This window comes from Mycobacterium sp. MS1601 (genome assembly GCF_001984215.1).
GTDB lineage: Bacteria > Actinomycetota > Actinomycetes > Mycobacteriales > Mycobacteriaceae > Mycobacterium.
Map to the genome: position 1 here is coordinate 1 of NZ_CP019421.1, position 192,372 is coordinate 192,372.

Below are 192,372 nucleotides of genomic sequence, written 5' to 3' on the forward strand. Positions count from 1 at the left end.
GGGTCGCGCATAGTTGGTGCGAACGTCGCGCGGGTGGTGACGCCCAGCAGGGCAGCGAGTTCCAGTTGACCGGGAGCAGCAGCGCGCGGGGCGCCGGCCAGAAAGTTCTCCGCTCGCGATGGGTCGTCCCCACTGATGGCGTGGAGAGCTTGTTGGTACGCAGTGCCAGGGTGCGCCGCCATGTAGGCACGGGCGAGCTTCTTCAACCGAGCGGAATCGGGCATCGTCCAAGCCTTCCGTGTGTGCCGCCGGTTCGACGCCGCGACCGCCATCTTCGCCGACAGACTCAGGATGGTTTCGTGCCACGGCCCCTATGGGGGCTGACTGCCTACGTTGGTCTGGGTCGCGGCCTGGACCTTCGCAGCTCCCGCCGCGTGACGTGGCGATTACCCAACACTTTAACGGCCCTGGCAGCCAATCCCTGGTTCGGAGACGAACAATTTTCAGAGGTGCGGCCATCGGGTGGATCTCGCTGCTGACCCGGCCAGCCAACGTCGCGGCAAGGTCCGGTTTCTGCCCATCGCCTCGCTGAATCACCGCCACTAACGTGCCCGTGTAAAGTGGGCGACAGATGCAGTCGGCTCAAACCGGCTGTTCGCGAAGAAGCCCCCTCCACAGGAGGGGGCTTCCCTGTTTCAGCGGGCACCCTGGCCGCCGGCCATCTCGACGACCGGTGCAGAACTTTCGCGTCCGCAATTCTCAGGACTGAGCGAGTCGCTGCACGCGAGGGTCTACGGGACGGCCGGTCCTCTTACTGGCGGTGACAGCAGCCTGGGCGGCAACTTTCCGAACGAGGGGACTGCGCGGGGGTCTCGGCCTAGCCGTGGCCTCAATGGCCACCCACAGGCTCACAGCGCGCTCTTCAACAGCGTCCAGGCGGGCACAACCGGCAGCGCCGCGACCAGCACGGTCAAAGCCAAAACTAGAGGTACCGGTAGCGCGAAGGGGACGGCCACTGTCGAGGCCGCGATAACGCAGACGTACAGCACGACCGAGAGCGCGAGGAGCACGTAGGCGAGCCTGGTCGCAACACCAGCGCCAACGCCGGATTTGCGATTGAGCTCAATGCGCGGGGCTCCCCACAGGGCAAGCACTAGCGTCACCAGCACGGCGACCGCAGCGGGAACCATCAACCAGGCTGGAAGAAGTGGAGCGTTCATCGGCGACCTTTCGCATCGGGGCCTACTACAGCCGTGGTAGGCGTCTCTGCTGAGTAAGTACCTCCGCGAGGCGCGATTTCCGTCACCCGCCTGGGTCTCGACCTAGAAACTCCCGCTTTCGGGTGACTGCGCTGACCGCAGTTCCATCCTCACCACCGGCCATGCCAATTATCCGGCGGACCCAGCGATGACGTCCTAACGTTGATCCGTATGACCCTCGAATCGGGTAGTCGGGTATGACCCGCAAATCGTCCTTCCCGTGGGCGCCCACCTCGATGCCGTTCATCCGCGATCACTGGATCCACGCTGAGTTCGACCGAAGGGTGACCGAGGACCGAGAGGAGGCCGCGCGGCTCCGAAACAACGGTCAACCGCGCGCCGCAGCTCGACTGGACGTGGATATCGCTGGAGACGTACACGCGCGAACTCAGCTTGCGCAGGCGAATCTCTACTGGGTCACTCGCGACATGGTCGACTATGCCCTTGCCGCCGCCAAAACACTCCCCGAATGGACGCCGCGGGCGGCTATGCCTTCCTCAAGCGGCCTGCTCTGCTGGGCCAAGCCTGCAGCCGGCTTCGCGATGCAGTGGGGCGCGGAAACACCAGTAGAGCGCGTGCCCGCAGATGCCATGGCCTGGTACTTCCTCCAGGACGGCACGCTCCAGATCCTCGGCGCATCCAGAGCTGACCGCAGTGAGGCCTCGCGGCGTCAACTGCGTGTTGACACTCCCTTCGTAATCGGAAACGGCGGCAGTATCGACGCGGACCTGCCCCTGGCGATCGACATCATCGATGAGCGGAACGTCCCGGCCGTCCTATTACTCGGCGCGGCCTGGCTCTTGATGGCTCAAACGACTGTTTCCACCAATCGGCGCATCCCTCCCCCGAGCCACCGGGGGCGGGCAACCGTTCCTTCCGGGACGCTCCACCAGAACACTCCGCAGTGAGCCTGATAGACCTTCGCCGTCTCGCGGCTGGTCCTGCTGAACACGTTTCCGGAAATGGCCGGAGCCGCACCTACACGCACCAGTGGTGGGTGGATGGCCATTGGCGGCAACAGGCGTGTGGACCCGGACGCAGCTACCGCAAACCCGTTTGGATTGCACCACACATCAAAGGGCCTGAGGGCACACCCCTTGCGAACGAGCGCGTGCACGTTTTGCGTCGCTGAGTTGACCTAAAGCCTCAACTAGGGCGGATCTCCCGACGCTTGGATCATTGCCTGCACCCTCCTCATACAGGGACTGCTCGATATGTCGGCTCTGGCTCGTCCTCAATCGCCGCCGTCCCGGTGTGAGCCTTCGCTATGTAGTGGTCGGCAAGGATCAGTTCGTTGGTGGTGTGGGGGAATTCGCAGCTCTCAGCTTCGGCGCACACGCAGCGCCAGCAGTCCTCACAGAACGTGTTTCCTTCATCATCGCTACCCACGGGGTAGTCCCGAACTATGTGATGCCGGCGCTCTTCGCAGATCCTTGCTTGCCGGTGGTAATCATCTCGCCAGTCCTGGATCCCGGCTCGGGCGAAGGCAAGGGTCTCGTCGTCTCGGATCCAGTACCCTCCCGATACCCGCGTCCAAAGTCCTTCCACTATCAATGTTTCGAGCTTCTCAGCGTCGATTCGTGAGCCACGGTCTCGAACCGCGTCGGGGACAGACAACGGAACAAACCCCATCTGGTCCTCACGCTCAGCGAAAAAGGCCAGAGCTACGCTGACCTCCGCGGTATCCAAGTGCACCTTGAAGAGGGCGGCATCATCGAGCCGGCGGTATGCCGCCAGGTGCGCGCCGCGGGGACTCTCCATTGCGACGAACTCGTACTCGTGCTGGACAGGGCGGGTGACCGCCCGCTTAGCCACGGGGTACGGTGTGCCTGGATTGTCGCGCTGATATTGGCGTGCAGCATCTTTGGATGCGTTGTTGGGCTTCTTACTGCGCGTCATTCGAGTCTCCAAACGTCAGGCGGTTTTGCCTCGTCCCACATCAACGAGGAGGCTTGGCGTTCATCAACAAGCGCGTGACCCGAGGGGTCTGGTCTTCGTAAGCCAGCGGCCGATGTGGGGCCGTGTACTGCAATCTGGCAACTCGAAGAGTCCGCCGCGCGCACGCGACGCTGATCGAATACTAGCCGACTTTTCCGCCCAGCCACGTGGACGCCGTGCATCAGATCCCCACCAATATTCGCCAAACAGACCGCCCGGCAGGTTCTTTCACCGCATAGGGCAATTATTCCCACAGGTGGCAAACTAGGGGGCAGGAGCCGCGATTGAGCCGGTACGAAGCTGCGGCCGCCGGGTCTGCGGACTAAGCGCCGTTGGCTGGGTGCGTCGGTATTCGGGACCTACAGGCCGCCATTGCGGCTGGGGAGTCACCCCCCGACGCGGCCCGGAGGGCGCTGGCAGGCGCCCTCCGGCCGGGGGTCCGATCTCAGCTGGCCTTGAGTTTGAGTTGGGCTACTACGCACTCGGCGGGCTCTACGTCGTCTCGGACGCCCAGGAGGACGGGCTGATAGAGCGCGCCGCCAGATTGCGCGGCGTAGAGGTACCGGACTTCGACGACATCGCCGATCTGCGGTCGGTTCTGGTTCGCCGGGACGGTCACGTTCCCGACTGCCTTCCAGTCGTCGCCGTCGAGCAGGCTCACCCCCACGCTGCGCTGCTGGTTCACCGCGGTGACCATCGCGGAGATGGTCGCTACGAACTTGAGCTTGAGCTGCGTCCCCCCGCTGTTGGGGCGCCCCTGCCGATAGGGGGCATCCCATCGCTTGAACACGACGCCTTCGGCGTTGCGCTCCCGGAGTTCGTTGAGGTGGTCAGCCTTGGCTGTCGCGTCCGTCCAGCACCGGGCGTAGACGATGTGAGCGGAAAACCTGGCTCTGTCGATCAGAGCGGTAAGGGCGCTGTAGCGATCGCGGTAAGGCCGCTCGCGCAGGTCGGTGCTGTCCCGTGAGAGCAGGTCGAACACGTGAAAGCGATCGCCGATGACTTCGCCATCCAGCACGAAGTCTCCGGACAGGGCGAGAGCTGCGGCGGCGACGGGGGCGGACAGGCTGACGACCAGACCGAGCTTATTGACGCCCTCGACCACGGTGCCAATCTTGCGCAGCATCAGGCGCCGCCCGTCGAACTTCTCCTGCATGACCCAGTGCGGGTCAGCCACGACGCGGGCGGCTTCGCCCTCGTCGATGACATTGAGCAGCTGCGGCAGCAGCCCGCTGACCCGGCCCGCCTTGTCGCTGTGAAGGTAGGGCGTGCCGGAGTCGCCGTCGGTGTACCCCTTGGATCGCTTGTCGGACACCAGCTTCTCGAAGATACGCTGAGCGGTGGCGTGATCGACCGGGGCTTTCGTTTTGGTCCCGGTGGTCAGTGTTGCTCCCCTGCGGCCATAGGCAAAGGTCACGACGAAACCGCCGTCTGCTGATTCGATGCTCGCGTGATAGACCTTGTCGCTGGAGCCAGACTTGAAGTAAAGGCTCGCGGATTCTGCGCGGTTGTCCATGTCGAAATTCCCTTCGTAGGTGAGCAGACGCGCACGCCTGCCCGTTTGGATCGAACACCGTAATCATACGGTGCAGCACTGACATTCAGATGGGGCAGCTGCGGTAGGCCGGGCTTCCAAGACGTCCGACTTACACCGCCTCCCAGCTCACTTGCGCCGCCTGGCACTGCTCGACGTAGTGCACGCTGAGGTCGGCGCTGCTGATGAACCTCAGCGGGCAGGTGTCCTCCCATACCTCGGGCAATGTCTCGATGGGATGGATGTCCGCTTCGGTGAAGCCGTAGTCGAACATGAGGTCCCGGTCGCCGCCCCAGGTGATCAGGTAGATCTTGTGGCAGCCGTCGTAGGCGAACTCGGTGGCCTCGACGACGTTGCCGTTGATTTTCAGCGTCCCGTCGCTCATTTCACGGCCCCCGCGATCGTGCGCAGGTGCGCCAAGGTGATGTACGGGTTGTATGAGCCGGGCCAGGGTGAGTCATCGTTGAGGAACGCCACTTCTGGGAGCCACCCGATGGCGTAGTCCAACTCGTCGTCGTCCAGCTCTTGACCGCCCCACGCGGTGCCGATGTGTCGTGCGTAGGAGGGCAGCCGGTTCTCGTCATCGACGTAAACCGCTGCGTCAGGGTCGATTTCCAGCGCCACCATTCGTTCGACGGCGTTCGCGATCGCCTCGCGTTCCTGATCTGTCATGCCCCTGGGGGCCGGTCCGCTGCCTTCGGGCACCGGCGTCTCGTCCTGCTCGCTGGCATCCACGTGTGCGCTTGCCCTTTTCACGGTTGAATTCAGCATCTGTTGCTTCCCCTCACGGGTCCGGTGACCGAACGCTCACGTCCGGCCGAATTGTTGTATGTCGTTGTCCGACATGACTTATTTTACCTTCACCCACCGACATCTTTGGAGGGTTCTGCGGGTTCCGCCCGAGACGGCAATCTGCACGAAAGTTGGACACTCAGGCCAGGGTGGCAGCTTCGCGTGGGGCAGTTCCGGAGCTGTGCGACAGGGCCTGCTCCGCAGGGAGTCGAGAGGAGGTTGCTGGGGAATGTCGGGCCGGTGCAGCAAATCCGCCGAAAGAGGCCTCACCTGCGGTTAGCGTCGCCGCAAGCAAAGATCACGAACTCGGGCCGAGCAGTTCCACGTACTGTTTCGGCCCCTGACCGGCGGATTCATAGCTGGCAAAGCGCCGTGGCTCAGCATTTGCTGGGCCTGGAACGGGCTGCGGAAAGAACCCCTCGATAGAGGACGCCTGCCATCCGGCCGCATTCATGCAGGTCAGGGGCGGACCAGTGGCGGGCGCCAGGAGGTATCGGTCGGTCAGTGGCCCTTCAGAGAGCGATTCCGAGCGGCGACTCCACCGACTTTATTCCAATTTTCCAGAGATTAAATCGCTCTAGCAAACTGCGTATGCGTCGCGCGTTACCGCGCGACGCCGATAAGCGGGCCGCTTTCGGCTGGCCCGCGCGGACACCTGTCGCGCACCACCTCTTCACGCCGCCCCGATCAGATATCGCCACGTCAAGAGCCCAAGGACTCGCAACACGCCGCTCAGAGGCGGTACCGACGAACGCGGGCCAATTGGGGTTAACGTGGCCGGTAATCGAAGGTCCGCGACGTAAGGGGTTCCCGTGAATCGACTTGATCAGCTAACTGGCGAACGCATCGCTGAATTTGTCCAGAGGATGGCTGAGGATGAGATCCCGGCCACTCCGCAACCGTTCCTCGCTGATGCGCGAGCCCTCGGGAGCCAAGCGACTTCGACCTTTGTGGCGTTCCGTGCGTCATGCTGAGCAATGTCGTCGTCGACGGATGGTTCGTGCCCGGCGAGGGCCCCGCTGAGGCATACGTGCTGACACCTGCCGGTGCGTGTTACCACTTGCTGCAAAGCCCCGAGTTCGCTACCGCTGCTGCGTCATCAGAGATGCCGGTAACTCCCACGCTGACGCTCGGCAGGGCCGCTGACGGCGAACCGGACGTCATTGATCGACACCACAAGATCCACGACGCGCTAGACGCTGCGGCAGACCTTCTGATCGCCAAGATGGCCGATGCGGAAGCGTTAGACGAGGTGGTGGCCATGGCCGTGGAGCGCTTCATATCCAAAATGAACCGCCTGGGCCTGCACCCCAAGGATCAGACCTTCCTGTGCCGACTGGACCCCGATGATGAGTGCCTGCGCGACCACTACGGGGACCAAACAGAACTGGCCGCCGCGTACATCCGCGAGCCCATGCCGAACGTCACTGTCACCGGATGGATTGTTGACCTTCCTCATGACCCATACGACCAGCAGTACGCAGACCGCGCTTTTGTGATCGCTGATGACGGAACGATTTTCCCACTCGTCCAACCCACCGAGCTGGCAGGCAGAGACCTCTCACCAGAAGACATCGAGCCGGTCGACCCAATCGAATTCGAGCCCCTGGCCGACCGGTATCTCGACGACGAAGCGCATGCCCAGGCCGCGGCGTTGCTCCTAGGGATCGACCACGCCTTGGCGATACGCGAACAGCCCTGCCACTAACCCCGTGCCGCCGGCCGAGCGCCGGATCGTCGCCACCTAACGGATGACGGTGAGTCCAACGATGTACGCGGCCGGGATGGTGACACCGTTGTGCAGCCCTTCTGGGATGAAGCTGAGAGCACCATTGCTCCGCACCGATTCCACCACTCCTTCGACCTCACATAGGTGCGGGCCGGGGTCGTCGTGTGAGGGACATTCGGTTTGCAGTTCAACGTGGATGCGCCCGCGCACTTGCCATCGGCTGTCTTCCGGTAGGCCCATACTCAGCAGAGCCAGGTCGTCACAGCCGTAGACGAATACAGCTCCGGGTTCCAACGCATGCCGGACGGCATAGGCAGTCCAATCACCGCCGCCATCGCGGCCGCGGTACAGATCTGGCGGAGCGGAGTCAGGCGTCAGCGGACGGTGCACCCGCCCATAGTAGTAATGGCCTGAACCTGATTCACGTTGTGCGAGCCCACTTCTGGCCTCATCGACCATCACCGTGGGCTTGCGCCTACTGGTGAATTCGCTACTGACGATCGCGACGCCGGCCCACCTCGCTAGTCGAATCGCTTGATGGCGATCGTCGGTGATGGGCTCGCTGTGCATGGGGGCGGGCAGCTCTGCAACGTGCGCTGCGGCCCAGGCGGGGACTCTGAGGATTGCGACACTGCCGCTTCGGTAGCCGCCATACCCGTCGCGACGTGCAAGTTGGTGTGGCCCGCTGACGACTTCGAACTGTGCGAGGTAGGCGATCGAGTCCATCCCTTCGCCGGTGAGCGGCCACCACGGAACGCACATCAGGTGGGTGCAGTTGTCGGTCGTGTCTCCTTCTGTGGAGAACAGCCCGCCGGCCGCCAGCTCCAGGCGCTGGACCCATTCGGCCACGTGGAGGCGGCGATGGGCTTGAGCAGTTCGCAGCGCCCAGGTGTGGGGGCAATCGCCCCCTACAGGGGTGGGGTCGTGCACGGCGCAGCATGGCAGTGCGTTCAGGTCGTGGACGTGGGGAAATTGCTCGTCGAAGTAGTCCGCCAGGCGATCCACGCTGATGCTGCCGCCGCGTTTAGTCGCGTCGCGCCATGTCGCGGCGGTGAGGTGCCACGGAGACGGCTGCTTGTAGCCCGCTCCCCGCGCACCCATCATCTGCTGGTACACATCGGGAGGTTTTGTGCAGCCCGAGATTTGCATGATCGCATCTGACTCTTGGAGCGCCGCGCTGTCGGTCTCCACCATCCGGATTGCTCTCTCCAAGATGGCGGACCGGCCGGGATTGTCGCCTATGCCCTTGGCGAGTTGCGAAATGGTAGATGCCGCGGATCGGCGATGGGTATCGACGGCATGGGTAACTTCCAAGGCGGTTGCAGCCCAGCCCTTTCCACGGATCTCCCGCAGCTTCTGCGCCCAGACGTCGCCGGCTAGGGGCTGTCGGGCTTTCCACCGCGCGAACTGCAGCCACGTCCAGTCGCCGTCAGCTGCACCATCGAGGCCGTCCTGCACCCATTCGGCGGCGCGCACTAGCTCGGCGACCAATGTCACGAACGCATCCGCGGCCGGCGAGATCGTCGCCTGCCGCGCGCAGCCCAAGCACACGTCGTGAAGCGAGATGTTGAAATCCAGCGCAGCCACCCGATTCGATACTGGCGGTGGTTTTCGCTCTTTGAGGGGAGTCCATTCACGTTCGCCGGGGAGGAACTTGCAGGCCGATCGCTTATCCGCCCAGTGATACTTCGACTTCAGCGAGGACTGCCAGAGCGGGATGGTCGCAGCAGCAAGTTGGTCGGGGACGTCGAGCGCTAACGCTTCGAGCTGGTCGCGTGTAACCGCCGCGAGATCACCGATCATGGTGCCTAAGTATGCCGCGTGCGCGCCGCGGTGAGCGTTACATTCCTGCGGTTGCACGCAGGTGGATACAGGGTCAATGCGCTCTGGTCACACGTCGCAATCAGTGGTATCGGCTCGGCTGTTGCTGCACGTACTCGCGGCGACGGCGGAGCCTGAAAAGGTTCGCCCGGCCAGCCATCGGGGCCGCGTTGGCTTTCGGCACGGCCCCGACAGCGGACGAACGTCACGACGTCGGCACTCCGTCGATCTCGGACAGGTCGACGCGCTGGACGCTTCCGACAACTCCCCCGGGCCCGTAGCGGCGCTGAACCTCGAACACGGTGGCAATGGAGCTTGGATCACGGTGGATATCTAGAGCCTTGCGCGCCGCTTGCTCATGGCTGTCGGCCTGGATGTCGATGACCCAGCCGACGCGATACTCCTCCTCCTCAGGAACGAGTCCGCTGCCCTGGTGCTCTGCTTCTTGATCCGACAGCGCCCAGGTGAAGCTGCCGCGCTCAGCGCGCAACTGGCCACCGACGACGCGGAAGCCGAACAGGCAGTCGTCCGCACCGATCAGCCGGACGTATGACCCCTCGGTTGCGTAGCGACCCAGGATGTCGAGGACCTTGTCGGTGGCAGCAACGTAGGTGTCGCAGTGGTACCCGAGCACGAAGTCCTCATCGCGGCCGGGTTGCGAGCATTCCTGGAAGGACGTCAGGTCCTCTACCGCCTGGGTCAGCGTTGCGTGATGGGCTCCGAATTCATGACAGAGCGCCGATAGCGCCGCGTCTACTGCGTCCACTGGCACCCGAAAGTCGTTATCTACTGAGCTTGCGGAGTATCCCATGGTCATACCTCTTCACTGGTCGTTGCCCCAGGCCTTCGACGCCGGGCAACCTCTGTTGGTGAATGGGCGCTCACACCCATCCGGTTGTCATGCCTCCGGACCCTTCATGTGCCCGCCGAGACAATTCAATTATATTGCGACCCACTGACATCCGGATCGGTGCCGCTCATGCGATGCCGGCACCTAGGCGTTGCACTGCAGTTTCCGCAGTTTCGAGATCGCAGGCTAGGTGCGGTATCTCAGAACATTGGTGACACGAAGTCTTGGCTCACTGGCTTACCGCGGCGTCCCGGTGGATGATCGTTGGCAACGGCGTCGACCACGACAGGTTGGATACCCCAGCGATCCAGCATGGCCTCGGCGTTGGGAACTATCTGGGTGAACGGGTGTCCCTCGGCCACCCACTGCTCCAGGGGAACCGCAACGTAGTTACCGTTGAGTCTCTTTGGCCACCAGCCAAACGCGGCAGCCCGAGCCAGCAGCTCGGCTGTCGCCGTGCACTCCTCTTCCAGATGGGTGCCGGCCATGCGCGCCGCCGTATCACCGCTGACCGCGATTCTCCAGGCAACTTCCGGATTAAAACCTCTCCTCCAGAACAGCCGAGAAACAACATCATCAAGATCTGGCTCGACGCGCTCCAATCGTGCGACAGGGACAGCGTGGCGTGGCGTGTTGTTGTCGCCTGCCTGGCTCGCGTCTGGATTCGCCATCTGTCAATCCTTCACTTCCTCGGCATTTCGAGCAACGCAGTTTCCACGTGCTGTTGATGGCTCACCGCGTAACCAATCTCATGAGACAGCACAGCTAGGTCGCTGGATTACCGGCGGGCACCGTCCATTGCAGTTCGGAGGTGTGGTCGCCGTGGTCGCTCGCCAGGGCAATGCCGTTGGCGCGCACCTCCCATGCCCCTGTAGCGGGCGACTGAACCAACTTCGCACCATCTGCTGTGGAGTAGTCAGACAGTTCAGCGTTGACCCGTCGGATTTCGTCGGCCGTCAGCGGTGCAGTGCGTGTGATGGTGAACGCCAGCAGGTCTGCGCCGGCACCTCGCTCGACAGTCAGGGTGACGCTGCCGCGGCTGTATGTGCTGATCATTGCGCAACCCCCTCCGTTATCGGACCGGCGACGGGGGGAGAACGCGACCGAGTTTCCGCATCGGCCGCGGGCAGCTTTCGGGGGCTTCAAATCCGGGCTGCCCTGGCAGGACGATGCGGCCGTTGATGAGCTTGGCGTCTTTCCATTCGCCTTGATAGCGGGGATCTCCGTGCATCAGTTCGCTGTCGGTGAGGTGTTCATTCCACGCGTATGGCATTTCCCACTGCTGCCTGTGCTGATGCCACATGAGTACTTGAACAGTTCCGCCAGGACGGCAGTCGTTGACGAAAACCCTTGCGTCGTGGCGATACATGAGGTCGGCGATCGGGAATCGTCGCCCATCATCGCGTACGCCGCACCACGCTCCGTCGATCAGCTTTGGGCTTGCCGGTCGCCCTGTTCGGTGCTGCTGGGCCGGGGTGTGTTTGCCGCCGATGATGGAGAGGGCTTCGTTGAAGGTGAAGCGGATCAACGTGCCCCACATGTTCATCGCCGGGTGATGGGCACACGCCACTAGCGCGTCTGGGCGACCGATCTTGGCGGTCTGCTCATTGAGTAGGTTCACGAGTTCACGCGTCAGATCCTCGTTGAACTCGCCGAATGCCGCGGCCTGGGCTTGGGCCAGCCGGTGGGGGCGTCGTCCTCCGAATCCGTACTCACCCAGCCCTACCAGCCGGGGTGCCTGCTGCAGTTGGGCGACGATTCTCGACGGCCGCAGTGACCAGTAGGTTGGGGCAGGATCTGCTGTGATCGTGTTCATTTGGTTTGGTCTCCTTACGGGTCCCATCGGGCCATTCCGTCTTCCCGGTTCATCCGGTGCCATGCCCGCGCCCAACCCTCACTGTAGCAGTTGATACCACAGTAGTGTGGTCGACGCTGCTACAGTGTCGGCGTGACTGCTCGCGGAGAGATCCCGTCATCCGAACGCGAGCGGCTGCATGCCGCAGCTGGCGGCGTCGACGCCGCCGCCGGTGAATTGAGGGCCGCGGTCCAGTCCGCCTGGCGGGCAGGTGGCTCCGTCCGCGCGATCGCTGCCGAGTTGGGTAAGTCGACGCGCACGATCCAGAACTGGCTAGAAGAGGCCCGGCAAGAGGCACCGTCGCGGTAAAGCCGATCCTGGGCAAAGCGGGCCGATCATCACCGCAAGGCCCCTCCCGTCGACAACGCCCGTCCAGTTCGGCCCTCGGTGCGCGTGCCGATGCGCAGCTCAGCGCCATGCTCGGTAATACTTGCATTTCGTAACATCCGTGGAGATCCCGTCGACTAGGAGAGCTGCAGAGCAAGCCATGGCCTTGAGCGTGGGAACGGTCGTTGCTGGCTACACGATCGAAGCGGTCCTCGGCGCCGGCGGTATGGGGACCGTCTACCGTGCTGCCCATCCGAACTTGCCCCGCAGCGACGCACTGAAGATCCTGTCCGAGGAGTTTTCCCGCGACGAGGAGATCCGCAGCCGGTTCCAACGCGAGGCCGACCTGGCCGCCACGCTGAGCCACCCGAACATCGTCACCGTCTACAACCGCGGTGAGACCGATGACGGGCGCCTCTGGATCGCGATGCAGTACATCCCGGGCACCGACGCCGATCAGCAGCTCCGCGACGGGCACATGACGCCCGTGCGGGCGGCGCGCATCATCGGCGACGTGGCCACCGCCTTGGACTACGCCCACCGGCGCCTGATCTTGCACCGCGACGTCAAGCCGGCCAACTTCCTGCTCGATGCCGACGATGGGCGTGTCTTCCTCGCCGACTTCGGCATCGCCCGGGCGCTCGATGATGCGGCCGGACTGACCCGCACCGGGACGGTGATGGCCAGCATCTCCTACACCGCCCCGGAGAGCTTCAAAGCCCTTCCCGTTGACCACCGCGCCGACATCTATTCACTGGGCTGCGCGCTCTATCAACTCCTGACCGGCAGGACGCCGTTCTTCCAGGCGCAGGCCAGCGGAATGGCCGCGGTCGTGTCTGCTCACCTTTTCGAGTCGCCCCCTAGAGTCACCGATCTCGCACCGGCTCTGCCAGCGACGCTCGATGCGGTGATCGCCAAGGCGATGGCGAAGGACCCTCACGACCGGTACCAGAGCGCGCGTGCACTCGCCGCCGACGCTGCTGCCGCTCTCACGGCCACCACAGCGGCCCCGTCACACACCCAGCCATGGCGCACCGCCGGTACGCCCCCGGCAGCGGCAGCGCCGTCTCAGGGCACCAACAGCGGGCCAGTTGCCCCCGCGGCCCCGACACCGAGACCATCTGGCGCACCGGAACCCGAGCCAGCACCACCGTCCCCATTCGAAGCGTCGTATCCGAGCCCGCAGCGCCCCGGACATGCCGTCGGCCAGCCGACCCCCGCTCCGCCCTCGCCCTACGAATCCGTGCCGCCGCCCCGGCCGCCGGCCGGCGGACCGATGACCCCCTTGCGGCGACCGCGCCGCCGGCGAACGGTCATCGCGTCCGCCGCGGCGCTCGTGGTCGTCCTGGTCGTCGCGCTCGGCAGCTACTTCGCGCTCAGCGACCCTGCGCAAAACCCCTACTCGCCGCAGACGTTCCTGCACAAACACGGCCAGACCGAAGTCACTGCGGCGCCGACAGCCGTAGCGGCCTTGGGACCTGGCGACGCCGACGCTGTGCTGTCCCTTGGCGTGCAGCCGGTAGCCATGACCGCTCCCGCTGCCACACTGCCCGCCTTTGAGCAGGCCGCCGTGACCGGCAGCCCTGCGGTGTTGGGTTCAATCGACACCGCGGCCATCGCCCAGACCAACCCCGACCTGATCATCGCTACCGGCGACATCGACGACGCCACTTTCCGCAGGCTCACCGAGATCGCCCCGACCATCACCCGCCCGAGAACACCAGCGCAGATTGGAACTGGCAGAGCCAGCTGAACTGGATCGGCCGCATCCTCGGCCAGGCGGACAAGGCCCGACAGTTGATCGACGCCACCTTGTCCCGCCAGAACGACTTGGCCAATCAGAACCCGGCGTTCAAAGGAAAGTCGATCGAAGTGCTGGCAGCCACCGACGCGGGCATCGCGCGCGTCCTGGCACCCTCATTTGCCTCTGATTACTTGCAGTCACTCGGATTTCGCTACAGCGAGGACGCAGACCGCAACCCCATCGACGTCGGTGCCACGCGCCCCATCCAGGACCCCAACGAGATCTACCGGATCGAACCCGACTACCTCGTCGTGATCCGTACCGACGCCGGAGCCGGCAAGGGCAGCCTGAGCGGGCTTCCCCGACAGCTGTCGGTCTACTCAGGCCGAATCATGGCCGTGGACGACCCCGACACAGTCGCCGCGCTCGCAGACCCCGGCGGCTATCTCGCGGTCAAGCACCTCGACGACCACTTCGTCGCCGCCCTCGCACAGGCCTGACCGCGTGCAGGGCGCCCGGCCTGCTGACACCCTCTAACACCGGTCAGGCCGGTGTGCCCAAGAGGCTGAGCAGGGTGTACCGGGCGTCGAGATCGGCGGGGTCGTCGTGCAGCTCGTCGCAGGCGACCTTGATCCGGCGGGCACGAAGGCGATGCTCATGCAGGCTTGGAGTGGAGCGCAGCAGGAGATCTCGCACCTGTTCCTGCGCCTCAGGGTCGAGGGGCGTGCAGTAGAGGTCGTCGCACGCCACCTGAAGTTGGCGTAGCACTGCCGTGCCATCGGCGCCTGCTTCAGCGTCGCGCGTCTGTGCGTCATCGGCGCTGCTCATCGGTTGATCAGAAGGCTGACGGTGCCGCATCTCGGACATCGCGATCCCTTTCCGTCTGGGCATCCGCCACGGGAGGGCAGTGCTTTCACTTTGCGACTGTAAACGATAGCGCAGTGATTGCCAAGCGATAGCGGACGAACACGCCCCGCCCACGCGCACCTCGCACGCAAAATGCGCTACAACAGGCAGAATGAGGCGTTCACGGGACTAGACGGCCTTCGCCAGCCGCTGATTACAGATCGGCAACGTCCGCAATGGAGTGAGCGCGCAGTGCTAGCATGCGATCACTGGAATGCACCCGCCTCAGCGCCAAAGCTCGAACCCGACCAACAGAATCGGAACGCAGTGATCGACTCCCCCGGATCGCCTCCCGACCTGACCATCGACTGTGCCGGATCGACCCCCCACACGGTTCAGCCTCAGGACGCGCCCATCACGATCGGCCGCGAGCTGCCCGCCCACATCCGGATCGCCGACCCCCGGGTATCGCGCACGCATCTTCAGATCGAGGCCACCGACGCCGGGTGGACGGTGACCGACGCCCACAGCACCAACGGCACCTACCTCCACGGCGAACCCATCGACTGCCTTGCGATCACCGACGGACTCACCGTGCACGTCGGCGACACCGAAGGGATACCAGTGACCTTCACCCTGACTGCCCCGTCGAAACGTTTGAGTGAACGCATCGAAACCGCGCCGGATTCCGACCTCGACAGCCTCGTCGACGAGTCAACCGACGATCCGTCCGCCGAGGATCTCGACCCAGGCATCGCGGCCGCCGGCGAAGAGGTCGTCAAGCGCCGCGAGGAACTGGGCTTCTCCCAGCGAAAACTGAAGGACGACGGCGTTATTGGCCAGAGCAACCTTGTCGCCTTCGAACGAGGACGGCGTTGGCCACGCGACAACACACGGGCCAAGCTGGAGAAAGCCCTGGGCTGGGAGCCCGGCCACCTCGCCCGCGTGCGTTATGCCCACAGCCACCCCGACACAACGACCGACGTCATGTCCGACACCGTGCGCGTCACGGTCCTCGTACAAGCCCTCGAACTCGCCCTCAACGGCATCAAAGCGCGCATTGCCACGCTGCCCGCCCAGGAGGACGCATCGTTCACCAGTCAGGCTGACCAGCTGCTCGGCGAGCTACGCCGCGTCCAGGACACTGCGACCGCCACCGTACGCACCACCAGAGGCCCGGGTATGGCCGTGCTTCTCGGCGACGTACGGCGCACCTATAACCAGCTCGTCATGCAGGCCGCTCGAGTTCCAGGCGCCGCATTGAGCCACCGGATCTACGCAGCGCGCCACATGGCTGAGCTGTCCGTGGAGGAGACGGCCGCGGCCGCTGGCGTCGACGCGGCTCACATCGTGGCTCTTGAGGCCGGTCAGCGCATCCCCGCCGACGTCACCGCGTCGCTGGATGCGTTAGCGCGTCAGCTCCTCGACTCCTAGAGAGGTCAGCCCGGCAGCTTCTCAGCGATGCGGTCGATGACCGTATTCGCCATGGCTTTCGAGTCGCCGTCACCGCAGACGATGGATTCGATGGTGGCGTTGGCCCTGGCTACCGCGGCGTGATAGCACTGCCGCGCCGGCTCCTCCAGGCGGTCGGCTCCCGCGCCCGCGCGAGATGCGATTCTGCTCGATCGATCCATGCCTTCGCTGGCCACCTCTGTTGGTATCCAGTGCTGCGTCACATCCCGCGCGGTGGTCGAGAATGCTTGTTGGGCAGGGCAATAGCCGAACATGAGAATGAAGTCGGCGAGCACGGCACCGGGCTGCGCCCTGTCGACGAACACCGTGACCAGTTGGGCCGCGAGCTGCCCGCGCGCGCCTTTGACTCTATTGCCGCTGACCGCTTGATACTTCACCGCGCCGATGGCCTGGTTGAACAGGAGCCGCGGTGCGCAGCTCTTGGGCTCCACACCCGTCGACTCCTCCCATGGGTGGGTGAACTCGATCAAGGGGCGCATCTCGGTGTCACTGACGATCTGCGCTAGCTCGGCAGCTTTGAGCAACGCGGCCTGAGCGGCCGGCGCGGTGACGAACGCCGGCTGCGGGGCCAAAGAGGGGGACGACTCCACGACGCTGGGCGAGATGCTCGTCGTCGACGAGTCACCGCCCGCCCGCTGACTGTCGAGGCCTTCAGATGATCCGGCCGAGCTGCAACCGACGAGTACTGAGGCCACGATGGCCGCCCCAATGATTGCCCGCACCGCTGAACCTCCTGCTGCTCGATCGCGTCGCCAGCCCACCTGTGCGCGGACCTGCCCTGGAGACCTTGAACAGCATTGCACCACCACCGTGATTGGCTGAGGATCTCGGAGTTGCCCGCGATTCTGCCCGGCCGCCCTAGCACCCCACCCCCGGAAGCTCTGGCACGCGGGCCATGTGCTGCTAGCCAAGCAACGCGGGATAGTCCGATCGCAAGGCCCTCACGATTTGATCGGCGAGGTCGGATGGAGTCGCGGCGGATAGTTGCGAGGGGATCGCGCCCGGGGCTTGTTTGGTCACCTGCGCGATCCATGAGATAGGTCCTGCCGGTCGCGGCCCGGTCAGAATGGGCCGCCCTTGCTTCCCGAGATCGTCTGGCCATTTACTCAACTGCCCCGACGGTAGGCCGGCGCCGATAGTGACCGATATCCCGCCTTCGGCCCGTAGGTAAACCGAGTACCCCCCGATCAAGCTGCCCGTCCGCGAGGAGGATACGGACACGTAGAGGCCGCCACGGTAGTCGACATCATCGGCTAGCAGCGGCTTTACCTTCCGCTCCAACGCGCTGATCAGATCGGCGTACACACGCTCGCAATAGTTTTCGGCATTGAGCTGGTAGCTCTCCCCGTCCTCAGGCCGCGCATGCCACTTGCCGCGCGCGTCGAGACTCGTCGGCAACGCCGCTTTCAGCTCTGTGGTCAGAGCCTCAATAATTGGAGGGGGCGAGTCGGGATGGACGCGTGAATCTGGGTGGGCGCCCTTGGGCACGACCACATACCACTGGTAGTACTTGATCACTTCATCGCCGACTCCGTACTCGTCGTCATCGACGCAGTATTCATAGATGCAGTCAAAGCGTGCGGCGACTTGGTGGGCGATGCGGTCGGTTGTCTGCCCAACGGTGCCGGCGGCGACATTGTCTGGGTCATCCACATAGAGCCCCCAGACGACGATGGGATAGGTCTCCATCGCTTCGTAATGTCCAGTGATTTTAGTTCGCCTGGCCGTCGGCGGCCCTGCCGCGTTCCAGGGATGCATTGGGGGTTGTTCACTGCGTGATGCGCGCAGTATCTGCTGCGCCTGTTGGTAACTCACGTTCAACTCTTTGGCGAGTTCTTTGGCTCGTCGTTTGGGCCCGGTGTTGCGAGAAGGGCGTGGTGACGTCATGGGTGTGCTCCGCTCTCGGCGCCCTCTCCATGCCAGACACCGATCAGTTCACACGACCGTCGTCAAGGATGAGGCAGGAACCGCGGATCCTTCGGTCCGTGTCGTGCTCTGCCGTGGCTGCATGGAAGCCGTTGGCAAATGCGGACCTAGTGTGCCTCTCGCTGAGGACATACTGTAGGCGCTTTTCACGCCGGCCACAACGGAACAGTTGCGACATTTGAGCAGTCCCAATGCTTGGGCCGGCAGGGAGCCGCGCTTACCGATCTAGTGCTGCGGCTCCGCTGAGCCGGCGAACATTTCCGCAGCGAGGACGGTGCGTTCCATGACGCACCACACCCCCCACATGTGGGGCTGCACGTGCAGCGTGGTGGTATCCATCATGTTCGTGAAGCGGACAGCCACATCAACGAAGTCACCCGGCTTGGCGGCTTTGAGGTCGGACTCCACCTTCCGTGCCGCTTCAGCAGTGTTGTCGGCGAGAGCGTAGATGAGGAACTCGCTCGGCCGCGCTGTAGTCGGTTGGAGGGCTAAGGCCCATGCGTTCACCACGTCGGGGTAGTTCTGTGTCATGAAACCTCCATCATTCGATTTGTCCCACTGCATCGCTCTGCCGAGATAGTCGTGACATATCCCGTGAACATGTTCTGCTGGAGCTTCTTTGGATGGCGATAGCCGATCAGTGGCACTACTGACGCAGTGCCTGGATCCACGGGTCCGCGACCATCGCCGACACAGACTCCACGATCTCGGCGTCGGAGTCTTCGGCGCGGCCCATCATCCTCCAGGCAACGTCCTCGATGCGCTGCAGAAGTGCGCTGTAGGCGGCGCCGGCGGCGTTGGCGTAGGCGGCGGAAGCCTCTACATCAGCCTGATCAGTGAACCGGCCGGGCAGGTCGGCCAACTCCGCCGATAGTCCCTGCGCCCGTTCCTGAACCGTCGCGGCCAAGCCCCGTACGTAATCTGCGTCTGGCTGTGACTGCGCCCCGGACATCGCGCTCTCCAGAACGTAATCGATCCGGTACAGGGCATCCAAGATAGCCTCAAGCGTTCGGATCTGCGGCCGAACGTGCACGGGCGCAACAGGAATCATCAGCGGGCCAGACGCTTGAACCGCCGCCGTCACCCGAGCCACTTCGTCTTGCGCCTGGCGCACCACGTCCTCGGCATAGGCGTGGGCACTGTCGATCTCGGCTTGCGCGGCACTCCTCGCTTCAGCAATCTGAGCCTGCGCTGCACGTGCGGAAATGGCGATCTGTCCTTGGGCGACATCGACTTCGACCTGCGCGCCGAGTTGGGCCTCGACGATCTCCGCGTCGGCATGTGCCCGGATCGCGGCTGTTTCACCGATTGCCTTGGCGCGGGCTGCGGCGACTTCAGCAGCGGCGTCGGTGCGCACCTGCTCAACTTCGCAGTGGAGCCGCCCAAGCGCTTCCTCGGCAGTCGCGCGCTCGGCCACGCGCTCAGTCGCACGCTGCTCGGCCCGTGCCTCGGCTGCACGTGCACGTTCCCGCGCGGCGGCCACCTCAGCCGCCGCGTCGGCGCGGACTCGTTCCAGCTGCGCGTGAAGTTCCTGCACCGTCGCTTCTGAGGCGCTGCGCTCAGCGGCTCGCTCGCTCGTTCGCTGCTCGGCTCGTTCCTCGGCGGCGCGGGCGCGTTCGTGCGCAGCGGCGACCTCGGCGGCCGCGTCGGCGCGTACCTGATCTACCTCAGTAGCGGTGTCAGCGCGCACTCGCGCGGTCTCAGCACGCGCCTGCTCCAACGCCTGCTGATCGGCCGTATGCTCCCGCGAACGCCTGCGGTCTCGTTCTGCCGATTCGGCTTCCACCGCCCTGGCGCGTTCACACGCGGCCGTGGCGATCGCCGCGGACTCGTCGGCGTCAGCACGTGCGATCGCGGCTGCTGCTTCGGCATCGAGTCGTCCTTGTTGGGCGTCACGTTCCCGGCTGTGAGCCTCGCGACTTCGTTGGTCGGCCTCAACGAGCTGCATCACCGGCGAGGATCGTCTCTTGGTTGGCCCGTTCCGCTTGCGGCGCTCGATGAGTTCATTTTCGGTCATCGCGGCCGCTGCCACCGTCTCCGGCCGCGGTGTCAAGCCCAGCCGCTGCGCCGTCTCGACCGAATGTTGGGCGGCCTGTTTGGTCACCCCAGCCCACTTGGAGTGCTCCAGATCCTCGATGTGCTGTCGCGTGGTGGTCATCGCCGACGCCGCCTACCCGTAGTTGCCTCTGCCGGGACGGGCGATGACGTCGCAGCGACCATCGAGTCGGGTGCTGTCGATTCCACCTCGGCCTGCCTTCTCTGCTCAGGAGCCCCGGTCGACGCAGATCCGTGGTCGGCTGACGCAGACGTGTCCCGTCGCGTGGAGGTGATGAGTGCGCCATTGACCGATAGGGCCCCAGACTCCTTGGCCAAAGCAGACAGTGGGCCGCTCTGCTGCACCAGAACCAACAGCAGCTGCTCCTGGTAGACCGCAATCGCCTTGGTGAGCGTCTCGTCACCAAGCTGCTCGGCATCTCGGAGTAGTCCTCGCAGAAGTTCCAGGGCCACCTCCGGCCCGAGTCCCAGGGTCGCGCCCTCGCTGGCTGAAGGTTCTATCTCGGCAGTTTCGAGAAGCTGCCACCAGCGATCCCAGCAGCGCGCGACTGCGGCCGCGTGCTGTTCGTCGGTACGCCGTTCCTCATGGTGGCGATCGCGTTGTTCCCGTTCGGCAAGGCTCCGCTTCCCGGCACGACGCGACCCGACCATGACCGCGCTGAGCACGATGACTGCAGCGAGCAACGTCGCCACACCCTCGAAGCCGGCGGACATGAGGAAGTCCCGGGCCGGCGGCAGCTCCGGCAACGCGACTGGGTGCACAACGTGACTCATTGAGTCAGTCTCGCACTCCACTGCGCCCAGAAACGGGGCCGCGGCATCTGCATTTTCTCGACTCCGCAACCCTCAGCATGGCGCCCCGTGCCGACCTGCCGGTGCGACCATCCGGTGTGGTCACGCACGTGGGGTGATGGCTTTTATCCTGGCGAAGACCTACCCGGGGCTCGCCCTCAGCGTCACGGCGACGCCCATTTCTCCTGTAGTGCATGCGTTTGCGCTATTGCGTCCTTCAGCGTGGGCGCTGTCTGCAACTGGTCCAGGAGTACCCACAGTCGAGATGAGGGGTAGATCCCGGCGCCGTTGGGAATCGGTTCGAAGGGCGGGATGCGTGGCCCCAGGTCATACACAGCGTGCGCCCGGTCGCTGAGGGGGCCTTCGGGCAGGTAGTCGAACCGGTCACGGATGGTGGGGACGACGTCGACGCGAACGATGCGATGGATGCGCTGGACGTGCCCGGCCCACCGGAAGGCCATGAAGTTCGGTGTGTCCGTGGGCCATCCGCCGATGCCGTAGGGATGGAAGTAGCAGTTGCCCTCGGTGACGATCTCGCGGAAGGTCGGTGTGCCCTCACCGCCGGGGCGGTCCTCGCTGAGTACGACGCTGTAGGTCATGCTGTCGGCCACGGTCCTCATGCGGATCACTTCCGTCAGGTAGGTGTGCAGTTCTTCGAGCCAGATGCGTTCTCGCCCACGGCAGAGCGGCCGTGCTGCTGCGATGTCGGCGAAGACGTCGCGCCAGGACAGATGCACCACGGGAACGCCGTCGATGTCGGCGGGCAGTTGTGTGGCCGCGAGTGCAGGCGAGGCTTGCGACAACGACACCAGCGCACCTGAGCCGTGCCGGTGAATGCGCGAAACATACTGTTGCAGCTGTTGTGTGGTGGGGACGAGCCAGTCGCGCTTGGCTTCGAAGATCAGCAGAGAGGAGCTGGCGGGGAGCTGAACTTCCAGATCGGTGCGGCCCACTTCAGCGCGCACTTCCAGGGCGAAGCTGACGTCGGCGTCGCTGTCGTCGAAGGCGGGCCACACCCGGCGGAGGATGGCGGCGCCCAGGGCCTTGCAGCGCGCCATGGTGAATCCGAGCGCTGCGGTGAGGTCGTTCTCCTCTTGACCCAGGAGACTGAAGACTGAGCCGACCTCCGCCCCATAGCGGGTGAGTGACGCCACGACGCTCTCCCCCATTTCTTGCCCGGTTGCCCGCCCTCAGCCGGGGACATGCCATCAGCGCTGGTCACGGCTCTATGCGATGTTCGGTGATGCAACCAGCAAGCTACGGCATACCCGCGCAGCTACTGGCGCTATTCCGCCGCGTTCGCCCCCCTGGATCCGATCGGGCTTCAACGGCGCTTGGCCGGCGCACTGTCGAACTGGTCCGCCGGCGGTGCCTGCTGGGCCCCGGACAGTCCGCTGGCTGCGTCACGCAGTGCCCGGCACAAGCTGCGCACGGCCGGGGCGGTCAGCTTGAGGGCTTTGGAGTTCATATCTTGCAGCCCGTCGCGGTCGATGACGTCCAGGACGATGGGGCCGGGCTTGGTTGGCTCTTGGCGTGCGTACACGAACTCATAGCGAGAGCCCGGCGGGGTGAGCCTCTTGACTTGCCACTGCTCTGGTGCCGGCCCGCTCAGGGCGTCAGCGAGGGCGTGCGCGGTCTGCTCGTCGAACTCGGCGCGTCCATCCCAGGACACCGCGCCGATCGCTCCGTGCCAGTCGACGCTCACAGTGGGCTCGCCGCCGCGCACGGAGTATCCGACCCTGACGCGCTCGTTCTTGTTGATGTCGATGGTGCGGGGCTTCGCGGCGGTAATCGCTTCGTAGAGGTGTGCGTGCTCGTCGTCGATGGCCTCGGCGAGCTGTGCTCGTTCGGCGCTGAGAGCGCGGATCTGCGCGGCGAGCTGGTCTCGCCGCGCTTCCAGTTCGCTGACTCGTTCCACCGAACGCTGCAGCTGGGCACGGGGATCGGCACTGCAGCGCCGGGGCCCGCCGGGTTCGTTACCGGCCTTGCACATGATTCCACCGCGTCCGGCGGCCATCCACGGCCTCGGCGCCTACTTCACCCATGCCGCTCCCCTGTGTCGGACTGTCATCACCGGGGAAGTACCGACGCAGCGGCCGGTTTCCGTCAACACTGCGGCCAGCGCGATTCGCTGTTGCAGCTCACCCGCGGCTGGGTGAGTCACCACCGCGCAGGCACGGTGCAGGGCGCGCCTGGCAGGTTCCTACGCGCCGCAGTTCTCGACGACTCGGGCCAATGCGGCATCGGCTGCCCGGCAGTCGTCTTCGAGGAGTCGCAGCAAGGCCGAGCGCGCTTCGGGGTTGAACGGATCGTCGTGCAACTCGTCGCAGGCGATCTTGAGGTTGCGGGCGAAACTGCGCACCGCATCCATGTCGTCGCCGGCCGCCGCCGCCGCAGTGACAGGGCCCATCGCAGGCTCCTCTCGTGAGTCCTGACGGAACGGACCGCCTGCCAGGCGGGTTACTCCGTATCCGGTTACTACCGATCCTCACACGCCCCACGGGGGTGCTGATGCACCAATTTCGCGGGGGCCTCAGCCCGCCGTGAGCGCCTCGACACGGGCAGCGGCGGGAGTGTTCCACCCGCTTGGCGTCGGATTCAACCACTGCACAGAATCCGGTGACGTGGGAGAAGCGCTCACGATCCCCTGTCATGGGAATATTGAGCAACCACGAACACGGAGGGACTCGGGTGGCAGTCAACGCTGGGTATGCGCATCTCATTCGTGTGCCACGTGCGGCGCCACCGCGGCCCACGACATCGCATGCGCGACGCGACCCCGGGGAAGTGGGTGCGCGATGAGCACCGGCGACGAAGTCAGCTCGATCCTCAACCAACTGCGCGGACTCCTCGGTGAGGGCACTCCGGTGACCGCTCCGCTGCCCTCGCAGGTACCTGACCAGATTCAGCAGCGCCTCAACGCCCTGCCCGGCGGGTTGGGTGCCTTCATCGACAAACTCATCGACGACCGCAAGAGCCAGGCAGAGATCAGTGCTGAGCTGGCCAAGATTGACCCCTCATTGGTGCCGGTCGTGGATGAATCCGCCGACAACGTGACCGGCGCGCGTGATCAGCTCGACGGTATCCACGGCACCTACGACGATCGCCGCGGCCAGCTCGCTCCCGTGGAAGGCACCCCCATGGGACAACTGGGCGTGCTTCAGGCCAAGGCCGACGCCGTCGGCAATGGGGCCAACACCGTGCGTGAGCAGATACCGCCGGCCGATCTGCGCAGGGTGATGGTGGACCGTCTGGCGCAGCGCTATTACGAGCAGGCGAAGGCGGCTATGCAGGGCGCGGGTGGAGGGATGCCCGGCGGCGGCCAATCAGGCGGCGGCGGTGGCGGGATGCCCGGCGGCGGCCAATCAGGAGGCGGCGGTGGCGGATCACCGCTGAGTGCCCTGACATCGCCGGCGGCGAGCCTTGCTTCGGCGTTCAAGCCTGCGTCGTCCACGCGCGAGGGGTCTGACGGCGAGCAGCGCGAAGCGGCGGGACTGCCAGCAGGCCGCGGTGGCAGCGAGGCCGGCCGCAAGATCGCCGAGAAGGCCCTGACGGCAAAGGGACTCCCCTATGTGTGGGGCGGCGGCAACGCCAGCGGCCCCACGGGCGGCGGCTTCGACTGTTCAGGCCTGGTGCAGTGGTCCTACGCCCAGGCGGCCGGAGCGGAAGTGCCACGGACAACCTATGACCAGATCAATCTCGGCACCCGTATCAACCCAGTGGATGCTCAGCCCGGCGATCTCGTCTTCTCTCGATTCAGCAATCGCGGCCCCGAGCACGTCCAGATCGCCCTGGGCGGCGGTCAAGTGGTCCACGCACCGCAGAGCGGCGACGTCGTTCGCATCGCCGCCATGCCACGCGACGTCGTCGTCAAGCGGATTGTCTGAGCGGCCGGGAACGTATGCGGGCTCTGGTCATTGCCGACGCCTCGCCGCAGCTGGGCATGCCGATCCCGGACTTTGTTGGCACCTACAGCATCGATGTCGTCATCACCGCCGGTGACCTGAACCGCTACAAGCTCACCGGCATCGATCGCGCCGGGGTGCCGACGATGGGTGTTTACGGAAACCATTGCAGGCGCGACTATCTGGATGCTCTCGGGATGCACAACCTGCACCTGTCCACGGTCGACATCGACGGTGTTTCCTTCACCGGCCTTGAGGGGTGCGTGCGCTACAAACGCGACACCGCCGCGGCGCTCTACACCCAAGAGGAGTACCACGGTCTCGTCGCCGAGCTGCCGGCCGCCGATGTCCTGGTCACCCACTGCCCGCCCCGTGGCATAAACGACCACGAAGACCCAGCGCACATCGGAATCGAGGCCCTCAACGACTGGCTACGGCGTGCCCAGCCGGCACTGCTCATCCACGGCCACACCTACCCGACGCAGCCGGTCACCCAGGTCGGGCCCACACGTGTCGAGTACGTCCACGGTGGCCGAATCGTGATGATCTAAAGAGCGCCGGAGCACGCTGCGGACAACGCCTTGCCGGTCACGTCGGATGTCCAGACGCCCGGCGCTAAGCAGCCGAGTGCGCCAAGGAAGCGTTACTGGTCTCTCGCGGGATCCGGCCGCAGCGGTCCACCGCGCAGCGGCTGCCGCCGCGCCACGGTCCGCGTTACTTGTACTGCGACGATGAGTCCTACGGCGAGACCGACCCAGGGCGTGATGCCCTCGACAGCGAGCGCCACACCCGATGGCGCAGAACCATTGTCGCCGCCAGTCAGTTCAGATGCGGCGCGGCTCGACGTCGCAAACACGCCAGGGATCACCCAGGCGAACGCTGCGAGAGTCACGGTGCCGGCAATCGCACCGGCCGCGCATGCGAGCAGCAGGTCCCACAAGCCTAGGAGTGCATCAACGACGTGTTCGCGACGCGTAGCCCACCGGTAGCCCGGACCGGGATCCGGCCGGGTTTCGTGTACGCGGTTGTTCATGATTGCGACCCTAATCCCACCCACCGACATTTCGACCACCCGCAGTCCTACGTTTTCCCGGACATCGTCGAACACATGCGCCGCTCCCCCCGCCGCATCCAAGCTGCTCGCCCTCGCCCGGCTGGGGCCGCCGCCACGGTTACCCTGCACCCCATGGCCTCGACGTCGCTGAGTCCCGATCTTCGCGCCTGGGCACAAGCCGCCGGCTACACCACCCTCGACGACGACGCGGACGCCATCGAGTTACGCCCGCTCAACGGCGCCAATACCCGCTATCACCTACGCCCACATGGCAATCAAGGGGTGGTGCTCGCTCGGACGGAGCCAGACACCGACCCTGACGAGCACATCGTCTTGCTCATCGCCTCACCCAAAGTCGTTGAGCACCATCTGTATAGCCTGTTCGGCGATGACATCCGCGAGGACCTGGCCCTGCCCTACCTCCAGCTCCCCTGGGCGCACAGCGACCTCGCCCCCGGCTACACCCTCGGTGCCGGCGCTGAGGAGTCCCAGGTGCTGGTGCACCACTCCCGCGGCGCTATAGCCACCGCACCCGATCCGGCTTTCGCCCTGCTCACCCTGGTGCCGCTGTCGCATCTGCTGGGTTTCAGCGCGGCGGATCTGCGGCGGGCCTTCATGGCCGAGGACGGCGCCCCGCTGCTGTCCAACGGCTACTACGCCCCCCGATAGAGACCGGGCAACCCGGCGCTCAACCCTCTCGGGGGTCGCGGTTGGTCAGGTCCGCGCTCGGATGTTTCGATCGTGCGTCTGCGATGCGGGCGGCAACGGTCATGGCGTCGGGATCCGCGGGACGCTGGCCGGTGCCGTCGGCCGCGGCGCTGGAGACGTCCTGGGCCATCCGGTGGCGGCTTGCGTAGTCGACGGCCTCCTGCAACTGGGCGGCGGTGTACATCCAACCCGCGGCAGTCCACGTGCGAGAGATCAGTTGGGCGATCGCCGGCTGCGGCAGTCCGCTGGCTTCGGCGACGTCTTTGATGCTGAACTTCGCGTCGGCGTAGTCCGGGCCGGTGCCGCCCCGACCGAACTCGATGACCTCACCCATGCCGGTCGACGTTACCGCTATGACAGACCCCCGCCGGTCACGAGATTCACGGTGGACAGCGGTAGGCGGGACAGAGTCTTGACCAGCAGAAATTCGGGGACGACGGGGGGCGTTTGAGCGTGGTCGCGGCGGTAGGTTCACTGCGTGTCCAGTTTCGTCATCACCGCCGTGCAGTCGGGCGACCCGGCATTGGCCGAACAGTTGCCGGCCGCGGGGTACACGGTGAACATGCTGGCCGACGCACACGGTGCGCCGGCCTTCCACGCCGTCCTTCAGAGGCCGCTCCGTTTCTACTACGACGCCACCTTCGACGGGAGTCGCATCGCCACCGAGCGGTTCGGCCGAGACGCACACGGACCGTTCCTCTGGGTCACCGAGGTCATCCTGTCGCCGCGCCGCCCCGACGAACCGCCGTACCCCAGCATGAAGAACTTCGCGATGAACTTGACCGCGGTCCTGGAGCCCGCCGGCGACAGCGCCGAGCTGCTCCCCGCCAACACCGCGGCGTGGGGCGTCGCCCTGGTCGACGACCTGCCCGAGGAACCTGCCCACGACCCCCGAGAGGTCGCCGACGACAACCGCGGCGCACCGCCACCCCCTCGCACCCCGCCGACCGCTCACGCTGCTCAGCGCGATCGCCCACGGGCTGTCCCGGCTCCGGACCCGGCCCCGCGGGGCCCGCTCGACGAGGCTCACCTCGTGCGGGAGGTGGCGGCGTTGCGGGCCCAGATCGCCGCACTGGCGGGATGGCCGATCTCCCAGATCCAGGAGCCCAAGTGCGTCAAGGCCGGCAAAGAGAACAGGCAGGGTGGGCCCGCCTACAGCGTGAGCCGTCACCGCTACCGGTACTTCACCAAGGACATCTGGCAGGGCTACGTCCTGCGCGAGACCGACGACCCCGACGAGCTGCTCTACTGGATCGCCGACGATGTCACCCGCAGCGCCGCCTGGGAGTGGACCAAGCGCGCACCATCGTTCGGGAAGACGCTGAAAGGCCCTGAGGCACAACGTGTCATCACAATGCCGATGTGGCACACCTTGATGTACGCCTTGCGCTATGAATGGGGCCAGCGCACCCGCCTGGTCGCCGAGCAACAGACCCAACGCGGCGCGTAACCCGCCCCGGCGCGGTGCCCCGCTTCCGACAGCAATGCCTGGGCGATGCTGGGCGGCTATAGTGGGGTGCAGAGCCGTTTCGCATGGCTGACCCCGAGTCGTTCAGGCGCCCGCACCGCGCAGCGACAGTAAGGGCAAGGTCCTCTGGATCTGCGATACACCGATCACTGTTGGTAGGCGTTGACGTGCGGGGCTTCGCCGGTCTAACCAGGTGAACGGATTATCTGATGACGAAGAACTCATCCCTCAAGAAGGCCGCCCGCGCGTTCCAGCGCGCCAACCCCGGCGTTCCTTTCCCCGCGGCATTGGCCGCAGTCGATCACGCACGGCCGCCGGCACCGGCGCGGTCGTGGAGTCACGGCCAGAACCCGTGGATCCGCACCCTGCCCGCCGAAACCCCGACCCGCTGCTACCTGTGCGGAAAGACCACCAGCATCGTCTCGTTCGGAGACCTTCGGGTGGACCAGGGACGCGTGCAGATGTACTGCGACCACACCGATTGCGATGCCCGCGAAACCGAGATCGTGATCGTTGACGACGGTGTCACCGCGACGACGCAGCGCTCCGACGTGCGCATCCTGGCACAGTTCCTGCCCGTGACGGACCGGCCGCAGTGGACCTTCGGCCCTGGAGCCGACTGGGCGGCGGGCACCTCACCCCACGCGCGGGTGTCGGGGCAGCGGATGCCCTGCCTGTTCTGCGGGGAAGTCAGTTGCGTGCCCGCCCCCACCGACCCTGCACGCGACGGGGGACGGCTTCGCCTGCGCTGCACCAACACCGGGTGCGCCGTCATCGACGTCGAGGTGCTCGTGACGCGTGACGGCACCGGCTATGCCGGGGATCGCCCGGATGTGGAGGCGCTGCGGGCGCTCAGGCCGCCGCGGCGCCGCAGCGCCCGCCTCACCGGGCCGGTCGAGATCGTCCCCGTGGTCGACCCCTATCCGCCGTCAGATCAGACGGTGCTGGATCGCCGTCGATCCGGACCGCTGCCCGGGGACTGACCCTCCTGGGCTTCTGAAGGTGCGCCGGAGGAGGTCCGCCGCCAGCTGGTGGCGGTGGACCCCTTCCAGGCCCTTGTCACGCCCGCCTGGTCACCGCGGCGATGACCCGCTGGCGGAACGCCTCAAGGTGCGCCGGCCGCGACGCGATCGCCTCGGCCGCGGTGCGCAGGCGCATCACGTGCGCGGCGTCCAGCCCGGTGGTGCGCTCCCCATCACGGCCGGTGAACAGGGCCACACCGAAGTAGGGCTGATAGATCTCACGGTGCTCGGCCAAAAGCAGCGTCGCCAGCGGGTTGAGGGTGGCGGTGACCATCTCTACGTCGCCCAGGTCGGGCATGCCCTCGTCGTCGATCCACATGTCGGTCTGCGCGTCGACATCGGTGATGGTGTAGCGCCGGCAGCCGATCGCCTCGCAGATCGCCGTGCCGTAGGAACCGTCCTGGGCGCGGGTGAGATCGATGGTGTCGATGCTGCCATCGACGCCGATGCGCAGCGCCTGCCCCACATCGGCGGATGTGGCATCTGGCCGGGCGGTCGTGTCGTCGGTGCCAGTCTGCGGGAAAACATGCGCGGTCTTGGTGATCATGGTGAGTCTCCTTCGGAGGCGGTTGTGGACCGGGCTCACAAGCCGCGGCCGTTGGGGTGGTTCGTGACGCACTCTATCGGGGGCACCGACACGCCCGCGCCGCGTCGTGCGCGGGTTAGTCGGTGGCTGAGTCGATTTCGTCGGCGCTGAGGTGGAATGCCTGCGCCGCCATCCGGTAGACGTCATTGATGTCGATGCGCACCTGTTGCCCGCTGGAGTGCACGGCGATGCTGTAGGCGCTGATGTAGCACAGCTTCTCAGCTCCGGCGTGTACGAACACCGCCACCTGGCCGTCCTGCAGGTGCGCCGCGATGATGTCGGGAACGAATAACTCCTCGGGATCGTCCTGTCCGTCGACGTTGACGAGCTGGCCCCAGCAACCCGCACCGTCGCTGTCGGAGGCGGTGAGGAACACCGCCCCGAGTCCCCGTTCGGGTCGCTCACGCACGGCGAACTCGCTGCCCTCCAGCGCCGCTTTGAGGGCCTGCACGTCGTTCACCAGGAAGGTGTTGGTGCGCCCTTTGCCATAGTAGTTAGCCACGTGTTGCTCCTGCCATCGGAATCTGTGACCGGATGCTCACACCCGGCCGTATGCGCCAAACCCGTTGTTTGACAGTGCTTATCGTATCGCGGTCGTCTGACATCGACACGATTCTCGGTGGCCGTTGCGCCCCTCAGGCCGGGTTCGCGCCGGCGGCGACCTCCCACTGGCGCATCCCGTCTCTGATGGCGGCCAGTGCCGCGGTGTCGTCGGCGTTGTAGCTCAGCAGCCACTGCCGGGGTTCGTCGTTGTTCGGCCGGCCCGGGCGGGCGTGCTCGAGTTGTCTCTGCGACAGGGCTCCGCCGGCATCCTCAGCACTCCAGCTGAAGCCGAACAGTGGTCCGACCGTCTTGATACTGCTTCCGTGAAGCGAGAGGAACTGCTCCTTGAACGTGCGCTCCAGGTCGGTGAACACTCCGGTGTCGGGGCTCAGAAGGTCCTCGGCATCGCTACCGAGGATTCTTCTGAGCCGCGAGGGCTCAGCCGCCGACCAGTGAAACACCCCGACGGTCTGCCCGGCGGTCCCGGCGTGGTCGCGCAGCTCTTGCAGCCAGTGCAGGAAGCGCTGAGCCAGCGCCCGCTCGCCCGTGGTGTCGCTCACCGCCCAGTCGACAAAGGCATGGAACTGGGCGGTGGCGTCGTCGCGCGCGGTGCGCACCCGCGCACCCCACAGGTAGACGTGTCCTTCGGTGTCCCATTCGATGTCGAGGTCGATCTCGACGTCAGCGGCGGGCACCTGCACTGGCCCGTGACCGGTTTTGATGAGGGCGACTCCGGCCTCCACCATCGCCGCGCGCTGAGCAGCACCCCGTAGACGGGAGCGCGCGTGATCGCGGCCGCGGTGCGATGTCTCGGCGTAGTACCGCTGCAGGAAGTGGTCGTCGTCGAGGTCGACCTCGGCCAGAGCAGCCGTCGTCGTGACGCCCAGCGCGCGCAGCGCCAGCCACTCACGGGTGTCCAGGCTGCCCACGGTCAACGCCAGGGATGGATCGTCTTGGGCGACCATCTCGCGGGCGCACGTGCGCTCATAGGGGCAGCTGCGGCACTCCGGTTGCCGGACCGGAGTGACGAGGCGATCAGCACGGGCATTCGCCGCGGCGGCCACGACCACCCGGAATCGGTGTTCGTGGTCGTAGCGCTGCATCAGCGTGCGTGCTGCCTTGCCGCTGCTTCTGGAGTAGGTGAAGCCCAGCGGCTCGTTGAGGTCGTGCCATACGAGCACCAGCTCGTCGCCTGCCGGCCCGGGCAGTTCACTGGTGCCCAGCACTGCCGCCCACGGGTACTGCGGGCCAGGATGGCGCCCGCAGGCCTGCAGCATCCGCGTGTAGTGCGCCAGCTGGAGTCCATCTGCCAGCCGGTGGCTGGTTGCGGCGGTGAACCCGGATTCGAGGTGGTGCACTCCTGGCGTGCTGAGTCGCGATACCCGCGCGCTCTTGGTTTTCTTGGCCTCCAGCGTGCGGTGATGCTTGACGTCGGCGGGCAGGTAGCCGCCGGCCACCCGCACCAACAGGTCCGGTTTGCCCTTACGCGCACCGGCGGGGTCGTCGGGAAGCCATCCCCCAGAATCAGTGGCGCGCCAGCGTCCATCGCGGCCAGCGTCTCAGCGGTGGCGTCCTGTCGGCGCAGCGCGGCAGCGATGTGCACGGTGCCGGGGTGCGCCGCGATCAGGCGGGCGAACACGTCGGCCTCGAAGTCGATGCCCGCGTCCAGACGCGCCTGTTCCTCCGCCTCTGGCACCCACGTCATCGGATGGGGCCCGAAGTCGTGCTGGGTGCGCACCGGGCACTGCTTGGCGGCGTACCCGCCCAGAAGCACGGGCTCGCTCTGGCGCTCATTCATGAGGCGGATTCCCCTTGAGTGGTTGGGCCTCACCGAGATCCCATTGCTGCCACGGCATTAACCCGTTCTTGTCGGGCCAGACGATCTGTTGCGCTGCCATCACTGCGCCGTAGAGCGCCCGCACGTTCGATAGGTCGCTGGTGTCGTCCATCGTGATCGCGACCAGCGGCAACCCTCCTGCCAGCAGGCCGTCGATCGCTTTCCCGCGGGGCAACTCTCCTGCAGTGATGACATGCCCGGCGACGGCGTTGAGCACCCCTGCCGCAGAGCGCGGATCCAGCCCGTAGACCGCCAGTTCAGGCAAGCCGCGGTCGGTCATTCCGACGGTGTAACTGAACGGCGGGCCGTCATCGACTGATGTCGGGAAGACCCCGATGACCGCCCAGCCGTGCTGGTCGATGAGGTTGCGTACGGCGTTCACCGGTCCGGGGCCGCTCATACCAGGACCTCACGTCGCCGCGGCGTTTCGCTATGAGGCACAAGATTGTTCAGATCGTCTGCGCTGCAGTTCATCATCGTCTCCTTACGGTGGGTGACGGGGCCCTCAGAACCCTGCCGTTGGCGGTCACCCAAATCGGAGCGGCAACCGGTGATCAGTGTATCGAGACGGTCTGACATGCCGGGAGAGGTGCTGTCAGACCGCCGGCATCGGCCGGTGCTGGTTGTTCTCTCGGCAGATCCAGCCGTCGCGGATCAGCTGGGCGGGTTCGCCGCAGCACCAGGGCAGCACTTCACCTGGGGCGTACACCACGGGCACGTCCATCGGACGGTGCCAGTGCTGCCAGGGCAGCAGGCCCGCGCCGAGGGTCACCTGAGCCAGAAACGCTGAGTAGCCGCGCATATCGTGGTCGCGGAGCCAATCGAGGTAGTCCTCGATGTTGTCGACCCCGGCCGGCCCGCCTTGGCCACCGCAGCCGCGGCCGCTGTCGTCGAGCCAGGTGAAGTCCGTGCCGGCGGCGTTCCAACGCCGCACAAGGCGAACGGCGCAGACGGTGCACGTGGTCTCATCAGTGGTTCTAGCCATGGTCGACCCCGGCCGTGGCGCAGTCGCGGCGGGCATCCCGGATCGCCACTCGCACGGGTGAGAGCGCGCATCGCCCGCCGTTGATCTGAGCGTGAATTTGCTTGGGGGTGACCAGTTCGGGTCGCCCAGTCGACAGGTAGAGCACCGCGAGGTCGTAGGCGTCCCAGCGCACGCGGCTCGCGCCCCGGGTGTGGGCCTTGCGGTAGTGCAGTGACATGGAGCGTCGGCGACGTTCCTCGGGTGTTTCACCGGGGCACGCGGCCACCGATGGTGTCTGGCTCAACATTGGGTTTCCCCTTCTCGGGTCGGTGACCGGGCGCTCACGCCCATGCCGGTGGTGGCGAACTCGCTTCGCCATATGCGTTCACGGTAGTCGGGGGCTCCGACATCCGGCCTGCTCCCGGCGAAGCGTTAGCCGGGGTGCGGTGTCGTACTCCACGTGGACATGAACCAATCCCAGTTCGGGCGAATCTTCCTGCCCGACCGCGCTGTCCAGAGTCGCAGGCTATCGACCTGGACCGTGTCGATCACGGTGCCACTTCGCAGGGTGACAGTCGACTGCAGGGTGATCCATCGGCCGCGAGCTGCCAGCGCCGCGGCGCGCTGCTGTTGGTAGTGGGCGGCTTCTTGGCGCCACTGGCGGGCGTAGTCGCCCTCCGGTTCGGTGAGCGCCGCCAGGACCGTCGCTCCGACCCCGAGGGCTGTTGGGCCCATGGTTTCGTCCATCATCTTGATCACCACATCGCCGCGGTATTGAGCGAACAGGGTGATCGAAGCCCATACCTGTCCACTCTCCTCACGGTGGGCGGCGAAGTACGTTCCGCCCCATTCGTATCCGTCTCCGGGTGCACTGTTGGAGGCGATGACTTCGGCGCGGGTGCCGCGGACGTGCTGGGCGACTTCTGCGCGGGCGGAGCTGCGGTGTGGAATGGCGTAGCTGATTGATCCCATTGACTCAACCTTTCGCGGGTTGTCGGTGACCGAGTGCGCGCACTGGGCCGGTTGGTTGGCTGGCGGTTGTTGTACCGCAGCCCTTTTGAGGATAGCCGTGGGTACCGACAGGTCAGCGGGTTAGGACGGTTGCCAGTCTTCGGCGGTGGTGTCGGTTCCGGTGAATTGGTACTGGCATTGGTAGCAGCGGGCGGTTCCTCGGGCGCGGTTGATCCAGTAGCCGAAGTGTTGGTGGGAGGTCGCGGTCGCGTCCGGGCGGGCGGCGACCGCGCGCAGGACGTCGTTGGCAACGGTGCAGATTTCGTCCAGGTGCTCTCGCGCGCCAAGGCGAGCGTCGGTGGCATCCTCGACGCGGGGCACTTCTGTCCATCCGCTGGTGAGCCCGACGAGACGCTGGTTGCCGACGTTGTTCTTCAGGACAGCGTAGAAGCCACTGACATCTTCGTCGTCATCGCCGTAGACGTCGAGTTCGAAGGCGTTGTCTCCGAGGATCACTGCGGCTTCCTTGGCGTTGTGGAATAGGTCTGACAGTGCTGCGCCGGCGCGGGGGTTGGTTCGCGTCGGGATCTCGCAGGCCAACTCCTCACCCTTGGCGTCACACCAGCGGGTGAAGGCCTCGTCGTCGATACTGAACAGGGTCGGTTGTGCGTCAGTGAGGATCACGGTGAAGGCGGGTGCCTGTGCAGCTGTCATCGGTGTCTCTCCCGGTGTTATCGAGGACTGGACACTCATGTCCGGCCGGTTTGTGTCGGTGCGTGTTGGGCTCCGTTGGGTTCCAGTTTAGCGGCACCCACCGACAAACCCCTGGTGACGCTGCGCCCCCGCTGTCAGGCGTCTTTCCGGGTGAGTTTGTCGATGACGCGGCCGACTCGTCGAGTAGCCCTCTGAGATTGACCGGAATCCGACAGAGCCTTCGCGGCCTTGCGTCGTTCGGCCTCCTGCGCGGCCTTCCAGAACGGGGAATTGGGGTCATCAGTGCCGATCTTTGAGTCGGCATCCAGGCCCGCTTCCCTCCTGTCCCAGTACCTCTCGGTGGGTGTTGGCGCGTAGTCGGACCATCGGGGGCTCCGCTGTTCGCGCCCGGCGTTCGCTGCTTGCTGCAGTTGGGCGGGTGTCTGCGCTGTGTAGCCAGGCATTGTGCTGACGTCGCCGGCCAGGTTGTAGAAGTGGCCGTAGGCGTGCTCTCTGCGGTAGTCGGGGTTCTGCGCGAGTTTCTCGGCGTACCACTGGTCGAAGTCGGGCGCGTTGGGCGGATCGGCGAACGGCGGCGGCCCGATGTGCGGGCCCCAGGCCGTGCTCGGCGGTGCGGCGCTGGCGCCGGCATCCAGCCGTGCCGTCAGGTCGTGTTGCCTCGCCTCCAGCGCGGCGACGTCGTCTGCAGAGCGGGCGGCCTTAGCGCGGGTGTCGCCGCTGCATCGCTGCGGTCCACCAGGTTCGCTACTTGCTTTGCACATGGGTCCTCCGACGGGGTGTGGACATCTCATGAAGGTAGTACCGGCGCGGGTCGCTGTTTCCGTCGTCTGATGCCAGATTCTCTCGTCACCCTCGGCCGCGACGCGTGACGGAAATGTCGGTGGCGCCCGGTACTACCAGGGGGAGGCGATTCGCCGCCGCCGAGTCGTGAAGTGAGGATCGTCGTGTGCAAAGCCAGCCATGAGCCCGGTGGGCCGCAGCGATGCAGCGGGGACACCCGAGCGGCCTTGGAGCGCTCGTTGGGGGCGGTGGCGCAGTTGGAGTGCCGCCAGGCTGCGCTGACTCGCGCTGTGGGCCTCAGCGGTGCGCTGGGTGGGGTTCAGGACGGTCCAGCACTGAGCCTTCGGCAGCAGTACTTGATCGACGCCGAGGCGCTATCGCCGCGCGAGGCGGCGGCGCGTTTTGCCCGTTCGGTGCTCGCGCCGGGGCGGGCGATCATCGTGGACACCGAGACGGTGTCGATGGGTGGGCCGATCTGCGAGATCGCCGTGGTGGACGCCCATACCGGTCGGCCACTGCTGGACACGTTGGTCAATCCGCGGTGCGCGATCACCCCGGCGGCGCAGGCCGTTCACGGGATCACTGAGCACGAAGTCAGCGCGCCGCAGGTGCCGACGTGGGTCCAGGTGTACGAGCAGTTCGCTCAGGTTGCCCAGGGCCGGGTGGTCCTGGCCTACAACGCCGACTACGACCGGCAAGTCGTCGCTGATGACTGCCGCCGCTACAGCCTGGATGCTGCCGGATCGGCATCTGATGCGGGGTGGTGGGCCGATGTGATGGCCCCGCGCAGCGATTTCATGGGTGCCAAGCGGTGGCTGCGCAACGGCGGCGGGCACCGGGCTCTTGGTGACGTGGTGCAGACCCGGGGTCATCTTCTGGCGATGGCCGCGGGGTCATCCGCCTAGCTTGTTCGGCCTCTGCTTTCGGTGCGCGTCGGTCACGTGCTGGTCGCGCACGGCCGCCGGCGCGACGATGATTTCGTGTTCTCCTCGCCCGCTCAGGTAGGCGATCACCGCGGACTTTTCGACGGTTCCGGCTGCTACGCGGGGACGCCCGTGCCCGAACCGCATCGCGAAGCGTCGGGCAACCTCAGCGTCGAGGCTCCAGCTCATCCCCTTCTGGCGCTCGTCGCTATTGAACCCCCGGTAGACGCGCATCAACGCCGGCTGCTGGGCGAGGTGTCGTCGTTCTGGGGCGGTCATCATGAGGTGGCGGCTGCGGACCCTGGAGCTGTCCTGCAGCAATGTGGTCCACAGGGGCTCGTTTTCGGCGATGTTCTCCGCATCGATCCACAGCTCGGCCAGGCTTGTCCAGTAGGTGCGCGCGGCCATCTGCGCTGCAATGCGGGTGAAAGCGTTGACGCGGTAGGGCCGTTCGTGCAGGAACAGGTACTGCGACCACTTCCGGGATTGGAGGGCTTGTCGGCAGCCGTCTTGCTTGGCGCGCAGCCGTGCGTTGGCCATGGCGTTGAGCTGCGGGCTGTGTGGGATGGAGAAGACCAGGGGGTGCTTGATCACCGGTCCCAGCGGTGAGTCGACGAGGTAGGCGGCGAGTTCAGGATCGAGCGCTTCCTGTGGCCTCTGCAGTAGCGCGCTGAGTTCGGTCATGAGGTGTCCTTTGGTGGTGCGGTGGGTGACCGGGCCCGCAGGCACCGGCCGGGTGGTGGGTAAACGCGGTCTATTGAGGCGTGCTGGTCGCCGTCGGCGGGGTCTCGTCCTGCCAGAGCGCTCTGCTGCGGATGGTGGTGCGGCGGCGCCCGCAGCAGGTGGTGCAGGCCGCGGGAATGCCCCGCCTGGTGCTGAACAGGCGGCCGTGGCATTCGGGCACGGGACCGACAGTGTGATCGCTCCGGCCGCACGTGGCGATGCATGCGTCCAGGCGTTCCAGGCGTGCATCCATGAGGGGAAGGTATTGGGTTGCCGCAGCGTCCATCTCACGAATTCGGTGCGGATCTCGTAGCTGGAGTGCATCGGTCGCAGGTCGGGCAGCGCGGTATCCAGAACATGGTGTGGGAGATGGTGGATGTCGTGTGCGAGGGAGTGATTGCTCATATCCGAAGGGGACCTCTCGATATGGGTGACCGGGCACTCGTGCCGGGCCGGATGTGGTGCGGTGTTGTTGATGCTGAGTGTAGTGCTGTGGTGTGACATGCCTGCCAGCTCTTGGACCTCGCGGCGTCGCGGCAGGGGTGGCGGTCGAGTTGCTCAGTCGTTCAGTGTGTTCAGGAGTGGGTGGTCCACCATGTGTAGAGCTGTTCGAGCGAGGGGCCTTGTGCGTTGCCTGCTGTGACGTTGAGCAGCGTCTGCGCTTCACTGGTCCATACGACGACGGCTTGGCCGCGGTCGGTCCCGCAGAAAAGTGTTCCTGCCACCTGCGTGGGGGCGGAGTTACGTCGCCAGGGCCCGGGTGACTGGATGTTGCCGGGGCAGATGGTGCGGTCGAACGTTGCGATGGTGGCGGTGAAAGCCTCTTGGAGAGCTTGCTTGTCGGGATAGATCGCGTAGGTCGCGGACTGTGGTCCACCGGGGTCGGCGTTGGGCGTGCAGGTGAGCGAGGGGTGTGTGGTGTCGGGTGTCGGTGTGCAGTCACCGTCTGAATAGCCCTTGGGCAGTTCGGCTTTGACCCGTTGCAGGTCGACATCTGATGCTGTGGGGCTGGGTGCGGCGCTGGTGTCACTGTCGCTGCTGTCGCTTGATGTCAGCACGCTCCAGCCGGCCAAGATGATGAGCAGGGCGCCGGTCAGGACGGTCGCGGCGACCATCAGTGTCTTTTTCGAGGGCCTGGATCGGCTGGGCGTCGTGACATGGAGTTGCGCCGGCGGTATGGGTGGTGCGGGATACGTGCGCGGCGGGTGTTGCTGGACAACAGGAATGGGGGACGTGTCGGTCAGCGCTTCCGGCATCGGCGGCCGTGGTGGCCGGGCGTGCGGGGCTGCTGGGGCCGGCGGCGGGGTCGCCGCAGAAGCGTTGTCACCGCCGCGGGCGGGCTCGGGCGCCGGGGTGAATCGCTGTTCTACGTCGAGCCCGGTGGCGGCTACGTTGTCGCCTGCCGCCGGGGATGTGGTCGTATCGCCCTCTGCTGGTGTGTCGAGGTCTGCGGCCGGGGTGCTCACCGGTTCCGGTACATCCAGCGCAGTGGCAGCTTCGCCGTCGGCGGGTGTCGGGGTGGCATCTGCCAGCGCATCGTCGGGGACGTCGTCGATCTCCGCGGTCGCGATGGGCAGGATCTTCCCGATGTCCAGGGCTGGGTCGTCGAGGTAGCTCAGGTCGATGGCGTAGGCGAGGTCGACCGGGAACCGGTGCATGCCGTAGTGGGGCTGCTCTCCAGGTGTGCTGGGCCGCATCACGATGTCGGTCACCCAGAGGAACGGTCCGTTGGCGTCGGCCCCGAGCTGCTCGGTCGAGCAGGCGCTGGTGTCGAAGTGTGTGTCGATTCGGTGCTTGATGGGGCCGTCGAGCCGCGCATAGAAGTACTGCTGGCCGTCGGGGTCGGTGCGGACGTCGATCGTCGTCCCGGTGACGGGTAGTTGATCGCGGAACTCTTCGGGGCCGACCCGAAGGTTGCTGATGACAAACCGTGACACAGCCCAGAACCTACCTTCGCTGCGTTCAGGAAACCTCGAACGCGGTGGCGTCGCGTTCGGGGCGTGCCGGGGCTTCGGAGGACCGGATTCGGGGGCCGATCGCGATGTCATCGTGGCCGTTGAGGGTCATGGTCTGCCCGTTGGTCAACTCGAGGTCCACCCATTGCACGCCGAGTCGTTCGGTGCGGATGTCGACGTGGCTGACTGCGGCTTCGAACTGGGGCAGGTAGTCGCCTACTTCGAGGTCGAGCACCAGTTCGACCTGGTCGGACGTGTTGTCGGGGCCAGACGCTGCCGCCGTGAGGGTATCGCCGAGGGTGGTGGTCATCTGCGCCTCTCTCACGTGGTCTGGTCGGTCGACTCGCCTGTCGCTGCCGGGCGGGTGCTCGGGTCGGGCCGTCGGGGTGGAGTCCACGTTAGCTGCGAGTTCAGCGCTGACGGGCTCCCGACATAGGCCGATTTCCGTAATGTGTGTCGCCGGTTCATCGACGGGGGCCGGCTTGCGGTGCATGCCTCCGGTAGGCCGGCGGTGCGGCGGCCGCCTTGTGTGGCGCGGGCGTCGAGGCCGGCCGGGTACTGCTGCGGTGCCCAGCTCGGCTCCATGCCCGGTTTTGCGTGCGGCGCCCAGGACATCGGCGGCTGCCGCCCGGCACGACGAACGTCGGCGAACTAAAAGGAGAGCTGACCTCATCGCCTCCGGCGGCCAACAACTTTGGTGTCCCACAGCCCTGTTCCGGGCAGCCGCAGGGTGCGCCGCACGGTGCCGTCGGCGGCGCGGCTCAAACGTACGGGGCCCGCGCCGGCGCTCACCGAGATTCCGCGCTGGGTCAACGTGAAGCGGAAGGGACCGAAGGTCTTGGTTTTGCGGAACTGCATGGGTGATTCCTCCTGGTGTGGCGATACGCGCTTCGTCTCGTCTCTCTAATGGGGTAGTACCGGCCCGCGCGTCGCTTTCCGTCACGGAGATCGTCAATGGTGCGCGTACCTGCGGCGATGACAGGTCCCCCGGCCGCGCCATGCATCCGTGCGGCGGTCAGCGCCGCATTGCTCGTGCGGAGAGGGAAGGCGACGGCGGTGTCATGCTTGGTTCTCGCGGCTGCGGGCGAGAGCGATTCCCATCTCTGTGATCTCGCCGCCTTCCACTCCCAGGGTTAAGGCAGGGCGCAACCCTTCCCACACCGCACTGAACTCGATCGCCTGCCCGCTCTGCTGTTGCAGTTCGACGTGGAAGTCCGAGAACGCCTTCTCGAACAGCTTGGCGTCAGTGCGCCATGTCCAGGTGAGCAGCCTGCCCATGTTCTCGGCCCCGGGACCGAAGTGCCCCTCTCTCCAGTCACCGGACGCCGTCACGGCGGCTGCCGCAGCAGCGGCCAGGGCGGCGATCATGTCGGCCATCAGCCGCTCATCATCGAGAATGGCCGCGTTGGCTGGCACGATGTGCGCGGCTATCTGAGAGCCCTTCATGACGTGCGTATTCAGGCCCTCTTGAGCATCCGCGAGGAGAGCGTTAAGTCCATTGCGGGCATCGGTCGCTGACCTCATACGCGTCGGTCGAATGTTCACCACGGCCCTTACCCTATCAATTCGCGCCGCATTTCCGGCGTCCCAAAGGGGCGCAGTTCACGCCAGTTCAATGCGTGGCCGATCGATGCGGTCCCCGGAGCGGACATCCCAGAGTTGAACGGGGACCGACTAATTGGTCATTACCAGGACTGAACCGTCGTGGTTCCAGTTCCGCTACGGCGCGCCCAGCAAGTCTGCGTTGATGTGGAGTTCGCCTCGGCCGCTGGCGAGGTTGAGGGACCGTAGCCGCGAGAGGGCGTTGCGAAAGCCGCCGCCGACGGCGCTGTATTCGGTCGCTTCGGCGATCTCGGCGATGGGGATGTCGCGGTGGGGGTGGCGCGCCAGATACTGAAGGATCATTCGAGGTGCTTTGTCGAGATGTTCTGCCCACCAAGCGATCAGCTCGGGACCGGGTGGCGGCAGATGTTCCCAGCTTCCGAGGGCGTCCAGGCCAGCGTCGGTGATGGCGATGTCACCGCGACCTTCAATCAGGCCGCTGGTGCGAAGGCTGGACAATGCGTTACGGAAGCCACCGCCTTTATGGCTGCGGCCGGTCAGCAATGCGACCTGGCTGGAGGTCCGCTGGCCGTGTTGGGCCAGGACGGTGAGGATCTCGCGCTCGGCCAGCTTGAGCTTGTCGTCGTCTCGCCCGGCCGGCGCTCCTGTCGTCTTCGCCTTCGGCAACGCCTCCCGGTGTGGTTCAGCGGCTTTCGCGGGCTCGGCTGCGGTCCGGACCTTGTGGCCTGACACCGCGGGGTGGGCAGCGAGCGCGTTCTCGACTTGATCGGCCGCCCGGCTGATTGTCTCGCCGAATGCGCGTAGTTGCTCAACAGCGTGGGTGAGGGCAGCGAGGTCATCTGTGCTCAGCACCGGGACTTCAACGTGGACGACCTGGTGGGCGCGGGCACGTTCGGCTTCCAGTTCGCCTCGCAGGCGTTGGATCTCGCGATCCGCATTGGGTGCCGCCGCTGCGTCTCCGGAGACCGGAGTCGTGGTGGTGTCGTCGAGTTGCCGGCGCAAACGTTCGACGTCGACCGGGGCCCTGGTGCTGGCGGTGTGGCGGCGTGCGCCTGCCTTGGGTGTCGCGCTGGAGTCGAAGGTGTGACGCCGTCTGACGGTGATGAGCTGGGTGACACCGAGCCATTCGGGGGACCATACCCAGGCTTGACCGATCGGCAGTGATGGTAGCGATTGACGCACTTGGCGGGCTTGCCCTTCCTCGGCGTGCTGGGCGACCCAATCACTGATCGCGCTGACGTCTTGTGGCGCCGTGACACCTAGGGCGATCAGCGAATCAAGCTGTGAGAGAACGGTTTTGTGCAGAGCGGCAGCGCGCTGACTACAAAGGGTGACCCCGAGCCCCTTGACTCGACCGCGGCGCACGATGTCTTCGGTGGCCCCTAGGAGTCGTTCCATGCCGGCGGGGGCACGCTGCGGGGCGAACTCGTCGGCCTCGTCGATGATGAGGTGCAGTGGTTCCCGGTTGCGCCAGTAGAGGGTTTCCAGGAAGTCGGTGGCGAAGGTACGGCGTTCTGCTTTACGCAGCAGAGACAGGTCCACGACCGCAGGGAAGCGTTCCTTGACGATGAGTTCGGCGATGGCGGCTCCCTGGTCGGCGCGTAGCGCGACGTCGGCATGCTCACCGCCGATGATGATGACCGGGAACCCGGCTGCGCGGCCGTCGGCCGACGATCGCAGACCGTGCCAGACGCCGGTGGGATCGATGACGCAGATCAGGCAGCCGGCGCTCATCAATTCCTCGGCGAGAACTGAGGCGGTGTGGGTCTTCCCGCGGCCCTTCTTGCCGAGAATGGCAAAAGTCGAGGTCAGGCTGTCCAGGGGCATCGTGAAGTCGTCAGCGATGTTGATCGTGGCGGGTGCTGCGCCGTCCTGCCCGATTTCCGTCATGCTGCCGCGCCTATCAGTGTGACCTGGCCAAATGGTTTCTCTTCGCTCTGAGTATGCACCGCGGATCGGGGCATCGCGGCTCCCGCGGCGCGTAGGTTTGCCTTCATTGCGCCCCTGGCGGGCGCCGACGCCGCGAGGCGCGCCGCTGACAGCTGGGGGCCTTGTGCCTGCCCAGCGCGGCGTTGAGCAGGCATGTCGGCACGTCCCCTGGGTTAGTGACGGATGCGCACCCGGCGCTCTGTGGTGGGGTCGGCGGGCACGAGGATCTCGGCGTGCGGGTCGTGTTCGACCTCAGTCACGGAGTTGATCTCGCGTTCCAGGCCCTGGAAGCCGTCGTCGTCGAGTTCGGCCAGCCGGTTCTCCAGGTCCAGCTCGTCGATGTCCGCACCGAGAGGAACCTGCACGCGGGCCTGGTGTCGGGACACTTCGGTCCATGTGACGAGCACCGTCTGCATAGTCGCTGACTGACTCGCGGTCTGGGGGTCTAGTGAGGTCATGGTATCCCTTCGGGGGTGCGGTGACTGGGCCAGCAGGCCGAGCCGGTGAGCGCGCCCGCGTCTGGGGCACGGCCTAATTCTACTGCGCTGCACCGACATACCACATCTCCTCAGCCATCGGCGCTGTCTACTTCAATGCTGGCCAGCCGAGCCGTTCCGATGCTTCCGGCGTTGCGGAGCAGCGATGCCGCCACGCCGCGCTGATACCCGATGCCAGGTGCGGCCTCGAAAGCGTCCATCAGGACAATGTCAGCAATGCCTGCCTCGTTGACGAGGTGAACGCCGGCCGAGAGCGCCTTGAGATAGGCCGCCGGGAGCATCGCGATGATCTCGTCGGGCCGGCGGACACACAGCTGGGCGGCCAGCAGATCGGGACCGCAAGCTCCGGGCTGCCCCATCTTCAGGTCGTACGGTGCGATGACAGTGTCGAGGTCCACCAGCCCGTGCAGAGCCGAGACGATAGCGACGCCGGCAGGCTTACCGCACACTCTGGTGGTGTCAGCCGCTTCGCTGCGTGCGGCGGTCAGCATGAACGTGAAGTGGTTGCTGCAGTACAACTCTGCCGCCGGTGCCGGGTACTCGCGCTTGGCCGCGGCGCAGGCGACGACGACCAGAACGCCGCCCTTCACTGGAAGTCCTTGGACGAGATGATGGCCTGCGTGACTTCGCGGCACCGATTCGGGCATGCCGTGACGGCGAGATCGTTGCAGCGCAGACGCACCTTTTTGCCGGATCCGTCGAGGACGATTCGGACGTAGCCGCCGGGCACACCCACGACCATGCCGGTGCGCTCCCCCGCGTTGTGCCAGGTTGTGCCAGGCCGCAGCGCTACCCGGTCGGCCAGCTGGAAATCGGCCAGCGACGTCGCGTAGGCGAGGTCGTCGCCCTGGGGGTCTTGAACGGCGGTGTAGAAGCGGTCATCGAGCGGCACGCCGCATCTCCTTTGTCGGGTTGGTGACCGGGCCGCACGGCCTGGCCGGATGTCGGCTGCCCACCTCCGGTGGTGGTCAGCGCCTCGGGTTCATCGCCCCGGGTTGTGTGAGAGCAAGCATTTCCCTCGACCGGGTGAGCTGCGGTTTCTCACCTCACTCGCTGGTCGCCACGTGGCGATCGCTCGACTGCCCCATGCTCTGGTGTTGATCAGGCTGCCAGCGAGGTCAGCAGGGCGTAGCTCACGGCGTGGCACTGCTGTGTGCTCATGCTGGCCGGTGTTGCCGTCTCGGGGTCGGTGGCGACCACGATGGCGTTCCCGCAGATGAGCGGCAGGTCATGCGGGGCGTGATCGGAGACTGCCAGCGCCAGACCCATTGCGGCCATGTTGGGTTCGGCCTCAGAGGTGGCGGACTGGTCGCTGTACCAGAGGTCCAGGTTGTGCCAGAGGACCAGGGTGGCCGGGTGGCTGGCTCGGTGGCCGCGCGGATCGAGGTCGATGCCTGCGACCCATCCGTCGGCGCCGATCTTGACTGCGCGCATGTGTTCCTCCTTGGGGTGTGCTCGGGGTGTAGGCCACCCGCCCTTCGTGCCCGCAGATGCGGGGGACGTGCTATCTGGCCTGGTCATTGGCGTTGTGGTGGGTCTTCGGTGAGCCGGCCGTCGGGGGTGTAGCTCCAGCTCCGGATCCGTTTGAACGGCTTGGCAAGGAACAGCACGTGCGATTGCGGGGTCCGGGGCGCGATGATCCTGGCTTCGTAGTCGCGGCAGATGCCCATCACCCAGCGGTCGGGTTTGGTTTCGGTCATCAGCTCAGGGGTGATGGTGTCGGCGCTGATGCGGTGCTCGGGTGCGCGGCGATGCTCCCGGCGCGCGATGTGCGGGCACAGGGTCAGGCTCGCAAGGGCGCAGTCGGGGTGCATCGGGGGGTCTAGATAGGCGCGCTCGGATGCTGTGCGGGGTCCGCCCAGGAACGCCAGCCACCATCCGAGTGGTTGCCCGCAGGATCCACACAGGCGCTCACGCGCGCAGGTGAGCACTCTGGCCGATTGAATGGCCGCGAAATCGGCCGTGTGGTCGTCCTTCTCATTCACGTAGGGGATGGGGATGCCGCGGCGTCGGTCGTGCGGGCGGGCGGCTAGCGTCTCGGGCAGCACGTGCTCGGGTGCGCTCATCGTCGTTGCTCCCGTACGTGGTGAACGTAGCGCTGAATGTCGTCGATGCGATCGGCGATGGCGTCGAGGTCGCCTTCGATGATCAGTCCGTCCTCTTCCTCGCCGAGGAACAGCGCCCATGGCTGGGTGACCTTCTTGGCCCACGGGTCGTCGTCCTCTGGGGGCGCGGTGTTCAACTCCTCGGGTGCGCGGTCACGGTCTACCAGTAGGTAATTGAGGTTCTGAACCTGTGCCCAGTTGTCGCGGCTTTCGCTCATGGCTGGTCACCGTCCTCGTCCTCATCCTCTTGCTCCGCGGCGTACTGCCGATCTGCACAGTTGCCGCAGGCCCCGTTCCATCCCTCTCCGTCGGCGAGGGAGTCGGTGCAGCCCTCCTCGAACGGATCCGAGCAGATGTCGTCGCTGTCACGGTCGGCGTCCGTGTCGCTCGCCTTCGCGGTGGTCATCACGCGATCCCAGCAAGGTGGTCGGCATAGATGCCGGCGGCGTGCTCGGCCGCCGCGTCATCGGCTCGGGCCTCGGACGATTCGCCGGCGAGGTAGGCCAGCCAGTCGGTCACGTCGGCGATCTGCTGGGTCAGCGTTGGCGTCTCGGTGGGGTTGGTGTCAGCGCGCGCCTGCAGGGTGCGCAGCAGGTCGTTGGCTTCATCCTCGTTGAGGAATTCAAGGGGAAGTGTTCGCCTTCAACGGAATACATCATTGGTGCCACCCTTCTGGGCTTGGTGACCGGGCCCGCGGGCCTGGCCGATCTGGGTGCGCTCTTCGTGCGAGTCGCTGTGTTCAGTGTATCGCGGGGGTCTGACATTGGCCGCGGCGCTCGCTGTGATGGCGGCGCGTTTGACGTCTGTCGCGGGTCGGTCTCACGTCATGACGACTTGCCCCCAGTGCGCTCGCAGGGCCGCGAGCTGTTCGGCAGCCAGCATGTCGTCGAAGTAGATGGCGTAGGCGACGTCGATGAGCAACTGGTCCGCGACGTCGCCGTCTGCCGGGAGACGCCGCATCGCCGCACACGTCAATGCCTCGGCCGCCCGTTCGACGTGGCCGATGCGGGGATCCTCAGGCGTGCGTTCCCAGAACTGCCATACCCGCTCCCGGATGGATTCGAGCGCACCGGAGGTGACTGTTTCCTGGGCGAGTTCACGCCAGCGAATGGCCGCTGAATCACTCACCGCCTCAACCCCATCACATAGAGACGAGATCTCGCGCCACTGGGCTCCATAGACCTGCTCCATGGCCAGACTGTCGTCCTCCACCGTCGCAGCAACGGCTATCGTGGCCTGGTCACTCCACCATTCGTCGTCGCGGTCACGGTGCAGGTAGAAAATGGCTTCCCTGACGATCGGCTTAACCCCGAACGCGTCCAGCGCGGCCCTGCACTCCTCATCTGCGCGGAGCTGCTCAATGAACTCGTCGGCTTCTTGCCGCGAGATCTCCTCGCTGAACACTGTGCGCTCTAATGCCCACGCCTCCACTGCCCCTACCGTGGCTTCGACGGCGTCTTCGAACCGCTGAAAGGCGTCCTTGAAGGAATCATCGGCCATCCCAGACATCCTCTCGTCCAGATTCATTCGACTCGGTGCCACCCACCATAACAGAGCTAGACCTATAACTAGACCTACTTGGGTTAGGATGGTGCGATGGAACCTGGTGACGTCATACCCACCAACGCCTTCAAAGCCCAGCTCGCCGCACACATCCGCGATGTGCGCCAAACACCCGGGCGGCGCGTCTACGTGGGGGCTCGCCGCGTACCAGAAGCCGTCCTGATGTCGGTGGGATCCGACGTGCCATCACAGCTACGAGCACAGATGATCGGCGGGCTGATCCGCGCGGAGGGGCGCACCTTCGCAGACGAATGCAACGCCAGCGGAACCATCGAGACCCACATCGGAGATCCTCTGGGGTCGCTGTTCGCATGGCTTGCCCAAAGCACTTCCCCGGCAACGATTGCCACCCGATTTGAGCAGCTACGCAAAGAGATCAACAAGCATCTGTCGATCGCCCCGTCGATCACCGCTGCGCAGCTGTGGCGGGCCTTCGAACCTGCATGGCCCGGTGGTTCGACTCCCCCGCAGCTCGTCGACCTTGTGGCGTCCGCCGCCGACGGAGCGGATCAGCGCACGGTCGCAGCACCACAACGACGGCGTTGACCCCGAAGCAGGCGGACTAGTACTGGGCGGTCGAGAGCAGCCTGTCCAAGACGATGCGCGCGGCGTGCGCGGCTTCGGAGTCGGCCTGTTGCAGCACCGTCTCAGTCTGGTCATCGACGATCAGCGACAGGTGGCTGCGGTGGCGCGAGAGCATCACGCACAACCTGCCGGTGGCAAGGGAGAACTCGTCAGCCACGCGCTTGCCGGCCATCGGGTGCACGGCGACCACAGCAGGGCGTTCGAGCCCCTGGAGGGCGTCTGCGGTCCCGCACAGCAGTCCGGGGTGGTCGGCCATGAGCGCTCGCACCGCCGCTGCCTGAGGCACGTGCGGGACCACGACGGCGATGTCGCCCTCGGTGATCGGGCGGGTGCCGGCCGCCGTGCTTACCTGGGCGTGGCCGAGCAGCTCGCGCACGCGCGTGACCGCGGCCGCGATCAGGGCGGCGTCGGTGCTTCCGTTGGCGACCGTGATGGCGCGGTGGGTCAGTTCCGGCAGGGGATGTCCATCGACGGCGATGTGTTCGGGGGGACGCCGTGAGGTGAACGGTAGGTCAGGGTAGAACGCTGACTGCACGACGGCGGTTGTCGCTGGTCCCAGCCGCCAGGTGTAGGGCAGAGCAACGGTATTGACCACATCGGGGTGCGCAGCAGCAAGAGCGTTCGGGGCGGGCACGTGCGGGCCGGTGGGAGAGTCCGCCCACCGCGACACGTCCCCGGTCACCACGGGGTCAATCTGTCCGGGGTCACCGACGCACACCACTTGTGCCGCCATCGAGCCCAGCGCGCCGAGGTCTGCGTAGGTGCACTGGTAGGCCTCGTCGACGATCAAGACGTCGGCCATGGTTTTGGAGGGCTCGGAGAACAACCACCGCGCCTTGGTGGCGACGCGGACTGCCCCGCCGCTGTTTGGCCACATTCTGGCACCGGATTCCAGGACCGGGCAGCCCTGTGCGTCCGGCTTGACATCGGCTCTTCCCCAAAGCAATCCGATCTTCGGACGATCGCACACCGCGGCGAGCCGCCCTGCGATGTCGACGGCTTGCGCGCGGGTTTGCGCGACGATGCCGACCCGCAGGTCTGCGCGGCCTGAGAGGGCGCTGGCCAGCAGCACGGTCAGGCGCGTCTTCCCGGACCCCGGTGGGGAGGGGACGCGGACCGCGAGGTCTCCACTCCACACGGACATGAGCACCTGAGCACTGACCGGATCGTTGAGCAGTTCCATGCCCGGCCAGCTCTTCACCGTGGGCTTGGGGGCGGGTTCCGGCGCGGTCGGCACTACGGCCTTCGGGGTAGGAGCCTGGCTATTGCTGTTGCGGGGTTTGAGGATTCGCATGGTTGTTACTCCGTTTCTGCTGCGGCGCACAGCACGTCGAGGGGCACGTCGCGGCGACGTAGACCGGGGGTTTTTCCTGAGGCGATCCACGAATCGGCTCGGAACTGCAACTTGCGGTACTTGTGACGGCCCATGCTGACCGTGCGGGGGTTGGGCGGGGCGGGCATCAGCGACACCCACCCGCCGGCGGACGGGCGGTGCTCGGCGGGCACCCGAACCACTTTGAGCAGCAGGGCACCGTGGTGTGCGGAAGCCTCCAGCACGTCGCCCTGGAAGTGGGTCACTTGGTCATAGGAGTCCAGCCCACCCGACCATCCGAGGATCGCTGATCCGCCGCGCAGCCGGGCGTCCAGGCGGCGGCACCGCACGGTGAAGCTGGCCTTGGTCGTCTCCACGACCTCCCCGCCGGTGACGTGTCCGGTGTGCACGGCGCGGTGTCGCCACAGCCGATCGGACAGCAGCGCGGCCTCCCACAGGTCGGCGGTGTCACAGCGCAGGCGGAGCCCCATCGCGGCGATCGGTGGCGGCTCTGGAGCGGTCCAGCTGTAGCCCTTGTCGAAACGCTTGCACGCCTGCTGGTAGCTGTAGGCGTCGTCTTCATGCACTGGTGCCAGCGCGTCGAGGAACGCGCCGTGCGCGACCCGCTGGGCCCACTGACGCACACCCGTGGACCCGGTGGCGGTGGTGAGCGCAGCCTGCCAGTGCGCGGCGTGCCGCTCGGCTTCCGGTGGCGCGCCGGTGATGAATCTCTGCCGACTGTGGGTGAGCAGGTTGATGACAGCGCTGGTGCCCGGGTAACCGGCACGGTCGATCCACCATCCGACCGTGGCCGAGGCTGACCGCACCGCGGGGTCGTTGTCGTTGTGGTGCGCGCGGGCCACCGAAGCCAGCGCTCCCAGGGCGGTGCCGTCTGCAATGACCAGTTGCGCGGGTTCGCCGGCGAGGTCCATCTGCACTCCGCGTGCGGCCAAGGCGCGCAGCACCGCAGCCCCGGATGCGGTCAGCGGCGGATGACCAAGGGCCGACAACCGCACAGCGGGGGCACCGGAGGCGTCGGTATGGGCCTCTACGAACACCGCGTTCGGTGCCAGCGTGAACAGCGCTTGAGCTACGCGCAGCACGGGGCGTCCGGTCTTGGCGGCGTGCAGCCTCTGGGCCAGGTCGTAGAACTCGACGGTCACAGCTGCACCACTTTCGCCGCGCGGCGCGCGAGATCCCAGCCGTGTTGCAGTGCGTGCACCGCCGAGCCTTCGTCCTGGCTGGCGTCCGCGGCGTAGGCGTCCGTCTCGGTGAGCCCGGTGCCGGCCAAGACTCGTTGGGCGTAGGTGTGCAGTGCGCTGGTGTTGTCGACGTTCTCAGCCATGGTGAGTGGTACCGCCTATCGGTGCTCGGTGACCGGGCTCGCGAGCCTGGCCGTTTAGGGGGCGGCCCGAGGGGCCGCGCTACCTACAAACTGTAGCGCGGCCCACCGACAACATCGGCTCGATTACTCGGCACCTGCTCCGCTGGGCACGGTGGCAGTCAGCGCGAATTGCGGTGTGCGGCTAGCTGCCTGCTCGTTGCCGACGATGACGCAGACCAGCTTGGCGCGTGGCGCACGGGCGGGCCACGGCGTATCGCCGTCGCTAATGACGATCGTCACGTGCGGCGGTGGGCGCAGCGCGTCCGCGGCCGCGATCCCGACACACATGTCGGTACCGCCCCCGCCGGTGAGCACGATGTCTTCGACCCGGCGGATCCGTTGCGGGGTGCCGGTGGCCGCGTCACAGGTCAACAGCGTGAGGCGATCGCCACTGATACCCGCGGACTTGAGCACGCCCCGAATCTCGGACATCCCGGCCAACAGATCCCCCTGCGTCATCGACGCCGACGTGTCGAACACAATCGCCACCCGCACCTTGGGGCCGCGCATGGACGGCAGGATCAGTCCGGGACTCTGCCGCCGAGACGGGCGGGTGTAGGTGAACTGGACACGACCAGCGGCCTCGACGCAACCGCGCCGGGTGACGGCCCGCAGCTTCCGATTCCACGGAATCTTGGGCGGGGTGAGCACGCCCTGCGCCCACCGTTGCAGACCAGCCGGCACGGTGCCCCGACCGGACCCGGCTGCCTCACGGACTGCTTCGGCGATCTGTCGGCGGATTACTCCGGCGGTGGCGTCGTCGACGCCGGGCTGCCCGTCCACGGCCTCGGCCGGTGCCAGTTCCCCGGGAACCGGGGCCAGGCCCGCTCCCGACCCACAGCCCGGCTCGTCGTCGCCGTCCTCCGGCCCGCTCGGGTCGCCTCCACTGGTGTCATCGTCGGCCTGGTCGTCGTCGGCCAGATGGGCGTAGTAGTCCTCCGCTACGCCGTGGTCATCGCATCCGATGGCCTGCGGGGTCACCACGCCCGCGGGCAACTCCACACCCGCATCGAGCAGGTCATCGTTGATCTCGGCGTCAGCAGCCAGATTCCACCGTGTGTGCGAATACGGTTGCGGCAGAGAGGCTGCCCGGTCGGCATGGACCCGCAGCAGATGGTTCAGCTCATGGCACAGCACACCAGCGGCCTCTCGGACCGACCACGCGTGCTCACCGACCAACAACGCGGGCTCAAGATAAATCCGCCACCAGCGGTCCACAGCCCACGTACCCAACCCGGGCGCGGCCACCGGCCGCAAACTGAACAGCCCAGCGGCGTAGTAAGGCATCAACTGCAAGGCCACCAGCCGCACCACCCGGAACGCTTCGAGTTCCTCGGCGGTGAGCGTTCGCACCCCGCCCTGCGTGGTCGTGGCGCTCATGCGGCGTCCTCGCTCAGCAGCCCAGCGCGCTTGAGCAACGGCGCGAACTTGCGCATCTCGGCCGGGATCTTCGCGTTGGGCGGACGGGAGGTCGCCAGTGTCCGCGCGGCCGCGGCGGCGAAGTCGGTCCTGCCCGCGTCGGACGCGGCACCCAGCGGCTTCCACGCCTTGCGGAACGCTTCGACCGTCCCGCGCTCGGCAGCCAGTGTCACCACCCCGTTGAGGACCGCCCACACGCGATCCTGCCGCTCATTGGCCCAGTCGACGATGGACGGGTCGGCGGTGACGGCATCGGGGTCGGGCAGATCGGCATGCTGGAGCCACTGCACGAATTCCATACCCGCACCTTCACCGACCAGACCCACCGCGAGTGTCTGAATAGCCGCCACGTCGTCAGCGCGCACGTAGGCCAGGACTTGCCCCAGCATCGACCAGCTGCGCCCCGAGGGGTACGCGCGTCCGCTTTCCTCGGGCGTCTGGGGAAACTTGTCCCACAAATCGGGCCGGTGATGAACGAACCCGGTGACCGCCGCGACCGTTGCGGTAGCCCGTTCGGTGCTGGCCACCACCGCTCGCGAGGCGGGTAGAGACTTCCACCGCGTCGCCATTCCGTGCAGCCAGTCCTCCACGGTGGGTTCGTAGTTGATGTGGCAGAACCGATTCGCCATCGGCGGGGTGAGGTCGTAGCCGCCAGCGGCCGAGTCAGGTGGGTTCGCGCCTGCCACGATCCGCACCGCCTCGGGCAACTGGAGGTCGCCGACGACACGGTCGAGGACCACGGTCAGCATCGGCCCTTGGACGCTATCGGGCACGGTGGTCAGCTCGTCAAGAAACACGAAACCGGCACCAGCCGCGACGAGTCGCTTGGCCCAAGCGGGCGCTTCGCGCTGAACGCCTGCACCGTCGGGCGACAGGTAGGGAAGACCGCCGATCTCAGCGGGCTCGTACTGCGAGCCCAGAACTGTCTCACACGGAACCGCCTGTGCCGCAGCTAGTCCCCGAATCAAACTCGACTTACCCGAACCTGGACGGCTCAGCAGCAATGCGGGCACTTTGGCCATGCCGCAGGCGTCGAGCGCGGTCACAGTGGTATTCATGTCAGCCATTGGGTAGCACCTTTCGGTTGGGTGACCGCCCCCTCGGGGGTAGCCGTTTCGTTGTGCCGGACAGTGCATCCGGCGTACCTGGCCCACTCTAGCGAGGGGCACCGACACGTTGGACGTGCCGGGTTCAGACCAGTGTGTAGCCCGCCTCGTCGAAGGCGTCGGCCAGCGTGTTTCCCCAGCCACTGCCGGGCAGCTCGTCGGAGTCCAGCTGTAGGTCCTCACCCGCGACTCCCAGCAGGAAGGTTTCGATTCCACGCTCGATGCCGCCTGCGGCGGCGACGCGGGGCGCAGAGGGCAGGGTGGATGCCACGACGACGGTGAAGCCGCGCAGCGGCGGGTCGAGGTGGTACAGGTTCGCCTCGCCCTGCCATTCGACGACGTGCTCTCCGTCGTGCACCATGCCCACGGCGCTGCCGACGAGCCGGGCCTGTGCGGTGATGGCATTGGTGTTGACCGTCATGGTGCCCCCTTGGGGTTAGGTGGCCGCGCCCTCGGGCGTAGCCGGATGGTGGTATCTGGTGTCTCTCGACACTGTTTCCTGCGTTGTGTTCAGTATATCGGTGGCCACCGACACGTTCAGTTCGCTTGCCGCCGTTTGGCACGTGGGTTCAGGGCGTGTTTACGGCCAGGGGTCATCCTCATTCCACCGCTCCCCAGCTGCCATGGGGTCAAAGTCAGCCGGGGCCATCTCCGGGTAACGGGAACGGATGTCGGCCATCACCGGCGTCAGCCGCTCAACGTATGCCTCGTGGTGCACGTCGCACCGGCTGTAGCGCTCGCCGCTGCCCGAGAGGGCTGCACGGGGGAATGTGTCGCCGCCGCAACCGTCCGGACCTTCGAGGCACTCATCATGATCGTCGCGCAATTCCATGTCGCATCCTTCCGGTGGTGCGCACACCACATTGGTTGCGCTGCTGCGCTTTACACTACCGACGACCACCGACATGACCGTTGCGCCGCCATTCACCATGACCCCGCCCGCCGAGCCTTGCGCGGCTTCGAGTGTCGACGTGCGGCGCGGACTCCGGTGGTCACGAAAGGGCGCTGCGGTCCCTGAACTGGATGAATTCTCGCACCAGCGGATCGGCAACGTCGTACACAGTCAGGCGCCGATCTCCGGCATTGTCCTTCGAGGACGACACCCACCGGCTGGCGGCAAGTCGCCGCAGTCCCGTCGAGGCGGATTGGCTGGAGATGCCCAGGGCCTCAGCGAGTTCGCGGACCGTTCGTCCATGTGGAGAGCGCGCAATCTCGGTGAGTAGTCGTTGCTCGCCGGCCGGTACCCTCCATAGCCGCGGCTGGTAGTAGGGGGTCCAGAAGTCCAACACCAGCCTCACCGCGGCGTCGACCTCGAACAGCGTGCGCGCATCCAAGACTTCCGCGAGGAATAACCACGTGCGCGGGCATCCACCAACCCGTCGATGAATCTCGGCGACTGCTGCCCGGCCGGGGCCGGATGTCACAGCTGGGTACAGCGCGTCAGCTCCCCGCGGGCGGGCGGACCGTCCGACCAGGGTGACGATGTCCTCGGTAGACATCTCGTGCACCCGCTCGACCATGAACGACCCGTACCACGGGTTGGTGCGGGATGAGACCCCCTCAAACAGGGTGGGTGAGGACGCGAATACCGTGACACCAGAGGGGCTTTCCGCCCACTGTCGCAAGCTGCCTTGGCCCGCCACGCCGATCGCGCGGAACACCTGATCGAGTCGTTCCACGACCAAGAGCATTGCCCGCCCGCCAGCTGCCCGCGCGAGCAGGCCTTCCATCCCTGCGTCGTCTCGGTGCTGGCGCAGGGTGGCGGCTTCGTGGTGCACGTGCGGGTCGATCGCGCGTGCGGCTTCGTGGAGCAGATCGGTGTAGTTGCCGATGGCGACTGAGTTCTCGGGGATGACGATGGGGAGAATGCGTTTGGCGGTGTCGTCGGCGCTCAGGGCGCGGTGCAGCGCCACGTGCAGGGTGTGCGTCTTCCCCACCCCGCTGGGGCCCAACAGCAACGTATGGGGGCGTGCGCCGTGCCTGGCTTTCGCCACACGGTCGACGAGGGTGTCCAACAGGGTGGTGGGCCCGACGGTGAGGGCGTCGAGGTCTGCGCCCGCCATCGTCGAGGGCGTGAAGAGCGGAGATGTCGTGGCCGGCCGTGCTGCGACGCGGCCGCCCGTGCCTGGCGGTTCGTGTGGCGGCGGGAGCATGTCATGACCTTCGGTAGGTGGACTGCAGTTCCAAGGGTTCACCGGTGCGGGCGGCAGTGCGGATCTTGTCCAGTGATGCCTCGGTGATTCCAGTGTCACGGTCAGCGGGGTCGACGTCGAGGCTTCCCATGATGGCGTACAGCTCGTCGTCGGACAGGTCGCCGGCCCGGTGCAGGGATATCGCGCCGATGAGTGCTTCGAGCATGACGCGCTCTTCGGGGGCGTACTTGGAGAACTCGGCGCCGGCCCAGGACATGGGTTCCTCGTTGGCGCGGCTGAGGCGCTGCAGCGCTCCGTCGACGTCCCCACGGAATCGGCGGACGTAGGGCGCGTCTTCCTCGCTGAGGGTGGGGCTGGCCAACTCGGCTTCGGCGTCGGCGAGCCAGCGTTCCAGCATGGCGTAGACACCTTTGCGGTCGGCGAATGCCATTGCCCGCCAGAAGGTTCGCCACGCACCCATGTAGCGCTTGTCCTTGGGGTGCCGTGGCACCAGGTGCGAGCGGATGACGATGTCGCCGCTGGCCGATTTGGCGACCTTGCCTGCCCATGCCGGGGTGAGGCGTTCCTCGGGGAACTCGACCGGTGTCGCCGGCGGGAACCATGGCTGTTCCGGCGAGTACACGCGGTTGTCGGTCATGTTGAGGACTCCTTGGGTATGGGTGGGTGAGATTGCCGCCGGCGGGCGTGCCGGCGGCCGAGGCGGTGAACAGGGCGGATGGCATGTCCCCTGCAGCGGTGTCGCTCCTGAGGCGTCACAGTGGCGCTCCGGCCGTGATCTGCATGCCGAGCAGGATCCCCACCAGCAGTGCCAGTGCCATCAATGCGCTGGCGAGCGCGGTGGCCGGCAGTGGCCAGTTGCGGGGGTTGTGGGGCGAGGGCACGACATCTGTCCAGAAGTCCAGTGCCGCGCGCAGAGCGTCGGGGTGGGTCGGGGTGTTCTGCATGGCCGTGTGCACCCAGTGCCAGCGCACCCCGTAGGCCAGCATGAGCGCGGCGACCTGGGCGCGAATGACGTCGGCCTCGCCGAACCGTCGCGCGTCTGAGGAACTGCCCGCAGCGGGGACGGCAGGCTGGATGAGTTCGGCGATGATGGGCCCGGGCAGGCCGACCCGGGCGGCGACCTCGTCTTCGGTGAACTGCTGCATGGAGTGCTTCCCGTCGAACGTGTTGGGACCGGGTACGCGTACCCGGCCGGCTGGCTGTGGGACAAGCCGCTGGAGGCGGCTCACTGTGCGGTCACTGTACTGGGGTGTGGGCTGACCGTGTGAGGCCATCACGTGACCGTGTCCGCGAGTTTGACCGTTTCCAGCTGGGCGCAGATTGTGTCGAGGACGTCCAGGCTCAAGCCGGCCCAACGTGCGGATCCGCCGTCGCCGAAATCGACCCAGACAGTGCCCGCCGCCTCAGGGGAGACCGCAGACGTGTCCTGGCTGGCGGACTGATCGCATAACTGGGGCGCGGTGGTGTGTGGCGTTGTGCTCATGTGTGGCTGTCCCTTTCGGGTTCGTTGGCTGGGCTCGCAGGCCTAGCCGGATGGTTGGAAACTGTTGCGGTGCTGACTCTATCGGAGGGCTCTGACATCGTTGCAGTGATCGGTGCCTGCGGTACCGGCGCGACGGGCTAGTCGCGGATTTCAAGGGAATGCACCGTGGTGACGGTGACCGCCTTGGGTTGGCGTCCGTACCAGGTCGAGGTGACTTGAATTTCGATCTGGCGACCTATCACTTCCTTCGTCATTTCGTCGTCTTCGTCGGCGTGGGCTGCGACCAGCGAGCTGGCATCTGGCTCACTGACCGCCATGTCCGACCCGTACAGGGGGTGGGATTGGTTGTCCAGGCGCCGGCCGTACTCAGTGGTGCCGCCTTTGCCCGGGATGCTCGCCGGATGGAAGATGTCGCAGGTGACGTCGAAGGCGATATAGACCGCACCGCCCTCATCGGTGAGCCCTGGGGCGATTCCGGATCCGGTTTCGCGCCACTGACTCACCTTTTTGGTGCTCACACCGGCCTTGGTCGCGAACTGCTTGATACCGCCGGCACGGTCGATGGCGGCCTGGCGGTTGAGTTGCTGCTGGTCGGCACCTCGGGGGGTGGTGTTCTTGTTGGCGTTACGCCTGATGGTGCTGTCGGCGGGTCGTTTACCTGTCAGGCGTTCGATGCGTCGTGCGACCTCGGCCGTGGCGCGCCGCGCCGCTTCTGCTCGTTTCTGGGCATCGGTGGCGCTCTGCCATTTCTGGCCGGTGATCTCGCGGAGCTTGCGATTGACAGCGGCGCGGAAGACCGCGCGAAATCCCCTGGCGCTGGGTGGCAGCGCGGACGCGGGTGTGCCGGTATCCGCCGGGGCGGGGGATGGCCCTGCGGCCGGCGGTGAAGGATCTGCGGTAGCTCCCGCGGGGGCCGGTGGCGGGCCGGGCGGCGAGCCTTTGCCCATCTTCTTCATGCGGCACCTCCGCCCTGTTCATCGTCCTCAGCGCTGGTCCATTTGACGCGATACTTGCCGTTGACGGCGGGCTCCTCGTTGAAGATCGACAGGTCCTGGTCTCGATCCACCAGGTAGATCCAGGCGTCCAACTCGGCCTGCACCGGGTACAGATTGTGGGTGTCGGCCATCATCCGTGCATAGCGCATGGCCCGCCAGCGAGTGTCTGCGCGGATCGCGGCGTACCACGCCGGCTGCTGGTGTTGCTTCTGGCTGGGCTGCCACTGGTCACTGGCCATCCGGCCGAGGTAGGTGGTGTAGATCGCCTTGACGAAGTCCTGGTAGTCCTCACGTTCGGCCGCGCGCGCCTCAATGAGCTTGGCCCGCAGCGCGTCTGCCCAGGTTCGCAGGAGTCGGCCTTGTTGCGACCACACCCATGCTTCGTCGATGACCAACTCGGGGATGCTCAGGCCAGCACCGCCCAGCTCCACGGGAGCGGTGAGCTGCTGCACACCCCGGGTGGTGACCCAGAAGGTGGCGGGTTCGTCCCACTGCATCGAGGCATGTGGGCGGGGCAGCTTCTTGGTCAGTCCGTCAAGGTCGCTGCACGGCGGGGTGGTCAGGCGCCACAGACCGAAGGGCGGTTTCTGTTCCCCGAAGACTCCGACGTCAATCTTGCTGAGTTCCTTGAGCTTTCCGTAGCCGAGTTCCACCTGCCCCGCTGAAGCCAGGTATGCCGCACGTTGGTCGACCTCGACGTCGATCTTGTCCTCTTTAGCGCGGTGGGGACGTCGATCCCACTGCGGTTCTACCGCGGGCTCGATGTCGCCTCCGGTTTCGACGGCCACTTGGGCGGGATAGGGGCATGCTTCGATCGCCTTGGTGTCTTGGCGGCCCCGTTTCCGGACGGCATCCAGCAGTGATGCCCCCAGGGTGGACCACCGCGATGACGGCGCTACGCCATCGGCGATATTGGCAAGCCAGGCAATGCGTTCGGCGAGCAGCTTGACCGCGTCGAGTTCATCTTCGGGCAGCTCGGTCCCGGAGTCCTCGTAGCCGGCCACTCCCATGTCTCCGGGGCGTTTGGACGAGGGGTCTGTGTGCATGAGCGGGATCAGCACCACATACGCCTTGCGGTCTCCGGCGAACTTGCAGGTGAACCATCCCGCTTTGGCGTTGCTCACCTTGCAATCGAAGTACTGCTCGACGACGCCGGTGACTGCTGATGATGACGTGATCGGACCATCTGAGTCGTCGACGGCGAACCCGATGGATTCGAGCGCTTCGTAGGTGAGCCAGAGTTGCGGCAGGAATTTGGGGCTTCGCGGCCAATGGGTGGCCAGGAAATTGCCGAGGGCCTGTCCGCTGGGCATGGATTGGCCGGTGATGACTTTGCCTGATGGGGCGACGACGCCGAGGCTGCTGATGATCACGACGCGGTCATCAGCGGCCATCGGCACATCGGCCCACAGCCGCGACCGTGGCGTCCAAGCGGGCTTGTCTGAGCCAGAGGGTGTGTCGGCTGCGACTGCTTCGTCTGTCGTGTCCCGCGATGCCGCGTTCGTGGGCGTTTCTGCGGCGGGTGCGTCACTGTTGAGCAGCGCGGCTTCCCAGCCATCGACGGTGGATTCCAGCCAGCCGCGGGTGTGGCCTGTTTCCCTGTTGGGATCGCCGATCACCATGTCGGGGGCCGGGAAATCCGTTGGCAGGGCGCTGCGGCCGATGCGCGCCAGAACCTGTTGTCGCGATAAGGCGATCAGCGGTTCCGGTGTGCCCTGCGACTCGATGTACCACTGGAGGATGTCGCTGGTCTCGCCGTCGGCGTCGATGCGGTAGGTACGCCCAGCCGTGGTCAGAAGGTAACGCGTCATCGGCTTGTCCTCTTTCACTGCTGCTCTTGACGAGGTGGGGGAATGTGGATCGACAGAACTTCCGGCAGTCGACGCTGTCGCCACCGCAGCCGCAGTGATTCGACGGCGCTGGCGGTGCGGCCAACCTTGAGTGCGGCATCTGGAACTGACAGCGTGAGGTCGAGGGCGATCTTCGCCTCGTCCACCGTCCAGGGCTTGCGCGTTCGCTGTTGATCAGCTGGCGCGGCCGTCCGGGCGGCACGTCGCTCGACATAGCGGCGGCGCTCTTCGCGGCGGCCTTCGGCGAACCCTCCGAAGTTGCCTTCCCGTGGGGCCGGCGTCATTGCTCACGTCCTTGACTGGTGCTGACTTTCAAGCGTCGCGCCATGCGGGTGGCGATGCAGTCTTGCTTCACAGATCCCTCCTCGGCCCGGCGTTGTCTCACCCTAGCACCCCTCAGGTATTACTGTCGGCATGCATGAGTGGTGTGTTGTTTTCGGGCTGCTTTTGACTTGCCCCCCGCGACTGGACCCGACGATCTTGCCTTCACCTGCGCGCCAGCCCCTTTGGACCGGCCCGTACGCACTAGACTCAGGACGCACAGCGGGACCGGCGCACGGTACTTGTCGGACACCCCCGCTACAGTGCACATCGCACGCCGGATGAGTTCCGGCGACGAGAACCGGCTGGCCCTGAGGGGCTGGTCACCGAACCGAAAGGTGCGACTTATGGCCGCAACGCTTACCGCCGCTCGATCCGCCGTCCAGGCAGTGCACGCCCTCCAGACCGTGAAGCCCGGGGCTTCTCCCACGCCCGACCAGCGCGCCGCATTGGAAGGATTCCCCGGATGGGGCGCGGCAGCACCGCTGTTCGATCCGCAACCCGCCAAGTCGTGGGCGGCGCTGGCCGACGAACTCGACGACCTCGATCCCACCGCGATGAATGCCGCAGCCCGCGTGGTCGACACCTCGTTCTACACGCCTCCCGCGCTGATCGAGCACATCTACCACCTGCTGCGCCAGGCCGGCTTCCGTGGCGGCAACGTGCTGGATCTGGGGTGCGGAAACGCCCGGTTTCTGACCCACGCCCCGGCTGACCTTCCGATCACCTACACCGGGGTCGAGGTCGACCCGACCACCGCAGCCATCGCCGCGGCTCTGCATCCGGCAGCCACGATCATCGCCGACCGCCTGCAGGATGTGTCCCTGCCCGCCAACCGCTTTGACGCCGCGGTGGGCAACGTGCCGTTCTCCTCGGCCAACGTCCACGACTCGGCGATCGCGTTCTACGGTCCCCTGCACGAGTACTTCCTCGTCCGCGCGGTGCGCGCGGTCCGTCCGGGCGGCTACGTGGTCATGGCGACCTCGCGTCATACCCTGGATTCCGCCAACGGCCTGTCCTACTCGGTGCGATCGCACGCCGATCTCATGGCGGCAATCCGACTGCCTTCGGGGTACTTCGCCGCCGAAGGCACCGCTGTGGTCGCCGACGTGTTGGTGCTACGCGTGCGCGACACCGACGAGCCGCGCCACGGCTGGGATGCCCGCCAGCCCTGCGACACCCTCACCGGCACCGACCAGCGGGGCCACCGCGCCCAAGCTCGCATCAGTGCGTTCTGGGGCGCACACCCGCAACTGGTCGCGGGCACCATGCGGGTCACCGGGTATCACCAGAACCCGCTCACTGTGGACTGCGATGACCCCGACACCGCGGTCGCCGACGCCTTCACCGCAGCCCAGCCGCTACTCCTGCCCTACCCTGCGGCAAGCGACGCCATCCATGCGTTCGCCGACGTCGCTCTGACCGACGCCGAGGGCCGCAAGGAGGGGTCGTTTCATCTCGTCAACGGCGAGATGGTCCGCGTGGTCGACGGCCATCTGCAGGCCGTCAACCGGGCGAGCAAGGAACTGCACTCCCTCGTCGCGCTGCGCGACTCGGCCGTGGCACTCATTGCCGCGGAGGCGAACTGGGACACCTCAGATGCCACCCTGGCTCCCCTGCGCGCAGCCTGCCTGCAGGCGTACCTGGCCTACGTCGAGCGCTTCGGCCCCCTCAACCGCGGCACTCTGATTGAGGGCAAGGTCGACCCCGACACCGGCCTGCCCAAGCTGAGCTGGCGTGTCCCGACGATGGGCGGATTCCGCGGCGACCCCGATTCAGCGAAAGTGTTCGCACTCGAGAAGTTCGATCAGGACACCGGCGAGGCCGCGCCGGCGCCGATCCTGCAGCGGCGCGTGAACCAGCGCCCGGTGCCCATCACGCGGGCCGACACCCCCGGTGAGGCTTTGGCCGTCGCCCTGGGCGAGGGGCGCGGCGTGGACATGGCGCGCATCGCCGAGCTGCTGGGGCTGCCCACTGCCGAGGACGCGTTCACCGCCTTGGGCGATCTGGCCTACCGCGATCCGACGACCGGACGGGTCCACTCGGCCCGCGACTACCTGTGCGGCAACGTGCGCACCAAGCTCCAAGATGCGCTCGCCGCGGCCGCGACCGACGCCTCCTATGAGCGCAACGTCGCCGCACTGCAGCAAGTGCAGCCGCGGTGGCTGGGCCGCGACGAGGTGCGGATCGAACTCGGTTCCCCGTGGGTGACGCCCCGCGACATCGAGGACTTCTGCCGCGAGGTGTTCGGGGCGAGCTATGTGAAGGTCCACCACATCGCACCGCTGGCGGCATGGGAGGTCGACGGCAATGCCCACGCCATCTCCCCCGACGCGAAGATCACCTACACCACGACCCGCAAGACCGCCTTCGACCTGCTCCAGGCCGGACTCAACAGCTCTTCACCCACCGTCTACGACGAGGTGTACGACTCCGCCACGCGCAGCTCACGGCGGGTCCGAAACGCCGACGAAACCGAGGCCGCGTTGGCGGCACTTGCGGCCATCGAACAGCGCTTCTCACTGTGGATTTGGGAGTCACCGCAGCGCGAGCAGCGCATCCTGGACCGCTACAACCACGCGATGAACTCCCACGTGCTGCGCCGCGATGACGGGTCCTACCTGACGTTCCCGGGGCTGGCCGACGACCTCAAGCTCTGGTGGTGGCAGCGCGACTTCGTCGACCGCGCATTGTCGGTGCCCGTCGCCTTCGCGGCCCACCAAGTCGGCCTCGGGAAGACCCGCACCGCCATTGCGCTGTGCATGACGTTGCGGCAATTCGGAATCGCAAACAGGCCACTGTATTTGGTCCCAAACCATCTTATTGAGCAAGCTCAAAGGGAGGCCTTGCAGACCGCCCCGTCGGGCAAGATTCTGGTGATCACCCGCGAGGACCTGACCCGCTACGGCCGGCGCCTCTTTGCCGCACGCTGCGCCACCGGCGATTGGGATCTGGTCATCATGACCCACGAGACGTTTTCTTCCTTGCCGGTTCCCGCGCAGGTCGAGCGGGATTGGCTCGACGACCAGTTGGCCGAGCTGGAGGACTACCAGCGCAGCCAGGGCGCGACGGGCAAGCGTATTGCCGCTGCGGTGCGCTCACTGGAAGGTCGCATCGAGCGGTTGCGCGACACCGCCACCGATCCGGACGTGATCACGTTCGACATGCTGGGTATCGACTACTTGGCTGTCGACGAGGCCGACCGCTTCCGCCGACTCCCTGTCACGACCCGCGCGGAGGGGTTCAGCCTCGGCGCTTCCAAACGCGCCACCGACCTGCTGCTGAAGTTGTCGATGCTGCGCCGCGACAAGGGCTCTCGCCCCTACGCGAGCATGTTCACAGGCACCCCTTACACCAACACTTTGGCCGAAGCCTTTGTCTGGCAACGCTTCTGTGACCCTGACCGGCTCGACGAAGCCGGTCTCGGACACTTCGATGCGTGGGCTGCCCAGTTCGTCCGCTACGAAACGCTGATCGAGGTCAGCCCCGACGGCTCCGGGTTCCGCAGCAAGCGCCGCCCGACCGTGATTCAAAACGTGCCTGAACTCCGATCCATGATCGGAGCGTTCATGTCGATGGTCCGCAGCTCGATGACGGACCTGCCGTTGCCGACCCCGCATCAGCACACGATCGTCGTTGAGCCAACGGACAACACCCGCACGTTCATGAGCGAACTGGTGCGCCGCGCCGACGATCTGCGGGCGCGCCGCGTTGGCCCGGAGACCGACAACATGTTGGCGATCTGCGGCGATGGACGCAAGGTGGCCCTGGATCCCAACCTGGTCGGCTTCTGCGAGACCGCACCCAAACTGGAGGTGGTCGCTGAGAACGTCGCGGCGATCTATCACCGCACCCGCGACGCGGTCTACGCCAATTCCGCGCGCCCGGGCGCGTTCCAGTTGGTGCTGTGCGACTTGGGAACCCCACACCCAGACGACGCCCAGAGCTACGGCCGGATCCGCGAGGGACTACTCGCCCGGGGTGTGCCGGCCGACCGGATCCGCTTCATGCACGAGGCGACCAATTCCAAGGCCCGCGAGGCACTGTTTGCAGCATGCCGCGATGGCCGGGTGTCGGTTCTGGTGGGCTCCACACCGAAGGTCGGTGTTGGCACCAACATTCAGAACCGCATGATCGCCCTGCACCACGTGGATCCCACCTGGACTGCCCGCGACTGGGATCAGCGCAACGGCCGCGGGATCCGCACCGGCAATCTGCATGACGACATCGACATCTACTGCTACGCGGTGTCGGGATCGTTTGACGCCTACATGTTCCAGCTCGCCGAGCGCAAGAGCCGGGGTTTCGAGCAGCTGTACCGCACGGATAGCGACGCGCGGGAAATCGAGGACCTGGGCGATGGCACATTGAGTTTCGGGGAACTGAAGGCCGCGGCCGCCGGCAACTCGCTTCTGCTGCGCCAGCATCAGCTTCAGGTGAGGGTGCGCAAGCTGCGCCTCACGCACCTGACGGCACGCCAGAACGTCAACGCCGCCTTGTACGCAGCATCGGAGGCAGACCGCCGCGCCGATGCACTGCAGGAACGCGCCGGCCGCCTGGCCGAACTCGTCGACTATCTCCCCCAGCTCCCACCGCTGGACTTGGCGCGCTGCGCCGAGAACGCGGCGTCGGACAACGGCCACCGTGCCCGGTACTCCAGCGGGCCGCTGCTGGTCGCGATCGTCGCAGAGCGCGGCGATCACCACCTGAAGGTCAGCTTCGGCTACCACCCGCTGTGGACGCAGGTGTTGCCGGCCAAGGTGCGCCGCCGCGGCGCCCAGGACGTCGCCGAGTGGACTCATCAGTTGGTGCGCGCCTGGCTCGATGGTGCGGCCGCTGAGCGCCGGCAGGCCCTCACCCGGGCCGACGATGCCCGTCACAGCGCAGCGCAATCGCGGGCCGCGGCTGACGGGACGGATCTGTCCGCACCGGCGGAGCTGGTCGCCGCCGAAGCTGAGCTGGCCGAGGTGACCGCCACGATCCAAGCGGAGATCCTTGACGCCGGCGAGGCACCGCGCGGGGAGGAGGCGGCCTGATCCGCGCTGGTGGGGCGCGCCGGCATCGTGCGCCCCACCGGCCCGGCCACGCCTGGACCTGCACTGATAGCACGTCCCTGCCACTGCCCGCACGCGATACGCTCGACGACGTGACGGGCGCGGTGCATAGGGCTACGACATGGTGAAGCGCAAAGGCCTCCCGTGGGCCCCCACGTCCGTTCCCGACATGCGACGGCAGTGGTGTGACGCGCTCGATGCCCTTGTCGCACACCAATCGTCGGCGTTGGAGGAACCCACCGATCCCGCACTCGGCGGTTCTCGCCGCTTGCAACGCATGCAGGCCAAGCTGGCCGAGTCCCTGACCCAGATGAGCGCCGAGTCCGAGGCCATTCGCAGCGCCGAACTGTTCTGGGTAAGCCGCGACATGGTGGACGTCGCCCTCGACGCCGCCGATTCGCTGCCCGAGTGGACGCCTGCGATCGCCGCGCCGTGCCCCACCGGGGTGCTCTGTTGGGCCAAGCCCGCCGGCGACGTTCCATGGAACGCATTGAGTGCTGATGACCCGGCCGAGGTGACGTGGGACGGGCTGTGGTGGTGGTCGCGCCCAGATGGAGTACTCCAGCTGCAACCGCTATCGCGGCTGGCAAAGAACCCTGAGCTGCTGGCGCCCTACCAAGTGACTTCGCCGCTGTGGGCAACCAACCCGACCCTGATGGTGCAGCCGTTGGTTCCCCGTACCGCCGAGGTGGCCGGCGCGGCCGACGCGTCCCCTCTGGTGAGCATCGTGGGCGCGGCGTGGCTGCTGATGGGTCAGCCGACCGTCGCCGCGACCCGAGCGCTGGAGACCCCTGCGCGGGGCCGCCAAGAGGGCCCGGCGGACGGGGAGGCTGACCCTGATCAGGTCAGCATCATCGAGTTGCGCCGGCCGATGAGCCCGCCGCGAGAGGGCGACGGTTCCTCGTCTGACCGCCAGTATCACCACCGCTGGTGGGTTGGCGGGCACTGGCGTCAGCAGGCGTGCGGCCCCAACCACGCGGATCGACGCCCGAAGTGGATCGCCCCGTACGTCAAGGGTCCCGACGGTGCTCCGTTGAAGAAGGACCGCGTCTACCTGTGGCGCCGGTAGGGCCCTCGTTGTCGTGCTCGGCGCCCTCGATCACCGCGGGTGGCTGTTCCCATGAGCGGTGGATGCTGGCCAGTTCGCGGCGTCGCCGCGCTTCGCGGAGGTACTCGATGCCGCGCTCGACGAGCGATCCACGGAATGGGTCTTCACGCAGGCCCGCGATGTTTTCGGTGACGAGCTTGTGGACCAGCTCTTTCGGCGCCAAACCGTAGGCCGCGCAGACGGCCTTGAACTCATCGACGGCGTCGTCTCCGACCAGTTCGAAGACGGTACCGATCCGCGGGGTGTTCGGGGCCCTCTTGCGGCGGCTCATCGGCGCGTCACCGGCTTCCCGTCCGGTTCTCGCGGGGACGTGCCGTATCCGCAGGTCATGATCCTTTGGCTGGCCGGTTTGGCGCCTCGTTGCCCCGGGGGGCGATGGTGATGGTGGTCTTGTAGCCTTCCGGCACCACCATCACCGCGGCGGCCGGGTGCAGCGCTACGGAGAACTCGCCGAGCCTGAGCACCAGCAGCGGTTTGGTCACCGACTTCGCCGGCGGAAACAGCAGTGGCCCGGTGAGCGTGTTGCGGCCGCGGCGCACAGCGATGATCTGCCCGACGTGCACGGTCGACAGCGCACCGACGTTGATCTCGTAGGGGCCCAGCTCCGGCACGGGCTGCAGCCGCCTCGATCGCCGAACGGTTCCCAGGGCCATCCTCATGAGACCCTGCCCGCTTCAGTGAGCCGGTAGAGCCAGGCCGTGATCGCCGGCCGGTGTGTGCGCTCGACTAGGCCCTTGCGGGTCAGCCCGGCCAGGCCCCGTTGAACGCGGGAGCTGGGCCGGCCCACATCCATCGGCCGCAGCCACTTCTCGGGCGGGCTTCCGAGGTCGTGCAGCATCTCAAGGACCTCTTCCTCGGTCTCGGTCAGATTCACGGGAATGTTGTTGCTACTCAACACCGCTCCCCTCGTCGCATGAGGTCGCAGCGGAATCGTGGCAGCCTCGCCCGTAGGGTGCGCCAGGGCGATCCGCGCCTCGATACACACCGAGGATGTTCTCGTCGAAATGCCGCGGCGTTCGGGTCCGGGCCCGTTCATCCACCGCCAAGTGCACCTGCGCCGCGCGCCCAAGTACCGCGATTCTTTGGAGCACGTCATCGGGGATGTGGTCGCCGTCGCCGATGAGCAGCAGTATCGGGCGCTGATCGGACCAAGGCCGTTCGGACCTTCGTCGGTTCAACCGGCGCCGCAGCCGTTCGTCCATGCCGGCAAGTGCTGCGCGTATCTCGTCACGGTCGGGGCCCAGGACCGTTGCCCCTGCAGCGAGTACCTTCGCCAACGCTGTCTGCGGTAGTGGACCATTCGACGTGCTCTCGACGAGGACGCATTCCCATGCCTGGCCGCGGGCATCGGCGACGACCGCCTCAGCACCGCCTGCGTGCCAGCGGGGCACCCAGGCGTGCGCCAGGCACTGCGTGTGGGCGGTGCGCGGGCTCCAATCACGCAGCGTGACTGCCTCGCCCAGCATGCTCCCCGGAGGCGGGGCCGGTCGCTTCGTTTCACCAGTCACGGCGCTAGTCCTATCGAGAGGTGGAGGTGTGGTGGCGGATGAAGGCCGCGGTGTACACGCCGCTGAAGTCGAGCTGGAACTCGTAGCGCTCGCACGGATACCCCAGGCGTGCGGCCACGGGCCCCACATCCATAGGGTGGTTCGCCTGCGGCCGGGGCAGAGTCGGATGCGGCGGGGGGATCTCTTCGGGCAGCGCAGGAATGAGGTCGACGACTTCACCGAGCCCGGTCCATTCGCCGTCTGGGCTGAAACGCGGTTCGAACACCACCCAGTTGGGTTGGCGCACGCACCCATCGGCGTCACGCGCTTCGTAATGCGATGCGACGATTTGGCCCCATTGCTCGACATTCTTGGGCCGGATCGCGTCAGCGATGTTGATCGTCATGTGCGCCTCCGTCTCTGTCGTGCCGCGCTGGCGATGCTGCATCCCGGTCGTCGCTGCTGTGCGGCGCGGGTTGGATGCCGATGTCGGCTGCGCCGCTACGCAACGGGCGGCCTTGAGCGCGTCGGATCTGCCGTAGCAGTGCCGCCGTGGTGGGCGTGTATGGCATTGGCGTGCACCCTTTTCCGTACTCGGGCGCGCCCTGGTCCAGGGCGCAGCATTAGGACAAGTTGTCAAGAACGAGTTGGTCTTCGGCGCGGTCGGCTTCGACGAGCGCGTAGTCCTCGCCGGCGTTCAGGAACGGTCGGCGTGGAACTGCCGCGCTGCGCCGTGCGAGATCTCGCCCAAGAACCGATGCGGCCCACTCCTCACCGCGCCGGTCGAGCACCCGTAAACAGGTGTGCAGAACCGTCGGGTCCACGAACTGCGATCGCCGGGATTGCCCTCGGGCGCGCAACTCAACGAGTGTGGGTTCGGGCAACTGGGTGATCATTTGTCGTCCCTCTCAGTCGTTGCTTCGGACGTAGGTGTCGAGTGCGATCTGGATTGCCGGGTAGTCGCGGTATTCAGCGCGCGCGTCCTCAACGAACCGCCTGGTGGCTTGAGCGCCGAATCGGATCCCTGCGCTTCGGGGGTAGCGCTGCACCGGCTCGTTCGGTGGGGCCCACCACAGCAAGGGACGTGTGGCGATGAAGTCTGAGACCGCGGCGAATTGCCGTAGTGGTTCGACGAGCTGGCCCAGGTGCTCGCCGTAGATGTCGGCGGCGATGTGTCCGCCGGGCCCGAAGGCCGCCGTGGTGAGGTTGGTTCGAGGTGAACGGTTCTGCGCGGCAATGGCATCCCAGACGGGTTGGGCGATCATCGCGAATACCACCGGGTCTCCGTCGAGCACTGTCGAGGGCGGATAGGGCTGCCCGTACAGCTCGGAGCATGTGGTGGTGCGCTCGACGAGATACAGCAGTGACTCGATGTCGATGTCGGGGTCAAACCAGTGGGGGTCACCGGCATGGGTGTGATCGTGTGCCTGGAATCGGCCGGCGCGGTGGGCGGCGGAGAAGAACCGCGTCAGCAGCGCCGCGTTGAGGTCGGCGGGCACCGACTCGATGCATCCGAACCCGTCATAGGTTCCGTGGATACCCAGCGAGATGGGGCAGTAGTGGCCGTCGGGCGTGCGGTGTAACAGCACGACGGTGGTATCGACGCTGCTGCCCAGGTTGATACCGGTGATCAGGCAGGTCGTGTCGTAGAAGCCCATGGCGCGCTCACCTCCCGCATGCCGATTGTTGTCCCGCAGCTAACCACTGGAAATCACCGCGGCCTGTGCGTGTGACGTTATATTGTTATTGATCAATATGATTGTCCTCCGCCCCTGTGGCCAGGGGCCATGTTGGCAAACCTACTCATGTGGAGCTGGTTGGCCGCCTTGATCGTTCTGGTGGGGCCCGATCGGTGCTTGCCGACGATGATCTCAATTTCCCCGGCCTGTGGATGGTCGGGATCATTGGCGTCGGGGCGGTGCAGCAGGATCACGAGATCACTATCCTGTTCGATCGATCCGGACTCGCGAAGGTCAGAAATCAAGGGCCGCTTGTCCGTTCGTTGTTCCGGGCCACGGTTGAGCTGGCTCAGCGCGACGACGGGCACGTCGAGTTCTTTGGCCATGAGCTTGAGGGTGCGGGAGAATTCCGAGACCTCCTGCTGGCGGCTTTCCACACGCTTACCCGAGGTCATCAACTGCATGTAGTCCACGACGATCAGCCTCAGGTCCGTCTTCTGCGCCAGGCGCCGCGCCTTGGCGCGGATCTCCATCATCGTCAGGTTGGCCGAGTCGTCGATGTAGAGCGGGGCCTCACTGATCTCGCTCATCTTCTTGGCGAGCCGCGCCCAGTCATCGTCGCTCATCGTGCCCGACCTCATGGCGCCCAGCTTGATTCCGGCCTCCGCCGACAGCAGGCGCATCACGATCTCGGACTTGCTCATCTCCAGCGAGAAAAGGATGCTGGTCATCTGATGCTTGATCGAGCATGAACGCATGAAATCCAGTGCGAGCGTTGAGTTGTGGGTGGGGACCATACCGTCACCGGCGAGGTAGAGGTGATCAGCATTGTCCACCTGAACGCACCGCACGGCCACGCTGTGGCGCTTGCGCACCGCGATGACGCTGCGATCTCCGGCGACCACGTGGATCGGTGATCCCGCCCAGCCGGGGGCCACGACGAAGCCCAGCGAGCACAGCAGGTCCACTGCCAAGCTGCGGTCTTCGGGCAGCCGCCACCCGGCGATGATGGTGAAGCTGTCCCCAGGCCCACCCTTGACGGTGCTGGCCAGCAGGAGTCCCCGCAGCATCTCGCGGCGCTGACGCAGCGAGCCACGCAGGTAGCGCGTGACGACGGTGTCATAGCCGCGCAGTTCGACACCGAGGTCTCCGCCCAGCCAGCGGCCCACGGTGTGCGGGTCATCGTCGGGCTCGACGATCTCGGGCAGCTCCACCGGCGCCGTGGTGGGGATTGTCTCGCCGGGCTGCAGGTCGGCGGTGATGACGATGCCGCCGCGGGTGGGCCATTGGTGCTGCTCGTCGGCGGTGATCACGGTGCCGTCGGAGAACTCCACGTCATAGCAGGGCCTGCCGTAGAGGACCTCGGTGGCCGCGACGATGCGGGTGGGTCGGCCGTCGGCGCCGAGCAGCTCCTCGCCCACCTTCACCTCACCCATCGTCGTCCACCCTGACGGGGTAGGAAGAATGGTGTTGAGTGCCAGCGCTTTACCGATGCCGGGGCGCGCGGCGATGGTGATCATCTGTCCGCCGTGCAGGCCGTTGGTCAACTCGTCGAGGTCGATGAACCCGGTGGGCACACCGGTGGCCAGGCCCCCGTTGTTGGACAGCTCGTCGAGTTCGTCCATCGTGGGCTGCAGCAGGTCGGCCAACGCCACATAGTCGTCGCGACGCTCATGGTTGGTGACGTCATAGATCTCGGCTTGGGCCCGGTCGACGACGTCGGCGACCTCAGCGCCTTCGGCGCCGGCATAGCCGTACTGCACCACGCGGGTGCCGGCTTCCACCAGGCGGCGCAGCACGGCCTTCTCGGCGACCAGGCGCGCGTAGTAGCCGGCGTTGGCCGCGGTCGGCACCACCGATAGCAGCGTGTGCAGATAGGGCGCTCCCCCGACCCGCTGCAGTGTCCCGTGTCGATCGAGTTCGGCGGCCACGGTGACAGCGTCGGCGGGTTCTCCGCGGCCGTAGAGATCCAGGATGGCGTCGAAGACGATCTGGTGTCGCGGTTTGTAGAAGTCCCCGGGGCGCAGGGCTTCCAGGACGTCGGCGATCGCGTCCTTGCTCAGCATCATCGCGCCGAGCACGGACTGCTCGGCACTCTCGTCGTGCGGCGGCAGCCGGCCGTAGTCGGCGCTGTCGTCAGCTCTCGCGGCGGCTCTGGCCGGCCGTTCCTCCAGGGCGGTCACGCACGCCTCCCCCGCCGCGGCGCCGGGCTCGCGGTGGCCCTACCGCGCCGGTGGCCGTCCCTCACCTGGCGCTGCAGGGCCAGGGCGCGATCGACGTAGCTGTCGCGTTCGAGGATCTGCTGGTGGTTCAGCGGAGGCGCGGCGCTGGGTCGCAGGTGGGCCCCGAAGGCGCGCAGGCAGTCCGCGCACGTGTCGCCCCACAGCTCCACGTCGATGCTGCAGTTGGGGATGACGCACTGCGGCCCGGTGGCACCGGCGCTGGGTGCTCGTCGCGCCTGGGTGGCTGTGTGGCCCATTGTGGCTCCTTCCCGTTCGCCTTACCGGGTGAGTACCGGCCCGGCGGGCCGTTTCCGTCGCTGCGGCCGATATTTGGGTCGCTGAACTGCGGTGACGACATGTCCCCGCAACGGGTTATGCCGCGGCGGCACCCGACGCTCGTGTGGTGCTCACCCCGGGCGCGCGCAGCGTGCCCCGAAAGCCCGCCGGCATGGCCAACCTCTGACCGGCGCGCTGGTGCAGGGCGTGACGTTCGTGCAGGGCGATCGCGACGAACTTGGGCAGCGCGCCGCCGCCGTGCTTGCCGCCGGCCTTCTTGGCTTTGGCGTAGAACTTCACCTGCTCTGGGGTGAGGTCGATGAGGGCGTCGACGAGGACCTCACAGTCGAAGTACTCCGCACGGGCGAAGGCGTCGAGGAAGACGGCCATCCCGCCGACCAGCGGCGCATCGTAAGCGCTGTGCTGCGCCCCCCAGGTCTGATGCAGCAGGCGCAGGCTGTCCCGCAGCAGCGCGTGCCCGCCGCCGCTACGCGCGATCTTCTCCAGCATCCCGGTGCAGCGCAGGTTCCCGTCCTTGGGCGCTTCCTCGACACGCAGCCCCACGCTGGCCACGGTCGCCTCGATGGCGGTCACCTCGGGGTCCTGTTGAGCACGACGCGCCTTCCACCGGTTGAACGTGGTCAGCCGTCGGCGGTTGATGTCGATGCCCAGGAACAGTTGTGACTCCTCGGCGATGGTGAGTCCGCTGTGGATACGGGCGGCGATCGCCGCGCCGGGATCGCGCAGTGCCACTGCCGCCCAACGGTGTTGGCCTTCGACGACGGCGTATCGGGGACTGGATGTGTCCCCGCGGTCGGAGACCTCGATGACGCCGAGGAGCCGCTGGTCGAAGGTGGCCGCCATGTGCTGGACCCGTTGGGGATCCAGCGGGCGCTGGTAGGTGTGGTCGGCGAAGATGTCGGCGACCGGGACCGCCAGGACGTAGGGCTCGGGGACTTCTGGTGCGGTCATCGGCGTTGTCCTTCCGTCACGGTGGCGGGTTGGGGTTTGGTGGTGTTCAGCGCCCAGGCGACGTGGCGTCGGCCGGGCAGTCGCAGGCGCCGGACCTGGCCGCGCTGTTCGAGGATGACGAGGTTGCGGTAGACGATCTCGTTGATCAGCCGTGGCGCCCACGACAAGAGCAGTTGCCGGATCGCGGCGGTGGTCAGTTCGCCCTCCGCTGCTGCCAGGGTGTCCAGGATGTGCTTGCGCACCAGCTCGGAGTCCAGCCGGGGCGCGCTCATCGTGCAACGTTCTGTGGGTCGGCTCGGTGGTTGAAGACCTCGACTGTCGCCGCCGGCGGATGAGTGATGGCCACGCACGCCGGGCACAACGGTGCACCGTCCTCCAGCAGTGCTGTGGGGCGTTCCTGGATGAGCCGCACTCCGCACCGCGATCGCGGAGCGCGCCCGAACGCGACGTCGAGTAAGTGCTGAATCCGGCCGACGCAGTGGATGACCTGATTGCCGTGCGCCCGGCGGCACCCGCAGCTGATGTCCGTGCTCGGATCCCAGTGTCGCAGTGAGCCATGCACGTAGTCGGGCACCCACGCCTTGGGCACGATCAGGGCTGCGGGCGCGGTCATCGCCGCGCGCCTCCGGTCGAATGCCGCTGCGCCCACAGAGCCCGGTAGTCAAGACGGTGGGCCAGCAGCTCGATATCGGGGGCCTGCAGCGTCGGGATCAACCGGGCCAGCGCGGCCGCTGCGGTGCCGTCGTAGTCCATGGTGGCCGGGAAGATGGCGCACACATCGCCGGGAATGTCGGCGATGAATCCGCCTCCGGCGATGTCTTCGCCCAGATGTCGCACCGTCCAGCCGTACTTGGCGACCAGGCGGGCCATCAGCCACGCGGCCGAACGGCCCCGGGACATCGGCTGCTCGTTGGATCCCAGGGTGGGCAGCGGATCGCTGCACCGCCAGTTGCCGTGATGGCGGTGCGGAGAACCCACGTGCAGCTGGACCAACCAGCACAGCTGGGTCAGCCAGTCGTCGCCGCTTTCAGCGTCGCTCTGTCCCAGGCTCGCCACCGCACGCGCGAGCCCGATCAGCCGATGCGCTGCGCCTTGGCCGGGAACCTGTTGGCGCGCTTTGCGATTGCCGCGAAGATCCCAGCTCACAGTCACAGTGCGCCGTGTCGGAGTGTGCACCGTGACGAAGGCAGTCGCGGTGTTAGCGTCGAACTCCAGGCGCTTGGGATGCCATCCGTAGGCCGCCAGGTCGACCGCCATCCAGTAGGCGTCGATCACTTCGGCGGGAGGCTGATCCTCGCCGAGGCCGGGGATCAGGTCACGGCCGGCGGACCGCTGCGCGGGCCGGGTCATCCTGCCAACCTCGCGTCCTGGTAATCCTCGGCCGAGGCGGCGATCGCCGGCAGAGCGTGCGGCTCGGCGATCTCGCCATCGGTGGCCCTGTTGGGGTCCAGACCGCGCTGGAGGCGGCGGCGCTCACGTTCGGACAGCCCACCCCAGACTCCGAACCGCTCGTCGTTGTCGAGCGCGTACTGCAGGCATTCCTCGATGACCGGGCAGCGCTGGCAGACCTTCTTGGCTTCCTTGGTCGAGCCGCCCTTCTCGGGAAGAACGCTTCGGGGTCGGTCTCCGGGCACCGCGCCTTCTCGGCCCAGTCCTCGTCGATCGGTTGGGGTGCCCCCAACGTGGCGATCAGCTCGATCACGGCTGCTTCAGACATCGCATCTACCTCCCCAGGCCAGTCGCTTTCGCGTCCCTGAATCTGCAAATCCAAACGGTTACGATTTGCACATCTGTAGGGGCAAGATTAGCCGCTGACTACGACAAATAGCTTTCCCGCTTATGGGTAATTATCTGTGATGGGGAGTTTTGGCGAGTGTCAGGTGGTGCGGACGGCCTGCCATCTCGCCGGATGCGCTGTGGCCTGCGGCGATAGCACGTCCCTGCCGGAAGCCCTCGCCGAGCGCGGGTGCCGGCGGGGACCCTGCCGGCAGCGGGCCCGCCTGGGGGCTCTGCCATTTGCGCTGGTGAAGCGCTACTTCCTGTACTGGCTGTTCGCCGAAGCCCCGATGTTCTCGTAGGCCTGCGTCATCGCCAGAAGGTCGGTGTTCAGATCGTCGAGGGCGGCGGCGGCCAGTTCGTTTTCCACCACCGCGGTGAACAGCGCGCCGCTGGCCACCGAGGGGTCCGCTGTCGAGGTGACCTGATCGCGGCGCTGCTGCAGCTCACTGAGCGTCGACACACACCGGTGAAGCACGATGAGCCTGCCCAGCAGCGCCTCGGTGAGGAATCTCCGCTCGGTGCGCAGCACCGCATTGCCCAAGCCCGTGACTACGAACGGCTGCCCCAGTGCTGCCGAGCCCGAATCATGCGCGTCCAGGCAGTACGCGGCGCGCGCGATCTGAAAGATTTCCTCGTCGGGATCGAAGCGCAACCGCACTATGTCTGCCCCCGGTAGCGCCCAGCCCGGGCTGGCCATCAGGTCCTCCACCACGGCGATGCCTTCGAGCAGGTAGCCACCGCCGGGGGTGATCGGCCCGGCGCCGGCCAGTGGATTCCATTCCAGGACGCGGCGCGCGGCATCGACCTCGTCGACTTGTGCAGCATTCAGGTTCAGAGGATCGCGGCGCGCCCAGAGGGCCAGGCCGAAGACGCCGAGGGCAGCCCCGGCACACAGGAGCGCACCCCATCCGGCCGCGGCGCCGATGCCGGCGCGGTCATCGCTCGCGCGGGCACTGATCAGGGCCACCAGCGCCCAGGCCGCGGCCGCCACGGCCCAGCACGCCGCGGCGCGCATCGAGGCCCAGCGGGGCAGCCGGCGGCGCCGCGGTCCGCTCGGGTCAAAGAGCGCCGCGGTGGGTGTGCCGGCGGTGCGGCGGCGGGCGATCAGTTCGGCGGTGCCGGCGCTGAGGTCTGACTGGCGCAACGGGGCCACGTGCTGACCCCGCCACAACCAGCTGGGGCCGGTGGTGATGCTGCGGCGGTCCTGGGCCTGCCAGAACGCCAGGCGCATGCGTACATGGGCACGGAGGGCGTCCTGTTCGCTGTCCACGTCCGTTGCCTCCCTCACCGCCCAGCGCGTGAAAACCGCTGGAAGTAAAAGCAACTCCGGCATGTGGCACGTTGCCGCACCGCGAACCGGGAAACCTCTTGCCAAAGACCCTGGAAGCTCATGCCGGAGTTGCGAGCCTCAGTCTATGGCCACAAATGCCCGGAATCGCCTGTCGCACAGGGGTTGCTTTTCACAACATCAATACAGCCGTATCGGACGCGGGTCCGATACATGGCCATCAGCTGCTACTGGGGCAGAAACTCTTCGGGCACGAAAAAGGTCGGTGGCACACCGAAGAGCCGCGCCAGCTCGTAGACCACGTCCAGGCGCGGCGGAGCCTCACCATGGAAGTAGCGGTAGATCTGCGTCTGCGAGACCGGCAGGTCGGGAGCCTGCTCCTTGAGCAACTGCTGAATCCGCAGCGGAGTGAGCTTGCGGACGCGGTCAGTGTCGAGCATGCGCACGTTCATGCTGGCCGCCAGCGCACGGAATCGCTTGGCGAAGTACTCCGTTGCCACGTGCGGCGGATCGATCGCAGCCTTGCCCTTCTGTGCGCTGCGCGTGGACTTCGCCTCAGCGACGGTGGGCATTTCTTCGTTGGATCCCTCGACGAAGTAGGTCGGCGCCACCTCGAACAGACGTGCCAGCTCGTAGACCACGTCCAGGCGCGGCGGAGCCTCACCATGGAAGTAGCGGTAGATCTGGGTCTGCGAGACCGGCAGGTCGGGGGCCTGCTTCTTCAACAGTCGTTGGATGCCCAACGGTGTGAGCTTCTTGACGCGGTCGGTGTCGAGCATCCGGACCTTGGTCGTGCTCACCAAGTCTTGGAATTGCTGGGCGAAGAACTCTGTCGCCACATGCGGCGGATCGATCTCCGTCTTGGCGGGCTCGGTGCGCACCAGCTGCGCCGAATCGGCCATATCAGCGTCGTCGTCGCCGACAACGCCGGCTTCGAGATCGTCGGTCAGTTTGTCCACCTGGTTGGTCATCGCTTATCCAATTCTGCGTTGATGCCACTGGGACAAACCCCCACCTCGCCCACCTACAGCAACCACTACCCTATCCACCGGTGGCCGAACCGCCACTGCTGGGATGAGCCTCGCCCATGTCAGGCACGGCGACAACTGGCGGCGGAAGCGCCCTCGCAACACCGGGAATGTTCACGCCGCGCCGTTCCAGAAACTCCTGGATCGCCAGCGACGCCGCATCCCCCTTCGGCAAGTCGTACTCGTCGATAAATGCAGCAAACGCGTTCGACACGTGGGTGTTGATGTGAACGTTCATCCCCGTGCGCTTGACCTTGCGGTTACGCAGCTGCTCCAGCGCCGGGTCGTGAGCGACCATATCGGCGACGGGGTTGCCCGCGGAGTGCGGTTGCGGCGCCGCGCGCAGATCCGGTGCGGGGGCGACACCACCACGGCCTCGCGCGGCATCCGGCGACACAGCCCGCCCCCGGGGATTGGGTAGCGGCATGGCATCCTTAGCGGCCATTGGTCATCAGTCCTTCCTCCGCGATGCGCTGTGCGACACGCCGATAGTCTTCTGCAGCAGTGCAACCCGGGTCGTAGACCGAAATCGGCTGTCTGTGCGCCTTGGCCTCGGTGACTCGGATGGTCCGGGAGATGTATCCCAGATACTCTTTCTCCCAAGCATCTTCGACGGCGCGGCGGATTGATTTGGTCGCGCGCGAGCCGCTCATGTAGTTGGTGAGCAGCACATGGGTGATCTTGATGCCGGGATTGTTGAGGTCCACGTTCTCCACGGCCGCGTCCAGCGAGGCGAGCGCGGCGACCTCATCGGGACCCGTGCCCACGGTGGCCAATACCCAGGAGGCCGCCGACAAGGCCGAGGCGGCCAGTTCGTTGAGCGTGGGCCGGCAGTCGATGATGACGAAGTCGTAGGCGGGCAGCATTTCCACCTCACGGCGCAGGCGCATCTGCCCGCCGGGGCCTAGGCCTTTATCCAGCTCGTCGAGGGCTTCGCGCGACGGCGCGACGTCGACCCCGTACTCGGTGCCCTGGATGACGTCGTTCAGCGGCAGCCTGCGGTGCTTCTCGGGGTGCAGAACGTTGAACATGGTCGGGGTCGGATCGCCGTCCGGGGGGATCTCGAGTCCCAGACCCGAGGTGGCGTTGGCCTGGGGGTCGACGTCGATCAGCAGGACGCGGATGGGTCGGGTGATCTTTTCGGCTTCGTCGAATACCTCCAGCCGGGTCAGTTCGTAGCTGAGGTTCACCGCTGTGGTGGTCTTACCGACGCCGCCCTTGCGCATGGCAATAGCGATGACCACGGGCGGAGAATTTAGCGCCCGGACCAGCTTCGGAGTCTTTGGCATGCGCAAATCATAACCTTCCGAGACTGGGGGAATGCCTCTACCGAGGCAAAAAACTTGCAGCGACCTGGGGCCATACCGTCATCGCAGGTCAAAGCATAATTCACACACATTGTGCGCGACACGCGCCCCCACTTTCACGAACAATGGAGGTTGTTTTCACGGGCCTCTAACGTCCTGCGTGGAAGAACCGTGCATCACTCGTGCACGCGGCAGGCCCCGGCGCTCGACTCATCTCACCGCCCCACCGGGAACACCCAGCGTCGACACGCCGCTCCCGCCCACCCTTTTTCGACCGAAATCCGACCGGCCGCGGACCGGTTTTCGCCCTGCACACGGCAATACGATTGGACAATGAGCCCCCGCGCCGAAGATCTGACCTCGCCGGCCGGCGCCCTCAGCGCGGCCCTTGCCGCGCTCTGCGAGGCCAACGCCGAAGCCGAACAGTGGCGCCGCGGGCAATACGCCCGCACCGCGGCCGACTACGCCGCTGAGGTGTGGTGGCATCCCGCCGCCAGCAGCGAGCAACGCGCCGAAGCGTCTCGATGCCTGCGACTGTCCTACGACCTCGACGAGCAGACCAAGGCCCGCCACGCCCAGCTGCGCGCGGCCACCCACCTCAAGGCCGGATAGGCCCTTCCACGCAGCACAGTGCCCGCCACGATCTTTCGTGGCGGGCACTGTTGCTGTCGGACTACTACTTCCCCGGCGGAGGCGGGAAGTTGCGCGGCGGGCGCCGCGGGGCCGGCGGCGGGGGCGACTCCGCTGTGCGCTGGCTGCGCGGAACTCGTTGCGGCCCACCAAGGTCGCGGTGCCGGCCACCTCCATTGGACCCGTTGTCGGCATGGTTTCCGTTGGTCCCGGCAGTGGCCAGGTCGCCCGCCGGCACAGGTGCTTGCACCGGCGGCTGCGGCGCCCAGGGGGCCGGGGCGCTCGGAGCCACCGGATCCGGCACCGGCGCAGGCGCCGGCATCCGCACCTCTGCAGCTCGACGCGGGGTACGCGTCAGCACCGGCGCAGTGGACACTGTGCGCCGCGGCTGCTGGATCTGGTCGGAGCCCAGGCCCAGGTACCGATCCTCTTCACGGGTGCGGATGGTCAGAATGCTGACCGGCTCGGCATCGTTGATCGACACCTCCAGCACCTGTCCGGGGCCTTCGACGATGGTCATGTCCGCGCCGCCGCCGGCCGCGTCCGGGCCCAGCAGCCGCAACACCGTGCGCGCGGGCACCGTGGTGACCGTGCGCCCGTCGAAGATCGCGACGTCACAGGTACGCGCACCGGCAGTGGCGTAGAACAGCCGCCGGTCGTCGTCGACGGTGGCCACCAGGCTCTCCCAGCGCTGCCGGTCATCGGTATGGATGGCGACCACAGCACCGGTGACCACGGCGCGCAAAACCAACTGCCGAGCCACTTCTGGCCCTACACGCGCGTCGATGCGGCGCCGCTTGGGCGATCCTGACTGATCCCACAGCGGCACGGCGACAAGGGTTCCCTCATCGATCTGGCCGAGAATCTGCCCGGATGGGCCGATGGGGACGCGCACGTCGCGAACCGCTGAGAACGCCACTGTCGGCATCGTCGCTTCCAAGCTGCGATCCCCGCCCGGCAGCCCCGCATCGAGCATCTTGCGCTGAATACCGGTGGGGCGGGCCAACTTCGCTTCCGCGAGCGGCTTGTAGGCCTTGCCGTGGTGCACGTAGCGGACCAGCACACCGACCTGGACCTCGGAGACACCACCTGCACCGGTCAGGCGGATCACGGTGACCGTCTCTTCGGTACGCCAGGACCACCACTGGTCGAATTGGCCGTGAGCCAACAGTTCTGGGTTACCGACGTAGGTGGTGATGAAGTTCGGGCCCGACCGGATGTAGGACCACTTCTCCTGGTTGTCGACCGCCCCTACCGGCGCTAACAGCACGTCCCCCATGGCGTCGAGTTCCTCGGCCGACAGTGCATGTGCCCGATGCTGCTCCTGCTGCAGACGCTGCACCACCCGGTGCGCCGCGGCTGCCAGCGCTTTGGGCCCAGCGCTACGCGAGGGACCTTGTTCCACGATGCGGCTGAGGTTGTCCAAGTCATTGAGCCGCAACACCAACCACGTACGGCGCTGCCCGACGAGGCGCCGGGGACCCACGAACTGCGAGTACACGGTCCGATACGCAGTCCCTGGCGGAACGTGGCAGCCCGCCTCGACGACGTCGATGTCGATGTTGAGCCCGTATTGGCTCATCAGCGAGACCACCAGCTCCAGAGGCAGCTCGCTGCCGCCGAACGACCGTCCTCCGGCCTCGGTGTTCAAAGCCAGTGTCGGGCCGACCTCGACCGCGGCGACCAACGTATGCCCATCCCAACGCACTCCGGCGTTGCCGGAGATGACGTTGATGTCGGTGGCCGGCGTCAGCGCCGGCGGCAGCGGTTGGCGCCGATGGCGCAGAAACGACCAGACGACGCCGAACCACTCGACGAGAACGACCCGGCCGCGGATCGGGATGAACAGTCCGATCGCCGCGACCAGCAGGATCAGCACAGCCGCCCACACGGGCAGGTGCTTGGACATGGTGAACGCCACGACCACCCACACCGCGATGCCATAGACGAGCGCCGAGACCATGGGAAGCCGGATCCAGCGCCCCCGGGGACGCGCCACAGTCGCCATCACTGCCTCCCTCGCCGAGTACCGGTCGCCGCCACGACGATGAAGACCACGACCACGACGGCTGCCATCGCCCCGATGGCGATCGCCGCGATCCACTTCGGCGCGGAATCCGGTGGTGGCGGGCGTTTGGGCAGCGACAGCTCAGCAGCCTGCACGGTCACTGCGGGTGCGCCCTCGATCGGGATCTCGTAGGTCAGCGCCGCGACGGGATCGATGAGCCCGCGTCCCACGACGTTGTCGACTCCGCGGGCGGGAGCGTGAGCGGTGGTGATGATCCGCGTCGCCACCTCACGGGCGGTCATCTGTGGGAACCGTGAGCGCAGCAGCGCCGCGGTTCCTGATACGTAGGCCGCCGCGAACGACGTCCCGGCGATCGGCACCAGACCCGCTTCCTCCCCGGGGACGCCGTTGATGACGCCCTCACCGCTGGAGGACAGCGACACGATGCCTGATCCGGGTGCGGCCACGTCGACCCACGGTCCAGCCATGGAGTTCTCTGCGCGCACCCCCTCGGGCGAGACGAACCCGACCGAGAGCACCAGGTCGTCAAACCATGACGGCGTCGACACCACGCTCACCCCACCCCAGTTGCGCGGATCGTCGGGTCGGGTGGGGTCGGCCTCGGGGTTGCTCTTGCAGCTCTGGTTGCCGGCGCCGGAATCGACGGAGGCATTGACGTTGCCGGCCGCAGCGACGACGAGAGCGTCTTTGACCTCCACGGCGTACTTCAACGCCCCGCCCAGGATCGCCTGGTCGATCGGAGTGCTCACCTTCACGCACGACACCACCGAGACGTTGATGACGCGTGCGCCCATGTTGGCGGCGTGCACGATCGCCCGGGCCAGTGTCCGGATGTCCCCTGCGGTCCGAGAGCTGTTGGGATCGTCGGGATTTGCCGAGATGTTCTCGGGCATGTACGCCAGCGACGTCTGACGGATGGCCAGGATCTGCGCGTTGGGTGCCACACCGATCAGCCCGTCGGTAGGCGCCGGCGCCGCGCCGATGATGCCCGCGACGATCGTTCCGTGCCCTTCGCAGTCCTCAAATCCGTTGGCACCCGTGCCGGGGTCCACGTAGTCACCCCCGGCGATCATGCCGGGCAACCGAGGCTGAGGGCGCACACCGGTGTCGATCACCGCGACGATGACCCCGGCGCCGGTGGAGAACTTGTGTGCCTGCTCGATCTGCAGCGACGTCAACGGCGGCGGGGTCTTGGCCAGATCGGAGTTGGGCAGAACCCCACCGACCACGCACGCCCCGTTCTTGCGCATGGGCCCGTCGGGCCCTGGCGGCCCGTCCGGCGGCGCGGCAGCCACATCAGGATTGGGCGGGGTCACCGCGCCGGCAGTTCCCAGCGGCGTCGCGGCGACCAGCGCGGTCACCGCGGCCAGGGCGGCCGCGGTGCGCGTGGCGGCGAGCACGGCGCGCGCGGTCACAGCAGGTTCCGGAAGAACGCGAAGGCCCCGACGATCCAGAAGGCCAGCATGGCCACCGCCATGTTCGCCGTGAACTCCAGATACTCGATGCGCCGCAGCGGGATTGGCGACTTGATCCGCCCGGGCAGCATCATCCCGGCCAGCGCGGCCAAGACCGTCACCAGCGCCACCCCGCCGACGACGCTGATCTCGGCGATCACATTGGACGTGCCGGTGATGATCGTCAGGGTGAACCCGACCAGCAAGATGAACGCGCCGACGAAGAAGGTGATCGCGTGCGCGCGATCAGGCAGGGAGCGCCCGCGCAGCACCAGGACCAGGATCGACAGGATCGCGACGGCGACTTCACCCCAGAAGTAGTGCGTTGCAGGCTCGGTGGCCACGATCGCTCCGGCGACAATAGTCACCACCGCGGCGACCAACAGACCGGTGAGGTACTTGTTGGAGACCCGCGCTCGGCGTTCGAGCTGGGCGTCCTCGTCCTCGGAGAGCGCCACCGTGCGCACATCGTTGCCGTCGTCGAACACTTCGACGACCATGGCCGCCTCGTCGAGTTCGGTGCGGTCGATGTCTTCACCCGGTACCGGCAGGCTCGGCGGTTTGACCCCGGCAAGGGAGAGGGCCATACCTGGCGCCAGGGCCACCAGGATCATTCCGACGACGACCGCGACCGTGCCGATTTGGCGCATGTCGAATTCGGTGAAGGTGCGCACCCCGGCCGCGGCCGCACCGGTCACCGCCAGCGTCACCACCGCGGTGTGCACGCTGATACCAATGCCGCTGAGCCACAGCACAATAAGCGACACCGCGGCGACGGTGAACGCCGCAGCGAAGAAATTCGCCGCCGTCCAGTGGCCCGGCGAATTCTCATACGCCGGTACGATCACCCACCCCAGTGAGAACGCCAGCGGGATCGCGGCGATGCCGGCAACGTAGGACACCGGCCGGTTCGAGCGGCGCGACGCGACGATGGCGCCGATGATCGCCAGTAGTGTCAGCGCGCCGGCAGGCGGCGCCCACCACACGTTCGACGGGGTGGACCACCACGCCGCGATGGTCAGGGCCGCGGTGAGCGCAGCGCCTCCCACGATGGCGATCAGCCCGAGCACCCGCGCGGTATCGGCGGTGAAGGAGGCGAACTTGACGGCGTTGAACTCAGCCAGCGCGTCGCTGCCGTCTTCGATGATCGGCTTGAACACTTCTGTCGAGTGCACCTCGCGCAGCAGCAGCCGCGCGCCGTCGAGGACACCCGCTTCGGCCAGCGACAGTGTCCGCGCGAACGGCATCCCGCCTTCCTGGGCAAGGGTGTAGACCCCCGTGGTGGTGAAGTCGACGGCCAACCCTTCGCTGCGCAGAGTGTCGGACAGGAACGGCACCAGCCCTTCCATGACGATCGACAGCGGAGCGTGCGCGGCCAGCGAGGTGTCGACGTTGTAGTTGCCTACGTGGATCGCTACGCGGATCTGCTCGGGAACCGCCGCAACGGTGGTGGTGCTGCTCTCTGGCTGACCGCTCGGATCAGCGGGCAAAGATTCAAGCGGCAAGACGACTGACATTGGTTGTCTCCCTTGATATTTAGCTAGCCGCGGCGACCGGCGCCGGCGGCTGCGGCACGGAGAAGTCGTCGGCCAGAATCGCTGCGAGGTCCTCGAACTTCCGCCGCGTCTTCTTCTTCAGCTTGTCCAGGTCCACGAAGAGGCCCTCATCGAGATGCGGGTCGAAGGGAATGTGGTGCATCTTGAGTTGCTGGCGCGCCAGCACCGTGGTCAGCTTCTCCACATCCAAGCGGGTGTTGGCCGTGGTTTCGTTGATCACGGCGACGGTGCGCGCCAACAGGCCCTGATAGCCGTGATTGCGCAACCAGTCGATGGCATACCCGGCCTTTTCTGCACCGGGTCGGGACGCTTCCACAAGCAGCACAAGGGCATTGGACCTGTTCAGCATCTCGCGCACGACTGCGGAGTTCAGGGCCTTGTCGCCGTCCCAGAGCAACATGCTGTAGTAGTGCGAGGCGATTTCGTAGACATCGCTGATGTCCTCGGGAACGAGCACCCGTTCGCCGTCGGGGCGCCACCCATTGGCCAGCACATTGAGGTCGGTGTCGGTGGTGGACAGGAACCGCTGCACCTGATCGTGCTGGCGCAGATCGTTGGACTCGGTGTCGAGCATCTCCATCATCGACAGGTTGTTCGGATGCACCGCGGTGCGCGAGGGCAGGTCACCGGCGTCCGGGTCGGCGTCCACGGCGAGGATTCCGTCGGATCGGTACTTGGCGAAGGTCTGCCCCAGCGTGGCGGTCACCGTCGTCTTACCGGCCCCGCCTTTGAGGGTGAGCACGGCGATCGCGTACATGGTGTCCTTGGGTGCGCGGATGCGCGCATACACATCGCGGCGGCGCTGCTCCTTCTTGCTGGGCTTGAGTTTGAACCCGGCCTTGTTGGTCGCGCCGCGCCAGCCGGTGTTGGCGACCGGCGTGCGTTCCTCGTTGGCCGCCACGATCAGCTCCTGGCGGATGCCGGCCGAGGCCGCCTGAATCGGCGCGTTGGCCCGCCGGTACTGATCCGGCTCGGCTTGACGTCCGACCGCTTGTTCGCGATCGGGGACTGACTGGCGGCCACGCTCCTGATCGGGGACCACGGGGATCTGCGCGGTCATCTCCGACGGGCGGAAATGGCCGTGCTGATTGGTCGCTTCCTCGGAGCCTCGGAACTGCTCGCCCTGCGGCGGCTGCGGCTGCTGTGGACGCCGCGGCGCCATCGCCGGGCCCGGCCGCTGCGCCTGAGGCGTCGCAGTCGGCTGGCCCCACTGCTGGGCGGGAGCTGCGGGCTGCGCTCCCCACTGGGCGGGACCTGACTGTGCCGGCGCGGGTGCACCGTTGGGGCGCGCCGAGTTCTGCGCCGGGGGCTGACCCCACGACGGCTGAGGACGCGACGGCGGCGGCGGTGTAGCCGTGGCATCGGGCCCGAACCGGTCTCGCCCTTGAGCCGGCGGTGCCGGCGGCGGCGTGTCCGGGCGCGCCGACCAGTCGCCAGCGCCGGCCGGCGCGATCATCGTGGGCGGCGGGCCCGGCAGATCTTCCGGCGCGGCACCGGATTCTGGTGCCAAGCCACTGCTTTCCGATGGTGCGGACTGCGTGGACTCTGCAGGAGTCTCCGGTTCCGACCAGTGCCGGCCGTTGCCCGTATCGACGTCTTCAGCCATTCGGCTCACCTCTCCCCGCAAAATGAATCGTGGTGACCGGCATATCGTCCGGTCGTTTGACAGCTGCCACCCTGGGCGTGCCCCAGGGCCATTCTCCCAGCGTTCACCAGCACACTAGCGCACCAAAATGGGCGAAATCGGCGCCGCCGGGCACCCATTTTCCTGCACTGATGTCACGTCCCGTCACCGCGCCGAACCCCCGGCAGCGAACCAATCCCGGCTCGGTGTGAGCTGCACTAGATCGGACATCGCCGCCCGGAACCGCACGTAGGTGCCGGGCCCGAAAGTCACCCACAGGCGGGGACCCTGTTTGCCTACCGCGGAGAGCACTCGCCCGTAGGAGGTGTCGGCGACGAAGACACCGGCCTTGGTATCGACTGTTTGAATGCCGCGGTTCTCCCGCATCACGATCTCGCAGCGCTGACCGGTGTAGGCCGAGACTTCGTTGAGGATCTTGGCGGTCTGTACGTCGACCCCGAGTTCCCCGCGCAAGGCGCGGATCATGTCTCCCGGCGTCGCGGACGCAGACAGCTCGGCGATCTGTTCCAGGGGCAGGGTGACGGTTTCGAATTCCGCCGGCGCCGGGGCGAGCACCTCTTCTGTCTCACGCATCGCCGACCAGATCGGCGTGGACACGACGTCGTCGAGGGATTCACTGGTCGACCACACGGCCTGGATCACCAGCTCGTCGTTGCGCCGCAGCGCCATCACGTGTGTGTCCCCCTGGCGGGCGACGACCGCGCGCCGCATCCGGTCCTCCTGCAGTGCGCGCAGGGTGACCTCGATGTCGGGGCGTTCGAGCACCCTCATCCAGGAGGCCAGCGTCGGGTCGACATTGCCGTTGATGTCGATCAGTCCGGCGTCGATCAGGATGGGGACGGTGACATCGTCGACGGCGGCCTGGTCTTGGGGGTAGTAGACGTTCTCCATCAGGGCCAGTACCGGGGAAATGCTGTCGATGCCCATCAGTCGCTTGATGAACAGCGCCGAGTCCACACTCAGATGCGCGGCCGCCAGGATGTCTTTCGCCATAGCCGCCGATGCTACCCGCGCCGGGACCGTATTCTGCCTGCGCGAGAACGCTTTTCAGCTCGGCCTTCGGCCGGTGACGCAACAGGGCGCCTCGACCCATTTCGATGGATCGAGGCGCCCTGTCCTCGACGGTGCTGAAAGCAGATCAGCCGGGGAAGTACCCCATCATCTGCTTCTCGTTTCCCTGCATCCCCTGGATGCCGTTGTGGTAGGAGTTCACGCCCCGCTGCACGACCTCGATCTGGTCCTGGCAGACACCCTCGAACTTGGTGAAGCAGTCCAGGAAGGTGTTGGCGGTGTCGCCGTGGAAGCTCCCCAGCAGGGTCTGCTTGTTCGCCCGGCCAGCATCGAGCAGGCCCTGCGCGGTGGTCCCGCAGGTCTGCAGCTGCCCGGCGATCGATTCCATCAGCGGATAGTTGTAGTGAACTTCGTCTCCGGCCATGATGTGTTGTCTCCTTGTGTGTCAGTGGTTTTGGGTGATCAGGTGTCGGCGCGGGCTAGTGGAACGGGCTGACGACACCCGTGATCTGCTGGAAGTCCGCGGCGGCGGAGGATTCCTGGTTGTCGGTCGAGCCGAGACCGAACTGCAGCGCCTCGCGGATCTGGTCGAGCACCACGTTGTTGCTGGTGGCGACCTGGTGGACATCGCTGATCCACGTCTGGAACGACGCCGACATCTGGCCGCGGTTGGCCGTCATGGCGCTGTCGGCGACGACCATCATCTGCTTGTTGTTGGCCTGTGCCGAATCGACCAGACCCTGGAAGCTGGCGGTCTGTGCCGCCTGGACAGCCATGTCCATGTTGAATGGCATACTCACAACGAACTCCGTTTCTTTGAAATGGTGGTGGTGTTCTCTGAACTGGTGGTGGTGCTGCCGCTCCTGGACTCACACGCCACCATGGCGCGCCGCGCTCCGAACAGCCTTGAGCGCAAGTGTGGGGGCAGGCGCGCTGCCATCTAACTGGTTTCCTGGGTGTCGGGTGTCTGCCTCTCTGAGACCAAGGCGCCGGCCGACACGGACTCGTCCTCATCGGGGACGTACCCCCAGATCGGAGTGAGTTCGGTGTCAGGACGTTTGACCGTCACCTTCTCCTCGTCACGGCGGTTGCCGTGGCGCATGGGCATCCCCGACCCACCGGGGCGGGCCGCAGGAGCGCCGCTGCTGGGCGCAGCGGGTGCCGCTGGGGGCGCCGACCCCGGGAGGGGGCCATCCCAGCCGCCAGGAAAGCGGAATCCTGTTGACGCACCGGACAATCCGGACAGGCCCGGCACACGGACAGCTGTGGCCAGTCCGCCACCGCCGGAGCTTCCAGCCAACCGGTCCAGCGTGGAAGAGCTGGGCTGGGTGTCGAAAAATCCGGGCTGCTCCAGGCGGTGCTCCGGTGACACCTGGCTCATCAGGTTGCTGATCTGCGAGGCGAACTGTTGGCCCATCTGCTGGCCCTGTTGCAGCGCCTGCTGCGGCGCCTGCATCACGGTCTGACCGATCTGCGCGGCCTGCTGCGGGATCTGCTGTACCAACTGCTGGGCCATTTGGTCTTCGGTCCGGTTCGCCTCACGCTGTAGGCCGTTCTCACGGAACCGGGTCACAGCGGCTTGGGCCTCGGCCTTCTGTGCGCCGTCGGCGGTGCGCTGAGCCATCCACGCCGCCGCTGAGGCGGCGCCACCGACCTTGCCCTTGAGCACCGCGGCTGCGTTCTGCGCCTTGATTGCCTGCATCCGGACCGTGTCGGTGGCCGCCATCGCCGCGTTGAGGGCCTGCGTGATGACGGGGGGAAAGCTGGTCACCCCGGTCAGCGGGGGCAGCTTCGTGAAGGGGACCGGGGTGGTGTTGGCGACCGTCTGTGCCAGGTAGTTGGTCTGCACGGCGACGTCGCGCATCCACATCTCCATGTACTGGCCCTCTTTGACACCGATAGGCACAGTGTTGAAGCCCAGGAAGTTGGTCGCGTGCAAGGTGGCAGTGGTGACGCGGTTCTCCACGATCTCCACCATCTGGGCCATCGTGGTGTAGGCCTCGGTGAATGCCGCCGCCTGCGCGGCCGTGCGCGCCGACTGTGCGAGGACCTGCGCCTGCAGCATGCGATTGACCATGATGAACTGCATGACAGTGCGCTGCATGGCCATCGCGGCTTCGCCCTGCCAGGAAGCCGACAGGTAAGCCATCAGCGCGGTAAGCCGGTCGATGGAGACCTCGTAGGCGATGCCGGCGGCGGTGTATTCCGTTGCGGCTGCCGCCATGGGAGCGGCGCCGGCGCCCGACATCAACCTGCCGGTGATCACCTCAGGAGGACCGAACATCGCCACCTCCCCCGACACCTGCGGCATGCGCCTTCAACCGACCGACATTCACCTCAGGGGCAACGCGCCAGCGGCTCCCCCACGCTGAGCAGACAGCCAGCTCATCGCGCCCGGACACTGAGGTGCCGGGCGTCTGAGGCTGCTCGTCCGCAATCATGATCGTGGCGTGTACCCGGTTACAGGTACTGCGTCCCGTTGGCCGCGTCGACCATGGTGTAGCTGGCGTCGACGACTCCCAGAGTCCCCGCGTAACGCGCCAGCTCCAGGAACCCCATGGACGCGGTGCCGAGCAGATCTGCCGACTGTGCGCTGGTGTTCGCGGTGGCCAGCATGGACGCCTCATCGGTGCCAGCCGGAATTGGCGCCATGATGACGGGCGCACCGCCGGCGATGACGCCCGCGGTGGATGCCACATTGGAGGCCACATCGGCAACGCTCGCCATCATGACCGCGGTTTCAACGTTGGTGATCACTAGCAAACCTCATTCCCCTGGTGCCACGGATCGCGCTTCCGCGGCAATATTACCTGTGATGGTAAAACTTTGCACCAGCCTAGCGCCATTGTGAAGAGGTGGTGTCGCACTTTTTCCTGTTCCGCGCGGTGCCGGTCGCGTTTTCATCAGTCGCCCAGGCTGTCATCGTCGCTGTACCGAATGCCCGACCACGCGGCTTGGACTCTGCCCTTGCGTGCGAAGCCTGACTCCAGATAGCGGGCGCGGCCCGGGATGCCGAAGTTCTCGAACTTCTGATCACCGATCTGACCGTCGAACTTGTTACCCGAGAGCATCACTGTGGGTGCCGCGTCCCCGATCATGCGACGCAGAATCGGGTCCCTGTTGACCGCGATGAAGAACTCTTCAGCTGCTCGGGCGAGCACGAAGTGCCAACCCTTGGCCAACGCCTCGTTCTCCAGCTGCGGCAGCATCTTGAAGATCGCCGGTTGGTCCCCGAAGTTCCTGGTGTTGGCGAACAGGTGGTAGTCGTCGATGATCATGAAGATCTCCGGGCCTGACCACCACGAACGCGCCGCCCGCGTTTTCGCGTCGATGCCTGGGGGCAGCTCGCGTGCTCCCAGGTTGTAGCGGTCCCACAGCTTGACCACCGCAGCGGCCAGTTCGTCGTCATTGGTGACGTAGGCGAACAGGTTCTTGTCGCTGATCTTGCCCAGGTGCCGGCGCCGCGGGTCGATGAAGATGACCGCGGCCTCATCGACGCCGCCGGGGAACCGGCGCGTGATGCTGTCGTAGATGGCCCCGATCGCCTCGCTCTTGCCTGACTTCGCGTTGCCCGCGATGAGCAAGTGCGGCTCGCGCCACATCTCGGCGTAGGCGGGGGTGAGCCGTTCCTCCTGGATGCCGAAGGCCAGGCGCAGCTGCCGCCGCGGGTCCCAGACTCCCCCGTTTTTCTCGACCGCTCGGTGGTCGGCTTCCAGAACCATCTCGGCGAGGTGGTCGTAGGTCAGCGAGGTGGGCAGCGTGCGCAGACGTTCGGCCGAGCTGGTGGCGAACTGGTCGGCAATCTGGCGCACCAGCGCCGACATGCCCTCGTTGATCGAGGTCTGATCCTGGATGCCGTCGATGCGGGGTAGCGCGACGAGCCCCTGCAGGGTTGAGCCTGTGGCCAGGACGTGCCCCGGGGATTGGCGCCGGTTCTTGGACAGGGCGTTGTCGATGCGGGAGAACTCATCGGTGTCCAGCTCGATGACCGCTTCCATGTGCGGTTCGATACCGCGCATCTCGACGACGCGCGTTGTCGACATCACCAGGTGCACGCCATAGTTCAGAGCACCTGCGATCAGCGACTCAACTTCATTGCCGCGGTATTGCAGCACCTGGCCTTCGGACACGGCTGCGTCCCATCCGTCGATCATGATGTAGACGTCGCCGTAGTGATCCTCGCGCAGCAGCGGGTGGTCAGGGTTGGTTCGCAGCTTGCGGTAGTCGGCCATGGTGCCGATCTTGTTGTCCCGGAAGATCCGCTCGCGGTCGGTGATCAAGCTGCGCACCTGCGAGAGCATGCGGTTGATGGCGTCGTGCTCGGACCTGGTGGCCACCCCGCCAACGTGCGGCAGGTCCGCCAGCGGGCCCAGGCCGCCGCCGGCGTAGTCGACCAGATACATCTGCACCTGCTCGGGGGTGTTGTGCAGCGCCAGTGAGCACGCCAGCGTCTTGAGGGCGGTGGACTTGCCCTTCTGCGCACCGCCGAGGATCAGGACGTTCTGGTTGGCGGTGTCGATGGTCCACGTCGGCTGGGCATGCTTGACCGGATCGTCGAACATGCCCATCGGCACACGCAGCTGCGGCAGGGCGGTATTGGCCGGCACAGCCCAATCGCGCAGGGCGGGCTCGGCATCGTCGAGGGTCTTGACTTCCAACGGCGGCAGCCACATCCGGTAGGGCGCCGGGAAACCCGAGTTCCGCAGAAGCTCGACGACGGTGGTGAAGATGGTCGGGGCCGCCTCGAGTTCCTCTTCGGTGCGCTCAGGTTCGCTGACCACCTCGACCGAGGCGTTGGTGTCCTTCGGCAGCGGCGCCTCGATCGCGGTGAAGGCCTGCGGCCCGACGAATCCCCCATCGTCGGAACGAGTCTGAGCGCGCTCGACGCTGATCTCCGAGGCCGGCGGGAAGTATGCCGCGCCGGTGAAGCCTGCGTAGAACTGCGTCAGCTCACCGGCGCGGTCGCCGGCGCTGCCCAGCAGGATGCCATGCCCGGGTGTGCCGGGCAGGCGGTAGGCGGCATCGGAGCTGTCCAGCAGTGCCCGCGATTCCTGGGCGGTCTGGGTCTTCAAACCGATCTTGTAGCCGATGTTGGATTCCAGGCCACTGGTGCGACCAGAGATGTCGAGGTTCTGAGAGGCGAACAGCAGGTAGATACCCAGCGACCGGCCCACGCGGCCGATGCGTTTGAACAGGTTGCCGTAGTCGGGGTACTCGGCGAGCAGCTCGGCGAACTCGTCGATGATGACGTACAGCGAGGGCAGCGGCGCGAGGTCGACGCCGCGCTCACGCAGCTGCTCGTAATCGCGAATGTCCTTGACGTCGTAGCGGTTACTCAGTTCGTCGGCGCCGCGCAGGATCTGGAATCTGCGCGCGATCTCGCCGTCGATCATCTCGGCCATGCGCGAGACCAGGTGGGATTCCTGCTCCATGTTGGTGATGACCGCGGTGACATGGGGTAGGTCACCCATGCCCAGGAATGTCGGTCCGCCCTTGAAGTCGACCAGCAGCAGGTTGAGCATGTCCGGGGAGTGCGTCACGCACGCGTTGAGCACCAGGTTGCGCATGAACTCGGACTTGCCCGAACCGGTGGTGCCCAGCAGCTGCCCGTGCGGGCCGGTACCGCCGTCGGCGGCCTGCTTGATGTCCAGGTCCAGCCGGTCGCCATTGGCCAGGAACCCGATCGGGATGCGCAGGCGCCGCTTGTCGCCGTAGCGGCTGATCGCGCTCCAGGTGTCCATCGGGTCCAGGGAGCCCGGGTCGCGCACCCGCATCAGCGTCCCCCAGTCGCGGCCACGCTCGGACTGCTTGGCTTGGCGCCCCAGACTGGTCAGCGATGTGACTTCGTATTTGGCCAGCTGCCGCGCCAGAGTCCGCGCATCGGTCAGCGAGACCTGATCGGCCAGAGCGACTTTGGTCGGCTCTGCCAACGGCTTGTCGGCTTCGGTGCGCCACACGGTCCGGTCGGGGTCGCAGCGCAGCACGATGCCCTCGCTGGAGGTCAGAGCATTCTCGGGCGGGTTGACCATCAGCCAGGTCACCCCGGCCCGCGGCGCGATGACCGAGTCGATGAGCTTGTCGTTGACTGCGGAGTCCACGATGACCAGCACGTGGCGGTACTTGTCGTTGACGAACTCGACATGGGGATCGAAGTTCATCGTGAAGTCGATGAGCTTGGCCGGGTCCTCGTCGTCGTCCCCGCCGACGCTGGCGGTCAGTGTCGACCAGTCCGAGTACATCATTCGCGCGCTGCCCAGACGGTCGAGTTTGAACGGGTGCTGGGTGTGGGGCAACCACTTCATCCACGACCACTGCGGCCCGTCCGGATCGTCGGTGAGCACGACCATCGACAGGTTGTCCGGACCGTGGGTGACCGCGGCATGCACCAGCATCGCGCGCAACATGCCCAGCGCAACCTCCCGCTCCCCGGAGATCCCGATGATCGGGAACCGGGCGGTGGCCAGCGCCAATGGCATCCCGGACGCCGTGGTGTGGTGGCGCAGGAACCGCACGGTCTGCACCCAGCCCACCGGCTCCAGGAACTCCCCTGGAGGTGCCTCGGGGGCAACGATGCGCGCCGCCAGCTCCACCTCACCGACGCCGTAGCGCAGCGCGGTGAATCCGTCGTTGGTGGGAGTGACCTCCCACATGCGTTCGTTACCAATGAGACTGGGCAGCATCACCGGGTCGGGGAAGGCGTGCTGCAGCCCTTCATGCATGCTCAGACCACGCTTGAACACCTTTTCCCGGGTGACCCCCAGGCCGCGGGTCTGGGCTTTGCGGTCCGACAGCAGCTGCGCCCGCGAGGTCCCACCCCCGCCGCTCTGGCCGAACATCATGCCGCCCATGCCCATGAGCATGATCAGCGGAAGCATGATGAACATCGGGTTGAACCGACCCGATCGCATCATCAGCGCGACCATGCCGGCCAGCACCACCAGCATCAGCAGGGGCAGGCCCACGGTTCGGATCTTCGAGACCGGCTCGCCCTCTTCGATCTCCTTGGGCGACGGGACCTGAATTTCCTCACGCGAGATCCGTGGGGGTTCGACCGGCATGAACGGCCGGTTGAAGCTGGTACGCACCTACTTCACTTCCTTCTTGTCCAGTCCTGCGACAACAGGATTGAGGGGCACCCCGTCGTGGCGGATGAGTGCGTCCTTCTGCGAGAGCGTGGGACCCGGCGCGAACAGCGACACCACAACCCAGGGCGCCGGCACCGGGTAATGCAACTTCAGCGCCGTCAGGGTCACGTCGCCGGATTCTCTGTCAGAGGTGTCCAGCCCGAACCGCACACCGGTATCAGCGACCCAGAAGTAGGACTCCCTCAGCCGGGAATCCGTGGCCGCGCTGGTGACTTGCACGAACCGTCCGGTCGTCGAGGGCATGTACACCTGGTCGGCGGTCATACCCTCCGACGTCGGGGCTGACACCATCGGGACGATCGCCTTGACCTGCTCGGGCCGCAGCGGCAACGTGCGCCCGGTGACCACCTCGGTACGCGAGGTCGGCTCATCACCGAAGTGCGACCACGACCAGCACGTCACCGGCTCGTTGTCGGCGCTGACCAGCTCCACCGCGGCCTTCGGATAGAACGACACCGCCAACATGGTCGACTTCGGCAGGGCCGCCAGCTCGTCCGGGCCGATCTCGACAGGCTCGGTGCTGACCTGGGGGTTGGCGGCCCGGATCATCGTCGCCGCAGTCAAACTGACCTCCTGCACCCCATCGGGCAGCGTGGCGTAGTAGGTCTGCTCACCAGACAAGTCGCGCGCGGTGAGGATGGTGCCCACCGTCAACGGGCGGTTCTCCGCGAACGCCGGCCGTTCACCGACCCCGGGGATCGCCGGGGCAATCAGTGGCGGCTCGGCCGGGATCGCATTGAACAGGCCCTGGGAGATCGGCAGGACGAGATCCTCGGCACTGAGCCCCAGCGCGTCGGCGACGATCGGATCGGTGATGTCCAGCGTCGAGCGGACCACAACTCCGTCGGGACGCGAGTAAATCAGCCACGTCCGGTTGTCGTAGCCCACCAGTCGGGCCTGGTCGCCACCCATCGTGGCGGTGTCAGCGCCCTTGGTCAGCACGCCGCCGATGGCTGTCGTGGTGACCGGTGAACGGGCCGTGGTCGGCAATCCGGACACTGGATCCAGCGGAACCGCTGAGCCGGTCATCGTGGTGTCACACACCGTCCACACCGACCACGGGTCTTCGGCGTCACGAATGTCGTTGGGCGCACCGGGGATTCCGACCAGGGAGCCGCGCGGGTACTTGTCGATCTCGGCGGCGCCGGCCTTGACCGGGTTGTCGGGCTGCCCGACGATCAGCCGCGCCGAGGTCAGGTTGGCCACCGGATCCAAGCGGTCACCGACACGCACGTAGAGCGCGCCGCTGTCCTTGTCCATGACGATCTTGGCGTCCTTGACTTGCCCGGCCGGGGAGAACAGACCCCACACCACCGCGCCGAGGCAGACCACGATCCCGAGCAAGATGCCCAACACCAGCGGAGAGGACTGGGCCCGCTGCGGGTCGTCGATCATGCGGGTGTCCCGGCGCACCAGGGCGTGCTGCAGCCGGCGGTACAGGAACCGCCACCCGCTGACCTGATACTTCGCGGTGAGCCGGAACCCGCGGCGACGCCGCTGCTCGGGACCCTCCAGTTCAGCCACGACTACTCTCCCAACGACTATCCATTGAACGGAACTCCCTGCACGGAACAGACTTCACGGAACGCCGCGGCCACATCAGTCTCGTCGATCGTGACCAGCACCTCTTTGACCGACAGGTCGATATCGGTGCTCGTCGACAACCGGAAATCCCTGATCTCGGTGGCCTTCTCGGTCACATTGCGAATGAAGCGGGCGTTGCCGGCCTTGTCGATGCCCGACACCACCCGAGGGTTGCCGCCGGAGTCGACGTCATCGACCGACGTCTGCGCCAGCGTCATCAGGTTGGCAAGCATGAGGTCCTGGGCCGCCGCCGAGTACAGCGACGATTCATTGCTGGCCATCAGGTCGGCGATCTTGACCAAGTCCTCGGGGGTGTAGGAGTCGAAGTGGATCCGCGTGGTGAACCGGGTCGCCAGGCCCTCATTGCTCGTCAGGAACCGGTTGATGTCGGCTTCGTAGCCGGCGATCACGGTCACCAGCTTCTTGTTCGGATCCTCGGTTTTGCGCTCGTTCTCCAACCGCGCCAACAGCGTGTCGATCGCCTCCTGGCCGTAGGCGTCACCGTCGGAATAGCCCTTCTGGTACAGCGAATAGGCCTCGTCGATGAACAGCAGCCCACCGAGCGCTTTGTCGATGACCGCGTTGGTCTTCTGGGCCGTCTTGCCCAAATACTGGTCGACCATCTGCGGGCGTGATGCCTCCACCACTTCCGGGCGCGCGATGACGCCAAGCCCGAACAGCAGCTGCGCCAGGATGCGGGCCATCGTGGTCTTACCGGTACCAGGAGGGCCCGTGAAAATGTAGGCCGCGCCGACGTCCTTCTTGGCGATGCCCATCTCGGCGCGCTTCTGGTCCATCATCGCCTTGGCTTCTAGGCGACGGATCTGCTCCTTGACCCCACCCATGCCGATCTGCTGGTCCAGCAACGCCATTGCCTCAGCGCGCACCCCGTCGCGACGCTTCTCGCGGGCCTCGACCTCCAGCGATGCCGCCGAACTTCCCGACTCGGGATCCCAGATGTCGGTCCGGGTCGCCAGCGACGCCGCAGTGACGGTCTCGATCGTCTTCTCCGGATCCTCGATGGCCTCCTGCACCTCGGGCAGATTCATCCAGGCCTGAAGCTCGGTGAACGCCTTCGTGGCTTCGTCGCGCTGCCCTTGTGCGCGCATCGCGTATCCGCGGCCCAAACGGAGCTTGGCGTGCACATCGTTGGGCAATCCCGATGTGTTCAAACCTATTTCGGCGAAGCGCTGGGCTTCCACGGGATTCCCGGTGCCTACCAGCGCCCACACCTTCCACACCAGCATGCCGGCGTTGAGCAGGTTCACAATGGTCGGATCCTGCGACCGCCATTGCTGCTTGCCTTCGAAGCTGAGCACATCGGGCCAGCGCCGCGCCAGGCCGAGCAACCCCAGTCGCACATAGTCGAGCACGTCCAGATCGATATCGGGCACGTTGGGCTGCCGGAACTCCCGATTGATGACTTCGTCGGCTTTGGCCAGCTGCCGGGGCGTCGCTTCGGCCAACGCCGCGGCATAGGCGATCGCCACATGCAGCCGCGTGTGGGTGGGCATACGCAGCGTGAAAGACCCCAGCGTCAACGACGTGACCACGTTGAGGTCCCCCACGTTCATCTGGGCCGACTTGAGCGCCGCACCCAGATTGTTCACCGACTTGTAGGCCCCGGCGGCGACCTCCAGCGAGGTGTCCCCAGTGGCAAGCCTGCCCAGCCACGCATCGCACATCAACGGGTCCTGCTGGGCGGCCATCCGAAACGCCTCGCGCGCTTCATCGGTCTGACTGTTGCGCAGGTACCTCAACCCCAACACGAACACGTCGAGGGGTTTTGTGTTGACACCTGTCGTCATCGCTCACCAGCCTTCTCACCACAGCGGAAACGTGCACGCCAGAGGGGCGCAGTTATGCGACGATCCTAGCCGGGCTAGACGGCGTCAACCGGTGCCGACCATTGACGAAAATGCGGCCGCCGGCAATCCCGGTGTAGTGGCTGTCCTTGGCGTCCTGGGCGCAGGATTCCATCAAAGGGCAGCCCTTGCACAGCATCTCGGCCTCAGCGCACGCGATCCGGCACTGGGCCTTGGAGCCACCCTCAGCAAAGACCTTGCTGGCTCGACCCGGCTCACCATCAGAGTCCTCCCACTCGACGAGGAGCCCGACGTTCTTCTTGCAGTTCGGCACGTTAGCCGCTGCCGGAGCTGCGCCGGGCCGGCGGGCGCCAGGACCGCGCCCCATGGCCACAGCCAGGCGGGCCGCGGCGCCGGCGTGCACCGACTGGGGCGCTGCCGCGCGGGCCAGTCGAGGCCGGGACGAGACGACCGATGGGGTGGCGCACACCGCGGCCGCCTGCTGAGCGGCCCGTCGATGCTGTTGCGCTCGTTCGTCATTGGCCTGCTTGATCAGGGCCGCGGCGTCCGCCCCCTTGGGGCCGGTGCCAGGCATCGGGACATCTCCCAGGATCGCGGGGTCCAGACCCGCGGCGGCCATGAACGGGGCCAGCATGCTGGGCGGTGACGCCAGGACTGCAGTGGCGGTGTCGACCAAGCCGATGCTGTTGAGATGGTCGACCACCTTGCGTCGCGCTAGGCGGCCCTGCCGGCGGCTGCCGTTGGCGCGCGCGGCGGCGGGGAAGGACGAGCAGGCCGGGCAGCGGCGGCGCTGCCCGTTCTTGAGTGAGCGGCACATCAGAAGGCCCCCGAAAACGGTCGGGCCGGGATACGACGAATAAACATGGTTTCCCTTCCGGTGAAGGTGTCTTTGGCATGGCCAGATTAACCCACATCCGGGGAATTCACCACCATTGGTAAGTTTTAATTCGCCTCACCGCTGCCCCTTCGGCCCCATATAGGCACGTCAGACCGAAGAAATCCATCAGATCATCGTTTTGGACGGACTCGCCCCGCGATGGCGGAAAGTGCACACGGCACCGGCGCGGCGCACCCACCGCGGCCGCGCCGGCAGGCAGGATTCCCTTGCAACAGCCCCACCGGGAGATCCACATGAATGACGACCCACAGCACTACTGCGGCCGCCACCGCGACCGCGAGGCCGACCTCGACGAGACCGCCGGACTGCTCGAACAACTGGCCGTCGCCTCGCTGCTCAGCGAGGCAGAGGATCTGACCCGCGGCGTGCGCCACCTGTCGATCGCCACCGGCGACCCCGAGACCGATGACGACCTAGCCCGCATCAATGCGCTGACCACAGCGGCACGGGATGATCGCACCGACGCCAAGACCACAGCCATCCGCGGAGGCAGCGACTACCTGACCATCCGCATAGAGGGTGCCGGCGCCGAAGCCTTCGTCGAAGACCTCGCCGCCCTCGCTCACCGCCTCGACCCCGGCTTCTGGCGCATCAACCGCTCCCCCCACCCGACGTGAACAGGGCAGACGACATGTCCCCACGCCGGGCGTGCGTAGCGCTGCCGCGGCGGGCGGCTACTCGTCGGAGGCGCGTACCGGTTCCCCGTTGCGAAGGTCATACGCCGCAGATCTGATCGTCACCAATTCCAGCTCGTCGAGATCAGCCACCCGTCCGATGGAATCGGCGATCGCCTCCGGGCTCATGCCCTCGTCCAGCCGCTCCTGGATCTCGTCGATCTGCGCCCTGGTCAACGCCATCCCAGTTCCTCCCTCGTGCACACCTGACGCCGGCTCCCACCGGCCGGGGACATGCTATTTCCCCAGCTCACCACCCCTGCTGGGTGTGTGGCCATCAGCTTGCCTTCTTCCAGCCACCGGCACCAGTGTCTTCGGACTCCGCGACCAGGTCCTCAGCCACCAGGTACACCGTGGGTGCGCCCGCGATACCGGAATGGTCGACGTGCACACACCGCAGATGCGACCCCATCGGCAGGATCACCTCGTCCTCACCGGAGAAGTTCGAGATGCTCTTCACTGGCAGGCCCTCGCGGGTCCGCACGACCATGTAGTACGGCGGGTGCCCGGCGAACGCTGACGCGGTGGACTGCTTGGTGGTCGTGCTGGTCACCTTGCCCACCTCCATGCGCGATCCCACGGTGAACACCGCGTCGATGTACTCCGCCGGCGTCCCCTTCCACCCACTGGGCACCCTGGTGCCGCGCACCACCGTCATCGGCGTCATGTTCGGGTTGTGCTCGCGGAACTTGTCGAACGCCGACTCGATCCCCGAGACCACCGTCTTGATCGACCCGGAAGGCTTCGCGCCGTCACGTCCACAGATGGCAGCGTTGATGCTCGTGTAGCTGCCACCGGTATAGGTCGTCAGCGCTGAGCGCTCCTTGCCGTCGAGCTTCTTCTTGACGAATTCCGCGTTCACCGTGGTCAATTCACCGATGCTTGAGGTCTGCACACCCGGACCGCTCCCCGAGAAACCCCACGCCTTGAGGTTTCCGGCGCGCTGGGCGATGACCGCGTAGTCATCGGCGGTTTCCTTGCCCCAGGCGCGGATACCGCTGCGCCACAGCGACTTGTGCTTGTCCTCACCGATGCTCTCCGGCGGGATCTTGTGATCGAAGTGCGGGATGACACCGCCCCCGCGCGTCGGCGTCCCCAGCGCGCGGCGATGCGCGGCCGCATAGGCGGCCTCGGCCTCCTGGGCGCCCTTGCCGGCGGCCAGGGCGTCGGTGCGGGCCGCCTCCCCGGCTGCCACGGCCGCCTTCTCGCGCATCAGCTTCTTGTGCCGCTTGGTCGCGTCGTAGATGTCCGCGCGCACGGGCCCGGCACCTACCGAGTCGACGAGCTTGCCGCGGGCCTCGCTCATCTTGTCGTCGAGGAACTTCTGGTGCTGCTCGGCGGTCCAATGGTGTTCTGCGGCTTGGCCGGCCAACTGCATCAGCGCTTGGGTCTTGATGTGGTGGGCCTGGGCTTCGGTATCGCTGGCCCCCTCATGCAGCGCCGGCAGCTCGTCGAGCATGGGGATCCGGTTGGCCTTGTTCAACGCCGCGGACTTGCCGTTGGCCGCAGCCACGCCGTGATACACCCCGTCGCGCTTCTGCAGGATCAGGAAGTCCCCGGATCCGCGACGGTGAATGGCCGTGCCGCCGTCGAGCAGTCGTCCCTCGACTTCCACCGCACCCGAGCCGGTTTCCATCAGGAACTTCCCCGGCGTGTAGACCGAGGTGTCGCGCACGGCGCCCGCGGTCAGCGAGGGCTGAGGGCCGCCATCGAGCGCGCCGGCCGCCTCGGCTGCCACCGCCCGGTTCAACGAACGCGCCAACGCCTCGACGTCCTCGCTGCTCAAGTTCGCGCAGTAGGCGTCGCGCTCCTCCTCGGGCAGCGTCGTGGCGACGCCGTACTTGGCGGCGACCACGTCGTCGGCTGCGTCGGGGACGGCCTTCTTGGCCTGCTCGTAGGCCGCCTTCGCCGCCTCGATGGCCTCACTGGCCTCCCCGAGCTGCTCCATCTGCTCAGCGGTCAGAGCCTCCTCGTCACCGGTGCCCAACTCCTTGACCAGCTTCCGGCGCCGCGACTGGGCCCGTGACACCGCCTTGCGGGCATCGTCGACGCTCTTCTCCGCGGCCGCGAACGCCGCCTCCGCGGCTTCCAGTGCCTGCTCTTCAGCAGAGATCTGCGGACCGGCCAGAGCGGCCTGCTCAGCTTTGGCCGCCGCGATCAGCAGACCGGCAGAGGGCGGGTTGGCGTGCGTGCTGGGCATCGGGACGTCCCCGAGCACCGACTCCTCAATGCCCATGGCCTTCATGAACTCCGGCAGGATGCTCGGCGGGGCGGACAGGATCGCTTTCGCGGTGTCGACGAGGCCTTGTTCGGTGAGGTGGTCGACGACCTTCTTGCGGGCCATCCGCCCCAGGCGGCGATTGCCGTTGGCTTTCGCCGCGGCTCCGTAGCTTCCGCAGCCGGGGCATCGCCGCCCACCATGCTTCGTCGATCGGCACACCGCGCGCCTCCTTCAGGGTGTCTTTGGCTGGTACACCCAGGAAGTACCGGCGCCCGGCGGCGTTTCCGTCACCGCAGTCGCAAAATCACCACAAATTGGTTCACCACCAGCGGCGATGCCACGTCCCTAACCTGTCGGCCGCGGCGCCGAGCCGACGGCCACGACTGCCACCAGCAAGCCTGTGACCAGGCTCAACGACACGTCCCGACGGGCATTCAGTCGGTGCTGACCGGCTCACCCTCCGGTGACTGATCGGCGAGACGCTTGCGGGCGCTGCGAAGACCATTGCGCCTCTGCTCGCGCCGGGCCCTGAATCCGAGCCCAATCCCTGCGGGCTTGATCGTTATCCACTGCTCGGTGGCCAGCCACCCAGCTTGTGCCTCAGCGTCCTCGACATCGCGGAACACCCTGCTGCCGTCCAAGTCGAGAACCTCAGCAATATCCGCCCACTGCAGGTGAGGCTTCTCGCCGGCGGCGTGGGACTGCCGAATCAACCCTGCTACCCGCCGCCCGACCGGATCCGGCGCCCGGTATCCCGCTACGAAGAAGCTCGGGCCGGCGCACAGACTGCGTGGCTGATCATTGAATGCAAACCATCCCCGCCGGCGGCCACGCCGAATCAGGAGACTGCGGACACCGTCGCGCCGCAGGTACCCCTGAACGCCGCCCTCACCAACGCCGCTCTCGACACCGAACTCATCAAAGGCGCGCTCAACGGGTGCGCTGCTGAAGAACTCGTTCCACGTCGGCCCAGTCCCGTGTGTCTGCCGGTACTCATGTAGCCAGGGCGCACCGAGCTGACCGAAACGGTCGATCTCCGCATCAGACCACTTCCGCGCGGGCTCGCGCACCACCGGCGGGCGGGCATTGGCGGCGCCTGCCTGAACGGCTCGCTGCGTGGGCACCTGGCCCTTCTTGAGCAGGGCCAGTACCGCATTGGCGTCCGCGGACTGGGGATCGGGTAGCACCAATGGCTCACGTTCGGCCGAGGTGGGATTCAGCGCCTTGACCAGCAGATCCCTGTAGCCGTCGACATTTTCGGCTCCAGCTGCTCCCAGCCAGCCATCAATAGCCTCCACCGGCCGACCTCCTCGTCCCACCCAGCACAACCGCGTCGCCTATCAGGATAGGGCTGACCCAGCACGAAACGGCTCCATTCAGAGCCTCACCAAGACCCCCGAACAGCGGGGTCATCACATCAGCCGCCGTCCTTGTTGAGTAGGGCGCCGACGTCCGAGCAGTCTCTGCACTCGGCGCCCAAGCCAGGATCGAGAATTGGGTTCTCCGCCGTGTAGCGGATGCCGCACCGGGGACAGTATTCGCGGGGCCGAGCTAGCGGTATGCCGTAGCTGTCGCAGCGCGGAGTCGGAGCAGCGCGGACGTAGCCGCGCACCAGGCACACCTCGACATGGGGAGCCGATGGGTCACGGGCCGGCCGCGACGGTGCACGCCTGCGCACGCGCCGACGTTCTACTGGCGGGGCCGGTTCCGGCCGGGCGGGCAGCAGTATGTCGAGCATCTCTGGGGTGACGTCGAAGACGTTGATGGAGATCACGACTCGCCTCTAACCAGCGACCCGATCGGCGATCTGGCCGGCGATCGTGACGGCCGCCCGGTCCTCGATGTCATAGGAGCACGTCATCACATCGGCGACGACGTTGACCGCCGCGGCCAAGGCCCGCTGGCAGGTCCATCCTTCGCCGAGCTGCTGCGGCGTCACCAAGGCCAGCACCGAGCCCTCGTCGTCCACCGAGCCCACCAGCCACACCGCGTCAGCTTCCGGCGAGCGGTAGGCGTAGCGGCCCGCCCGAGCGCACGCCGCCCAGATGCCGGCCGAGTCGGTGAGAAACTCCGCCGCCTGGGCCTGCGTCGAGAACTCGATCACGCCCTGGTGGACCAGGTGCTCAAAATCCGCACCCTCTTCGCGCAGGCTCTGCACCCGCACGGCCGTCCAACCCGCGTCGCTGTAGACGTGCTCTTGTCCCACGCTGCTCACCGACAAACACTGCGTGGGGTTGGTGCGGCCGCCGTCCTCGACCAGCGTGCTCTGAGTAACGGCAGCCACCATGCCCTCAGCGCCCATCGCGGCGTTGATCTCGGCGGGACTGAGCAGAAACGACTGCAACGCCACCGCTTCCCGCGCCCCCTCGCCGGGTCTACCGTCCCCGGACACAGTGACACTGCACCCTGCCACCGCGGCGACAGCGACCAAAGCCCCGGCGCGCAGCAGCACGTTCATGAGCCCAGCAGGGTCACGTAGTCGTGCGCGCCGAACTCCAGGTGATGGGTGTGCCCCAGGTCGTCCACGAGCACCAGCAGCGGCCGCCCAGCGAGAGGCACACCCTGCCCGTCAGGGGTGACGCCGACGGCCGCGGTGGCCGCCAGACCGTCCACCGTGCCGGTGATCTCACCGAACCGCACGCGCACCCCGCGGTACGCCGCATCGGAGAGGTCACGCACCAGCACCCGCGCCTTGGAGACAGCGCCGGAACCCATCATCATGGAGCCCCCGCGCCGCTTCCGCTGGCGCTGGCGCCCGGGACGGGATTCTCATTCGGTTGCATCGGGTTTCGCCCTTCACTCATTGCAGGACTTTGAATGCGTCGAGGAACGCCCATCCGCCGCCGGCGCCCGCACTGCCCGCCGCGACCAATACGGCCGCAGTCCAGATCAGCCTCTGGACACGGCGCAGCAGCCGCAGCAGCGACAGCGCGCCAAGCACTCCCACCGCGCCCAGTGCCACCATCAGCATCGGGCTGGACTCGATGCCGGCGCCCTCCAGCAGATCGGTCATCGACACGCTTTCCTCCTGAAATATGTTTCTGTGCAAGTGTTTTTGCACCCGACAGCAGGGGCGGGTGCCCGGCGGCTCACATACAGCGTCAAGCAGGTGCGGCAGGGGTGCCGATGGAGATTTCGTAGTGGGCGGCCAGCGTAGTCAGCACCGAACACGGAGCGCTGATGGTGCACTCGGCAAGGACGGTGCCCTCCCACTCACCGGCCCACACGCCGTCGGCGGCGACAGTGCAGCCGGAGCAGATGATCCCTACTTCTGGACAGGTCTCCCCGTAGCCGTGGGCGTTGGCGACGCCGATCTCCGCGCATTCCTCGCACACCACAACGGTGGGCAGGTGGCGGGAGGCGTGCCCGAGCAGCTGGGAACGGTGTGAGGGACCGAGCCGATCCGCGCCTTGCCACAGCGCGGGATCGTGGGCGATCTTGTCCAGCAGCCGCTCGCCGAAGTCCTCGCCGAGACGGGCGGTGATCACCGCGGCGTCGAAGCCGTTGACGGTGGTGAACGCGGCGATCTCCTCGTCGACGTCGCCGCGGTGCAGCGCCAGGATCCACGCACAGTCCGGGCAGCGCGGCCCGTACTCCAGCGCCGCCTCCCGGCTGTAGGGGCCCCACGCGGGGGCCAGCTTGGCGACCCGCCGGCACAGGGCGCTCGCATGCGCCAAGCGCGGATCCCCGCCGGCGAACTCGAGTGCAACACCGGCGGCCTCACTGGTCACGATGTGGCGCTCGCGCCCCGAGACTGCGAACACCAGCTCAGCGGCCGGCAACGAAACGTAATCAATACTCACTGAATTCCTCTCTTGTGAAACATGTTCGGGCCGCCCGGCGGCCCGCGGGCGGGCCGGACTCAGGGGACGTGTCATCTCCGCTGGTCACCGAGGGGGACCACGTGCCAGCGTGTCCCCTCCGTGGCTGCCACTACCTCCCGTGGGAACTCCCGCGGCCCGCGGGGCCCCGACAGCGGGCGACATCCCCGGCCCTTCCCGCTGCGCTGACACACAAACCCACCGGTGACCTCCGAGACCCCGTCACGGGTGAAGAACCGGACAGGGAACTCGGTGAGCCGCGACAACGCTTCCAGCTGCTCCCAACTCGGGTACAACTGCCCGGCCTCCCACTGATCGACCGCGGGCTCCTGCACCCCGCATGCCTCGTCGACCTCGGGGCCGTAGAGCGCACGCATGTCCAGCGCCGCGGTGATCGCCCTGGGCGACACCAGGCCCTCGCGCCACGCCTCGAACGGGTCACTCTGACCGTCCCAGTCCACCTCAGCGCTCATGCCTGCTTCTCCATTTCCGACTCGGCGCCCTGACCGGCCTGGTAGCGGGCGTTGATGATCGCGACCGCGTCACGCCAGCTCACCTCCACCGCCCCCAGCCTGACCGCTTGAGCGCGCTTGGATTCGGTGACGTCGTAGTGCCAGTTCTCCGCCGCCCGGCTCCCCGGGCGCGCCTTGAACGGCTTACCGATCTTCACCGGATCCTGAAACCAGCTGCGCCGCAATCCCAGACGTGCCGCGAAGGCGTGAAGCTCGTCCTGGGTGTCGGCGAACAGATGCGACCACGTCGTGGCGTGGCGCCCGACGCGCGCCGGGATCCGCGCGTTGTCGACATAGACGGTCACGACGCCACCCCCGCCAGCGCGGCCACCTGCGCGACGGGCCGCGCACCGCTGACCGCATCAACACCGAGGTCCTCGAAAGAGCCGTCGATACCGGCGGCTCGCCGGATCGCCTCATGAACGAGCTGCGCGGCCTCCTGCGGGAGCATGTGCCCCGCCCCGGGGATGTGCACGTGCTCAGCGCCCGGGATCGCCGCCGCCAGGTCCCGGGCATGCACCGCCGGGGTCAACGGGTCAGCGCCACCGCTGAGCACCACCGTGCGCGCCCGGATGCTCGACAGCATCGGATATTGGTCGTAGTCCCGCAGCGCCGGCAGGAACCCGACCGCCGTGGCCACCGAGACAGCCGCCAGAGCGTCGGCGGCCACCGCGGCCAGCGCCGCAGCCGACGCTCCACGCCGCCAACGGCTCAACGTCGCACACAGCGGAGCGGCCATCGCCCTGACCGCCTGCTCCGGCGCCACACCGGCGACACCGACCAGCGCCGCGGTCGCCGGCGTTCCCAGTAGCCGACCCATGCCCCGCTGCCGCAGCTTGCCCGCCGCGGTGGCCACCAGCACCAGACCCACCGGATCGACCGGCCGCCTGCCGGCATCCAACCCGAGATAGCCCAGGGCGGTCATACCGCCCATGCTGTGGCCCACCAGTGTCACCGGACCACTGACCTCGCACACCGCCAGCACCTGGGCCAGGTCCTCGGCCAGCCGCTCAATGCGGTAGGTGCTCATCGGCGCCTGACCGGACCGGCCATGACCGCGATGGTCGTAGCTCAGGATCCGCACCGCAGACCCGTACCGGCTCACCAGAGAGTCGACCTGGCGCGCCCAGCACACCTGCGACAGGCACAGCCCGTGTAGGAACACCACGGTGTGCGCAGCGTCCCGGCGACCCGTCTCGCGCACGGCCAGAACCACACCGTCGTCGGTCGTGACATGAACGTCGCGTCCCTGACGCGCCTTCACACAGTCACCATTCACGGCCCGCACCTCCCTACACCAGCGCCTCGACGCGCGTTGCAGCACTTCTGCTTTCATCGCCCACATCACCGGCGGACTGCACTCCTGCCAGCGCGACCGACAGGTCGGCGATGGCCTTGCTCGCGGCCGCGACAGGGTTGGCGTATCCCACGGTGATGCGCTGTGCGACCCGCGCCACGCTCCCGTGCGCGCTCACCAGCGCAGCGATCTCACCCAAGGACTGCAGACCGATCGCTCCGGGGCGAGGCGGTTTGTCCGCTGAGTTCCAGTCGATCGGCGCACCCAGCACCTCCTGGAGCACGGCCAGGCGCTGCTGCAGCTCCGATACATCCGGCAGCGCGGCGATCCGCCGCGCCAACGCCGCATCGGCCTCGGCGTTGGCCTTCACAGTTGCGGCGGCCAGGGCAGCTTTGTCCCCGGCGTTCAGCGCTTCGGCCCGCAACGTGTCGTAGCGGGCGAACACCGAGCGCACCGCATCCCAGGACGGGTCGTGATCGGCCTTGGGCGCTGCCGGGCGGTGGATGGCCATCCGGGTCACCGACCGACCGGGCGACATCAGTCCCCAGCCCTCGGGCAGCTCGCCCTCGCGCACGATCGACGGGTCGGACACGACCAGCCACCACTGGTGGCACTGATCGGCCCAGGCGTCGGCCTTGCCGGTCTTGCGGCCCAGCTCAGCGACCCAGTCCGAGCGCGACACCTTGATCTCGTGGCCGATCAGCTGGCGACCGCTGGCGGTGGTGAACCCGACGTACACCGCGTCGCAGCGCCGCCCGGCACCGTACCCGCCGTTCATCCCCACCTCGGGGACGAAGATCCCGCCTGGAAGACGCCGTGACGGCTCGATGTAGTGGCGCCGCAATCTGCCCAGCAGAGCGTCCGCCGTCATCGGCGCTACCGCACGTGTGGGGGCCATCGCAGCGCTACTTCACGTCGGTCACGTCGATGGGCAGCCAATTGCGCGATGACACAGCCCATTTCCCGTCGCGGACCAGCTCGGCGAGTTCTTGGCACTGCTCGTCGGTGTCGACGTCCCAGCCCTGCCCGATCGTGTTGACCGGCCCACGAACACCGGCCCGCCAATCCAGGACCGTGTACTCCCACGCGCCCCGCCGGCGAAACGGCGCCTGCCGTGTCAGCACCGCGACGTCGTCCACACGGCCACGCACCGTCCACCACTGCCGCTCGGCGTCGAGCTTGACCCGCTGACCGACCGCCATGTCCACCGGCGTCATCGGCTCCGGCTGGTAGTACTGCCGCAGCTTGGACCGCTCGGCGTTGGTGATCGTCTGCGTCGTCATCTCGATTCCTCCTGCACGGTGACTGGCTCTCTTACCGGTGAAGTACCGCCGCGGGTGACTGTTTCCGTCACTGCGTCCGGGTACTGATCCCAGGTCCGCCCGTCGAGCACCCGGCCGGCGCGTTGCTTGCCCACCCGGACCGCGATGGTGTCGCGGTCGAGCAGCACGGTGTTGGTGGTGCGCTCGCCGGGCTCCAGCAGCCGCATCTGCGCGCCGCGCAAGGTCGAGCTGCCCGGTGCGGGGATGCGGACCGCCGGAGACCTGCGCCCACCGGCCGGACTGTCGTAGGCACGTCCGAACGCGAACTCCTCGTCATCGGCGATGGGGACCGGCAAGTACTCACCGAACTGCTTGAAGAAGAACGCGATCTCACCGGTGAGGCACTCATCGCGCAGGCTGCGCGCCCAGTCCGGGTGCATGGGCCGCGCGCCGGGCCCGGATTCGCCGCCGACGATGACCCAGTGCAGGACTTCCCGCACGTTGAGTCGTGTGCCGTCCCACGCGGGATGTTCCTCTGGCGGAGTCCATTTGCGCAGCGCCGCGCTGAGCTTGACCAGCTCAAGCAAGGGCTCCAGCGAGAGATAGCGGATGGCGGCCGGGGTGTCCAGCAGGGCGGGGATGCGCCGGTCGGCCCAGTACTGGCTTTCCACGCTGACGCCGAGCCACACGTTGGGTAGGAACCGCCGGCGAAGGTCCGGCGGGTACTGCTTGCGCCCCGGCCCGGTACCCGCCAGGTCCAGCCAGTGGGAGTTCACGTCTTCCCAGAACGACGGGTTGTTCAGCAGCGCACGCATTCTGGCGTGCCGCTTGGTCAGGACCTGAAAGGTATGGGCACCGGATGAGGCCATGACCGCCCACACGCGGGCGATGTAGTCATCGGGCACCTCAGCGTGGAACAGGTCGCCGGTGGAGCAGACGAACACCTTCCTGGGGGCCCGCCATCGCAGGGGCTGATCGAGCCGGTCCGGCCAGAGCGTGACATCAAATCCGTTGGGCCAGGCCTTTGTTCCCGCGAAACGATTCGCGTGCCGCGCGGCGTAGCAGTTGGTACATCCGTCGGAAATTGGAGTGCATCCCGTGACCACTGGCCATGTCGAGGTGGTCCACTCGATCTTGCTTCGGGCCCCCATCACCGGTCTCCGGCTGCCAGGTCTGCGGCCTCCACGACCAACGGTTCCCGTGGTGCGCATCCCACGCCGTAGGCATGGCTCCAGGCCTCGATCGCCGCGGCGGCCTTCACGACCCAGCGCCGCTGGCCCTCCCAGCCGCAGGTGCACCGGGCCTGCCGGTGACGAAGGCGGCGCCGCGGCCGCACCGACACAACGGCAACGACCCCAGCGGCAACGGGTGAGGCCTCAGCGTCGGCGAGCGGTGCGGCTGTAAGTACGGGCGAGCGCTCGTCCAGGGTTGAGTTCGACATCGCGGTCGTCTCCTTCGTCTCGGCGGGGGCAGCCCTCGCGGTGACCTTGGGTCGGCGGGTGAAAGAAGCAGATTTCGCATCGCCCCAACCCGCGGCACTGGGCCTCGGTGAAGATCGGCGGGAGATCTCCGGTCGACATCGCTGCCTCCTCCGTCTGTCACGGCAACGCCACCTCATGAACTCTGCAAATCGTAACAACGCGATCCGACAGAACAGCGCCCGCGAACAGGGGAATTACGGCCCGTCAGGCTGATATTCCCTCAGGTGGTGATGAATGCAGTGCTCGATGACATAGGTGAGTGGGTCTACCAGCGGTGATAGCAGGTCCCCCGCACATGGGGTCGGGATCAGCCCACGGCGACCCAGGAGACGCGCGACGACGTCGCGGACGCATGGCGCAAGACAGAGGCAAGAAGGAGGCGGGGGCCCAGGGCTCGGCCGGCTACGCCAAGGGACGTGCCATCACCGCAGGTAGCGACACTGCGAGACCGAAACCCCAGGCATGGAGAGGCTTTCAACCACACCAACCGCCATCTACCGGCACACTTCGGATGCCGGTTGGCGGCGCGGCGGAGCTACGGGCGGCCGACCGCCGGCACCTGGATGCGATTCAGGCGGCTCTTGGCGGCGTCGGCGATCTGGCTGTCCTGCAGGATCAGTCGCAGCAGGTGCGCGCGAGCGTCGGCGTCGAAGGGATCGCCGTGCAGCTCGTCGCAGGCGATCTTCAGCTCGCGGGAGTATCTGCGCACCAACATGAGATCCGCATCGGGCCCGGGTAGCGGAATGACGTGCGCCCCGCCCGATTTGCGATGGGGTGAAGGACTCAGTGCCGCCCCCGACTTACTGACCATGCAGCCATTTATAGCCATATTCGTCAGCAGTCGCAACGTGTACTCATGTGAATGACAACTGGAAGCGCATATCCGCCACTACCTCACAGCTGCGCTGAACTGCACAAACGCTATGGTCCATACCGTGTAGTAACATCAGTACACGACATGAGTGGGCGCATGAAACGAGAGTACATTGACTGAAACGGCGTCCGAGAACGCTGCCGCTGAACCGTCAGAGCTGTCCATCAAGCTCAACAAGCTCTTCGACATCATGCACAAAGCCTCACAGCCGCCGCTGTCCAACGCAGCCGCCGCCGAGGCCATCACCGAAAAGACCGGCGTCTCCATCAGCGCGGCCTACCTCTGGCAGCTGCGCAACGGGATGAAGACCAACCCCACCGTCACCCACCTGCGCGCAATCGCCCAGTTCTTCGGCGTCGCACCGTCATACCTGGTCGACCCCGGTATCGACCCCGACATCGACGCCCAGCTCAACCTGCTCGAAGCGATGCGCGACGCCGGCGTCCGCGACCTCGCCATGCGCGCCTCCGGACTCACCCCGCAGGCCCTCAACAGCCTGGCCGCTATGGTCGACCATGCGCGGCAACTCGAACAGCTTCCGCCAGTGCAGACACCCGGGGAATAGCAAGAATGGCAGTACCGAACGAAGACATGCTCGCGATGGCCCGCGAGCTGCCGATCCCAGTGCCATGGGACCTTGACGTCTTCATCCAGAACATCGCCGCCCAACGCGGCCGGCCGATCCACCTGATCCCCACTGAGACCGCGGCCCTGGCCGGTAGTCCGTGCGGGCTGTGGCTCACCCGCGACGACGACGATCTCATCCTGCACGAAGTGGGCACGTCGGCCTACCATATTTCGACCATCGTTTGCCACGAAATTGGGCACATGATGCTCGGCCACGGCCGCACCAGAGCCTTCGGCGCTGACCGCGACCGCGAAATTGAGATGTGCCAGAAGGTATTACCAGGCATCGACCCCTCTTCAGTCAACGCCGTACTGGGCCGCACCGACTTCGCCAGCGACCAGGAACGTGACGCTGAGATGTTTGCCAGCATCCTCATGATCGCCGCCGCCGAAGTCGCCGACCAACAGTCGATGATGCGCAGCGTGTTCTTCCGATCACCGTGACCACCTCCGTCCCGGCCTACCTGACCTGGCCGCTGCTGGTGTTCATGGTGATCGTCGTCATCACCCGCTACGCCTTCTTCCGCAGCAACCAATACGACACCTACTTCAACAACACCCTGGCCCTCATGGTGTTATCCAACCTGCTGCGTGAACGCGCCATCGAGAACGTCCTCGCCGACCACGGCATCCTGTCCATCACCGCCGCACAACAACTCTCACTCGCGGTCATGATCTTCGCCGCCTCAGAGTTCATCGGCTTCATCTCCCTGTGGGCCCGTCTGTCCCCCAACAAACCCGCCGCCGCCACCGCTACCACCGCGCCGCCGCCACCGCCCTGGCCATCGGCTTCCTCCTGGCCGCCACACCCGCCCGCCGCGCCGGCCAAACCCTCGAAGAATTCGGCGGCTGGTACAGCGTCCTGGCATGGGCGCTACTGACCAGCATCTTCATCGCCCTGGCCTACAAGCTGCTGCACATGGTGATCAACGAGCTGCTGCGCCCCGCCGCCAAACCCCGCGAACGCCTCATCGCCATCAGCGGCATCGCCGTCGGTATCGCCGTCGGAAGCACCAGCATCGACGCCGTCATCCTGGCCACCCTCGAAGAACTCGACTGGGTCCACAGCGTCGACTTCCGGCTCACCCTGCACGGCTCCAACATCTTCTGGGAAACAGTCGGCGTCAGCGCACTCGCCGCCGTGCCGGCCGTCAGAGCGCTCTTCGCACGCGTCGGCCTCGACGCCACCAGCCGCCACTGGCGCCAGCTCCAACCCTTGCGCGCCAGCATGACTGAGGCCGTCCCAGCCAGCGCCTTCGAACTGCGCACACCCAACCCGCGCCGCCAGAAGTCCTCCCTGGACTTGCATCAGACCACCGTCCAGATCCGCGACGCGATCCTGCAGCTGCGCGGCTACTTCCACGACGTCGACGACGCCCGGGCCGAGCGCTTCATCACCCAGTTCTCCATCCCGACCAGCCGACGCGAACCCGCCCTCGCGGCACTGCAACTGGCCCACGCCGTCCGCACCAAGGCCGCCGGCGCCCAACCCGTACCCGTCGACTCCTCCGTCATCCTCAAGTCCCGATCGACCAACCTCGAAGACGAAACCGCCGAACTGCTGCGCCTGGCCCGGTGGTGGCCTCAAGCACAACAAGCCACCCAACACAGCCCCCAGCCCAGCACGACACCGAGATGAGCCCATCAGCCATGTCCACCAACACTTCCGCGACGCTGCCCCACCCCCGCTGGCGCATGCCGATCATCGGAGATCTCCTCACCATCGACCTCGCCAAACCCTGCCAGGGCCTGGCCAAGGACAACGTCGCCCGCGGCGGCATCGTCGAACAACGCATCTTCGACGTCCCCGTCATCGTGCTGTCTGACCCCGCCCTGATCGACGACGTCAACGACGAAACCACGTGGGAAAAACACGTCGGGCACTCACTGCGCAAACTGCGCCCCCTCGGCGGCGACGGCCTGTTCACCGCCTACAACCACGAACCCAACTGGCGCACCGCCCACAACGTGCTCATGCCGGCCTTCACCAAGACCGCCATGGAGTCCTACCACCCCACCATGCTGGCCACCATCGGCGAACTCACCGACGCCTGGGCCAACCGCGCCGGCAACGACGCCTGGATCGACATCCCCAACGAAGCAAACCGGCTCACCACCGAGATCGTCGCCCGCGCCGGCATCAGCCACTCCTTCAACAAGCTCGACGACCCCACCGACGACCCCTTCATCGCCACCGTCCTGCGCGAGCTGAAGTACGCCAACCGCCGCACCGACGCAATCCCGCTCTACGAGAAGCTCTTCGGGAAAGCTCAGCGCCGCCAGCACCTGCAAGACAAAGCAGCCCTGCGCGCGCAGATCGCCACCATCATCAACGACCGCCGCAACGCCGGCCCCCGCACCGCCGACGGCGCCGACATGCTCGACATCATGCTCAACTCCGCCGACCCCGAGACCGGCCGAACCCTCGACGACGACAACATCACCAACCAGATCCTGACCCTGCTCGTCGCCGGCAGCGAAACCTCAGCCAACGCCATCGGCTTCGCCCTGCACTTCCTGGCCCACCACCCCGACATCGCCGCGGCCGCCCGCGCCGAGATCGACCAACGCTGGCCCGACCGCGACTTCCCCGGCATCGCCTTCGACGACGTCGCCCCGATGCGCCACCTGCGCCGCATCGTCGACGAAACCCTGCGACTGTGGCCGGTGGCCCCCGGCTACTTCCGCCAAGCCAAGACCGACACCACCATCGGCGACGGCAAGTACCACTTCGCCGCCGGCGACTGGGTCTTCGTCCTACTCCTGGCCGCCCACCGCGACCCCAACACCTGGGGCCCCGACGCCGACCAGTTCCGTCCAGACCGCTTCCTGCCCGACAACATCCGCAAGCTGCCCCCACACGTCTACAAGCCCTTCGGCGTCGGCGCACGGGCCTGCATCGGCCGCCAGTTCGCCCTCCACGAGATCATGCTGACCCTGGCCACTGTCCTGCATCAGTTCGACCTCGAACCCGAACCCGGTTACGAGCTGAAAGTCTCCGAAACCCTCACCCTCAAGCCCGACGAACTGCGCCTGCGCCTGCACCGCCGCACCACCTAGAGTCTCCGGCCCAACCCGTTGGTTGCACGGTGGCGCCGAGCGGCGGCTCCCCGCACAGCCCAAGGGTGACGGCCAGTCGCTTCAGCGATAGCTCCACGGGTCCAGGCATCGAACACCGAGTGGTTCGAAGTGTCGGGTATTGCGAGTAACGACCGTCTTGTCGGTGGCCTGGGCGACCGCGGCGGTCAACGCATCGTCATAGGGAGAATGCTCGGGCACCCGATAGGTGGCCAAGATACGAGCCGCAACCAGATCGAAAGGCAGTGTCCGGCGAGCGAACACGGGCAGCACCTTGGTATCGAACCAGCGTCGCAGGTGCGCGCCCTGGGTCGGGTCGGCACGTTCCTTCGCGATCACGCCGCGTTCGATTTCAGCCAGGGTGATCGCGGAGATGAACTGCTCAGAGGGTTCTACCGAGTCCGCCCACGCCGCCACGGCCGGATTGCGGCCCGGCACACGCAAAGCGGACACCACGTTGGTGTCCAGCACGTAGGTCACAGGTCTGAGGTGCGGGCGGTCAGGCCGAGGCGCTCGGGCTCGAAGTCGATCTCCTGGCCGCTGTCGGCGGCCAGGAGCGCCGACATAGGGACATCTTCACCCGCTACCCCTGCAGTGAGGATCGCGCGCGCTTCGGCCTCAACGGAGTGATGGTGCCGTGCGGCGCGCGCCCGCAGCGCAGCCTTGGTTCCCTCAGGGAGGTTTCGGATCACGATCTGCTCCATCCACCGATGATATCGCATTCCTGATATCATCGCGATGATCGTGGCAATCGGCGGCCGACTCGTCTACCGAGCCGACAGCGAAGTCAAGATCGTCCAAGCCCGCTACCGCTACCAGCCCGTCACGCCGACCGTGGAACACACCAGGAGACAACGCTTATGGCCGGTTTTGACCACGACGCCCTCGCCGCGGCGATGCCATGGGAAACCGACCCGTTCACGATCCTCGACTCATCAAGCCAAGCAACCCGGACACCCATCCCGCACGCCTGGCGACCGATAGCCGACTCCACCGACCCCGACGAACGCACACACTGCGCACGCAGCCTCTGGAACGCCGAATTCCTCAGCCTGGTACCGAAATTCGCCGAAGCGCTCAACACCCGCCTGGTCGACGTGCGCGTCGCCAAACACACCTGGATCCCGACGCCATGCCTGGACTACGTGATCGCAGCACTCGACGGCGACGGCTACGGCGTCTGGATGGGCGAAGACCCCGCCACCTTCGGCGACCACGACCCGCCACACTTCGACACCCTGCCCCCAGCTGTGCAGACATTCCTGCGCGACGTCCACGCCGGATTCACCACCTGGGACCGCGAATCCTGCGGCCTGACACCACCATCGGTGATGAGTACCTTCGCCACGCACTGCAACGACCCCACAGACGCCCGGCCGATCCAATGGCACGAAACCCGAGTACCGCCGCCGCGGATGCACCGCCTACTGCGAGTCACCGGCCGCGGCCCGCACGCAGATCTGCTGACCTCACCAGATCTGCCGCCGGGCACCGCAATCACTTACGTCGATCCCGACTTCGAACTCACGACATTCAGCGAAGCACTCGACCTGTTCATGACGATGCCGCTCTAACGGTGCCTCAGGGCCGTTGGTAGCGCGGAACTACCGCGAGGTCGCGGCTGGAGTGTCCCTGTGTTGCCAGCATCTGTAGCCAGCTGTGTCGACACGACGGTTGCAGTGCGCCATCCACCCCAAGTCGGACCGACTGTGCTTGCGGGCCATCGACTGGCCACCGTAGTGGCAGGGCGCTCCGCAGATGGGGACCTGCTTGTGGGCACCGGTTGCTGACACCGTGACGGTGCGCAAGCACTCCGAGGGATCAATCGCCGCCATCGGCCAGACCGTCGTCTGACAGGTCGAGGCGAGGACTCGTCTTTTCGACCCACCGCGGTGACCTAGCGACGGGCGCGGACTTGGTGGCGGATGCGAGGGCAGGCTGGCGGCGCGCTGCGGGTTTCGGCACGAAGATCGGTGCCCGCAGTTTCCGGGCTCCGGGAGCCCCGCTGGCCTCTTCTGTGGAGCCGCCGGCGGCTCGGGTGGTCCTCATCCTGTTGATCCAGTCGATCACGACAGCACCGACGAACATCAGCGCCAGCACACTGGCTGACGACACGGCGAGCAGCAAGCACACGTCGGCAACGTCAAACCACTGCTCAGATGTCACCCTCATCATCTTTCCCTAACTTGCGCCGAAATGGTTCATCGAACGGTAGGAATTTCCTCCCAAGGAAAACAGACCTGAGCTGATCATTCGGCCCTAGAACCACCACGGTCACGCAGACGGACATGCGCAGAGACGGCCATGTCACCGGCGTGCCCTACCGTTAGGCCCTATGTCCGAAGGCTTCCACCACACCAGGCAATCCCCGACCAAGCGCAGAGGCGACGAGGCCGTCGCCGACTTCACGCTCCTGGTGCGCGTCCCCGGGCAGCCCGCCGCGACCAAGTCCTTCACCGACGCCGAGCAAGACCAAGCCCAGCAGTACGCCGAAGCGACGGGCGGAACCGTTGTCCCGCTCCCTCTTCCGCCGCCCGCTGGGTACACCACTGACCCGCACGGCAACCTCGTTCCTCTGCCCGCGCAGTAACAGCTCACGGTGGACCGCTGACGCTCAGCCCGTTCCGCGCCGCCATCTCCTCATACGAATCGAACAGCTCAGGCCAGTCGCCACCGGGCCTGAGAACCTCCGCCGGCAGGCGACCGAGCGCGACAGCCAGCCGGACACCAAGGTGATTGATTCCGGCGATCGCCAGCCAACCCGCGCACGCACGGTCACGCCCCGGCTCCGACTTGTGGCAAGCGAAGATCGGTGCGTCGAGTGCCGCTTCGTGTCCGGGCGCCCCGGCTGTGGTCCGCAGGGCGTCGTACCGTTCGGCCGGAAACTCCCCGGCGGGTGAATCCCTGCGCCACGGGCAGTTTGCGCACGGCCGCACGCAGTGCGCCAACTCGTCGCCCCGGTTGTGCACGGACCCATCCAGGTCGGGCCCCGCACTCTGTGATGTCACGACGGTGTCATCACCGCCAGTACTACGCGGCACCACCGGCGATGACGGTCAGCACCGGCTTACCGCCGCCACTGACGGCGGCCGGGGCGGCCGGCTCGTTGAGCAGGTCGTAGGCGGCTGACTTGATGGTGACTATGTCCAGGGGCCCGAGGTCATTGACGCGCCCCAGGAAGTCCGCAATGTCTTCAGGGCTCATTCCGCCATCCAGGTATCCCTGGATCACGTTGCGTTGCAGTAAGTTCAACATCTTCCACCCTCGCTCTCAGTTCGCTACGACCATCACTGGACATTGGATATCTGCGACCGCGCCGAGCTTGGCGTCCACGGTCACCACCGGGCATCCCAGCGCTTCAGCCAGCGCTACATAGTTGGCCGCGCCCGCGTCGAGGACCTCGCTCAGTTCCCAGACCCGGCCCAGGAGCCCGAGCCCGCTGACGCGCCGAACGCCGAGATCCCGCCACACCGACATCGCGGCGTGCGCGGCCTTGCCGTCGACGAGGCCTTGGGCCGTGCAGCGTCGAAGGCCGTTGGTGACCTCGACGTCGATCGCCTCCGGCGCCCAGACGCGTTCTTCGGCCAACGTTTTGCGGGCTTGGCCGGCGTGGAGCAGCGCGGTCAGCGCGGCGGAAGCGTCCATCACGATCACCGGGACTCGCGGCCTTCGTTGACCGCTGAGACGATGTCGTCGGTGTCGATGTTGAGGTCCGGCAGCGCCCCGAGGAGATCGGCATTGTCGGCCCGGCGGGAGGCTTCGGCCAGTTCACGCATCGCGTAGGTGTTGACCGAGACGCGTTCCCGGGCGGCGAGCCGCTCCAGGCGTTCCACGACGTCATCCGGCACGTTGCGTAGGTAAACCGTTCCCATGTTGCACAATGCTAGCAGAGTGCAACAGTTGTGTCAGGCTGGTGGCAACACCGACGCACTCGGCGCCACAACCGCAGGAGGCGACACCTCCGCCGGACCAGGCGTGACCGGAGTGCCCGAGCTTGCCGCCGCCGGCGCATGCTGCACAGCCGCCGGCGCCAACCCACCACCAGGAGCCGTCGCCTCCACGCCAGCAGGCGGAACCGGAGTACCCGCACTGACACTCGGCGCCACCGCAGCGCTCGGCTCCACCGGAGTCCCAGCACTGACACTCGGCGCGGCGCCCTCACTACCCGGCACCACCGGAGTGCCCGCACTCCCGGGCACCACCGCCACGCCCTCGCCCTCAACCGCAGCAGGCGCAGCGCCCGGCACAGTCGACGCCGGCGCGTCCTCCGCCGGCGCAACTTCCGCACCGCCGGCCGCTGAAGGCGCCGAGTACGACGAACCCGATCCCACCGACGACGCGCGCGGCGGCGCCGGCGGCGGCTGCACCCACACCGCGAGATCCGGACCGCCAGCGCTGTAGACCACACTGTCCGGCGCATCACCGGTGACATCGAAATACACCTTGCCCGTGACCTGCTGGCCCTGACTCAGCGTCGACGGATTCACACCCTGCGGCGTCGCCACCCCAAACAACACTCGATAGGTCTGGCCACTGCGCGCCCGCGCGTTCAAATTCGACACGATCGGAATCACGCTCCCCTGCACGGCAGTGTCGGTGGCCGTCGCCTCCCACAACTTGCCCGCAGCCGAGTACGGGATCACGTCCGAACTGGGTTTCAGGTCCTTGATCGTCCAGGCCTGCACGACGTTTCCGTTCACCAGCTCCGCCGAGCCACCCAAGGTGTGAACGACCGAGTCCTCCGCGGCCGCCATCGGCGCACCGATCACGCCCATGCATACAGCTGCGGCCGTGGCGGCCACCAGATTCCGTGCAGTCTTCACGTGTGTCTTCTCCCTGGGTCGGACATGGCTTCACCAGAAAACTAACAGGGGCTGACGCCCAAATCGGCCGCCGCGCATGGAGATTCTTCAGCAGCCACCGAGATCACCCCGCCAGCCCCTACATCGCCGCATCCAGCGCGCATATTGGCGCAAACACACACTGATCGAGGCCATCCCCAGCTCCGAAACGATGCCCCCACCAGCGACGATGACACGTCCCACCGCCACAGGCCCCAACGCCCCACCACGCCCATAGGCTCGACCAATGGACTGGCCGAAAACCCCCGGACGCGACAGCCGCCACAGCAGCGCGTTCGACATCAGCTGGCCCTACCGCGACCACCACATGATGGACTTCCTCGCCCACGCCACCGGAAACGCCATCGTCGACGAGCACGCACTCCCCGCCGAGCTGGCCGCCAAGCGCCGCCGCCGCGGCCACCTCCACACCCCGTACCCGCAGATCAACTGGCGTCACCCCGCCGCACACCCCGGTTGGCGCTACACCCGATCCGAACGCCGAGCCCTACGCGCAGCCACCATCCACTGGCCGACATCACGCCACGACCTCGCCGCCTACGCCAACCGCGACGTCCTCGAAGCCGAGTGGGACACCCGCTTCACAAACGACGGACCCGTGCACGCCGGCGCGGCCGCCCTGGTGTGGCGCGAACCCAACGCCGTCGCGACCGCGTTCACATCGGCCAAGTCCGCACGCCACAGCCGACTCTGGAAGACCGACTTCCTCGACGCACACAACGCCCGCCTCGACATCGACGCCGTCATGGCCCGCATCGTCACCACCGCCCACCGCCTGTGGCGCACCCACGCCGACACCCACCTACACCTCGGCGCCACCGACACCACCACCTGGACAGCTCTCCTGACCACCCTCGACCACCTCACCGACTACGCCCGCGCGCTCAACGGCCGCGCCGACCTTCTCCTCGCCTACCGCGAGGTCCTGCGCCTGGAGAACGTCGACGACGCCGCGATCCGCATCGAGTTCGGGCTGCCCCTCGACGACACCACACCCCTGAACCGCACCGCACTCGACATGGACCTCAACGTCGAGCTGACCGCACTCGTCTGTCAGTTGGCTCGATCGGCCCTCTTCGACGAACAAGACGTCGCGGTGCAGTCCTCGGGTTGACCTGCCAAAACAGCACGCTGTTGCAGTGTGCTAGCATAGTGCTATCACATGGCGACGACAGTGGATCAATCGCCCACACCACGCCAACGACCAGAAGGAGGCCCCGACATGGTGCAAAACGCACAGCTGGACGCCCCATTTACCAGTGACGCGGCATTCGGCGAGGGCTACCATTTCCCCATGGACGGAAATGCGCCGATCAGCGCGCCTCCCGGGCCCCCGCCCCCGTGGCCGCAGTCTTACCCGCCCGCCAAGCCGGCGAAGCGGTGGCTTCCCGTCGCCATCATCGTCGCAGCGATCATCATCGCCGCCGCCATGGTCAGTGTCGCTGTCCTGAGCAGGGACACCAACACCGCCGCCCCCGCCGGCCCAGTACCCACCGCGGTCGGCAGCGCACCCGCTCAGGGCGCCGCCACGGAGGCCAGCTCGACCTGCGACGCATGGCCTTCCACGAAGGCCGCGCTGAACGCAATTCCACAGCTTCCGCCGGGCTGGGATTGGTCGACGCCGAATATCGACATCTACATCGGCAATCGCACGGCGGCGATCGCGAAAGCGTTGGACCTTTTTGAGCCGGAGATTGCTGCCGAGCCTCAGACCACAGCGTCGACGGCACGCCAGTACGTAACGGAGCGGCGGAACGAGATCGAGCTGCTCCGCAGTCACACCTACACACAGGCTGATGGTGTGGCGGCGACGGCCGCGTCCGCGCGGCTCGATCAGCTGTGTGGTGTGAGCTAAGGCGTCGGTCAAGTAAGTGACTCCAAAACCGACAACGCCGAACGCATCTGAGCTGCTGCAGAACTTTTGGGAAGACTCCCTTGAGCCTGCGGACTTGATGCGACGCTCCGTCGAACTGACCAAGCTGTCGGGCCAGCTTGTCGCCACGTCCCAGGATGGCCAGGTGGGCGCGATGAAGCTGCTCAATTATGGCCAGGGTGATCTCGCGAACGTCATTTCTGGGGCGTGGACGAAGTACTTCGTCAACGTGGGCCTCGTTGGGGCCCAGGTCGGCCAGGCAGCGGGATGCCTGGAGGCCTGGGCCTCCGCGCTCGGCGCCATGCACGCCGGGATGGCCGGCGTCGTCGGCTGGGCCGAGACCGCAATCGCAGCACTCGAGGCCTCACGCCCAGCTGCAATGGCCGCGGGCCAAGACGTCGACGCCATGATCGAGCAAGTCAAGAACGAAGCCAAATCGCAGATCATGGCGATCTCCAACGCTGCGATGGGCGCACTCGCCGCTCTACCCAGCTGGGCTGGCAGCATCCCTGCCGCCATGCCCACGCCCGGCGGCGGGACACCTGGCACTAGCAGCGAGGTGACGACTGGTCCTGGACAGGCACCCGCATCGTTACCCGCCAGCGGAAGTCCTTCCGAAGTCACCAGCGGCCCCGGACAAAGCGCCTCGGGGACACAAGCATTGTCGAACCCCTCCGGCACTGAAGTAACTGCCGGCCCGGGACAGTCCGCCAGTGGGGCCGCTCAAGGATCCACAGACCCTGCCGGAGTGACGACGGGACCAGGACAAGCAGGCATCACCCCCGCCGGTTTCAGCCAGCAGTCGAGCGGGGGCTCGTCGGCGACATCAGGGCCAGGTATGCCGTCCAGTGGATCTGGCGGCGCAGGCACGAACAGCTCAGCTCCGGGAAGCGCCAGCGGCGCACCCTCGACCTCTGCCCCCAGCTCATCATCGCCGGCAGCGTCCGGCGCACCATCAGCCAGCGCGGGCACTTCGGCCGACGGATCGGGCACCGGCACAGGTACATCCGGCTCGGGCTCCGGCTCCGGCTCCGGCTCCGGCTCCGGCTCCGGGACCAGCTCTTCTCCGGCTGCCGCGCAGCAAGTTTCGCAGTCTTCCGGATCGTCGACCACCGGGGCGGAGGCTCCTGCAGCTGCTGCGGCGCCAGCGGCCTCACCTTCGACTGCGGCTGCGTCGACCGCGGGCGTGGCTCCTGTTGCTGCTTCCGCGGCGCCTGTAGCGGCGGCAGCGGCGGGTCCAGCGTCGGCCGCACCGGTGTCAGCAGCAGCTCCGCTGAGTGCCGCCGCGGCGGCCCCGCTGGCTTCGACGGCTGCCGGAGCGGTTCCTGCGCCTCCTCCCCCGCCGGTTTCTCCGTTGTCGCCGGCCTCTCCGGCTGGCGCGATTCCGCCTCCGCCGCCGACGATGGCAGCTCCGCCTCCCGCCGCGGGTGTGCCGGCGACGGCGACCCCGGGTCCTGCTCCAGCACCCGCGCCAGCTCCGGCGCCGGCCCCCGGCCATGGCCCACCGCCTGGCCCTACTGCGCATACTGCGCCGCCGTCGTCGACGCCGGTGTCCAATGCTTCGCAGCAGCAGAATCCGGATCCGTCGGTCCCCCCATCGGGTGGTCCCGCGGTCGGCGGTGGGGTTGGTGGTCCGATCATCGCTCCGCTGAGCGGGCAGGACCCATTGATCGTCCCGGCCGTGCTGGCGCCACCGGTAGCCCCGATCGTCGCTCTGGGCGACGAGGACCTTGCGACGGTGCGCAGAGTCGTGGAGGCGGCCGGCGGAGCGGCCCGCGTGCAGTGGGCCGCCGGCATGGTGGTCACCAGCGGACGCCGCCAGGTCGTCCTGACCTCCGATCGCGGCCGTGGATGGCTTCCAGCGGAAGCGTTCATGCCCGCCGATGTCGTGATGCCGTGGTCGCATGAAGACTCGGCCCGCTGGGAGGGCCTGGTGGATCCGGCTCGGGTCATCGTCGAGTACGCCGCGGCCGCGCAGGGTCAGTTGACCGCGCTCGCGTCGACATTCTCCAGCGCCCCGGGCGTCGCTGCCGGTGTCCCGTGGGCGTTCGTCGACGGGACCGACCGGGCGTATCCCGAGCTGCTCAGCGGGCCCGTGGTGACTCGCTTCGAGCTGCAGGTCTCAGATGCGCGGCGCCGCGCCGTCAAGCACATCGTGGACTCGGTCAAGCAGCGTGAGCAGGTGCTGTGGCTTGCCGTGAACGCCGATGAGAAGGCCGGACCCTCAGACGAGCGGCAGCGCATGCTGACGACGTTCCGAAACAACTTGGGGCGCATCGACAATGCCCGGTGGGTGGCTTCCTTGCCGTGGGAGCGGCTGGAGGAGGAATACCACCAGCTGTGCGTGCAAGAGAAGGCGGCGCGGGTCGACGTCCGTGACGTCGAGGTCGGCCAGCTCGACACCGCCGGTGGCGCGTGCCGGCCGCTGCTGGCACAGGCCTACGCCACCGAGGCCGCCCTGGCGCTACGCAACCCCGTAGCGGTGCGGGCGTTGGCCGATGCGACCTACTCGTGGAGCATGCTGCTCGACATCCAGACCACAGAACCGACCTCTGCGCCACCGCAGTTCGTCGGACGGTGAGCTGAGCGGTGGCCAGCGCCCCTTTGGTGTGCGCCCTCTTGGCGTCGAAGTACGCGGCGATTTTGGACGCACTGTGCGGCGAGCTGAGTGATGCCGCGGTGGTGCGCGTCGGGCCAGCCGACGCCGAGGAACCGTATCCGCCACAGGTCCTGGGCCCGGATGAGCTTCCGGGGCCGCCGCCTGCGCGCTACGTGATCGAGTGCGTCCTGCCGGATGGCAATCTCCTGCACGTGTCGGATCACCGGGGGTACGGGCTGCGGAAGGTGGCGCGGCCGGCGGACGCGCCGGATGCGTGGGTCGTGGAGATCTGGTCGCGGCGTGACGACCTTGCTTCAGGGCTGATGAGTACCGCCACTAGTGACGAGCGCAGCGTGAGTGGACTGCTCGATGCGGTGAGGGATGCGCTGCAGGGTCACGGCATGCGTGCCGTCAGCTGATCCGCGTCAGCCTCTCTAGGCGCAGGCGTTGATCGCGGCAGTCTTCTCGCTCACGGTGATCGGCAGGTCATATTTTGCACTGACCGCCAGGTAGTCCTTTGCGAAGAGGCAGCGCGCTTCGGGCAGGATGGGGGCCCACTCATCTAGCGTCGCATCACTTTTCGCTTGGTTCACGCTGGAGGAAAGGGCGCGCAGTTCCGTGAGGTCGTTGGCGAAGATCTGACGCTTGATCGGATCCCATTGCCAGGCACCAGCATTCCACGCTCTATGAAGAGACACGGTGTGGTCCACTTCAACGTCATCGAGGTCGACGCGCTCGCCGCTGTAGGGATCCTGCAACCAACCGGCGATGACCTTGCAGTTGCGAGTCCCCGCCTTGAACGTGATGTCACGCAGATCCCTGTGTAGGACACGGGATCTCGTATCACACCCGGAGTGATCGGTTGGGTCGTTCCACGCTGGCCCGAACACGCACGCCTTGCCCTTCTTGCAGCTGCGCTCATAACCCGGTACGTCGTCAATGCGGTCGACGACCCTGACCTGATCGAGCAGTGTCGCAAGATCACTGGAGGGAGCTGGTGCGGCGATCGCCACTGTGTCACCGCGGTATCCGAGGTCCAGGCCGGGGTGCAGCCAGGCCGCGATCGCCACTACCGCGGCCGCAACCGCTACAGCCCCACCACGCTTGCGTCGACGCCGAACCATCTTGATGTCCTCTCGAAATTCACAGTGCCTGCTCAGGTTATCCGCCGGATCAGACAGAAATGCTTGCCGCGGGCCTCCGAATTCGATTGCCGGTCATCGCGTTACCGCGGATAGGGCCTTGTTCAGCGGCGATGGCACGTCCCCGGCCTTCAGGCAAAACAAGTAGGGCAGAGCAGCTGGCAGACAGCTCGGGGGCAACGGTGCGGGCTTCAAGGCCACCGTGATCGACGCGGCGATTCCCGAGCTGCTCCGGATGGAAAAGCGCGGCCGATCAGATAACGAAGACCAGGACGAGCAACACGACACCAACCACGGCTGCGATACCCCAACTGAACCATCGATCCAATTCGCGTTGGCGCTCCTGTTCGCGCTGCTCTTCGAGCCTGCGGACGAGGGCTGCGTTGTCGGCCTGCTGCTGCCGCCGCTTGGCAAGGGACTTCTCCCGTTCCCGGCGGGCGCGTTCACGCTCCTCGGCGACGGCCCGTCGCCGGGCTTCTGCCTCGGACTTTCGTCGTTCTTCTGCCTCAGTTCGCGCTCTCACACGATCTGCTTTCAGACGAGCATGGAGGTCGGCCAGTTCTTGGTCGTTGGCAACTTTCAGATCTGTTGGGGTCGTGACAGTCCCGGTGATCGGGTCGATATCGCAGTCGATGATCCTGTCCGAGTGCAGCCAGGACCACTGTCCATCGACAACCGTGGTGGTGCGCTGGATATAGCCCCGAGGTAGCCCAGGTTCGCGCACATTTGAAATGTGTTGCACCAGGGTGCCGATCTGACCGAATGTTGGGTCAATCCAGTAGACAGTCTCACCGCCATCAAGCATCGACGCGGCGTAACTGCCGAACACTTCCACCCGCCAGACATCCTTACCCACGCACTTTGGGTCGGCTGTTGTCGCCCAGGCAGACACAAGCCACACCACGCGCAGTCCGACGGTGTCTCGCAGTTCGCGGTAGTCGTCGACTCGGTTCTGCCATTGTGACCGGTGGTCGGCCGGGTCGGTGCCGGCCATCGACTGTTGTTGGCACTCAAAAGCGACTCGCGCCCCGCCTTCAAACTCCACGTACACATCGGGCCACCGTTGCCTCCCGTCGCGCAGGCGCGGCAGGTTTCTGTACTCAAGTTCGAGCACGGGAGGATGCATGCTGGCCAGCCAGTCGTGGATTGCGAGCTTGGCCTGCTCATGCCAGACGGATTCAGGTCCGCCACGGTGCATTCCTGCATCGGGTCGGCTCTCGTGGACGAAATGTGTTCGCTTTACGGGTCCTTGGGCGATGGTTTTGAAGGGTTCACACCCTGGCAGGGGGCACCACAACTCTCCAGCTTGGGTCAGTTGTCGATACGTTCGGCCGGACGGATCGAATGGTGCCGGTTCATCTTTGGCGCCATGCGGCAGGTGGACGATCGGTGCGCCGTGTTCGCAACCCCGACGGGCATACACTTGGCGGTTCGTTCTGCTCCACCAGTCCCGCTCCGGATTGCTGCCCATGTACGTCACCCGCAGCTCGGATCCCTCAGACCGGTCGTGAAGCCGGAATGCCCATGGCCGGGCCCGGGCCCATCGCGGCGGCACCGGCCTGCAGGAGCTTGCTCACGGTCTCATGGTGCAGGCCGGTGGCCTTGTTGATCCCACGTTTGCTTTGGGCGCCGTCGTGCGCGAGTTCGAGTACATCGGCGATCTGCTCGACCGGCCGATCGGCGATCGCCTTCTGCGTCGGGTTCTGCTCCTTCACCCTGTGCGCAACCTCGACCCAGTAGCGGCGCCGATCCGCCGCGCGCTGCGCCTCCTGCGTTTCCTGGTGCGCCCGAACAGCTTTAACCGTCATGGGGCGCACGCGGCTGAGGATCGCGGCGCCGTGAGCGGTCGCGAGCAGGCTCACCGGCGGCACGACGCCAATCGCGGCCTTGAGCCACGGCTCCAACTCGGCGGTCGGCGGAAGAGTGGCGTGCAGAGCATTGGCGCCGACGCTGGCCATCGCGGCCAAAGCCAGTACCCACCAGAAGAATCGGCGATTCGAGCGCTGCTGCTGCCCGTACGCGCCCAACGCGAGCACGGCCATCGTGGCGCTGAGAATGGTCCCGTCGACGATGATGGGCCACAGCGGCGCCAGGCTGCGGTTGTAGCCGGCACGGATCGCGAGGTCGGTCAGCGACGCGAAACTCAGGATGAACGAGGCGATTCCGATGATCGCGGTGATACCGACCGCCGCGAAGCGAGTCGCGCGCAGCATCTTCGCCGACCCTGGGGCGGCCAGGACCTCCTCGTCGCCCGCGAGCACCAGGTCATCGTCAGCGACCGGGATCGTCGGCGCGGCCGTCAATGGCGCAATCGGCATCGTGGATGCCACGGATGAGCCGTTGCGGGCGGGATGGGTGTCCAGTGGGGCGTCGTCGACGACTGTCATGGCGTCCTCAGGGGTTCGGCGGCGAAATCGAAATGTCACGTGTTGCGGTGAACTGAAAACGTCTGGCGCGCAATGCCAGTACTCAGCACCATCGCAAAAAGCGTAACACCGTCTCGGCGCCGATCCGGGGGCCGCGACCACCGGAAATGACAGGTCCCCCGGAAGTTAGTGACCCGAGGAGGTCGAGCCGCCGGCTGTGCCGAAGGGCGGCTCTTCGGACTCGATCTCCGGGATCGCTCCGAACGTCTGCTCGACTCCCTGCGGGGCGTCGTAGAGCTTGTCCTCCGGGAAGATCGCGGGGTCGCGCTTGGTCGACTCCCCGTCGCCCTGCTTGTTGCCGCCATGCATGCCGTGCATCGGCATCATCGGCATCATCGGCATCCGGCTGCCCGCAGCGCCCGCCGGCGACCCGCCACCGGGCGCTTGCAGAGCGCTCGCCTGCAGCGCGCTCGATCCGTTCATCGGGGTGATCGGACCTTCCAGGCCGGCCGGCATCGTTGTACCGGGGTCCATGCCGCCGCCGCCACCGCCGCCACCGCCGAAGCCGCCCCCGCCGGCGCCGAGGCCGTCGAGGCCGAGATCCGGTGCGGAGACCTCCGCGGACTTGGACGCCGATTCGGCGACCTTGCTGACGAGCTGGCCGACCTGCTCGCCCGCCTTGCCCACCGCCTCGCCGACCTTGCTACCGATCTGCGAGAGCTGCTGGGACAGCTGCTGGGCGATCTGGGAGCCGGTCTGCATGCCCATCTGCATGACCTGCTGCATCATCTGCTGAGACTGGTCCCCGCCGAGCATCTCCTCGGCCTTGGCCTTGGCTTCCTCGTCGATCGACTCGGGATCCAGCTGCCCCGCCACATCCGAGCCCGCCAGGCCCTGGCCCGGGGTGCCGCCGTTCTGGAAGCCAGCGGCGTTCTGCGCGTCTTGGCTCTCGATGCTCGACATGCCCTGCTGCGTCGTGCCGTTGAGGTCAGTCGCACCATTGCTCAGGGCAGGACCGGCGGGCGAGAGCCCCACCTGCAGCTGCCCAGTCAACATCGAAATTTGGTTGCCCACCGGGCTCGACGCTCCGGGCGGAGACAGTGCAGAGGACACCCCGCTGGACAGATCCGACCCCGCCTGAGTGCCCTTGTCGCCCAAGTCGTTGGAGCCGCCACGAAACGCCGGCAGATCGAATGTCAATGGCTGACCCATGCACGTCAGTTTAGCTGCAAGAACACGCTGGAAGGGCGGCGATCACAGCCAGATCTCCATCGCAGGTGGCCGACGCAGCTCACGACCGGCTCACCCGTACGCATGTGGAGCCGACACGGGGTGTTGGTCGGCTCGGCGCGGTTTGGCGGGCTCACCCGTATGCATGCGGAGCCGACTTCGATGTCACCGGTGATGCGCCGGACAGTGTGGGCTCACCCGTACGCATGCGGAGCCGACCCGTCCGACGAACTGCGGTGGCGCAGAGGTGGGGGCTCACCCGTACGCATGCGGAGCCGACGCTTCTTGACCAGCGCCGATGCGCTCGTCGAGTCGCATTCCGCATCGAATGGGGTGACCGACCCGTTGCCGGGTCGGGGTGACCACTGCGTTGTCGCGGTGGCCTTCCCGCTTCATAGCCGTCAACGACCGGGTTCCCGCAGGTTGCGGGTGGTCCGAGACGGCTCGACGGGCGTTTATCGTCTCCCCCTTGCCGGGGGCGACGGCCGCCTGGGCGGCGATGTTGATGGCCGCGTTGACGTCCCTGTCTGCGGTGAATCCGCATGCGGCGCATCGGTATATGCGTTCAGCGAGCGTGAGCTTGGCTCTCGCACCGCACGCTGAGCACGTTTGACTAGAGGGGTAAAAGCGATCGATCACGGCAAGGGCGCTGCCGTACCAGGCGGTCTTGTATTCGAGTTGCCGGCGAAACTCGCCGGGTGAGACGTCGAGAATCGCGCGGTTCAGCCCGGCTTTCGCCCGGACATTGCGGCCTGGTTTGTCGACTGTGCCGCGGGCGGATGCAGTCATGCCTGCGACGTTGAGGTCCTCGACGGCGACGGTCGCCCATCTGGTCGCCAAGGCCTTGGTGACGGCGTGAAGTGTTGATGCGCGACGTTCGGCGACTTCATGGTGTCGGCGGCCGACCAGCCGCGCGGCACGACGACGACGATTGGAGCCCTTCTTAGTGCGTGAGAGTGCGCCTTGGGCTTTAGTGAGGCGCGTGCGCGCCATATTCGCGTGTCGGGGGTTGCTGACGGTCTCGCCTGTGGAGAGGGCTGCGAGGGTGTGCACGCCGAGGTCGACGCCGACGGTGCCTGCGAGGCGCTGACGGCGGGTCGGCAAAACCTCGCTGACAATCTCTTGTTTGGTGAGGATGCTGGCGTACCAGCGATGTCCACCACGGGAAATGGTGACGGACTGGATGACGGCGCCCCGGTCCAGGGCACGGCAGAGCTGCTTGGTCGATGAGTGGACACGCAGGGAACCGAGGCGGGGTACCCGGATCCGCCGGTAGCAGCCGACATCAGGGCGAATAGTTGGGTTCTTAACGTCGTGATGAATCCGGAAGCTGTCATGGCTGCGGCGCTTCGCCTTGAACCGCGGCCTCCCGACTCGGCGACCCTTCCGGTTGCCGGTGATGGAGTCGAGCCAGTTCTTCCACGCGCGGTCAGCATCGGAAAAGGCAGACTGAAACGCGAAAGTGCTGACGGAGTGCCACCACGGGCACTCGCCCTCTCGTCCGGTTCTGTCGTCGCCTTTGACCTTGTTGAGGGCCTTCTGGATGTCGAACTTCGAGGGGATCTTGGGTGCCAGGTTGGCGGCGACTGCGGGGTCCACGCCAGCATCGACGGCCTCACGGATGGCGGCCTGACGCTCGTCGAGCGCCTTGAACTTAGTGGCGATCGCGTGGTTGTAGGCCCACCGCGCCGCGCCGGCATGCTGAGCGACCACAGACGCCTGCGCGTCTGTGAGGTCCAGCGCGTACCGGTACGCGCGCAGCTGCTCGCCCATGAGCCGAGATGTTAGATCCGGGCAGGGACATCTGGCCGGGACGCGGCCGCGGAGAGGTCCAGCAGAGCGAGGAGCGCTCGGCGGGCGTCGAGGTCGGTTGGGTCATCGTGCAGCTCGTCGCAGGCGATCTTTATGCGTCGTGCGTGTGTGCGTTCATCGAGCGGTGGGATGGCTTGCAGGAGAACGTGGCGGGCGGCGGCCTGGGCCACGGGATCTAGTGGTGCGCAGTACAGGTCGTCGCACGCTTCCTGGATCTGTCTGGTGTGTGGGTCGGCCATGTCCGTCCCTCCCCTATCGCATGATGCAATCTGTAGTTGCATCGTACAACAGGTTTAGGTTGCAGGTGGCGTGTGCTTCTGTTGATGGTTGCCACCAAGGCGATACTGTCTTTGGGTGGCATTCGACGATCTTTCTGACGAGGCGCTGGCTGCAGCGTCGGACGCCGTCGCCACGGCCGCTCTTCGTGCGGCGCGCCTGGAGGCTGCGCAGCGATTGCTGGCCGGCCCGGGCGCCGGCGCAGGCGATGATCCCGCAGGGGCGGTCGAGGTACTGATCAGATCCGACCCTGGCGATCCGCGGTACGAGCTGCTCCACGCATTTGAGAAGCCCTGGGCCCTGCTGGTGATTCGGATTCTCGCCACTGTCTGCGATCCAGCTCCAGCCATAGAGGACGCTCGTCGCCGCGGGGTGACCGTTCCAGCAATCGCAAAGACGCTCGGCGTGTCCCATCAGGCGGTCTATTCGCGGTACGCCGAAATCGTGCGGAAGCCTCGCTGACGCCGCTTTTACGAAACATTGTTTCAGAGTTTCATCCGCGCACCGGGTCGTTATGCGGTGGGAGTCGCGGCTGTTTGTGCTTGCCGATTGGCTGCGTCTTTCGCTGCGGCCGCGGTGTCGGGGGTGGCCGGTTCGACGGTGGCGCGCCAGCCCTTGTCGATGGGGGCGTCGTGCGCGGGGATGGTGACGGTGCGGTCGGTGCCGGAGAGTGTGCGGCTGGTCCTGGTCTCTGCGGGGACTGGTCCGTGTGGGACGAGGTCGTGGCGGATGACGATCAGCCCGTGTTCTTCCAGTGAGCCGAAGGTGCGGCCTTGTTGGCCATGGGCGGCGTGTCCGTCGACGAGGAATACGGGGAATGTGCTGTGGCCGCGGCGCGCCATGTTCGGGTGTTCGTGGCCGTATTGGACGCGGCCGGCGTGGACGAGTTCGAGGGCTTCGCGTTGGCGGGGTGAGAGGCGCTTGAGCGTCATGGTTGCGCTCCTTGGTTAAAAGGGTTGGGCGGGGACGGTGGTCGTGGCGGGCAGTGCTGGTTGATGGGGGTTCATGCTGCGCCTGCGAGGGTTTCGCCGAGGCTGGCGGCGACGCGGTGGCCGAGCCAGCGGGCGATGGGGACGGCGACTGCGTTGCCGATTTGGCGTTTGACGTCGGCGCGGTTGCCGGTGAATGCGTAGGTGTCGGGGAAGCCTTGTGCGCGTGCGCATTCGCGGTTGGTGATCATGCGGTGGTAGGTGCCGTCGGTGGTGACGGTGGCCAGGCCGTGGTGGTTGCCGCCGGCGGTGATGGCGGCCAGGGGGTGTTGGTCGGCGCGGCGTGGTTTGGCGTTGCGGCGGTAGACGACGAGGTGGGGCGTGTTGGGCTCGACGATCTGGTCGATCTGCGGTGAGACGTAGAGCCTGCGGGTGACGGGTTTCCCGGGGTCGGAGTCGAGGATGGCGGCGGCGGCCACGGCAGGCAGGTGGGGCAGGGTGAGGTCGACGTCGCCGTTGCGAGTGAAGACGCCGAACCAGCGCTTGCGGCGTTGCGGCAGACCGAAGTCGGCGGCGTCGAGGATGGCGGTCTGGGCGTGGTAGCCGAGGGCGGTCATGCCGTCGAGCCACCAGTTGTAGAGCACCCAGTCGGTGAATTCGGGGACGTTCTCGACGATGACCGCTTCGTAGTCGTGGACTTCGGCGGCGGCGATAACGGCGAATGCCGTTGCTCTGTCGACTGCTCCGGCGTCTTGGCGGCGCAGTTCCTGGTCGACGGGTAGCTTCTTGCGGCCGCCGGCGGGTGTGTGCCAGACGCACGATGGCGATGCCCACAGCAGTGTGGTGGTGGGGAAGCGCCGCATGTCGGTTTCGTGCAGGTTGGCTAGGTGGTGTTCGGCGTCGGGGTGGTTTCGGCGGTGCGTTTCGACGGCGCGGTCCCAGTGGTTGGCGCAGGCGCGGATGTCCCAGCCTGCGAGGCGGAGGCCTTCGGAGGAGCCGCCGGCGCCGGAGTAGAAGTCGGTCGCGGTGAGTGTCATGGGTTGCCCCTCTCGAAAAGGCTTGGCGCTAGGGCGTTTATCGGCCCGCAAGTTGCTGGTACCACCACGGTACCATAGCGTGGTACCGTGGTGGTACCAGAACGGTGATAGGAGAGCGTCATGCCAGCGTTGAATGTGGATTTCTCGGACGAGGAGCTTGCCGTCGTGAGGGAAGCGGCCCGCAATGCCGGGATGTCGATGCGTGCGTTCGTGAAGCAGACGACCCTCGACAAGGCCGTTGACCGGGAGGGGCGGGTCCGTGCCCTCGGCCAAGAGATCGCGCAGCGGTCCGCTGAGCTCAACAGCCGGCTCGCGTGATCGAGTACCCCACCGCCGATGAGGTGTTGATCGTCGCGGAGTATGCCTGCGGGTTCCGTCCTATTGTGCGCGATCCCGGTCTGTTTGAGTCGAGCATGATGCGGCCCACGGCAACGGTTTTCGGTGCGGATGCCTACCCCACAGTGTGGGAGAAGGCGGCGGCGCTGTTGCATTCGATGGTCACCACGCAGGCCCTGGCCGACGGCAACAAGCGCACCGGTTGGGCCGCCTGCTGGCTGCTCCTGGGCCTCAACGGCCACCATGTCTCCCCTGCCCTCGATGTCGATGCCGCCGAGCAGTTCGTGCTGGACATCGCCGCCAACAAGCTGGGCTGGGAGCAGATAGCCGAACAGCTCCCGAAGTTCGCAGAAACCTGAATCTTCCTGAGAGTGAGCGTGGGTTTATGAGTGTGCGGCCGTTGCAGTTTGGATGCGTGGACCTTGCCGGTCTGGACGACGCGTTTGATTGGCGTGCGGATGGGTTCTTCCGGGCGCTGCGGTGCGACGGAACGACGATCAAGGGTGTGGCCAGTGACGCGGAGGCGGTCGCGGAGCTGCTGCGCCGCGCCGGGGTCCTGCAGGCCGATGGCCCGGTGTATCACGCTCGGCCGAATCATGAGGTCGTCGACGCCGGGTGGTCTTCGGAGGCCTCCGCCGATGTGGAAGATCTCGACGGGGAGTTCGATCGCCAGCTCCGCCAGGGCCGCCCCGCTGATCTGACGGCGCGCCTGGAGTCACTGGCCGCCCAGATCCCGGTCAGCCATGGTGAGCGTGTCGAGATGGCGCGTACGCGTGGCGCAGAACTGAATGTGTCCGCGCCACAGACGGATTCACTGCGGCTGTTCATGCCGCCGTTCTCCGATTCCGATGTGGGCGCGCTCGGTGTGGATGATGCTGCGACGCGGGGGTGGGCGACGTGGGCGGAGTGGCTTGAGCCGCGGCTGTTGGTGTGCACGAACGACAAGGCGTGGGGCGAGATCGACCGACATGATCGGCGGCCCACGGTCGTTCGCGTCGGCGAGTGGTTGCGTGACGCTGTCGCCGACGGCGACGTCGATCGATGGCTGGTGAAGATGTTCACCGAGGACCGGATGTTCCTGCACCGCGTGGAAGGGCCGGCGGGCCCGGTGTATCAGGTGGGGCCGGGCACTCATCGTGCGCACGCCGCCCGGATCTGGGGTTTGCCGTACGTGCTGGCCCGCGTGCACGTGGAGCGGTTGGCCAAGCCGCTGCGGCCGCGGACGCAACTGGTGGAGGCGCTGTGGGAGGGCCTGTGTCGCCGTGGCCTTCTGACCGCAGGTACCGACGGTGATCGGTGGTACCTGCGGTCAGTGGTGGCCGACTGGGTCCTGTCTCCCCCGGCGATGGCGACCCAGTGGAACAGGATGTACGAGCGCGTCTACCCGGGTGCGCTGCAGGCGGTGACCGGGTTGACGCTCGACGAGCTGGTCGACGCCGACATGTGGGTCGACGCGCTACTCAGATAGCGAGCCGCCGCCACGCACGGATTGACGTGCGGCGATTAGGCGGCTGCCGCGTGTTTCGGGGTCGAGTTGCTTGCCGCGGCGTGGCGGGGCGAGGTGTCGGACGCGTGCTTGGGCGTTGACGTGCTGGCCGCGGTGTCGCCCTTGGTGGTGTCGGCGCTGGCCGGTGTGCGGGTCGTGGAGGTGCGGGTCGGTGTCGCGTCGTCGTCCTTGTCCGCGGCCCGGGTGGTGGGGCGCTTGGTCTCTTTGTCCGTGGCCGTGTCGGTCGTGGTGCTCGGCTTGGGCTGGTCGGCCTTCTCAGTGGTGGTCTTCGGGTCGGCGGCCGGGGCGGTGGTGTCGCTGCCGGCCGCGGGGGTCTTCACGTCGGCGGCCGGGGCGGCGGCCTCGGGCTCGGGCGCCGCGGTGGCGGCTTCCTCGCCCGTGCCGGTGGTGGCGGGGTCTGTGGCGTCGACCGCGGTGGTCTCTCCCTCGGTGACTGTGCCTGCGGGCGGCGTGATTTCGGCCGTCACGTCAGGGGCGACGTCGGGGGTGGTGGGTTCGACGGCTGTGGCCGGGTCGACCTCTTCAGTGGCTGCCGGTGCTGACGCTTCCAGGACCTGCTTGCCGGCGGCAGGGGTGGTGGCGGCGTCGGTGAGGGTGCTGTCGGCGGTCTGCGTGGTGAGGACGTCCTCGGCGGCGGCCGCGGGCGACTCGGCCTGGGTGAGCTGCAGGGTGACCGTCTTGGCTGCGGGTGCGGCGAAGGTGCCGGTGATGGCGGATCCGATGTCGAGGATGGTGGCAATGGAGCGGAAGCCGACGTTGGCGGCGAAAGCGGCGCCGTCGACGAGGCCGTTGACCGTGGCGGCCAGGGCGTGGGGCAGGTTGTAGACGATGGAGGGCAGCCCGACGGCGCGCATGATGCCGCTGGCTGCGGTCGCCAAACCTGAAGTGAGAGCGGTGATGACGTTGGCGCCGGCGGTGGTGATATCGGCGGCTGCGGTGAACGGCACCGACGCCAACGAGCCGACGGTGTGCACAGCGGTGGTAACGGTGCTGATGCCGGCGCCGACGAGCACGGAGATGGCTCTGGTGTAGCTCGCGGCGCTCAGTGGTGCCGAGCCGATGGTGTTGATGACGTGCTGGATGGCGCCGCCGCCGGTGCCGTCACCGATCCAGGTGGCGATCGCGTCGGAGGCTCCGTCGGCGACTCGGCCCAGGGCGGTGCTCGCGGCGTTGACGATCGTCGTGGAGAGGCCGTTGACGCCGGCGACGGCGGCGGTGACGGGCGCGGAGACGATGCCTTGGACGGCGGTGAGGAGGCCGTTAATGAGGTCGAGGTCGGTGAGGGTCTTGCCGGCGCCGATGAGGCCGTTGAAGGTGTCCAGGGCGTTGGAGACCTGGGCGGTGACGCCGCGGACGACGGTGTTGGTGACCGAGAGGACGTTGGTGCCGAGGTTGCTGACGGCGCCGATGCCCTGGGTGAGGAGCAGGCCGGCGATGTCGATGGGGGCGTTGATCAGGCCGGTGTAGCTGGGCAGGGCCAGTGGGTTGTTGACGACGGTGGCCACGGCGTGCAGAACGGAGCCGAGGGAGCCGGTGATGGTGGAGGTCAGGAGGTCGGTGAGCTGGCCGGTGGTCAGTACGACGTCGCCGTTGGCGGAGTCGACGGTCGTGGCGAGTTGTGAGAGTCCGTTGCCTGCACTGTTTTTGAGGGTTTTGATGATGGCGAGCAGCGGCTTGCTGTCGGTGGCGTCGATCAGGCCGGCCCACAGGGTGTCGTTGAGGGAGACGGCGGAGTTGAGGGCTCCGGACAGGGTTTGGCCGGGCGCTCCGACGAGGTTGGTCACCGTTCCGGACGCGGAGTTCAGGGCGGCGTTGAGGTTGGCGACGAGTGCGTCGACGTCGGCGGGGTTGATCGCCGCGGCGAGCTGCAGGCGTGGTGCGGTGATGTTGGGCAGGGCGATGTCGCGCATGGCGGGTGCGGGGAGCATCAGTGGGGTGAAGGCGAGGGAGACGGCGGTGGTGAGGGCCAGTCCGGTGGGCATTGCTGAGCGGGCGGTGTGCATGGCGGCTCCTGATGGTGGCCGGCCCTTGCAGGGGCGGGCAATCTTCACAGGCGACTTTTACCTGGTGTGGGGAATTTACCAGCCACGGTAAGTCTGCTCAGGACTTCACGAGTAAACAACTGGGGCGCCAGGCCTCGCGCCAGCGGGCATCGGCAGCCCCGAGCAGTCCCCCGACTGGCTGTTATGAGGGGTGGGGCCATGCCATCACCGCAGGTCAGATGGTTACGGGTCGGCGGGACGTCAGCTGGGGTTGCTCGGCCGGTTCGAGACCCGCTGACGGAGCGTTCGGCGGGCCCGGTTGAGCGCACGTCGGGGACGTGCCATCACTGCTGGTCAGATACGGTTTTCGCGCGATTCGGTCAACCCGACCGGCGCGGGGCAGCGTTCAGCGCGCTGCTGGCGCTTCACGACGGGTCGAGAGCCGGCGACCGCCGGGGCGTGCGTCTGCCAGCGCCGGGGACGTGGCATCGACACTGTTCCGGGGCGGTTTTCTCGCCTGTCAGGTTTCAGGCCGGCCGGCTGGCGCGGCGCGCCTTCAGGCCTGGTGCTCGACGACCTCGACGGTCTGCGTGGGTTCCCATGCGAGTTCGCCGCCGGTGGAGGGGCCCAGCACTGCATCGGCTTCGGCGTTGGTGCCAGACGCCTCTTGCTGCGGCGCTTCACGCGGGCCCGTTCCGTACTTGTCCATGAAGTACTGCCCCGACGCTGCACCGTCCGGATCGTAGATATCCGCCGGTTCAGTGGATGCGTGAGCTTCCGCGTAGCGCCGTCGATCTTCGCGTGAAATGTGAGCCATGCTCCTGGCGTCCTTTCCAGTTCGGCTGGCAGTCCTTGCTTGTACCAATGTCGGTCTACAGCTTGATCACTGCAGTAAGGGCGCCCGCAACGCTTTGGTCGTCCCCGGTTGCAATGGTGAGACCCCGACGGAACCGCCTGCGCGCCACAATCATCCGATCGAAGGGGTCTTTGTTCGCCCAATTGGGTTGGCCGGCCACGATGGCATCTGGGTCAGAGTGGTGGTTGCCCCGTGTTGTCCCGTGGTGCCTGCATCGACAGAACGATCACCGGCGTGACAGCGTCGTACCGGTCGTCCGGCTTGTCGTACTCATCCACGGGGTAATACACGTCGCGGCCTGCCGGCTCGTCAGCGTAGGTGTCGTCGCGTTGCATGTGCGCCAGGACGACATCGCGGACACCGTAGTTGCCTAGGGGATCATCCACGGCGTCGAAGACCACCGGCAGGGACCGAGAGGGATCTAGCTGGACCATTCGGTCGACGATCTCGCCGACAGTCAGTGTGCGGCTTGGGCTGCGGGTCCGGTTGGCTGTCATCCTTGTGCTCCGTTCTGTGGGGACATCGGGCGGTTCGGTTCCCTGGTCGTGGGCCCTGCGTTCGGCTTGTTCTCGGGTAGTTGGCACGCCGTGCAGATGCCGGTGTGGTCGTCGTAGGTGGCCTGCCAGGCGCACGGCCCGTGCAGGGTGTCGCATGCCTGGTAGTCGGTGCAGCCACAGCTTCGGCATTCGCGCGGATATTGCCACTGGATCCGGGTGATTTCGGTCGACGCCGTTACCCCGCGGTGGGTCGCTGCGAAGAAGTCGACGAACTGGGCGGGTGTCATGTCGGGGAAGCCTTCGGCGATCACGTCTTCGGGGGTGATGCTGTCGAGGCGTTCGCGGCGGGTGGACACGACTTCTACTGTCACGATCCGCTCCAGGGGCTCCCCTGCTCGGCGGCCGCGGACCTTTGGGCACAGGGTCACCAGGTCGCCGGGCTTGAGGACTTTCCAGCCGGCTCGCCGGGTGACCGTCTTCTGTCGGGCCTTCACCTGGTCGGTTGTGAGTGCCACGCTCATAAGTCTTGCCATCAGTGCCTTACCTCCCGCTCCTTGAAATCCCTTGTATTCAAGGCCGATTCGCTACGATGGCTTGGTGCTGTCCTCGTCGGTTTGTGGCGCTGGGAGGCGGCGTTGCCGAACTAGGCCAACTACTACGCACACCAGGCCGATGGTGCTGCCGGCGGCGGCGAACACCACACTGCCGACGCTTGGCCGCGCGATGTCAGTGATCGCGAAGATTGCCAACCCGATCACCGCGACACCGACAAGCACCCCGCCGATGCGCAATCCCTTCTTGTGGTCCTGGAATTCTTCCTCCGAGGTGGTCGGGGACGCGATGCGCGCGCCGATGTAGCCCGTCAGCGCCGTCGAACACCCGAAAAGCAGGCATAACGTGCTCGCTAGAAGTTGCATCGACCGGCTCCACTTCTTTGCGTCTGTTGGTGCATCCCTGGGCCTTTCAGTTGCCGTGCGTATCACGGTCTGTGGGATTGATGTTGGTGATGCCGCGGCTGCGCAGTAGCGCTTTCACCTCGTCCAGCTCGTCGTAGATGTAGGCCCGCGCAAGCAGGTCGTTGAAGGTCCTGGCGAGGGTCGGGTCGTTGTCGTCGACGGGGATGGTGAGCAGGACTCCAGCGCCGGTGCTGATGAGGAGGCTGTTCGCGACGAACACCGCGGTGCGCTTGTTGCCGTCCTCGAAGGGTTGCGCCTTGGCCAGGTTCACGAACAGGTCCAGGGCGTTGTCTTGGACGTCGTCGCTGGCCGTGGCGCGATCGATCAAGGTCTGCAGTTCGGCGTCGGTGAGGGCGTCGGGGGTGTGGCGGCCGTGCGGGGTCGCCACGCCGATCTCCTGCGCAGGCGTCCGTAGCTGCCCGGGGTGTAGGGCGCCGCTGCGGGTGATCGTGGCGTTCACGGCGCGGACGAACTGGGCGTCGATTGTGCGGCCGGCCTGGGTGATGACGAACTGTGCTGCGTCGCGAAGGTCCTGGAGAAGTGCCAGGTCTGCGCGTGATGCGACGCCGTCCAGGCTTCCGGAGCGAAGGAAGTTCTCGGTGTCGAGTCGGCCGGTGGACAGGCCGTCGAACACCTTGCCCGAGGAGTACACGACCCCGGCGAGGTCGGCGACGGTGAGCGTGGTCATGGTGTGCTCCTTTCCGTCGCGGTCGTTGTCCATCCTCATTATGGTAGTCGATTATTGCGGCTCTGGCACACTATTTTCTGTAGTCGTTTATTATTGGCGTATGCCGTCCCCCGGGAGGCCGCCCCTTGAGGCGGGCAAGCGCCGAGCAGCTCCTGTGCCGGTCCGATTCACCGAGGCCGAACGCGCTTTGGTCGAGGCCGCGGCCCAAGCGGATGGGCAATCGTTGTCGGCGTGGGTGCGAGACCGCGCTGTCGTGGCCGCTAAACGGCGTGCACATAGAGGCGGTTCGGCGGGCCACTGATGGCGATGCCTCGGGACGTGGGCGACACGGAGTTACACCCGTCACCCGCGATCGTCTTCAGGTGCGTCGCGGGCCCTGAGTGGCCGAGGCGCATTGCTGCATCTTGCGTTCGGTGAACTCCAGCATTTCGGCACTCAGGCAGCCGATCGGCACGGCGCCGAGTTTGATCGCTTTCTCACGCATCGAGTCGGTCACGTCGTAGTGCGACTCCCACGTCCCAGGCGTCTGCGCCCAGGCCAGCTTCAGGCCGAGTTTGGCCGCGAACTCATTCAGCTCTTCGTCGGTGTCGGCCATCAGGTGTGACCACCGCGCGCGGACCTTGCCCACCTCGGCCGGCAGCCTCATGTCATCGACATACACCGTCATCCGGCGCCCGCCGTTGCGATCCGGGGAGTGGCAGTTCCCCTGCGGGGCTGAGCGTTTCTCATACCTTCCACCACTCCTCCAAGCGTTTCTTGTTCTCCGCTGTGCTGGCGCGGCGCTGGCTGCGTTCGTCCCGGGCGTGGCGCGCGTCGAGGATCCGGCTCTGTAGCCATGTGATGCTGGTAAGCGCCTGGCTGATGCGTTGCATGTGGGCGTCGGTGAGGCCGGCCAGTTCGCCGGCGGGTGTGTGTGTCGCCAGGACGAGTCTTCCGCGTAGCAATGGCACGTTGCGTGCACTGAATTTGGTTGTTGCGAGGAAGATTTCGGTGGCTTTGCGGTTGACCCCCTGGTGCCCGGGGCTGGTTGATGGTGTGAACCAGAAGTCGATTTCGCCGTCGGTGCTGGTCAGTGTTTCGAGGTGGGATTCGCGGATCAGGTCGGCGATGTCAGCGGTGCACTGGAGATGGTGTCGGTAGAGCGTGCCGTTGTGGCTGGCATGGAGTACTTGGAGCATGGCGGGGTCCCTCGTCGGTCGGCTTTCCTCAGTAGCTAGCACGGTAACTCTGATTGATGACACGGTGGCCGATCGCTATGGGACGTGCTGTCTGCGCTGGTTGTGGGACGTTCGGTGGTCAGTCCGGCAGGAGTGTGGCGGCGGGGACGCCGTAGTGATCCGCGAGGCCGTACAGGACACCCAGGGTGATGTTCTTCTGGCCGGCTTCGAGGCGGCCGAGGTAGGTACGGTGCACGCCGACGGCCTGCGCGACGTCGGCTTGGGTCTCGGTGCGTTCCTCGCGGAGTGCGCGCAAGCGGGCGCCCATCCCGGCTAGGCGTCGGGGGTCGATCTCCATGGTGTGGACTATAGAGCACATCGCATGTAGCTTATAGTCATCATTGGTCGGTGGCTTGATCGACAAACTCGACCAGTTCCGCGGGCACCACATGTCTTAGCCAGGGGGGATGATCGACACCATGACCGTCATGACATCACGCGCTGGAGACCTCGACGCGGTCCGCGCTTTCGCCGAGTACTACGGGTACACCCAGATCCACGACAGCGGCCCCTGTCTCGATGGCAAGCTCGCCATCTTCGGTGACGCCGAGTACGCCCACGATTACCTGCACGGCCGCGGAGTCCGTGGAAAGCGGATCGACGTGAACTTTGACCGGCGCGGCGAAGTCGACTACGCCCACCTGACGGTCGACAACACGCGCATCGAAGAGGTCGCCCGCGGCCAAGGCAGCTCCGGTGAGCGGTTGGTCTGGACAGCGAAGCTGTTCATCGAGAATCCGGCCGAGAAGTGACCGGCCGCAGCCGCGTGCCCCAGGCTGCGAAGCAGCACTGGAGGTTACGCATGGGCTCTTCCGGCCCGTACGCGTTGGATACGTTCGCTGTTTGTCTCACGTGGTTGGTCGTCACCGTGGTTGCGGCCCCGATGGTCGGGGCGTGGGCCGCGCTGGCGGTAGCGGTGATCTCAGCAGTTTTGGCTGCGCTGGGTGCGCGGAGCTGGAGGCATCTGCGAGATGGCAGCGGACGGTGGAGCCGCGGCCCGGCCAGCCCCGGAAAGGTCGTCCGAGCCGTGGGCGAGTTGATTCTGGCGGCGCAGGACTTGGACCCGGAGATCAGCAGTCAGACGCGTGCTCACTTCCTAGACAGTGCCCGCCGCGGCGCACAGGAAGTCCTCGAGAACCCTCTCTCGACACCGGACCAGCACGATCGAGCGCGTGACGCCCTCAGACATGCCGAACGAATTGCCGAGCGCTTCGATATCCGTCCAGCTCCACGAGCCGGACTTTAGGTAAGCGTTCCCGAAGACATCAGAGGACGGATCAGTATGGTGCGCAGGTTTATTCACGCTCCGGATGGCGGTTCCATTCCCGGTGCCCTCTGCCAGGAGCCGACTGGAGACGTGGCGTCATCTGAGAGCGACGTTGACTGCCCTGAATGCCTCGATCGGCTTGAGGCGTCGCCGAAATCTTTCGACCAGCTCGCACAGCCGCTCACGGATGTGTGGCGGCCGGCCGATGAGCGGCAGACGAACGTAACTGGGCCCGGTGAATCTGAGGACTCAACAACGGAGCGGCAGAGACCGCTGGGGGTCGTGTTCAGCGAGCAATCCCGCACGATCCACGTGGGCCCAATGAACGAAGCGCACGACGGTCTGGTCGATGAGATGGAAGACGTCACTAGTACGGCGGTGGTGGCTGTGGCTGATTACGTGTTCGCCGGCACCGGGGCGGTCGAGGTCAACCTCGACGACGGCAGCGCCTATCGGATCGAGGTGGTGAAGGTCGGATCCAGTCGCAGTGGTCATCGGACCGCGCTGCTGCCCGGATCTGCGATTGTCGAGTTACCGGATAACGAGGTGAGGTGAGCGATGGCCGCCGGGTGCAAAGCTGAGCTATGTCCGACGTGGGGCGGCGACGATTGCCTCTGCGACATCTTCGGGCTCGACCCAGCCAATCCTCCTCGCAATGGGACGTTTTCGGTGAGCATCCCGAACGTCGACTCCGACACAGAGCACTGACATGACCGCGGGCGAGCGAACCGTGACGACGCAGCAGCACCTGTCAGAGGCGCAACGGTGGGCGCTCATGGCCGCGTTCAACGGCAGTAACACCGACTGGGTACACGGGAACACCCTCAACTCGCTACTCCGTCGTGGCCTTATCCGGTGGATCGACAACGGCAACGCCTACGAGAACGGGCGAGGCGGCTACATCACGACGGCCGCCGGCCGCGAGCTAGCCGCGTCCCTGGAAAGGGCTGTATCAGCCTGACACCGCGGCGCACTGTCGGGTGTGCTGCCAGCGGTGCTAGGCCTTCACGCTCGGGTACCAGGGCAAGATGGGGCGTTCGAGCAGCAGCGGCGTCAGCGACCACTGCCTCAACGCAGTCGCATCGCCGGCAGCGCGCGCGGCCCTGTGATCGGCGACTGCCGCCTGCACGGTGGTTAGGTCGGTTTCGATTGCGGCGCGGTCTCGTGAGATTGCTCGGCCCCAGGTGGTGTATTGGCCGTCGTGGCCGAAGCCCACGGTGTACTCGAACTCAATGGGTAGGTCGCCGGCGGCGGGCGATGCTGGCTTCCATGGCATGACGGTTGTCTGGATGATCTGCACGCGCGGTTCGGCGACAGTGGCGAGTTCCTTCTCGACGTCGAGGCGAGAGCTGACTACCTGGGCTGGGCCTGTTGGTTGGTAGACGCCATTGTCTTCGGCGCCCAGGGTGTAGACGACGATGGGCCATGGCACTGACTCTGGCAGTGCAACAAGGTGGTTCGTGGTGCTGGTTTGCTCGCTCATCGTGGATCTCCTGTCGGTGACGTATCGACACGATCGGCGCGCCGGGCAGTGAGGTTGGCGGCGGCCTCGGCGTAGGTCAGGAACTCATCGCCGAAGGCATAGGCAAGCATGGTGGCCAGTTCCGCATAGGGGAACGGCTGCGGGCCAAGGCCTTCCGGTAGGTCATTGGTGGCCGACAGCCGGTCGCCCTGCCAGGCGCCGGCTATCCGCCGCAGGGCCGTGATGTCGCTGCGGGGCTCGGTGGAGGCGGCCAGGATCGGCAGCGGGTTGCGTCGGATTTCGTAGACACTGTCGCCGAAGTCGGGGCGGATTGGCACGCAGTAGGTGATGCGGACCAAGGCCAGGTCGACGTACAGCTGCTTGTCGTGGTTGATCAGATAGCGCCACGCGAATACCGATGACGGCAGATCGTCGGGAACGTTCGGCACCTGGGTGTTTACTCCCGCGTCCCAGAGCTGGTAGTAGAGGGGGTCTGCGGCCGAGTCGTCGAGCCACCACACTCGGGTGGGGCCCTGGTGCATGTAGTGGACGACAGCACGGGCACAGGCGTCGTGCTCTCCGAGTTGTTCCTCCAACGGTCCCCCGTCGCCTCCGCCGTCGGCGGGAGCGACCAGAATCGTGCGGCTGCCGTCGAGTTCCACGACGGGAACAAACCCCAGGCTCATCGGGTCAGCACTCCTCCCTCGGACTGCACCTTCGCGTCGCCCGCATCCCGCTCAGCGTCGAGGGTGCGGACAGTGTGGCGAGGAGTGAGACTCATTTCCGAGTACTCGCGGTAGTCGTCCTCGTTCTCCCACACGTAGTCGACCAACTTGCCGAGCGACTGCGAGGTGTCGATCAATTTATCGCCGCCATATAGGTCGTAGCGATAGCGCTTCGTCGGGTTGTGGCAGTTGCCGTTTCGGGCGTACGCGCCGACGGTCTCCACACGGTAGATCGACAGACCTTCGGGAAGTCGCCGGTTGACCTGGACGCCCCGAGCCCCGGTGTCATTAGCGGTCTTACTCATGACTTCACCGCATCCTTCCTCTTGCCGCTTGTGCCAACAGTTTTCGTCCTCAATGTAGGACTGCACGCCACCTCCAGTGCGTCACCGCAGCCGACTTCTGACAACGCTAGGCGGGTTGCGGGTTGTCCGGTGATCGCTGCGATGGTGTCGAAGTCCTTGTCGGCATGCAGGATGGTCAGTCCAGAGAGTTCGGCTGTGGCGGCGATGATGAGATCGGGTATTGATGGGCCGCGGTGCTGCCCCAGATCGGCTAGCAGCATCTGTACTTCTAGTGCTCGGTCCTCGACCTTGGGCGTCAGGTACTCGACAGGCATTGCGGCCAAGGGTGGTTCGCGGAATTCACGCCTGGCGGCGTGGCCGGTCTGGGCGGAGTGGCCGATCTCCAGGCGTGTGACGTTTCCGATGTGCACCAATCCGCGTTCGATGCGGTTGCTCCAGAGTTCCAGGTCGTGGCTCCTGGTGAGTCGGGCCAGGGCCGATTTGTCGATGAGCCACTTTTCTTCGCTCATCCCCACGCCTCGCGCATCAGCTCGGGGTCAGCGAGGCCTGCGGTCGCCTGGGCGAATCGCTTGAGGTCTTCGGGGGTGACTGGGACGCGGGCGGCGCGGGCGTCCTGGGCCAGGCGCCGGCGGATGTACTCGACTCGTGACAGCCCCAGTTCGGCCGCGCGGGCGTCGATGCCGGCGATGACATCCTCGGGCACGTCTCGGATCAGCACGTCACTCATGCCACCGACGATATCACGGGATATCACGCAGTGGCGGTGCCGTCAGAAACTTGAGACAGCCAGCAGATTCCCGGGCGGGGACCTGCCATCACCGCTGGTAGGCAGCTGTGCGGTGGGCGATGCTGAGGGCCGCTTCGCCCGCATAGAGCAGCTGGATCGGGCCCTCTGCAGGTCGTGGCGACTGGCGGATGTAGGCGTGCCCGAGCCCTGGCGAGAGGGTCCAAGCGTCTGGGTGGCCGACAGCGAGCTGTGAGTGCTCCGGGGACGTCGTGGCCAGTGCGATCGCGGTGTCGGGCGTAACGCGGACGGTGGCGTCCAGGCCTGCGGCGTGGAAGATCCATGCCGATGCTTCGGTGGCGTGAATAGTCGTCGCGGAGAGAATGATTCGGATGCCCAGTTCGCGGCCGTGGTCGAATGCTCGTTGCACTGTGGCTGCGGCATGCGGGTTGAGGTCGAGCAGGAACTCGTCGATAGCGTCGATGACGAGCACCAGCTCGGGCAGTCGAGCCTGCGGGTCGGTGATGCGTCGGTCCATGGCTTGGTCGAGGTATGTGCACCACTGGCTGGCGCAGGGGACGGGGCGGGCGCCGTCGGATCTGTCGAAGCAGTAGGCGGCGATGTGGGGCAGTTCGGCGATGTCGGAAAGTACGGCGGCGGTCGGGCCGGCGAGGGCGAACGCGACCCGCTCCGGCGAGTAGCGCGCGCAGGCGGCGAGGGTGATGGCCTTGAGCGCTGAGCTTTTCCCGGATCCGGCCTTGCCGATCAGTGCGATGGTGCTGTTGGAGGTGTTGAGGCGCAGCACGGTGGGATCGGTGGTCAAGGCTGGTTCGTCGGTCGGGGCGGCGATCGGGACGACGAGGTCGCGGTCCTGGGCGTGCTGGCGCCAGGAGGGCTGCGGGGTGAAGGTGGTGGGGTCGGCGATCGTCAGGGCGTCGAGGAACTGCTGTTCGGCTCGGCCGAGGGCGGCAGGGTTGTGGTGGTGGCCGACGGCGCGCAGCGCTTCGGTGTAGGAGACCTGGTGTGTGCGCTGGTAGTTGCGTGCGGCGTGCTTGCGGGCGTTGGTGCTCACGGCGGCCTTCCCATCGTTGTGTGCGGCCGTGGGTGCGGATCCACACCTTCCGCGACGGTCGCGCGAGCAACGGGGTCGTGCGGGCGCGGCGCCCGAGGGGCGTTGTCCCGGGTGCGGGCCGGTGTGGGGCGATCGCGTCGGGAGTGCAGCCGCACGCCGGCGGCATGGGTTCGAGGGTATTCGACGCCGGCGGGTGTGAGCTGCGCGCTGGCCGGGGGACGTGCTATTTCCCCAGTTCGCCGGGCACTCCCCCAGGGCTGAGCCGAGGCGGTCGAGCACGGGCTGGATGTGTGCGGGCCCGGCGGGGTTGTCTGCCGCCGTGTTGGCGGGGACGTGCCATTTGCGCTGGTGGGTCACCTATTTGGTGGGCCCGTCCAGGGTTCGGTCATATGCCGGCGGTCGCCATGAGCTGCTCTCGCCGATCGGGATCCAGTTCGGTCAGCGCGGTGGTGAGTCTGCGGACGCCGGGATTGCGGGCCAGGTCGAGCCAGTCGAGTTCTTCTTCCAGGGCAAGGCGGTAGGTCTCGTCGCGGTCGGTGAAGTAGTCGCTCCGGATCCCGAAGAAGTCGGCGATCATCTCGATGATCTCCGGTGAGGGCCGCACGCGCTGCCCTGAGCGGAGCTGGGACAGGTAGGGAGAGGACAGTCTGAACCCGCGCATGGCGAGCGCGTGCACCAGGTCTTCGCTGCTGTACGGAGCACGGTCGGGCGGGTAGACGGTGGCGAAGAGGCGATTCAGCCGCTGCGCGAAGGCATCTGGATTCACTAGCGGCACTCTGGCGCGCGGCCGATTGCGCCACCCTGGTGCATCCAAGACCACTCTGCCCTGCAAGCTCGTCACCGTTGAGTCCTCGTTCTGGTCATGGTTGATGGGGTGGGAGATCCAGCGCGCCGGGCTGGGTCTGTCATACCGCTTCCCGTTGGCGTGGATCTGCTGCCGGCTCCGGGCCGGCGGCGATGCAGGTGCGCAGGGTGGCGGCCGCGGCCCGCCCCTTGGTGACAACTTCGTTGGCCAGGAACGCAATCCCTGCGGTGCCGACGATCCAGGCGACGATGGTCATGCCGGGGCCTCTGAGGTCTTCGCGCCGGTGCTCGATGTCGAGCGTGTCGGGTTGGACGTATCGGTGTCGCCGGATGCTGCTGGGGCTGACGCGCCCGCAGGAGGGGTGGCCTGCGGTGAGTTCGCCTGGGGTGAAGGCTTTTCAGTCCTTGCTGGTGCCGATGAGGCCAATGGTCGGCGACTCGGCGGAGTTGCCGCATCCGCGGAGTGGCGCGGCGACACCTTCGGCGCCGTCCGGTTTCCGATGGTCGCTTCCGGGGCGTCCGCGTCCTCTGTCGAGGTTGCGCCGCCGGCAGACGGTGACGGTTCGGAGGCAGTGGTGTCGCCCTCAGATTCGGCGGACGGCGACTCAACATCATCGACCGCCTCGGGCTCGGGCTCCGGATCAGTCGTCGGTTCAGGAACCACTGGCTCCGGACCGGTTTCGGGGATGGATTCAGGAGCATCGGCGGCCTCGGCGGCCGCGCTCTGCGTCGCTGGGTCGCTGGTGGTGCTCTGTTCGCCGTTGGCGAGTTGGCCGAGGCGCTCGATGGTGATCTGCGTACCGCGCAGCGCGCCCTCCAGGGTCAGCTGGGTGTCGCGGAGGTGTCCCTGCAGCGTGAGCCGGGTGTTGTGCAGGTTCTCGGCGATGCTGTCACCGGCGTCCCCGGGTGAGGTTGGCGCAAGGGGTGTTTCGCTCTGGAGGGCGGCGCTTTCCGCGGCGGGTTCGGGGGTGTTCGCGTTCGGGATCATGCGCAGCAGGGATTCGATGCCGGACTGTGCGGCCGGTGCGATCGCCGTCATCGCTTCGGCTGCGACCCGCGAGACTAGGGCGGCGACTGTGCTGAACGCGCGCTGCATGGGTGCAGGCATCATGTTGTACACCGCGGCGACGGCGAGGTGCGGGATGAGCATGGCCTGATTTGCGAGGCCGAAGCCGATCGATGCCAGCTGCAGGTACACATCACGTGCCATGGACATCCGTGGTGCGGTGTATTCGGGTAGCTCTCCGAGGGCGCCCGCGGCGATCAGCTCGGCCAGGACCTGGGCGGCGAGCTTCGGTTTGCCGTTTGAGGTGAACAGCCCGAAGTTGAACTCGTGGTTGAGGATTCCGGTGTTGAGGTCTTGCGCGGAGTACACGAATGCCGGGCCCGCGAAGGACAGTCGCGACCAGGCGGTGACGAAGTCGCGCAGCAGCGCGGCTTGTTCGGTCTGGGTGACGCCCCAGCCGGGGGTGGTCGGTGTGCCGTATTCGGTGGCCCAGATCTTCTTGTGGGCATCGCCGTTGGCGACCATGAGGGCGTAGAGGGCGGTTACTTGCTCCAGGGGCGAGTTGTTGACGCCTGCTCCGGTGGAGAACGGCAGCGAGTAGTTGTAGGGGTGGTAGGAGAGCGCGTCGAAGTAGCCTCCGGCCCCGGCTGCGTACATCTGGGCCAGGAACTGTTGGGGGCTGAGGGTGACTCCGGGGATGGTGCCTGTGGCGCCGAGTGCGCCGGCGAGGACGGTCGCGTTGGGCTGGGCAGCTTTGATCGCGGCGTAGCCGGCTTGGAGGACCTTGGTGTAGGACGCCGCACTGACAGGGGCGTAGAAGATCACTCCGTTGGGCTCGTTCCAGATTTCGTAGCTCGCGATGTGGGCGCCGTAGCGGGTGGCGACCTCCCCGGCGAACTTGCCGTATGCGGTGGGGTTCGGTGCGCCGGCAAGGGGCATCCCGCCCCAGACCGGGTTGCCGGTGATGGCTCCGGTGAGGTTGAAACCCATTGCGGTGGCGGTCTGTACGACGTTGTCCATGCGCGCCCAGTCATAGGTGCCCGATGTCGGCTGGATGTACACCCAGGGCACTGCGACTCGCAGATCGGTGACTCCGAGGCTGCGGAGTTCTTCCAGGCGTGAGGTGAGGTCGGCTTGGTCGAGGTTGTAGAGATCGGAGTCTGCGACCCCGGCGAGTGCGAGATCGGTCGTCGCGGCGGCGAGCTGGATGGCGATCTGCTGTGCGGGGCGGGCCTGTGGGCACGGGGATGCCGAGATGCTGGGGACGGTGATGTCTCGATTTGCGGGCGCGGGGATCGCTAGCGGGGTGAATGCGAGGGCGGCGATGGCGGCCATGGCGATGACGGGCTTGGTTGAGCGGGCGTCGGGCATGGTGGCTCCTGGATGTGGGGGTGTCCAGGCCCTTCTGGCGAGCGGCCCAAACTTTACCTGTGGCGGTAAATTACCACTGGTGGTAAAAAACTGCGCGGCCGGCGATGGTGAACATCAGGCGCTTCTGCTCCAGGGCCCGCAGTTCGGCCCGCCTGAAGGGGTGGCGGGTCGACGCCGATAAGAGGGCTTATCAGTTCACAAGTGGTGCGGGTGTCGGACGTGGTGCTTGGCTTTGGGCATGAGTGATGAGGGGCTACTGGAGAACGCGCGTCGAGCAGCAGCTGCGTTGGATGATCGGTGGTTCGCCGACTTCGCAGAGATCTGTGAGTTCGCCGAGATCCTCATCGCCCTGGACTTCTTGCCCGAGCCCGCTGATGTCGTGGAGTACTTCCGTAAGCCGTGGCGCTACAGCACGGAGCATGGCGTGTGGGAGCGGTCCGGCCGGCCGGCGGATGTTGATGGGGCCGTCGGCGAGGTCCTCGGCGCGCTGTGGGATGCCGGCGGCCGCGGCGAGGCCCCGCTCGTGCTCGCACCGCACCGTGGGTGAGCTGCGGTGATGACATGTCCCCCGCTGACGCGCGGGCCTCTTGGGCCTTCTTGGTTGCCGCGGGCGCTGCGCCGGCGGGCTGCTGTTCGCTCGTCGAGCCCGACCGGCGCGGGGACGTGTCATCTCTCCTGGTCAGCGGCCTGATTGCTCCGTTGGATGCCACGGTCGGGTCGTCGCGTAACCCTCCTCATGACAGATGTCACGCCCGGGCGTCGCTTTCGATTTCGGTGACGCGGACGACAGGCAGGTATGAGTGCCCGAAATGTCGACGAGTTTGTGGTCTGCGTGGTCAATGCGTACCTGGACTATCTGGAAGGCGGGGGTCCCCGGCCGGAGCTGGGTGATCTACCTGACGATGTGCGAGCTGGTGCCGTCGCAGTGATCAACCTTGTGCTCGCGGGGCAGGGTTCGGATCTGGACTCCGATACCCCTGCGTTCCAGGAGCTTCTGGCAGGGACCGAGTTCGACGAAAGCGGGTGACCAACTGCTGAGGCCGTCGTCGACGTTCCGGCTGGGCACCCGTTGGCCTGGGCTAATGACATGTCCCCCGCTGTCGCTTGGCGTGGGGCTTCTTCTCTTCTGCCTTCTTGGGCCCACGGGCGTGGCGCCAGGCGGGGCAGCTGTCGCTCGTCGAGCCGCACACGTGCCGGGACGTGCTATCGGGGCTGTTCAGGAGGCTTTTCGGGCCTGCTCGGCTGATTCGGCTTCGGCCTCGGCGACCAGGTCTTCGGCCACCAGGTAGACGGTGGGTCGGTGCTCGACGCCGGCTGCGTCGACGCGTACGCAGCGCAGCGCCGTACCGGGCGGGATGATGACCTCGTCTTCGCCGGCGTTGGCGGAGATCGCCTTGACCGGCAGGCCGTCTCTGGTGCGGATGACCATCAGGTAGGAGCCGGGCCCGCGGTCGGCGAACTTGGTGGCGGTGGTGGTGCGTGTGGTGGCCGAGGCGACCTGCCCGAGTTCGACTTTGGCGCCGATGGGGAACGCGGTGGCGAGGTAGTCGCGTGGTGTGGCGGTCCATTCGGAGGGGACATGGGTGCCGCGGACGACGGTGACGGGTTCGCGCATCGTGTTGTGGCGGGCGTACTTGTCGAAGGCGCTGCGCAGGTGGGTGCAGGTGTTGGCCACTGCTGGCGATGGTGTGGTCGTTCGTCCGGTGAAGACGTCGTTGATCTGGATGTAGGCGCCGGAGCCGATGTGTCGGCCGCTGGTGTAGGTGCGCAGTGCGTCGCGCTCGTCGGTGGTGAGGGCGGTGTTGACGAAGCGGGAGTGGGCCTTGGTGAGTTCGGCGATGTGGGTGGGTCGCAGGGTGCCGTAGACGTCGCGTAGGCCCCACGATGTGAGGTCCTCGCCGCGGCGTCGGATGACGGTGTAGTCGTCGGCGGTCTCGTGCCCGTAGGCGCGGATTCCGTTGCGGGCCATGGTGGTGTGGGTGTCGGCGCCGATGCTGGGTGCCGGCAGGGCGTGGTGGGCGAAGTGTGGGATGTGGGCGCCGCCGCGGGTGGGTGTGCCCAGGGCGTTGCGGTAGGCGGCGGTGTATGCGGCGTCGGGGTCTTGGCCGGCCTGTTCGGCGGCGCGGCGGGCAGCGTCCCCGGCGGCCTGGGCGGCGGTGTGCTGTTGGTGGTGGCGGTGTCGGGTTGTGGCGTCGAGGATTTCGTTGTGGAGAGGTGTGGCGGCGGCGGCATCGACGATCTCCTCCCGGGCATGGGTCAGGCGTTCTGCCAGAAACGCTGCCTGCTCGTCGGGGGTGGTGAGCTGGCCGTGGGCCGCCCGTGTGGCCAGCTGCAGCGCCGTGTCGGCGTGGGCGCGGTGCGCCTGCTGCTGGAGATCGTCGATGCCGCCAGGGGGTTGGTCTAGGGGGGTGAGTGCGGGGATTTGGTTGGCCTTGGTGAGGGCGGTCTTGTACTTGGAGGCTGTGGCGATGGTGCTGTAGGCCTCACCGTCGCTGACTTGGTAGGCGATCGCGTAGTCGCCGCGGCGGGTTCGGTACACCGCGGTGCCGGCGTCCAAGCAGGTCGCTGGCATTGTGTCGGTGCCGTGGGGGCGGTGGATGGGGATCTCGGCGTGCTCGGCGATCGTGGTGTCGCGTGGGGTGTCGGCCAGCCGCAGTGCGGGTGTGGCGGCGAAGGCAGCGTCGACGGCGGGGAGGATCTGCTGGCGGCGGGCCTCGACGAGTGCGTCGATGTCCTCGGTGGTGAAGCCGGCCAGCAGCTCGTCGCGCTGGGCCGGCGGGAGTGCGGTGGCGGCGCGGTAGCGGTCGGTGGCGTCATGGGCGGTCAGGGCGCGCTGCAGCTGCTCGTGCTGTGTGTGGAGGGCGTGCGCGGTGGTGGCGGACTTCTCGTAGGCGGCGCGGGTGTCCCCGGAGCAGCGCCGCGGCCCGCCGGGCTCGTTGGTGGCCAAGCACATGGGAGATCAGCGCCTGGTTGCGTCGATGTCGCCGGGCACCACTTGTCGACTCCTTCGGTCTTCGGGGGTGTTCATTCGGGTAGTACCGGCGGCGGGCACGTCTTCCGTCACCTTGGCCTGAAATTGGGTGTCGTCGGGGCCCGGGGGTGTCGGTTTGCGCTGCTAGCGTTGACGACACGTCCTCGACCCCCCGGAGGACGTGCATTGCGCCCCTGGCCGCTCCTCCCCCTCTGCGGCTGGGGGCGCGTTCGTTTTCCGGGTCCCCGGGACCTTTTCTTCTGCGGCGGCAGGCGTTGCGCTGGGGCGCAGATTGTAGGCTTGGTGCTATCGCCGCACACGGTGGCGTGAATCTCGGCATCGACTGCATCCGCCCACATCGGGCAGTCAATCCTGACCGGGACAAGACCCCTTCGGGTTCCGTGCACATGACCCAACAAAGGTACTTCCGCGCAGATGTGGGGCGACGCGGGGGAACGACTTTTGGATGGGAGAAAACATGTCTAACAACGAATCCCGGGAACGTGCGGCGCGCGAATACCAGGCAGCCAATCCCGGCACTTCCTACACGCGTGCCCGGCGGCAGGTCACAGACGGTCGGCCGCGGCGCCCCCTGGTCGCTGTCCTCGGTGAAGGTCTGGATGGCGGTGTCGTCTCGGTGAACTTGGAGTGGGAAAGCTTCGGAGGGACTGGGCCGCACTGCCTGGTCGTCGGCGATGAGGTGTCGGACCTGCTGGGCGTGCTGGCCACCGGTCTCGCCGCCGGCCAGCGTGACGGTGACCTCGAGTTGGTGTTGTGCGCGAAGCCGTCCACCCAGCTGGGCGTGGCACACAGCAGGGTCGACTCCGACGATCTGACCAGCCATGTCAACGACCTGCTGGAGTCCCGGTTTCGGCTGCTGCAGTCGCTGGAAGCGGTGGACATCGAGGATGCCCGCGCGCGCGGGCACCGGATTCCGACGACGGTGGTGCTGATCGAGGACTATGCCGGCGTCTGGCCCGGATCTCAGGCACTGGCCCGCTGGTTGAGGATGGGTCGATCAACCGGGATCAACGTGGTGGTGGGCACTCCTGTCGCGCCGCCGACGGCGCTGACCTCGAACGTCGACATGTCCCCGGCCCGCGCGCTCGACCGGGTGGTGCGCACCGCGCTGCACGGAAACGACATGGTGGCCGCCATGGCGCCGACGACCATCTTCAAGCTCGGAGGCGGTCGCGGGACGCTGCGGACGATGGAGTCGTGGGATCCCGAAGGGCGCATGCAGCGTGCTGACGTGCTGGTCGACTTCACCTTCACTGCCGTGAGCCCGTAGGGCGGCGGTCAGTACCGTCGATGGGGTGGCGGCTGCGCGATCTGTGGTGCGCCGGCGCTCGGCGCCGGGGCCGATGCTGGCCACCCTGGGCCCTCCGCCGGCCGGCGACGATTTCGCAATCGAGTGGAAATTTGATGGCCAGCGCGCTCAAGTGGTCGTGACGGGCGGCGAGGTCATCGTCTTCTCCCGCAACGGTGCCGACATCACCGCCACCTTCCCGGAGTTGTCGTCGGTGAGCCGTGCCGTGGGTGCGCGCTCAGTTGTGCTCGACGGCGAGATCGTCGCGCTGGATCGTGACGGGCGGCCGTCGTTCTCGCGTCTGCAGCAGCGTTGGCCTCAGCAGCGCCGCCCCAAACCGGACCTGCTACGCGCTGTTCCCGTGCACCTGATGGCCTTTGACGTCATAGAGGTGGATGGGCGCGGTCTCACCGATGAGCCGTATGAGAGTCGCCGCGCGGTCCTGGAGTCCCTCCAGGTGGAGGCGGCTGGGGTGTTGACGGTGCCGAAGTCGTTCACTGGTGTGCCCGCCGCTGAGATGTTGGAGATCGCCGCGAATTTTCGGATGGAGGGTGTAGTCGCGAAGAAGCTGGGCTCGCGGTACCGGGAGGGGCGCTCGCCGTGGTGGGTGAAAACCCCTGTGCGGCAGACCCAGGAACTGGTGGTGGTCGCGGTCCTCGGTCCGCCGGGGCGGGTGACGTCGTTGATGGTGGCTGGCCACGACCAGGACGGGTTCCTGCAATCGGTCGGTCAGGTGGGCACGGGGTTCAGTGCGGCGATGAGCCGGCACCTGTTCGAGGTGCTGCACCCACTTGAACGGAATTCCCCTGCGGTGGTCAATCCTGTTGTCGGGCAGGGCTGGCGGTGGGTGGAGCCGCGCTTCGTGGGTGAGGTGGCGTTCCGGGAGTACCTGCCCGGGCGGGGTCTTCGGCACGCCTCGTGGAAGGGGTTGCGAGACGTGGATCCGACGCTCACGGCGCTGCCGCCACATAATGCGGCGCCCGGCGGCGAATAGCCGCCTACTCGGCGATGACGATGAGCAGGCCGATGACCGCGCCGACAACGACCAGCGTAGGCACGACCGTTGCGAAGATGAACTGCGTGAGCATCTGGTGATGCACTCGGGCCAGAACTTCGTCGTCGGACTGACCGATGGTCCCGGCCACGGCGGGATTGACCTCGCATTCCTGTGGGTGCAGTGGGGCCCCGGCGTGAACTTCTTTCAGGCGTTGCGCAGATAGGTCGATTCCCAGGTCTGCGAGGCGCTGGCTCTGCTGCTTGGCGCTTCGGTCATTCAGCATCCGTTGGCCTTTCCTGTTGCTGGCCTGAGGGTAGGTAAGCCGTCTGACACATGTGGGGTTCGTGACGCGAGGCTCTGGTTGCGGATCATTTTTGGAGGACTTCGTCGATGAGGTAGTCGACGAAGGGCGGGACTTCCTGTGTGGCCGAGCCGGCCCACACTTGGTCGAATGGTCCGTCGCTGGGTTCGAGGTTGATCTCGATGGTGATCGCGCGGGCTGACTTGGCGATCAGGGCGAACTGATTGGCCGGGTACACCGTTCCGGAGGTGCCGATCGCCACGAAGATGTCGGCCTTGCTGAGCTTCTTGGTGACGTGGTCGAGGCCGATGGTGCGTTCGCCGAACCAGACGACGTGCGGGCGCCATTGCTGGTCGGTTTCTTCGACGTCGTGTGGCCAGTCCAGCACTTCGCCGGTGTTGACGTGGCGGATCTTGGTCAGTTCTCCGTGCATGGCGGTGATGTGGGTGCTTCCGGCCCGCTGGTGCAGATCGTCGATGTTCTGGGTGACGAGGTGCAGCTTGTGGCCCATGGCGCGTTCCAGGCGTGCCAGCGCGTGATGGGCAGCGTTGGGCTCTACATCATTCAGGCGGCGGCGCAGCCGGTTGTAGAAGCGCTGCACTCTGGCGGGATCGGCGGCGAATCCCTCTGGTGTGGCCACGTCTTGGACGCGGTGGCCTTCCCACAGGCCGTCTGGGCCGCGGAAGGTCGATAGACCGGATTCGGCGCTGATCCCGGCGCCGGTCAGCACGACGATGTTGGTCATGCCGGGATGCCGTTGTGCTGGATCCAGCTCTGTAGGCCGACCTGGAGGTCGTCGACGACGATGACGCCGCGTTGCTTCTTGAGTTCGCGCAGCGTCTTGCGGGCGGTGGTGGCGAACTTCTTGTCCGCCTTCTGCTCGTAGTCGGCCCGCAGTGTGGCCGGGTCGAGGCTCTGCTTGGCGGCGAGGGCGGTGATCGCTGCGGTCACGGTCTGTTCCCATTCGTGGGCTGAGGGGTGGTCGGTGCCGTACCAGCGCATGTTGTCCAGGGTGGCGGCGATCGCGTTGGAGGCGGCCCGGTCGGTCTTGTAGAGCGTCTTGCCGGTGGCGGGGTCCATCACCGCGGCCGCGGCGCGCTGGGCGTTCCTGGCGGCTTTGTCGGCGGCGCGTTGTTCGCGTTCGAGGTCGGAGGGCCGCCGGATCTCGCCGACGCGGTTCAGCACATCAGCCGGCGCCGAGGGGAAACATACTGTGCACGCCAATTCACCACTGGCATAGACGATCTGCTCCTCGTCCCGGCCGCTGTAGTCGGTGAGCCAGGCGTACTGCGTTCTGGGATAACAGGTGGAGCACCGCATGGAATTGTGGACGTGTCCGCCGGTGTTTTGGACCAGGTAGGCGCGGGTCCAGCCGCCGCGGCGGTAGAACTCGGCGTGGTAGGGCTTCATTTGGTCGGTGATCGCGGCGATCTGGGGTTTGTACTCGGCGGCTTGGGCTTCGAGCCGGGTGGCGCGCGCGGGGTCGGGGTAGCGGCCGGTGCGGGCGTGGTGGGCGGAGGTGAGCAGTCCGTCGGCGCGGGCGATGAGTGTGGCGCGTTGGTGGCCGAGTTCGTTGATGATGGCGTCGATTTCGGGTGGGGTCTTGGTGGCCAGGTCGGTCATCAGAGTGTTTCTCCGTAGGTGTTGGCGCTCAGGGCGTTGGCGATGGCGCCGGCGATGACGGCGACCTGGTGGCAGGTGATCTTGCCGTTCTGCAGGTCGATCAGTTCGTTGATGGAGTTGCGGGCGACGACCTTGGCGGTGTCGTCGAAGGCGTCCAGTCGGGCGAAGGCGTCTTCGTGGGCCTGGCCGGCGTAGAGGTAGTCACCGGCGCGGAACTGGGTTAGTGGGTTGGCGGACATCGGGTCTCCTCAGGGTGTGGGGCCGGTCAGGCGGGGTCGGTGGGTAGGTAGTCGCCGTAGATGCCGCGGGCGTCGCCTTCGGCGGCGAGTTGGTTCTGGAGGTCGGCTTCGGCGCGCAGGCGGTCGTTGCGGCGGTTGATCCAGCGGATGGTCCAGACGATGGCGGCGACGACGGCGATCACGGGGACCAGCCACTCCCACTGCCAGATCATGCATGCGATCCAGAAGACGATGAGGATGGTCCAGGCGGGGTGGCGCTGTGCCCAGTCCTTGGCTGGCGGGGCTGGGACCGCGACCGTGATGACGGTGGGGGCGGCGATGGCCTGTGTCCACTGTTCGCCGTCCCAGAAGCGTTGTTGGGCAGCCCCGGTGGGGTCGGGGTACCAGCCTTCGGGTGCGTAGTGGGTCATGGTGGCGTCCTCCCCGGGTCGTGGTGTTGCCGCTGAAAACAGTAAACCATAGATCCGTTTGGTTGCATAGTGGTTTACATACATTTTTGGGTATAGGCTTTTACACACGCGGTGCGAGTGCACCGTGTTGCGGCCAAGTCGCTCACGACTTCCGCAGGCAATCGAGCGCGTGCGCGCGTCGACAGAAGGAGGAGGCCGCCGTGAAGGTGATTCTTCGTACGCCCGCAGAAATGGTCGCCGAGTACAACCTGCCCGAGCTGGACAGCAGCGCCAGCGACGAGGAAGTCCTGGCCGCCGCGGCCGCGGCCGAGCCGCTGCGGCGCGGGGAACCCGAGATCACCGGGGACCCCTACGTGTTCGCCCGCGGCCTGGACGGGCTCGCCCAGCAGGGCCGGCGCCTGGAGCAGGCGGAGTCGCGGCTGGACGCCGAGCGACAGGCCGCCCGGGAGCTGGCGCGGCAGTACTTCGAGGAGGGGCGCAGCAAGCGCGAGATCGCGACCACGCTGGGCATCACTCGGCCGACGCTGGATTCCTGGCTGGGCGAGGGCGCGACTCGGCGCCGCAGCAGCGGTGGGTGATGACGGTGCGCACGTCGCAGAGACTGCCCCACCTCGCCAGTGATTGGCCGATGAGCAGCGGCGATGCCACGTCCCTGGATTGCTACTATCGCTGCATGGCCGACGCGCAGGCGTGGGGCCGGCTGCATACCCTGGCCGCCGGCCAGTTCGGGCTGTTCACCGCCGCCCAGGCCCGGCACCACGGGGTCGCACGCTACGAACTCGCCCGCCGCGCGGGCGCCGGCGAGCTGTTTCGGGCGCACCACGGTGTGTACGGCTTCACCGAGGATTCCGCCGGCATGTTCACGTTCGAGGACTGGGCTGCCCAGTGGTTGGCGCTGCGCCCCGAGGACGACATCGAGCGGCGCCGGGCCGACCCGGACTGCGTCCTCAGCCACGACAGCGCCGCGGTGATCCGCGAGCTGGGGACGATCGTTGCGCGCGGTCTGTTCCTGACCGGCCCGCGGCGCATCAACACGCGCTCGCCGCGGGTGCACACCTACCGCCGCGATATCGGGGCCCGGGGCGTGGACTGGGACGTGGTGGAGGGCCTCCCCGTGGCGACGCCCGGGCGCATCATCGCCGACCTGGCCCGAGACGATCTCGATGGAGCCCATCAGGGCACCGTGATCGCCGACGTCCTGGATTCCGGCCAGTTGACGATCGACGAGGTGGGCGCTCGGCTGGATCCGTTCGCACATCGGTGGAACGAGCCACACGGGGCGGCGTTGGCGCACCGGTTCCTGGCCGCGGCCGGGCGGCCGTCATGCCTGCCGGCGTAGCGCGCGCCTATGTGCAAGGCCAGCAATGAGCCCGGTGGGCCGAAGCGGTGCTCGGCGGACATGCGTGCCCGCGCCCAGGAGTCTCATGACCGTGTGGAGGCGCTGGAGCAGCGATACCGCGAGATCGAGGAGCAGCTCGACGCTCGTCGGACCTATGGCTCGGAGAGCGCTTTTCGGGCGGCTCTGAACACCCGGATCCGTCAGATCGTGCGGAGTACCGGCGGTGATGCTGCTGAGGTGGCGCGGCGGTTTGCTCTGCAGCAGTTCGTGTCTCGACTTTTCGATCGCGACCCGGAGCCGTGGCTGGTGACCGGAGGGACGGCTCTGCAGTTCCGGACCCCTGCCGAGGCCCGGGCGACCGCGGATCTGGATCTGGCGGTGACGCGCAACGTGGAGAACCTCACCGCGGCGTTGACCGAGGCGTCGCGGCGGCGGGCCGGCGAGCATGGGGAGTTCGCGGTCTCGGTGAGTGCGGGCAGCGGCCCCGGTGCGTACACCGGCAAGATCACCTACTGGCTCAACGGGTCCCGGTTCGCTGTGGCGAAGCTGGATGTGGCTGTGGGGCGGGAGTTTCCGTTCGAGCCGGACACTCTGGTCCCCGATCCCGTGGTGGCGATCGACGACGTGCGGCCGATGTCTCGCGTGCGTACCTATGCCGTGGCCGCTCACCTGGCTGACAAGGTAGCCGCCATGTACGAGCTGCACGGCAGCAGCGGCGTGGCGCCGTCGACGCGCTCCCACGACCTGGCCGACATCGTGATCCTGTCGAGGTGTGCGCGTGTGGATGCCGAGGAGTTGCGCGCTGCGGTGCGCGGCCAGGAGCAGCGCCGCGGACTGGTTGTCCCCACTCCCCTGGTTCTGCCCACCGACCAGTGGAGACGCAGTTACCCCTCGCGGGTCGCGCAAGCAGGTCTGCCGGCGGAGTTGCGTGACGCTGACGCCGCCCTGGTGGAGGCCGATCGGTTCCTGGGGGCCGTCCTTGACGGGCGGGTGCAGACCGGCGTGTGGGATCCAGACCGCCGAGCTTGGGTAGCGAAGTGACCCGCCGAAGACTTGCCTGACGTGCCCGAGCGCAAGCTCGGCTAGCTGCGGGCGTCAGGAGTCGTTGCTGTCGTAGCCAGCCCGGAACTGGCCCTTTCGAATCAGCAGGGCCACTGCAGTGTCCCAGCGCTCCAGCTGGTCTCGGGTGAAGAATGGCTCGGGTAGGTGACGGTCGATGTGAGGACGCAGAATCATGGCGCCGACACGCAGGATCATCGCGTTCATTGCTCCCCAGAGGGGATCGAGGCCGGGCCTGTCCAGTCCGTGCGCGGTGTAGAGGTCGCGCTGCGCGCAGCTGATTTCTAGAAGGCCGTCGAAGATGGTGGCACCGATGGCGCCGCCTTCGACGAGAGCGCGGGCCACGTAATCCACGGCATCCGGGTGGTCGATCAGCAGTTTGGTGAAACGCCCGCCGACCCCGTCCATGCTGTCTTTCGCCGGCAGTGGGTCTAGTACCGGTACGGACTCGGCGACCGTTCCAAACACCTGCAGGACGTATTCATCGACTGCCTCGACGAGGCCTGCCTTGTTGCCGAAGTGATGCTGCACCAGGCCCACGGAGACACCTGCTTTTTCGGCTACTTCGCGGACGGTGGTTGAGACGATCCCCTGTTCGGCAAAGCATTTCATCGCCGCGTCGCGGATGCGGTCGGCGCGAGTTGGCTCCTTCTTTCGTGGAGCGGCGAAGAACGCAGAGGTCACCATCGCTAGAACAATACACCGCGCTTGTATCGCCATGTAGTGTGCATTGCGAAACCGTACCGCTTGATTGCAAACCAATACACCGATACGGTTTCAGTGGCGGTGAGATTCATCGAATGGGTCCCCGGCACAACCACGGGCCGTTGCTGGGCAGTGGCTGATAGATATGGGGGCAAGCGCATGACAAACACCGTCTACCCGGCTCCGGACGGGCCGCTACCAGGGCATTTGGCGGTACCCACCACCGAAGGGCCTTGGCCGGGCGTTGTCGTGGTTCAGGACATTCTCGGGGTGACCGCCGATCTGCGACAGATCACCGACCGCCTTGCCGAGCAGGGCTATCTCGCGTTGGCTCCGGCGCTTTACCGCCGAGGGCGGCGCTTAACCTGCTTGGTCAGCACGATCCGCCAGTACTTCCAGGGCAGCGGGCCTCTCTTCAATGACCTCGTAGCAGCCCGTGATTTCCTTGCCGCCGACGAGCGCTGCACCGGGAAGGTCGGCGTCGTCGGGTTCTGCATGGGTGGCGGATTCGCCCTACTGATGTCCCCGCGTGGCCACTTCGACGCTGCCGCGGCCAACTACGGGCTAGTGCCGAAAGACCTGGACTCGCTACGCGATTCGTGTCCAGTAGTCGCCAGCTATGGGGGCAAGGATCGCGTCATCCGCCCAGGGTCGGCGGCGAAACTCGATGCGGCCCTCGCCGCGGCCTCCGTTCCCAGAGACGTCAAGGAATACCCTGACGCCGGACACGCCTTCATGAACAACTATCAGCTCGCCGCACCCGTCCGCGTCATGGTCAACCTCGCCGAGATGGCGTACTCACAGCCGGAAGCCGACGACGCCTGGAAGCGGATGATGGCATTCTTCGAAGAGCACCTCGCATGACGCTCACCGACTCCGCCACGTGCCTTCAGATCCAAGAGGCCTGCGACGACCTCTACTGCGACCCTGACGACCCGGCATTGTCAGGCCGACTACTGCAGCTGCTCGCCAGCACGTCCGCGTCCTCGGGCGTTGACGATGCTGGCCCGCCGTGTGCCGTCGTGCCGCGAACATCATGGCGCCGCCTGGTCAAGATCGCGTGCGACGAGCTGCACGACGACCCAGCCGACGCCGATGCCCGCGACCGTCTGCTCCTACTGCTGGCCGCCGGCGACATCAAATCGGCATCGATGAGTTGCGGCGGCCGTTCTGGGAGTGTCCAGGAAGAACAGTCCCGCCGGATCCTTGCCCACACCAACAAACACCACACCTAACCGGCGGAAGCAGCACACATTCATGGACACACCCGCGAACTACCCGTGCGCCATCTCGCCGTTCGAGGACGGCGGTAAGCGCCAATACCTCACGCAGTTGGCGCAAACGGACGCTGTCAGACGCTACAAGAGCACCGCCACTTCAGAACTCGACGTCCAACCCGGAAACATCGTCGTCGATCTCGGATGCGGCGCCGGCTTGGACCTGCACCGCTACGCGGGACTCACTGGACCCACTGGAGCCGTCATCGGCTTCGACTACGACCCACAAATGACCGCCCTCGCAACGCAAGCGACACAGCACCTTCCCACCGTGAACGTCGAAGTGGCCGACATCCACTGCTTGCCCTTGAACACGCAGTCAGCCGATCGCGTACATATCGACCGCGTACTCCAACACGTCACTTCCCCGGCCGGGGCCGTCGCGGAGGCCGCTCGCATCCTGCGCCCGACGGGAAAGCTCGTCTGCACCGAACCGGACTGGGCGACCCTCGCAATCGATCACCCCGACGCGGACCTCAGTGTCGCGTACACGAACATGATGCTCAAACACGTTATCCCGCAACCGACTGTGGGCCGCAGCATCCCGCGGTTGCTCCAACAGGCGGGTCTCACTGTTACCCGAATCGAACCGGTTACGGCCCTATGGACTGACGTTGTCGCCGCCGATGGCGTCCTGGGTTTGCACGTGGTGACCGAGCGCGCACTAGCTGCAGGGCATCTCACCGCAGCGCAGGCCAGCAGCTGGATTGACCAACTTGTGTCGGCGCCATTTCTCGCCACGATGACACTCTTCATGGTGTCCGCGCAGTACGAGAACATCGACTTGGCCATCGGGTGAAAGATCACATGGAACCTGCTCGCGAACTGCCCGTGCTCACCGACGAGGAGAAGGCGCGGTGGCAAGCCTTGAGATCTGACATCCGGGAAATGGCTCCCCGGATCCGGAGAGCAGAAGCAACCGACGAGGAAATACAGGCAGCCTTCGGCCGCCTCGCCACACTCGACATCGACAACTACACCTTGATGAATGCGTTGCACATTCCGGCGGATGCCGGGGAGGCGTATTCGGCAGGGCTCGAACGCATCTTGCGTCGCATACCGGACGGGTGGGGGCGCTGGATCAGCCACGAGCGGGGCTGGTACCGACTCATCATCGAGTGCGATCGCCGGCTGTCCAAAGTCGACCCGAACTATGTCGTCTTCCGGGTCCGAGAGAAATTCGGGTCCCTCGGGTACTACTGCGCGCCCAGCATCGAGGAAACCTACGAGGTACGCAAGCAGTTCCAGGACGCCATCTTCCTGGCTCAGCGCGGCTCCACGAACACCTGTGAACACTGCGGCCGAAACGGCGTCCTCTACCAACGCAATGACTGGGTCAAACGACTCTGCGAGATCTGTGGCGACGACCTCGGATTCACGCGGTGCCAGCGGGCATAACCGCTGCAGAACACGTACTTTCGGAGCAGCAGCAAACCAGGATCGGGTCTCGGGAAGGCATTTGCGTCGGCCTCTTCGATCTGATGCCCTAGTTGGAGCAATGACACGTCCCCCGCGCACCGCCGGCCGAGCACGCCCGCGCGCCGCGTCGGCTGGCAGTGCACCTAGGCGAGGCTGCGGAGCAGCTGGCCCAGCCTCATCAGGCGTTGACCGGAGGCCAGGCATTTCGGAGCCAGCGCGGCGCCGTCGCCGCTGGAGAGCTGCTCGGCCAGGGCGGTGGGGTCGCCGGCGGCCATGACGGCGGCGATCGCGGCTTCGAGGTCGGCCATGATCTGTGCGGTGTCGCCCGGTTGTTCGTTATGCGATGCGGCGGGGGCCGGTCCGGCGGGCGGTGTGGAGCTAGTCGGGGTGGGATCGGTGGTGGTGGCGGCCTTGGACGGGTGCGCAGTGTCTTCCTGCTCCCAGGGTGGGCCATCATCGTCGTGCGATTGCGCCCAGCCGTGGTCTCCCGTCGGCGGCCGCGGCGCCGTGTCGTCGACGTCGTCGTCTGCGTCCTCGGGCACCTGGGCCGGGACGAGCGCACCGAGTGGGGACGCAGGAACCGGTGGTGTCGTCGATTCGTAGAGCGGCCCGAAGCCGGGTGCGGTAGAGCGTTGCGCCACGGAGTCGATGAGTTCCCGTAGTGCGCCGGTTTGAGCGTCAGGATCGGTGACGCCTTCCAGGACTGCGGGAGCTTCCTCGACGACGACGCGGGAACCGGTGACACCCAGGCGTGCGACGTCTGAGGAGGTGACCGGGATGCGGGCTCCGGGTGCGGTGAGTTCCTGCAGCGGGAGGATCAGTCCGACGATGCCCTGCTGGTAGCGCCGAGCGTTGGAGGCGGCGCAGCCCATTTGGTCTTGGACGAATGCGGTGAAGCCGCTGTAGGGCCGTCCCGCAGCGTCGTTGATGAACTTCCAGTCTTCATCGCGGTAGATCTCGGCGAGCACTTCGAAGGCTGTCTGGAAGGCGTTGTGCAGCTGCTGGGCTCGGCGCAGTGCGCGTTCCTGGCGGGTCTCCATGACGCCGGGCTCCTGGAAGACGAGGCCGGTGCTCATTGGGCGTCTCGCTGCGCGATCGCGGCGGCGATGAGGTCTGCGGCGTCGTCGAGGCCGGCGCGGAGGCGCTTCTGTGTGCTCGGGTCGCTCCAGGCGGTGGCGATGACGTCGGCCAGGCCGGCGGTGAGGACACCGAGGTCGGCGGGGGCGTCGATGCGCAGCCGCTTGCGGGTCTGCCCGTCGGGCAGAAGCCGCAGCACGGTGATGGTGACCACGTTGGTGGTCATCGACGCCGGGCTGTTGCGGTAGGTCGCCATGATTCGTTGTTCGACAAGGGCTTTGGCGAGCGGGTCGCGCAGGGATCCGACGGGGACGACGGACAGGGGGCCGTCGTTGTCGCCGGCGTTGCCGCGGGTGAGCCGCTCTTCGTACTCTTCGCCGGCCATGGCCAGACCGGACAGGTAGGTGGTCTTGAGGGCTTTGCGCTCCTGGTCGTCGCGGGCCAGCTCGTAGCGGCGGAACGTCTCCGCGGCGCCGTCTGGGGTGGAGGCGTAGGCGATGGCGTCGGCGTCGCGGCGGCGGCGGGCCTTCTCCAGCTTGGTCTGCACCTTGTCGAGTTCGCGCAGGAGTTCGTCGAGGGTCGGTTCCTGGGTCGGCGGTTCTTGGGTCATGGTGTCAGTCATTGTCTCGCTCCTGGGCTTCGTTGACGCCGAAGAAGTCTTCGGCGGCCGCCGTGGCGGCGGCGTCGGTGGGTCCGGTGAACGTATGTCGCTCGCCGGTCTCTGGGTCTTCGACCTCGATCTCGACGTGCTGCGGGGTGGCCATGGTGGGTGATCCTTCCTAGGTCATGACGGCCGGGGCGGCCTGCGGGAACTGGCCGATGATCTTGTTGCAGGCCTTGTTGACGCGATCGGCGGTCTGCTGCACCTTCTTCGGGTCGCCCTTGGCCCAGCCGTCGATGTAGGCGAAGGAGCTGCCACCCGGGTTCAGGCCGTAGTGGCGGGCGATGACGTAGGCGACACTTTCGGCTTCGACCTCCATCGTGGGACGTTGTCCGTCTGGGCCGCTGTGGTATTCGTGGTGGCGCTCCATGTGGCCCATCTGGATATGCGCCAATTCGTGGGCCAAGCAGACGGCTGCGTGTGCATCACTGTGGCGGGTGCTCACGACGACCTTCTTGGTCGGCTTGTCCTGGGTGTAGGCCTCCGGGCCGTCCTCGGGCAGTTCGACGCGTTCGACGGTGTAGCCGTGCGCGTTGATCTGCTTCTCGAGTTCGGCATGCATCTCCGGCGGGGCCACCCCGGTCTCGCGGGTGTAGGTGATCTCGGGGCGCTGAGGCACGGGTGGGCCGGTGGTGTCGGAGACGTCGTAGACCGGGACGCCGAGCCAGCCGGTGACGACCTCTTCCTCGGTGCCGTCGTCCTTCTTGCGCTTCTCGATCTTGGGGGCCCGCACCCAGATGGCCTTGCACCCGGCGATGAGGGAGCGGTTGAACTTCTTGTTCCAGACCTTCTTCATGCCGCCGACGAAGGTGGCGTCGGGGCGCTGCATGCGGATGAGTAGCTGATTACCCAGGGAGTACGAGTGGAACTGGGAGGCGTATTGCAGCCAGTCCTGCCACTGTTCGGCGGTATTGAGGTTGGCGATCGCGGCGTCGATCTCGCGGCGGAAGTCTTCGACGCGGGTGGACTTGTCGGCGAAGCTGACCGTCTTCGGTGTGGCCACGGCCGGCTCCGCGGCCAGTGGTGGTTCGGCCGGCGGCGCGGCCAGTGGTGGTTCGGCCGGCGGCGCGGCGAGCGGATGGGCGGCGGCCGCGGCGGGGTAGCCGGCGTCGGCCAGGGCGGCCTGCAGGACCGATTCGGCTTCCTCCAGGACTTCAACGGAGTGCGCTGAGTGGCTGTATGCCAGTCGGGTGTCCCCGGAGCAGCGCCGGGGCCCTCCTGGGTCAGTCGTGGCACGACACATGGGTGGTACCTCCTCGGACACGGACGCTGGGACCGCTATTGGTGTAGCGCCAGCTCGGCAAGAAGAGCTGGAGTGCGTCCTTGTCTAGGAAGTACCGGCGGTGGCGGGCGTTTCCGTCACGCGTGGCCGCGAGAAGTGTCCCCGCCCCACCCCGAGGTATACATGGGTGCCGCAAATGTGTATAGTGGTTTACATCCGAAGGGGAGGCGCACCATGATGAGACGAACTGCCACTCAGGCCCGTTACCGCAACGCCCTGATCGGCCTGGCCGCCGGCGATGCGTGGGGCTACCAGGTCGAGTTCCGCAAGTACGCTCAGATGCCCGCCTACCCGGTGCCGGCGCCCAAGAAGATCTGGAAGATCTCCGACGACACCCAGATGACCCTGGCCCTGCACGATGCCCTTGTCGACGCCTCCGGCCAGCTCGACGACGTCGACGTCCTCACCAAGGCGATCACCGCACGCTTCCTGGAGTGGCAGGTCGACCGCGACAACAACCGCGCGCCCGGAGCGACCTGCATGGGGTCGTTGCGGCAGCTGCGCGCCGGCGCTCGGTGGCATGACGCCGATGGCGCTCGGGTCAGTGCCGGTTGCGGTGCGGTGATGCGCCTGGCTCCCGCGGCGCTGTGCCCGGACGAGGTGTGGCTGGGGGTCACCGCGCTGCAGGCTGCGCTCACTCACAAGCACCCGCTGGCGATCGCCTCCGCCCTGGTGCTCAGCGACGCGATCCGCTCTGCCACCTCAGTGCGCGGGCACTTCCTCGAACACGCGATCAGTGCCGCGATGTCGGTGCTCTCCGGGCAGAGCCCGTGGCTGCGCGACGAGTTCCTGCTGCGCGTCCTCTCCCCCATGACCGCCGACGTGCCGGGCATGCTCGCCGCGGGCGTCAAGGAGATCCTCCTCGACGCACTGCTGGATGCCTTCACCGTCAAGCAGGAGCTGTTCACGCTCACTCCGGAGGACTACGGCGATCCGTGCATCGGTATCGGCGAGGGGTGGGAGTCGGGTTCAGCGACAGCGATCGCGCTCCTGGTCGCCGACATGGCCACCGCGTCCGGCCGCGGGCGCGCTCCCCTCAATGGCCGCGAAGCGCTCGCATGGGCGTCAACCAGCAACGGGGATTCCGATTCGATTGCCAGCATCGCCGGCGCAGTCATCGGGGCCGCCCACACCGGTGATCGCTACTGGGCCGGGGTCAAGCTCAACCCGCGGTTCGAGCCGCGGTATGCCAAGGCGCTGCGCAATGCCCCGTCGGCGGCCCGAGGGTTCCTGGCTGCATGACACAGCCCGATCAGATGCTGCGGCCCACCAGGATCCATGGGAGCAGGGCTCCGAAAGAGACGCCGGCGACGATGATGAAGACGGCGCCTGCCGGGACGGCTTTCGGGAAAGCGCGGAAGCCAGCGCCGGCGATGAACGTGAGCACGACGGCCAAGCCCAGCATTCCGTAGGCGGCCTGCGTCACCGACATCGGCTGGGCCGGTGCACTGAGCTGGGCGTCCAGGCGCGGTGCGGCCCAGAAGGCGAGAGCCGTCGAGCCCACCAGCATCACAAGGGCCGCAGAGGTCATCCAAACCTTGAGCGTGTGCATTCTCGTCATGGTTCGTCCGTTGCCTTTCGTATGAGGTGGCGAGGAAATCCTCGTCCTAGTTGGCTAGTACCTCAACGCCCGGCCTTTTCCGTCACCCATGAAACGACGGCACTGGATCTACCCGAGAGGTGCGGACAGCAGTGCAGCCAAGAGAACGATGAAAGTGATGGCGCACAGCGCAATCAGGACTGCTCGCGTGGTCCGACGCATTCTGGTGTCCTCGGCGACGGCCTGCTCCGGACTCATACCGCTGTCGATTTTCGGGAGCAGTTCTGCCAGTCGGGCGACGTGAGTCTCTGCGGCGGTGGGGCGTGCACCCGCGTGGAGCTGCTGCAGCCTTTTCGGGGTTACGACAAATCCGAGTTGCTCAAGCCGGCGGCTTCGACGCAGAGCGTCCTCGTCACTGAGAGCGCCGATTCCGATCACCCTAACCCCCTCACGTGAGCAGCGATTTCCGCCGAGTGGACCCGGGCGGTATTCGACCCATTCTCGCAGCCGACTCTGACACCGGGCGTCAGCTCATGTCCCAGTCGGTGCCCCAGGTTTTCGACAAGAAGAGGTTGATGGCGCCGATGGTGGAGCAGTAGATGACGCCGGGGCGGCGGGGGTCTTCGGAGATGACGGTGCCGACGACGTGGACGCCCTTGCTGCCGGGCTTGAGGCGCTCGTAGATCGGCGCTCCGCTGTCGCCGTGATCGGCCGGCATTTGGACGGCGAACTTCTTGTCGTCGACGGAAAGCACTGTGCCGCAAGTTTCTTGAGTCGTCGCCCCGTATTTACAGACTTTGGATCCTTCGTTGGGCACCCACGGATCCAGGAGTGGCTCGCGAGACATCAGGCTGTACTCGCTGGGGATGTTGGAGTACAGGCGGATGGCGATCAGGTCGGTGGTGGGGTCGTGGATCTCCGGTATGAACTGGCCGATCTGGATGTTGCCCAGGCTGACTTCGGTGATGCCGTTCTTGTAGCAGTGGCCGGCCGTGTAGACGATGTTGGGCATCTTGGGGTCCGGGAAACTTACTGTGCACCAACGTCCGCCGCTGGTGATCATGAAGCCGGCGGTGATGGCCAGTGCGCCGGCCGGTGCCGCGGCGCTCAGCGCGGTGATGATGGCCAGCGTCACCGCGACCAGGACTGTCAGTAGGCGGCGCATGTCAGTACTTCAGGGTTTCGCGTTTGTATTGTTCGTACTGCTCGGCGGTGGGGGCGTCGGGCAGTACTTCGTAGGCCGAGGGTGGCACGGTGGTGCCGTTGGCTGCGGCGTTGGCTTCCATGCGTTCGCGCACGCCCAGGCGGCCACGCATCGAGGCGACGCCGGCTACGGCCAGGATCTCGCGAACCAGGTTACGTTCGTTGCCTTTTCGGACGTTCTCGTGCAGGAAGAGGCCGGTGACTGCGCCGCCGGGGGCGGTGGAGACGCCGATGGTGCGGTTGCGGTTGAAGACCTCGTAGCGGTCGGGGAGCTGCAGCCGCGGGGAGTCGGGTGCTGATGTCATCGGGTCTCCTTGGTGTGGCGGTTGGGGTCAGGAAGCGCGGGCGGCGGAGAGCAGCTGGCGCAGTTGGGGGTGTGTGGGGACGGGGATCGCGTGCTTGAGATCCCAGATCAGTTCTTTGCGGTCGTGGTCGGCCACGGACTCGGCGGCGATCAGCCAGAGGTCTTCGCGTTGTGCGTAAACGCGAAGGCCCAGTCGCGCTGTCTGGTAGGCCGCCGCGCGGGCGCCGGTGGCGTGTTGGCGCTGGGCCAGTTCGGCCGCGGCGGTGCTGCAGCGGTCGATGAGTTCGTCCTTGAGCAGCTCCACGGAGCGCCAGGAGTACTCCTCTTCGGGGACGTCCTCGAACGGTCTGCCGCGGATGAGCTTCACCGCGGCGGCCAGGGCCTCCGTGGTGGCGCTTTCGGGGGCGTTGCCGACGAGTCGGTTGAATTCCTTCCAGTCGCAGAACATGTCGACGACGAGGAGTCCGCGCATGTCGCTGCGGATGGGGTCGTGGCCGCCCATCATCTTGCGGATCTGGGTGCGTAACTGCCGGCGATTCTGCGGGGTGACTTGGAGGATGGTCTCGCCCCACTCGTTGAGGGTGACGCCGTTGGAGGTGGCCACCGCCATCAGCGCCTTGACCGGCTTGCGGACTCCTTGGCGGGTGACCGCTGAGTGCCGGGTGGGCTCGTTGGTGTCGGGGTCGACGCCCAGCGCGTACACCGGGCCGAGCACGTAGAGGCCGGGCTCGGTGGGTTCTTCGGCGGGCCGGCCGGGAAGCAGCGGGGTGTCCTCGGCGCCGGTGTCGTGGTCTTCGGCGGTGGCGACCAGTGATGCGGGAATGCCCGGAGTCAGCAGTGGCGGCGTGACGACGGGCGCCGGCGGACCCGGCTGGACCGCGGCCGCGGCGTCCTCGTCGACCACCACAGCTGGGGACGTGTCATTTCCGCTGGTAGGCGCGTCGATGCCGCTGACAGCCGGAGGCGCCGCCGGTTCGAGGCCGGGGTCGGCTGCTCCGGCAACGGCATCGACATCCTCGGCGCCGGCGGCGGCGTCGACGTCATCGCCTTCCGCACCACCGGGAGTCAGCAGTGGTGGCGTGACGACGGGCGCCGGCGGACCCGGCTGGACCGCGGCCGCGGCGGCCTCGTCGACCGCCACCGCTGGGGACGTGTCATTTCCGCTGGTAGGCGCGTCGATGCCGCCGACAGCCGGAGGAGCCGCCGGTTCGAGGCTGTCTTGGGCAGCCGGTTCGAGATCCTGGGCGCCGGCAGCCACCGGGGCGTCGGCCGCGACATCGGGGGACGTGTCATTGTCGCTGGTTGTGGCGTTGTGGCCGTCGGAGGCTGCAGCTGGCGACGGTGTCGGCACTGGCCCGAGGGACATGTCATCAGCGCTGGTCAGGGGTGCCCAGGGCGGCAGCTCGTGCTGGTGCTCGTCGAGTGGCTGCGGCGAGACGGATGGGCCCGGGCGGCCGAGGACCTGGACGGGGCGATCCGCGGCGGCGAGCGCGGGTCCCCCTCGTTCTGCGTGCAGGAGGGCCTGCGGCGTGGGGGTCGCAGGCGCAGGCACCAGCACGGTCTTGAGGTGCTCCCACCGGTCGTCGGCGATCTCCATGCGTCGCCAGACCGGCCAGTACCGGTTGGCCAGGTAGATGCCGGCGACGGTCTCGTTGCACAGGACGACGTTGGCGGCGTCGGCCGCCTGCGAGGACACCGTGATGGGATGTGGCTGCCCTGGGGCGGGGGCACTGGTGTGGTGGGTGCTCAAGATCAGCGACGTGCCCGCCGGGGCCGCGCCCGGGTCCTCGATCAGTGCCAGACGCTCGGCGCCGGCCATAGCCAGGGCCGGATCGGTGACCGCTACTTCGGCGGTGGGGGTCTTGGACAGAACCTGGATCAGCCAGGACCGCATCATCAGGATCGGGTTGTCACCTTCGATGCCGAGGTAGTCGGCTGCGGCGAGGTTCACCACGAGAACTTGGTTACGGGAGGTGATGCCGGCGACCACGTGGTGCGACGCTGATGTGCTGCTGGGCAGCAAGCTGGAACGCAGCGGGTGTGACCACCCCTCTGGGGCCGACGTCCACTCTTGTCCCTGGGGCTGGGCCTCGGGATCGACGGGGTAGGCGGTGATCGTCGCGGCATCGATGGCGGCGGCCACCACGCCGGTGGGGCCGAAGTCCTCCGTCAGCAACTGTGCGACGTTCTTCAGGGCCCCGTTTCCAGCAAGCAGCCACCGGGTCAGCTTGGCGGCTTGCTCGTTCACACGGGTGAGTCTATCGAGATTGACGGGCTGATCCGGGCGCCGCAAGGCCCCCAATTGCCTTGGTTGCCACGGGTTCGAACTCCGGGATCTGGCTGGCGCGGCGAAAGACGTCCTCGGCCTGCTTAGCCGCTTCCTGACCCGCCGTTGTCACTAGGCGGGTGACCTCCCCGGCGATCTCGGCGGCGGTTCTGCGCGCAAGAATTCCGGGTTCGAGCCGGAGGTCAATGAGCTGCCCGCTCAGGTCTACTTTGACGGCTACCTCTCCGTCGGCGGAGGACTGCTCTACCGCAATGGTTTTCATCTGCACGACGGACTTGTGGAGGTGTTGGGCGACCTCCTCGAGATGCAGTTTGGAGTCCACGGTGAGCGCGTCAGTGGCGAGGGTCTGCGAGGCTTCTTTGAGACGCTTCCAGTGTTCGACCTGTTGGACGATCTGGTCGGGATCTGTCTCGTTGCGGAGCCGGTCCTCCACCCGTGCAGTGTTTTCAGATACGCGGACCGTGATCCCATGTAATCGAGTGGCGAGGTCCTTCAACCCAGCTGTTGACTCGCTCATACCCGCAGCTTATCTGCCTGCGCTTTTGGGGCGGGTTCAGTGGTATCGCCACTCCCATGGGCTGCCACTACGGCGTCGAAATCTGGAAGTTCGTGGGCGGCCCGGAAGAGTTCGGCGACCTGATCGGCGTTCTGCTGTCCGGCGGTGGTGACGAGTCGGGTGATCTCCTTGGCGATCTCGGCTGCCGTCTTGCTGTCGAGGATCCCCGGTTTGAGCCATAAGTCTGCGAGTTGGCCGTTCATGTCGACCTTGACGGCGATGTCTTTGTCCTCTGAAATGCCCTCTGCAGCCAGTGCTCTCATCTTCTCGATGGTGCTGAGGAGATGGTCGTGGACCGTGTCTGCGTACAGCAGTGTGTTCTTCACATCGGGGTGGATGACGGCCATGGTTGATTCCTACACGATTTTCGGAGGGATGAAGGCTGCGGCGTTGATCTCTTCAGTGGCCTTGGTGGAGGCGATCGAGGCGCGCAGCGCTGTGGAGGTCTGGACGTTGTGCTCGGCGAACGTCGTTCCGGCGATCTGCTTGCTGGCCATGAACTCGCGGATCTTGAGGTAGGTCCCGTAGTTCACCTTGCCGTGGGTGGCCAGGTAGCGCTCGGGAAGTCGGGGTCACCAGAGGCCCAATCGGCGATCTCTTGGGCGTTGAGGTCGTGCTCCTTGGCGAACTTTTCCAGTTCGGCGTAGTTGACCTGGAAGGGGGCTCCCGCCCCGCCGGGGGAGCCTGCGGGGCCGGTGGTGTTGCTGACCGGCGCCAGGCCGCCGCCCACGCTGGGGCCGGGGCCGGCGCCTTCGATGGGGTCGAGTTCCTGGATGTAGCGCGTCAGCCCGTCATCGCCGATCTCCCAGTGGTAGTCACCGGTGCCGCTGGTGTTGCTGATCAGCTGGGCGGGGACTGGGCCGATCGCGCCGGGCCCGGCGGCCGCCCCGCCGGGGTCGATGGGTTCCCAATCGTCTTGCCAGCCGGGCCCCTCGAACCAATCGTTGTTGTCAGACATCGTGATTCACATCCTTCTTGAAGGTCTTAGACCTGGGTGGTCGGCGAGCGGAAGGCCGCGGCGGAGGATTCGTCGGTGGATTGGGTCGACTCGATGGAGGTGCGTAGGCCCACCGCGGTGTCACTGTTGCGCTGCGCGTAGGCGCCCGCCTCTGCTTGGCGGCTGTCGTTGAACTTCTTCACGTTCAGGTAGGTGGCGTAGGCGATCTTGCCGTGAGTCGCCAGGAGCCGATCGGCGAAGTCCTGCTCGGCGTTGGCCCACTGCGCTACCTGCTCGGCCTGCTGGTCGTGGTTGTTGGCCAGGCCTTCGAGTTGGCGGTAGTTGACATGGAACACGTCGTTGCTTGTGCCGCCGCTTTGATCGGCTTCGGGGTCGGTGGTCGTGTCGCTGGCCGGTCGCGCCGATTTGGCCACGGTGTCCGGGCCGGGGACCCATACACCGGAGTCGCCGAGGGGGACGTAGCCGGGCGGGACGGCGCGGCCGTCGCCGGGGAAGCGGATGTCCTGGATCTGTACGGGCTTCTCCCCCGCCGGCGGGGTGTAGGAGCCGGGGCGCATCTCGTTGGAGCGTGGGTGTGGGATCCACACGCCGGTGTCGCGGCCGAGTTCCATCATGCCCTGGGGGCCGAGTTCACCTGGTGGGCGGACCTGGATATCGCTGGCGTACAGGGGCATTCGGACGTTGTTGTCGTTGACGATGCCGGGTTTCAACTCATTGGCACCGGGGTCGGGGATCCAGACTCCTGGCACCAGCTCCTGGTAGTTCGATGGACCGAGTTGGTCTGGTCCGATGTCGACCAGATCGGCGATGTCGAATGTCGTCATGGCTTAGGCCTTCCTGGTGGGATGTTCGGTGGTCATCGCGTGGCTACTCCAGCCCTGCTGCGATGCGTTCGCTCTTGGTGGAGCGCGCCGCGGGCGGCGGTGCGTCGTCCTCGAACGGTGAGGGCGGCGCGGGTTGGGGCACGGTGGCGCTGGGCTGCGGTGCAGGGGCCTGCGGGGCGGCGGGTGCGCCCGCTGGGCCGGGCCCGGACAGCGGGACGCTGTCCGGTGGCGGCTCGGCCGGCACGGACGTCGGCGGTGGGCTGGGCGGCGTCGGTGCTGGCGGTGTCCGGTCGTTGTCGGCCGGCGGTGGGGGTGTCGGCTGCCCGGGCGGTGACGGCGGGGCCTGCGGGTCGGTCAGCGGCGGTGCCGAGGTGTGTGTGGACAGCGTCGGGTCGGTCTCGGTGGGGCGGAAGACGCCTTCGAATCCCTTCTGGTCCTTGAAGACCTCGGCCAGGGTGTGGGTGACGCCGGGCTCGTTGGGGTCGGCGACAAGCCCTGGGGCGACCGCAACCATGGTCTTGTCCTGCCACTTCAGCACGTCCCCGGGCTGCATATCGGAGGGGTCGACTTTGGCGCCCAGGTTCTTGCCGTCTCCGGGTAGGTCCAGCCCGGTGGGGCTGTATGCCTTCTGGGCTGCGTCGCCGCCTGGCGAGGCGTTGTCGATGGCGTTCTGGGCCGCGTCGGCGGCCTGCTTGTTCGGTGCCTCGATGACCTTGCCGTCGGGCAGTGTCACGGTGGGCTTGGCGCCGGTCGTCGTCGAGTTGCCCGCTGGGGTGGCTGCGGGTTCCTTGGCCGGGCCGGGCTGGCCTGGCGTGCCAGCTGCCACTGCGGCCGGATCCGCGGGCGCGGCGGCGGGGCTGGTCGCTGGTGGCGGCGGTGCGTTCTGCGGTCCGGGATTCAGGGGCGTGATCGCCGGCTTCTTGTCCTCGCCCTTGCCGTCGTTGTCGGACAGCTTGGACAGCGGCTTCACCGCATCGGACAGGGACGACAACGGGTTCCCTCCGCCACCCATCGGGCTGCCGCCACCGCCACCCAGAGGGTTCATCCCGCCCAGAGCGCCCAAGGGGTTGCCTCCCATGGGCATTCCACCACCGAACGGTGATCCGCCCATGCCTCCGAGGAGATCCTTGAGGTCCTTGTTCTCGTCGGTGGGTGGGGCTGCCAGTGCGGCGTCTGCCGGCGGCATCGCCGCTGCCGGAGCGGGAGGTGTCATCGGTGATCCGGGTCCCCCGGAGGGGTTGGACGGCACGTTCTGCTGTGTGTTGGCCGCGCTTTCGACCTTGGATTTGACGGTGTCGAGCATGGTGGACTCGGCCTGCAACAGCCCGTCCCAGTCGCCTTCGTCGAGTGACTTCGCGGTGGTGTTGAACGTGGCGATCGCATTGTTGATCGCATCGCGGCCGGCTTTGGTGACGTTGGCCGAGGTCTGCACGGCATCTTTGAATGCCTGTGCCGCGGAGTCGAATTGCGACTCGATGCGCTTGAAGTCGCCCTTGACGGTGTCGTAGGCGTCGATCCCGGACTTCTCGCCGGTGTCGGTGCTGAACGGGAACTCCGGCAGCTCGCTGGTGGCGGGTGACCCGCTACCGAACAGTTCGTAGAGCCGGACGACGACACCGGTCATCTGATTGGGCACATCGGGGTCGACCTCGGTCGCCCACTCGGGGTACTCCGGCGCCGTCATGCCATCGGGCACGCTCACCTGGGTGCTCTGCAGCGGCGCGCCGGAGCCTGGGGCGGGCGGCTGCCCCGGAGCTTGACCCGGCTGCGGGAAGGGCGTCCCCGCGAAGTACTTCTCCTTGCTGATCGGCTGGCCGGTCTTGTCGAAGTACTTGTTCTGCCCTGTGGCGGGGTCGATTTCGTAGTAGTCGCCGTTGGTGTTCAACGGGGTGGCCACACCACCTGCCTCATGCCAGCCGGGGCTGCCCGGAAAGTTGGACGGCTGCGGATTCAGCGCACCGACCTGGTTTCCACGCGCATCGATCGGCGCGTACTTGCCGTCGGCCATTCTTCGGTAGCCCGCCGGAGCGAAGGGCTGCCCGGTCGGTTGGAAGTTCTGGTCGGCTTTGGTGAAGGTGCCGTCTCCGTTGTTGATCCAGTTCTGGTTGCTCGCGCTGTCGCGGTAGGCCAGCGTGCCGTCAGAGGGCACCCGCGTGCCGTCGCCGAAGACGAGGTAGCGATCTTCCCCGTTGTCATCTGTGTTGTAGCGAATGTTGGGGTCGCCGTAAGCAGCTTGGGCATCGGTCAGGTTGGTGGTCCAGTAAAGGTCTTCTTTGTCGATGACGAAGTCTTGACCGGGGACCTCCCAGCCGCCGTTCGGGGTGAAGCGGAACCCGTCGGTCGGCTCCCACGTCGTCTGCCCGTCGAACTTGTTGCCAGTCATGGTGTCCTCGTACCTCCGGGTGTGGTGGAGCGGTCGTCGCGGGAATGGTTGGTGGGCTGCGTGTTACAGGGCATAGGTCTCTTGTCCTGACGGGTAGCCGCCGCCGCTGGTGGCGATGTGGACGTGGTCCATGTGGTTCTGGGTGTAGTCATTCTTGTCCTGCATGCCGCGTGGGGGGCTGTTCTGCAGGTACATGGTTTGTCGCCAGATTGCGTGGTCGAGACCGTATTTGGAGGCGTGCTGCATCGCGAAGGCGAGCACGCGGTCCCCCAGCGCCTTACCCTCGGCGGTGTTGGAGTTCGGGATCATCACGTCGATCGCCAGACCGTTGGGGTGCCACTTCAGCGAGTCGGCGCGCACTCCCCCGATGTCTCCGATTTCCGGGAAGGCCGCACTGATGGCGCGAGAGATCAGGATTGTGTTGCGCTGCAAACCTTTTTCTGGCCCAACCCCCGGTGGCAGGGCACCCTCGGGTGTGGCGCGAGCGGCCAGGAGGGTTCCGGGTTCGCCCTTTCCGCCCTTGCCGCCGGAGAGTCCCGACATCATGCTTGCCGGGGCGGAGGCTAGCCCGGACAGCGCGCTGAGCGGGCTGCCGCCACTGCCGCCGCCGGAGCCGCCGCCTGACCCGCCACCCATTCCACCACCGGAGCCACCGCCCATGCCGCCGCCGCCCATGCCGGACGCTGCGGCTTTGGCCTGCTGGTAGTACTTCTGGGCGAGCTGGTCGACGAGCACGCGGCGCATGTCGGCCGGCGGCATCTGCGCGCGGACGGCGCCGCTGCCGCCGGCGAGGGCGTCGGCTTTGTTCTGCAACGAGGCCATGGCACCCATCGGGGTGTTCTCGACTGGGGCCAGGGCATCGTCACGGTTGACGTACTGGTTGGTGGTGTTGTCGATGTCTTCGCGTCCGGCGGTGACGTTGGTGGCTGACTCGTCGACGACGGGGACTAGGGAGGGATCGATTTCTGCCAACGCGGCGCTGATCTCGGATTGACTTTTGCGGGAGGTCACCATCTTCTCGATGAAGTCGCCGAGTCCGTTGGGTAGGGTCTGCAGTCGCTTTTCGATGTCGGCGGGGATGGTCGAGGGCAGCGGCGCAGTCACGGGTGTGCCCTCTCCGAGGAGGCCTCGGAGTTGGTTGAGGATCGTCGTGATCTCGTCACGCGTTGCGCCGCCTGTCGTCATCTACAGCGAGGGCTCCTGTGCGGAACCGCCTTCGGCGCCGCTGCCTTCGCCGTTGGTCGTGGAGTCGTTGTCCGGGGTGCGTGGTTCCAGGGCGGCGTTGCGGGGCTGGCGACGCGGGATCGCGGTCCTGGGGACGCCGAGTTTGGTCAGCTCTGCAGGCTTCCAGCCGGCCTCGATGCACTCCAGGACCGCTTTTTCGATGCTGGCTTCACAGTCTTGGAGTTCGGCCTCCTTCTCGGCCTTGGCGTCGAGCAGCTCGCCGAGGCGTTGGACCGGTCCCAGGCGCGTCGACAAGAACTCGTTGGCGCGCTTGGTGAAGTCATTCTTCTTGGCCACCGGTGGAGGCTCCTTCCGTGATGTTTCCATTATTGGCGATACTTGGTCGTTATTCCCACGTCAACGCGGGTTTTCTTGAGGGTTGGATTTGCCGAGGTCGGCCGGGGTCGTCATAGGGCCGCCAGATGGGTTTCGGCCAGGTCGCGGACCTCGACGAGTGCGTCGCTGGATACCTCGGTCTCTTCTCGCTCACCGTTGTAGAGGTCGCGCAGGATGAGCACCGTGGTGTCTGGGGTCTCCCCGGGGCCAGGTTCTTCGTCCAGGATCGCCCAGTCGCCGGTCTCGGGGTGGCACAGGTAGTCGCCGACGTCGAGGTCGACGACTTCGACGCGGCGGATCTCGCCGTCAGGCTGGTCGTAGGCCGAGACGAGTTCCTGGGCCGATGCGGGGGTGACGGGGCGGGGACCGCCGGGAGCGGTACCGAAGATGGACTCGACGCCGCGGTCATGGAAGTCCAGCCACCCAGGTGGTGCGTAGTCGGCTGCGTGCGGATCGAACTGCGGGTAGTCGGCGGCCTTGAGCAGCGGCAGGCTCAGGTACTCGCCGAAGTCCTCGACGCCGTCGTTGGGATCCCAATCGGGCGGCATGACGATGCCCCGCTCGTAGAGCGAGGATGGCGGGCGCAGCTCGTCGAGGATCTGGCGCTCGTCGTCGTCGGCAGGATCTGAGGGGTCGGGGACGTAGAACGCTTGGACTTCGGTGGGCCATCCCGCGCTGTTGAGCGAGGTGCCGCGGCCGCGCACGCCGATGGGGACGGTGCGGCCGGCGTTGGCGTCGTTGTGGATCATCATCGCCGCCTGAGTGGAGAGCTTGCCCAGCGACAGGCGCTGGGTGAAGTTGTCCTTGGCTTCGCCCTTGAGGAAGTCGGCGTCGGCGCGCTGCAGGGCGGCCACACAGTGGAAGCGGCTGGTGCGGCCGAGGCGCAGCAGTGAGGAGAACTGCCGCAGTGTGGGGCAGTCTCGGGCGCCCTTCTTCTCCTTGTGGTTGGCGTAGAAGTTCTTGATCGCTTCCTGGAATTCGGTGTACTCGTCGAAGATGATCATGAACGGCTCTTTGCTGGCCAGTGCGCGGCGGTCGCGTTTGTACAGGTTGTAGCGGGCCTGCATCTCCTTGTAGATGGTGTTCACCAACGCGATTGCTTCATGCGGTTCGGTGAGCACTGCCACGACGTTCGGGTAGTTGCGGTAGCTGGTGAACTCGCCGCCCTTGAAGTCGATGATGAAGATGCGAACCCCGAGCCGGGCGGCCTGGACGATGGCGTTGTGGATCGTGGCGGTCTTACCTGTGCCGGTGGGTCCCATGAGCAGCATGTGTGGGTTGACCTTGAGGTTCCACTCGATGACGTTGCCTTCCTCGTCGACTGCAAGCGGGATGGCGGCGTGATCGTATGTGGCGCAGGCTTCTTCGACGGTGGTGACAGCGGGCAGAACGGGCGGGTAGACCTTGGTGGGCAGTTCGGGGCGGATCTCGAAGACGGCGGTGCCTGCCAAGTGGTCGCAGCGGGTGGCGCGCCAGCGGCCGGGCAGCAGATCGCTGATCTTGCGGGCGATGGAGCGGATCCGGTCCGTGCCAGAGAGTTTGGCGCCGATCTGGTGGTGCACGGTGAATCGCACGATGTCGCCGCTCTCGCTGTACTGCAGGTCGGTGACCGTGGCGCCGGAGGCGAACAGCTCGGTGCTGGAGATCTGTTCTCGCAGTCCACGAACCGTGGGTGATTCGGTGTTGACGCTGGCCAAGCTGGCGGTGATGAGCTGGTCTGTCGTGGCGTAGGACAGGGTGTAGTGCGATCCGACGGCGTCGTCGAGTCTGCGGCTCAGCTCAGGCTTGAGTTCTTCTCGCCGGCCGCGGTAGGCCAGCAGCAGCGTCTTGGGCTTCTCAGGTTGGCCCTCGACTTCCTCGTCCCACTCGGTGATGGAGACGACGCGGCGGCGTGGCAGCTCGTCGTATCCGAGGTATGGGTAGAGCGCCCATTCGATTTCGTTGAGGTAGCGGGCCCGTTCGCGGCGTTCGCGCAGCTTTTCGGTGAGCAGGTCGGCCAGAGCGTAGGCGGCGATGATCCCGGCGGCCGCGGCGATGAGGTCCGGTATGAACGGGATCAGCACCAGGATCAGCAGTCCCCCGGTGAGGGCTGTGGCGGCCAGAACTGGGGCCGCTACAGGTGGGACGGGGCGGCGGTCGTCGGGGTCGTGCTGGACCGGTGCTGCCATCCGCACACCTACAAGCACCGCGGCGGCGATGCCGATCGCGATCGCCAGGAGGGCGGTGATGGTCAGCGCGGTGGGGCCGGCGCCGCCGGGGGCTCCGGGGATGCCGAACACCGGGCGGGTGGAGAAGTAGCCGTGGCGCAGCGCCCAGGAGGTGGCGGTGGCCGCGCCGCTGAACCAGAGTGCGCCCAGGACCACGGGTACGACGATGATGGCGACCAGGCCGGGATTCTGTTGCTGTGTCTCGGTTTTGGCCACGTCAGTATCCCTTCGGTGAGGCGTAGGGGTTGGCCTGTTGCACCTTCTGCATCAGGTCTGACCCGTCTGCGGAAACCGAGTATCGCGACATCATGTAGTGGATCGCCGCGGCGGCGTTGGACACCGGGTCCAAAATGTCACGTGACGTTCCGGGTCGCCAATGGCTCTCGAAGGTGGGCCGGATGGTCTGCATCCATCCCATCGACGGGGTGCCTTTCGCGGCGTTGGAGTCCCAGCCGTTCACGGCGCGAGGATTGTTGCCCGATTCACGCTCCCCCATGGTCATGAGCCCCGGTAGCCAGTTCGCGACGGCGCGAGGGTCGGTGATTCCGTTGGCGGCCAACGCTTTTATGGCCCACGCTTTCGGTCCTCCGGCTGCCAGAAGGTTCTGTTGCTCTTCGCTGTCGGGGCCGGCTGCGTTGAGGTCTTTGATGTAATCGGCCGACATCGTCTTGACGGTGTCGGCGTTGAGCGCGTCCTTGCCGACGGCGTCGGTCAGCACCGCACCTGCTTGCTGAAGTCCTTGAGCGATGGTGGTCAGGACGCCGAGCTGGCCCATGGGCGTGCTGGCGATCGGGCCCATGGACTGCAGGGCTGTCTTGACCTGGTTGATGATCTGCTCGATCTTGTCGCGGCCCAGTGTGGAGTTGGCCGCCGAATCCTCCAGTGAGGTACGGAGTTTGCGTTCCAGGTTGTCCATGGCGCGGGCCTGGTTGGCCTGCTTGTCGACGTCGGATTGATAGGCGTCCCCTGCGGATCCGGCGATGCCGGTGCTGGCGTCGGTGGAGCCGAGGCGATCGAGCACCCCTTGCGGGAATCCGCTGGAGGACGGCATGGCCGGGTTGCCTTGACCGAACTGGTTGAGGATCTGGCCGAAGGGGGCGAGTAGGCCGGATCCGATCCCCATGAGCGCGGACGGAATGCCGGCCAGCGGTTCGGCCAGCCCGGAGAGCATGCCCATCGCGTCTTCGGGGCTGATGGGGGACTTGGCGGCGGCGTCGTCGGTGGGCGCTTCGGGGGAAGCAGCAGCGTCCTCGCCGCCGTGGTCATGGTCGTGACCGGCCTCGCCGGCGGCGGGGTCTGTGGCCGTGGCGGGACCTCCGGCTGCCGCGGGTGCTGCAGCTGCCGGGGTGGTTGTCCCCGCGGGTGCGGCAGCCGGGGTCGTTGTTCCGGCAGGAGCTGCTGGGGTGGCCGGTTGGGCGGGAGCCGGCGTCGGGGTTGGCGCTGACTGTTGCTGCGGTGGTGGGGCGGCGGGGTTGCCGGGCAGGCGCGGGGTGATCGGCAGGATCGGCGGCCGGCGCTGATTGTCGCGGTTGCCGGTGTCGGGGGACGTGCCGATTCCCGGTGGCAGCGGCGGGGCCGCGGTGTCGGCGAGCTGGTCCTCGGTCACGGTGTGGGCACCTCCTGGCCGGCCCTCGTGTGTGGCCTTTTGACGATGACGTTGCCTGTGGGCAGGACACCGACGGCGATCGGTTCGTTGAGCGTGGTGGCGTCGATGCCGAGGGTGGCGGTGATGGCGATCATGACGGCGGTGGGCCCCTGGGTGGGGGTGAAGTTGAAGAAGACGAGATCGCCGGGGCTGATCGCGGAGGGGTCCACGCGATCGCCCTCGTCGATCTGGTCTGCGACGTCCGTCGGCAAGGTGACCTCTCCCCCTGTGGCCTGGTAGTAGGCGTATCTGACCAAGTTAGCTGCGGAAAACGCGTTATTCGTGGGCCCGGCGGTACTTCCGTCGGCCTCGGTGGTCAGCAGACCGACCTGGTTGTTGGCCAGGACGGCGGCTTGCTGGCCTATCTCGGTTCCGGGCGTGGTCAGGGGTGGTCCGACGACGTCTCCGGCGCGCACGGCGTCGGCGCATGCGGCGGTCTTGGCGTCGGCGGTGGCCGGCGCGGTCAGCGTGGCGTACGGATTTGCCGGGGACGTGCCATTTGCGCTGGTCGTGGCCGTCGTTGTGGTGGTGGTCGCTGTTGTCGTCGATGGCGGCGGTGTGGTCGGGGGTGTGGTGGTCGCCGGCTGCAGCTCCGTTGTCTCCCAGGTCGTGGCCGGCGCCTGGTCGTAGGGAACAGAGGTGGCAATTCGGGGCACCACGGCCAGTGCTGCGGTGTTGCCCACGGAGTAGCCCAAACGCGATTCGCACTGGTAGCTGAAGTCGCCCCGCTGGTCAGACATTCGGCTCAGCGCCGTGATTGCCGTGATGACCAGGATGAGGACCAGCAGTGCCGCGGCCGCGGCGACCGAGAGGATGACGGGCCATCCGACGGCGCCGACGACGGCGGTTCCGGCAGAGACCGCGGCCTTGCGGATGACTTGTACCGCCGCGGCGTTCGTCAGGCTGCGCAGGGCGGATCGACGAGGCGGGTCGGGGGTGGGTTCACTCATGGTTTGCCCTGCTCATCGTGCCGATCGGATGCCGGTGGCAGCGGGCGCCCGGGTCCGGTCTTGGGGGGTGCCGCTGGTGGCGGCGGGGGCGGTGTGTGGCCGGGTTGATGCTCGAAGGGCGACGGGGGCGCGGCGTTGCCGCCGGCGGGCCCGGGGTTGGCCGGGTTCGGGGCGGGGACGTGTCATCGGTGCTGGTAGCAGGCTCATTTGAGTGTGGAAGTGGTGCCGCTGAACCGGTTCTGGGTGCTGGAGGAGGCGCATTGAGCGGGTCGGCGACACCGGAGTGTGTCCCAGCCGGGGGTGCGTTGTGGCCCGGTGATGCCGACGTTGGCCCTTTGGGCTGCAGGTCGGCGTTGGTCAGCGGGGGTCGAGCTGGTGCGGGTGCGTCGTGGGAGGGCGCGGCGCTGAACGTCGATGTCGGTGGCGCGGAGCCGTTGCGCTGAACCGGAGCAGAGGGAGCGGACGAGCCGGACGCGGCTGGGTCGGCCGGCGGCACAACGGTGCTGGTCATCGTGGGTGGCGCGCTCGGGTCCCCGGTGGCCGGGGATTGCCCCATCGTGGCGGCCTTTTCCTCCTTCGCGCGCTGTTTGGCCTCTTCCCTTTCCGCTCTTTGCCTCTCGCGTTCCAGGCGGTCTTGCTCGCGTTCATAGAGGTCGGCGCCGCGATCGAGGTGTCGCACCATGGAGGTGCGTCCGCCTCGCATGAACGGGGCGACAGCGTGCAGGGCGTGGGTTGCCGACGGTGATCGTGCGGCCAGGGCGCCGCCGGCGGCTGTGGCGCCCAGGCCCAGGGCGACCACGGTGGTGTCCCGCAGGAAGCCGCCGGCTTTGTCTTGCCAGATGTTGGCGGTCTGCGACGGTGGTGGTGGGGCGGCGCCGGCGCTGTTGAGGACGCCGACGGCGACGTTCGCGCTGGAATCCTTGAGCTTCTTGGAGAGCTTGAAGACGCCCTGGATGGCGATCACCATCAGCACCAGAACGGAGAACATCGCGACGACTCCGTTGCGCTGCTGGCGGAAGACCACCGTCACGATCTCGCCGACGAAGATGGTCATGGTGATGTAGCCGAACATGGCGACGCCGGAGAACAGGACGGCGACGAAGGTGTTGACCAGTGATGCTTGGGGTCCTCCGGGGATGACGCCGACGGCGAACCCCCAGAGCAGTTTGAAGGCGTTGGCTACGGCGCGGAAGAACTCGGCGACGATGTGGAAGCCCAGGACGATGCAGAACAGGGCGAAGATTCCGATGAACATCACCATGAGGAATCCGGTCCCCAGCTGCCCGGGGGTGGGGTTGTCGGCGGCGGCCTTCATCGTCGCGGAATCGGGGGCGCCGCAGGAGGCGATGCCGTCCTTGATGTTGTCGGGTTCACCGGAGTTGACCCCTTCGCTCCAGGCGGCCGCGCAGCTGGGTGTGTTGTCGGGTTGGCCGGCGAAGTTCCAGGTCTGCAGGGGGCGGCGTACGAACGAGGTTGCCAGCGTGCCCTCCAAGCGGTCGAGGGTGTCGGCGGTTTGGGTCTTGCCGGCCACCGAGTTGGAGCCGATCCCCACGGCGGCGTCGCGGCCCATTGCCAGCGGCCCGTCGTTGGAGATCACCCAGGTGATGGGTGAGGAGACGAGTGCTCCCCCGATCAGTGCAATCACGACGGCTGCGGCAGCCTGGGATGCGGCTCGCGGCATGTTGCCGCGCAGGATGTTGACGGCGATGAAGGTGGCGGCGATGACGGCGGCGATCGCGGCGACGCCCGGCAGGATTTGGCCGGCGTAGTCCTGGGCGACTACCGCCACCGGTTGGACGAGGTCGGGTAGGAACCCGAAGCTGAGGATGTACATCAAGAAGAAGATGGCCACTCCGCCGATGGCGACGAAGAGTCCTGCTTCGGCTTCGAACAGGGTGGCCAGGACAGCCTGTGAGCCTCCGTCGAGGATGGATCCGTAGTCGGTGGAGATGGCGTAGAGCGACAGCGGGACGCCGTAGGAGTCGGTGACGCCGAGCACGTAGAGCAGGGGGCTTTGCGGGCCGATCGCGGCGTGGGCTTCGGCGGGGAAGATGAGCGCCACCAGGCACAGGCACAGCTGCAGGTAGACCGGCAGCACGGTGTAGCGGCGCAGTGTCGTGGCGTTGGACAGCGCCCAGCCACGCGCGAACAGCTGACCGAAGGCCGGCATCGCGGGGTCCCAGCCGGGCCGGAAGAAGGCGGCGGTGAGCACTAGTTCCTCACCTGCTCGGGTGTGGTGGACACCGCGAGGGCGCGGTCTTCGCGGGCGGGGCCGAAGATCTTTCCCCGTCCGATTCGGCCGCGGCCGTCGGCGATGAAGCACTCGCCGCGGCGGTTGGGGGCGACGGTTTCGTTGCGGCCTGTGGGCGGTGAGGTGTTCTCGCGGAGCTGCTTGATCAGGTAGGCGTCGCGTTCGATGTCGACGCCGAGCCACTCCAGGGTGTTGGCGGCGATCTGGGGGTTGCGCTGGCGAAACCCGAAGCGGTTGGGAATCAGGTTGTGTGCCGCGGTGACGTAGTCGGCCTTCGGGTCGTGGGAAGCCAAGATGATGCCGGCCGAGTGCTTCCTGCCATCACGGACGAACTCCTCGACGATCTGCTTGCCGACGGTGGTGGCAGTGAAGTGGTAGGCCTCGTCGACCACCAGTGCTCCGAACCGGCCGGGCTTGAGGAACTGCTCGCGGGCGAGCAGCCCGACCAGCTCGTAGAGCGTGTGGCCGAGTCGCTTGCGCCATGGCAGGTTCGCGTAGGCGTGGCCCAAGGTCAGTTCGTCGACGGTCGGCAGGGCCAGGGTGTGGGTGCGGACCACGGTGGCGGTGGCGGTCACCGGCATGGGGGGCAGGGACCGGTCGAACAGCACGGGGGCTTCCACTGCGTCCATGGCGCGCACAAGGGCGTGTTGTTCGTCGGCGTCGCGGCCGCGGCCGCGCTCGGCGTTGTGGGCGAGGTAGTCGCGGACATCGGCCAGCGAGCGCAGATTGTTCTTCCCGCGGTTCTCGGGTTGGAGCGCTTCGGCCAGCAGGACACCGGCCGCGGAGACCACCGGGATGTTGAGCAGCGGAAGGATCGTGTCGAGGGTGATGCTGCGGGCCCGGTGCGGGTCGGTGAAGATCCGCAACGGGTCCAGGGTGAACTCCGGGACGTCGAGGCTGATCAGAACCGAGCCGGGAATGGACTCCAGGAGCGCGACGTACTCCCCTCCCTGCGATCGGTCGATGACGAGGAACTGCCCCAGCAGGTCGGCGATGATGCTGATGAGGGTCTTGGTGAAGTAGCTCTTCCCGGATCCCAGCTCGCCGGCGATCGCGATGGCGGGGCTGATGTCGGAGAGCACCTTGTTGAGGAAGTTGAAGTGCAGCGGCTCGAAGAGCCCGGAGAGCAGATTGACGCCGATGACCGGGCCGGTGTCGTCGAGCAGGCGGGCGGTGGTGAAGGGGACGAAGCCAGCCCAATCGGGTGTGGAGATGACGTGCTGATAGTCGGTGTAGACGGTGTCGGCCGGGGCGCCCGGGTTGAACATCATCCACATCCGGCGCTGCCCGCCGCGCGGAGCGTCGAGGCGGATGCCGAGGCGCCGGAACTTGGCTTTGAGGGTCCCGACGCTGCGCGTGAGGTCGGCCTCGGTGGGTGCACCGACGGCGAGCACCGTGGTGAACTCGACCTCTTCGGCGTTCTCGTCGGCGGCAAGGCTTTCGTTGTAGGCGGCCAGGGTGTCGACCTTGCGTCGCAGCTCCTGGGTGTGGAAGCCGACGTCGGTGTCGCGTTCTCCGAGCTGGATACCGAGCTTGGCGAGGACCTTCTCGTTGAGCTGCATGGCGGACTCGCGGTCGCGGCGGCGTACCCGCATCGCCCAGTCGACGCTGACATCGGGGATCCCGTCGAGCACCGACAGGAACTCCGAGTGACCGGGAAAGGCCATCGCCGGGGGAAGGACAGCGGGGTCAGCATCGCTTGGTAGCTGTTGATGACGTGTCCGTCATCGAGCCGGACCATCGCTTTGAGCATGGGGTCGAAGCTGCGCCGAAAGGACTTCTCGGTGCGCGCGCCTTCGTCCAGGACGCCCGGGTGGAAGTTGGTGGCGACCGGGGTGGTGCTCGGCGAGGCGTTGGCAGGGTTGTGCGGGGCGTGTTCCAGTGCCGAGCCGCGCATCAGGTTGTGGTTCCAGATGAAGGGCAACAGGCCCTCGGGGACGGGCTCGAGTTTGAAGTTGGATTCGGGGTCGACAACGGCGAGAAGTGCTTCGGCGGCTGCGAGCTGTGTGGCGACTTCGCGGGGGGACGGTTCCCCCTTGAGCGGGCTCTTGTTGATGGGGAACGTGATCGTGTAGACCCGCGTCAGCGGGGCGATCTCGGCGATGCGCCGGTACCCGGCCAAGGTCTCTTTGATGTAGTCCGGGGTGCGCTGGAGATCGACGTTGTCCAGTGAGCGGTTCATGACGTCGACCAGATCGAGCGGTGCCTGCAGGCTGAGCAGCACTGTGTTCTCGGGGCAGTTCACGACGAGTGATTCGTGTGCGTCGGCGACGCCGGCCTTGTCCTCTGGCTGGCGCAGGCCATAGTCGAGCGCCTCGACGAAGTAGGTGGCGTAGACACCGCCATGGTGGGTCCACTGGAGGTGGTGACGTCGGGCTGCGGTCGGCTGTTTCAGTTTCACGGGTGCGCTCTCGGCTGTGTGCGTTGTCGGCGGGGCGATTCAGCTGGCGTTGACGGCGGTGTCGTCGATGACGAAGGCGTGCGGGTTGGACTCTGCTTGGCGGCCCAGCTCCTCGCGGGCGAGGACGGTCGGCTTGCGGTCGACGACCAGGCTCGCAAGTCGTGCCGTCTTCCCGAGGACGGGAATGCCGTCGTACTTGATCAAGCTCAGGGCCGCGGTGACGGCGCAGGCCAGGAAGACGCCGACGCCGAACGTGGCGATCGCGTTGAACGGCAGGAGCCGGATGGCGAAGATCGTGACGATCAGAATGGCGGTGAAGCCGACGATCTGTTCGATCGGGCGTGCGCCGCCGGGAATCCTGCGGCCGCCGGGAAGCCGGCCGACGTAGGTGCGGAAGCGCCTGCCACCGGTGGCGACCCGAACCCAACGGATCCCATTCATGCGGCCGCCTGGGCGCTGTTGTCGACGGCGATCGGAGACGGCACCACGTTGAAGGCCGGCATGGAGTACCCGCCGCCGCCGCCGATCTGTTCACCGGTGCTGCTGCCCGCGTCGATCAACGACGGGATCAGCGAGTAGACGCCGGCCGCGCCAGCGATCACCGCGGCGCCGATGGCGATCTTCACGGGCTGGCGCCCGCCCTCGCCGAACAGGTTCTTGAAGAAGTAGAAGAGGCCCCAAAGCATCAGCAGCGTCCCAGAGATGCCCGTGGCGACGACTTGGATGTTCTGGAGGAGGACCTGGATGTCGGTCATGGGAGTGTTCCTTTCGGTTTCAGGTGGTGGGGGTTAGCCGCGCGTCGGCGGTGGCGGCGGAGTCGTGGACGTGGCCGTGGTGGCGTTGTCTTCGCGTGGGGTGTCGGGTCGGGTCTGCAGCAGTGGAACCGCGGCGATGGAGATGACTTGCCATTGCCCTTCGACCGACCGCACTGTCAGCGGGTAGGCCAGCTGGGTCAGCGTGTAGTTCTTGGTTCGGGCCGCGACGGTGATGTAGACCTCCGCGGTGTCTGCACCCGCTCCATCTCCCCCGACGTTCGCCGCGATGGTGAGGGTGTCGACCTTGGCGTAGGGCGCCGGTTGGATCGGCTTCTCAGTGGAATCGGCGGTGACGTAGCGCGGGAAGTCGGCGCCGCCGGTGAGGTAGGAGCGGACGAAACCGGTGACGGTCGTCCCCAACGGTGAGTCGAGGGCAACGGTGTGGCGGTAGCCCAACCGGAAGTCGACGCCGACGCCCGGGCCGGCCACCTGCATGGGCAGGGCAGTCGCGCGCGGAGCGCTGTCGAGCACTGTGATGGGCACTCGGTAGAAGGTGCGTTGAGGTGAAGCTGTGGTGTCTCCGTTGACGACTCCGGAGACCGTCACCGTCCACACCGCCACGCCGTCATCGGTGGTGGCGATCTGCTTGGCGAAGGCGACTTCGGTGTCGGTGAACTGTCCGGCGATGGGCGGCAGCTTGACGTCTTTGAGGGTGACGTAGCGCGCCAACTTGTCTTCGTCGCCGCTCTTGGCGGTGAGGTAGGTCGTGACGTAGTCGCGGGCGAATCCGGTCACCAATGTGGAGGACGGGATGGAGGAATTTCCCGGCGTGGGGTCGGCCTGGTTGGACTCTGGCCACAGATTCGCGAGCATCGAGAGGATGGCGAATACGCCGCCGATGATGCCCAGGACGGTGATCGCGCGCTGTGCGAGTTTCTGCCGATCGACGGGCTTGACCAGCTCGTCGAATTGTTTCCTTTTGGCGGGAATTTTACCTGTCACGGTAAATCAGTCTCCCACAATCCCGGCGCCATTCTCGGCGAGCGCACGCGTCAATGCGGCGTCCGCTTCGGAGCTGTCATCGACGATCAGTTTGAGTAGCGCGGCGCGGGCGCCGGCGTTGAAAGGGTCGTCGTGCAGCTCGTCGCAGGCGATCTTCACCTCGCGCGAGTAGGTGCGCACGGCGGCGATGGCCGGGGTGATGTCGAGGTCTCGCGAGCGGGCTGTTGCGGATGTCGCCATAGTGGTGGTCCTTCTGGGGAAAGGGAGCGGCCTGGTGTGCCGCCTCTATCCGTGAAGTACCGGCCAAGGGCCCGGTTTCCGTCGCGCCGGCGAGAAGTTCGTAGCGATTCAGCTAACCGCTATCGCCGATAGCGCGTCCCTAGTTACTCGTTCGTTAGGCTAACGAACGTTAATCAGATTTGCTACTACCCCCTTGACAGGGGGCTTACGCTGGCTGTGCAGCGGAGCGATAAGGCCAGCGTAAATCACCGAGGGAACCGTTGCTGGCGCTATTTCCGCAGGTCAACCGTGTGAATGTGACCTCACAAGCCGCGCCAATAGCGTCTACGCAGGTCGTGCACATGAATTGTGCGTACCCGCTCACGGGCCGCGCACATCTCACGTGACCAGCTATCGGCGGGCGCGCGCACGTTCCGCGCACATGCCGCGCACGCCGCGGCGCACATCCGCCGTTCATCACCGCGCACGTTGCGCGCACGTTCCGGACAGTGTGCTGTGCACGTGAGATCTGGCCAAAATTTTTTCCGTCGCGTGAGAACTCAGATTGCCAATCGCGCACCCCTCAGGCAAACGATGCGCGCAGGTCCAGCGCGTGTGACGACTCGAACTGTGATGCAGGTCATAGTCGTGAGGATGGGGCGGACGAGGGTTTCACACGCCTTCTCACGTCGTAGCTGACGGGTAGCTCACAACTCGTTCAGAAGCTGTGGTCATCAGCTGCGCCGCACCGGCGCCCACGACTCCTCCAGGAGACCGGCGATGACCATCGAACCTTCCAACCTCCCCCGCCCGGCCGCGGCGCTGCGCGAGCACGCACTGCGCACTGCCGCTCTGCCCTCGCACCGCGCGCAGGTATCGGCATGGATGCGCGCCGCGAACGTGACATCCGTTGAGCAACTCTTCGACGCGATCGGGGGCCGCGACGCCATCTCGACCTCCGTGCTGCTGGCCGATCACCGGCGCGGGGTGGCCCTGGCGTCGACCGTGCTCCTGGGCGCCAAGGCAGTGATGTTGTCCTCGGTCGCGCGGCACGCCCCGGGCGATTCGCGGGATGCGCAGTACGTCGTCACCGACGAGCGCTTCCAGGCCACGGTGGATGCGTTCCTGTCGCGCGCTCTGCCGGCGGTGAAGCCGAACCACAAACACGCCGATGCGCAGCTCTACTGGATCACGCTGCGGACGATCACCAAGCTCCACGAGGCGCCGCTTTGTGCCGCGGAGCCGTCGTTCGATGATGTCGCCGGCGAGGACGTGCGCGCTGAATCCGACGACTATCTGACGGGTGCAGTGCTGCTGGATTGGGCACTGTCACGTGGCGTCATTGCCGAGCAGGATCACCGGGCGTTGACGATTCGCTTCGGCGGTGACACCGCTGTCCCCGTGCGTGAAGTTGCAGCCATCTTGGGTGTCAGTGAGGACAAGGTGGAGTCGCGGCTGCGGCGCGCGGTGAGGCGGATTCGCGATGCGGCGACGGCCGACCGTGAGGACCTGGAGCGTGCATGCATCGACGCCCGGTGGGCCTCTGGCGATCGCCGCGGTCTCGTCGGCGCGATCGCTGAGAATGGTGCAGCCGCGTGAGCCAGTTCCCTCCCTCTGACGGGCTAAAATTTACCGAGGCTGGTAACGCTCTCGACTCGGAGTGGCGCGCAGCGCCGCACCCGGAAAGTGATGTCGACATGTCCGATCTGTATCACCGTCACGCAGATGAGATCGCTGACGACTTGCTCGCCGACCCGGAGCTGTTTGAGCCCGTGAGTGAGGACTTCGCGGTGAACTCCGACGAGGGCTACGGCGCATGGATGCCTAGTGGCGACGACGGAGATGGCAGCGAGTTCGACGCGGACTACGACGCCGCCTACGACGTCGACGAGCGCCGCGGCCGGACCCTGACCGACGACGAGCGCTCCGACCTCAATGAGATCGACCGCGTTCTGTCCGGCCCGCGAATCACAGCCTGCTGGCCGGCACCGGGCGCGGCGCTTATGTCCACCGGGACGACGACGACCTGTCCCCCGATGTTGATGTTCCCGGCGCCGATTTGGGCGCGATCGATGCGGACTTGGACAAGCCGTGGTGGCGATTCGGGTGGGTCGACATGAGTCGACGGCCGCACCGATTGGCCGCCATCGGCGTTGCGGTCGTCGTCGTTCTTGTCGTCGTCGCGTTGGTGTTGCCCTCCGGTGAAGACAGAGACTCATCGAGCACTGCGGCCTCGACTCCGGCGTACACGGTGCCGACGGTGGTGCAGTCTCAGCCACCTTCGGCGACCCCGGGGAACCCCGCGGCGGCGGCCGCGGACGGGCCGATCGGCGTCAAGCGCGCCGACAGCCGGTGCACCGCGGGATCAACCGATCCGATGCAAGCCTTCGACAACGACGTCAACACTGCGTGGATGTGCCTTCCCGCTTACGGCGTTCCGGGCACGGTGCTGCGCGTGGAATTCGACAACTGGTACGTCGTCACCGGTGTGTCTATCGTCCCGGGCTGGAACCGCGTGAACCCCGACGGATCCGATGAATGGCTCAAGCACCAGACCGTCGCGGTCGTGGAGTACCAGTTCAACGATCCCGAAGAGACGCGGCTGACACAGCAGACGAACAACGCCCGCGATGAAGTGGTGACGCCCGTGCAGCCGCCGGTCCTCGCCTCGGCCATGACGATCACCATCACCGAATTCGGTACGCCAACCGGACCGGTCGCCGACACGACGACCATTCCGGGCCAAGGCGGTGTGATCGCCTCTGACACTCCCAAGACTGGCGACCTTAAGGACTTTGCGGTCTCCTCGATCAGCATCATCGGCCACCGCGCCGCATAGTCGAAGGTGTCGGGCGGCGGTTCTAGTGTTGTGGGATGCGCCGCGCATACGTCGAATCCCATGAACCTTTTACCGAGGCTTTGCGGCTGGCTCTGCGTTGGGCCGGCGACACCGCCACAATTCATGCACCTGATACCGGCAGCATCAAAGAGAATCGCCTCGACCAGCTCGGTGTGCCGCTCACGTGTGCTTCACCGCGGTCGAAGTTCCACGGCCGCCCGCAGGGCACCGTCGTGGGGACCTTCCTCAATCTGAAGGAAGTCCTGGAGGTCGAGCGCGCCTCGGGCGTGGACGGTCTGGTGGTGGTCCAGGCGCACGGCCCATCACGCTTTCCCGGCGTCTCCCATCACGGACCTTGGGTGACCGCTTTCGGCGCTGAGCACCTCGGCGGGCAGGAGATCGCGGCAATCGCGGCGGCGGAACCGGCACTGCGCGCGGCGATTCGCGGCCTCACCGGCTTGGCTGTGGGCAACCAAGGACTCCTCGACAACCGCGAGCGCTCTGTAGTGATTCACGCGCTGACCTTTCTGCGGAGCCGCGGCTTTGCACTCGATCCGGACGCGTTGATGGTGGAGGCGCTGCGCAACGAGTGGGGCGGCACCGGTCCCGAGGACCTGCGCCAGATCGCCATCGACCTGAACAAGGGAACGCAGTTGCGCTTCGACAAGGGGCGGCTTCGGCCGGAGCGACTCGAAGAGTGGGCCGCCGCCGGCACCTGATGGATTGACCGATCATTCGGTCAGGTCGGCAAGTTGCACCGCACTGGGCTGGAAGAATTGCGGGCGATGTCCGCATCCAGTCCACCCACGCGACACGGCGATCGCGGCCGAGGTAGCGGTGGAAAGACCGCCGCGTGCTGCCCGGTGACACAGCTTGCCGATGCCGACCCGTCCGCGTGGTGGCAGTCAGTACACCAGCTGATCGACAGCCCTGTGCGGGATCTTGTCGCCGGATTCGACGAGATCGCCGATGCTCCTATCCCCTATGACTGGTTGCCTGGGCGAGCGCGTACGTTCTACGGCCCGGACTTCGCCATCTGGTCGGATCTCGGCGCCGAGACGATCGACTCGTTGGTCAACCGGCCCAAGGGAGGTATCGGCACCGTCCGCGCCATCCTCATCGCAGGGTGGGAAGCCGTGAGGAATCGGCGGGCTCTGGACAGCGCCGGCTCCGACGCTCCGAGCGCTGTGGGTGATCTGCTGGATCGCCTCACCGCCTACGATCGTGCAGCGTTGGCCGGATGCAGCTGGGCGCTGCAGCCCATGACTCGCGCGGCGGTGGCCGAGCTGCTCGGCGTCCACCCCGTCAGCGTGCAGCGCAACTATCCCCGCGCCGCCGCCCGATTTCAGGGGTTGCTCGCTGATCCCTCCCACGCCGCGGTGCGCCGGCACGCCGCGGAACTGCGCTACCGGCTGGGGCCGTTGACGCAGATGTCCAGCGCAGAGGCTGCTCTTGCGGACCTCGGTTTGGCGCTGTCCGATGACGCCGGGACGATGCTGCTTCATCTGGCCGGCCCGTACACACCGGCCGATCACACGTGGCTTGAAGACACATCCGCAGGGGGTCTGCGGTCTGCTGAGGCCGCACTCGAGTCTGCGTTCGCCCAGTGGGGAGCCCCAACAACGGCGGCGCTCGCCGAAGCCCTGGCCAAACTCGGAATCCCGTACCCGACGGCTGTCGAGTTCGTCGCAAGCCGGCCGGGCCTACGCCGTTTCGACCAGAAGTGGGTGCAGTGGGGAACCACGATGCTCGACAAGGTGGAGGCGGCGCTACACCTTTCGGGTGCGCCGGCCACGGGCTCGTTGATCGCTGCC

223 protein-coding genes and 4 pseudogenes are annotated in these 192,372 nt (G+C 66.6%); 55 read left to right on the forward strand and 172 right to left on the reverse strand.

What is annotated here, in order from left to right; translation table 11 throughout:
• Together BVC93_RS33695 and BVC93_RS30655 are read right to left on the reverse strand one after the other, a co-directional pair.
• Window positions 1-224 (reverse strand): annotated as a pseudogene (locus BVC93_RS33695) (hypothetical protein); the annotation flags it as partial.
• A gap of 624 nt (window positions 225-848) precedes the next feature.
• Entirely contained in the window at window positions 849-1,160 is a 312-nt protein-coding gene (locus BVC93_RS30655; protein ID WP_157517310.1) for a hypothetical protein, read from the reverse strand.
• Between the two features lie 236 nt (window positions 1,161-1,396).
• Here BVC93_RS30655 and BVC93_RS30660 point away from each other — a divergent pair, with 236 nt between their 5' ends.
• Window positions 1,397-2,107 carry a hypothetical protein gene (locus tag BVC93_RS30660; RefSeq protein WP_083741489.1) on the forward strand — a complete coding sequence of 237 codons (711 nt, stop codon included), beginning with the start codon at window positions 1,397-1,399 and terminating at the stop codon, window positions 2,105-2,107.
• Between the two features lie 286 nt (window positions 2,108-2,393).
• On the opposite strand, the gene BVC93_RS30665 is transcribed toward BVC93_RS30660, so the two are convergent.
• The 4 genes from BVC93_RS30665 to BVC93_RS30680 all read right to left on the reverse strand — a co-directional run bounded on the left by BVC93_RS30665 (window position 2,394) and on the right by BVC93_RS30680 (window position 5,442).
• Complete coding sequence (locus BVC93_RS30665; protein ID WP_083741490.1) at window positions 2,394-3,014, reverse strand: hypothetical protein; 621 nt, start codon at window positions 3,012-3,014, stop codon at window positions 2,394-2,396.
• A gap of 568 nt (window positions 3,015-3,582) precedes the next feature.
• Window positions 3,583-4,653, reverse strand: a complete 1,071-nt coding sequence (locus tag BVC93_RS30670; protein ID WP_083741491.1) for an ATP-dependent DNA ligase — start codon at window positions 4,651-4,653, stop codon at window positions 3,583-3,585.
• Window positions 4,654-4,783: 130 nt separating this feature from the next.
• Entirely contained in the window at window positions 4,784-5,056 is a 273-nt protein-coding gene (locus BVC93_RS30675) for a hypothetical protein (RefSeq protein ID WP_083741492.1), read from the reverse strand.
• Window positions 5,053-5,442 (reverse strand): hypothetical protein, encoded by a 390-nt coding sequence (locus BVC93_RS30680; protein WP_157517311.1) that lies wholly within the window; start codon window positions 5,440-5,442, stop codon window positions 5,053-5,055. Before BVC93_RS30680 ends, BVC93_RS30675 begins: the two co-directional genes overlap by 4 nt.
• A gap of 988 nt (window positions 5,443-6,430) precedes the next feature.
• Here BVC93_RS30680 and BVC93_RS30685 point away from each other — a divergent pair.
• On the forward strand, window positions 6,431-7,171 hold the full coding sequence (locus BVC93_RS30685) for a hypothetical protein (RefSeq protein ID WP_083741494.1): 741 nt from the start codon (window positions 6,431-6,433) through the stop codon (window positions 7,169-7,171).
• 36 nt (window positions 7,172-7,207) lie between these two features.
• Here the strand turns inward: BVC93_RS30685 and BVC93_RS30690 are convergent, their stop codons facing one another.
• From BVC93_RS30690 to BVC93_RS30710, 5 genes are all read right to left on the reverse strand, one after another.
• Entirely contained in the window at window positions 7,208-8,995 is a 1,788-nt protein-coding gene (locus BVC93_RS30690; RefSeq protein ID WP_157517312.1) for a hypothetical protein, read from the reverse strand.
• A gap of 223 nt (window positions 8,996-9,218) precedes the next feature.
• Window positions 9,219-9,779 (reverse strand): hypothetical protein, encoded by a 561-nt coding sequence (locus BVC93_RS30695; RefSeq protein WP_157517313.1) that lies wholly within the window; start codon window positions 9,777-9,779, stop codon window positions 9,219-9,221.
• 284 nt (window positions 9,780-10,063) lie between these two features.
• Entirely contained in the window at window positions 10,064-10,534 is a 471-nt protein-coding gene (locus BVC93_RS33330) for a hypothetical protein (RefSeq protein ID WP_157517314.1), read from the reverse strand.
• Window positions 10,535-10,628: 94 nt separating this feature from the next.
• Window positions 10,629-10,919, reverse strand: a complete 291-nt coding sequence (locus tag BVC93_RS30705) for a hypothetical protein (RefSeq protein ID WP_083741498.1) — start codon at window positions 10,917-10,919, stop codon at window positions 10,629-10,631.
• 16 nt (window positions 10,920-10,935) lie between these two features.
• Window positions 10,936-11,742, reverse strand: coding sequence for a hypothetical protein (locus BVC93_RS30710; RefSeq protein WP_157517315.1), 807 nt, complete (start codon window positions 11,740-11,742; stop codon window positions 10,936-10,938).
• A 69-nt stretch (window positions 11,743-11,811) separates the two neighbouring features.
• On the opposite strand from BVC93_RS30710, the gene BVC93_RS30715 reads away from it, so the two are divergent.
• From BVC93_RS30715 to BVC93_RS30725, 3 genes are all read left to right on the forward strand, one after another.
• Window positions 11,812-12,027, forward strand: a complete 216-nt coding sequence (locus BVC93_RS30715) for a helix-turn-helix domain-containing protein (RefSeq protein WP_083741500.1) — start codon at window positions 11,812-11,814, stop codon at window positions 12,025-12,027.
• Window positions 12,028-12,205: 178 nt separating this feature from the next.
• The gene (locus tag BVC93_RS30720) at window positions 12,206-13,798 is read left to right on the forward strand and encodes a serine/threonine-protein kinase (protein ID WP_083741501.1); all 1,593 of its coding nucleotides are present in this window, start codon (window positions 12,206-12,208) and stop codon (window positions 13,796-13,798) included.
• A 44-nt stretch (window positions 13,799-13,842) separates the two neighbouring features.
• Window positions 13,843-14,289 carry a hypothetical protein gene (locus BVC93_RS30725; RefSeq protein WP_083741502.1) on the forward strand — a complete coding sequence of 149 codons (447 nt, stop codon included), beginning with the start codon at window positions 13,843-13,845 and terminating at the stop codon, window positions 14,287-14,289.
• A 43-nt stretch (window positions 14,290-14,332) separates the two neighbouring features.
• On the opposite strand, the gene BVC93_RS30730 is transcribed toward BVC93_RS30725, so the two are convergent.
• Complete coding sequence (locus BVC93_RS30730) at window positions 14,333-14,617, reverse strand: hypothetical protein (protein ID WP_083741503.1); 285 nt, start codon at window positions 14,615-14,617, stop codon at window positions 14,333-14,335.
• Between the two features lie 171 nt (window positions 14,618-14,788).
• Here BVC93_RS30730 and BVC93_RS34565 point away from each other — a divergent pair, with 171 nt between their 5' ends.
• Window positions 14,789-16,069 carry an FHA domain-containing protein gene (locus tag BVC93_RS34565; protein WP_083741504.1) on the forward strand — a complete coding sequence of 427 codons (1,281 nt, stop codon included), beginning with the start codon at window positions 14,789-14,791 and terminating at the stop codon, window positions 16,067-16,069.
• A gap of 5 nt (window positions 16,070-16,074) precedes the next feature.
• Here the strand turns inward: BVC93_RS34565 and BVC93_RS33700 are convergent, their stop codons facing one another.
• From BVC93_RS33700 to BVC93_RS30775, 8 genes are all read right to left on the reverse strand, one after another.
• Window positions 16,075-16,680 carry a sensor domain-containing protein gene (locus BVC93_RS33700; RefSeq protein ID WP_192860448.1) on the reverse strand — a complete coding sequence of 202 codons (606 nt, stop codon included), beginning with the start codon at window positions 16,678-16,680 and terminating at the stop codon, window positions 16,075-16,077.
• Between the two features lie 331 nt (window positions 16,681-17,011).
• Window positions 17,012-17,995 carry a hypothetical protein gene (locus tag BVC93_RS30745; protein WP_157517316.1) on the reverse strand — a complete coding sequence of 328 codons (984 nt, stop codon included), beginning with the start codon at window positions 17,993-17,995 and terminating at the stop codon, window positions 17,012-17,014.
• A 264-nt stretch (window positions 17,996-18,259) separates the two neighbouring features.
• Entirely contained in the window at window positions 18,260-18,565 is a 306-nt protein-coding gene (locus BVC93_RS30750; protein WP_083741507.1) for a hypothetical protein, read from the reverse strand.
• A 115-nt stretch (window positions 18,566-18,680) separates the two neighbouring features.
• Window positions 18,681-20,192: a hypothetical protein gene (locus BVC93_RS30755; protein ID WP_083741508.1), complete on the reverse strand. Its 1,512-nt coding sequence runs from the start codon at window positions 20,190-20,192 to the stop codon at window positions 18,681-18,683.
• Window positions 20,189-20,863, reverse strand: coding sequence for a hypothetical protein (locus BVC93_RS30760; protein ID WP_157517317.1), 675 nt, complete (start codon window positions 20,861-20,863; stop codon window positions 20,189-20,191). Before BVC93_RS30760 ends, BVC93_RS30755 begins: the two co-directional genes overlap by 4 nt.
• A gap of 182 nt (window positions 20,864-21,045) precedes the next feature.
• Window positions 21,046-22,035, reverse strand: coding sequence for a hypothetical protein (locus tag BVC93_RS30765; protein ID WP_157517318.1), 990 nt, complete (start codon window positions 22,033-22,035; stop codon window positions 21,046-21,048).
• Window positions 22,036-22,205: 170 nt separating this feature from the next.
• Window positions 22,206-22,874 (reverse strand): hypothetical protein, encoded by a 669-nt coding sequence (locus BVC93_RS30770; RefSeq protein ID WP_157517319.1) that lies wholly within the window; start codon window positions 22,872-22,874, stop codon window positions 22,206-22,208.
• A gap of 210 nt (window positions 22,875-23,084) precedes the next feature.
• Window positions 23,085-23,291: a hypothetical protein gene (locus tag BVC93_RS30775; protein WP_083741511.1), complete on the reverse strand. Its 207-nt coding sequence runs from the start codon at window positions 23,289-23,291 to the stop codon at window positions 23,085-23,087.
• A gap of 388 nt (window positions 23,292-23,679) precedes the next feature.
• Between BVC93_RS30775 and BVC93_RS34285 the strand changes: the two genes are divergently transcribed.
• The 3 genes from BVC93_RS34285 to BVC93_RS30795 all read left to right on the forward strand — a co-directional run bounded on the left by BVC93_RS34285 (window position 23,680) and on the right by BVC93_RS30795 (window position 26,509).
• Entirely contained in the window at window positions 23,680-24,768 is a 1,089-nt protein-coding gene (locus BVC93_RS34285; protein ID WP_236950534.1) for a C40 family peptidase, read from the forward strand.
• 14 nt (window positions 24,769-24,782) lie between these two features.
• The gene (locus BVC93_RS30785; RefSeq protein ID WP_083741512.1) at window positions 24,783-25,337 is read left to right on the forward strand and encodes a metallophosphoesterase family protein; all 555 of its coding nucleotides are present in this window, start codon (window positions 24,783-24,785) and stop codon (window positions 25,335-25,337) included.
• A gap of 635 nt (window positions 25,338-25,972) precedes the next feature.
• The gene (locus BVC93_RS30795) at window positions 25,973-26,509 is read left to right on the forward strand and encodes an Imm61 family immunity protein (RefSeq protein ID WP_192860449.1); all 537 of its coding nucleotides are present in this window, start codon (window positions 25,973-25,975) and stop codon (window positions 26,507-26,509) included.
• Between the two features lie 19 nt (window positions 26,510-26,528).
• Here the strand turns inward: BVC93_RS30795 and BVC93_RS34290 are convergent, their stop codons facing one another.
• On the reverse strand, window positions 26,529-26,882 hold the full coding sequence (locus BVC93_RS34290) for a hypothetical protein (protein ID WP_236950535.1): 354 nt from the start codon (window positions 26,880-26,882) through the stop codon (window positions 26,529-26,531).
• 144 nt (window positions 26,883-27,026) lie between these two features.
• Between BVC93_RS34290 and BVC93_RS30805 the strand changes: the two genes are divergently transcribed.
• On the forward strand, window positions 27,027-27,998 hold the full coding sequence (locus BVC93_RS30805) for a hypothetical protein (RefSeq protein ID WP_083741515.1): 972 nt from the start codon (window positions 27,027-27,029) through the stop codon (window positions 27,996-27,998).
• Between the two features lie 227 nt (window positions 27,999-28,225).
• Window positions 28,226-28,999, forward strand: coding sequence for a hypothetical protein (locus BVC93_RS30810; protein WP_083741516.1), 774 nt, complete (start codon window positions 28,226-28,228; stop codon window positions 28,997-28,999).
• Window positions 29,000-29,075: 76 nt separating this feature from the next.
• Here the strand turns inward: BVC93_RS30810 and BVC93_RS30815 are convergent, their stop codons facing one another.
• The 9 genes from BVC93_RS30815 to BVC93_RS30855 form a co-directional block, all read right to left on the reverse strand.
• Complete coding sequence (locus tag BVC93_RS30815) at window positions 29,076-29,585, reverse strand: DUF3846 domain-containing protein (protein WP_083741517.1); 510 nt, start codon at window positions 29,583-29,585, stop codon at window positions 29,076-29,078.
• A 115-nt stretch (window positions 29,586-29,700) separates the two neighbouring features.
• Window positions 29,701-30,126, reverse strand: coding sequence for a hypothetical protein (locus BVC93_RS30820; protein ID WP_083741518.1), 426 nt, complete (start codon window positions 30,124-30,126; stop codon window positions 29,701-29,703).
• 133 nt (window positions 30,127-30,259) lie between these two features.
• Window positions 30,260-31,630, reverse strand: coding sequence for a ribonuclease H-like domain-containing protein (locus tag BVC93_RS30825; RefSeq protein ID WP_157517320.1), 1,371 nt, complete (start codon window positions 31,628-31,630; stop codon window positions 30,260-30,262).
• Window positions 31,631-31,957: 327 nt separating this feature from the next.
• The gene (locus BVC93_RS30830; protein ID WP_083741520.1) at window positions 31,958-32,404 is read right to left on the reverse strand and encodes a DUF4262 domain-containing protein; all 447 of its coding nucleotides are present in this window, start codon (window positions 32,402-32,404) and stop codon (window positions 31,958-31,960) included.
• A gap of 195 nt (window positions 32,405-32,599) precedes the next feature.
• On the reverse strand, window positions 32,600-32,989 hold the full coding sequence (locus tag BVC93_RS30835) for a hypothetical protein (protein WP_157517321.1): 390 nt from the start codon (window positions 32,987-32,989) through the stop codon (window positions 32,600-32,602).
• Window positions 32,982-33,275, reverse strand: coding sequence for a hypothetical protein (locus BVC93_RS30840; protein WP_157517322.1), 294 nt, complete (start codon window positions 33,273-33,275; stop codon window positions 32,982-32,984). The genes BVC93_RS30835 and BVC93_RS30840 overlap by 8 nt, the downstream gene beginning before the upstream one ends.
• A gap of 125 nt (window positions 33,276-33,400) precedes the next feature.
• The gene (locus BVC93_RS30845) at window positions 33,401-33,940 is read right to left on the reverse strand and encodes a DUF6927 domain-containing protein (protein ID WP_083741523.1); all 540 of its coding nucleotides are present in this window, start codon (window positions 33,938-33,940) and stop codon (window positions 33,401-33,403) included.
• A 120-nt stretch (window positions 33,941-34,060) separates the two neighbouring features.
• Window positions 34,061-34,633, reverse strand: coding sequence for a hypothetical protein (locus BVC93_RS30850; RefSeq protein ID WP_083741524.1), 573 nt, complete (start codon window positions 34,631-34,633; stop codon window positions 34,061-34,063).
• 134 nt (window positions 34,634-34,767) lie between these two features.
• Window positions 34,768-35,394, reverse strand: coding sequence for a hypothetical protein (locus tag BVC93_RS30855; protein WP_083741525.1), 627 nt, complete (start codon window positions 35,392-35,394; stop codon window positions 34,768-34,770).
• A gap of 183 nt (window positions 35,395-35,577) precedes the next feature.
• Between BVC93_RS30855 and BVC93_RS30860 the strand changes: the two genes are divergently transcribed.
• Window positions 35,578-36,318: a 3'-5' exonuclease gene (locus BVC93_RS30860; protein WP_157517323.1), complete on the forward strand. Its 741-nt coding sequence runs from the start codon at window positions 35,578-35,580 to the stop codon at window positions 36,316-36,318.
• Here BVC93_RS30860 and BVC93_RS30865 read toward each other — a convergent pair.
• Window positions 36,307-37,020 carry a hypothetical protein gene (locus BVC93_RS30865; RefSeq protein ID WP_157517324.1) on the reverse strand — a complete coding sequence of 238 codons (714 nt, stop codon included), beginning with the start codon at window positions 37,018-37,020 and terminating at the stop codon, window positions 36,307-36,309. The two genes, BVC93_RS30860 and BVC93_RS30865, sit on opposite strands and share 12 nt — an antisense overlap.
• A gap of 80 nt (window positions 37,021-37,100) precedes the next feature.
• Between BVC93_RS30865 and BVC93_RS33335 the strand changes: the two genes are divergently transcribed.
• Window positions 37,101-37,256 carry a hypothetical protein gene (locus BVC93_RS33335; protein ID WP_157517325.1) on the forward strand — a complete coding sequence of 52 codons (156 nt, stop codon included), beginning with the start codon at window positions 37,101-37,103 and terminating at the stop codon, window positions 37,254-37,256.
• A gap of 378 nt (window positions 37,257-37,634) precedes the next feature.
• Here BVC93_RS33335 and BVC93_RS30870 read toward each other — a convergent pair whose 3' ends face one another.
• The 13 genes from BVC93_RS30870 to BVC93_RS30930 form a co-directional block, all read right to left on the reverse strand.
• Window positions 37,635-38,996 carry a hypothetical protein gene (locus BVC93_RS30870; RefSeq protein ID WP_083741528.1) on the reverse strand — a complete coding sequence of 454 codons (1,362 nt, stop codon included), beginning with the start codon at window positions 38,994-38,996 and terminating at the stop codon, window positions 37,635-37,637.
• Between the two features lie 25 nt (window positions 38,997-39,021).
• On the reverse strand, window positions 39,022-39,324 hold the full coding sequence (locus tag BVC93_RS30875; RefSeq protein WP_083741529.1) for a hypothetical protein: 303 nt from the start codon (window positions 39,322-39,324) through the stop codon (window positions 39,022-39,024).
• A 359-nt stretch (window positions 39,325-39,683) separates the two neighbouring features.
• Window positions 39,684-39,872: a DUF4236 domain-containing protein gene (locus BVC93_RS30880; RefSeq protein ID WP_083741530.1), complete on the reverse strand. Its 189-nt coding sequence runs from the start codon at window positions 39,870-39,872 to the stop codon at window positions 39,684-39,686.
• A 201-nt stretch (window positions 39,873-40,073) separates the two neighbouring features.
• Window positions 40,074-40,562 carry a hypothetical protein gene (locus BVC93_RS30885; protein ID WP_157517326.1) on the reverse strand — a complete coding sequence of 163 codons (489 nt, stop codon included), beginning with the start codon at window positions 40,560-40,562 and terminating at the stop codon, window positions 40,074-40,076.
• 171 nt (window positions 40,563-40,733) lie between these two features.
• Entirely contained in the window at window positions 40,734-42,467 is a 1,734-nt protein-coding gene (locus tag BVC93_RS30890) for an ATP-binding protein (RefSeq protein WP_083741532.1), read from the reverse strand.
• A gap of 212 nt (window positions 42,468-42,679) precedes the next feature.
• Window positions 42,680-42,922 carry a hypothetical protein gene (locus BVC93_RS30895; RefSeq protein ID WP_083741533.1) on the reverse strand — a complete coding sequence of 81 codons (243 nt, stop codon included), beginning with the start codon at window positions 42,920-42,922 and terminating at the stop codon, window positions 42,680-42,682.
• 152 nt (window positions 42,923-43,074) lie between these two features.
• Window positions 43,075-43,593: a DUF6884 domain-containing protein gene (locus BVC93_RS30900; protein ID WP_083741534.1), complete on the reverse strand. Its 519-nt coding sequence runs from the start codon at window positions 43,591-43,593 to the stop codon at window positions 43,075-43,077.
• Entirely contained in the window at window positions 43,590-43,895 is a 306-nt protein-coding gene (locus BVC93_RS30905) for a hypothetical protein (RefSeq protein ID WP_083741535.1), read from the reverse strand. The genes BVC93_RS30900 and BVC93_RS30905 overlap by 4 nt, the downstream gene beginning before the upstream one ends.
• Before the next feature lie 209 nt (window positions 43,896-44,104).
• Window positions 44,105-44,437 (reverse strand): hypothetical protein, encoded by a 333-nt coding sequence (locus BVC93_RS30910; protein WP_083741536.1) that lies wholly within the window; start codon window positions 44,435-44,437, stop codon window positions 44,105-44,107.
• An 83-nt stretch (window positions 44,438-44,520) separates the two neighbouring features.
• Window positions 44,521-45,069, reverse strand: a complete 549-nt coding sequence (locus BVC93_RS30915; RefSeq protein ID WP_083741537.1) for a hypothetical protein — start codon at window positions 45,067-45,069, stop codon at window positions 44,521-44,523.
• A complete protein-coding gene (locus tag BVC93_RS30920; protein ID WP_083741538.1) occupies window positions 45,066-45,326 on the reverse strand; it encodes a hypothetical protein in 261 nt (86 codons plus the stop codon). Before BVC93_RS30920 ends, BVC93_RS30915 begins: the two co-directional genes overlap by 4 nt.
• On the reverse strand, window positions 45,323-45,514 hold the full coding sequence (locus BVC93_RS30925; RefSeq protein WP_083741539.1) for a hypothetical protein: 192 nt from the start codon (window positions 45,512-45,514) through the stop codon (window positions 45,323-45,325). The genes BVC93_RS30920 and BVC93_RS30925 overlap by 4 nt, the downstream gene beginning before the upstream one ends.
• Before the next feature lie 413 nt (window positions 45,515-45,927).
• Window positions 45,928-46,635 (reverse strand): hypothetical protein, encoded by a 708-nt coding sequence (locus tag BVC93_RS30930; RefSeq protein ID WP_083741540.1) that lies wholly within the window; start codon window positions 46,633-46,635, stop codon window positions 45,928-45,930.
• A 69-nt stretch (window positions 46,636-46,704) separates the two neighbouring features.
• Here BVC93_RS30930 and BVC93_RS30935 point away from each other — a divergent pair, with 69 nt between their 5' ends.
• Complete coding sequence (locus BVC93_RS30935; RefSeq protein WP_083741541.1) at window positions 46,705-47,217, forward strand: hypothetical protein; 513 nt, start codon at window positions 46,705-46,707, stop codon at window positions 47,215-47,217.
• A 16-nt stretch (window positions 47,218-47,233) separates the two neighbouring features.
• On the opposite strand, the gene BVC93_RS30940 is transcribed toward BVC93_RS30935, so the two are convergent.
• From BVC93_RS30940 to BVC93_RS31005, 14 genes are all read right to left on the reverse strand, one after another.
• Window positions 47,234-48,550: an AAA family ATPase gene (locus BVC93_RS30940; RefSeq protein WP_083741542.1), complete on the reverse strand. Its 1,317-nt coding sequence runs from the start codon at window positions 48,548-48,550 to the stop codon at window positions 47,234-47,236.
• 5 nt (window positions 48,551-48,555) lie between these two features.
• Window positions 48,556-49,731 (reverse strand): hypothetical protein, encoded by a 1,176-nt coding sequence (locus BVC93_RS30945; RefSeq protein ID WP_083741543.1) that lies wholly within the window; start codon window positions 49,729-49,731, stop codon window positions 48,556-48,558.
• Window positions 49,728-49,913, reverse strand: coding sequence for a hypothetical protein (locus BVC93_RS30950; RefSeq protein WP_083741544.1), 186 nt, complete (start codon window positions 49,911-49,913; stop codon window positions 49,728-49,730). Before BVC93_RS30950 ends, BVC93_RS30945 begins: the two co-directional genes overlap by 4 nt.
• Before the next feature lie 123 nt (window positions 49,914-50,036).
• The gene (locus BVC93_RS30955; RefSeq protein ID WP_083741545.1) at window positions 50,037-51,332 is read right to left on the reverse strand and encodes a vWA domain-containing protein; all 1,296 of its coding nucleotides are present in this window, start codon (window positions 51,330-51,332) and stop codon (window positions 50,037-50,039) included.
• On the reverse strand, window positions 51,329-52,438 hold the full coding sequence (locus BVC93_RS30960) for an AAA family ATPase (protein WP_083741546.1): 1,110 nt from the start codon (window positions 52,436-52,438) through the stop codon (window positions 51,329-51,331). Before BVC93_RS30960 ends, BVC93_RS30955 begins: the two co-directional genes overlap by 4 nt.
• A gap of 124 nt (window positions 52,439-52,562) precedes the next feature.
• Window positions 52,563-52,898, reverse strand: a complete 336-nt coding sequence (locus BVC93_RS30965) for a hypothetical protein (protein ID WP_083741547.1) — start codon at window positions 52,896-52,898, stop codon at window positions 52,563-52,565.
• Between the two features lie 159 nt (window positions 52,899-53,057).
• A complete protein-coding gene (locus BVC93_RS30970) occupies window positions 53,058-53,309 on the reverse strand; it encodes a hypothetical protein (RefSeq protein WP_083741700.1) in 252 nt (83 codons plus the stop codon).
• A gap of 160 nt (window positions 53,310-53,469) precedes the next feature.
• Complete coding sequence (locus BVC93_RS30975) at window positions 53,470-54,540, reverse strand: MarR family transcriptional regulator (RefSeq protein ID WP_236950536.1); 1,071 nt, start codon at window positions 54,538-54,540, stop codon at window positions 53,470-53,472.
• A gap of 91 nt (window positions 54,541-54,631) precedes the next feature.
• A complete protein-coding gene (locus tag BVC93_RS30980) occupies window positions 54,632-55,267 on the reverse strand; it encodes a hypothetical protein (RefSeq protein WP_083741549.1) in 636 nt (211 codons plus the stop codon).
• Between the two features lie 115 nt (window positions 55,268-55,382).
• Window positions 55,383-55,775 carry a hypothetical protein gene (locus BVC93_RS30985; RefSeq protein ID WP_083741550.1) on the reverse strand — a complete coding sequence of 131 codons (393 nt, stop codon included), beginning with the start codon at window positions 55,773-55,775 and terminating at the stop codon, window positions 55,383-55,385.
• 128 nt (window positions 55,776-55,903) lie between these two features.
• On the reverse strand, window positions 55,904-56,113 hold the full coding sequence (locus BVC93_RS30990) for a hypothetical protein (RefSeq protein ID WP_083741551.1): 210 nt from the start codon (window positions 56,111-56,113) through the stop codon (window positions 55,904-55,906).
• 137 nt (window positions 56,114-56,250) lie between these two features.
• Window positions 56,251-57,069, reverse strand: coding sequence for a hypothetical protein (locus BVC93_RS30995; RefSeq protein WP_083741552.1), 819 nt, complete (start codon window positions 57,067-57,069; stop codon window positions 56,251-56,253).
• Window positions 57,066-58,919, reverse strand: coding sequence for a hypothetical protein (locus BVC93_RS31000; RefSeq protein WP_157517328.1), 1,854 nt, complete (start codon window positions 58,917-58,919; stop codon window positions 57,066-57,068). Before BVC93_RS31000 ends, BVC93_RS30995 begins: the two co-directional genes overlap by 4 nt.
• Before the next feature lie 14 nt (window positions 58,920-58,933).
• Window positions 58,934-59,242 carry a hypothetical protein gene (locus tag BVC93_RS31005; protein ID WP_083741554.1) on the reverse strand — a complete coding sequence of 103 codons (309 nt, stop codon included), beginning with the start codon at window positions 59,240-59,242 and terminating at the stop codon, window positions 58,934-58,936.
• Between the two features lie 384 nt (window positions 59,243-59,626).
• Between BVC93_RS31005 and BVC93_RS31010 the strand changes: the two genes are divergently transcribed.
• Together BVC93_RS31010 and BVC93_RS31015 are read left to right on the forward strand one after the other, a co-directional pair.
• Window positions 59,627-64,315 carry a methyltransferase domain-containing protein gene (locus BVC93_RS31010; RefSeq protein ID WP_083741555.1) on the forward strand — a complete coding sequence of 1,563 codons (4,689 nt, stop codon included), beginning with the start codon at window positions 59,627-59,629 and terminating at the stop codon, window positions 64,313-64,315.
• A 139-nt stretch (window positions 64,316-64,454) separates the two neighbouring features.
• Window positions 64,455-65,402 (forward strand): hypothetical protein, encoded by a 948-nt coding sequence (locus BVC93_RS31015; protein WP_083741556.1) that lies wholly within the window; start codon window positions 64,455-64,457, stop codon window positions 65,400-65,402.
• Here the strand turns inward: BVC93_RS31015 and BVC93_RS33340 are convergent.
• Genes BVC93_RS33340 through BVC93_RS31025 form a run of 3 tightly spaced genes read right to left on the reverse strand, consistent with a single transcriptional unit; the run spans window position 65,344 to window position 66,336 of the window.
• The gene (locus BVC93_RS33340) at window positions 65,344-65,712 is read right to left on the reverse strand and encodes a hypothetical protein (protein ID WP_157517329.1); all 369 of its coding nucleotides are present in this window, start codon (window positions 65,710-65,712) and stop codon (window positions 65,344-65,346) included. The two genes, BVC93_RS31015 and BVC93_RS33340, sit on opposite strands and share 59 nt — an antisense overlap.
• 55 nt (window positions 65,713-65,767) lie before the next feature.
• Complete coding sequence (locus tag BVC93_RS31020) at window positions 65,768-66,094, reverse strand: hypothetical protein (protein ID WP_083741557.1); 327 nt, start codon at window positions 66,092-66,094, stop codon at window positions 65,768-65,770.
• Window positions 66,095-66,096: 2 nt separating this feature from the next.
• On the reverse strand, window positions 66,097-66,336 hold the full coding sequence (locus tag BVC93_RS31025) for a MarR family transcriptional regulator (protein WP_157517330.1): 240 nt from the start codon (window positions 66,334-66,336) through the stop codon (window positions 66,097-66,099).
• Between the two features lie 37 nt (window positions 66,337-66,373).
• Between BVC93_RS31025 and BVC93_RS33345 the strand changes: the two genes are divergently transcribed.
• Entirely contained in the window at window positions 66,374-66,733 is a 360-nt protein-coding gene (locus tag BVC93_RS33345; RefSeq protein ID WP_157517331.1) for a hypothetical protein, read from the forward strand.
• 226 nt (window positions 66,734-66,959) lie between these two features.
• On the opposite strand, the gene BVC93_RS31035 is transcribed toward BVC93_RS33345, so the two are convergent.
• From BVC93_RS31035 to BVC93_RS31100, 14 genes and pseudogenes are all read right to left on the reverse strand, one after another.
• On the reverse strand, window positions 66,960-67,334 hold the full coding sequence (locus BVC93_RS31035) for a hypothetical protein (RefSeq protein ID WP_157517332.1): 375 nt from the start codon (window positions 67,332-67,334) through the stop codon (window positions 66,960-66,962).
• 217 nt (window positions 67,335-67,551) lie between these two features.
• On the reverse strand, window positions 67,552-67,824 hold the full coding sequence (locus BVC93_RS31040; protein WP_083741561.1) for a hypothetical protein: 273 nt from the start codon (window positions 67,822-67,824) through the stop codon (window positions 67,552-67,554).
• A gap of 12 nt (window positions 67,825-67,836) precedes the next feature.
• Window positions 67,837-68,586, reverse strand: a complete 750-nt coding sequence (locus BVC93_RS31045; protein ID WP_083741562.1) for a hypothetical protein — start codon at window positions 68,584-68,586, stop codon at window positions 67,837-67,839.
• Window positions 68,587-68,678: 92 nt separating this feature from the next.
• On the reverse strand, window positions 68,679-70,781 hold the full coding sequence (gene dnaB / locus BVC93_RS31050; RefSeq protein ID WP_192860456.1) for a replicative DNA helicase: 2,103 nt from the start codon (window positions 70,779-70,781) through the stop codon (window positions 68,679-68,681).
• 5 nt (window positions 70,782-70,786) lie between these two features.
• The gene (locus BVC93_RS31055) at window positions 70,787-71,086 is read right to left on the reverse strand and encodes a hypothetical protein (protein ID WP_157517333.1); all 300 of its coding nucleotides are present in this window, start codon (window positions 71,084-71,086) and stop codon (window positions 70,787-70,789) included.
• Between the two features lie 115 nt (window positions 71,087-71,201).
• Complete coding sequence (locus BVC93_RS31060; RefSeq protein ID WP_083741565.1) at window positions 71,202-72,077, reverse strand: DUF6551 family protein; 876 nt, start codon at window positions 72,075-72,077, stop codon at window positions 71,202-71,204.
• Window positions 72,074-72,349, reverse strand: a complete 276-nt coding sequence (locus BVC93_RS31065; RefSeq protein ID WP_083741566.1) for a hypothetical protein — start codon at window positions 72,347-72,349, stop codon at window positions 72,074-72,076. Before BVC93_RS31065 ends, BVC93_RS31060 begins: the two co-directional genes overlap by 4 nt.
• Window positions 72,346-72,690, reverse strand: coding sequence for a hypothetical protein (locus BVC93_RS31070; RefSeq protein WP_083741567.1), 345 nt, complete (start codon window positions 72,688-72,690; stop codon window positions 72,346-72,348). The genes BVC93_RS31065 and BVC93_RS31070 overlap by 4 nt, the downstream gene beginning before the upstream one ends.
• Complete coding sequence (locus tag BVC93_RS31075) at window positions 72,687-73,427, reverse strand: hypothetical protein (RefSeq protein WP_083741568.1); 741 nt, start codon at window positions 73,425-73,427, stop codon at window positions 72,687-72,689. The genes BVC93_RS31070 and BVC93_RS31075 overlap by 4 nt, the downstream gene beginning before the upstream one ends.
• A 98-nt stretch (window positions 73,428-73,525) precedes the next feature.
• Window positions 73,526-73,728 (reverse strand): annotated as a pseudogene (locus BVC93_RS34295) (WhiB family transcriptional regulator); the annotation flags it as partial.
• A 381-nt stretch (window positions 73,729-74,109) separates the two neighbouring features.
• Window positions 74,110-75,126: a hypothetical protein gene (locus BVC93_RS31085; RefSeq protein ID WP_157517334.1), complete on the reverse strand. Its 1,017-nt coding sequence runs from the start codon at window positions 75,124-75,126 to the stop codon at window positions 74,110-74,112.
• A 245-nt stretch (window positions 75,127-75,371) separates the two neighbouring features.
• A complete protein-coding gene (locus BVC93_RS34300) occupies window positions 75,372-76,115 on the reverse strand; it encodes a helix-turn-helix domain-containing protein (RefSeq protein ID WP_083741570.1) in 744 nt (247 codons plus the stop codon).
• A 70-nt stretch (window positions 76,116-76,185) separates the two neighbouring features.
• Window positions 76,186-76,617, reverse strand: a complete 432-nt coding sequence (locus tag BVC93_RS31095; protein ID WP_083741571.1) for a hypothetical protein — start codon at window positions 76,615-76,617, stop codon at window positions 76,186-76,188.
• Complete coding sequence (locus BVC93_RS31100) at window positions 76,607-77,461, reverse strand: ParA family protein (protein WP_083741572.1); 855 nt, start codon at window positions 77,459-77,461, stop codon at window positions 76,607-76,609. Before BVC93_RS31100 ends, BVC93_RS31095 begins: the two co-directional genes overlap by 11 nt.
• 351 nt (window positions 77,462-77,812) lie before the next feature.
• On the opposite strand from BVC93_RS31100, the gene BVC93_RS31105 reads away from it, so the two are divergent.
• Entirely contained in the window at window positions 77,813-78,091 is a 279-nt protein-coding gene (locus tag BVC93_RS31105) for a hypothetical protein (RefSeq protein ID WP_083741573.1), read from the forward strand.
• A gap of 64 nt (window positions 78,092-78,155) precedes the next feature.
• Here BVC93_RS31105 and eccE read toward each other — a convergent pair whose 3' ends face one another.
• From eccE to BVC93_RS31170, 13 genes are all read right to left on the reverse strand, one after another.
• Window positions 78,156-80,117, reverse strand: coding sequence for a type VII secretion protein EccE (gene eccE, locus BVC93_RS31110; RefSeq protein ID WP_157517335.1), 1,962 nt, complete (start codon window positions 80,115-80,117; stop codon window positions 78,156-78,158).
• On the reverse strand, window positions 80,117-81,553 hold the full coding sequence (mycP, locus tag BVC93_RS31115; RefSeq protein WP_236950537.1) for a type VII secretion-associated serine protease mycosin: 1,437 nt from the start codon (window positions 81,551-81,553) through the stop codon (window positions 80,117-80,119). The genes eccE and mycP overlap by 1 nt, the downstream gene beginning before the upstream one ends.
• Window positions 81,550-83,109 (reverse strand): type VII secretion integral membrane protein EccD, encoded by a 1,560-nt coding sequence (gene eccD / locus BVC93_RS31120; protein WP_083741575.1) that lies wholly within the window; start codon window positions 83,107-83,109, stop codon window positions 81,550-81,552. The genes mycP and eccD overlap by 4 nt, the downstream gene beginning before the upstream one ends.
• Window positions 83,110-83,128: 19 nt before the next feature.
• Entirely contained in the window at window positions 83,129-84,754 is a 1,626-nt protein-coding gene (locus tag BVC93_RS31125; RefSeq protein ID WP_083741576.1) for a nucleotide-binding protein, read from the reverse strand.
• Window positions 84,755-84,937: 183 nt separating this feature from the next.
• Window positions 84,938-85,786 carry an ESX secretion-associated protein EspG gene (locus BVC93_RS31130; RefSeq protein WP_083741577.1) on the reverse strand — a complete coding sequence of 283 codons (849 nt, stop codon included), beginning with the start codon at window positions 85,784-85,786 and terminating at the stop codon, window positions 84,938-84,940.
• Between the two features lie 145 nt (window positions 85,787-85,931).
• Window positions 85,932-86,228 (reverse strand): WXG100 family type VII secretion target, encoded by a 297-nt coding sequence (locus BVC93_RS31135; RefSeq protein WP_083741578.1) that lies wholly within the window; start codon window positions 86,226-86,228, stop codon window positions 85,932-85,934.
• Window positions 86,229-86,283: 55 nt separating this feature from the next.
• Complete coding sequence (locus tag BVC93_RS31140; protein WP_157517336.1) at window positions 86,284-86,604, reverse strand: hypothetical protein; 321 nt, start codon at window positions 86,602-86,604, stop codon at window positions 86,284-86,286.
• Between the two features lie 140 nt (window positions 86,605-86,744).
• A complete protein-coding gene (locus BVC93_RS31145) occupies window positions 86,745-88,088 on the reverse strand; it encodes a PPE domain-containing protein (RefSeq protein WP_192860451.1) in 1,344 nt (447 codons plus the stop codon).
• A 176-nt stretch (window positions 88,089-88,264) separates the two neighbouring features.
• Window positions 88,265-88,561 (reverse strand): PE domain-containing protein, encoded by a 297-nt coding sequence (locus BVC93_RS31150; protein WP_083741581.1) that lies wholly within the window; start codon window positions 88,559-88,561, stop codon window positions 88,265-88,267.
• A gap of 146 nt (window positions 88,562-88,707) precedes the next feature.
• Complete coding sequence (gene eccCa, locus BVC93_RS31155; RefSeq protein WP_083741582.1) at window positions 88,708-92,889, reverse strand: type VII secretion protein EccCa; 4,182 nt, start codon at window positions 92,887-92,889, stop codon at window positions 88,708-88,710.
• Window positions 92,890-94,473: a type VII secretion protein EccB gene (gene eccB / locus BVC93_RS31160; protein ID WP_192860452.1), complete on the reverse strand. Its 1,584-nt coding sequence runs from the start codon at window positions 94,471-94,473 to the stop codon at window positions 92,890-92,892.
• Between the two features lie 17 nt (window positions 94,474-94,490).
• On the reverse strand, window positions 94,491-96,341 hold the full coding sequence (locus tag BVC93_RS31165) for an AAA family ATPase (RefSeq protein WP_083741584.1): 1,851 nt from the start codon (window positions 96,339-96,341) through the stop codon (window positions 94,491-94,493).
• A 52-nt stretch (window positions 96,342-96,393) separates the two neighbouring features.
• A complete protein-coding gene (locus BVC93_RS31170; protein ID WP_083741585.1) occupies window positions 96,394-97,176 on the reverse strand; it encodes a hypothetical protein in 783 nt (260 codons plus the stop codon).
• A 314-nt stretch (window positions 97,177-97,490) separates the two neighbouring features.
• On the opposite strand from BVC93_RS31170, the gene BVC93_RS31175 reads away from it, so the two are divergent.
• Complete coding sequence (locus BVC93_RS31175) at window positions 97,491-97,874, forward strand: hypothetical protein (protein WP_083741586.1); 384 nt, start codon at window positions 97,491-97,493, stop codon at window positions 97,872-97,874.
• 57 nt (window positions 97,875-97,931) lie between these two features.
• Here the strand turns inward: BVC93_RS31175 and BVC93_RS31180 are convergent, their stop codons facing one another.
• From BVC93_RS31180 to BVC93_RS31255, 16 genes are all read right to left on the reverse strand, one after another.
• Complete coding sequence (locus BVC93_RS31180; RefSeq protein ID WP_083741587.1) at window positions 97,932-98,114, reverse strand: hypothetical protein; 183 nt, start codon at window positions 98,112-98,114, stop codon at window positions 97,932-97,934.
• Window positions 98,115-98,208: 94 nt separating this feature from the next.
• A complete protein-coding gene (locus tag BVC93_RS31185; RefSeq protein WP_236950538.1) occupies window positions 98,209-100,275 on the reverse strand; it encodes an ADP-ribosyltransferase in 2,067 nt (688 codons plus the stop codon).
• A 311-nt stretch (window positions 100,276-100,586) separates the two neighbouring features.
• Window positions 100,587-101,450: a hypothetical protein gene (locus BVC93_RS31190; protein ID WP_083741589.1), complete on the reverse strand. Its 864-nt coding sequence runs from the start codon at window positions 101,448-101,450 to the stop codon at window positions 100,587-100,589.
• A gap of 119 nt (window positions 101,451-101,569) precedes the next feature.
• The gene (locus BVC93_RS33360; RefSeq protein ID WP_157517337.1) at window positions 101,570-101,926 is read right to left on the reverse strand and encodes a hypothetical protein; all 357 of its coding nucleotides are present in this window, start codon (window positions 101,924-101,926) and stop codon (window positions 101,570-101,572) included.
• 9 nt (window positions 101,927-101,935) lie between these two features.
• Complete coding sequence (locus BVC93_RS31195) at window positions 101,936-102,610, reverse strand: sensor domain-containing protein (protein WP_083741590.1); 675 nt, start codon at window positions 102,608-102,610, stop codon at window positions 101,936-101,938.
• Window positions 102,607-102,873 carry a hypothetical protein gene (locus BVC93_RS31200; RefSeq protein ID WP_083741591.1) on the reverse strand — a complete coding sequence of 89 codons (267 nt, stop codon included), beginning with the start codon at window positions 102,871-102,873 and terminating at the stop codon, window positions 102,607-102,609. The genes BVC93_RS31195 and BVC93_RS31200 overlap by 4 nt, the downstream gene beginning before the upstream one ends.
• 79 nt (window positions 102,874-102,952) lie before the next feature.
• On the reverse strand, window positions 102,953-103,165 hold the full coding sequence (locus tag BVC93_RS31205; RefSeq protein WP_083741592.1) for a hypothetical protein: 213 nt from the start codon (window positions 103,163-103,165) through the stop codon (window positions 102,953-102,955).
• Window positions 103,166-103,253: 88 nt separating this feature from the next.
• Window positions 103,254-103,955 (reverse strand): hypothetical protein, encoded by a 702-nt coding sequence (locus BVC93_RS31210; RefSeq protein WP_157517338.1) that lies wholly within the window; start codon window positions 103,953-103,955, stop codon window positions 103,254-103,256.
• A 71-nt stretch (window positions 103,956-104,026) separates the two neighbouring features.
• Entirely contained in the window at window positions 104,027-104,446 is a 420-nt protein-coding gene (locus BVC93_RS31215; RefSeq protein ID WP_083741594.1) for a hypothetical protein, read from the reverse strand.
• The gene (locus tag BVC93_RS31220) at window positions 104,443-104,790 is read right to left on the reverse strand and encodes a DUF4031 domain-containing protein (protein ID WP_083741595.1); all 348 of its coding nucleotides are present in this window, start codon (window positions 104,788-104,790) and stop codon (window positions 104,443-104,445) included. The genes BVC93_RS31215 and BVC93_RS31220 overlap by 4 nt, the downstream gene beginning before the upstream one ends.
• Window positions 104,787-105,749, reverse strand: coding sequence for an alpha/beta fold hydrolase (locus BVC93_RS31225; RefSeq protein ID WP_236950539.1), 963 nt, complete (start codon window positions 105,747-105,749; stop codon window positions 104,787-104,789). Before BVC93_RS31225 ends, BVC93_RS31220 begins: the two co-directional genes overlap by 4 nt.
• A gap of 28 nt (window positions 105,750-105,777) precedes the next feature.
• A complete protein-coding gene (locus tag BVC93_RS34305; RefSeq protein ID WP_236950540.1) occupies window positions 105,778-106,680 on the reverse strand; it encodes a hypothetical protein in 903 nt (300 codons plus the stop codon).
• A 7-nt stretch (window positions 106,681-106,687) separates the two neighbouring features.
• Entirely contained in the window at window positions 106,688-107,065 is a 378-nt protein-coding gene (locus BVC93_RS31235; protein ID WP_083741597.1) for a hypothetical protein, read from the reverse strand.
• Window positions 107,062-108,195 carry a DUF5131 family protein gene (locus BVC93_RS31240; protein WP_083741598.1) on the reverse strand — a complete coding sequence of 378 codons (1,134 nt, stop codon included), beginning with the start codon at window positions 108,193-108,195 and terminating at the stop codon, window positions 107,062-107,064. The genes BVC93_RS31235 and BVC93_RS31240 overlap by 4 nt, the downstream gene beginning before the upstream one ends.
• Window positions 108,195-108,485, reverse strand: coding sequence for a hypothetical protein (locus tag BVC93_RS31245; RefSeq protein ID WP_157517339.1), 291 nt, complete (start codon window positions 108,483-108,485; stop codon window positions 108,195-108,197). The genes BVC93_RS31240 and BVC93_RS31245 overlap by 1 nt, the downstream gene beginning before the upstream one ends.
• 575 nt (window positions 108,486-109,060) lie before the next feature.
• Window positions 109,061-109,336, reverse strand: coding sequence for a hypothetical protein (locus tag BVC93_RS31255; protein WP_157517340.1), 276 nt, complete (start codon window positions 109,334-109,336; stop codon window positions 109,061-109,063).
• 253 nt (window positions 109,337-109,589) lie between these two features.
• On the opposite strand from BVC93_RS31255, the gene BVC93_RS31260 reads away from it, so the two are divergent.
• From BVC93_RS31260 to BVC93_RS31280, 5 genes are read left to right on the forward strand one after another with little or no spacing between them, the layout of a single operon-like run.
• The gene (locus BVC93_RS31260; protein WP_236950548.1) at window positions 109,590-109,964 is read left to right on the forward strand and encodes a helix-turn-helix domain-containing protein; all 375 of its coding nucleotides are present in this window, start codon (window positions 109,590-109,592) and stop codon (window positions 109,962-109,964) included.
• 5 nt (window positions 109,965-109,969) lie between these two features.
• Window positions 109,970-110,470, forward strand: coding sequence for a hypothetical protein (locus BVC93_RS31265; protein ID WP_083741603.1), 501 nt, complete (start codon window positions 109,970-109,972; stop codon window positions 110,468-110,470).
• Window positions 110,467-110,907 carry a hypothetical protein gene (locus tag BVC93_RS34655; protein ID WP_083741604.1) on the forward strand — a complete coding sequence of 147 codons (441 nt, stop codon included), beginning with the start codon at window positions 110,467-110,469 and terminating at the stop codon, window positions 110,905-110,907. The genes BVC93_RS31265 and BVC93_RS34655 overlap by 4 nt, the downstream gene beginning before the upstream one ends.
• 38 nt (window positions 110,908-110,945) lie before the next feature.
• Window positions 110,946-111,665: a DUF6545 domain-containing protein gene (locus BVC93_RS31275; RefSeq protein WP_083741605.1), complete on the forward strand. Its 720-nt coding sequence runs from the start codon at window positions 110,946-110,948 to the stop codon at window positions 111,663-111,665.
• Between the two features lie 11 nt (window positions 111,666-111,676).
• The gene (locus BVC93_RS31280) at window positions 111,677-113,086 is read left to right on the forward strand and encodes a cytochrome P450 (RefSeq protein WP_236950541.1); all 1,410 of its coding nucleotides are present in this window, start codon (window positions 111,677-111,679) and stop codon (window positions 113,084-113,086) included.
• An 81-nt stretch (window positions 113,087-113,167) separates the two neighbouring features.
• On the opposite strand, the gene BVC93_RS31285 is transcribed toward BVC93_RS31280, so the two are convergent.
• The gene (locus BVC93_RS31285) at window positions 113,168-113,584 is read right to left on the reverse strand and encodes a type II toxin-antitoxin system VapC family toxin (protein ID WP_083741607.1); all 417 of its coding nucleotides are present in this window, start codon (window positions 113,582-113,584) and stop codon (window positions 113,168-113,170) included.
• Entirely contained in the window at window positions 113,581-113,796 is a 216-nt protein-coding gene (locus tag BVC93_RS31290) for a FitA-like ribbon-helix-helix domain-containing protein (protein WP_157517364.1), read from the reverse strand. Before BVC93_RS31290 ends, BVC93_RS31285 begins: the two co-directional genes overlap by 4 nt.
• Before the next feature lie 168 nt (window positions 113,797-113,964).
• Between BVC93_RS31290 and BVC93_RS31295 the strand changes: the two genes are divergently transcribed.
• On the forward strand, window positions 113,965-114,678 hold the full coding sequence (locus BVC93_RS31295) for a hypothetical protein (RefSeq protein ID WP_083741609.1): 714 nt from the start codon (window positions 113,965-113,967) through the stop codon (window positions 114,676-114,678).
• Between the two features lie 247 nt (window positions 114,679-114,925).
• On the opposite strand, the gene BVC93_RS31300 is transcribed toward BVC93_RS31295, so the two are convergent.
• The gene (locus tag BVC93_RS31300) at window positions 114,926-115,270 is read right to left on the reverse strand and encodes a hypothetical protein (protein ID WP_206780401.1); all 345 of its coding nucleotides are present in this window, start codon (window positions 115,268-115,270) and stop codon (window positions 114,926-114,928) included.
• A 169-nt stretch (window positions 115,271-115,439) separates the two neighbouring features.
• On the opposite strand from BVC93_RS31300, the gene BVC93_RS31305 reads away from it, so the two are divergent.
• On the forward strand, window positions 115,440-115,694 hold the full coding sequence (locus BVC93_RS31305; RefSeq protein ID WP_083741611.1) for a hypothetical protein: 255 nt from the start codon (window positions 115,440-115,442) through the stop codon (window positions 115,692-115,694).
• 4 nt (window positions 115,695-115,698) lie between these two features.
• Here the strand turns inward: BVC93_RS31305 and BVC93_RS31310 are convergent, their stop codons facing one another.
• From BVC93_RS31310 to BVC93_RS34865, 5 genes are read right to left on the reverse strand one after another with little or no spacing between them, the layout of a single operon-like run.
• Complete coding sequence (locus BVC93_RS31310; RefSeq protein WP_236950542.1) at window positions 115,699-116,112, reverse strand: DUF6283 family protein; 414 nt, start codon at window positions 116,110-116,112, stop codon at window positions 115,699-115,701.
• Window positions 116,113-116,134: 22 nt separating this feature from the next.
• The gene (locus BVC93_RS31315; RefSeq protein ID WP_083741612.1) at window positions 116,135-116,359 is read right to left on the reverse strand and encodes a hypothetical protein; all 225 of its coding nucleotides are present in this window, start codon (window positions 116,357-116,359) and stop codon (window positions 116,135-116,137) included.
• Window positions 116,360-116,374: 15 nt separating this feature from the next.
• Window positions 116,375-116,758 carry a type II toxin-antitoxin system VapC family toxin gene (locus BVC93_RS33370; RefSeq protein ID WP_157517343.1) on the reverse strand — a complete coding sequence of 128 codons (384 nt, stop codon included), beginning with the start codon at window positions 116,756-116,758 and terminating at the stop codon, window positions 116,375-116,377.
• Entirely contained in the window at window positions 116,755-116,976 is a 222-nt protein-coding gene (locus tag BVC93_RS31325; protein ID WP_083741613.1) for a FitA-like ribbon-helix-helix domain-containing protein, read from the reverse strand. Before BVC93_RS31325 ends, BVC93_RS33370 begins: the two co-directional genes overlap by 4 nt.
• A gap of 33 nt (window positions 116,977-117,009) precedes the next feature.
• Window positions 117,010-117,927: a DUF1942 domain-containing protein gene (locus tag BVC93_RS34865; protein ID WP_442929117.1), complete on the reverse strand. Its 918-nt coding sequence runs from the start codon at window positions 117,925-117,927 to the stop codon at window positions 117,010-117,012.
• Window positions 117,928-118,192: 265 nt separating this feature from the next.
• Between BVC93_RS34865 and BVC93_RS31335 the strand changes: the two genes are divergently transcribed.
• On the forward strand, window positions 118,193-119,080 hold the full coding sequence (locus BVC93_RS31335) for a hypothetical protein (protein WP_083741614.1): 888 nt from the start codon (window positions 118,193-118,195) through the stop codon (window positions 119,078-119,080).
• A gap of 108 nt (window positions 119,081-119,188) precedes the next feature.
• Window positions 119,189-119,821 carry a hypothetical protein gene (locus tag BVC93_RS31340; protein ID WP_083741615.1) on the forward strand — a complete coding sequence of 211 codons (633 nt, stop codon included), beginning with the start codon at window positions 119,189-119,191 and terminating at the stop codon, window positions 119,819-119,821.
• 741 nt (window positions 119,822-120,562) lie between these two features.
• Here BVC93_RS31340 and BVC93_RS31350 read toward each other — a convergent pair.
• On the reverse strand, window positions 120,563-121,480 hold the full coding sequence (locus tag BVC93_RS31350) for a hypothetical protein (protein WP_157517344.1): 918 nt from the start codon (window positions 121,478-121,480) through the stop codon (window positions 120,563-120,565).
• A gap of 25 nt (window positions 121,481-121,505) precedes the next feature.
• Here BVC93_RS31350 and BVC93_RS31355 point away from each other — a divergent pair, with 25 nt between their 5' ends.
• Complete coding sequence (locus BVC93_RS31355) at window positions 121,506-122,420, forward strand: hypothetical protein (RefSeq protein WP_157517345.1); 915 nt, start codon at window positions 121,506-121,508, stop codon at window positions 122,418-122,420.
• 8 nt (window positions 122,421-122,428) lie between these two features.
• On the forward strand, window positions 122,429-122,857 hold the full coding sequence (locus BVC93_RS31360; RefSeq protein ID WP_083741619.1) for a hypothetical protein: 429 nt from the start codon (window positions 122,429-122,431) through the stop codon (window positions 122,855-122,857).
• A 15-nt stretch (window positions 122,858-122,872) separates the two neighbouring features.
• Here BVC93_RS31360 and BVC93_RS31365 read toward each other — a convergent pair whose 3' ends face one another.
• The 6 genes from BVC93_RS31365 to BVC93_RS33380 form a co-directional block, all read right to left on the reverse strand.
• Window positions 122,873-123,508, reverse strand: coding sequence for an HNH endonuclease family protein (locus BVC93_RS31365; RefSeq protein WP_236950543.1), 636 nt, complete (start codon window positions 123,506-123,508; stop codon window positions 122,873-122,875).
• 325 nt (window positions 123,509-123,833) lie between these two features.
• The gene (locus BVC93_RS31370) at window positions 123,834-125,051 is read right to left on the reverse strand and encodes a competence protein CoiA family protein (protein WP_157517346.1); all 1,218 of its coding nucleotides are present in this window, start codon (window positions 125,049-125,051) and stop codon (window positions 123,834-123,836) included.
• 25 nt (window positions 125,052-125,076) lie between these two features.
• A complete protein-coding gene (locus BVC93_RS31375) occupies window positions 125,077-125,967 on the reverse strand; it encodes a DUF2637 domain-containing protein (protein ID WP_083741622.1) in 891 nt (296 codons plus the stop codon).
• A gap of 165 nt (window positions 125,968-126,132) precedes the next feature.
• Window positions 126,133-127,158: a hypothetical protein gene (locus BVC93_RS33375; protein ID WP_157517347.1), complete on the reverse strand. Its 1,026-nt coding sequence runs from the start codon at window positions 127,156-127,158 to the stop codon at window positions 126,133-126,135.
• A 273-nt stretch (window positions 127,159-127,431) separates the two neighbouring features.
• Complete coding sequence (locus BVC93_RS31390) at window positions 127,432-128,949, reverse strand: RNA-guided endonuclease InsQ/TnpB family protein (RefSeq protein ID WP_442929118.1); 1,518 nt, start codon at window positions 128,947-128,949, stop codon at window positions 127,432-127,434.
• A gap of 11 nt (window positions 128,950-128,960) precedes the next feature.
• Window positions 128,961-129,227, reverse strand: a complete 267-nt coding sequence (locus tag BVC93_RS33380) for a hypothetical protein (protein WP_157517348.1) — start codon at window positions 129,225-129,227, stop codon at window positions 128,961-128,963.
• Between the two features lie 115 nt (window positions 129,228-129,342).
• Between BVC93_RS33380 and BVC93_RS33705 the strand changes: the two genes are divergently transcribed.
• On the forward strand, window positions 129,343-129,726 hold the full coding sequence (locus BVC93_RS33705; protein WP_083741626.1) for a hypothetical protein: 384 nt from the start codon (window positions 129,343-129,345) through the stop codon (window positions 129,724-129,726).
• Window positions 129,727-129,776: 50 nt separating this feature from the next.
• On the opposite strand, the gene BVC93_RS31405 is transcribed toward BVC93_RS33705, so the two are convergent.
• Together BVC93_RS31405 and BVC93_RS31410 are read right to left on the reverse strand one after the other, a co-directional pair.
• A complete protein-coding gene (locus BVC93_RS31405; protein WP_157517349.1) occupies window positions 129,777-130,196 on the reverse strand; it encodes a hypothetical protein in 420 nt (139 codons plus the stop codon).
• Between the two features lie 71 nt (window positions 130,197-130,267).
• Window positions 130,268-131,230, reverse strand: a complete 963-nt coding sequence (locus BVC93_RS31410) for a DNA cytosine methyltransferase (protein WP_083741628.1) — start codon at window positions 131,228-131,230, stop codon at window positions 130,268-130,270.
• Between the two features lie 120 nt (window positions 131,231-131,350).
• Here BVC93_RS31410 and BVC93_RS31415 point away from each other — a divergent pair, with 120 nt between their 5' ends.
• Genes BVC93_RS31415 through BVC93_RS31425 form a run of 3 tightly spaced genes read left to right on the forward strand, consistent with a single transcriptional unit; the run spans window position 131,351 to window position 133,034 of the window.
• Complete coding sequence (locus BVC93_RS31415; RefSeq protein ID WP_083741629.1) at window positions 131,351-131,548, forward strand: hypothetical protein; 198 nt, start codon at window positions 131,351-131,353, stop codon at window positions 131,546-131,548.
• Window positions 131,545-131,925 carry a type II toxin-antitoxin system death-on-curing family toxin gene (locus tag BVC93_RS31420; protein ID WP_083741630.1) on the forward strand — a complete coding sequence of 127 codons (381 nt, stop codon included), beginning with the start codon at window positions 131,545-131,547 and terminating at the stop codon, window positions 131,923-131,925. Before BVC93_RS31415 ends, BVC93_RS31420 begins: the two co-directional genes overlap by 4 nt.
• 56 nt (window positions 131,926-131,981) lie before the next feature.
• A complete protein-coding gene (locus BVC93_RS31425; RefSeq protein ID WP_083741631.1) occupies window positions 131,982-133,034 on the forward strand; it encodes a hypothetical protein in 1,053 nt (350 codons plus the stop codon).
• A gap of 35 nt (window positions 133,035-133,069) precedes the next feature.
• Here BVC93_RS31425 and BVC93_RS31430 read toward each other — a convergent pair whose 3' ends face one another.
• The 9 genes from BVC93_RS31430 to BVC93_RS31470 form a co-directional block, all read right to left on the reverse strand.
• Window positions 133,070-135,076, reverse strand: coding sequence for a hypothetical protein (locus tag BVC93_RS31430; protein ID WP_083741632.1), 2,007 nt, complete (start codon window positions 135,074-135,076; stop codon window positions 133,070-133,072).
• Between the two features lie 535 nt (window positions 135,077-135,611).
• Entirely contained in the window at window positions 135,612-135,872 is a 261-nt protein-coding gene (locus BVC93_RS31435; protein WP_236950544.1) for a hypothetical protein, read from the reverse strand.
• Window positions 135,873-136,084: 212 nt separating this feature from the next.
• On the reverse strand, window positions 136,085-136,408 hold the full coding sequence (locus tag BVC93_RS31440; protein WP_083741633.1) for a hypothetical protein: 324 nt from the start codon (window positions 136,406-136,408) through the stop codon (window positions 136,085-136,087).
• Window positions 136,405-136,923, reverse strand: coding sequence for a hypothetical protein (locus BVC93_RS31445; RefSeq protein ID WP_236950545.1), 519 nt, complete (start codon window positions 136,921-136,923; stop codon window positions 136,405-136,407). Before BVC93_RS31445 ends, BVC93_RS31440 begins: the two co-directional genes overlap by 4 nt.
• Before the next feature lie 69 nt (window positions 136,924-136,992).
• Window positions 136,993-137,325, reverse strand: a complete 333-nt coding sequence (locus BVC93_RS31450) for a hypothetical protein (RefSeq protein ID WP_083741634.1) — start codon at window positions 137,323-137,325, stop codon at window positions 136,993-136,995.
• A 46-nt stretch (window positions 137,326-137,371) separates the two neighbouring features.
• Complete coding sequence (locus tag BVC93_RS31455) at window positions 137,372-138,085, reverse strand: Fic family protein (RefSeq protein WP_236950546.1); 714 nt, start codon at window positions 138,083-138,085, stop codon at window positions 137,372-137,374.
• A gap of 325 nt (window positions 138,086-138,410) precedes the next feature.
• Entirely contained in the window at window positions 138,411-138,719 is a 309-nt protein-coding gene (locus tag BVC93_RS31460) for a DUF4031 domain-containing protein (protein ID WP_083741635.1), read from the reverse strand.
• 58 nt (window positions 138,720-138,777) lie between these two features.
• Window positions 138,778-139,230 (reverse strand): hypothetical protein, encoded by a 453-nt coding sequence (locus tag BVC93_RS31465; protein WP_083741636.1) that lies wholly within the window; start codon window positions 139,228-139,230, stop codon window positions 138,778-138,780.
• 118 nt (window positions 139,231-139,348) lie between these two features.
• The gene (locus BVC93_RS31470; protein ID WP_083741637.1) at window positions 139,349-139,567 is read right to left on the reverse strand and encodes a helix-turn-helix domain-containing protein; all 219 of its coding nucleotides are present in this window, start codon (window positions 139,565-139,567) and stop codon (window positions 139,349-139,351) included.
• Window positions 139,568-139,697: 130 nt separating this feature from the next.
• Between BVC93_RS31470 and BVC93_RS31475 the strand changes: the two genes are divergently transcribed.
• The 3 genes from BVC93_RS31475 to BVC93_RS31490 all read left to right on the forward strand — a co-directional run bounded on the left by BVC93_RS31475 (window position 139,698) and on the right by BVC93_RS31490 (window position 141,497).
• A complete protein-coding gene (locus BVC93_RS31475) occupies window positions 139,698-140,021 on the forward strand; it encodes a hypothetical protein (protein ID WP_157517350.1) in 324 nt (107 codons plus the stop codon).
• Window positions 140,022-140,551: 530 nt separating this feature from the next.
• Window positions 140,552-141,091, forward strand: coding sequence for a DUF7446 family protein (locus tag BVC93_RS34870; protein WP_442929119.1), 540 nt, complete (start codon window positions 140,552-140,554; stop codon window positions 141,089-141,091).
• Window positions 141,092-141,245: 154 nt separating this feature from the next.
• Complete coding sequence (locus BVC93_RS31490) at window positions 141,246-141,497, forward strand: hypothetical protein (protein WP_083741641.1); 252 nt, start codon at window positions 141,246-141,248, stop codon at window positions 141,495-141,497.
• Between the two features lie 36 nt (window positions 141,498-141,533).
• Here BVC93_RS31490 and BVC93_RS31495 read toward each other — a convergent pair whose 3' ends face one another.
• The 9 genes and pseudogenes from BVC93_RS31495 to BVC93_RS31530 all read right to left on the reverse strand — a co-directional run bounded on the left by BVC93_RS31495 (window position 141,534) and on the right by BVC93_RS31530 (window position 148,005).
• Complete coding sequence (locus BVC93_RS31495) at window positions 141,534-142,019, reverse strand: hypothetical protein (protein WP_083741642.1); 486 nt, start codon at window positions 142,017-142,019, stop codon at window positions 141,534-141,536.
• Window positions 142,016-142,684: a hypothetical protein gene (locus tag BVC93_RS31500; RefSeq protein WP_083741643.1), complete on the reverse strand. Its 669-nt coding sequence runs from the start codon at window positions 142,682-142,684 to the stop codon at window positions 142,016-142,018. The genes BVC93_RS31495 and BVC93_RS31500 overlap by 4 nt, the downstream gene beginning before the upstream one ends.
• Window positions 142,681-143,028 carry a hypothetical protein gene (locus BVC93_RS31505; RefSeq protein WP_083741644.1) on the reverse strand — a complete coding sequence of 116 codons (348 nt, stop codon included), beginning with the start codon at window positions 143,026-143,028 and terminating at the stop codon, window positions 142,681-142,683. The genes BVC93_RS31500 and BVC93_RS31505 overlap by 4 nt, the downstream gene beginning before the upstream one ends.
• Window positions 143,029-143,135: 107 nt before the next feature.
• Window positions 143,136-143,537, reverse strand: a pseudogene (locus BVC93_RS31510) (PIN domain nuclease); the annotation flags it as partial.
• The gene (gene vapB, locus BVC93_RS31515) at window positions 143,534-143,755 is read right to left on the reverse strand and encodes a type II toxin-antitoxin system VapB family antitoxin (protein ID WP_083741646.1); all 222 of its coding nucleotides are present in this window, start codon (window positions 143,753-143,755) and stop codon (window positions 143,534-143,536) included. The pseudogene BVC93_RS31510 and the gene vapB, both read right to left, overlap by 4 nt.
• 88 nt (window positions 143,756-143,843) lie before the next feature.
• Window positions 143,844-144,824 (reverse strand): FtsK/SpoIIIE domain-containing protein, encoded by a 981-nt coding sequence (locus BVC93_RS31520; RefSeq protein WP_192860453.1) that lies wholly within the window; start codon window positions 144,822-144,824, stop codon window positions 143,844-143,846.
• A 385-nt stretch (window positions 144,825-145,209) separates the two neighbouring features.
• On the reverse strand, window positions 145,210-145,590 hold the full coding sequence (locus BVC93_RS31525; protein WP_083741648.1) for a hypothetical protein: 381 nt from the start codon (window positions 145,588-145,590) through the stop codon (window positions 145,210-145,212).
• 139 nt (window positions 145,591-145,729) lie between these two features.
• A complete protein-coding gene (locus BVC93_RS33385) occupies window positions 145,730-145,885 on the reverse strand; it encodes a hypothetical protein (protein WP_157517351.1) in 156 nt (51 codons plus the stop codon).
• Entirely contained in the window at window positions 145,882-148,005 is a 2,124-nt protein-coding gene (locus BVC93_RS31530; protein WP_083741649.1) for a cellulase family glycosylhydrolase, read from the reverse strand. Before BVC93_RS31530 ends, BVC93_RS33385 begins: the two co-directional genes overlap by 4 nt.
• 238 nt (window positions 148,006-148,243) lie before the next feature.
• Here BVC93_RS31530 and BVC93_RS31535 point away from each other — a divergent pair, with 238 nt between their 5' ends.
• Both BVC93_RS31535 and BVC93_RS31540 read left to right on the forward strand, forming a co-directional pair.
• A complete protein-coding gene (locus BVC93_RS31535) occupies window positions 148,244-148,552 on the forward strand; it encodes a hypothetical protein (RefSeq protein ID WP_083741650.1) in 309 nt (102 codons plus the stop codon).
• Window positions 148,553-148,801: 249 nt separating this feature from the next.
• Window positions 148,802-149,032 (forward strand): hypothetical protein, encoded by a 231-nt coding sequence (locus BVC93_RS31540; RefSeq protein WP_083741651.1) that lies wholly within the window; start codon window positions 148,802-148,804, stop codon window positions 149,030-149,032.
• Window positions 149,033-149,221: 189 nt separating this feature from the next.
• On the opposite strand, the gene BVC93_RS31545 is transcribed toward BVC93_RS31540, so the two are convergent.
• Complete coding sequence (locus BVC93_RS31545; RefSeq protein WP_083741652.1) at window positions 149,222-150,958, reverse strand: ADP-ribosyltransferase domain-containing protein; 1,737 nt, start codon at window positions 150,956-150,958, stop codon at window positions 149,222-149,224.
• A gap of 496 nt (window positions 150,959-151,454) precedes the next feature.
• On the opposite strand from BVC93_RS31545, the gene BVC93_RS31550 reads away from it, so the two are divergent.
• Window positions 151,455-152,267 (forward strand): hypothetical protein, encoded by an 813-nt coding sequence (locus BVC93_RS31550; RefSeq protein WP_083741653.1) that lies wholly within the window; start codon window positions 151,455-151,457, stop codon window positions 152,265-152,267.
• Window positions 152,268-152,292: 25 nt separating this feature from the next.
• Complete coding sequence (ligD, locus tag BVC93_RS31555) at window positions 152,293-153,279, forward strand: non-homologous end-joining DNA ligase (RefSeq protein ID WP_236950547.1); 987 nt, start codon at window positions 152,293-152,295, stop codon at window positions 153,277-153,279.
• A 4-nt stretch (window positions 153,280-153,283) separates the two neighbouring features.
• Here ligD and BVC93_RS31560 read toward each other — a convergent pair whose 3' ends face one another.
• From BVC93_RS31560 to BVC93_RS31580, 5 genes are all read right to left on the reverse strand, one after another.
• Window positions 153,284-153,565, reverse strand: a complete 282-nt coding sequence (locus tag BVC93_RS31560) for a hypothetical protein (RefSeq protein ID WP_083741654.1) — start codon at window positions 153,563-153,565, stop codon at window positions 153,284-153,286.
• A gap of 85 nt (window positions 153,566-153,650) precedes the next feature.
• Window positions 153,651-154,328 carry an NAD-dependent deacylase gene (locus tag BVC93_RS31565; protein WP_083741655.1) on the reverse strand — a complete coding sequence of 226 codons (678 nt, stop codon included), beginning with the start codon at window positions 154,326-154,328 and terminating at the stop codon, window positions 153,651-153,653.
• On the reverse strand, window positions 154,325-155,206 hold the full coding sequence (locus tag BVC93_RS31570; protein WP_083741656.1) for a hypothetical protein: 882 nt from the start codon (window positions 155,204-155,206) through the stop codon (window positions 154,325-154,327). The genes BVC93_RS31565 and BVC93_RS31570 overlap by 4 nt, the downstream gene beginning before the upstream one ends.
• Window positions 155,206-155,445 (reverse strand): hypothetical protein, encoded by a 240-nt coding sequence (locus BVC93_RS31575; protein WP_083741657.1) that lies wholly within the window; start codon window positions 155,443-155,445, stop codon window positions 155,206-155,208. Before BVC93_RS31575 ends, BVC93_RS31570 begins: the two co-directional genes overlap by 1 nt.
• Window positions 155,446-155,471: 26 nt before the next feature.
• Window positions 155,472-155,855, reverse strand: coding sequence for a DUF2510 domain-containing protein (locus BVC93_RS31580; protein WP_083741658.1), 384 nt, complete (start codon window positions 155,853-155,855; stop codon window positions 155,472-155,474).
• Between the two features lie 200 nt (window positions 155,856-156,055).
• Here BVC93_RS31580 and BVC93_RS31585 point away from each other — a divergent pair, with 200 nt between their 5' ends.
• The 3 genes from BVC93_RS31585 (at window position 156,056) to BVC93_RS31595 (ending at window position 158,235) form a co-directional block, all read left to right on the forward strand.
• The gene (locus BVC93_RS31585; protein WP_157517352.1) at window positions 156,056-156,433 is read left to right on the forward strand and encodes a hypothetical protein; all 378 of its coding nucleotides are present in this window, start codon (window positions 156,056-156,058) and stop codon (window positions 156,431-156,433) included.
• 95 nt (window positions 156,434-156,528) lie between these two features.
• The gene (locus BVC93_RS31590) at window positions 156,529-157,194 is read left to right on the forward strand and encodes a type IV toxin-antitoxin system AbiEi family antitoxin domain-containing protein (RefSeq protein WP_083741707.1); all 666 of its coding nucleotides are present in this window, start codon (window positions 156,529-156,531) and stop codon (window positions 157,192-157,194) included.
• A gap of 60 nt (window positions 157,195-157,254) precedes the next feature.
• Entirely contained in the window at window positions 157,255-158,235 is a 981-nt protein-coding gene (locus tag BVC93_RS31595; protein ID WP_192860454.1) for a nucleotidyl transferase AbiEii/AbiGii toxin family protein, read from the forward strand.
• Window positions 158,236-158,289: 54 nt separating this feature from the next.
• Here the strand turns inward: BVC93_RS31595 and BVC93_RS31600 are convergent, their stop codons facing one another.
• Window positions 158,290-158,940: a TetR/AcrR family transcriptional regulator gene (locus BVC93_RS31600; RefSeq protein ID WP_083741661.1), complete on the reverse strand. Its 651-nt coding sequence runs from the start codon at window positions 158,938-158,940 to the stop codon at window positions 158,290-158,292.
• A gap of 177 nt (window positions 158,941-159,117) precedes the next feature.
• On the opposite strand from BVC93_RS31600, the gene BVC93_RS31605 reads away from it, so the two are divergent.
• Genes BVC93_RS31605 through BVC93_RS31620 form a run of 4 tightly spaced genes read left to right on the forward strand, consistent with a single transcriptional unit; the run spans window position 159,118 to window position 161,633 of the window.
• Entirely contained in the window at window positions 159,118-159,822 is a 705-nt protein-coding gene (locus BVC93_RS31605) for a dienelactone hydrolase family protein (protein WP_083741662.1), read from the forward strand.
• Entirely contained in the window at window positions 159,819-160,193 is a 375-nt protein-coding gene (locus tag BVC93_RS31610; protein ID WP_083741663.1) for a hypothetical protein, read from the forward strand. The genes BVC93_RS31605 and BVC93_RS31610 overlap by 4 nt, the downstream gene beginning before the upstream one ends.
• 22 nt (window positions 160,194-160,215) lie before the next feature.
• Window positions 160,216-161,034 carry a methyltransferase domain-containing protein gene (locus BVC93_RS31615; RefSeq protein WP_083741664.1) on the forward strand — a complete coding sequence of 273 codons (819 nt, stop codon included), beginning with the start codon at window positions 160,216-160,218 and terminating at the stop codon, window positions 161,032-161,034.
• An 8-nt stretch (window positions 161,035-161,042) separates the two neighbouring features.
• Window positions 161,043-161,633, forward strand: coding sequence for a hypothetical protein (locus tag BVC93_RS31620; protein ID WP_083741665.1), 591 nt, complete (start codon window positions 161,043-161,045; stop codon window positions 161,631-161,633).
• Between the two features lie 164 nt (window positions 161,634-161,797).
• Here BVC93_RS31620 and BVC93_RS31625 read toward each other — a convergent pair whose 3' ends face one another.
• Genes BVC93_RS31625 through BVC93_RS31635 form a run of 4 tightly spaced genes read right to left on the reverse strand, consistent with a single transcriptional unit; the run spans window position 161,798 to window position 164,635 of the window.
• Window positions 161,798-162,730, reverse strand: coding sequence for a hypothetical protein (locus BVC93_RS31625; RefSeq protein WP_083741666.1), 933 nt, complete (start codon window positions 162,728-162,730; stop codon window positions 161,798-161,800).
• Window positions 162,727-163,353 (reverse strand): hypothetical protein, encoded by a 627-nt coding sequence (locus BVC93_RS31630; RefSeq protein WP_157517353.1) that lies wholly within the window; start codon window positions 163,351-163,353, stop codon window positions 162,727-162,729. The genes BVC93_RS31625 and BVC93_RS31630 overlap by 4 nt, the downstream gene beginning before the upstream one ends.
• Window positions 163,346-163,495, reverse strand: a complete 150-nt coding sequence (locus BVC93_RS33390) for a hypothetical protein (RefSeq protein ID WP_157517354.1) — start codon at window positions 163,493-163,495, stop codon at window positions 163,346-163,348. The genes BVC93_RS31630 and BVC93_RS33390 overlap by 8 nt, the downstream gene beginning before the upstream one ends.
• Before the next feature lie 15 nt (window positions 163,496-163,510).
• Window positions 163,511-164,635, reverse strand: coding sequence for a hypothetical protein (locus BVC93_RS31635; protein WP_083741668.1), 1,125 nt, complete (start codon window positions 164,633-164,635; stop codon window positions 163,511-163,513).
• A 213-nt stretch (window positions 164,636-164,848) separates the two neighbouring features.
• Between BVC93_RS31635 and BVC93_RS31640 the strand changes: the two genes are divergently transcribed.
• Window positions 164,849-165,916 (forward strand): ADP-ribosylglycohydrolase family protein, encoded by a 1,068-nt coding sequence (locus BVC93_RS31640; protein WP_083741669.1) that lies wholly within the window; start codon window positions 164,849-164,851, stop codon window positions 165,914-165,916.
• Window positions 165,917-165,926: 10 nt separating this feature from the next.
• Here BVC93_RS31640 and BVC93_RS31645 read toward each other — a convergent pair whose 3' ends face one another.
• From BVC93_RS31645 to BVC93_RS31740, 18 genes are all read right to left on the reverse strand, one after another.
• Window positions 165,927-166,205 carry a hypothetical protein gene (locus BVC93_RS31645; protein ID WP_157517355.1) on the reverse strand — a complete coding sequence of 93 codons (279 nt, stop codon included), beginning with the start codon at window positions 166,203-166,205 and terminating at the stop codon, window positions 165,927-165,929.
• Between the two features lie 138 nt (window positions 166,206-166,343).
• Entirely contained in the window at window positions 166,344-166,652 is a 309-nt protein-coding gene (locus BVC93_RS31650; RefSeq protein ID WP_083741671.1) for a hypothetical protein, read from the reverse strand.
• An 88-nt stretch (window positions 166,653-166,740) separates the two neighbouring features.
• Window positions 166,741-167,379 (reverse strand): hypothetical protein, encoded by a 639-nt coding sequence (locus BVC93_RS31655; RefSeq protein ID WP_083741672.1) that lies wholly within the window; start codon window positions 167,377-167,379, stop codon window positions 166,741-166,743.
• Window position 167,380: 1 nt separating this feature from the next.
• Entirely contained in the window at window positions 167,381-167,722 is a 342-nt protein-coding gene (locus BVC93_RS31660; protein WP_083741673.1) for a hypothetical protein, read from the reverse strand.
• Window positions 167,723-167,749: 27 nt separating this feature from the next.
• Window positions 167,750-169,969 carry a hypothetical protein gene (locus BVC93_RS33395; RefSeq protein ID WP_157517356.1) on the reverse strand — a complete coding sequence of 740 codons (2,220 nt, stop codon included), beginning with the start codon at window positions 169,967-169,969 and terminating at the stop codon, window positions 167,750-167,752.
• Between the two features lie 10 nt (window positions 169,970-169,979).
• On the reverse strand, window positions 169,980-170,525 hold the full coding sequence (locus tag BVC93_RS31680; protein WP_157517357.1) for a YbaB/EbfC family nucleoid-associated protein: 546 nt from the start codon (window positions 170,523-170,525) through the stop codon (window positions 169,980-169,982).
• Window positions 170,522-170,911 (reverse strand): hypothetical protein, encoded by a 390-nt coding sequence (locus BVC93_RS31685; RefSeq protein WP_083741678.1) that lies wholly within the window; start codon window positions 170,909-170,911, stop codon window positions 170,522-170,524. Before BVC93_RS31685 ends, BVC93_RS31680 begins: the two co-directional genes overlap by 4 nt.
• Window positions 170,912-170,920: 9 nt before the next feature.
• Window positions 170,921-171,097, reverse strand: coding sequence for a hypothetical protein (locus BVC93_RS33400; protein ID WP_157517358.1), 177 nt, complete (start codon window positions 171,095-171,097; stop codon window positions 170,921-170,923).
• Complete coding sequence (locus BVC93_RS31690) at window positions 171,094-171,522, reverse strand: hypothetical protein (RefSeq protein ID WP_083741679.1); 429 nt, start codon at window positions 171,520-171,522, stop codon at window positions 171,094-171,096. Before BVC93_RS31690 ends, BVC93_RS33400 begins: the two co-directional genes overlap by 4 nt.
• Before the next feature lie 26 nt (window positions 171,523-171,548).
• Window positions 171,549-172,346 (reverse strand): type VII secretion target, encoded by a 798-nt coding sequence (locus tag BVC93_RS31695; protein WP_083741680.1) that lies wholly within the window; start codon window positions 172,344-172,346, stop codon window positions 171,549-171,551.
• A gap of 43 nt (window positions 172,347-172,389) precedes the next feature.
• Window positions 172,390-174,729, reverse strand: coding sequence for a hypothetical protein (locus BVC93_RS31700; RefSeq protein WP_083741681.1), 2,340 nt, complete (start codon window positions 174,727-174,729; stop codon window positions 172,390-172,392).
• 63 nt (window positions 174,730-174,792) lie between these two features.
• Window positions 174,793-175,914, reverse strand: a complete 1,122-nt coding sequence (locus tag BVC93_RS33405) for a hypothetical protein (protein ID WP_157517359.1) — start codon at window positions 175,912-175,914, stop codon at window positions 174,793-174,795.
• Entirely contained in the window at window positions 175,915-176,250 is a 336-nt protein-coding gene (locus tag BVC93_RS31715; RefSeq protein WP_157517360.1) for a hypothetical protein, read from the reverse strand.
• 110 nt (window positions 176,251-176,360) lie between these two features.
• Window positions 176,361-178,712, reverse strand: a complete 2,352-nt coding sequence (locus tag BVC93_RS31720; protein ID WP_083741685.1) for an FtsK/SpoIIIE domain-containing protein — start codon at window positions 178,710-178,712, stop codon at window positions 176,361-176,363.
• A gap of 1 nt (window position 178,713) precedes the next feature.
• Complete coding sequence (locus BVC93_RS31725; RefSeq protein ID WP_083741686.1) at window positions 178,714-180,102, reverse strand: DUF4226 domain-containing protein; 1,389 nt, start codon at window positions 180,100-180,102, stop codon at window positions 178,714-178,716.
• Window positions 180,099-181,091 (reverse strand): NlpC/P60 family protein, encoded by a 993-nt coding sequence (locus BVC93_RS34515; RefSeq protein WP_083741687.1) that lies wholly within the window; start codon window positions 181,089-181,091, stop codon window positions 180,099-180,101. The genes BVC93_RS31725 and BVC93_RS34515 overlap by 4 nt, the downstream gene beginning before the upstream one ends.
• Entirely contained in the window at window positions 181,084-183,303 is a 2,220-nt protein-coding gene (locus BVC93_RS31735) for a hypothetical protein (protein WP_083741688.1), read from the reverse strand. Before BVC93_RS31735 ends, BVC93_RS34515 begins: the two co-directional genes overlap by 8 nt.
• Window positions 183,303-185,009 (reverse strand): ATP-binding protein, encoded by a 1,707-nt coding sequence (locus tag BVC93_RS31740; RefSeq protein ID WP_083741689.1) that lies wholly within the window; start codon window positions 185,007-185,009, stop codon window positions 183,303-183,305. Before BVC93_RS31740 ends, BVC93_RS31735 begins: the two co-directional genes overlap by 1 nt.
• 50 nt (window positions 185,010-185,059) lie before the next feature.
• Between BVC93_RS31740 and BVC93_RS31745 the strand changes: the two genes are divergently transcribed.
• Entirely contained in the window at window positions 185,060-185,515 is a 456-nt protein-coding gene (locus BVC93_RS31745) for a hypothetical protein (protein WP_083741690.1), read from the forward strand.
• Window positions 185,516-185,782: 267 nt separating this feature from the next.
• On the opposite strand, the gene BVC93_RS31750 is transcribed toward BVC93_RS31745, so the two are convergent.
• The 4 genes from BVC93_RS31750 to BVC93_RS31765 are packed head-to-tail and all read right to left on the reverse strand — an operon-like array spanning window position 185,783 to window position 187,740.
• Window positions 185,783-186,184 carry a hypothetical protein gene (locus tag BVC93_RS31750; protein WP_083741691.1) on the reverse strand — a complete coding sequence of 134 codons (402 nt, stop codon included), beginning with the start codon at window positions 186,182-186,184 and terminating at the stop codon, window positions 185,783-185,785.
• Window positions 186,181-186,498 carry a hypothetical protein gene (locus BVC93_RS31755; RefSeq protein ID WP_083741692.1) on the reverse strand — a complete coding sequence of 106 codons (318 nt, stop codon included), beginning with the start codon at window positions 186,496-186,498 and terminating at the stop codon, window positions 186,181-186,183. The genes BVC93_RS31750 and BVC93_RS31755 overlap by 4 nt, the downstream gene beginning before the upstream one ends.
• Before the next feature lie 33 nt (window positions 186,499-186,531).
• The gene (locus BVC93_RS31760; protein WP_083741693.1) at window positions 186,532-187,500 is read right to left on the reverse strand and encodes a conjugal transfer protein; all 969 of its coding nucleotides are present in this window, start codon (window positions 187,498-187,500) and stop codon (window positions 186,532-186,534) included.
• Window positions 187,501-187,506: 6 nt separating this feature from the next.
• Window positions 187,507-187,740 carry a hypothetical protein gene (locus BVC93_RS31765; protein ID WP_083741694.1) on the reverse strand — a complete coding sequence of 78 codons (234 nt, stop codon included), beginning with the start codon at window positions 187,738-187,740 and terminating at the stop codon, window positions 187,507-187,509.
• Window positions 187,741-188,499: 759 nt separating this feature from the next.
• Between BVC93_RS31765 and BVC93_RS31770 the strand changes: the two genes are divergently transcribed.
• The 5 genes and pseudogenes from BVC93_RS31770 to BVC93_RS31790 all read left to right on the forward strand — a co-directional run.
• Window positions 188,500-189,318, forward strand: a complete 819-nt coding sequence (locus tag BVC93_RS31770) for a hypothetical protein (protein WP_083741695.1) — start codon at window positions 188,500-188,502, stop codon at window positions 189,316-189,318.
• The gene (locus tag BVC93_RS31775) at window positions 189,315-189,839 is read left to right on the forward strand and encodes a hypothetical protein (RefSeq protein ID WP_083741696.1); all 525 of its coding nucleotides are present in this window, start codon (window positions 189,315-189,317) and stop codon (window positions 189,837-189,839) included. The genes BVC93_RS31770 and BVC93_RS31775 overlap by 4 nt, the downstream gene beginning before the upstream one ends.
• A 17-nt stretch (window positions 189,840-189,856) precedes the next feature.
• Window positions 189,857-190,558, forward strand: a complete 702-nt coding sequence (locus tag BVC93_RS31780; protein WP_157517361.1) for a hypothetical protein — start codon at window positions 189,857-189,859, stop codon at window positions 190,556-190,558.
• Window positions 190,559-190,593: 35 nt separating this feature from the next.
• On the forward strand, window positions 190,594-191,277 hold the full coding sequence (locus BVC93_RS31785) for a hypothetical protein (RefSeq protein WP_083741698.1): 684 nt from the start codon (window positions 190,594-190,596) through the stop codon (window positions 191,275-191,277).
• A 66-nt stretch (window positions 191,278-191,343) separates the two neighbouring features.
• Window positions 191,344-192,372 (forward strand): annotated as a pseudogene (locus BVC93_RS31790) (hypothetical protein); the annotation flags it as partial.

Excerpts from the sequence above, each read along its gene's own strand:
- BVC93_RS31010 (WP_083741555.1), top strand. The coding sequence starts at position 59,627 with ATGGCCGCAACGCTTACCGCCGCTCGATCCGCCGTCCAGGCAGTGCAC.
- BVC93_RS30685 (WP_083741494.1), top strand. The coding sequence starts at position 6,431 with ATGCTGAGCAATGTCGTCGTCGACGGATGGTTCGTGCCCGGCGAGGGC.
- BVC93_RS31530 (WP_083741649.1), bottom strand. The coding sequence starts at position 148,005 with ATGCCCGACGCCCGCTCAACCAAGCCCGTCATCGCCATGGCCGCCATC.
- BVC93_RS31075 (WP_083741568.1), bottom strand. The coding sequence starts at position 73,427 with ATGACCCGGCCCGCGCAGCGGTCCGCCGGCCGTGACCTGATCCCCGGC.
- BVC93_RS31005 (WP_083741554.1), bottom strand. The coding sequence starts at position 59,242 with ATGACGCCGGCCCCACGGGAAGGCAACTTCGGAGGGTTCGCCGAAGGC.
- BVC93_RS30970 (WP_083741700.1), bottom strand. The coding sequence starts at position 53,309 with ATGGAATTGCGCGACGATCATGATGAGTGCCTCGAAGGTCCGGACGGT.
- BVC93_RS31070 (WP_083741567.1), bottom strand. The coding sequence starts at position 72,690 with ATGACCGCGCCCGCAGCCCTGATCGTGCCCAAGGCGTGGGTGCCCGAC.
- BVC93_RS31255 (WP_157517340.1), bottom strand. The coding sequence starts at position 109,336 with ATGGTCAGTAAGTCGGGGGCGGCACTGAGTCCTTCACCCCATCGCAAA.
- BVC93_RS31620 (WP_083741665.1), top strand. The coding sequence starts at position 161,043 with ATGGAACCTGCTCGCGAACTGCCCGTGCTCACCGACGAGGAGAAGGCG.
- BVC93_RS31305 (WP_083741611.1), top strand. The coding sequence starts at position 115,440 with ATGTCCGAAGGCTTCCACCACACCAGGCAATCCCCGACCAAGCGCAGA.
- BVC93_RS30830 (WP_083741520.1), bottom strand. The coding sequence starts at position 32,404 with ATGAGCGGCCCCGGACCGGTGAACGCCGTACGCAACCTCATCGACCAG.
- BVC93_RS31655 (WP_083741672.1), bottom strand. The coding sequence starts at position 167,379 with ATGCGCCGCCTACTGACAGTCCTGGTCGCGGTGACGCTGGCCATCATC.
- BVC93_RS31700 (WP_083741681.1), bottom strand. The coding sequence starts at position 174,729 with ATGACTGGCAACAAGTTCGACGGGCAGACGACGTGGGAGCCGACCGAC.
- vapB (WP_083741646.1), bottom strand. The coding sequence starts at position 143,755 with ATGAGTGACGTGCTGATCCGAGACGTGCCCGAGGATGTCATCGCCGGC.
- BVC93_RS30760 (WP_157517317.1), bottom strand. The coding sequence starts at position 20,863 with ATGAGTCACGTTGTGCACCCAGTCGCGTTGCCGGAGCTGCCGCCGGCC.
- BVC93_RS34300 (WP_083741570.1), bottom strand. The coding sequence starts at position 76,115 with ATGACCAACCAGGTGGACAAACTGACCGACGATCTCGAAGCCGGCGTT.
- BVC93_RS30950 (WP_083741544.1), bottom strand. The coding sequence starts at position 49,913 with ATGGCTGAGAACGTCGACAACACCAGCGCACTGCACACCTACGCCCAA.
- BVC93_RS30880 (WP_083741530.1), bottom strand. The coding sequence starts at position 39,872 with ATGCAGTTCCGCAAAACCAAGACCTTCGGTCCCTTCCGCTTCACGTTG.
- BVC93_RS31600 (WP_083741661.1), bottom strand. The coding sequence starts at position 158,940 with ATGGTGACCTCTGCGTTCTTCGCCGCTCCACGAAAGAAGGAGCCAACT.
- BVC93_RS31455 (WP_236950546.1), bottom strand. The coding sequence starts at position 138,085 with ATGGACAACGACCGCGACGGAAAGGAGCACACCATGACCACGCTCACC.
- BVC93_RS31505 (WP_083741644.1), bottom strand. The coding sequence starts at position 143,028 with ATGAGTAAGACCGCTAATGACACCGGGGCTCGGGGCGTCCAGGTCAAC.
- BVC93_RS30895 (WP_083741533.1), bottom strand. The coding sequence starts at position 42,922 with ATGCAGACGGTGCTCGTCACATGGACCGAAGTGTCCCGACACCAGGCC.
- BVC93_RS33385 (WP_157517351.1), bottom strand. The coding sequence starts at position 145,885 with ATGACCATCGTCGCCTGGATCGTCGGCACCGCAGGGATTGCGTTCCTG.
- BVC93_RS30965 (WP_083741547.1), bottom strand. The coding sequence starts at position 52,898 with ATGACGGTCAACACCAATGCCATCACCGCACAGGCCCGGCTCGTCGGC.
- BVC93_RS31060 (WP_083741565.1), bottom strand. The coding sequence starts at position 72,077 with ATGACCGCACCAGAAGTCCCCGAGCCCTACGTCCTGGCGGTCCCGGTC.
- BVC93_RS31095 (WP_083741571.1), bottom strand. The coding sequence starts at position 76,617 with ATGGCCGCTAAGGATGCCATGCCGCTACCCAATCCCCGGGGGCGGGCT.
- BVC93_RS34305 (WP_236950540.1), bottom strand. The coding sequence starts at position 106,680 with ATGGCCCCCACACGTGCGGTAGCGCCGATGACGGCGGACGCTCTGCTG.
- BVC93_RS31630 (WP_157517353.1), bottom strand. The coding sequence starts at position 163,353 with ATGACTGACACCATGACCCAAGAACCGCCGACCCAGGAACCGACCCTC.
- BVC93_RS31235 (WP_083741597.1), bottom strand. The coding sequence starts at position 107,065 with ATGACGACGCAGACGATCACCAACGCCGAGCGGTCCAAGCTGCGGCAG.
- BVC93_RS34290 (WP_236950535.1), bottom strand. The coding sequence starts at position 26,882 with ATGGGTGAGGTCATCGAGTTCGGTCGGGGCGGCACCGGCCCGGACTAC.
- BVC93_RS30845 (WP_083741523.1), bottom strand. The coding sequence starts at position 33,940 with ATGGGATCAATCAGCTACGCCATTCCACACCGCAGCTCCGCCCGCGCA.
- BVC93_RS31170 (WP_083741585.1), bottom strand. The coding sequence starts at position 97,176 with ATGTGCCGCTCACTCAAGAACGGGCAGCGCCGCCGCTGCCCGGCCTGC.
- BVC93_RS31470 (WP_083741637.1), bottom strand. The coding sequence starts at position 139,567 with ATGGAGATCGACCCCCGACGCCTAGCCGGGATGGGCGCCCGCTTGCGC.
- BVC93_RS31435 (WP_236950544.1), bottom strand. The coding sequence starts at position 135,872 with ATGGCTCACATTTCACGCGAAGATCGACGGCGCTACGCGGAAGCTCAC.
- BVC93_RS31680 (WP_157517357.1), bottom strand. The coding sequence starts at position 170,525 with ATGAGCGAGTCAACAGCTGGGTTGAAGGACCTCGCCACTCGATTACAT.
- BVC93_RS30910 (WP_083741536.1), bottom strand. The coding sequence starts at position 44,437 with ATGCGCGCAGTCAAGATCGGCGCCGACGGATGGGTCGCAGGCATCGAC.
- BVC93_RS31635 (WP_083741668.1), bottom strand. The coding sequence starts at position 164,635 with ATGTGTCGTGCCACGACTGACCCAGGAGGGCCCCGGCGCTGCTCCGGG.
- BVC93_RS31045 (WP_083741562.1), bottom strand. The coding sequence starts at position 68,586 with ATGGGCTTCTACGACACGACCTGCCTGATCACCGGTATCAACCTGGGC.
- BVC93_RS31195 (WP_083741590.1), bottom strand. The coding sequence starts at position 102,610 with ATGAACGTGCTGCTGCGCGCCGGGGCTTTGGTCGCTGTCGCCGCGGTG.
- BVC93_RS30955 (WP_083741545.1), bottom strand. The coding sequence starts at position 51,332 with ATGAGCGCCACGACCACGCAGGGCGGGGTGCGAACGCTCACCGCCGAG.
- BVC93_RS31610 (WP_083741663.1), top strand. The coding sequence starts at position 159,819 with ATGACGCTCACCGACTCCGCCACGTGCCTTCAGATCCAAGAGGCCTGC.
- BVC93_RS33390 (WP_157517354.1), bottom strand. The coding sequence starts at position 163,495 with ATGGCCACCCCGCAGCACGTCGAGATCGAGGTCGAAGACCCAGAGACC.
- BVC93_RS30875 (WP_083741529.1), bottom strand. The coding sequence starts at position 39,324 with ATGACCACCACCCTCGGCGATACCCTCACGGCGGCAGCGTCTGGCCCC.
- BVC93_RS31405 (WP_157517349.1), bottom strand. The coding sequence starts at position 130,196 with ATGACGCTCAAGCGCCTCTCACCCCGCCAACGCGAAGCCCTCGAACTC.
- BVC93_RS31295 (WP_083741609.1), top strand. The coding sequence starts at position 113,965 with ATGGCCGGTTTTGACCACGACGCCCTCGCCGCGGCGATGCCATGGGAA.
- BVC93_RS31125 (WP_083741576.1), bottom strand. The coding sequence starts at position 84,754 with ATGGCTGAAGACGTCGATACGGGCAACGGCCGGCACTGGTCGGAACCG.
- BVC93_RS31020 (WP_083741557.1), bottom strand. The coding sequence starts at position 66,094 with ATGGCCCTGGGAACCGTTCGGCGATCGAGGCGGCTGCAGCCCGTGCCG.
- BVC93_RS31595 (WP_192860454.1), top strand. The coding sequence starts at position 157,255 with ATGCGTGCCCGCGCCCAGGAGTCTCATGACCGTGTGGAGGCGCTGGAG.
- BVC93_RS31205 (WP_083741592.1), bottom strand. The coding sequence starts at position 103,165 with ATGACCGATCTGCTGGAGGGCGCCGGCATCGAGTCCAGCCCGATGCTG.
- BVC93_RS31260 (WP_236950548.1), top strand. The coding sequence starts at position 109,590 with ATGCACAAAGCCTCACAGCCGCCGCTGTCCAACGCAGCCGCCGCCGAG.
- BVC93_RS30975 (WP_236950536.1), bottom strand. The coding sequence starts at position 54,540 with ATGGCGGGCGCAGACCTCGACGCCCTCACCGTCGGGCCCACCACCCTG.
- BVC93_RS33375 (WP_157517347.1), bottom strand. The coding sequence starts at position 127,158 with ATGGGTCAGCCATTGACATTCGATCTGCCGGCGTTTCGTGGCGGCTCC.
- BVC93_RS30810 (WP_083741516.1), top strand. The coding sequence starts at position 28,226 with ATGACGAAGAACTCATCCCTCAAGAAGGCCGCCCGCGCGTTCCAGCGC.
- BVC93_RS31325 (WP_083741613.1), bottom strand. The coding sequence starts at position 116,976 with ATGGGAACGGTTTACCTACGCAACGTGCCGGATGACGTCGTGGAACGC.
- BVC93_RS31240 (WP_083741598.1), bottom strand. The coding sequence starts at position 108,195 with ATGGGGGCCCGAAGCAAGATCGAGTGGACCACCTCGACATGGCCAGTG.
- BVC93_RS31065 (WP_083741566.1), bottom strand. The coding sequence starts at position 72,349 with ATGAGCGCGCCCCGGCTGGACTCCGAGCTGGTGCGCAAGCACATCCTG.
- BVC93_RS31105 (WP_083741573.1), top strand. The coding sequence starts at position 77,813 with ATGAGCCCCCGCGCCGAAGATCTGACCTCGCCGGCCGGCGCCCTCAGC.
- BVC93_RS34870 (WP_442929119.1), top strand. The coding sequence starts at position 140,552 with ATGGTGCGCAGGTTTATTCACGCTCCGGATGGCGGTTCCATTCCCGGT.
- BVC93_RS30750 (WP_083741507.1), bottom strand. The coding sequence starts at position 18,565 with ATGACACAGAACTACCCCGACGTGGTGAACGCATGGGCCTTAGCCCTC.
- BVC93_RS31015 (WP_083741556.1), top strand. The coding sequence starts at position 64,455 with ATGGTGAAGCGCAAAGGCCTCCCGTGGGCCCCCACGTCCGTTCCCGAC.
- BVC93_RS30730 (WP_083741503.1), bottom strand. The coding sequence starts at position 14,617 with ATGAGCAGCGCCGATGACGCACAGACGCGCGACGCTGAAGCAGGCGCC.
- BVC93_RS31590 (WP_083741707.1), top strand. The coding sequence starts at position 156,529 with ATGGCCGACGCGCAGGCGTGGGGCCGGCTGCATACCCTGGCCGCCGGC.
- BVC93_RS30840 (WP_157517322.1), bottom strand. The coding sequence starts at position 33,275 with ATGTTGAGCCAGACACCATCGGTGGCCGCGTGCCCCGGTGAAACACCC.
- BVC93_RS30980 (WP_083741549.1), bottom strand. The coding sequence starts at position 55,267 with ATGACCGACAACCGCGTGTACTCGCCGGAACAGCCATGGTTCCCGCCG.
- BVC93_RS31350 (WP_157517344.1), bottom strand. The coding sequence starts at position 121,480 with ATGATCGGACCACCAACCCCACCGCCGACCGCGGGACCACCCGATGGG.
- BVC93_RS31500 (WP_083741643.1), bottom strand. The coding sequence starts at position 142,684 with ATGAGCCTGGGGTTTGTTCCCGTCGTGGAACTCGACGGCAGCCGCACG.
- BVC93_RS30835 (WP_157517321.1), bottom strand. The coding sequence starts at position 32,989 with ATGGCTAGAACCACTGATGAGACCACGTGCACCGTCTGCGCCGTTCGC.
- BVC93_RS31135 (WP_083741578.1), bottom strand. The coding sequence starts at position 86,228 with ATGGCCGGAGACGAAGTTCACTACAACTATCCGCTGATGGAATCGATC.
- BVC93_RS34565 (WP_083741504.1), top strand. The coding sequence starts at position 14,789 with ATGCGCTACAACAGGCAGAATGAGGCGTTCACGGGACTAGACGGCCTT.
- BVC93_RS30850 (WP_083741524.1), bottom strand. The coding sequence starts at position 34,633 with ATGACAGCTGCACAGGCACCCGCCTTCACCGTGATCCTCACTGACGCA.
- BVC93_RS30705 (WP_083741498.1), bottom strand. The coding sequence starts at position 10,919 with ATGATCAGCACATACAGCCGCGGCAGCGTCACCCTGACTGTCGAGCGA.
- BVC93_RS31560 (WP_083741654.1), bottom strand. The coding sequence starts at position 153,565 with ATGCTGAATGACCGAAGCGCCAAGCAGCAGAGCCAGCGCCTCGCAGAC.
- BVC93_RS31450 (WP_083741634.1), bottom strand. The coding sequence starts at position 137,325 with ATGCAACTTCTAGCGAGCACGTTATGCCTGCTTTTCGGGTGTTCGACG.
- BVC93_RS31265 (WP_083741603.1), top strand. The coding sequence starts at position 109,970 with ATGGCAGTACCGAACGAAGACATGCTCGCGATGGCCCGCGAGCTGCCG.
- BVC93_RS31185 (WP_236950538.1), bottom strand. The coding sequence starts at position 100,275 with ATGGCCCGCAAGAAGGTCGTCGACCACCTCACCGAACAAGGCCTCGTC.
- BVC93_RS31200 (WP_083741591.1), bottom strand. The coding sequence starts at position 102,873 with ATGATGATGGGTTCCGGCGCTGTCTCCAAGGCGCGGGTGCTGGTGCGT.
- BVC93_RS31495 (WP_083741642.1), bottom strand. The coding sequence starts at position 142,019 with ATGAGCGAGCAAACCAGCACCACGAACCACCTTGTTGCACTGCCAGAG.
- BVC93_RS31535 (WP_083741650.1), top strand. The coding sequence starts at position 148,244 with ATGAGTGATGAGGGGCTACTGGAGAACGCGCGTCGAGCAGCAGCTGCG.
- BVC93_RS30795 (WP_192860449.1), top strand. The coding sequence starts at position 25,973 with ATGGCCTCGACGTCGCTGAGTCCCGATCTTCGCGCCTGGGCACAAGCC.
- BVC93_RS31490 (WP_083741641.1), top strand. The coding sequence starts at position 141,246 with ATGACCGCGGGCGAGCGAACCGTGACGACGCAGCAGCACCTGTCAGAG.
- BVC93_RS31625 (WP_083741666.1), bottom strand. The coding sequence starts at position 162,730 with ATGAGCACCGGCCTCGTCTTCCAGGAGCCCGGCGTCATGGAGACCCGC.
- BVC93_RS31390 (WP_442929118.1), bottom strand. The coding sequence starts at position 128,949 with ATGGGCGAGCAGCTGCGCGCGTACCGGTACGCGCTGGACCTCACAGAC.
- BVC93_RS31180 (WP_083741587.1), bottom strand. The coding sequence starts at position 98,114 with ATGGCGTTGACCAGGGCGCAGATCGACGAGATCCAGGAGCGGCTGGAC.
- BVC93_RS31315 (WP_083741612.1), bottom strand. The coding sequence starts at position 116,359 with ATGTTGAACTTACTGCAACGCAACGTGATCCAGGGATACCTGGATGGC.
- BVC93_RS30720 (WP_083741501.1), top strand. The coding sequence starts at position 12,206 with ATGGCCTTGAGCGTGGGAACGGTCGTTGCTGGCTACACGATCGAAGCG.
- BVC93_RS30960 (WP_083741546.1), bottom strand. The coding sequence starts at position 52,438 with ATGGCTGACATGAATACCACTGTGACCGCGCTCGACGCCTGCGGCATG.
- BVC93_RS31130 (WP_083741577.1), bottom strand. The coding sequence starts at position 85,786 with ATGGCGAAAGACATCCTGGCGGCCGCGCATCTGAGTGTGGACTCGGCG.
- BVC93_RS30865 (WP_157517324.1), bottom strand. The coding sequence starts at position 37,020 with ATGACCGAACTCAGCGCGCTACTGCAGAGGCCACAGGAAGCGCTCGAT.
- BVC93_RS34515 (WP_083741687.1), bottom strand. The coding sequence starts at position 181,091 with ATGAGTGAACCCACCCCCGACCCGCCTCGTCGATCCGCCCTGCGCAGC.
- BVC93_RS30675 (WP_083741492.1), bottom strand. The coding sequence starts at position 5,056 with ATGAGCGACGGGACGCTGAAAATCAACGGCAACGTCGTCGAGGCCACC.
- BVC93_RS31540 (WP_083741651.1), top strand. The coding sequence starts at position 148,802 with ATGAGTGCCCGAAATGTCGACGAGTTTGTGGTCTGCGTGGTCAATGCG.
- BVC93_RS31410 (WP_083741628.1), bottom strand. The coding sequence starts at position 131,230 with ATGACACTCACCGCGACCGACTTCTACTCCGGCGCCGGCGGCTCCTCC.
- BVC93_RS31145 (WP_192860451.1), bottom strand. The coding sequence starts at position 88,088 with ATGTTCGGTCCTCCTGAGGTGATCACCGGCAGGTTGATGTCGGGCGCC.
- BVC93_RS30670 (WP_083741491.1), bottom strand. The coding sequence starts at position 4,653 with ATGGACAACCGCGCAGAATCCGCGAGCCTTTACTTCAAGTCTGGCTCC.
- BVC93_RS30855 (WP_083741525.1), bottom strand. The coding sequence starts at position 35,394 with ATGTGCAAAGCAAGTAGCGAACCTGGTGGACCGCAGCGATGCAGCGGC.
- BVC93_RS31570 (WP_083741656.1), bottom strand. The coding sequence starts at position 155,206 with ATGACCGACCTGGCCACCAAGACCCCACCCGAAATCGACGCCATCATC.
- BVC93_RS30985 (WP_083741550.1), bottom strand. The coding sequence starts at position 55,775 with ATGCAGCAGTTCACCGAAGACGAGGTCGCCGCCCGGGTCGGCCTGCCC.
- BVC93_RS30660 (WP_083741489.1), top strand. The coding sequence starts at position 1,397 with ATGACCCGCAAATCGTCCTTCCCGTGGGCGCCCACCTCGATGCCGTTC.
- BVC93_RS31545 (WP_083741652.1), bottom strand. The coding sequence starts at position 150,958 with ATGTGCTTGGCCACCAACGAGCCCGGCGGGCCGCGGCGCTGCTCCGGG.
- BVC93_RS31765 (WP_083741694.1), bottom strand. The coding sequence starts at position 187,740 with ATGGCGACATCCGCAACAGCCCGCTCGCGAGACCTCGACATCACCCCG.
- BVC93_RS31565 (WP_083741655.1), bottom strand. The coding sequence starts at position 154,328 with ATGACCAACATCGTCGTGCTGACCGGCGCCGGGATCAGCGCCGAATCC.
- BVC93_RS31475 (WP_157517350.1), top strand. The coding sequence starts at position 139,698 with ATGACATCACGCGCTGGAGACCTCGACGCGGTCCGCGCTTTCGCCGAG.
- BVC93_RS30710 (WP_157517315.1), bottom strand. The coding sequence starts at position 11,742 with ATGGCACCGGATGAACCGGGAAGACGGAATGGCCCGATGGGACCCGTA.
- BVC93_RS31660 (WP_083741673.1), bottom strand. The coding sequence starts at position 167,722 with ATGACATCAGCACCCGACTCCCCGCGGCTGCAGCTCCCCGACCGCTAC.
- BVC93_RS31280 (WP_236950541.1), top strand. The coding sequence starts at position 111,677 with ATGTCCACCAACACTTCCGCGACGCTGCCCCACCCCCGCTGGCGCATG.
- BVC93_RS30990 (WP_083741551.1), bottom strand. The coding sequence starts at position 56,113 with ATGAGCACAACGCCACACACCACCGCGCCCCAGTTATGCGATCAGTCC.
- BVC93_RS31605 (WP_083741662.1), top strand. The coding sequence starts at position 159,118 with ATGACAAACACCGTCTACCCGGCTCCGGACGGGCCGCTACCAGGGCAT.
- BVC93_RS30925 (WP_083741539.1), bottom strand. The coding sequence starts at position 45,514 with ATGACCACCGCGAAGGCGAGCGACACGGACGCCGACCGTGACAGCGAC.
- eccD (WP_083741575.1), bottom strand. The coding sequence starts at position 83,109 with ATGTCAGTCGTCTTGCCGCTTGAATCTTTGCCCGCTGATCCGAGCGGT.
- BVC93_RS31000 (WP_157517328.1), bottom strand. The coding sequence starts at position 58,919 with ATGACGCGTTACCTTCTGACCACGGCTGGGCGTACCTACCGCATCGAC.
- BVC93_RS30770 (WP_157517319.1), bottom strand. The coding sequence starts at position 22,874 with ATGTGCAAGGCCGGTAACGAACCCGGCGGGCCCCGGCGCTGCAGTGCC.
- BVC93_RS31770 (WP_083741695.1), top strand. The coding sequence starts at position 188,500 with ATGACCATCGAACCTTCCAACCTCCCCCGCCCGGCCGCGGCGCTGCGC.
- BVC93_RS31750 (WP_083741691.1), bottom strand. The coding sequence starts at position 186,184 with ATGAATGGGATCCGTTGGGTTCGGGTCGCCACCGGTGGCAGGCGCTTC.
- BVC93_RS31430 (WP_083741632.1), bottom strand. The coding sequence starts at position 135,076 with ATGCACACCGCCCGCTCAGCAATGCCCACCGGACTGGCCCTCACCACC.
- BVC93_RS31580 (WP_083741658.1), bottom strand. The coding sequence starts at position 155,855 with ATGACCCACTACGCACCCGAAGGCTGGTACCCCGACCCCACCGGGGCT.
- BVC93_RS31245 (WP_157517339.1), bottom strand. The coding sequence starts at position 108,485 with ATGTCGAACTCAACCCTGGACGAGCGCTCGCCCGTACTTACAGCCGCA.
- BVC93_RS30785 (WP_083741512.1), top strand. The coding sequence starts at position 24,783 with ATGCGGGCTCTGGTCATTGCCGACGCCTCGCCGCAGCTGGGCATGCCG.
- BVC93_RS31460 (WP_083741635.1), bottom strand. The coding sequence starts at position 138,719 with ATGACGGTGTATGTCGATGACATGAGGCTGCCGGCCGAGGTGGGCAAG.
- BVC93_RS30935 (WP_083741541.1), top strand. The coding sequence starts at position 46,705 with ATGGAACCTGGTGACGTCATACCCACCAACGCCTTCAAAGCCCAGCTC.
- BVC93_RS30745 (WP_157517316.1), bottom strand. The coding sequence starts at position 17,995 with ATGACGTCACCACGCCCTTCTCGCAACACCGGGCCCAAACGACGAGCC.
- BVC93_RS31175 (WP_083741586.1), top strand. The coding sequence starts at position 97,491 with ATGAATGACGACCCACAGCACTACTGCGGCCGCCACCGCGACCGCGAG.
- BVC93_RS31215 (WP_083741594.1), bottom strand. The coding sequence starts at position 104,446 with ATGAGCGCTGAGGTGGACTGGGACGGTCAGAGTGACCCGTTCGAGGCG.
- BVC93_RS31165 (WP_083741584.1), bottom strand. The coding sequence starts at position 96,341 with ATGACGACAGGTGTCAACACAAAACCCCTCGACGTGTTCGTGTTGGGG.
- eccE (WP_157517335.1), bottom strand. The coding sequence starts at position 80,117 with ATGGCGACTGTGGCGCGTCCCCGGGGGCGCTGGATCCGGCTTCCCATG.
- BVC93_RS31785 (WP_083741698.1), top strand. The coding sequence starts at position 190,594 with ATGCGCCGCGCATACGTCGAATCCCATGAACCTTTTACCGAGGCTTTG.
- BVC93_RS30920 (WP_083741538.1), bottom strand. The coding sequence starts at position 45,326 with ATGAGCGAAAGCCGCGACAACTGGGCACAGGTTCAGAACCTCAATTAC.
- BVC93_RS30690 (WP_157517312.1), bottom strand. The coding sequence starts at position 8,995 with ATGATCGGTGATCTCGCGGCGGTTACACGCGACCAGCTCGAAGCGTTA.
- BVC93_RS31055 (WP_157517333.1), bottom strand. The coding sequence starts at position 71,086 with ATGGGCCACACAGCCACCCAGGCGCGACGAGCACCCAGCGCCGGTGCC.
- BVC93_RS31640 (WP_083741669.1), top strand. The coding sequence starts at position 164,849 with ATGATGAGACGAACTGCCACTCAGGCCCGTTACCGCAACGCCCTGATC.
- BVC93_RS31335 (WP_083741614.1), top strand. The coding sequence starts at position 118,193 with ATGGACTGGCCGAAAACCCCCGGACGCGACAGCCGCCACAGCAGCGCG.
- BVC93_RS31685 (WP_083741678.1), bottom strand. The coding sequence starts at position 170,911 with ATGGCCGTCATCCACCCCGATGTGAAGAACACACTGCTGTACGCAGAC.
- BVC93_RS31645 (WP_157517355.1), bottom strand. The coding sequence starts at position 166,205 with ATGACCTCTGCGGCCCTTGTGATGCTGGTGGGCTCGACGGCTCTCGCC.
- BVC93_RS31690 (WP_083741679.1), bottom strand. The coding sequence starts at position 171,522 with ATGTCTGACAACAACGATTGGTTCGAGGGGCCCGGCTGGCAAGACGAT.
- BVC93_RS33405 (WP_157517359.1), bottom strand. The coding sequence starts at position 175,914 with ATGACGACAGGCGGCGCAACGCGTGACGAGATCACGACGATCCTCAAC.
- BVC93_RS31415 (WP_083741629.1), top strand. The coding sequence starts at position 131,351 with ATGCCAGCGTTGAATGTGGATTTCTCGGACGAGGAGCTTGCCGTCGTG.
- BVC93_RS31040 (WP_083741561.1), bottom strand. The coding sequence starts at position 67,824 with ATGATCACCCAGTTGCCCGAACCCACACTCGTTGAGTTGCGCGCCCGA.
- BVC93_RS31695 (WP_083741680.1), bottom strand. The coding sequence starts at position 172,346 with ATGACGACATTCGACATCGCCGATCTGGTCGACATCGGACCAGACCAA.
- BVC93_RS31375 (WP_083741622.1), bottom strand. The coding sequence starts at position 125,967 with ATGACAGTCGTCGACGACGCCCCACTGGACACCCATCCCGCCCGCAAC.
- BVC93_RS34285 (WP_236950534.1), top strand. The coding sequence starts at position 23,680 with ATGAGCACCGGCGACGAAGTCAGCTCGATCCTCAACCAACTGCGCGGA.
- BVC93_RS31340 (WP_083741615.1), top strand. The coding sequence starts at position 119,189 with ATGGTGCAAAACGCACAGCTGGACGCCCCATTTACCAGTGACGCGGCA.
- BVC93_RS30655 (WP_157517310.1), bottom strand. The coding sequence starts at position 1,160 with ATGAACGCTCCACTTCTTCCAGCCTGGTTGATGGTTCCCGCTGCGGTC.
- BVC93_RS33340 (WP_157517329.1), bottom strand. The coding sequence starts at position 65,712 with ATGAGCCGCCGCAAGAGGGCCCCGAACACCCCGCGGATCGGTACCGTC.
- BVC93_RS31465 (WP_083741636.1), bottom strand. The coding sequence starts at position 139,230 with ATGCTCCAAGTACTCCATGCCAGCCACAACGGCACGCTCTACCGACAC.
- BVC93_RS30995 (WP_083741552.1), bottom strand. The coding sequence starts at position 57,069 with ATGAAGAAGATGGGCAAAGGCTCGCCGCCCGGCCCGCCACCGGCCCCC.
- BVC93_RS30890 (WP_083741532.1), bottom strand. The coding sequence starts at position 42,467 with ATGACGGAAATCGGGCAGGACGGCGCAGCACCCGCCACGATCAACATC.
- BVC93_RS33330 (WP_157517314.1), bottom strand. The coding sequence starts at position 10,534 with ATGGCGAATCCAGACGCGAGCCAGGCAGGCGACAACAACACGCCACGC.
- BVC93_RS30940 (WP_083741542.1), bottom strand. The coding sequence starts at position 48,550 with ATGCGAATCCTCAAACCCCGCAACAGCAATAGCCAGGCTCCTACCCCG.
- BVC93_RS30680 (WP_157517311.1), bottom strand. The coding sequence starts at position 5,442 with ATGCTGAATTCAACCGTGAAAAGGGCAAGCGCACACGTGGATGCCAGC.
- BVC93_RS31615 (WP_083741664.1), top strand. The coding sequence starts at position 160,216 with ATGGACACACCCGCGAACTACCCGTGCGCCATCTCGCCGTTCGAGGAC.
- BVC93_RS30915 (WP_083741537.1), bottom strand. The coding sequence starts at position 45,069 with ATGAGCGCACCCGAGCACGTGCTGCCCGAGACGCTAGCCGCCCGCCCG.
- BVC93_RS31740 (WP_083741689.1), bottom strand. The coding sequence starts at position 185,009 with ATGGCCTTTCCCGGTCACTCGGAGTTCCTGTCGGTGCTCGACGGGATC.
- BVC93_RS31550 (WP_083741653.1), top strand. The coding sequence starts at position 151,455 with ATGTCTAACAACGAATCCCGGGAACGTGCGGCGCGCGAATACCAGGCA.
- BVC93_RS33380 (WP_157517348.1), bottom strand. The coding sequence starts at position 129,227 with ATGGCCGACCCACACACCAGACAGATCCAGGAAGCGTGCGACGACCTG.
- BVC93_RS30930 (WP_083741540.1), bottom strand. The coding sequence starts at position 46,635 with ATGAATCTGGACGAGAGGATGTCTGGGATGGCCGATGATTCCTTCAAG.
- BVC93_RS31100 (WP_083741572.1), bottom strand. The coding sequence starts at position 77,461 with ATGCCAAAGACTCCGAAGCTGGTCCGGGCGCTAAATTCTCCGCCCGTG.
- BVC93_RS30815 (WP_083741517.1), bottom strand. The coding sequence starts at position 29,585 with ATGATCACCAAGACCGCGCATGTTTTCCCGCAGACTGGCACCGACGAC.
- BVC93_RS31575 (WP_083741657.1), bottom strand. The coding sequence starts at position 155,445 with ATGTCCGCCAACCCACTAACCCAGTTCCGCGCCGGTGACTACCTCTAC.
- BVC93_RS30755 (WP_083741508.1), bottom strand. The coding sequence starts at position 20,192 with ATGACCACCACGCGACAGCACATCGAGGATCTGGAGCACTCCAAGTGG.
- BVC93_RS31275 (WP_083741605.1), top strand. The coding sequence starts at position 110,946 with ATGGTGATCAACGAGCTGCTGCGCCCCGCCGCCAAACCCCGCGAACGC.
- BVC93_RS31370 (WP_157517346.1), bottom strand. The coding sequence starts at position 125,051 with ATGGGCAGCAATCCGGAGCGGGACTGGTGGAGCAGAACGAACCGCCAA.
- BVC93_RS31440 (WP_083741633.1), bottom strand. The coding sequence starts at position 136,408 with ATGACAGCCAACCGGACCCGCAGCCCAAGCCGCACACTGACTGTCGGC.
- BVC93_RS31755 (WP_083741692.1), bottom strand. The coding sequence starts at position 186,498 with ATGACCGACATCCAGGTCCTCCTCCAGAACATCCAAGTCGTCGCCACG.
- BVC93_RS30775 (WP_083741511.1), bottom strand. The coding sequence starts at position 23,291 with ATGGGCCCTGTCACTGCGGCGGCGGCGGCCGGCGACGACATGGATGCG.
- BVC93_RS31035 (WP_157517332.1), bottom strand. The coding sequence starts at position 67,334 with ATGACGATCAACATCGCTGACGCGATCCGGCCCAAGAATGTCGAGCAA.